226 protein-coding genes, 7 tRNA genes, 1 pseudogene and 1 riboswitch (2 of these 235 only partly in view) are annotated in these 223,401 nt (G+C 63.3%); of the genes and pseudogenes, 127 read left to right on the top strand and 107 right to left on the bottom strand.

Going from position 1 to position 223,401, the window contains the following annotated elements; all coding sequences use genetic code 11:
• The 6 genes from addA to I2C21_RS01760 form a co-directional block, all read right to left on the bottom strand.
• Window positions 1–2,872 carry the 5' portion of a helicase-exonuclease AddAB subunit AddA gene (addA, locus tag I2C21_RS01735; protein ID WP_195278339.1) on the bottom strand. Its footprint begins 740 nt before the window's first position, so 2,872 of the gene's 3,612 nt are visible here — the first part of the coding sequence; it begins with the start codon at window positions 2,870–2,872; its stop codon lies beyond the left edge, outside the window.
• 56 nt (window positions 2,873–2,928) lie between these two features.
• Window positions 2,929–4,368 carry an alanine/glycine:cation symporter family protein gene (locus tag I2C21_RS01740; protein WP_193536411.1) on the bottom strand — a complete coding sequence of 480 codons (1,440 nt, stop codon included), beginning with the start codon at window positions 4,366–4,368 and terminating at the stop codon, window positions 2,929–2,931.
• A 46-nt stretch (window positions 4,369–4,414) separates the two neighbouring features.
• The gene (locus I2C21_RS01745) at window positions 4,415–7,744 is read right to left on the bottom strand and encodes a PD-(D/E)XK nuclease family protein (RefSeq protein ID WP_195278340.1); all 3,330 of its coding nucleotides are present in this window, start codon (window positions 7,742–7,744) and stop codon (window positions 4,415–4,417) included.
• A 431-nt stretch (window positions 7,745–8,175) separates the two neighbouring features.
• On the bottom strand, window positions 8,176–9,651 hold the full coding sequence (guaB, locus tag I2C21_RS01750) for an IMP dehydrogenase (RefSeq protein WP_101693572.1): 1,476 nt from the start codon (window positions 9,649–9,651) through the stop codon (window positions 8,176–8,178).
• A gap of 58 nt (window positions 9,652–9,709) precedes the next feature.
• On the bottom strand, window positions 9,710–10,456 hold the full coding sequence (locus tag I2C21_RS01755) for an acyl-[acyl-carrier-protein] thioesterase (protein WP_195278341.1): 747 nt from the start codon (window positions 10,454–10,456) through the stop codon (window positions 9,710–9,712).
• A gap of 23 nt (window positions 10,457–10,479) precedes the next feature.
• Window positions 10,480–11,088, bottom strand: coding sequence for a hypothetical protein (locus tag I2C21_RS01760; RefSeq protein WP_101693574.1), 609 nt, complete (start codon window positions 11,086–11,088; stop codon window positions 10,480–10,482).
• Window positions 11,089–11,303: 215 nt separating this feature from the next.
• On the opposite strand from I2C21_RS01760, the gene spoVAD reads away from it, so the two are divergent.
• The 8 genes from spoVAD to I2C21_RS01800 all read left to right on the top strand — a co-directional run bounded on the left by spoVAD (window position 11,304) and on the right by I2C21_RS01800 (window position 17,097).
• Window positions 11,304–12,317, top strand: coding sequence for a stage V sporulation protein AD (gene spoVAD / locus I2C21_RS01765; RefSeq protein WP_193536407.1), 1,014 nt, complete (start codon window positions 11,304–11,306; stop codon window positions 12,315–12,317).
• Between the two features lie 12 nt (window positions 12,318–12,329).
• Window positions 12,330–12,698 (top strand): stage V sporulation protein AE, encoded by a 369-nt coding sequence (gene spoVAE, locus I2C21_RS01770; protein WP_101693576.1) that lies wholly within the window; start codon window positions 12,330–12,332, stop codon window positions 12,696–12,698.
• 138 nt (window positions 12,699–12,836) lie between these two features.
• Window positions 12,837–13,394 carry a phosphodiesterase gene (yfcE, locus tag I2C21_RS01775; protein WP_195278342.1) on the top strand — a complete coding sequence of 186 codons (558 nt, stop codon included), beginning with the start codon at window positions 12,837–12,839 and terminating at the stop codon, window positions 13,392–13,394.
• A gap of 81 nt (window positions 13,395–13,475) precedes the next feature.
• Window positions 13,476–14,072 (top strand): TlpA family protein disulfide reductase, encoded by a 597-nt coding sequence (locus I2C21_RS01780; RefSeq protein ID WP_101693578.1) that lies wholly within the window; start codon window positions 13,476–13,478, stop codon window positions 14,070–14,072.
• Window positions 14,069–14,215, top strand: a complete 147-nt coding sequence (locus tag I2C21_RS01785; RefSeq protein WP_180956887.1) for a CD1871A family CXXC motif-containing protein — start codon at window positions 14,069–14,071, stop codon at window positions 14,213–14,215. Before I2C21_RS01780 ends, I2C21_RS01785 begins: the two co-directional genes overlap by 4 nt.
• Window positions 14,208–15,080, top strand: a complete 873-nt coding sequence (locus tag I2C21_RS01790; RefSeq protein ID WP_207730555.1) for a 4Fe-4S binding protein — start codon at window positions 14,208–14,210, stop codon at window positions 15,078–15,080. The genes I2C21_RS01785 and I2C21_RS01790 overlap by 8 nt, the downstream gene beginning before the upstream one ends.
• A gap of 31 nt (window positions 15,081–15,111) precedes the next feature.
• Window positions 15,112–15,618, top strand: a complete 507-nt coding sequence (locus tag I2C21_RS01795; protein ID WP_193536401.1) for a Gx transporter family protein — start codon at window positions 15,112–15,114, stop codon at window positions 15,616–15,618.
• A 183-nt stretch (window positions 15,619–15,801) separates the two neighbouring features.
• Entirely contained in the window at window positions 15,802–17,097 is a 1,296-nt protein-coding gene (locus I2C21_RS01800; protein WP_195278344.1) for a polysaccharide deacetylase family protein, read from the top strand.
• A 74-nt stretch (window positions 17,098–17,171) separates the two neighbouring features.
• Here the strand turns inward: I2C21_RS01800 and I2C21_RS01805 are convergent, their stop codons facing one another.
• From I2C21_RS01805 to I2C21_RS01830, 6 genes are all read right to left on the bottom strand, one after another.
• On the bottom strand, window positions 17,172–18,539 hold the full coding sequence (locus tag I2C21_RS01805) for a citrate/2-methylcitrate synthase (protein ID WP_193536399.1): 1,368 nt from the start codon (window positions 18,537–18,539) through the stop codon (window positions 17,172–17,174).
• Between the two features lie 141 nt (window positions 18,540–18,680).
• The gene (locus tag I2C21_RS01810) at window positions 18,681–19,550 is read right to left on the bottom strand and encodes a patatin-like phospholipase family protein (RefSeq protein ID WP_195278345.1); all 870 of its coding nucleotides are present in this window, start codon (window positions 19,548–19,550) and stop codon (window positions 18,681–18,683) included.
• A gap of 17 nt (window positions 19,551–19,567) precedes the next feature.
• Window positions 19,568–19,720, bottom strand: a complete 153-nt coding sequence (locus I2C21_RS01815; RefSeq protein WP_193536397.1) for a hypothetical protein — start codon at window positions 19,718–19,720, stop codon at window positions 19,568–19,570.
• 21 nt (window positions 19,721–19,741) lie between these two features.
• A complete protein-coding gene (locus tag I2C21_RS01820) occupies window positions 19,742–20,590 on the bottom strand; it encodes a metal ABC transporter permease (protein WP_101693584.1) in 849 nt (282 codons plus the stop codon).
• Between the two features lies 1 nt (window position 20,591).
• Window positions 20,592–21,359 carry a metal ABC transporter ATP-binding protein gene (locus I2C21_RS01825; RefSeq protein WP_193536395.1) on the bottom strand — a complete coding sequence of 256 codons (768 nt, stop codon included), beginning with the start codon at window positions 21,357–21,359 and terminating at the stop codon, window positions 20,592–20,594.
• On the bottom strand, window positions 21,356–22,279 hold the full coding sequence (locus I2C21_RS01830; RefSeq protein WP_353654760.1) for a metal ABC transporter substrate-binding protein: 924 nt from the start codon (window positions 22,277–22,279) through the stop codon (window positions 21,356–21,358). The genes I2C21_RS01825 and I2C21_RS01830 overlap by 4 nt, the downstream gene beginning before the upstream one ends.
• Window positions 22,280–22,472: 193 nt before the next feature.
• Between I2C21_RS01830 and I2C21_RS01835 the strand changes: the two genes are divergently transcribed.
• From I2C21_RS01835 to I2C21_RS02145, 63 genes are all read left to right on the top strand, one after another.
• Complete coding sequence (locus I2C21_RS01835) at window positions 22,473–22,739, top strand: helix-turn-helix domain-containing protein (RefSeq protein WP_195278346.1); 267 nt, start codon at window positions 22,473–22,475, stop codon at window positions 22,737–22,739.
• 198 nt (window positions 22,740–22,937) lie between these two features.
• Window positions 22,938–23,783: a hypothetical protein gene (locus I2C21_RS01840; RefSeq protein WP_195278347.1), complete on the top strand. Its 846-nt coding sequence runs from the start codon at window positions 22,938–22,940 to the stop codon at window positions 23,781–23,783.
• Window positions 23,784–23,793: 10 nt separating this feature from the next.
• Window positions 23,794–24,180: a hypothetical protein gene (locus I2C21_RS01845; RefSeq protein ID WP_195278348.1), complete on the top strand. Its 387-nt coding sequence runs from the start codon at window positions 23,794–23,796 to the stop codon at window positions 24,178–24,180.
• Window positions 24,168–24,899 (top strand): hypothetical protein, encoded by a 732-nt coding sequence (locus I2C21_RS01850; protein ID WP_195278349.1) that lies wholly within the window; start codon window positions 24,168–24,170, stop codon window positions 24,897–24,899. The genes I2C21_RS01845 and I2C21_RS01850 overlap by 13 nt, the downstream gene beginning before the upstream one ends.
• Before the next feature lie 171 nt (window positions 24,900–25,070).
• Window positions 25,071–25,775, top strand: coding sequence for a DUF6273 domain-containing protein (locus I2C21_RS01855; RefSeq protein ID WP_195278350.1), 705 nt, complete (start codon window positions 25,071–25,073; stop codon window positions 25,773–25,775).
• Window positions 25,768–26,478 (top strand): 3'-5' exonuclease, encoded by a 711-nt coding sequence (locus I2C21_RS01860; RefSeq protein ID WP_195278351.1) that lies wholly within the window; start codon window positions 25,768–25,770, stop codon window positions 26,476–26,478. The genes I2C21_RS01855 and I2C21_RS01860 overlap by 8 nt, the downstream gene beginning before the upstream one ends.
• 4 nt (window positions 26,479–26,482) lie before the next feature.
• Window positions 26,483–26,746 (top strand): chitinase, encoded by a 264-nt coding sequence (locus tag I2C21_RS01865; protein ID WP_195278352.1) that lies wholly within the window; start codon window positions 26,483–26,485, stop codon window positions 26,744–26,746.
• Window positions 26,747–26,758: 12 nt separating this feature from the next.
• Window positions 26,759–27,439, top strand: a complete 681-nt coding sequence (locus I2C21_RS01870; protein WP_195278353.1) for a cell wall hydrolase — start codon at window positions 26,759–26,761, stop codon at window positions 27,437–27,439.
• On the top strand, window positions 27,436–27,582 hold the full coding sequence (locus I2C21_RS01875) for a peptidylprolyl isomerase (protein WP_195278354.1): 147 nt from the start codon (window positions 27,436–27,438) through the stop codon (window positions 27,580–27,582). Before I2C21_RS01870 ends, I2C21_RS01875 begins: the two co-directional genes overlap by 4 nt.
• Complete coding sequence (locus I2C21_RS01880; RefSeq protein ID WP_195278355.1) at window positions 27,579–27,947, top strand: site-specific DNA-methyltransferase; 369 nt, start codon at window positions 27,579–27,581, stop codon at window positions 27,945–27,947. Before I2C21_RS01875 ends, I2C21_RS01880 begins: the two co-directional genes overlap by 4 nt.
• Window positions 27,886–28,263, top strand: a complete 378-nt coding sequence (locus tag I2C21_RS01885; protein ID WP_329752274.1) for a DNA-methyltransferase — start codon at window positions 27,886–27,888, stop codon at window positions 28,261–28,263. Before I2C21_RS01880 ends, I2C21_RS01885 begins: the two co-directional genes overlap by 62 nt.
• Window positions 28,260–28,892: a host-nuclease inhibitor Gam family protein gene (locus tag I2C21_RS01890; protein ID WP_195278357.1), complete on the top strand. Its 633-nt coding sequence runs from the start codon at window positions 28,260–28,262 to the stop codon at window positions 28,890–28,892. The genes I2C21_RS01885 and I2C21_RS01890 overlap by 4 nt, the downstream gene beginning before the upstream one ends.
• A 12-nt stretch (window positions 28,893–28,904) precedes the next feature.
• Window positions 28,905–29,696 carry an ERF family protein gene (locus I2C21_RS01895; protein ID WP_008981453.1) on the top strand — a complete coding sequence of 264 codons (792 nt, stop codon included), beginning with the start codon at window positions 28,905–28,907 and terminating at the stop codon, window positions 29,694–29,696.
• A complete protein-coding gene (locus I2C21_RS01900; protein WP_195278358.1) occupies window positions 29,696–30,118 on the top strand; it encodes a single-stranded DNA-binding protein in 423 nt (140 codons plus the stop codon). The genes I2C21_RS01895 and I2C21_RS01900 overlap by 1 nt, the downstream gene beginning before the upstream one ends.
• 74 nt (window positions 30,119–30,192) lie before the next feature.
• The gene (locus I2C21_RS01905) at window positions 30,193–31,044 is read left to right on the top strand and encodes an LvrA C-terminal domain-related protein (RefSeq protein WP_353654761.1); all 852 of its coding nucleotides are present in this window, start codon (window positions 30,193–30,195) and stop codon (window positions 31,042–31,044) included.
• Complete coding sequence (locus I2C21_RS01910) at window positions 30,959–31,924, top strand: ATP-binding protein (protein WP_353654762.1); 966 nt, start codon at window positions 30,959–30,961, stop codon at window positions 31,922–31,924. The genes I2C21_RS01905 and I2C21_RS01910 overlap by 86 nt, the downstream gene beginning before the upstream one ends.
• Before the next feature lie 10 nt (window positions 31,925–31,934).
• On the top strand, window positions 31,935–32,453 hold the full coding sequence (locus I2C21_RS01915; protein ID WP_195278360.1) for a DUF7768 domain-containing protein: 519 nt from the start codon (window positions 31,935–31,937) through the stop codon (window positions 32,451–32,453).
• Between the two features lie 5 nt (window positions 32,454–32,458).
• On the top strand, window positions 32,459–33,076 hold the full coding sequence (locus tag I2C21_RS01920) for a Holliday junction resolvase RecU (RefSeq protein ID WP_195278361.1): 618 nt from the start codon (window positions 32,459–32,461) through the stop codon (window positions 33,074–33,076).
• Between the two features lie 165 nt (window positions 33,077–33,241).
• The gene (locus I2C21_RS01925; RefSeq protein ID WP_502709450.1) at window positions 33,242–33,703 is read left to right on the top strand and encodes an MT-A70 family methyltransferase; all 462 of its coding nucleotides are present in this window, start codon (window positions 33,242–33,244) and stop codon (window positions 33,701–33,703) included.
• Window positions 33,663–34,031, top strand: coding sequence for a hypothetical protein (locus I2C21_RS01930; RefSeq protein WP_008981445.1), 369 nt, complete (start codon window positions 33,663–33,665; stop codon window positions 34,029–34,031). The genes I2C21_RS01925 and I2C21_RS01930 overlap by 41 nt, the downstream gene beginning before the upstream one ends.
• 13 nt (window positions 34,032–34,044) lie before the next feature.
• A complete protein-coding gene (locus I2C21_RS01935) occupies window positions 34,045–34,311 on the top strand; it encodes a hypothetical protein (RefSeq protein ID WP_195278362.1) in 267 nt (88 codons plus the stop codon).
• Window positions 34,308–34,679, top strand: a complete 372-nt coding sequence (locus I2C21_RS01940; protein WP_195278363.1) for a YfdP family phage-associated protein — start codon at window positions 34,308–34,310, stop codon at window positions 34,677–34,679. Before I2C21_RS01935 ends, I2C21_RS01940 begins: the two co-directional genes overlap by 4 nt.
• Window positions 34,680–34,712: 33 nt before the next feature.
• A complete protein-coding gene (locus tag I2C21_RS01945) occupies window positions 34,713–35,426 on the top strand; it encodes a hypothetical protein (RefSeq protein ID WP_195278364.1) in 714 nt (237 codons plus the stop codon).
• 54 nt (window positions 35,427–35,480) lie between these two features.
• The gene (locus tag I2C21_RS01950; protein WP_195278365.1) at window positions 35,481–36,164 is read left to right on the top strand and encodes a hypothetical protein; all 684 of its coding nucleotides are present in this window, start codon (window positions 35,481–35,483) and stop codon (window positions 36,162–36,164) included.
• A 15-nt stretch (window positions 36,165–36,179) separates the two neighbouring features.
• Window positions 36,180–36,398 (top strand): hypothetical protein, encoded by a 219-nt coding sequence (locus tag I2C21_RS01955; RefSeq protein WP_195278366.1) that lies wholly within the window; start codon window positions 36,180–36,182, stop codon window positions 36,396–36,398.
• Window positions 36,398–36,715: a nucleoside triphosphate pyrophosphohydrolase family protein gene (locus I2C21_RS01960; protein WP_195278367.1), complete on the top strand. Its 318-nt coding sequence runs from the start codon at window positions 36,398–36,400 to the stop codon at window positions 36,713–36,715. The genes I2C21_RS01955 and I2C21_RS01960 overlap by 1 nt, the downstream gene beginning before the upstream one ends.
• A 13-nt stretch (window positions 36,716–36,728) precedes the next feature.
• On the top strand, window positions 36,729–38,117 hold the full coding sequence (locus I2C21_RS01965; protein WP_195278368.1) for a site-specific DNA-methyltransferase: 1,389 nt from the start codon (window positions 36,729–36,731) through the stop codon (window positions 38,115–38,117).
• Between the two features lie 13 nt (window positions 38,118–38,130).
• Window positions 38,131–38,637: a DUF1492 domain-containing protein gene (locus I2C21_RS01970; protein ID WP_195278369.1), complete on the top strand. Its 507-nt coding sequence runs from the start codon at window positions 38,131–38,133 to the stop codon at window positions 38,635–38,637.
• 168 nt (window positions 38,638–38,805) lie between these two features.
• A complete protein-coding gene (locus I2C21_RS01975; protein ID WP_195278501.1) occupies window positions 38,806–39,459 on the top strand; it encodes a serine/arginine repetitive matrix protein 2 in 654 nt (217 codons plus the stop codon).
• Between the two features lie 254 nt (window positions 39,460–39,713).
• A complete protein-coding gene (locus I2C21_RS01980; RefSeq protein WP_195278370.1) occupies window positions 39,714–40,289 on the top strand; it encodes a protoporphyrinogen oxidase in 576 nt (191 codons plus the stop codon).
• Window positions 40,273–42,195 carry a phage terminase large subunit family protein gene (locus tag I2C21_RS01985; RefSeq protein ID WP_195278371.1) on the top strand — a complete coding sequence of 641 codons (1,923 nt, stop codon included), beginning with the start codon at window positions 40,273–40,275 and terminating at the stop codon, window positions 42,193–42,195. The genes I2C21_RS01980 and I2C21_RS01985 overlap by 17 nt, the downstream gene beginning before the upstream one ends.
• A 15-nt stretch (window positions 42,196–42,210) precedes the next feature.
• On the top strand, window positions 42,211–42,477 hold the full coding sequence (locus tag I2C21_RS01990) for a DUF6148 family protein (RefSeq protein ID WP_118647711.1): 267 nt from the start codon (window positions 42,211–42,213) through the stop codon (window positions 42,475–42,477).
• 156 nt (window positions 42,478–42,633) lie between these two features.
• The gene (locus tag I2C21_RS01995; RefSeq protein ID WP_330003080.1) at window positions 42,634–44,211 is read left to right on the top strand and encodes a phage portal protein; all 1,578 of its coding nucleotides are present in this window, start codon (window positions 42,634–42,636) and stop codon (window positions 44,209–44,211) included.
• Entirely contained in the window at window positions 44,198–45,403 is a 1,206-nt protein-coding gene (locus I2C21_RS02000; RefSeq protein ID WP_195278372.1) for a head maturation protease, ClpP-related, read from the top strand. Before I2C21_RS01995 ends, I2C21_RS02000 begins: the two co-directional genes overlap by 14 nt.
• A complete protein-coding gene (locus I2C21_RS02005) occupies window positions 45,403–45,813 on the top strand; it encodes a head decoration protein (RefSeq protein WP_195278373.1) in 411 nt (136 codons plus the stop codon). Before I2C21_RS02000 ends, I2C21_RS02005 begins: the two co-directional genes overlap by 1 nt.
• Window positions 45,814–45,831: 18 nt before the next feature.
• Window positions 45,832–46,905, top strand: a complete 1,074-nt coding sequence (locus I2C21_RS02010) for a major capsid protein (RefSeq protein ID WP_195278374.1) — start codon at window positions 45,832–45,834, stop codon at window positions 46,903–46,905.
• Window positions 46,906–46,927: 22 nt separating this feature from the next.
• On the top strand, window positions 46,928–47,353 hold the full coding sequence (locus tag I2C21_RS02015; RefSeq protein WP_195278375.1) for a Rho termination factor N-terminal domain-containing protein: 426 nt from the start codon (window positions 46,928–46,930) through the stop codon (window positions 47,351–47,353).
• Window positions 47,353–47,676, top strand: coding sequence for a head-tail joining protein (locus tag I2C21_RS02020; RefSeq protein WP_195278376.1), 324 nt, complete (start codon window positions 47,353–47,355; stop codon window positions 47,674–47,676). Before I2C21_RS02015 ends, I2C21_RS02020 begins: the two co-directional genes overlap by 1 nt.
• Before the next feature lie 13 nt (window positions 47,677–47,689).
• Window positions 47,690–48,307, top strand: coding sequence for a hypothetical protein (locus I2C21_RS02025; protein WP_195278377.1), 618 nt, complete (start codon window positions 47,690–47,692; stop codon window positions 48,305–48,307).
• A gap of 47 nt (window positions 48,308–48,354) precedes the next feature.
• Window positions 48,355–49,866, top strand: a complete 1,512-nt coding sequence (locus I2C21_RS02030) for a phage tail sheath family protein (protein WP_195278378.1) — start codon at window positions 48,355–48,357, stop codon at window positions 49,864–49,866.
• Window positions 49,866–50,378, top strand: coding sequence for a phage major tail tube protein (locus I2C21_RS02035; protein ID WP_016148044.1), 513 nt, complete (start codon window positions 49,866–49,868; stop codon window positions 50,376–50,378). Before I2C21_RS02030 ends, I2C21_RS02035 begins: the two co-directional genes overlap by 1 nt.
• Window positions 50,379–50,444: 66 nt before the next feature.
• Window positions 50,445–50,852: an early nodulin 20 (N-20) gene (locus I2C21_RS02040; protein WP_195278379.1), complete on the top strand. Its 408-nt coding sequence runs from the start codon at window positions 50,445–50,447 to the stop codon at window positions 50,850–50,852.
• 112 nt (window positions 50,853–50,964) lie between these two features.
• Window positions 50,965–53,076: a phage tail tape measure protein gene (locus I2C21_RS02045; RefSeq protein ID WP_246960378.1), complete on the top strand. Its 2,112-nt coding sequence runs from the start codon at window positions 50,965–50,967 to the stop codon at window positions 53,074–53,076.
• Complete coding sequence (locus I2C21_RS02050) at window positions 53,048–53,272, top strand: tail protein X (RefSeq protein WP_195278381.1); 225 nt, start codon at window positions 53,048–53,050, stop codon at window positions 53,270–53,272. Before I2C21_RS02045 ends, I2C21_RS02050 begins: the two co-directional genes overlap by 29 nt.
• Window positions 53,273–53,281: 9 nt before the next feature.
• Complete coding sequence (locus I2C21_RS02055; RefSeq protein ID WP_195278382.1) at window positions 53,282–54,202, top strand: phage late control D family protein; 921 nt, start codon at window positions 53,282–53,284, stop codon at window positions 54,200–54,202.
• A gap of 2 nt (window positions 54,203–54,204) precedes the next feature.
• A complete protein-coding gene (locus tag I2C21_RS02060) occupies window positions 54,205–54,615 on the top strand; it encodes a pre-mRNA-splicing factor (RefSeq protein WP_195278383.1) in 411 nt (136 codons plus the stop codon).
• 18 nt (window positions 54,616–54,633) lie between these two features.
• Window positions 54,634–55,185, top strand: coding sequence for a hypothetical protein (locus I2C21_RS02065; protein ID WP_087219482.1), 552 nt, complete (start codon window positions 54,634–54,636; stop codon window positions 55,183–55,185).
• Between the two features lie 14 nt (window positions 55,186–55,199).
• Window positions 55,200–55,472: an early E1A protein gene (locus I2C21_RS02070; protein ID WP_195278384.1), complete on the top strand. Its 273-nt coding sequence runs from the start codon at window positions 55,200–55,202 to the stop codon at window positions 55,470–55,472.
• 311 nt (window positions 55,473–55,783) lie between these two features.
• The gene (locus I2C21_RS02075; RefSeq protein WP_502709451.1) at window positions 55,784–56,878 is read left to right on the top strand and encodes a baseplate J/gp47 family protein; all 1,095 of its coding nucleotides are present in this window, start codon (window positions 55,784–55,786) and stop codon (window positions 56,876–56,878) included.
• Window positions 56,879–57,526 (top strand): phage tail protein I, encoded by a 648-nt coding sequence (locus I2C21_RS02080; protein ID WP_016148053.1) that lies wholly within the window; start codon window positions 56,879–56,881, stop codon window positions 57,524–57,526.
• A 15-nt stretch (window positions 57,527–57,541) separates the two neighbouring features.
• The gene (locus I2C21_RS02085) at window positions 57,542–58,291 is read left to right on the top strand and encodes a hypothetical protein (RefSeq protein ID WP_195278386.1); all 750 of its coding nucleotides are present in this window, start codon (window positions 57,542–57,544) and stop codon (window positions 58,289–58,291) included.
• Between the two features lie 3 nt (window positions 58,292–58,294).
• Window positions 58,295–58,549 carry a hypothetical protein gene (locus tag I2C21_RS02090; protein ID WP_110440180.1) on the top strand — a complete coding sequence of 85 codons (255 nt, stop codon included), beginning with the start codon at window positions 58,295–58,297 and terminating at the stop codon, window positions 58,547–58,549.
• 13 nt (window positions 58,550–58,562) lie between these two features.
• The gene (locus tag I2C21_RS02095; protein ID WP_087219471.1) at window positions 58,563–58,961 is read left to right on the top strand and encodes a four helix bundle protein; all 399 of its coding nucleotides are present in this window, start codon (window positions 58,563–58,565) and stop codon (window positions 58,959–58,961) included.
• Window positions 58,962–58,968: 7 nt separating this feature from the next.
• Window positions 58,969–59,109, top strand: a complete 141-nt coding sequence (locus I2C21_RS02100; RefSeq protein ID WP_195278387.1) for a hypothetical protein — start codon at window positions 58,969–58,971, stop codon at window positions 59,107–59,109.
• 111 nt (window positions 59,110–59,220) lie between these two features.
• The gene (locus tag I2C21_RS02105; protein ID WP_195278388.1) at window positions 59,221–60,543 is read left to right on the top strand and encodes a reverse transcriptase/maturase family protein; all 1,323 of its coding nucleotides are present in this window, start codon (window positions 59,221–59,223) and stop codon (window positions 60,541–60,543) included.
• A 35-nt stretch (window positions 60,544–60,578) separates the two neighbouring features.
• Window positions 60,579–62,114 (top strand): DUF6273 domain-containing protein, encoded by a 1,536-nt coding sequence (locus I2C21_RS02110; protein ID WP_207730568.1) that lies wholly within the window; start codon window positions 60,579–60,581, stop codon window positions 62,112–62,114.
• A 33-nt stretch (window positions 62,115–62,147) separates the two neighbouring features.
• Window positions 62,148–62,303: a hypothetical protein gene (locus I2C21_RS02115; RefSeq protein WP_195278389.1), complete on the top strand. Its 156-nt coding sequence runs from the start codon at window positions 62,148–62,150 to the stop codon at window positions 62,301–62,303.
• Window positions 62,300–63,016, top strand: coding sequence for a carbohydrate-binding protein (locus tag I2C21_RS02120; protein WP_195278390.1), 717 nt, complete (start codon window positions 62,300–62,302; stop codon window positions 63,014–63,016). The genes I2C21_RS02115 and I2C21_RS02120 overlap by 4 nt, the downstream gene beginning before the upstream one ends.
• Window positions 63,013–63,333, top strand: coding sequence for a serine/threonine protein kinase (locus I2C21_RS02125; protein ID WP_195278391.1), 321 nt, complete (start codon window positions 63,013–63,015; stop codon window positions 63,331–63,333). Before I2C21_RS02120 ends, I2C21_RS02125 begins: the two co-directional genes overlap by 4 nt.
• 14 nt (window positions 63,334–63,347) lie before the next feature.
• The gene (locus I2C21_RS02130) at window positions 63,348–63,677 is read left to right on the top strand and encodes a hypothetical protein (RefSeq protein WP_195278392.1); all 330 of its coding nucleotides are present in this window, start codon (window positions 63,348–63,350) and stop codon (window positions 63,675–63,677) included.
• Window positions 63,674–63,988 carry a phage holin gene (locus I2C21_RS02135; protein WP_195278393.1) on the top strand — a complete coding sequence of 105 codons (315 nt, stop codon included), beginning with the start codon at window positions 63,674–63,676 and terminating at the stop codon, window positions 63,986–63,988. The genes I2C21_RS02130 and I2C21_RS02135 overlap by 4 nt, the downstream gene beginning before the upstream one ends.
• A gap of 58 nt (window positions 63,989–64,046) precedes the next feature.
• Window positions 64,047–64,244 carry a hypothetical protein gene (locus tag I2C21_RS02140; protein WP_195278394.1) on the top strand — a complete coding sequence of 66 codons (198 nt, stop codon included), beginning with the start codon at window positions 64,047–64,049 and terminating at the stop codon, window positions 64,242–64,244.
• Entirely contained in the window at window positions 64,237–65,238 is a 1,002-nt protein-coding gene (locus I2C21_RS02145; RefSeq protein ID WP_195278395.1) for an N-acetylmuramoyl-L-alanine amidase, read from the top strand. Before I2C21_RS02140 ends, I2C21_RS02145 begins: the two co-directional genes overlap by 8 nt.
• 121 nt (window positions 65,239–65,359) lie before the next feature.
• Here the strand turns inward: I2C21_RS02145 and I2C21_RS02150 are convergent, their stop codons facing one another.
• Window positions 65,360–65,869 (bottom strand): DUF4236 domain-containing protein, encoded by a 510-nt coding sequence (locus tag I2C21_RS02150; protein WP_286167181.1) that lies wholly within the window; start codon window positions 65,867–65,869, stop codon window positions 65,360–65,362.
• 143 nt (window positions 65,870–66,012) lie between these two features.
• Here I2C21_RS02150 and I2C21_RS02160 point away from each other — a divergent pair, with 143 nt between their 5' ends.
• From I2C21_RS02160 to I2C21_RS02170, 3 genes are all read left to right on the top strand, one after another.
• Entirely contained in the window at window positions 66,013–66,255 is a 243-nt protein-coding gene (locus tag I2C21_RS02160) for a helix-turn-helix domain-containing protein (protein ID WP_087219455.1), read from the top strand.
• Window positions 66,256–66,366: 111 nt separating this feature from the next.
• Complete coding sequence (locus tag I2C21_RS02165; protein ID WP_016148068.1) at window positions 66,367–66,618, top strand: helix-turn-helix transcriptional regulator; 252 nt, start codon at window positions 66,367–66,369, stop codon at window positions 66,616–66,618.
• A 54-nt stretch (window positions 66,619–66,672) separates the two neighbouring features.
• Window positions 66,673–67,722, top strand: coding sequence for an IS30 family transposase (locus tag I2C21_RS02170; protein ID WP_195278396.1), 1,050 nt, complete (start codon window positions 66,673–66,675; stop codon window positions 67,720–67,722).
• 133 nt (window positions 67,723–67,855) lie between these two features.
• On the opposite strand, the gene I2C21_RS02175 is transcribed toward I2C21_RS02170, so the two are convergent.
• Window positions 67,856–68,056 carry a helix-turn-helix domain-containing protein gene (locus I2C21_RS02175; protein WP_186962837.1) on the bottom strand — a complete coding sequence of 67 codons (201 nt, stop codon included), beginning with the start codon at window positions 68,054–68,056 and terminating at the stop codon, window positions 67,856–67,858.
• Between the two features lie 211 nt (window positions 68,057–68,267).
• On the opposite strand from I2C21_RS02175, the gene I2C21_RS02180 reads away from it, so the two are divergent.
• Together I2C21_RS02180 and recQ are read left to right on the top strand one after the other, a co-directional pair.
• Complete coding sequence (locus tag I2C21_RS02180; RefSeq protein ID WP_195278397.1) at window positions 68,268–69,176, top strand: hypothetical protein; 909 nt, start codon at window positions 68,268–68,270, stop codon at window positions 69,174–69,176.
• 209 nt (window positions 69,177–69,385) lie between these two features.
• Window positions 69,386–71,212, top strand: coding sequence for a DNA helicase RecQ (recQ, locus tag I2C21_RS02185; protein ID WP_195278398.1), 1,827 nt, complete (start codon window positions 69,386–69,388; stop codon window positions 71,210–71,212).
• 329 nt (window positions 71,213–71,541) lie between these two features.
• On the opposite strand, the gene I2C21_RS02190 is transcribed toward recQ, so the two are convergent.
• From I2C21_RS02190 to I2C21_RS02225, 8 genes are all read right to left on the bottom strand, one after another.
• Entirely contained in the window at window positions 71,542–73,533 is a 1,992-nt protein-coding gene (locus tag I2C21_RS02190; protein ID WP_195278399.1) for a YgiQ family radical SAM protein, read from the bottom strand.
• Window positions 73,534–73,565: 32 nt separating this feature from the next.
• Window positions 73,566–74,741 carry a bifunctional histidine phosphatase family protein/GNAT family N-acetyltransferase gene (locus I2C21_RS02195; RefSeq protein ID WP_193536387.1) on the bottom strand — a complete coding sequence of 392 codons (1,176 nt, stop codon included), beginning with the start codon at window positions 74,739–74,741 and terminating at the stop codon, window positions 73,566–73,568.
• Window positions 74,742–74,774: 33 nt separating this feature from the next.
• Window positions 74,775–75,113 (bottom strand): DUF6054 family protein, encoded by a 339-nt coding sequence (locus tag I2C21_RS02200; protein WP_186962843.1) that lies wholly within the window; start codon window positions 75,111–75,113, stop codon window positions 74,775–74,777.
• Window positions 75,114–75,136: 23 nt separating this feature from the next.
• Window positions 75,137–76,057: a dihydroorotate dehydrogenase gene (locus I2C21_RS02205; RefSeq protein WP_186962844.1), complete on the bottom strand. Its 921-nt coding sequence runs from the start codon at window positions 76,055–76,057 to the stop codon at window positions 75,137–75,139.
• Entirely contained in the window at window positions 76,050–76,829 is a 780-nt protein-coding gene (locus I2C21_RS02210) for a dihydroorotate dehydrogenase electron transfer subunit (RefSeq protein ID WP_101693593.1), read from the bottom strand. The genes I2C21_RS02205 and I2C21_RS02210 overlap by 8 nt, the downstream gene beginning before the upstream one ends.
• A 33-nt stretch (window positions 76,830–76,862) precedes the next feature.
• Window positions 76,863–77,120: a PF20097 family protein gene (locus I2C21_RS02215; protein WP_193536385.1), complete on the bottom strand. Its 258-nt coding sequence runs from the start codon at window positions 77,118–77,120 to the stop codon at window positions 76,863–76,865.
• Between the two features lie 217 nt (window positions 77,121–77,337).
• Window positions 77,338–78,264, bottom strand: a complete 927-nt coding sequence (pyrF, locus tag I2C21_RS02220; protein ID WP_193536383.1) for an orotidine-5'-phosphate decarboxylase — start codon at window positions 78,262–78,264, stop codon at window positions 77,338–77,340.
• A gap of 55 nt (window positions 78,265–78,319) precedes the next feature.
• The gene (locus I2C21_RS02225) at window positions 78,320–79,597 is read right to left on the bottom strand and encodes a dihydroorotase (RefSeq protein WP_101693596.1); all 1,278 of its coding nucleotides are present in this window, start codon (window positions 79,595–79,597) and stop codon (window positions 78,320–78,322) included.
• A gap of 271 nt (window positions 79,598–79,868) precedes the next feature.
• Between I2C21_RS02225 and I2C21_RS02230 the strand changes: the two genes are divergently transcribed.
• From I2C21_RS02230 to I2C21_RS02240, 3 genes are all read left to right on the top strand, one after another.
• Window positions 79,869–80,045, top strand: a complete 177-nt coding sequence (locus I2C21_RS02230) for a hypothetical protein (protein ID WP_180956924.1) — start codon at window positions 79,869–79,871, stop codon at window positions 80,043–80,045.
• Between the two features lie 188 nt (window positions 80,046–80,233).
• On the top strand, window positions 80,234–80,575 hold the full coding sequence (locus I2C21_RS02235) for a PadR family transcriptional regulator (protein WP_186962848.1): 342 nt from the start codon (window positions 80,234–80,236) through the stop codon (window positions 80,573–80,575).
• A complete protein-coding gene (locus I2C21_RS02240; RefSeq protein ID WP_195278400.1) occupies window positions 80,565–81,938 on the top strand; it encodes a permease prefix domain 1-containing protein in 1,374 nt (457 codons plus the stop codon). The genes I2C21_RS02235 and I2C21_RS02240 overlap by 11 nt, the downstream gene beginning before the upstream one ends.
• Window positions 81,939–81,985: 47 nt before the next feature.
• Here I2C21_RS02240 and I2C21_RS02245 read toward each other — a convergent pair whose 3' ends face one another.
• The 18 genes from I2C21_RS02245 to I2C21_RS02330 all read right to left on the bottom strand — a co-directional run bounded on the left by I2C21_RS02245 (window position 81,986) and on the right by I2C21_RS02330 (window position 103,373).
• Window positions 81,986–82,987: an ABC transporter permease gene (locus tag I2C21_RS02245; RefSeq protein ID WP_195278401.1), complete on the bottom strand. Its 1,002-nt coding sequence runs from the start codon at window positions 82,985–82,987 to the stop codon at window positions 81,986–81,988.
• Window positions 82,984–83,949, bottom strand: coding sequence for an ABC transporter permease (locus tag I2C21_RS02250; RefSeq protein WP_101693600.1), 966 nt, complete (start codon window positions 83,947–83,949; stop codon window positions 82,984–82,986). The genes I2C21_RS02245 and I2C21_RS02250 overlap by 4 nt, the downstream gene beginning before the upstream one ends.
• A 104-nt stretch (window positions 83,950–84,053) precedes the next feature.
• Complete coding sequence (locus I2C21_RS02255) at window positions 84,054–85,673, bottom strand: ABC transporter substrate-binding protein (protein WP_195278402.1); 1,620 nt, start codon at window positions 85,671–85,673, stop codon at window positions 84,054–84,056.
• Window positions 85,674–85,750: 77 nt separating this feature from the next.
• Window positions 85,751–87,583 (bottom strand): glutamine--fructose-6-phosphate transaminase (isomerizing), encoded by a 1,833-nt coding sequence (glmS, locus tag I2C21_RS02260; RefSeq protein ID WP_186962853.1) that lies wholly within the window; start codon window positions 87,581–87,583, stop codon window positions 85,751–85,753.
• 222 nt (window positions 87,584–87,805) lie between these two features.
• Window positions 87,806–88,063 carry a YlmC/YmxH family sporulation protein gene (locus I2C21_RS02265; protein ID WP_101693603.1) on the bottom strand — a complete coding sequence of 86 codons (258 nt, stop codon included), beginning with the start codon at window positions 88,061–88,063 and terminating at the stop codon, window positions 87,806–87,808.
• A gap of 148 nt (window positions 88,064–88,211) precedes the next feature.
• Window positions 88,212–89,081 carry an MBL fold metallo-hydrolase gene (locus I2C21_RS02270; protein ID WP_195278403.1) on the bottom strand — a complete coding sequence of 290 codons (870 nt, stop codon included), beginning with the start codon at window positions 89,079–89,081 and terminating at the stop codon, window positions 88,212–88,214.
• Window positions 89,081–89,425, bottom strand: a complete 345-nt coding sequence (locus I2C21_RS02275) for a TIGR03792 family protein (protein ID WP_101693605.1) — start codon at window positions 89,423–89,425, stop codon at window positions 89,081–89,083. Before I2C21_RS02275 ends, I2C21_RS02270 begins: the two co-directional genes overlap by 1 nt.
• 292 nt (window positions 89,426–89,717) lie before the next feature.
• Window positions 89,718–91,109 (bottom strand): dihydrolipoyl dehydrogenase, encoded by a 1,392-nt coding sequence (gene lpdA / locus I2C21_RS02280; RefSeq protein ID WP_195278404.1) that lies wholly within the window; start codon window positions 91,107–91,109, stop codon window positions 89,718–89,720.
• 100 nt (window positions 91,110–91,209) lie between these two features.
• Window positions 91,210–92,217: a dihydrofolate reductase family protein gene (locus I2C21_RS02285; RefSeq protein ID WP_101693607.1), complete on the bottom strand. Its 1,008-nt coding sequence runs from the start codon at window positions 92,215–92,217 to the stop codon at window positions 91,210–91,212.
• A gap of 22 nt (window positions 92,218–92,239) precedes the next feature.
• Window positions 92,240–93,640: an amidohydrolase family protein gene (locus I2C21_RS02290; RefSeq protein WP_101693608.1), complete on the bottom strand. Its 1,401-nt coding sequence runs from the start codon at window positions 93,638–93,640 to the stop codon at window positions 92,240–92,242.
• 168 nt (window positions 93,641–93,808) lie between these two features.
• Window positions 93,809–95,122 (bottom strand): dihydrolipoamide acetyltransferase family protein, encoded by a 1,314-nt coding sequence (locus I2C21_RS02295; RefSeq protein WP_186962856.1) that lies wholly within the window; start codon window positions 95,120–95,122, stop codon window positions 93,809–93,811.
• Between the two features lie 15 nt (window positions 95,123–95,137).
• The gene (locus I2C21_RS02300) at window positions 95,138–96,121 is read right to left on the bottom strand and encodes an alpha-ketoacid dehydrogenase subunit beta (RefSeq protein WP_101693610.1); all 984 of its coding nucleotides are present in this window, start codon (window positions 96,119–96,121) and stop codon (window positions 95,138–95,140) included.
• Complete coding sequence (locus I2C21_RS02305; protein ID WP_101693611.1) at window positions 96,118–97,095, bottom strand: thiamine pyrophosphate-dependent dehydrogenase E1 component subunit alpha; 978 nt, start codon at window positions 97,093–97,095, stop codon at window positions 96,118–96,120. Before I2C21_RS02305 ends, I2C21_RS02300 begins: the two co-directional genes overlap by 4 nt.
• Before the next feature lie 85 nt (window positions 97,096–97,180).
• The gene (mch, locus tag I2C21_RS02310) at window positions 97,181–98,140 is read right to left on the bottom strand and encodes a methenyltetrahydromethanopterin cyclohydrolase (RefSeq protein ID WP_101693612.1); all 960 of its coding nucleotides are present in this window, start codon (window positions 98,138–98,140) and stop codon (window positions 97,181–97,183) included.
• Window positions 98,141–98,180: 40 nt separating this feature from the next.
• Window positions 98,181–98,909: an SDR family NAD(P)-dependent oxidoreductase gene (locus I2C21_RS02315; protein ID WP_101694009.1), complete on the bottom strand. Its 729-nt coding sequence runs from the start codon at window positions 98,907–98,909 to the stop codon at window positions 98,181–98,183.
• 102 nt (window positions 98,910–99,011) lie between these two features.
• Window positions 99,012–101,276, bottom strand: coding sequence for a xanthine dehydrogenase family protein molybdopterin-binding subunit (locus I2C21_RS02320; RefSeq protein ID WP_195278405.1), 2,265 nt, complete (start codon window positions 101,274–101,276; stop codon window positions 99,012–99,014).
• A 28-nt stretch (window positions 101,277–101,304) separates the two neighbouring features.
• Complete coding sequence (locus I2C21_RS02325; protein WP_101693614.1) at window positions 101,305–101,775, bottom strand: (2Fe-2S)-binding protein; 471 nt, start codon at window positions 101,773–101,775, stop codon at window positions 101,305–101,307.
• Window positions 101,776–101,978: 203 nt separating this feature from the next.
• Window positions 101,979–103,373: a uracil-xanthine permease family protein gene (locus tag I2C21_RS02330; protein ID WP_195278406.1), complete on the bottom strand. Its 1,395-nt coding sequence runs from the start codon at window positions 103,371–103,373 to the stop codon at window positions 101,979–101,981.
• Window positions 103,374–103,965: 592 nt separating this feature from the next.
• Between I2C21_RS02330 and I2C21_RS02335 the strand changes: the two genes are divergently transcribed.
• The 11 genes from I2C21_RS02335 (at window position 103,966) to I2C21_RS02385 (ending at window position 114,884) form a co-directional block, all read left to right on the top strand.
• Complete coding sequence (locus I2C21_RS02335) at window positions 103,966–104,712, top strand: GntR family transcriptional regulator (protein WP_101693616.1); 747 nt, start codon at window positions 103,966–103,968, stop codon at window positions 104,710–104,712.
• 497 nt (window positions 104,713–105,209) lie between these two features.
• The gene (locus tag I2C21_RS02340; protein WP_193536355.1) at window positions 105,210–106,763 is read left to right on the top strand and encodes an ABC transporter ATP-binding protein; all 1,554 of its coding nucleotides are present in this window, start codon (window positions 105,210–105,212) and stop codon (window positions 106,761–106,763) included.
• A complete protein-coding gene (locus I2C21_RS02345) occupies window positions 106,760–107,842 on the top strand; it encodes an ABC transporter permease (RefSeq protein ID WP_101693618.1) in 1,083 nt (360 codons plus the stop codon). Before I2C21_RS02340 ends, I2C21_RS02345 begins: the two co-directional genes overlap by 4 nt.
• Window positions 107,842–108,762: an ABC transporter permease gene (locus I2C21_RS02350; RefSeq protein WP_101693619.1), complete on the top strand. Its 921-nt coding sequence runs from the start codon at window positions 107,842–107,844 to the stop codon at window positions 108,760–108,762. Before I2C21_RS02345 ends, I2C21_RS02350 begins: the two co-directional genes overlap by 1 nt.
• Window positions 108,763–108,879: 117 nt before the next feature.
• On the top strand, window positions 108,880–109,932 hold the full coding sequence (locus tag I2C21_RS02355) for a BMP family lipoprotein (RefSeq protein WP_195278407.1): 1,053 nt from the start codon (window positions 108,880–108,882) through the stop codon (window positions 109,930–109,932).
• Window positions 109,933–110,066: 134 nt separating this feature from the next.
• The gene (locus I2C21_RS02360; RefSeq protein ID WP_193536351.1) at window positions 110,067–111,197 is read left to right on the top strand and encodes an NAD(P)/FAD-dependent oxidoreductase; all 1,131 of its coding nucleotides are present in this window, start codon (window positions 110,067–110,069) and stop codon (window positions 111,195–111,197) included.
• A gap of 14 nt (window positions 111,198–111,211) precedes the next feature.
• Window positions 111,212–111,523 (top strand): (2Fe-2S)-binding protein, encoded by a 312-nt coding sequence (locus I2C21_RS02365; RefSeq protein WP_101693622.1) that lies wholly within the window; start codon window positions 111,212–111,214, stop codon window positions 111,521–111,523.
• On the top strand, window positions 111,520–112,599 hold the full coding sequence (locus I2C21_RS02370; RefSeq protein ID WP_195278408.1) for an NAD(P)/FAD-dependent oxidoreductase: 1,080 nt from the start codon (window positions 111,520–111,522) through the stop codon (window positions 112,597–112,599). Before I2C21_RS02365 ends, I2C21_RS02370 begins: the two co-directional genes overlap by 4 nt.
• On the top strand, window positions 112,596–112,919 hold the full coding sequence (locus I2C21_RS02375; RefSeq protein ID WP_101693624.1) for a (2Fe-2S)-binding protein: 324 nt from the start codon (window positions 112,596–112,598) through the stop codon (window positions 112,917–112,919). The genes I2C21_RS02370 and I2C21_RS02375 overlap by 4 nt, the downstream gene beginning before the upstream one ends.
• The gene (locus I2C21_RS02380; RefSeq protein WP_101693625.1) at window positions 112,900–113,316 is read left to right on the top strand and encodes a 4Fe-4S dicluster domain-containing protein; all 417 of its coding nucleotides are present in this window, start codon (window positions 112,900–112,902) and stop codon (window positions 113,314–113,316) included. The genes I2C21_RS02375 and I2C21_RS02380 overlap by 20 nt, the downstream gene beginning before the upstream one ends.
• Before the next feature lie 512 nt (window positions 113,317–113,828).
• The gene (locus I2C21_RS02385; RefSeq protein WP_186962862.1) at window positions 113,829–114,884 is read left to right on the top strand and encodes a BMP family lipoprotein; all 1,056 of its coding nucleotides are present in this window, start codon (window positions 113,829–113,831) and stop codon (window positions 114,882–114,884) included.
• A 443-nt stretch (window positions 114,885–115,327) separates the two neighbouring features.
• On the opposite strand, the gene metK is transcribed toward I2C21_RS02385, so the two are convergent.
• From metK to I2C21_RS02405, 4 genes are all read right to left on the bottom strand, one after another.
• Window positions 115,328–116,512 carry a methionine adenosyltransferase gene (gene metK / locus I2C21_RS02390; RefSeq protein WP_101693627.1) on the bottom strand — a complete coding sequence of 395 codons (1,185 nt, stop codon included), beginning with the start codon at window positions 116,510–116,512 and terminating at the stop codon, window positions 115,328–115,330.
• Window positions 116,513–116,610: 98 nt separating this feature from the next.
• A riboswitch (SAM riboswitch) is annotated at window positions 116,611–116,726 on the bottom strand.
• Window positions 116,727–116,802: 76 nt separating this feature from the next.
• On the bottom strand, window positions 116,803–118,047 hold the full coding sequence (locus tag I2C21_RS02395; protein WP_101693628.1) for an adenosylhomocysteinase: 1,245 nt from the start codon (window positions 118,045–118,047) through the stop codon (window positions 116,803–116,805).
• Between the two features lie 115 nt (window positions 118,048–118,162).
• Window positions 118,163–120,286 carry a sodium-translocating pyrophosphatase gene (locus I2C21_RS02400; RefSeq protein WP_286167183.1) on the bottom strand — a complete coding sequence of 708 codons (2,124 nt, stop codon included), beginning with the start codon at window positions 120,284–120,286 and terminating at the stop codon, window positions 118,163–118,165.
• A gap of 251 nt (window positions 120,287–120,537) precedes the next feature.
• Window positions 120,538–121,236, bottom strand: coding sequence for a hypothetical protein (locus I2C21_RS02405; RefSeq protein WP_195278410.1), 699 nt, complete (start codon window positions 121,234–121,236; stop codon window positions 120,538–120,540).
• Window positions 121,237–121,468: 232 nt separating this feature from the next.
• On the opposite strand from I2C21_RS02405, the gene udp reads away from it, so the two are divergent.
• Window positions 121,469–122,242, top strand: a complete 774-nt coding sequence (gene udp / locus I2C21_RS02410) for a uridine phosphorylase (protein WP_193536343.1) — start codon at window positions 121,469–121,471, stop codon at window positions 122,240–122,242.
• 90 nt (window positions 122,243–122,332) lie between these two features.
• Complete coding sequence (locus tag I2C21_RS02415) at window positions 122,333–122,605, top strand: hypothetical protein (protein ID WP_101693632.1); 273 nt, start codon at window positions 122,333–122,335, stop codon at window positions 122,603–122,605.
• Window positions 122,606–122,671: 66 nt separating this feature from the next.
• Here the strand turns inward: I2C21_RS02415 and feoB are convergent, their stop codons facing one another.
• On the bottom strand, window positions 122,672–124,813 hold the full coding sequence (gene feoB, locus I2C21_RS02420; RefSeq protein WP_195278411.1) for a ferrous iron transport protein B: 2,142 nt from the start codon (window positions 124,811–124,813) through the stop codon (window positions 122,672–122,674).
• Complete coding sequence (locus I2C21_RS02425) at window positions 124,804–125,082, bottom strand: FeoA family protein (RefSeq protein WP_101693633.1); 279 nt, start codon at window positions 125,080–125,082, stop codon at window positions 124,804–124,806. The genes feoB and I2C21_RS02425 overlap by 10 nt, the downstream gene beginning before the upstream one ends.
• A 121-nt stretch (window positions 125,083–125,203) precedes the next feature.
• On the opposite strand from I2C21_RS02425, the gene I2C21_RS02430 reads away from it, so the two are divergent.
• From I2C21_RS02430 to I2C21_RS02460, 7 genes are all read left to right on the top strand, one after another.
• On the top strand, window positions 125,204–125,878 hold the full coding sequence (locus tag I2C21_RS02430; protein ID WP_195278412.1) for a C40 family peptidase: 675 nt from the start codon (window positions 125,204–125,206) through the stop codon (window positions 125,876–125,878).
• A gap of 207 nt (window positions 125,879–126,085) precedes the next feature.
• Complete coding sequence (locus I2C21_RS02435; RefSeq protein WP_195278413.1) at window positions 126,086–127,441, top strand: MATE family efflux transporter; 1,356 nt, start codon at window positions 126,086–126,088, stop codon at window positions 127,439–127,441.
• A gap of 152 nt (window positions 127,442–127,593) precedes the next feature.
• Window positions 127,594–127,667: transfer RNA gene (locus tag I2C21_RS02440), tRNA-Gly, on the top strand.
• A 3-nt stretch (window positions 127,668–127,670) separates the two neighbouring features.
• Window positions 127,671–127,747, top strand: a tRNA-Arg gene (locus tag I2C21_RS02445).
• A 40-nt stretch (window positions 127,748–127,787) separates the two neighbouring features.
• Window positions 127,788–127,864: transfer RNA gene (locus tag I2C21_RS02450), tRNA-His, on the top strand.
• 66 nt (window positions 127,865–127,930) lie between these two features.
• A tRNA-Gln gene (locus I2C21_RS02455) sits at window positions 127,931–128,005 on the top strand.
• 14 nt (window positions 128,006–128,019) lie between these two features.
• Window positions 128,020–128,095: transfer RNA gene (locus I2C21_RS02460), tRNA-Lys, on the top strand.
• 177 nt (window positions 128,096–128,272) lie between these two features.
• On the opposite strand, the gene I2C21_RS02465 is transcribed toward I2C21_RS02460, so the two are convergent.
• The 22 genes from I2C21_RS02465 to I2C21_RS02570 all read right to left on the bottom strand — a co-directional run bounded on the left by I2C21_RS02465 (window position 128,273) and on the right by I2C21_RS02570 (window position 155,679).
• Window positions 128,273–128,740, bottom strand: a complete 468-nt coding sequence (locus I2C21_RS02465; protein WP_193536335.1) for a phage holin family protein — start codon at window positions 128,738–128,740, stop codon at window positions 128,273–128,275.
• A gap of 1 nt (window position 128,741) precedes the next feature.
• Complete coding sequence (locus I2C21_RS02470; protein WP_195278414.1) at window positions 128,742–129,599, bottom strand: N-acetylmuramoyl-L-alanine amidase; 858 nt, start codon at window positions 129,597–129,599, stop codon at window positions 128,742–128,744.
• An 82-nt stretch (window positions 129,600–129,681) separates the two neighbouring features.
• Window positions 129,682–129,816 (bottom strand): XkdX family protein, encoded by a 135-nt coding sequence (locus I2C21_RS02475; RefSeq protein ID WP_193536330.1) that lies wholly within the window; start codon window positions 129,814–129,816, stop codon window positions 129,682–129,684.
• Window positions 129,813–130,154, bottom strand: a complete 342-nt coding sequence (locus I2C21_RS02480) for a hypothetical protein (protein WP_195278415.1) — start codon at window positions 130,152–130,154, stop codon at window positions 129,813–129,815. Before I2C21_RS02480 ends, I2C21_RS02475 begins: the two co-directional genes overlap by 4 nt.
• A 10-nt stretch (window positions 130,155–130,164) precedes the next feature.
• Window positions 130,165–131,046 carry a hypothetical protein gene (locus I2C21_RS02485; RefSeq protein WP_195278416.1) on the bottom strand — a complete coding sequence of 294 codons (882 nt, stop codon included), beginning with the start codon at window positions 131,044–131,046 and terminating at the stop codon, window positions 130,165–130,167.
• Window positions 131,043–132,440 (bottom strand): replicative DNA helicase, encoded by a 1,398-nt coding sequence (locus tag I2C21_RS02490; protein WP_195278417.1) that lies wholly within the window; start codon window positions 132,438–132,440, stop codon window positions 131,043–131,045. Before I2C21_RS02490 ends, I2C21_RS02485 begins: the two co-directional genes overlap by 4 nt.
• Window positions 132,430–132,963: a helix-turn-helix domain-containing protein gene (locus tag I2C21_RS02495; protein WP_195278418.1), complete on the bottom strand. Its 534-nt coding sequence runs from the start codon at window positions 132,961–132,963 to the stop codon at window positions 132,430–132,432. Before I2C21_RS02495 ends, I2C21_RS02490 begins: the two co-directional genes overlap by 11 nt.
• Window positions 132,964–133,407: 444 nt before the next feature.
• Window positions 133,408–137,832: an S-layer homology domain-containing protein gene (locus I2C21_RS17415; RefSeq protein ID WP_286167184.1), complete on the bottom strand. Its 4,425-nt coding sequence runs from the start codon at window positions 137,830–137,832 to the stop codon at window positions 133,408–133,410.
• A 259-nt stretch (window positions 137,833–138,091) separates the two neighbouring features.
• Complete coding sequence (locus I2C21_RS02505; protein ID WP_195278419.1) at window positions 138,092–139,429, bottom strand: ABC transporter permease; 1,338 nt, start codon at window positions 139,427–139,429, stop codon at window positions 138,092–138,094.
• Window positions 139,426–141,888 (bottom strand): COG1361 S-layer family protein, encoded by a 2,463-nt coding sequence (locus tag I2C21_RS02510; protein ID WP_195278420.1) that lies wholly within the window; start codon window positions 141,886–141,888, stop codon window positions 139,426–139,428. The genes I2C21_RS02505 and I2C21_RS02510 overlap by 4 nt, the downstream gene beginning before the upstream one ends.
• On the bottom strand, window positions 141,878–142,612 hold the full coding sequence (locus I2C21_RS02515; protein WP_328821014.1) for an ABC transporter ATP-binding protein: 735 nt from the start codon (window positions 142,610–142,612) through the stop codon (window positions 141,878–141,880). Before I2C21_RS02515 ends, I2C21_RS02510 begins: the two co-directional genes overlap by 11 nt.
• A gap of 277 nt (window positions 142,613–142,889) precedes the next feature.
• The gene (gene hpf, locus I2C21_RS02520; RefSeq protein WP_101693647.1) at window positions 142,890–143,432 is read right to left on the bottom strand and encodes a ribosome hibernation-promoting factor, HPF/YfiA family; all 543 of its coding nucleotides are present in this window, start codon (window positions 143,430–143,432) and stop codon (window positions 142,890–142,892) included.
• Window positions 143,433–143,578: 146 nt separating this feature from the next.
• Window positions 143,579–144,421: a fumarate hydratase gene (locus tag I2C21_RS02525; protein ID WP_195278421.1), complete on the bottom strand. Its 843-nt coding sequence runs from the start codon at window positions 144,419–144,421 to the stop codon at window positions 143,579–143,581.
• Window positions 144,422–144,449: 28 nt separating this feature from the next.
• A complete protein-coding gene (locus I2C21_RS02530; RefSeq protein ID WP_101693649.1) occupies window positions 144,450–145,604 on the bottom strand; it encodes an amidohydrolase in 1,155 nt (384 codons plus the stop codon).
• Between the two features lie 187 nt (window positions 145,605–145,791).
• Complete coding sequence (locus tag I2C21_RS02535) at window positions 145,792–147,099, bottom strand: S1C family serine protease (protein WP_195278422.1); 1,308 nt, start codon at window positions 147,097–147,099, stop codon at window positions 145,792–145,794.
• A 31-nt stretch (window positions 147,100–147,130) separates the two neighbouring features.
• Window positions 147,131–148,564 (bottom strand): sensor histidine kinase, encoded by a 1,434-nt coding sequence (locus I2C21_RS02540; RefSeq protein ID WP_195278423.1) that lies wholly within the window; start codon window positions 148,562–148,564, stop codon window positions 147,131–147,133.
• Window positions 148,561–149,253 carry a response regulator transcription factor gene (locus tag I2C21_RS02545; RefSeq protein WP_193536312.1) on the bottom strand — a complete coding sequence of 231 codons (693 nt, stop codon included), beginning with the start codon at window positions 149,251–149,253 and terminating at the stop codon, window positions 148,561–148,563. Before I2C21_RS02545 ends, I2C21_RS02540 begins: the two co-directional genes overlap by 4 nt.
• Window positions 149,254–149,375: 122 nt before the next feature.
• Window positions 149,376–150,545, bottom strand: coding sequence for a cation diffusion facilitator family transporter (locus I2C21_RS02550; protein WP_186962878.1), 1,170 nt, complete (start codon window positions 150,543–150,545; stop codon window positions 149,376–149,378).
• A 393-nt stretch (window positions 150,546–150,938) separates the two neighbouring features.
• Window positions 150,939–152,846, bottom strand: a complete 1,908-nt coding sequence (locus I2C21_RS02555; RefSeq protein ID WP_353654763.1) for an LTA synthase family protein — start codon at window positions 152,844–152,846, stop codon at window positions 150,939–150,941.
• A 98-nt stretch (window positions 152,847–152,944) separates the two neighbouring features.
• Window positions 152,945–153,526: an ATP-binding cassette domain-containing protein gene (locus I2C21_RS02560; RefSeq protein WP_101693654.1), complete on the bottom strand. Its 582-nt coding sequence runs from the start codon at window positions 153,524–153,526 to the stop codon at window positions 152,945–152,947.
• Complete coding sequence (locus I2C21_RS02565; RefSeq protein WP_101693655.1) at window positions 153,510–154,295, bottom strand: ABC transporter permease; 786 nt, start codon at window positions 154,293–154,295, stop codon at window positions 153,510–153,512. Before I2C21_RS02565 ends, I2C21_RS02560 begins: the two co-directional genes overlap by 17 nt.
• A gap of 352 nt (window positions 154,296–154,647) precedes the next feature.
• The gene (locus I2C21_RS02570) at window positions 154,648–155,679 is read right to left on the bottom strand and encodes an ABC transporter substrate-binding protein (protein WP_195278424.1); all 1,032 of its coding nucleotides are present in this window, start codon (window positions 155,677–155,679) and stop codon (window positions 154,648–154,650) included.
• Window positions 155,680–156,101: 422 nt separating this feature from the next.
• Between I2C21_RS02570 and I2C21_RS02575 the strand changes: the two genes are divergently transcribed.
• Entirely contained in the window at window positions 156,102–156,284 is a 183-nt protein-coding gene (locus I2C21_RS02575) for a hypothetical protein (protein WP_186962880.1), read from the top strand.
• A 131-nt stretch (window positions 156,285–156,415) separates the two neighbouring features.
• A complete protein-coding gene (locus tag I2C21_RS02580; protein ID WP_195278425.1) occupies window positions 156,416–157,441 on the top strand; it encodes an LCP family protein in 1,026 nt (341 codons plus the stop codon).
• Window positions 157,442–157,490: 49 nt separating this feature from the next.
• On the opposite strand, the gene I2C21_RS02585 is transcribed toward I2C21_RS02580, so the two are convergent.
• The 8 genes from I2C21_RS02585 to I2C21_RS02620 all read right to left on the bottom strand — a co-directional run bounded on the left by I2C21_RS02585 (window position 157,491) and on the right by I2C21_RS02620 (window position 165,066).
• Window positions 157,491–158,363: a prephenate dehydrogenase gene (locus I2C21_RS02585; RefSeq protein WP_101693658.1), complete on the bottom strand. Its 873-nt coding sequence runs from the start codon at window positions 158,361–158,363 to the stop codon at window positions 157,491–157,493.
• 3 nt (window positions 158,364–158,366) lie between these two features.
• Window positions 158,367–159,386 carry a 3-deoxy-7-phosphoheptulonate synthase gene (aroF, locus tag I2C21_RS02590; RefSeq protein WP_195278426.1) on the bottom strand — a complete coding sequence of 340 codons (1,020 nt, stop codon included), beginning with the start codon at window positions 159,384–159,386 and terminating at the stop codon, window positions 158,367–158,369.
• A 273-nt stretch (window positions 159,387–159,659) separates the two neighbouring features.
• A complete protein-coding gene (gene cysK / locus I2C21_RS02595) occupies window positions 159,660–160,586 on the bottom strand; it encodes a cysteine synthase A (RefSeq protein ID WP_193536304.1) in 927 nt (308 codons plus the stop codon).
• A gap of 156 nt (window positions 160,587–160,742) precedes the next feature.
• Window positions 160,743–161,612, bottom strand: coding sequence for a MetQ/NlpA family ABC transporter substrate-binding protein (locus tag I2C21_RS02600; RefSeq protein ID WP_101693661.1), 870 nt, complete (start codon window positions 161,610–161,612; stop codon window positions 160,743–160,745).
• Window positions 161,613–162,069: 457 nt separating this feature from the next.
• A complete protein-coding gene (locus tag I2C21_RS02605; protein WP_252192613.1) occupies window positions 162,070–162,741 on the bottom strand; it encodes a methionine ABC transporter permease in 672 nt (223 codons plus the stop codon).
• A gap of 76 nt (window positions 162,742–162,817) precedes the next feature.
• On the bottom strand, window positions 162,818–163,822 hold the full coding sequence (locus I2C21_RS02610; RefSeq protein ID WP_101693663.1) for an ATP-binding cassette domain-containing protein: 1,005 nt from the start codon (window positions 163,820–163,822) through the stop codon (window positions 162,818–162,820).
• 111 nt (window positions 163,823–163,933) lie between these two features.
• Window positions 163,934–164,458, bottom strand: coding sequence for a spore maturation protein (locus tag I2C21_RS02615; protein WP_101693664.1), 525 nt, complete (start codon window positions 164,456–164,458; stop codon window positions 163,934–163,936).
• Entirely contained in the window at window positions 164,443–165,066 is a 624-nt protein-coding gene (locus I2C21_RS02620; protein WP_353654764.1) for a spore maturation protein A, read from the bottom strand. Before I2C21_RS02620 ends, I2C21_RS02615 begins: the two co-directional genes overlap by 16 nt.
• 281 nt (window positions 165,067–165,347) lie before the next feature.
• Here I2C21_RS02620 and I2C21_RS02625 point away from each other — a divergent pair, with 281 nt between their 5' ends.
• Window positions 165,348–165,590 carry an AbrB/MazE/SpoVT family DNA-binding domain-containing protein gene (locus I2C21_RS02625; RefSeq protein ID WP_101693666.1) on the top strand — a complete coding sequence of 81 codons (243 nt, stop codon included), beginning with the start codon at window positions 165,348–165,350 and terminating at the stop codon, window positions 165,588–165,590.
• 174 nt (window positions 165,591–165,764) lie between these two features.
• On the opposite strand, the gene rsmI is transcribed toward I2C21_RS02625, so the two are convergent.
• The 10 genes from rsmI to murI form a co-directional block, all read right to left on the bottom strand.
• Window positions 165,765–166,616: a 16S rRNA (cytidine(1402)-2'-O)-methyltransferase gene (rsmI, locus tag I2C21_RS02630; RefSeq protein WP_186962884.1), complete on the bottom strand. Its 852-nt coding sequence runs from the start codon at window positions 166,614–166,616 to the stop codon at window positions 165,765–165,767.
• Window positions 166,617–166,639: 23 nt separating this feature from the next.
• Complete coding sequence (locus tag I2C21_RS02635) at window positions 166,640–167,296, bottom strand: methyltransferase (RefSeq protein WP_353654765.1); 657 nt, start codon at window positions 167,294–167,296, stop codon at window positions 166,640–166,642.
• Window positions 167,283–167,903: an NUDIX hydrolase gene (locus tag I2C21_RS02640; protein ID WP_195278428.1), complete on the bottom strand. Its 621-nt coding sequence runs from the start codon at window positions 167,901–167,903 to the stop codon at window positions 167,283–167,285. Before I2C21_RS02640 ends, I2C21_RS02635 begins: the two co-directional genes overlap by 14 nt.
• Entirely contained in the window at window positions 167,900–168,541 is a 642-nt protein-coding gene (locus I2C21_RS02645) for a CatA-like O-acetyltransferase (RefSeq protein WP_195278429.1), read from the bottom strand. The genes I2C21_RS02640 and I2C21_RS02645 overlap by 4 nt, the downstream gene beginning before the upstream one ends.
• Window positions 168,538–169,371: a methionyl-tRNA formyltransferase gene (locus tag I2C21_RS02650; RefSeq protein ID WP_195278430.1), complete on the bottom strand. Its 834-nt coding sequence runs from the start codon at window positions 169,369–169,371 to the stop codon at window positions 168,538–168,540. The genes I2C21_RS02645 and I2C21_RS02650 overlap by 4 nt, the downstream gene beginning before the upstream one ends.
• A gap of 430 nt (window positions 169,372–169,801) precedes the next feature.
• Window positions 169,802–171,046 carry a homocysteine S-methyltransferase family protein gene (locus I2C21_RS02655; protein ID WP_101693671.1) on the bottom strand — a complete coding sequence of 415 codons (1,245 nt, stop codon included), beginning with the start codon at window positions 171,044–171,046 and terminating at the stop codon, window positions 169,802–169,804.
• Between the two features lie 397 nt (window positions 171,047–171,443).
• The gene (locus I2C21_RS02660; protein WP_328821010.1) at window positions 171,444–172,718 is read right to left on the bottom strand and encodes a glycosyltransferase family 2 protein; all 1,275 of its coding nucleotides are present in this window, start codon (window positions 172,716–172,718) and stop codon (window positions 171,444–171,446) included.
• A 280-nt stretch (window positions 172,719–172,998) separates the two neighbouring features.
• The gene (gene argS / locus I2C21_RS02665; RefSeq protein WP_195278431.1) at window positions 172,999–174,747 is read right to left on the bottom strand and encodes an arginine--tRNA ligase; all 1,749 of its coding nucleotides are present in this window, start codon (window positions 174,745–174,747) and stop codon (window positions 172,999–173,001) included.
• Window positions 174,748–174,809: 62 nt separating this feature from the next.
• The gene (locus I2C21_RS02670) at window positions 174,810–175,244 is read right to left on the bottom strand and encodes a YwiB family protein (protein WP_101693674.1); all 435 of its coding nucleotides are present in this window, start codon (window positions 175,242–175,244) and stop codon (window positions 174,810–174,812) included.
• Between the two features lie 100 nt (window positions 175,245–175,344).
• Window positions 175,345–176,157 (bottom strand): glutamate racemase, encoded by an 813-nt coding sequence (gene murI, locus I2C21_RS02675; protein ID WP_186962887.1) that lies wholly within the window; start codon window positions 176,155–176,157, stop codon window positions 175,345–175,347.
• A gap of 243 nt (window positions 176,158–176,400) precedes the next feature.
• On the opposite strand from murI, the gene I2C21_RS02680 reads away from it, so the two are divergent.
• Window positions 176,401–176,820 (top strand): hypothetical protein, encoded by a 420-nt coding sequence (locus tag I2C21_RS02680; protein ID WP_101693676.1) that lies wholly within the window; start codon window positions 176,401–176,403, stop codon window positions 176,818–176,820.
• Between the two features lie 291 nt (window positions 176,821–177,111).
• Here the strand turns inward: I2C21_RS02680 and I2C21_RS02685 are convergent, their stop codons facing one another.
• The 3 genes from I2C21_RS02685 to I2C21_RS02695 form a co-directional block, all read right to left on the bottom strand.
• A complete protein-coding gene (locus I2C21_RS02685) occupies window positions 177,112–178,812 on the bottom strand; it encodes a C69 family dipeptidase (protein WP_101693677.1) in 1,701 nt (566 codons plus the stop codon).
• 201 nt (window positions 178,813–179,013) lie between these two features.
• Window positions 179,014–180,762, bottom strand: a complete 1,749-nt coding sequence (locus I2C21_RS02690) for a copper amine oxidase N-terminal domain-containing protein (RefSeq protein WP_195278432.1) — start codon at window positions 180,760–180,762, stop codon at window positions 179,014–179,016.
• 19 nt (window positions 180,763–180,781) lie between these two features.
• A complete protein-coding gene (locus tag I2C21_RS02695; RefSeq protein WP_195278433.1) occupies window positions 180,782–181,753 on the bottom strand; it encodes a coiled-coil domain-containing protein in 972 nt (323 codons plus the stop codon).
• A gap of 149 nt (window positions 181,754–181,902) precedes the next feature.
• Between I2C21_RS02695 and I2C21_RS02700 the strand changes: the two genes are divergently transcribed.
• Both I2C21_RS02700 and I2C21_RS02705 read left to right on the top strand, forming a co-directional pair.
• Window positions 181,903–184,062, top strand: coding sequence for a Tex family protein (locus I2C21_RS02700; RefSeq protein ID WP_101693680.1), 2,160 nt, complete (start codon window positions 181,903–181,905; stop codon window positions 184,060–184,062).
• Window positions 184,063–184,110: 48 nt separating this feature from the next.
• Entirely contained in the window at window positions 184,111–184,488 is a 378-nt protein-coding gene (locus I2C21_RS02705) for a metallopeptidase family protein (protein WP_195278434.1), read from the top strand.
• Window positions 184,489–184,566: 78 nt separating this feature from the next.
• Here I2C21_RS02705 and I2C21_RS02710 read toward each other — a convergent pair whose 3' ends face one another.
• From I2C21_RS02710 to I2C21_RS02720, 3 genes are all read right to left on the bottom strand, one after another.
• Window positions 184,567–184,932 carry a DUF6483 family protein gene (locus I2C21_RS02710; protein ID WP_195278435.1) on the bottom strand — a complete coding sequence of 122 codons (366 nt, stop codon included), beginning with the start codon at window positions 184,930–184,932 and terminating at the stop codon, window positions 184,567–184,569.
• 135 nt (window positions 184,933–185,067) lie between these two features.
• Window positions 185,068–185,151: transfer RNA gene (locus tag I2C21_RS02715), tRNA-Tyr, on the bottom strand.
• 31 nt (window positions 185,152–185,182) lie between these two features.
• Window positions 185,183–185,258, bottom strand: a tRNA-Thr gene (locus tag I2C21_RS02720).
• Between the two features lie 253 nt (window positions 185,259–185,511).
• Here I2C21_RS02720 and I2C21_RS02725 point away from each other — a divergent pair.
• The 9 genes from I2C21_RS02725 (at window position 185,512) to I2C21_RS02765 (ending at window position 193,878) form a co-directional block, all read left to right on the top strand.
• Window positions 185,512–185,829, top strand: coding sequence for a sigma-70 family RNA polymerase sigma factor (locus I2C21_RS02725; protein ID WP_243207873.1), 318 nt, complete (start codon window positions 185,512–185,514; stop codon window positions 185,827–185,829).
• A 74-nt stretch (window positions 185,830–185,903) separates the two neighbouring features.
• On the top strand, window positions 185,904–186,554 hold the full coding sequence (locus I2C21_RS02730; RefSeq protein ID WP_101693683.1) for an HAD family hydrolase: 651 nt from the start codon (window positions 185,904–185,906) through the stop codon (window positions 186,552–186,554).
• A gap of 247 nt (window positions 186,555–186,801) precedes the next feature.
• Entirely contained in the window at window positions 186,802–187,668 is an 867-nt protein-coding gene (locus tag I2C21_RS02735) for a phosphate ABC transporter substrate-binding protein (protein WP_186962890.1), read from the top strand.
• 245 nt (window positions 187,669–187,913) lie between these two features.
• Window positions 187,914–188,768 carry a phosphate ABC transporter permease subunit PstC gene (pstC, locus tag I2C21_RS02740; RefSeq protein ID WP_235964190.1) on the top strand — a complete coding sequence of 285 codons (855 nt, stop codon included), beginning with the start codon at window positions 187,914–187,916 and terminating at the stop codon, window positions 188,766–188,768.
• A 45-nt stretch (window positions 188,769–188,813) separates the two neighbouring features.
• Window positions 188,814–189,677 carry a phosphate ABC transporter permease PstA gene (gene pstA, locus I2C21_RS02745; protein WP_101693686.1) on the top strand — a complete coding sequence of 288 codons (864 nt, stop codon included), beginning with the start codon at window positions 188,814–188,816 and terminating at the stop codon, window positions 189,675–189,677.
• 11 nt (window positions 189,678–189,688) lie between these two features.
• Entirely contained in the window at window positions 189,689–190,450 is a 762-nt protein-coding gene (gene pstB, locus I2C21_RS02750) for a phosphate ABC transporter ATP-binding protein PstB (protein WP_101693687.1), read from the top strand.
• Between the two features lie 348 nt (window positions 190,451–190,798).
• Window positions 190,799–191,443 carry a phosphate signaling complex protein PhoU gene (phoU, locus tag I2C21_RS02755; RefSeq protein ID WP_101693688.1) on the top strand — a complete coding sequence of 215 codons (645 nt, stop codon included), beginning with the start codon at window positions 190,799–190,801 and terminating at the stop codon, window positions 191,441–191,443.
• A gap of 22 nt (window positions 191,444–191,465) precedes the next feature.
• Complete coding sequence (locus tag I2C21_RS02760) at window positions 191,466–192,134, top strand: response regulator transcription factor (protein WP_193536281.1); 669 nt, start codon at window positions 191,466–191,468, stop codon at window positions 192,132–192,134.
• A gap of 13 nt (window positions 192,135–192,147) precedes the next feature.
• On the top strand, window positions 192,148–193,878 hold the full coding sequence (locus I2C21_RS02765) for a sensor histidine kinase (protein ID WP_195278436.1): 1,731 nt from the start codon (window positions 192,148–192,150) through the stop codon (window positions 193,876–193,878).
• 81 nt (window positions 193,879–193,959) lie between these two features.
• On the opposite strand, the gene I2C21_RS02770 is transcribed toward I2C21_RS02765, so the two are convergent.
• The 6 genes from I2C21_RS02770 to I2C21_RS02795 form a co-directional block, all read right to left on the bottom strand.
• A complete protein-coding gene (locus I2C21_RS02770) occupies window positions 193,960–195,186 on the bottom strand; it encodes a sensor histidine kinase (RefSeq protein ID WP_195278437.1) in 1,227 nt (408 codons plus the stop codon).
• Window positions 195,183–195,857, bottom strand: a complete 675-nt coding sequence (locus tag I2C21_RS02775; protein ID WP_195278438.1) for a response regulator transcription factor — start codon at window positions 195,855–195,857, stop codon at window positions 195,183–195,185. Before I2C21_RS02775 ends, I2C21_RS02770 begins: the two co-directional genes overlap by 4 nt.
• Window positions 195,858–196,041: 184 nt before the next feature.
• Window positions 196,042–197,925: an ABC transporter ATP-binding protein gene (locus I2C21_RS02780; RefSeq protein WP_195278439.1), complete on the bottom strand. Its 1,884-nt coding sequence runs from the start codon at window positions 197,923–197,925 to the stop codon at window positions 196,042–196,044.
• Window positions 197,918–199,669, bottom strand: a complete 1,752-nt coding sequence (locus I2C21_RS02785) for an ABC transporter ATP-binding protein (protein WP_101693694.1) — start codon at window positions 199,667–199,669, stop codon at window positions 197,918–197,920. The genes I2C21_RS02780 and I2C21_RS02785 overlap by 8 nt, the downstream gene beginning before the upstream one ends.
• A 65-nt stretch (window positions 199,670–199,734) precedes the next feature.
• Window positions 199,735–200,160, bottom strand: coding sequence for a MarR family winged helix-turn-helix transcriptional regulator (locus tag I2C21_RS02790; protein WP_180956892.1), 426 nt, complete (start codon window positions 200,158–200,160; stop codon window positions 199,735–199,737).
• A gap of 128 nt (window positions 200,161–200,288) precedes the next feature.
• The gene (locus tag I2C21_RS02795) at window positions 200,289–200,495 is read right to left on the bottom strand and encodes a helix-turn-helix domain-containing protein (RefSeq protein WP_193536273.1); all 207 of its coding nucleotides are present in this window, start codon (window positions 200,493–200,495) and stop codon (window positions 200,289–200,291) included.
• A 91-nt stretch (window positions 200,496–200,586) separates the two neighbouring features.
• On the opposite strand from I2C21_RS02795, the gene I2C21_RS02800 reads away from it, so the two are divergent.
• The 8 genes from I2C21_RS02800 to I2C21_RS02835 all read left to right on the top strand — a co-directional run bounded on the left by I2C21_RS02800 (window position 200,587) and on the right by I2C21_RS02835 (window position 208,510).
• Window positions 200,587–200,748: a hypothetical protein gene (locus I2C21_RS02800; RefSeq protein WP_180956893.1), complete on the top strand. Its 162-nt coding sequence runs from the start codon at window positions 200,587–200,589 to the stop codon at window positions 200,746–200,748.
• Window positions 200,749–201,780: 1,032 nt separating this feature from the next.
• A complete protein-coding gene (locus I2C21_RS02805) occupies window positions 201,781–202,623 on the top strand; it encodes a DUF8171 family membrane protein (protein WP_193536271.1) in 843 nt (280 codons plus the stop codon).
• A gap of 1 nt (window position 202,624) precedes the next feature.
• Window positions 202,625–204,319: an ABC transporter ATP-binding protein gene (locus I2C21_RS02810; RefSeq protein WP_195278440.1), complete on the top strand. Its 1,695-nt coding sequence runs from the start codon at window positions 202,625–202,627 to the stop codon at window positions 204,317–204,319.
• Window positions 204,320–204,322: 3 nt separating this feature from the next.
• Window positions 204,323–205,159: an energy-coupling factor transporter transmembrane component T family protein gene (locus tag I2C21_RS02815; protein WP_193536267.1), complete on the top strand. Its 837-nt coding sequence runs from the start codon at window positions 204,323–204,325 to the stop codon at window positions 205,157–205,159.
• Window positions 205,160–205,174: 15 nt separating this feature from the next.
• The gene (locus I2C21_RS02820; protein WP_193536265.1) at window positions 205,175–205,972 is read left to right on the top strand and encodes a PHP-associated domain-containing protein; all 798 of its coding nucleotides are present in this window, start codon (window positions 205,175–205,177) and stop codon (window positions 205,970–205,972) included.
• Entirely contained in the window at window positions 205,969–206,802 is an 834-nt protein-coding gene (locus I2C21_RS02825) for an inositol monophosphatase family protein (RefSeq protein WP_193536263.1), read from the top strand. Before I2C21_RS02820 ends, I2C21_RS02825 begins: the two co-directional genes overlap by 4 nt.
• Window positions 206,766–207,590: a MurR/RpiR family transcriptional regulator gene (locus tag I2C21_RS02830; RefSeq protein ID WP_193536261.1), complete on the top strand. Its 825-nt coding sequence runs from the start codon at window positions 206,766–206,768 to the stop codon at window positions 207,588–207,590. The genes I2C21_RS02825 and I2C21_RS02830 overlap by 37 nt, the downstream gene beginning before the upstream one ends.
• 167 nt (window positions 207,591–207,757) lie before the next feature.
• Entirely contained in the window at window positions 207,758–208,510 is a 753-nt protein-coding gene (locus I2C21_RS02835) for an HAD-IIA family hydrolase (RefSeq protein ID WP_195278507.1), read from the top strand.
• A 605-nt stretch (window positions 208,511–209,115) separates the two neighbouring features.
• Here the strand turns inward: I2C21_RS02835 and I2C21_RS02840 are convergent.
• Window positions 209,116–209,864: pseudogene (locus I2C21_RS02840) on the bottom strand (metallophosphoesterase family protein).
• A gap of 194 nt (window positions 209,865–210,058) precedes the next feature.
• On the opposite strand from I2C21_RS02840, the gene I2C21_RS02845 reads away from it, so the two are divergent.
• Complete coding sequence (locus I2C21_RS02845; RefSeq protein WP_087287362.1) at window positions 210,059–210,529, top strand: tyrosine-type recombinase/integrase; 471 nt, start codon at window positions 210,059–210,061, stop codon at window positions 210,527–210,529.
• Window positions 210,530–210,786: 257 nt separating this feature from the next.
• Here I2C21_RS02845 and I2C21_RS02850 read toward each other — a convergent pair whose 3' ends face one another.
• The 5 genes from I2C21_RS02850 to larA are packed head-to-tail and all read right to left on the bottom strand — an operon-like array spanning window position 210,787 to window position 216,524.
• On the bottom strand, window positions 210,787–211,776 hold the full coding sequence (locus I2C21_RS02850; RefSeq protein WP_087287365.1) for an electron transfer flavoprotein subunit alpha/FixB family protein: 990 nt from the start codon (window positions 211,774–211,776) through the stop codon (window positions 210,787–210,789).
• Window positions 211,777–211,789: 13 nt separating this feature from the next.
• Window positions 211,790–212,581 carry an electron transfer flavoprotein subunit beta/FixA family protein gene (locus tag I2C21_RS02855; protein ID WP_087287368.1) on the bottom strand — a complete coding sequence of 264 codons (792 nt, stop codon included), beginning with the start codon at window positions 212,579–212,581 and terminating at the stop codon, window positions 211,790–211,792.
• A 19-nt stretch (window positions 212,582–212,600) separates the two neighbouring features.
• The gene (locus I2C21_RS02860) at window positions 212,601–213,740 is read right to left on the bottom strand and encodes an acyl-CoA dehydrogenase family protein (protein ID WP_193539270.1); all 1,140 of its coding nucleotides are present in this window, start codon (window positions 213,738–213,740) and stop codon (window positions 212,601–212,603) included.
• Window positions 213,741–213,781: 41 nt separating this feature from the next.
• Window positions 213,782–215,203, bottom strand: a complete 1,422-nt coding sequence (locus tag I2C21_RS02865; RefSeq protein ID WP_193539268.1) for a D-lactate dehydrogenase — start codon at window positions 215,201–215,203, stop codon at window positions 213,782–213,784.
• Between the two features lie 37 nt (window positions 215,204–215,240).
• Window positions 215,241–216,524 carry a nickel-dependent lactate racemase gene (larA, locus tag I2C21_RS02870; RefSeq protein ID WP_195278441.1) on the bottom strand — a complete coding sequence of 428 codons (1,284 nt, stop codon included), beginning with the start codon at window positions 216,522–216,524 and terminating at the stop codon, window positions 215,241–215,243.
• Between the two features lie 291 nt (window positions 216,525–216,815).
• On the opposite strand from larA, the gene I2C21_RS02875 reads away from it, so the two are divergent.
• The 3 genes from I2C21_RS02875 to I2C21_RS17420 all read left to right on the top strand — a co-directional run bounded on the left by I2C21_RS02875 (window position 216,816) and on the right by I2C21_RS17420 (window position 218,472).
• Window positions 216,816–217,502, top strand: a complete 687-nt coding sequence (locus I2C21_RS02875) for a FadR/GntR family transcriptional regulator (protein WP_195278442.1) — start codon at window positions 216,816–216,818, stop codon at window positions 217,500–217,502.
• A 203-nt stretch (window positions 217,503–217,705) separates the two neighbouring features.
• Window positions 217,706–217,867, top strand: coding sequence for a hypothetical protein (locus tag I2C21_RS02880; RefSeq protein WP_235370174.1), 162 nt, complete (start codon window positions 217,706–217,708; stop codon window positions 217,865–217,867).
• Window positions 217,868–218,208: 341 nt separating this feature from the next.
• Window positions 218,209–218,472, top strand: a complete 264-nt coding sequence (locus I2C21_RS17420) for a hypothetical protein (protein ID WP_207730558.1) — start codon at window positions 218,209–218,211, stop codon at window positions 218,470–218,472.
• Between the two features lie 227 nt (window positions 218,473–218,699).
• Here I2C21_RS17420 and I2C21_RS02885 read toward each other — a convergent pair whose 3' ends face one another.
• Genes I2C21_RS02885 through I2C21_RS02895 form a run of 3 tightly spaced genes read right to left on the bottom strand, consistent with a single transcriptional unit; the run spans window position 218,700 to window position 220,647 of the window.
• The gene (locus I2C21_RS02885; RefSeq protein ID WP_286167186.1) at window positions 218,700–219,215 is read right to left on the bottom strand and encodes a Gx transporter family protein; all 516 of its coding nucleotides are present in this window, start codon (window positions 219,213–219,215) and stop codon (window positions 218,700–218,702) included.
• Window positions 219,212–219,598, bottom strand: coding sequence for a NusG domain II-containing protein (locus I2C21_RS02890; protein ID WP_195278443.1), 387 nt, complete (start codon window positions 219,596–219,598; stop codon window positions 219,212–219,214). Before I2C21_RS02890 ends, I2C21_RS02885 begins: the two co-directional genes overlap by 4 nt.
• Window positions 219,595–220,647, bottom strand: coding sequence for an FAD:protein FMN transferase (locus I2C21_RS02895; RefSeq protein WP_353654766.1), 1,053 nt, complete (start codon window positions 220,645–220,647; stop codon window positions 219,595–219,597). The genes I2C21_RS02890 and I2C21_RS02895 overlap by 4 nt, the downstream gene beginning before the upstream one ends.
• Window positions 220,648–220,953: 306 nt before the next feature.
• Between I2C21_RS02895 and I2C21_RS02900 the strand changes: the two genes are divergently transcribed.
• Window positions 220,954–223,401: the beginning of an S-layer homology domain-containing protein gene (locus I2C21_RS02900; RefSeq protein WP_195278445.1), read on the top strand. 3,621 nt of this gene lie beyond the right edge of the window; 2,448 of the gene's 6,069 nt are visible here — the first part of the coding sequence; its start codon is at window positions 220,954–220,956; its stop codon lies off the right edge, out of view.

A 223,401-nucleotide genomic window follows, 5' to 3' on the forward strand; every position in this document is an offset into this window, starting at 1 on the left:
CGGTCCGCTCCTCCGTCTGGGAGGACACAGGGGGACGCTTCAGTGCCCCGCCGGGGATCCAGCGGATGTCCCAGGCCGGACCCAGGGTGGCCAGGGTGGGCGGGACCTCCACCGCACCCGCGTCCCGGAGGGGGGCCGCCTCGGGCCGGGCCAGAACAGGCAGGAGGACCCACTGCCCCACCGACTGACAGGCGGCCAGGGCCTGAGGCTCCACCGGGCAGCCCGCGTCGGGGGCCAGCCGGGCAATGTCCCGTCCGCCCCCGGTGAGGGCCACCGAGAGGATGAGCTTGTCCTTGGCCCGGGTCACCGCCACATAGAGCAGGCGCAGCTCCTCGGCCATCATCTCATACTCCAGCTGCCGGGCCACCGCCCGGCGGGCCAGGGTGGGGTACTCCACCATCCGCCCCACGTCCAGCCGCTTGGGCCCCACGCCCAGTCTGGGGTGGAAGAGGATGGGGCGCTGCATGTCCTCCCGGTTGAGCCGCCGGCTCAGGCCGCACAGCAGCACCACCGGGAATTCCAACCCCTTGGAGCGGTGGATGGACAGGATGCGCACGCCGCCCCCCTCCCGTCCCGGGTCGGGCGCGGTGATGCGCTCCCCCTTCTCCTGCAGGCGGGTGAGGTAGGAGAGGAAGCCGTACAGCCCCCGGTGGCCCGCCTTCTCAAAGCGCCGGGCCAGCTCGGTGAGGAGCAGGAGGTTGGCCTGCCGCTCCTCGCCGTTGGACATGCTCCCAAAGACCCCCATCAGGTTGGAGCGGTCATACAGCCGCCAGAGCAATTGATAGCAGCTCTGATCGGCCGCGCCGAAGCGCAGTTCCTCCAGCTCCTCCAGGAAGGCCCGGCAGGGCTCGTCCCCCCGCTCGGCCCCGGAGCAAACCGCCTGGTAGAAGTCTCCATCCGGGCAGCCCGCCCGCAGCAGGGCCAGCTGGTCGGCGGTAAAGCCGTACACCGGGGAGCGCAGGGCCGAGATGAGGGGCACGTCCTGCCGGGGATTGTCCACGATCTGGAGGAGGGCCAGAGCTACGTTCACCTCGGTGGAGGCAAAGAAGTCCCCTCCTCCGTCGGCCTCCCAGGAGATGCCCCGCTCGGCCAGCGCCCGGGCATAGTGGGGAAGCACCGTGTTGGGGGAGCGCAGGAGGATAACGATGTCGGAGGGCTCCGCCGGGCGCACCCCTCCCTTCCCGTCCCCCACGGGAAAGCCCTCGTCCAGAAGGGCGCGGATGCGCGCCGCGGCAAAGCGGGCCTCCTGCAGGTCCCGGGAGACCCTGGCCGCCCGCTCCTCGGCGAGGCGCTCCTCCTCGTCCTCTCCGGACAGGTCCAGGGCGTCCAGCTCCACGGCGGGATTGGGGATTTCCGGGAAATCGGGCCCCGGATAGAGAAACTCCTCGGGCGTATAGTCCATCTCGCCGAACTCCACCGACATGAGGTTGCGGAAGAGGAAGTTGGCCCCCTCCAGCACCTCAGGCCGGGAGCGGAAGTTCTTGCTCAGATTGATCCGCCGGCTCTCCCCCTCCCGGGCGTGCTCATAGGAGGGGAAGGTGCGGTATTTCTCCAGAAAGATGGTGGGGTCGGCCAGCCGGAAGCGGTAGATGGACTGCTTCACATCCCCCACCAGGAAGAGGTTTTTCCCCTCCCGAGAGAGGGCGGAGAAGATGGCGTTCTGCACCTCGTTGGTGTCCTGATACTCGTCCACCATGATCTCGGCGTACCGCCCGGAGAGCTGCCCGGCCAGCTCGGTGGGCCCCTCCGGTCCCACCAGCAGCTCCACGGTCAAATGCTCCAGGTCGGAGAAGTCCAGCACGCCCCGGCGGCTCTTCTCGGCGGCATAGGCCCCCTCGAAGTCCCGCACCAGGGCGAAGAGGGCCCGCACCGCCGGGTGGACCGCCCGCAGGTCGTCCAGGAGATCGGCGCTCTCGTCCACAAAGCCCTCGGCCAGCTTCTCCATCCGCTTCTTGCAGCGATTGCGCAGGTCCTTCACCCGCTCGGCGTCGGCCAGCCCCGCCGGGACCTTCTTCCGCCCCGGCGTGGGGAAGGGGATGGGAAGCGCCTCCCGGGCGGCGTCCCACCCCTGGCGGGCGGCCTGGGAAAAGCGGCGCAGCCCCTCCAGCGTGGCGGACAGGCTGGGGGCGTAATTCCCCTCAAACACATCGTCGCAAACGCACAGCTCCAGGGCCCGGGCCATCTGCCCGGCCCAGTAGTCGGCCTGCCGCCCGGCGTCCTCCAGCAGCAGCCGGCCCCATACCGTCTCGCCGGCCTCGGACACGCCGTCCAGCAGGAAGGCACGCTCCTGCTCTGCCAGCCACGCCGCCGGGCGGGGATGGCTCTGGACCCGCCCCCGGATGTCCAGCACGATCTGGACCAGGCGGCTGTCGTCCCGCCCCGCCGACATGGTGTCCACCAGGAAGGAGAAGTCGTCCCCCTCCTCCAGCGTCTCATAGCGCCGCTCCAGCACCTCTGTGAGGGTGTCCAGCATGAGCAGGCCCGCCTCGCTCTCGTCCAGCAGGCGGAAGTCCGGATGCAGGTCCAGCAGATGGCCCTGCTCCCGGAGGATCTGGGCGCACAGGGCGTGGACGGTGGAGATCTGCGCCTTGTAGACCAGCGTGGACTGGCGGCGCAGGTGCCCGTCCTCCGGATGGGCGGCCAGCCGGGCGGAGAGCTCCTCCACGATGCGGGAGCGCAGCTCCGCGGCGGCTGCCTTGGTGTAGGTGATGACCAGGAAGGCGTCCACGTTGAGCCCCTCCCGCTCCACCCGGTCCAGCAGCCGCTCCACCAGCACCCGGGTCTTGCCCGAGCCGGCGGCCGCCGACACCAGAAGGGTCCCGCCCCGGTTGTCCACCACCGCCTGCTGCTGTTTGGTCAGTTGAAATCCCATGCGCCTGGCTCCTTTCCCGGCCGCTCTTCCGGCCCTGTCTCATGCAAGGGAGGGGCTTACTCCTCCCACTTTCGGGCGTGTTCCTCGTTCCAGATCTCGGGGTCGCCCACCCCCACCTCGCTGGCCCGGTAGACCGGGTTCTTTCCCGCCCGGCGCTGCTCGTTGTAGTCCCGCAGGACCCGGAGGGCCTGTCCGCCCAGCAGGAGGATGGCCACCAGGTTCACGAGAGCCATCAGGCCCATGAGCACGTCGGCCAGGTTCCACACGGTGGAGAAGTCCATCTGGGCCCCCAGGAAGACGGCGGCCACACAGGTTACCCGGAACAGGTTGAGTCCGGTTTTCGAATCCCGGATGAATTTGAAATTGGTCTCGGTGTAGTAGTAATTGCCCACCAGGGAGCTGAAGGCAAAGAGGAAGATGGACACCGTGATGAAGAGGGGTCCGAACTCTCCCACCTGGTTGAGCACCGCCGCCTGGACGTAGCCCATGTCCTTGACCGCCGGGTCGATGGGCACCCCGGAGAGGAGCAGCATGAAGGCGGTGGTGGAGCAGATGAGGATGGTGTCGATAAAGACCGAGAGCATCTGCACCAGGCCCTGCTTGACCGGGTGGGACACGTCGGCCGCCGCCGCCGCATTGGGGGCGGAGCCCATGCCCGCCTCGTTGGAGTAGAGTCCCCGCTTGACGCCCTGCATGATGCAGGAGGCACCCAGACCGGCAAACATGGCCTTGGGATCAAAGGCCTGCTGGAAGATCATGGAGAGCATGGCGGGCACCTGGCCGATGTTCTTGACCGTGATGAAGAGGCCCAGGGCGATATAGACGGCCGCCATGACGGGCACCAGGCCGGAGGTGATGGCGCTGATGCGGCGCACGCCGCCGAAAATGCTCACCGCCGTGAGGGCGGCCAGGATGCCGCCCACCACCAGAGGCCAGATCGAGTCGGCATAGTGGGGGATATAGTATTTCAGGGAAGTGCCCGCGTTGAAGGCCTGGAGGGCGTTGAAGCCGTAGGCAAAGCAGGCGATGAGGAGCACCGCAAAGACCACGCCCCACTTCCGGCTGCCCAGCGCCTTCTGGATATAGTAGGCGGGACCGCCCACCCAATCCTCTCCGTGTTTTTCCTTATAGCACTGGGCCAGGGTGCTCTCGATAAAGGCGGAAGCCGCCCCCACCAGCGCCAGCAGCCACATCCAGAACACCGCGCCGTATCCGCCCACAGCGGTGGCGGTGGCGATGGCGGTGGCCACGCCGGCGATGTTGCCCGTCCCTACCCGGGAGGCGGTGGAGATCATCAGGGCCTGGAAGGACGAGATGTCCTTTCCGTCCCGCTTCTTCTCCCCCAAAACCCGGATGGCCTCAGGAAAGAGGCGGAACTGCACCGCCTTCGTGCGGAAGGTGAAATAGAGTCCCGTCACCACCAGCAGGGCGATGAGGATATAGGTGTACAGAAAGTTGCTCAGCTCTCCTAACAGCGAGTTGAACCAGGTGGTCATATACTTCTCTCCTTAAAACATTTGATCTGCAAAATCGTGTGGGACCTCACAGCCCCAGCTTCCGCCAGAAATCCTCCCCCTTTACCGTGGGGAAGTAGCGGATGCGGTCCTCGCCCCGCCCCTCCTCAAAGTGGCAGGCGGGGGCGTAGTCGCACCATTGGCAGGCGTTGTGGTCCGGTCCCCGCCAGAAGGGATCGGCGGCGATCTTTCCGGCCGCCAGCTCCGCGCCGATCTCCCGGAGGATGGCGGAAATGTGGCGCTCCAGCCGGCCCAGCCGCTCGGCCGAGACCAGGGCGTCGCCGGTGATGGCCCCCGTCCGGCTGGAGACCTTGACGGGCAGGAAGCGGATCCCCTCCGGCCCGGCGTGCTCCATGGCCGAGAGCACCTCCGGCTCGTCCAGAATGAGCCCCTTGCGCTGGAGCTCCCGGTCCATGGCCCGGCGGCGCTCGCTCTCGCTCATGGAGCGGCTCCCCGCCAGAACGGCGTCCCGGGCGGGCAGGTAGAGCACCCCCGCCGGTACGATATGTTTCCCGAAGCGCTCCTTCCCCTCCTCGGTCAGGGTGAAGAGGTAGAGGAGCATCTGAAGCCCCATGCCGTTCCAGATGTCGGTGAGGTCGAAGGACTTCCGCCCCGTCTTATAGTCCACCACCCGGAGACAGAGTTTGTCCCCGTCCACCCAGCCGTCCACCCGGTCCACAAAGCCCGAGATGCTCACGGTCAGGCCGTCCACCTTCAGCTGGACCGGCGGCAGGTCCTTCCCCTGGCCGAAGCCCAGCTCAAAGGCGATGGGCTGGAAGTCGGAGCGGGAGAGCTCCTCCACCACGTTCTCCACCACGGCGTACACCGACTTGAGCAGACGCCGGAAGAGGTAGCGGAAGCGGGGGGACTCCCCCTCCAGGCCGCCCAGCTTCTCCCGGACATACCGCTCCACCACCGACCGGCTCAGGGCGTGCAGCTCCTCCTGCTCCATCTCCCGGGGGACGGGGACGGTGCCCTCTTTCGTCAGGGTGCGCAGCACGTGCTCCAGCACATAGTGGACAAAGGTGCCGTACTCCGGGGCCTGGAAGCCCGCCGGGCGGCGGGCCTTTGCCTTGAGGCCGTACTGCATGAAATAGGAGAAGTGGCAGGACTTGAACTTGTCCATGCGGGAGGCGGACATGGGCACCTGCTGTCCGTACAGGGCGGCCACCGCCGCGGGGGACAGGTGCCCCCGCTCCAGGGCGGCGGCCCGCTTCATCCGCTCCACCAGCGGAGCGTATTCCGGGAGCTCCTCTAGGGCCTCCTCCACCTCCGGATAGCGCCCGGCCAGCTCCAGGGCGGGCCGGGGGGCGCACAGGCGGAAGGTCCCGCCCGTCTGGCTCTCCCGCTCCACCCCCAGGCCGGGGAACATCCCCCGCAGGCGGCCCACCAGGAAGGCGGGACGGCGCTCCTCTCCCTCCGGTCCGGCGGCCGGCCAGCTCACCGAGAGCCGCTCCGTTGGAATGCACAGGGATTCATAGACCGTGGTCATCTCCCGGTCCAGCCGGTCGGGCAGGCTGGGGGCCAGCTCCAGCCCGAAGGAGGCCAGAAGGCTCCGGTCGTCGTCGTTGAGCAGGCCCGGCCCCGGGGAGGCCTGGGGGATGGAGGCGTCGTCCGCCCCCAGCAGGAAGAGGGCCCTGCACCTCTTGTGGGCCAGGCGGGGCATCTCCCCGGCGTGGACCCGGTCCAGGGAGACCGGGATGGAGCCCACGCTGTACTGGGAGAGCACCAGGGAGAAGAGCCGGGCATACTCCTCCCCCTCCAGCGGCAGATCGCCCAGAATGCGGGCGCACTGCTCCATGGCGTCGCACAGGATGTCCCAGAGCTGGCGGTATTCCTCCGCCAGGGCGGGCTCTCCCCGGGCGCGGAGGGCCTCCTCCCGCTCCAGAAGGCGCTGGGGCAGGCCGATCTCCTCCAAAAACTGATAGAGGGCCATGGTCTGTCCCCGGCCGGTCCGGTCCACCCCCAGCCGGAGCTTCTCCAGGGGCCCGGTCACCTTCCGGCGCAGGGCGTTGAGCTCTGCCAGGGCGGCGCGGTCCTCCTCGCTCCAGGACAGGCCGTAGCCCTGGGGGTGCATGGTCCAGTCCCCCTTCTGGGTCCACTGCCCGCCCCGCAGGTTCCATTTGAGGGCATAGTTCTCCAGCCGGTCCCGCTCCTCGTCGGTGAGGTCGGTGAGCCCGGTCTTGAGATAGCGGAAAAGGTCCTCATAGCGGTACTCCCCCGCCACCGTATCCAGGGCGGCTGTGATAAGAGAGAGTACCGGCTTTTGCAGGATGTCGCTCATCTCCCCCAGGAACACAGGCACTCCATAGCGCCCGAACACCGTCTCGATCAGGGGGCCGTAGAGCTCCATGGAGCGGGCGGTCACCGCGATGTCCCGGAAGCGGTAGCCCTCCTCCCGGACCAGGCGGAGGATCCCGGCGGCAGCCCGCTCTACCTCGGCGTAGGGGGCGGCCGCCTCAAAGAGGGAGATCCCCTCCCAGTCGCTTCTGGCCTCGCCCGGGCGCAGGGCGAAGAGCTCCTCCTCCACCGCCTGGAGGGCCGGGCTCCGCTCCCCTCTCCCCTCCAGCACCTGGGTATCGGCGGGGACTCTCCCCTGCCGGGCCAGGCAGAGGAGCTGCCGGGCGGTGCGCCGGGCCGTGGTAAAGAGTCCGCCCTCTCCGTCCCCCTCCTCCAGGGTGTCACAGGTGAGGGTCACCGTCACCGACCGGGCCTGCCGGAGCAGGACGGCGAGCACCTGGCGCTCCTGAGGCGTGAAGTCGGTAAAGCAGTCCAGATAGAAGTCCTTTCCCTGGGCCCAGCCGCTCCCCTCCAGGGCGGTGACCAGCCGGGTGAGGCGGTCCCGGGGGTCGGCCCCCTGCTGCTGGGTGAGGGCCTCATAGGCCCCGAAGATCAGGGCGATGTCCCGGAGCTTGTCCCCCTCGCCCCCGCCGGTCTCCTCCCCGGCCTCCCAGAGGGCCTCGGGAGAGATGCAGCAGCTCTTGAGCTCATCCACTGTGGAGAGGAGACCCGTCAAAAAGGCCGGCTTGCGGGAGGGCCGGCGGTAGACCGTGAGCTTGTCGGCAATCTGCCGCAGGGCGGCATACATGAGCAGGAGCCGTCCCCCCGCGTCCAGCGCCGGGGTGGCCACTCCTCCGTAGACCGAAAAGACCCGCCCGGCCAGCCGGGTGAAGGAGAGGACCTCCGCATAGCGGGAGACCTGGTTCCCCGCGGCGGCGCACAGACGGCGCTCACTGTCGTGGGAGTGCTGTTCCGGCACGATGAGGATCTGGGGGCGCTCCCCCCCGCTCTCCCGAATGCGCCGGAAGAGCTCGCCGGAGGCCGCGCCTCCTCCCCGGCTCAACAACAGATGCAGCATACTGGACCTCCTCCTTCCGCAGGGCGGCCTCTGGCCGCCCCTCCAGACTGTCAATAACGTGTACTTCTGCCCTTTGCACTGCAAAAGCCTCGCAGAGTTCCGTTGTCCGCAGACAACGGAAGAGAGACAAAGCGTGTTTTCCGGCGGCGTGTACGTCGGAAAACACACCCCTCAGGCCGCAAGCGTGCGCCCCTTCCCAGGAACCCAAACGAAGCCCAGCGAAGCGGGTTTGTTTGGGAGAGGAGGGGCAAGGGAGTGAAATGAGCCCTGGCTGTCAGGCCGGGGCGAATGGTGCGGACTTTGACCCGACGATGCATGCAGCGGCCTGCATCCTCTCGAAAAAATGCTCGCATTTTTGAGAAGCATGTCGGACTTGTCCGACATGCGGAAGGGCCCGCGCCAACGCCTGGCGCGGGCCCTTGTGTTTGCGTTTACTGGGGGCTGACGGTGTAGTTGGGAGCTTCCTTGGTGATGTAGATATCGTGGGGGTGAGACTCCCGCAGACCGGCCGCCGTGATCTGGATGAACTGAGCCTTCTGCTGCAGATCGGCGATGGTGGGGCAGCCGCAGTAGCCCATACCGGCGCGCAGGCCGCCCATGAGCTGATAGATGGTCTCGCCAGTGAGTCCCTTGTAGGGGACGCGGCCCTCGACGCCCTCGGGCACCAGCTTCTTGTTGTTCTGCTGGAAGTAGCGGTCCTTGGAGCCGCAGGCCATGGCGCCCAGAGAGCCCATGCCGCGGTACACCTTGAACTGACGGCCCTGGTAGACCTCGGTGTCCCCGGGGGACTCCTCACAGCCGGCCAGCAGGGAGCCCAGCATGACCACGTTGGCGCCGGCGGCGATGGCCTTGGCGATGTCGCCGGAGTACTTCACGCCGCCGTCGGCGATGATGGGCACGCCGTACTCGGCGGCCACGCAGGCCGCGTCATACACAGCGGTGATCTGGGGCACGCCGATACCGGCCACCACGCGGGTGGTGCAGATGGAGCCGGGGCCGATACCGATCTTCACACAGTCGGCGCCCGCCTCGATGAGGGCACGGGTACCCTCGGCGGTGGCCACGTTGCCGGCGATGAGCTGCACGTCGGGGTACAGGGCCTTGATGCGCTTGACGCACTCCAGAATGTTGTGGCTGTGGCCGTGGGCGGAGTCCAGAGCCAGCACGTCGGCGCCGGCGTCCACCAGGGCGGAGACGCGGTCCATCACGTCGGAGGTGACGCCGATGGCGGCGCCCACCAGCAGGCGGCCCTTCTCGTCACGGGCGGAGTTGGGGTAGACGCTGGCCTTCTCGATGTCCTTGATGGTGATGAGGCCCTTCAGGTTGCCCTTCTCGTCCACCAGGGGCAGCTTCTCGATCTTGTGGCGGCGCAGGATCTCCTTGGCCTCCTCCAGGGTGATGCCCTCCCGGGCGGTGACCAGGTTCTCCTTGGTCATCACGTTGTCGATGAGCTGGTTCATATCGGTCTCAAACTTCATGTCGCGGTTGGTAATGATACCGATGAGACGGCCGTTGTCACAGATGGGCACACCGGAGATGCGGTACTTGGCCATCAGCTCGTCGGCCTCGGCCAGCGTGTGGCCGGGCGCCAGCCAGAAGGGGTTGGTGATAACGCCGTTCTCCGAGCGCTTGACCATATCCACCTGCTCCGCCTGGGCGCCGATGGACATGTTCTTGTGGATGATGCCGATGCCGCCCTCCCGGGCGATGGCGATCGCCATGCGGTACTCCGTCACGGTATCCATAGCGGCGCTCATCAGAGGAATGTTCAGGGTGATCTTCTTGGTGAGCTTGGTGGTCAGGTCAATGTCCGCGGGGAGTACGTTGCTCTCAGCAGGCACCAGGAGCACATCATCGAAGGTGAGCCCCTGCTTGGTAAACTTCTGGCTTGCATCCGTATTGACCATAGTGCATCTCCTTATCTGCAATGAATTTTTCCTATTTTACTATCTGTGTCGAAGGTTGTCAACCCTCCGTTTCCGGAAGGGGCGCAAGGGTGAGGGCCGCGTCAAACCGGCTCTTTCCATCCCGGTCGGAGCCGTGGGCATACCACATGCCGTTCTCCGTGCCGGTATAGACCTCAATGGTCTCGCCTGGCAGGCATTCCGCCAGAAATCCCACCTGGAGCTCCGAGAGGAACTTCCCCTCGCCCAGCTTCTCCATATGCAAAGCATCGCAGATAAAATCGGCGTATTTGCTGTTGTTCACATGGCGGTTGACGTCAGCGTCGCTGTAGTGCATGCGCCGCTCCTCCGCCAGGGCCATCTCCGCGGGCAGGTGGATCTTGCCCAGGGTGCGCTCCTTGCACAGCTCTCCCCCGTCGGTCCCCGTGAACTCGGGCACCTTGGAAAGGCGCAGGAGCTTGTGGGTCTCCAGATCGGCCAGCACCCAGGTGGAGACCGCCTCGCCCGCATAGACCCCGTCCACATACAGGTCATAGTCCCGGTAGGTGGAGGCCCCCTTGCCGCCCCGGTGCCAGGTCTTTACCGTGACGGTCTCGTTCCAGTGGAGAGGCCGCTCCAGCCGGTACCACATCCGGGCCAGCATCCAGAAGCAGTTGTACCGCTCCAGCGTCTCCTCCCGGGAGACGTGTAGGGCCACGGCCGCCTCGGTGGCCGCCTCCTGCAAAAGCCCCAGCAAGGCCGAGGGGCGGCACTGGTTGAAGGGATCGGTATCCCGGGAGTCAATGGTATATTCATAGGTGAAATACATATATTTCCCTCCTCTTTCCGCCGTCACGCCCGGCGTCCGTGGATGCGGAGGGTGTGCTTGCAGCAGATGTCCTCAATATCGCTCTCGGTGGCGGCGGGGATGCGCAGATCGCCCCCGCACGCGGCACAGACCAGGTCCACCGAGCTGTAATTGACCTGTAGCTTCCACTCCTTGCCGCCGCAGGAGCAGGAGATCCCGCCCCGCTTGGCGATGTCCCGGATCTCGGAGAGCACCTCGTGCATGACGATCTCATCCAGGAACGCGCCCCGCTCGCCGGCCTCCCGGTGGAGCTTGTCCACGGCCTCCTCCAGGCGGCGCACCGCGCCGAACACGGTGTCCTCCTCGCCCACATAGCAGCAGTCCAGGCCCGACTTCCCGCAGGAGAAGGCCAGTCCCCGCCGGTGGAGAAAGTCATGGCTGGCGCAGGTCACCCGGTGCTCGCCTCCGCAGGAGACACAGGGCACGGTCAAATGCACCCGATCTCCCATCATCTCCACCCGCAGGGCCGATTTCCCGCAGGGACAGGGCAGCTCATTGGGGGCCGCGGCCAGCTGGAACACGCTCCGCTCCAGGATCACGCTCTGCCGGCAGGCGGGACAGATATAGGCAATGGTTCGTTTCTCTTCCGCCATAAAAACTCCTTTTTTCCACAAAAGCAGTGCCGCCGCGCCGCGCATGCACTCCCCCCAAAAGGAGTGCCCGCTGTCTTCCGCGGCCGCACAGGATAAAAATATTATACTCGAAACATCCCGCTTTGACCAGACGTCCCCCCCACAAAATCCACGTGCATAAGACCCTTTCTTTTTGTTCAAACTAGGCCCGAGAACAACATTTGGAGGCGAAAGGCATGAACAGCAAACGACGGGGCAAGCAGACCGTGGCTCTGACGCGCCCTCCTTCCATCGCCGGCTTTGCCAGCGTGGTGGGAAAAAAAGAGGGCGAGGGGCCGCTGGCCGCCACCTTTGACCAGATCGGCGCGGATGACACCTTCGGCGAGACCAGCTGGGAGAAGGCCGAGAGCGCCATGCAGCGTCTGGCCCTGTCCGCCGCCCTGGAGAAGGCGGGAAAGGCCGCCTCCTGTCTGGATTATATCCTGGCCGGGGACCTGCTCAACCAGTGCATCGGCACCGGATTTGCCGTCCGGGGGACCGACGTCCCCTTTTTCGGCCTGTATGGGGCCTGCTCCACCATGTCCGAGTCCCTCTCTCTGGCGGCCATGCTGCTGGACGGGGGGTTCGGCACCCTGACGGCCGCCGTGACCTCCTCCCATTTCTGCTCCGCCGAGCGGCAGTACCGCACCCCCCTGGAATACGGCGGCCAGCGCACCCCCACCGCCCAGTGGACGGTGACCGGGTCGGGCGCGCTCATCCTGACCGCCGAGGGGAGCGGCCCCTATGTGACCCATGTCACCACCGGCAAGATCGTGGACAAGGGCATCCAGGACCCAGCCAATATGGGAGCCGCCATGGCCCCGGCGGCCTACGACACCATCCGCACCCATCTCTCGGACACGGGGCGCAAGCCCTCCTTCTACGATCTCATCGTCACGGGGGATCTGGGCAAGCTGGGACATGAGATCGTGCTGGACTTTTTCCACCGGGACGGCGTGGATCTGAAAAACCTGGTGGACTGCGGGGTGCTCATCTACGATCTGGAGGGGCAGGACGTCCACTGCGGCGGCTCGGGCTGCGGCTGCTCCGCGGTGGTGCTGGCGGGCCATCTTCTGAACGGCATGCTCCAGGGCCGGTGGAAGCACATCCTGTTCTGCGGCACCGGCGCCCTCCTCTCCCCCACCTCCACCATGCAGGGGGAGAGCATCCCAGCCATCTGCCACGCGGTGGCCATCTCCACCCAGGTCTGAGGAGGAATGCATATGGATCTCTTTTGGGAATATGCCCGCGCCTTTCTGTGCGGGGGCGTCCTGTGTCTGATCGGACAGCTGCTCATTGACAAGACCTCCCTCACGCCCGCCAAGATCCTGGTGACCTATGTGGTCTCCGGCGTGGTCCTGGGCGGGCTGGGGATCTATGAACATCTGGTGGACTTTGCCGGCGCCGGGGCCACCGTCCCCCTGACCGGGTTCGGCTATCTGCTGGCCAAGGGCGTGCGCAAGGCGGTGGAGGAACAGGGCGTGATGGGGGCGCTCACCGGCGGGATCACTGCCGCCGCCGGAGGGATCACCGCCGCCATCTTCTTCGGCTATCTGGTGGCCCTTCTCTTCAAGCCCAAGCCAAAGTCCTAAAGCCTGTTTGAGAAAGCGGTCGAACCTATTCACGCACGCTGAGCGCCTGTCCACCCGTTTGGGGGACAGGCGCTCTTTTCTTTCCCCATGTCTTTGTGGTATACTCAATCGTATTCCAACGCAAAGGAGTATCCGCTCATGAAATGGCTCATCGCTTCCGACCTGCACGGGTCGGCCTACTGGACAGCCCGCCTGCTGGACGCCTTCCACACCGAGGGCGCCCACCGGCTGCTCCTGTTGGGGGACCTGCTCTACCACGGGCCCCGCAACGACCTGCCCCGGGACTATGCCCCCAAGGCGGTCATCGCCATGCTCAATCCCCTCGCCTCCCAGATCCTGTGCGTCCGGGGCAACTGCGAGGCAGAAGTGGACCAGATGGTGCTGGATTTTCCCGTCCTGGCCGACTATGCCCTTCTCCAGGAGGGGGAGCACCTGATTTTCGCCACCCACGGGCACCAGTTTCATCTGGATCATCCGCCCAAGCTCCAGCCCGGAGACATTTTGCTCCACGGACATACCCACGTCCCGGTCTGTGTGGAGGGGCCTGTCTTTACCTATCTCAACCCCGGCTCGGTCTCCATCCCCAAAGAGAACAGCCCCCACAGCGTCCTGCTGCTGGAGGACGGCCGCTTCCAGTGGAAGGACCTGGAGGACGGACACGTCTTTCAGGCCTGGTCCATGTCCCCCGCCCGGTAAAGACATGGACGTTCCCGCTCCCCTGTGGTAGAATCAAACTACCGCAATCCCCCATTTATTCCAGATCAAAAGGAGTATTTTATGAAATTTCCCCGACTCTTGCTCCCCTCGGCTCTGCTGCTGGCCTGTACCCTGAGCGCCTGCGGCGGCGGAACCACCGCCGCCTCGCCCTCTCCTTCCCCCTCGCCCTCTGCCGCTGCGGAGGATACGGCCCAGGAACAGAGCGGCGTCCTCAGCGTCTTTACCGCCACCGACCTGAACGACCAGGCGGTGGACCAGTCCATCCTGGCCGACTATGACCTGACCATGATCAACGTCTGGGGTACCTTCTGTCCCCCCTGCAAGGAGGAGATGCCCGCGCTGGCCGAGCTGCACACCGAGTATGCCGACCAGGGCTTCCAGATCGTGGGCATCGTCAGCGACGTGCTCAACCAGGACGGCACCCTCAATCCGGAGCAGGTGGAGGAGGCCCGCACCATCGCGGAGGGCTCGGGCGTCACCTACACCAATCTCCTCCCCTCGGAGAGCCTCTATCCCATCCTGGGGCAGATCTATGCCCTGCCCTCCACCTTCTTTGTGGACTCTGAGGGCAACCAGGTGGGGAAGTTCTACATGGGGGCCAAGACCAAGGACCAGTGGGCCGCCGTCATTGAGGAGACCCTGGAGGAAGTGCAGTGAAGAACGTGCGCGCCTTTCTCCCCACCCTGCTTGTGCTGGGGCTGGGGGCGGCCCTGATGGTGGTGGGCACCCGTCTGGGGGGACGGGACGCGGTCTTTATGAAGGCCGTGAATCTCTGTCTGGAGTGTGTGGGCATTGGATAAGAAGCGCCGCGGTCTCCGGACCTGGGTCCAGCTGGCCTGGACCGCCCTCACCAACGGCTATGTGCAGGGCTTTACCTCCGGGACCATCTGGAAGGGTCCCTCCAAGGCCTACTGCGTCCCGGGGCTCAACTGCTACTCCTGCCCCGGTGCGCTGGGCGCCTGCCCCCTGGGCGCCCTCCAGTCCACCCTGGCCAGCGGCCGGGCCAGGACCGCTTTGTATGTGCTGGGCTTTCTGATGTTCATCGGCGCGGCCCTGGGCCGCTTTGTGTGCGGCTGGCTGTGTCCCTTCGGCCTGGTGCAGGACCTGCTCCACAAGATCCCCTTCGTGCGGAAGCTGCGCCGTCTGCCGGGGGAGAAATGGCTGCGCAGGATCAAATACCTGCTGCTGATCAGCTTTGTCATCCTGCTCCCCCTCTTTGCGGTGGACGCCTTCGGACAGGGCTCCCCCTGGTTCTGCAAGTACGTCTGCCCCTCCGGCACCCTGCTGGCCGGCTGGCCCCTGGCCGCCGTCAATCCCATGCTGCGGGACGTCCTCGGGTTTCTCTTCACCTGGAAGAGTCTGCTCCTCATCCTACTGATCGTGCTCTCTCTTCTGATCTACCGTCCCTTCTGCCGGTACCTGTGTCCCCTGGGGGCCATTTATGGCCTCTTGAACCCCATCTCCCTGTACCGGCTGAAGGTGGACGCCAACCGCTGCACCAGCTGTGGCCACTGCCAGAGCGCCTGTAAGCTGGACATCCCGGTCTGGCAGCGCCCCAACAGCGTGGAGTGCATCCGCTGCGGCGACTGCCTCCAGGCCTGTCCCACCGGCGCCATCACCTCCACCCCGGCCCAGCTGCGCAGGGCCTGCCGGGGCAGATCCTGATTTCTCCCCTGCTGTGAAAGGAGCGCCCGCCTTGTCTGTTTCCCGACTGACCCGCTGCGCCGTACTGACGGCTCTGGCCCTGGCCCTCTCGGTGGCCGAGGGTCTGGCCCCGCTGACCATCCTCATCCCCCTGCCCGGCCTGCGTCTGGGCCTGGCCAATCTGGTGACGGTATACGCCCTGTGCCGCCTCTCCGGGCGGGAGGCTCTCCTCATCCTGCTGGCCCGCTGCTTCCTGGGCAACCTTCTGGGGGGCAATCTGATGGCCCTGGCCTTCTCCCTGACCGGCGGACTGCTGGCACTGGGGGTCATGGCCCTCCTGTTCCGGCTCCCCGCCCTCTCCCTCTACGGCGTATCCATCGCCGGGGCCGCCGCCCACAACACCGGGCAGATCCTGGCCGCCATGGCTGTGCTGGGCAGCCGGGCCCCTCTGGTCTATCTGGCCCCGCTGCTCCTCTGCTCTCTGGTGACAGGGGCGGTCACCGGGGCGGTCTCCCTCCTGCTGGTGCGGCGGGTGCCCGCACCCTTCTCCGCCGCCTGACCGGACCTTTTCCAAATCTTACACGATTCGACGGAATTTCGTAAGAATTTGTAACCTGTTTGTGGTTTTTTTCGGTCCTTTCCGCGCTATGATAGTGTCTGCCGGAGGAGCATCGTCCCCTGGGACGCCGTCTTCTCCTCCTTCCTCCGGAAATACAGATGATAAAGAGAGGATGCGAGCTTTATGAATTGCCTGAAACGCGGCGCGGCCTTTTCTCTGGCCCTACTGATGACCTTTTCTCTGGCCGCCTGCCAAAAGCCCGGCGCAACACCCGGACCGGAGCCGAGCGCCTCCGCTGCCCCGGCCCCCACGCCCACACCCACGCCCGACCCGGAGGAGGCCGTGCGCACCTACTGGTCGGAGGACCAGCTCACCCAGGCCTGGGGCCCCAACCAGGTGGTGGAGCATCTCTTCTTCCACCCGGTCATCGCCTATCCGGAGTTCACCTTCTCCAGCGCCGTGCCGGAGAACCGGCAGAAGGGCCTGGACGACTGGATGCTCACCGCCGACGAGTTCAAGAAGATCCTGGACGAGCTCTACCGGCGGGACTACATCCTGGTCAACATGTGCGATGTGTGGAGCGAGTACACCACCGAGAGCGGCGAGTCCCGGATGCAGCGCAACACCCTCATGCTGCCCGAGGGCAAGAAGCCCCTGGTCCTCTCCTTTGACGATGTGAACTACTACGAGTACATGCTGGCCGAGGGCTTCACCTCCAAGCTGGTGCTGGGCGAGGACGGGGACATCTGGGCCGAGTGCACCGATCCCAACACCAAGGAGACCTTCCTCACCCAGGATCTGGACGCCACTCCCATTCTGGACCAGTTTGTCCGGGCCCACCCGGACTTCTCCCTCAACGGCGCTAAGGGCTGCTTCTCCCTCACCGGCTATGAGGGCATCCTGGGCTACCGCACCCAGAACGACATCGACATCGCCGCCGACGACCCCCGCCGTCCCGCCTTTGACGCCAACCGCCAGGCCGAGATCGAGGCGGTCAAGCCCATTATTCAGCGCCTCAAGGACACCGGCTGGACCTTCGGTTCCCACACCTGGGGCCACATCAACCTGGGCTCCTCCAAGGTGGATCTGGACTGGGTCAAGCGGGACACCGTCCGCTGGGCCGAGGAGGTGGGCTCCCTGGTGGGTCCCACCAACATTCTCTTCTATCCCCACGGCGCCCGCCCCGACGGGGACGACTGGCATCAGACCGGCCCCAAGCTCCAGTACCTCCAGAGCCAGGGCTTCCGGATCTTTGCCAGCGTGGGCGTCAACTCCTTCTCCTACATCAAGGACGATCTCTCCGCCGTCATCTGCGACCGGCTCCATCCGGATGGGACCACCCTGCGCTACGGCGGACACCACTACACCCAGTTCTATGACGTGCGGGACATCATGGATACCGTCCACCGCCCCGACTACGGCAACAACTGGGCCGAAAAGGCCTCCATCCTGGACCAGATCCAGAAGCCCGGCGCCTGAGTACAAATAAACCCCCGGCTGTCCTCCCTGTTGCGGGAGGACAGCCGGGGGCTTTTTCATGGATGTCTGGGCGCTCAGTCCCGCTCCTTGAGGGGCAGGTAATCCTGATGGGTGCCCACATACTGATAGGCGGGCCGGATGATCTTGCCCATGTTGATGAGCTCCTCCATCCGGTGGGCGCCCCAGCCTGCCATGCGGGCCATGGCGAAGAGGGGGGTATAGAGCTCCTGGGGCAGGTCCAGCATGTGATAGACGAAGCCGGAGTAGAAGTCCACGTTGGCCGACACGCCCTTGTACATCTTCCGCTCGCCGGAGATGACCTCGGGACCCAGGCGCTCCACCAGGGAGTAGAGCTCATACTCCTCCATACGTCCCTTCTCCCGGGAGAGCTTTTCCACCATCCCGTGGAGAATGTTGGCGCGGGGATCGGACAGGGAGTAGACCGCGTGGCCCATGCCGTAGATCAGGCCGGACTTGTCAAAGGCCCGCTTGTCCAGCAGGGCCCGGAGATAGGCCCGCACCTCGTCCTCATCCTTCCAGTCCCGGACCACCTGCTTCATGTCCTCAAACATCTGGATGACCTTGATGTTGGCACCGCCGTGCCGGGGGCCCTTCAGGGAGGCCAGGGCGGCTGCGATGCAGGAATAGGTGTCGGTCCCCGAGGAGGTGACCACGTGGGTGGTAAAGGTGGAGTTGTTGCCGCCGCCGTGCTCGGCGTGGAGCATCAGGCAGATGTCCAGCACGTGGGCCTCCCAGTAGGAGTAGGCCGAATCGGGCCGCAGGAGGGCCAGGATGCTCTCGGCGGTGGAGTGCTCGGGCTGGGGGGCGTGGATGTACAGGCTGCTGCCGCTCTTGTAGTTGTAGGCCTGATAGCCGTACACCGCCAGCATGGGAAAGACCGCCAGCAGCTGGAGGCACTGGCGCATCACATTGGGCAGGGAGATGTCGTCGGCGTCCTCGTCATAGGAGGCCAGGTTGAGCACGCTCCGGGCCAGGGAGTTCATAATGTCCCAGCTGGGGGCCTTGAGGATGATGTCCCGCACAAAGTTGTTGGGCAGGGTGCGGTAGTAGGAGAGCTGCCCGCGGAACTCCCGGAGCTGGGCCTCATTGGGCAGCTGGCCCAGCATCAGAAGGTACGCCGTCTCCTCAAAGCCGTAGCGCCCCTCCTTCAGCACGCCCTGTACCAGGTCTTCCACATTGATGCCCCGGTAATAGAGCTTGCCCTCACAGGGGACGCTCTCACCGTTGACCACCTGCTTGGCCACAATATCAGAAATCTCCGTCAGACCGGCCACGACGCCCTTGCCGTTCAGGTCCCGCAGACCGCGCTTGACGTCATAACGCACGTAGTCATCCGGGTTGATGCAACTATTCTCTTGGGTCAGGGCCGCCAAGCGCCGGATCTCTTCGGTCACGACGCCGTAATTCGGATTGCTCGCCATACAAAAACCTCCATTCTATGCGCACTTTTTCCACGGCACCATACACTTTTGCCTCCTATGGCGCAATTGTTTGAGGTCTATTGTAGCATGAAAATGTTACCAGATTATGAATGGTCCTGTAAATTTTCCTGCAAAACCGTTTTACCGCCCCGCCGTCTCCTCCAGACCGAGAAAATCCCGGATCTCCTCCATGCGCTCCATGGCCTGGTCATAGCCGGACTGCCAGAGGGCGCGGATCTTGTCCACATCCCGCTCCACCCGGGAGAATCCACGGGTGTCCTCGGGGGCCAGCAGCAGGACCTTTCCCTCCCGCTCCAGGCAGAAGAGCTCCTCCCGGTCGGCGTTGTAGGTCTCGGCCCGGCGGCGCATGGTCTCGCAGAAATGGGGATACTTGTGATAGCGCAGGTCGATGAGGGGCTGGAGCTTCTCCGGCTGTCGGCGGTAGCTCCGCTCCCGGGTGAGGACCACCACCACCCGGTCGCATCCCTGCTGGAAGGCCCGCCGGAAGGGGATGGCGTCGGCCGCCCCGCCGTCCAGGCACTTGATCCCGTTCAGCTCGTAGATGGGAAAGAGCAGGGGCATGGCGCAGGTGGCCTGTAAGAGCAGGAACTGGTCGTCCCGGCGGGGGACCTCCAGGTACTCGGGCCGCCCGGTCTCCAGGTTGGTGACCACCGCCTCGGCCTTTCCGGGCCAGGCGGCAAAGGTCTCATAGTCAAAGGGGACCAGGCGGTTGGGAATCTCCTCATAGGTAAAGCGCAGGCCGAAGTAGCAGTGGTTGCCCGGACGGAGGAGGTTGCGCTTGCTCATATACCGCTTATCGTTGGCATAGCGGGTCAGAATCTCCAGATTCCGCCCGAACTGCCCCGAGAGGTAGCTCACCCCGTAGGCGATCCCGGCGGAGACCCCCACCACATAGGAGAAGTCCACCCCGCCCCGCAGCAGGCCGTCCGTCACGCCGCTGGAGAAGATGGTGCGCAGCGCTCCGCCCTCCAGCACGATTCCCGTTTTCATGGTTTCATTCCTTCTTTCTATCCCACGGCTGGGACCGTCCTACAGACGGCAGAGGTCTGGCCCGGGGGCCCTTCCCTCCGGTGCTGTCCATCCCAGTAGGACAGCGCGCCCACCAAAAGTGCCAGCAGCACCAGGACCAGGACGATTTGAAGACTCTGCCGTTGTTTCATGAAGTGTTCCCCCTTCTTTTCTTACATCCGCCGGGTGCGGAAACAGAAGGTCAGCGCAAAATAGATCGCCAGATAGAGGGTGATGCACGCGCCGGTGGAGGCCCCCACCTGATAGGAGGTCAAGAGCCCCGCAATTCCGGCCGCCAGGGCGCCCACCACCGAGAAGAGATGATACTGCCGCAGGTTCCGGGCCAGATTCCGCCCCGCCGCCGCGGGCAGCACCAGAAGTGAGTTGATGACCAGCAGGCCCACCCAGGTCATGGACACCGTCACCACCACGGCGATGGCGGCGGCAAAGAGGCTCTCCTGCCAGAACACCCGGATGCCCCGGCTGTCGGCCAGGGCCGGATGGACCGAGGCGAGCATCAGCTGGTTGAAAGAGCACACCCACAGCACGACCACCACCAGCAGGATGGCCGCCAGGAGGCCGATCTTTCCCGGCTCCACGCTCAGGATATCGCCCACCAGCAGGGCGTTGAATTTGGTAAAGCTTCCCCCGCCCAAGGTGGCGATGAAGATGCCCAGGGCCACCGCCGTGGAGGAAAAGACCCCGATCACCGTGTCGCTGGCCAGGTTGGTGTGCCGGCGGACGTAGGTAAACAGCACGGCAAAGATCACCGCAAAGACCACCGCGCACCACATGGGCTCGGCCAGACCGCACAGGGACCCGATGGCGATCCCGGTAAAGGCCGAGTGGCCCAGCGCGTCGGAGAAGAAGGACATCCGGCTCTCCACCACCATCGTGGAGAGCAGGCCAAAGAGGGGCGAGATCACCAGGATGGCCAGCAGCGCGTTTTTCATGAAATACATGCTGTCCGGCTGGGCCCACTCAAAGGGGAGCAGCTCTACCAGAGCATACCACAGCTCCATGTTACATCCCCTCCTTTCGCAGATCCAGATGGAATACCTCCCGGAACTCCGGCGAGGTGAGGACCTCCCGGGGCGGGCCCACCCGCAGCACGCTGCTCTTGAGGAGGACCACCTTGTCGGCAAACTGCTCCAGGGTAGCAAAGTCGTGGGTGGAGAGGAGGATGGAGAGATCATAGCTGCGCCGGATCTCATCCAGCATGTCCAGGAGCTGCCGCTCCCCGTCGATGTCCACGCCGGAGAGGGGCTCGTCCAGGATCAGGATGTGGGGCAGCGGCTCCAGCGCCAGGGCCAGCAGCACCCGCTGGAGCTCACCGCCCGAGAGGGCCCCCAGGCGCTTGTCGATGAGGGAGGCCCCGTGGACCCGCTCCAGACAGCCGCGCACCCGCTCCCGCAGCCGGCGGGGTGTGGGCAGAAAGACCGGCCAGTCCGAGATGGCCGCCGCAAAAAAGTCCAGCACGCTCACCGGGTCCCCCCGGTCAAAGCTGGGGCTCTGGGGCACATAGCCGATGAGGGGGCGGGTCCGGCTCCCGCCGGCCTGCTGGAAGTCGATGCTGCCGGTGTGGCCGATCTGCCCCAGGATGGCCCGGAATAGAGAGCTCTTTCCCGCGCCGTTGGGCCCGATGAGGGCCACGATCTCCCCGCAGTGGAGGTGGAAGCTCACGTCGTGGAGGATGGAGTCTCCGCCGATGTCCACCCCCAGCTTGTCCAGCCGGAGACAGCAGGCGCCCGTGCACCCCTCTCCGGCATTCTGATGTTTCTGTACGCTCATGCAAGTGCCTCCAAAATGGTCTCAAGATTGGATTCCATGGCCTCCAGGTAGGGGTCCAGGCCGCTCCCCTCTCCGCTCATGATCATGGTGAGGGGGGCGCTGGTCACCCCCGTCTCCCGGGAGAGCGCCCGGGCCGTGGCGTCCGAGCCGTTGACCTCGGTGAAGACCGCCGGGATCTCCTCGGCGCGGATGAGCTCCACCAGCTCCTTGAACTCCCGGGCGGAGGTCTCGCTCCCCTCCTCCTCTTCAATGGCCTTGAGGATGTGCAGGTCAAAGGCCTCGGCAAAATAGCCAAAGCCGTCGTGGAAGGTGATGAGCTCCCGGTTGGTCAGGCCGGACAGGGTCTCCCGCCCCTCCTCCGCCAGGGTATACAGCTTCTCCTGGGCCGCCTGGGCGTTGGTATAGTAGGTCTCGGCATGGTCCGGGTCCCACTGGGCCAGGGCCTGGGCGATGGTCCCGGTCATCACGGCGGCCCGCTCCGGGTCCATCCAGATGTGGGGGTCATACTCGCCGTGGTCATGCCCCTCGTGTTCCTCGTGGACATGGCCCTCCTCGTCCTCGTCCAGGTGGCGCAGCTCCACGCCGGCAGAGCAGTCCACCACCGGCGTTCTGGACGCGGCCACCGCGTCCGCCATGAAGTCCTCCATCCCCACGCCGTTTTCCAGGATCAGGTCGGCCCCGTCCAGGGCCTTCATGTCCCGGATGGACAGGGTATAGTCATGGAGACAGCTCATGGGCTGATTCACCACCGGCACCACCCGGATCTCCTCCACGCCCTCCGCCACCGCGGAGGCAAAGCAGTAGACCGGCCAGGTGGTGGCCGCTACGGTGGGCAGATCCTGCTTCCCCTCCCCCGCAGGCGCGCAGGAGGTCAGCAGGAGTGCGCAGGCCGCCAGGCCTGCCAGGTAAGTTTTTTTCACGCAAGCACCTCAGAATCTAGGTCTTATAGGGAATTATAGGGATTTATAACACTTTATTATATCCTATTTGCCCGGATTTGTAAAATCCTGATTTAGGGTCCAAATATGCTCGCCCCCATTATTATTAAATGCACAGAGACTCACATGAGTCGCCTGTGCATTTTTCTTTTTATATCGACCCCAAAAGACGGAGGTGAGACCGACGGGAAAATACCGCTACCTGACCTTCGAGGACAGGAAGAAGATCGAGGCGTGGCATCTGCTCGGAGATCGGCCGGTCGACATCGCGGCCCGCCTGAGCGTCCACCACACCACGATCTACAAGGAGCTCCAGCGAGGCGCGACCGGCGCGCTGGACGCCAACCAGCGCGAAGGGTACAGCGCAGAGCTCGCCGAGAGGCGGCTCCGTGAGAGCTTCAAGCGCAGAGGCAAGAAAGCGGTCGCAATCCACGCACAGTAGCCAAGAACACCCGGCGCCGCCGGGCCGAAGAAAGGAGATGGCCCCATGAGACAGACGAACACGACCCCGACGCTGAAGATGGACAAGCTGCGCGCCCGCGCTGCTTCCTGATCGCCGCCGGCGGCCGTGTTTTTCGTTTTCAGGGAGCCAAGCCAAGCACCCCGGCCGAGGCCGGGCCAAGATGAAAGGAGCAGACACATGACTCAGAACGACCTCAGAGAGAAGGTCATCAACGCAGAGGCGAAGGTCGCCAAGCGTAAGGCCGTCTTAAAGAAACACCGGGAGCAGCTCGCCAAACTGATCCAGAAGGGCGCCGACGAGTTCGACATCAGCATCAAAAAGGACGACATCGAGAGCGCAAAGAGAAAGCTCGAGGAGGCTGAGAAGATCCTCAACAACTGGAAGGAGAAACTCGACGAGCGCATCACCGCCGACGACTATCTCGAGGCCAACGCGCCGGAGATCCTGAAGGACTTCCTCGAAAACTGGAAGCAGCACGCAATCGCCTACTACCGCCAGAGACGGATCGACGTCATCGAGTACCGCAAGGATCTGAAGGCAAAGGAACGGGCCGCCCGGCTGGAGGCGCTTCAGACACTCCCCTCTCTCGAGAAGTACCGCGAGCTCTACAAGGGCCGCGAGCTGACCGACTACGACCTCGCAAACCTCTGGCCGCGTCGTGACGTCGACGCCTTCCTGAGTGAGCGCGGTCTGGAATACCACCAGATCCAGAAGAAGCTCCACGAAGCAGGCGACCAGATCACGCTCAGGCTGCTGGAGATCCGCGACGAGGACGAGCGCGAGGCGTGGCTCGAAAAGACGATGGACGAAGAAAAGCGGGCCAAGCTGCTTGACCTGATCGGCCGCATTATGAGCACGGTCGGAACCATCACCGACGCGGCCGCCCTCTACATCGGCCCCGAGGGCGACATCAACGGCATCATCGTCGGCACGGAGGGCAAGGCAAAGATCCAGACCATCGGCGCCGGCGGCTACAACATCCAGTGCTTCCACTTCAGGACGCTGATCCACGAGATAAAGTGAGGTGAAAAGCATGAACACCAAAGCCATCCAGCAGCTCGCCGACGCCACGCTGGACAAGTACCGCAGCTCGATCCCTCGCAAAGCCTTCGAGGAGTTCGTGAAGGACATCATCGCCGGAGAGAACCGCGCGACCGCCTTCAGATACGAAGCGAGCCCCATTTGTCGGGCCTCGTTCCCGTCCACGCTGGACGAGGACGGCACCCGCTGCACCGTGGAGGTCACGGTCTACCGGCTGAACGCCGTGGCCGTCACCGCCTTCCTGCTGGATGGGCCCGAGACGCTGCTACGGCACATCGGGCTCGACGAGCGGGACACATACACCACCAAGCACGAGATCGACGACCTCGTCACCGTCGTGCACATCACCAGAGAGGAGGCGCCAGCATGGCAGCACTGAGAGACATCGCCCGAGACTTCGCCCCGGAGATCCGCGACGGCATCGGCTGGACAATCGTGTATCGCACCGGCCGCTCGTGGAACGCCCTGACGATCTGGAGCGACATCTGGAACGGCGAGTGGGAGACTGACGACCTCAACGAGGCCATCGGGATCCTGAAGGCAGACCCGGACGCCGTCATCGTCAACGGCTACTACTGCGGCCACTTCGGTGAGGACATGACCATCGACGAGATCGCCGCCGGGATCCGCTGGCACTACGAAGGCGGCCGCAACCGCCTCGCGGACTATTGCGAAGTCACGCAAGGCCGGGACGCCCTCGAGGAGGGCCGCAAGGCTGCCGAAGCTGCCGGCCTCCCGTTCTGTGAGCGTCTGGCCGACGGCGGCGATGACGAGCTGAGCCCCTACGTCTACGACGGCAGCATGACGCTCGCCGATCACGAGAAGATGCAGCAGGCCCGCGAAGCCTTCGAGAAGCTGGCCGACGCGCTGCGGGAAATCGCCGCCAAGCTGGCCGAGGCCCTGAAGCCGGTCATCAACGCCGTGCTCTCTGCCCTCAAAAAGCTCTGGAAGGTATCGGCCAAGGCCATCGGAGTGCCGCCGAAGTGGCTGCACCTCGCAGCTCACGCAAAGAAAGCCAGAACCCGGAAGAAGTACCGCAACCGCATCCGGCGCTATGTTTTCGAGGCTCTGGCTGCGGAAGGAGGTGGAGGCCCATGACAGCCAAGTGCGTCGGCTGCGGGCTCGACTGGAACGTCAGCATCTACCAGAAGATCCCCGCACCGGCTACATCTGCCCGCACTGTGAGAGCCGGCTCCGCGCCGGCGAGACCCTGCCAAACATTCAGGCCAGCCAGAAGGCTCGGCCGCAGAGAACGAAAGGAGCAACCCCATGAAAAAGATCGCACTCAAGAACGCCGCCCGCAGCACGGCCTTCGACTATGCCGGCCAGAGCTGGATCCTGCTGGAGAATGATGACGGCCGCGCCCTCTGCCTGAGCAAGGACATCATCGAGACCCGAGCCTTTGACGAGGGCAACTGCAACAACTTCGCCGTCGCCAGCAGCAAGGAATACCTCAACGGCGCCTACCTCGACAACCTGCTCGAGGACGTGAACGGCCCCAACGCCTTCCTGACCACGGAGCTCGACCTGACCACCGACGACGGCCTGAAGGACTACGGCACCTGCACCGTCACCATCTTCCTGCTGACGGTCGACCAGTACCGGCGCAACCGCGACGTCATCCCAAATGCAGACGACTGGTGGTGGCTGTCCACCGCCTTCAGCACGAAGTCTAACGGCTACGAGTCACTCGCCCGCGGCGTCTGGAACGATGGCACGCTGTACTGGAACATCGCCTACTACGGCTACTACGGCCTGCGCCCCGCTTGTTATCTGGACTCCGATCTCCTGATCTCCATCGAGGACGACGAAGCCACCGACGACGTCACGCCGGAGCACGCCGGCGAGATCATCGCGGCGCTGGCCGAGCAGTACGGCGGCACCTTCGCCACCGAGGATCAACTGACCACGGCCCTCTCGTTTATGCTCGGCACCCTGAGAGCTACCCGCGAGAAGGAGGCCCGGCATGAGTAACCTCTCCACCCTGTTCGACCGCTACAAGGCCCTCGTCGTGTTTGATACCGAGACCAGCGGCCTCGACTTCGACAACGACCAGATCATCGAGCTCGCCGCCCTGCGCGTGGAGCACACGGCCATCGGCGGCCTGCGGATCGCCGGCAAGATGGACACCTTCATCAAGCTGCCCGAGGGCGAGACCCTCCCGGAGAACATCGTCAGCCTGACCGGCATCACCGACGAGCGGCTCCAGACCGAGGGCGTGCAGCCTGCCAAGGCGGCCAGCCAGATCGCCAAGCTCATGCAGAACGGCCCGACCCTGATGATCGCCCACAATGCGCAGTTTGACGCCTGTTTCCTCCGCGGCCTGCTTCGCGGCCAGAAGGTCGGCCGGATCGACTGGCTGGACAGCCTGACGGTCTACAAAGACCGCAGGGCCTACCCGCACAAGCTCGCCAACGCGATCATCGCCTACGACCTAACCGGCAAGGTGCAGAACAGCCATCGCGCCATCGACGACGTGCTGGCCCTGTTCGAGGTGCTGAAGGCGATGGACGACGAGCGTGAGGATCTCGGCAGCTACGTCAACCTGTTCGGCTACAACCCCAAGTACGGCGTCAGCGGCCGCCGGATCGTGGGCGTCAGATATGAGCCGCAGAGCTTCAGCAAGGGCCTGACTCGCCCGGAGCAGACGCTCCCGGCCCGCGTGGCGCGGAGGTGACAGCATGAGCCCGGAGATCACGATCACGAGCGAGGAGCTGCGCGAGCGCGTCGAGGATCGCCTCGACCGCTGGATCCCTGACGACGTCTGGAACCGTGCCGAGCCCTACGCCCGCCACAAAAACGAAGTAAACCGGCAGCGGCGCCCCGAGATCGACTACTACGACAACGACTACCTCGTGCCGCTGACCGCTGACACCGTCCGAGAGACCGAGTTCAGCGACCTCACTCACACCCTCTGTGATCTGACCGTCGCACGGGCTCAGTGAAAGGAGAAACCAATGGAAACCACAAAAGAAAGGGCCGCCCGTTGCGACCGGGCGACCCATGCGAGAAGATCCAGCAGCCTGCCAGCATACGGATCCCGCACCGCAAGTATAACACGCCGGCGCCGCCGTGCCAAGAGGAAAGCCCTGAGAGCTGCCACGCTGGCCGCTGCCGTCCTTCTGCTGGGCGGCATCTCTGTGGCAATCTTCACCACCCCGACCGGCAGCAAGCAGGAGACCAACATCCTGCCGCCGACCACCACCGTCGGCGCATACATCCCGGACACCACCGCCCCGGCCGCTGAGACCGTGGAGCCGACCGAGCCCGCCGCGCGCTACCCTCTGACCGACGCCGAGCGCGACGTCGTCGAGCGCGTGGTCATGGCCGAGGCCGGCGGGGAGTCCTTCGAGGGCCAGATGCTCGTCGCTCAGTGCATCCTCAACGCAGCCGAGAAGCGCGGCGTCGACCCCTCTGAGGCCGTCGTCCTTTACAGCTACACCAAGAGCCGGCCGGATCCCACGCAGCGCGTCAAGGACGCCGTCGCGGCCGTGTTTGACCGAGGCGAGACCGTCGTGGACGAGCCGATCCTCTACTTCTACAACCCCGCCCTCGTAACCAGCGACTTCCACGAGAGCCAGATCTTCGTCATCGAGGAAGGCGGGCACCGTTTCTTTGCAGAAAGGAGTACCAGATGAAACACCTCACCGAAATGAAGCCGGGCGAGACCCTGCACCTCCGCAGCGGCCGCGACCTCGAGCTCGAGAGCGTCACCCCTGTCACCTGCGGCGTGATGCTCACCTTCAACGTCACCGAGAGAAAGGAGGCTGCTGAAAAATGATCCAAGCCAACACCGTCATCACCGGCGACAGCCTGACCGTGCTGCGTGACATGGAGGCCGACAGCGTCGACATGGTCATCACTGACCCGCCCTACGGTATCGACTACCAAAGCGGCCGAAAAGAAAAGGCCAGCCGTCTCGCAAAAATCGCCAACGACAAGGCCCCGTTTATCTGGTGGATCTATGATGCCGCCAGAGTCGTGAAACGCGGGGGGGGGGGTACTCTGTTTTACCCGCTGGGACGTTCAGCAGGTATTCATCGACGCGCTGCGTCTCGCTGGCCTGACGGTCAAGTCGGTCATCGTGTGGGACAAAAAGGCGCACGGCATGGGAGACTTGAAAGGATCTTTTGCCCCGCGATATGAGGCCATCATCTTCGCAACCAAGGGACGCTACGAGCTCCCGGGAAAACGGCCGGACGACTTGATCGCCTGCGCCAAGGTCGGAAACCAGAGCCTCACCCACCCCAACGAGAAGCCCGTGGCGCTGCTGGAGCAGCTCATCGAAGCTACCACCATCCCCGGCGCCCTGATCCTCGATCCCTTCGCCGGCAGCGGCTCCACGCTGGCTGCGGCCGCGAAAACCGGCCGGCAGTACATCGGGATCGAGATAGACGAACAATACAGCAAGCTCGCGGCCGCCAGAGCCGCCGAGCACCATCAGAAAGGAGAAACAACATGAGCGATAAGACCACCGCGGCCCTCGCTGCCGAGCAGGCAGACGTCGAGGCCACCACCACACAGGAGCCCGAGCTGCTGCCTGCTGCCACGCTGGACGAGCTGGAGCAGGTCGACCTCGGCACCGTCGCAGAGGGCGAGCGCGCCCCGTTCCGCATTACCGACGACAGCTGCGCCGACTGGGCCATCCGCAAGATCGCCGACGAGCGCAGCGAGTACGACCGCCTGAAGGCACTGGCCGACGAGCAGATCGCGGCCATCAACGAGAAAGTAGCGGCCGCCCGCAAGCGCATGGAGAACGGCACCTCGTACCTCACGAGCTGTCTGGCTGACTTCTTCGCCACCGTCCCCCACAAGGAGACCAAAACGACGGAGAAGTACCGCCTCCTCTCTGGCACCCTGACCTTCAAGAAGGGCACCACCAAGACCAAGCTCGACGAGACCAAGCTGGTGCCATGGCTCAAGGCCAACGGCTACGGCGAGCTCGTAAAGGTCGAGGAGTCGACCCGCTGGGCCGACCTAAAGAAGCTGCTCAGCTACACCGGCGACATCGCAACCCTGACCGAGACCGGCGAGATCGTGGAGGGCGTCACCGTCTACGAGACCCCGGGCATCTTCACGGTCGACGTGTAAGGAGGCACCGATATGGCAGAAACCAAGAAAACCGAGGCGGCCGCTGCTGCGGCCCCTCCTGAAGCCGCCTGCCTGACGCTCCGGCAGAAGCTCGTCGAAATGCGAAAAGCCTGCCCGGAGATCGTAAAGAAGCAGCACAGCGACGGCGTCAGCTACAAGTACGCCAAGATCTACGACGTGTGGGAGAAGATCACCCCCATAATGAACGAGCTCGGCGTCGACTTCGACGTCATCAGCGAGCAGGCCACGCGCCACGCCGAGAACGGCGACCCGGTCTACTGGATCACCATGCAGACCAAGACCCGCAACGGCGACAAGCTCATGTTCCTCTACGAGGCCGACCTGACGATCCGCTGGCTGAACCTCGACAACGACGACGAGACCATCGAGGCCACCGTCCACGCCGTCGGCTGGAACGATGACCCCGCCAAGGCCAAGGGCGCGGCCCACACCTACGCCCTGAAATACTACCTTTTCGAGAAGTTCACCGTTGACCAAGGCGAGGACGACCCCGACAACAGTGACTTCGGCGCGCAGGGCAAAGGATCCGGCGCTGGAGGCCGCCAGCAGGCCACACAGGGCCGTCAGGGGCAGGGCTCCGGCCGTCTGAGCGACGCGCAGCTCGCGCGCCTCTACAAGAAGGCAGAGGCCGCAGGAATGACCAAGGAGCGCACCAACGCCCGGATCGTGGAGAAGTACAAAAAGCAGGATCCGGCCACCCTGACCCGCCAAGAGTACGACGAGATCTGCACGTCCCTCGACAATGCGGCCGCACAGCATAACCAGCAAGGAGGAAACGCCTAATGTATAACCACACCGGCCTCCAAGGCCGTCTAACCGCCGACCCTGAGCTCAGGTACACGCAGCAGGGCACGGCGATCACAAGCTTCACCCTCGCCAGCGACACCGGCCGCAAGACCAAGGACGGCAAGAAGATCACCAACTTCATCGAGTGCGTCGCATGGCGCGCACAGGCCGAGTTCGTCTGCAAGTACCTGAGCAAGGGCCGCCTCGTCCTCGTCGAGGGCGAGCTCACGAGCCGCAGCTACGAGGACAAGGACGGAAACCGCCGCAAAGCCGTCGAGATCACGGTCGACTCCGTCCACTTCTGCGACAGCAAGAAGGACGGCGGCCAGAGCTCTGGCGGCGACTTCGCCGATCCGGGCTATTCTGAGGGCTCCGGCGACTTCACGGAGATCGAGGACAATGGCGACCTTCCATTTTAACCTGACCGCCGGACGACCAGCAGACGACCAAAAGCAGGCCACAAACAAACGACCACAGAAAGGAGGTGACGACCGTGGCATGGCTGCAAGTGCATCAGACACTCAAGGATCACCGCAAACTGTTCGACGCTGCTGACCAGCTCGAAGTCGAGCCGCCGCACATGATGGGGCTGCTCGTCTCGTTCTGGCTGTGGGCCCTCGACAACGCCCCGACCGGCAGCCTCGTCGACATCACGCCGCGCATGATCTCGCGGGCCGCTCAGTGGGACGGAGACCCCGAAAAGCTGGCGAAAACGCTGATCCGGGCGGGCTGGATCGACGAAAAAGAGGACGGGACGCTCGAGATCCACGACTGGTACGAGTACGCCGGCAAGCTGATCGACCAGCGGCAAGCCGAGAAAGAGCGCTCCCGCAGTCGCCGGGCCGCTGCTGCGGCGTCTGCCGACGCCTCGCCGGACGACCCAACGCCGACCGCCGGACGACCGGCAAACAGCCGCAAGAAAGCCGGAGGCAGAGTAGACCAGAGTAGAGAAGATAAGAAAAGAGAAGGTAATACACCCCCTTCCCCCTCTGACGAGGGGAGTGACGGCGGCACGAAGTCGCTCGTCGAGGCCAGATTTCTCGAGTTCTGGAAAGCCTACCCGAAAAAGACCGGCAAGCAGTACGCTCTGAAGGCGTGGAACAAGATCAAGCCCACCGCTGAGCTCCACGAGAGGATCATGCAGGCGGTCGACGCTCAGAAGCGGAGCGACCAGTGGCGCCGGGAGAACGGGCGCTACATACCGAACCCGAGCACATGGCTCAACGGCGGCTACTGGGACAACGAGGAGGTGAACGAAGGTGCAGAAAATCAGCGAGATCCTGAACAGCCCGACAGCTCCGGCCGAGACTGGGGCAAGGGCTTCAAGCCGGCCGACGACGAGTGACGCCGGTAACTGGATCTGGAGCAACGACGAGCGCCTCGCCGGCCGTCCCGGAGTCCCTGAGCCCGTCCCCTGCGAGTTCTGCGGCGCCCTGCGCTACCACAAGGGCATCCCGCTCGGCAACCGCATCCTTTGGCCTCCCTACGGAGCCGAGCGATGCACCTGTCCAGAGGCTGTGGCTGCCTACGAGAAGGAGAAGGCAGAGCGCGAAGCTGCTGAGGCCGCAGCCGCCAAGGCTGAGGAGGAGAAGAAAATGCGGGAACGCATCAAGCGCATCGTCGGCGAGTCCGGCATGGGCGACCGTTTCCTGCGGCGCACCTTCTCCACCTTCCAGCTCACCGACGACAACAAGCGCGCAGCGGCAGCCGCCCGGCGCTACGCTGAAGGCTTCGACACCATGCTGCCGCAGCCCGGCCGTCAGGAACCCGGCCGCAACGGCCTGTTCATAGCTGGCCCGCCGGGCACCGGCAAGACCCACCTCGCCGCTGCCATCGCCAACCACCTGATCGCGCAAGGCAAGCCGGTCATCTGCATGACGATGATCGACCTGCTGGAGCGCATCAAGCGCACCTACTCCGCGACCGGCGGCAGCGAGAGCGACGTCCTGAAGATCTACAAGACCGTCCCACTCCTCGTGATCGACGACATCGGCAAGGAACCGCCGACCGAGTGGGCGATCTCCACGGTCTACAACATCATCAACGGCCGCTATGAGGCATACCTGCCGACCATAGTGACCACCAACTACGACACCGAGGCCCTGATCGACCGCATGACGCCGCGAGAAAGCCACGACAGCATGACGGCCCGGGCCACCATCGACCGGCTCATGGAAATGTGCAGAGGCATCACCCTCACCGGCCAGAGCTGGCGCTCACGATAGGAGGAACAACATGAAAAAGGTTTACATCTGCTCCCCGTGCCGCGGGGACTACGAGAACAACATCCAGCGCGCCAAGGAGTACAGCCACGCGGCTGTGGAGAAGGGCGTCATCCCCGTCACCCCGCATATCTATCTCACGCAGTTCATGGACGACAACGTCCCCGAGGAGCGTGAGCTGGCCCTGAAGATCGGCAGCGAGCTGGTGCTCGGCTGCTCCGAGCTGTGGGCCTTCGGCATCGACCACCCTTCGGCCGGCATGGCCGCGGAGATCGAGCTCGCCAAGGCGCACGGCATCCCCGTCCGCAACGGCTTCGAGGCCATCAGCGAGCTGAAGCCCGACGAGGAGCCCGAGGACAAGCCTGACATCGGCAGCGTGACGCTGCACCTGCCCGCCTTCAAGGCGATGGCCGTCTGCAACCAGCACCTCGACCACTGCCCCATCAGCATCGAGCTGGATGGCAGCGTCATCCTCGAGCTCGCCGACCGCCTGATCTCCGATCCGGTCGTCCACATCGAGATCGGAGGCTGAACGCCGTGACGAAGTACGACCCGAGAAAGAACGCGGAGGGCTACAACGACCCGACGCCCTACGCAGCCGAAAAACACATGATGGCGCAGATCCGAGGCAAGCAGGCCAGAGTCGCCGGCGGCTACTTCGAGAATATCATCTCGGCCTCGTGCGACTACTACCTCAGCCGCGGCCTCGCCAAGATCGAAAAGACGCCGGAGCCCATGAAGCCCCTCGGCGCCAAGAACCGCAAGGGCCAGTTCCTCGCCTGCTATACCAAGCAGGCCCAGCCGGACTATGGCGGCACCCTGAAGGGCGGCCGGAGCATCTACTTCGAGGCCAAGCACACCGACGACGAGCGCATCGAGCAGCGCCGGCTCACTCAAGAGCAGCAGGACGACCTCGAGGCCCATCACAAGCTCGGCGCCATCGCCTTCGTGCTCGTCTCCGTGAGCCTGACGGACTTCTACCGCGTGCCGTGGCCCGTCTGGCGCGACATGGCCGAGATCTACGGCCGCAAGTACATGACGCACGCAGAGCTCTCCCGCTACGAAGTACCGGCGACGGCCGGCTTCATCAAGTTCCTGCACGACATCGAGTCGGAAACGCTTGGAAAGGAGGATGCCCATGATCCCACTCCCTGACAAGAAGTACAGCATCATCTACGCCGATCCTCCGTGGAGCTATCAGAACCGCGGCACCAGAGCGGCAGCCTCCAAGCACTACGACACCATGACCATCGAGGACATCAAGCGCATGGGCGTCGGAGCTGCGGGGGGGGTATTGCTAACGAGGATTGCGTGCTTTTCATGTGGGCGACCTTCCCCATGCTCCGCGAGGCCCTCGACGTGATCGAGGCGTGGGGCTTCAGCTACAAGACCGTCGCCTTCAACTGGGTAAAGCAGAACAGAAACGGCACCGGCATCTTCATGGGGCTCGGAAACTGGACGCGCAGCAACTCAGAGATCTGCCTGCTGGCGACCAAGGGCAAGCCGAAGCGCATCAGCGGCAGCGTCCGCAGCATCGTCCTCTCCCCGCTCCAGCAGCACAGCAGAAAGCCGGCCGAAATCCGCGACAGGATCGTCGAGCTGATGGGAGACCTGCCCCGTATCGAGCTTTTCGCCCGAGAGGCTGCCCCGGGATGGGACGTGTGGGGCAACGAAGCGCCGACGCCTGAAGTCAAGGACGCGCCAGCCGACAGCGTCGAGCTGGCCGGAAAGGAGGAAACACATGAACCAGACAACCAAAGAGACCCGGCGCCGCAGCTATGACGCCGTACTCCCCAAGCGGGCCGCCCGCTGCCGCCTGATCCTCGAGACCCTCGGCAACCGTGAGCTCACGGCCAGCGAGATCACTGAGGAGCTCGTCGCAGCCGGCCGGATCCCGTACTTCAACCGCAACTACGTCGCCCCTCGGCTCACAGAGCTGAAGGAGATCGGGATCCTCACGACGGTCGGCCGCCGTAAGGCCACCCGCTCGGACGCCACCGAGGCCGTGTGGGCCAGAGCGGAGCCTTCAGGCCCCACGGGCCAGACGGCCGCAGCCTACGCAGACAACCCGACCGAGGCCGAGCAGATGACGCTCGGATCGGCCACCTGAGAGGAGGGCCAGCATGGAACGTCTGACCCACGAGAGAGTCAACGGCATCAAGACGGGCTACTGGAGCGCAGCCACCAAGGAGGTGCTCGTCCAGAAGCTCGCCGCCTATGAGAACACGGGATATGAGCCCGACGAGATCCGCGCAGCCATTGAACAGGCTGCCAAGAGCAGCGAAACCAAAACCGCGACAGTCATGGCCGAGTGTATTGCGGGCGCTCTGAAGGACACGCTCGAGAAGTACGGAACGGCCGGAGACAAAGAGAAAGGAGCAACCACATGAACGAACAGAACCAGCGCGACAGCATCATGTCGATGGCCCGCGGCGCCTTCGAGGAGCGCGTCGACTATGAGATGGACAAGGTGATCCAGAACATCCTCGACCCCAACACGAAGGCCACGGCCAAGCGCAAGATCACCCTCACCATCGAGCCGACCCCGGACGACGAGCGCCGCACCATCGGCGTCTCAGTGACGGCCAAGTCTACGCTCGCAGCCACCAACCCCGTCGCCACGGCCCTCTATGTCACCTCTGACGGCAACGGCGAGCTCGTCGTCGCCGAGATGGTGCCGCAGGTGCCCGGCCAAATGAACATGGACGGCACGCAGCAGGAGGCACCGAAGCTCCTGAAACTCGTCCAGCACGGATAACCACCCACAACACAGAACAAGGAGGACAACACAATGCTCGCAAAAATGATCGACAAAATCGTCAGCCTGAAGGAGACCAAGATCTTCGAGATCGACGGCCAGACCTACGCCGACGCATCCCTCACCCGCATCCCGCCCCACGTTGACCGCCCCGACTGCATCAGCGTCAGCGGCCTCGATAGCATCTGCAAGCTGATCCGCACCGAGCTCGAGAAGGTCGGCACGACCATCATGGTGCAGGTCAAGAGCAACGACACCGTCGAGGTGATGACCACCTACCTGAGCGACTTCTCCCGCAACACGCTCTACCGCGCTAAGGCTGACGCCCCGGGCCTGCGCACCGGCTTCAGAGGACGCGAGGTAGCTCTGATCGAGCTGCGGAGCCTCTGCATCCCAAACGAGGGCACGGCCTACCTGCTCGACCTGCTGAGTCGCATGACCAACGAGAACAGCGTCAGCACCAACGACAACGGCGTCACGCAGACCGTCGAGGCACGTCAGGGCGTCGCCCTCAACGCGGTCGTCGAGATCAAGCCCCGCGTCATGCTGCGGCCGTTCCGCACCTTCCTCGAGGTGGAGCAGCCCGAGAGCGAGTTCCTGCTGCGCGTGGATCCCGACGAGGGGATCGGCTTCTTCGAGGCTGACGGCGGCATCTGGAAACTCGAGGCGAAGAAGAACATCGCCGACTACTTCCTGAAGAATATGGGCGATCTGATCGACGCCGGCAAGGTCGTCGTCATGCAGTAAATGGAGCGCCGGGCGGGCTCCGGCCCGCTCGGCTTTTCTGAAAGGAGCAGCACCGTGAAAGAATACGAAACCCTCACCCGTGAGAAGGTCGACGTCGTGCCCTTCGGCTGCGGTATGCCGGAGACCCACCTGATGCAGGACTGGGGCGACAGGATGCTCGACCTGATCCTGAACGGGCCCACCATCAACGGCATCAAGAAGGACGAAGTGCGGGCCATGCTGCGCGAGACCTACACGGCCCTGAAGCAGTACGAGAAGATCGGCCCGATGGCCTCGCCCTTCATCAACGACCCGACGGCCATCGTGGCCCGGGCCTTCTCTGAGCTCTACCCCGGCGTCGAGTACGTCGCGCAGTACGTCCCCGACCTGCGGGACGAGACCAACGGCACCGCCTACGGCCTGACCATCTTTCCCGACGACGGCAGCACGCCGATCGTCTGCATCTCGGCCGAGGCGCCCATCAGCGCCGCCCCTGAGCTGCTGGCGCACGAGCTGGCCCACGTCGCCACCCCGGAGGACACGGAGCACGGCGAGAGCTGGAGCGCAGCGTCGGAGGCTATATTCAAGAAGTACAACGAGCTCCTCGACACCATGATCCCCGACGAGCCTGAGCCCATCCTCTCGCCCCACCAGCCCGGAGACGGCGGGATCCTCACCATGCCGTTGCGCGATAACGTCCCGGAGCCTGACGTCCGAACCGCCTGCACAGCCTGCGCGCTGAAGGGGCTCGGCAAATAATACTGGAGGTAATACATGAACAACGAAAGAAACAACACGACGGCCGGCGGGATCGGCTTCTGCGGCCTTCTCGCCGTCGCCTTCATCGTCCTGAAGCTCACCGGCGTCATCAACTGGAGCTGGCTGTGGGTACTGGCCCCAATCTGGATCCCGACCGCCATCACCCTCGCCATCATCGTGATCGTGCTCGTGGTCGTACTGGTCAGAGAGCTGACGAAGGGAGGCCGCCCGTGATGACCGCGGAGGAGCGCCGGGCCCTGCTGGATCGTGCGATCACGACCTACGGCGCGCCGGCACAAATGGACATGGCCGTCGAGGAGATGGCAGAGCTGACCAAAGCCCTCTGCAAGGTGAAGCGCGTGAGCTGCGCCGCAGAGGCCAAGGCTGTACTCGAGAACACGGTCGAGGAGATGGCAGACGTCCAGATCATGCTCGACCAGCTCCGCATCATCTTCGGCCGCAGCACGGCCGAGGCTGAGGAGTACAAGCTGGAGCGCCTGAAGAAGCGCCTCGACGCAGCCACAGCAGCGGAGGCATCTCACCGCGGCTGAAAGGAGGAACCACATGGCAAAAGACAAACCGCAGCCGCAGACCGGCCCCGAGATCGAGGAGTACAGCACCACGGCCACGCCGAAGGCATACGCCGGCAGCGTCCCCGTGTTCTGCGCACACGACGCCATCGTCCCGCTGAAGGATCTGCGGCCCAACCCCAAGAACCCCAACCAGCACCCGCCGGAGCAGATCAAGCTCCTCGCCTCTATCATCCGGGCGACCGGCTGGCGCGCCCCGATCACCGTCAGCAAGCGCAGCGGGCTCGTCACCAAGGGCCACGGTCGTCTCATGGCCGCGCAGCTCGATGACCTGACCGACGCCCCGGTCGACTATCAGGACTACGCCAGCGAGGCCGAGGAGCTGGCTGATCTGACGGCCGACAACCGCATTGCGGAGCTCGCAACCACCGACAACAAGATGCTCGCCGAGGTTTTCGCCGACATCGACACCGGCGAGATCCCGTTCATGCTCAGCGGCTACACCGAGGACGACTACGGCAACATCGTGACGGCCCTCTCCGAGGCGCTGCACACCAAGGAACCGAGCGACGACCCCGACGCAGAGATCCCGGCCCCGGCCGCGCCGGTCACGCAGTATGGCGACCTCTGGATCCTCGGCCGGCACCGCGTTCTCTGCGGAGACTGCACCCGGCCGGAGGATCGCGCCCTGCTGCTCGACGGCAACAAGCCCGAGATCCTGCTGACCGACCCGCCCTACTGCTCGGGCGGCAGCAAGGAGTCACAGAAGTCGACCGGCAGCATCGGCACCGAGCGCAAGGACGGCAAGGCCCCGAAGATCGCCAACGACATCCTCAGCACCCGGGGCTACCAAAACCTGATCCGGGCGGCCCTCACCGACATCCCGTGCCTCTATGCCTACATCTTCACCGACTGGAGAATGTGGGTGTACCTGTTCGACCTCGTCGAGGCCGCCGGCTTCGGCGTCAAGTCGGAGCTCGTGTGGGACAAGGGCACGCCGGGCATGGGCGTCGGCTGGCGCTCGCAGCATGAGCTCATACTGTTCGCCGCCCGGGCCGCCACGCACTTCGACGGCCACAAGGGCTACGGCAACGTCCTGAGCGTCTCCCGCTCCGGGAATGAGCTGCACCCAACACAGAAGCCGGTCGAGCTGCTGGAGAAGCTCGTCGACAACACGGACTTCGCCCGGGGCGTCTATGACCCCTTCGGCGGCTCCGGCACCACGCTGGCCGCCTGCGAGGCATACGGCCAGCCCTCCTACACCATGGAGCTGACGCCGGCCTTCACGGATGTCATCGTCAAGCGATACATCAGGATAACAGGAAAACAGAATGTGCGCTGCGTCCGTCAAGGCCGAGAGCTCTCGCGTGAGGAAATCGCCGGGATCTTCGACCCTGACGAGGAAGGAGGTGGACAGGAGTGACGCCCTGACCTAAATGAGCGACAAGCCGATCACTCACGACATCAAGGAGCGGCTCGGGAAGTACACCCGCCTGCTCCGTGAAATAGACAACCAGTACGAACGCCTCGGCCGCATGGAGATCTCCATGGCCGCGCCGCCCGGCCCTGACATGACGGGTATGCCCCGGGGCTCCGGCACACCGACTGACCGCACCGGGATGATGGTGCTGCGGGAGATGGAGCTCGAGGAGCAGATCGAGGAACGGCTCGCCGAGGAGCGCGAGGAACGCGCCGCCCTCGAGGCGATGATCCGGCAGGTGGAAAACCCTGACGAGCGCGCCGTGCTGCGGCTGCGCTACTTCGACCGGGCAGACTGGGACGGGATCTGTGCCGTCCTGTTCAGTGATCGGCAGGACTACCTCGAGAGGATAGACAGCTACCAGAACAGGACATACAAGGCCCACGGCCGCGCCCTGCTGCGGATGGCCGAGATCCTGAAGGAGACAGAGGCCCCGGCAGTAAAGGGAAGTAAAAGGCAGTAAAGGGCAGTAAAATCCATTGAACGGCAGTAGCGCCCTGTGCTACACTGTACCATGTCGAAAGACCGCCGGACACCCGCCCAACAACCGAACAACGACAGCGAGAAAGCCGTCGGGCAACCACAAGAAGCCCGGCGGCTTTTTTCTTTTCCCCTGAAGGAGGTGACAACCATGGCGGGCGGCAGCATATCCATCCAGATCGAAAACCTGCGGCAGCTCGTCGCAGACATGCAGGCCATCGAGGCCGGCGGCCGCAAGGCCATCAGCAGCACTGTGAAGGACGTGAAGGCCCGGGCCCCCGGCTGGATAGCGCAGGAGGTCACGGCAGTCTACAACATCAAGAAGGGAGAGATCACGCCGTCCAGTGGAGGCAAGCCGAAGAAGATGGCGGGCAGCATCCGCATCACAGGCGAGACCATCGAGGAGCTCACCCTCGTCTACAAGGGCCGGCTCCTGACCCCTGTGCACTTCGGCATGACACCCAAGGCCCCGCCGGCTGGCAGGAGCTACACCCTGAAGGCGCAGATCCTCAAGGGCAGCAAGAAGGTCATCGGCCGCTACAAGAACACCCGCACCAAGGGCGGGCCATACTCGCAGCGGTCTCACTGGATCCTCATGGGGACAGGCAACACCAAAGCCGACGGCACGAGCTGGATCCCATTCCAGCGCATGAGCAAGACCCGCACCGACATCCAGAAGATGACCACCATCTCGGTGCCGCAGATGATAACCAGCGACCGCACCAACGAGGCCATCATGCTGAGGCTCAACACCGAGACGGCCAAGCGCCTCGACCACCACATGAAGCGAGCCCTCGGCCTGTGACCCACGGGCCGCCGCCACGGCCAGCAGGACGCCCGCCAAGGCGGCCGGGCACGCGAGGGCAGGCCAACACACACGCGCAGGAAAACGCGCCGCAAAGGGCACACAGAGGCCCCACACGGCCACGCAGAGCGGCCGAAGGTACTGTGACGCACCCCTAACGCCTGCGGTGCTGGCGAGCCCAAAAAACGCGCAGCCGGGAAAATTTTTTTTCGGGCCGTTTCGTTTCGCCCGAGCGGCAGAAAGGAGGGAACGCCATGCCGAACCCAACCAACAACAAGCTCGTCGACAGCAAGACCATCGCGGCCCTGTTCGACATGACGCCCCGCCGAGTGCAGCAGCTCACCAAGGAGGGCGTCATCGCCGCGGTCAAGGAAGGCAACGCCAACCGCTATGACCTGCTGCCGACGATCCAGAGGTACATCCGATACCTGACGGCCAAGGCCAACGGCCGGGAACCGTCGAAGAAGGACAGCGAGATCGAGGGCCGGCGTTTGGAGGCTGAGGCTGACCTCAAGCGCAGCAAGGCAGACATCGCCGCCCTCCAGCTCAGTGAGCTCGAGGGCACCATGCACCGCAGCGAGGATGTCGAGGCTGTGATGACCGACCTCGTCTACAATATCAGGTCGATGCTCGTGGCCCTGCCGGGCCGTCTGGCCGTCGACGTCACCGGCGCAGCAACACCCGCCGAGGCGTCTGAGATCATCCGCACAGAGGTCTACAAGATCCTGACGGAGCTGGCCGGTTATAAATACGATCCCGAGGTGTACGCCCGGCGAGTAAGGGATCGGGAAGGCTGGAGCGAGCAGCTCGCCGATGACGCGGACGACTAAAAAAGCCGCCGCGAAGCTCAATACCGCCATCGCCGGAGCGGTCAAACGCTTCGCCCCACCTGAGAGCCTGACCGTGGACGAGTGGGCCGACAAGCACCGCCGCCTCTCCCCGGAAAGCTCAGCCGAGGCCGGCCCGTGGCGTACCAAGCGCACCCCGTACCTCGAGGAGCCCATGCGGGCCTTTACGGATCCGAAGGTGCACAAAATAGTCATGGTGGCCGCCTCTCAGGTCGGCAAGTCTGAGCTCGAGCTCAACATCATCGGCTACATCATCGACCAAGACCCCGGCAGCATCCTCTACGTCCACCCGACCATCGACGACGCCCGGAAGTTCAGCCGCCTCCGCGTGGCCCCTATGATCCGCGACAGCAAACCCCTGAAGGCGAAGGTGCACGACGTCAAGGCCAAGGACAGCGGCAACACGATCCTCCAGAAGTCGTTCCCGGGCGGGATGCTCACCCTGACCGGCTCCAACAGTGCCTCGGCTCTGGCCTCCACGCCTGCCCGCTATATCATCGGCGACGAGCGCGACCGCTGGGCGACCAGCGCCGGCACCGAGGGTGACCCGTGGGCGCTGGCCGAAGCACGTCAGGCCACATTCTACAACGCCAAGGCGGTCGAGGTCTCCACCCCGACCATCAAGGGCAGCAGCAACATCGAAACGAGTTTTTACCAAGGCACGCAGGAACGCTGGTGCCACCGCTGCCCCGAGTGTGGGGAGTACAGCGAGATCGTGTTCGACAATATCCACTTCGACCCGGAGGCCAAGAGGATCCGCGGGAAAAAGTCGTGGAGCCTCAAGAGCGGCGTCTCGTGGAGCTGCCCGGCCTGCGGCTGCCTGATCCCCGAGGACGTCATGCGAAAGCAGCCGGCCAAGTGGATCGCCGACAACCCGGACGCCTACAAGAAGGGCGTCCGTTCTTTTTGGCTCAATGCCTTCTCGAGCCCGTGGACTCCGTGGGAGAAAATCGTCCTCAAGTTCCTCGACGCCAAGGATGACCCGCAGCGCCTCAAGGTCGTCTACAACACCCTGCTCGGCCAACTGTGGGAAGATCGCGGCGACCTCGAGGACGAGGACACCATGCTCGCCCGCCGTGAGGACTACGGCACCCGCCCGGACGGCACCCCTGTGGAGCTGCCTGACGGCGTGCTCGTGCTGACCTGCGGCGTCGACACTCAGGACAACCGCCTCGAATACGAGGTAGTCGGCCACGGGAAGTACGGCGAGACGTGGGGCGTCGTCAAGGGCTACATCATGGGCCGGCCAGACACCCCGGAGGTCTGGCAGCGACTCGACGACGTGGTCGACCACGTCTACAAGTTCAAAAACGGCCGCGGCCTGAAGATCTCCATCACCTGCGTCGACTCCGGCGGCCACTTCGCCCAAGAGGTCTATGAGGCGTGCCGGGCCCGCGTCGGCAAGCGCGTCTTTGCCATCAAGGGCAAGGGCGGCGACGGCATCCCCTTCGTCTCGCCCCCGAGCAAGGTGCCGATCCGCGACAACAAGCGGATCACCTGCTGGCTCTACACCATCGGCGTCGACGCCGGCAAGGCGACGATCATGGCTAATCTGAAGGTGCAGGAGCCCGGGCCAAAATACTGCCATTTCAACCGGCACCCCGACGCCGGTTATGACCTCAATTTCTTCAACGGGCTCCTCTCCGAGAAGCTGGTGCTCACGCACACGCGCCGCGGCGACCGCTGGGCGTGGGAGAAGCTGCCCGGGCACAACCGCAACGAGGCCCTCGACTGCCGCGACTACGCCAACGCCGGCCTCAAGATCATCAACCCCGACATGGACGCCATCGAGCGCCGCCTGCAAGGACTGGAGGAAAAACCGAAGGCCCCGCAACAGCGACGGCAGCGGCAACGGCACAACCGGGCCGACGCCTTCGACGACTGGTAAGGAGGACACACCACAATGAGAAAGACCCGCGAACAAATCGAGTACCAGCTCTCCATCAAGAGGAACCGGCTGGAGCTCTACCTGAAGCGAGAGGCCGAGATGCTGGACGGAGGCGTCCAGAGCTACGGCATCGGCTCGCGCAATCTGGCCCGCTACAACACCGACCTCGGATCCATCCGGGCCGCCATCAAACAGCTCGAGGCAGACATCGAAGCCCTCGAGGCCGCACTGAACGGCGAGAAGCCGCGAAAAGCTGTGGGAGTAGTGCCCCGAGACTGGTGAAAGAAGCCCCGAAAGGGGCTTTTTTCATAGGCCGACGCCGGGAGTTTTCGCTCCTTTTCTCCCGACTCGGCCATCTTCACCATGAAGGAGGTGAGCACCATCAGCAAAAGAAAAAGCAGAAGCCGCCCACAGAACAGGCGGCAGCAGCCGCGCCCTGTGAATAAGGGCTACGGCGACGCCGGCGCGAGCTGGCACAAGAAGGCGACCAAGGGCTTCAGAGCTATGAGCGGCAGCCCGAAGGAGGACATCGACGCCAACAACTACACCCTGCGGCAGCGTGCCCGGATGCTTTACATGGCGGCCCCGATCGCCACCTCTGCCATCCGCACCAACCGCACCAACGTCGTCGGCATCGGCCTCCAGCTCAAGAGTCGGATCGACCGCGAGGCGCTCGGCATGACGCAGGAGGCCGCCGACGCATGGCAGGCTCAGGCCGAGCGTGAGTTCGCTCTCTGGTCTGAGAATAAAAGGGCGTGCGACGCCACCGGCGTCAACAACTTCGCAGCCATGCAGCAGCTCGCACTCTCCTCGTGGCTGGTCAGCGGCGACGTGTTCGCCGTCGTGAAGCAGTACGAGCCGACGCTGCTCACGCCCTACTCGCTACGCCTGCACCTGATCGAGGCCGACCGAGTCGCCACGCCAACGACCTCCGGCATCATCACCCCGATGCTGCTGACCACCGGCAAGGCGGCCAACGGCAACACCATCTACGACGGCGTCGAGGTGAACGGCGACGGCCAGATTGAGGCGTACCACATCCGCAGCACCTACCCCTTCGAGCTCGGCAGCACGACGACAACGTGGGCCCGTGTTCAGGCATACGGCGAGCGGACTGGCCTGCCGAACATCCTGCACGTCATGGAGAGCGAGCGCCCGGATCAATACCGCGGCGTCAGCTATCTCGCGCAGGTCATCGAGCCCCTGCTCCAGCTTCGCCGCTACACCGAGAGCGAGCTGACTGCGGCGGTCGTCGAGTCGTTTTTCACGGCCTTCATCAAGACCGAGGCAGGCGCCGGCGACAACCCGTTCAACGAGGTCGGGAGCAGCCTGCCGGAGGTGAGCCGAGATCCTAATGAGTACGAGATGGGCCCCGGCCAGATCAACATCATGGAGCCCGGCGAGGACGTGACCTTTGCAGACCCCAAGCGGCCGGCCAGTGGCTTCAACACATTCCTGCGCGCCATCTGTGAACAGGTGGGCGCGGCACTCGAGATCCCGGCCGACCTTCTGCTCAAGAGCTTCAACAGCTCGTACAGCGCCAGCCGCGCCGCCCTGATGGAGGCGTGGAAGGCGTTCCGCATGAGGCGCAAGTGGTTTGTCGATGACTTCTGCACGCCGGTATATGAGATCTGGCTCTCTGAAGCCGTCGCCCGCGGCCGCATCAGCGCCCCGGGCTTCTTCGCAGATCCGGCGATCCGCGCCGCATACCTCGGCGCCGAGTGGATCGGCCCCTCTCAGGGACAGCTCGACCCGACGAAGGAGATCACGGCCGAGATCCTCGCCATCGGCGAAGGCATCACGACCAGAGAGCAGGCGACCATCCGACTCAACGGCGGTCAGTGGGACGCCAACGTCGACCAGCTCACTCGGGAAAACGAAAAGCTGCGCGCAGCGCAGGGGCAGGTCGACCAGAGCACAGCGGCCAGCGGCACGATCTCCGCAGCTCTGCGGGAGGCAATCGTCGCCGAGGCCATCAAAAGCATCAAGGAAGGAGACAAGCATGAGAACGCATAACACTCCCCGGCTCTGCGCCGGGCCTCAGACTGCGGGCGCGCCGATCAAGTTCTGGAACGTCGCCAGCATCGGCGACGACGAGGGCGAGATCACCCTCTACGGCGACGTCGTGAGCCGTCAGCCTGTGGACTGGTGGACGGGCGAGCCCGAGCCCGGCCTCTATATCGCTCCCGAGAGCTTCATGGAGGATCTCGCGGCCGTCAAGGGCAAGAGCAACATCACCATCAAGATCAACAGCACCGGCGGCGACCTCTACACCGGCATCGCCATCCACAACGCCATCAAGGGCCTGAGCGGCCACAAGGTCGTCATCGTGGAGGGCATCGCAGCCAGCGCGGCCAGCGTCATCGCCTGCGCCGGCGACGAGGTGCAGGTCTACCCCGGCAGCATGGTCATGATCCACGGCGTCGCGGGCCTGCTGATGGACTACTACACCCTCGCAGACCTGAAGAAGCTCCAGAAGGACTTCGACGCCAGCGAGCGGGCCATCGCGGAGATCTACCACGCCAAGACCGGGATCGCGGTCGAACAGCTCCGCACCATGATGACCCGCGAGACATGGATGGTCGGGCAGGAAGCCATCGACAACGGCTTCGCCGACACCCTGCTCGAGGGCGACGGCCCTGATGTCAGTGTGAGCGCCGACAAGCAGGTGCTCCTCGTGGCCGGCATCCGGCACAACATCAAGGGGCTGCATAATGTCCCGAGCACGATCCGCATCAACAGCATCCACGCCGCCCCGGCGGCTGGAAATAAGCCGACCGGGAACGGCGGCGAAAACAGAAAGGAAGATGAGCCCATGACTCTCGAGGAAATGAGAGCACAGCACCCCGACCTCGTCGCTCAGATCGAGCAGCAGGCCGCCGCAAATGCCATCACGCAGGAGCGGGCCCGCATCGAGGCCATCGACAGCATCGCCGCCAGTGTGGGCGACGCTCAGCTTGTCAGGGACGCCAAGTACGGCGAGAACACCTGCACCGCTGAGCAGCTCGCGCTCAAGGCTATGCAGAAGCAGGCGGCCCTCGGCGCCAAGCACCTGAAGGACACCGCCAACGACAACGCCGAGTCCGGCGCCGCCAATGTCGGAGCCGCCCCCAATGGAGGCGAGGAAGGCAGCGAGGCCGATGACAAGGCCAAGGTCGACGCCATCGTCGGCATCTACAACACCACCAAGAACGGAGGTAAGAAGTAATGAGCAAGAGACTGGATGAAAACCTCGGCACCGTGGACTACGACGGCCTGATCGTCACCAACGAGCCCGTCGCCGACGTGTTCACCGTGACCATCCGCAAGGAGGCAAGTGCAAAGGCTACCCTCAAGCGCGGCACTGTTCTTGCCCTCTCCAGCGGCACCGCTGGCGACGGCAAGATGGTCGCCCTCGGCACCACCGCCGCAAGCAACGAGACCCTGACCGCCAATGCCATCCTCTGCGACGACACCGAGATCGGCACTGGCGCCGACGTGGAGGCCACCGCCTACCGCACCGGCCACTTCGCCCGCAACAAGCTGATCTTCGGCGGCTCCGGCTACGCCCTGAAGCCTGCCGACGAGGAAGCTCTGCGCGCTGCCGGCATCCTGCTGAGCGACGCGCTGGACTACTAAGAGAAGGAGGACAAGATCATGCCTTTTAACTTCTACGACACCCACACGCTGCTCATGGCCGTGCAGCAGCTCGCCCCTGCGGCGACTTTCCTGCGCGACCGCTATTTCCCGACCAACGACGCGAGCGACATCTTCTCCACTGAGGATGTGCTGGTCGAGTACCGTGACGGCGTGCGCAAGCTCGCGCCCTTCGTCGCTCCCCGCAAGGGCGGCGTCACCATCCTGCGCAAGGGCTACACCATGGAGCGGTACACCCCGCCCTTCGTGGCTCCCCGCCGCACTCTGACCCTCGACGAGCTGCGCAAGCGTGGCTTCGGTGAGGCCCTGTACTCTCAGCTCACCCCCGAGCAGCGCCAGCAGGTGCTCATTGTACGGGACGCTGACGAGCTGGGCGACCTTATCACCAACCGCGAGGAGGCCATGGCCGCCGAGACCATGCTGACCAACGGCTGCATCATGAAGCACATCGCCGACGACTCCGACAAGGGAGACGAGATGGAGATCCGCTTCTACACCGAGGCCAGCAACCCCGCCACCTACACCCCGACTACCAAGTGGGACGCAGAGGGCGCCAAGATCCGCGCCGACCTCGGCGCGATGGCCCGTATGCTGACCCGCCGCGGCCTGCGTGCTGCCGACCTCGTGTGCTCCCCTGACGTGGCCGATGTCATCGTCGAGGATCCCGACATCAAGGAAATGCTCGACAACCGCCGCTACGAGCTGGGCTCTGTGGCCCCCGAGGAGCTGGCGCCGGGCGCTGCCATCATGGCCCGCCTGAATATCAACGGCCGCATCATCAGCGTGATCTCCTACGACGAGACCTATACCGATGACGACGGCAACGACCAGCTCTACATCCCGAGCGGCAAGTGCATCCTCACCGCCCCCGCTGCGGGCCGCACCTGCTATGGCGCCGTCTCTCAGGTGGAGCAGGCCGACGGCGAGTTCCACACCTACGCCGGCCGCCGCGTGCCGAAGTATGTGTCCAGCGCCGAGGGCAACACCCGCACGCTGACCATCTCCAGCCGCCCGCTGCTGATCCCCAACAACAAAAACCCGTGGATCGTCGCCGATGTCCTGACCACGGACTAAGCCGGCAGAAAGGAGCACGAACATGATCCAGATCACCGCGGGCACCTTCGGCTACTATAACGGCCGCAAGGTTATCCCCATCACCAATGCGGACGGGCCTCAGAAGTTCGACCCCGAGCTCGAGGCCCGTCTGGTCAAGCAGGGCGTCGCCAAGTATGTCGACGAACAGCCCGAGGCCCCTGCCCCGGCCGTAAAGTCGGAGCAGGAGCTCGAGGACACACCCGAGACCGACGACACGGCCGCTGCTCCTGAGTACAACGAGGACATGAAGCTCGACGAGCTGAAGGAAGTGGCGGCCGCCTACGGCGTGGACGCCTCTGCCATGCGCAAGAAGGCCGATGTCATCGCCGCCATCGAGGAGGCGAAGGCGGCGGCCAACGAGGCCGACGACGACCAGACCGGCGACAATGAGGAGCCCCCTCAGATCGGCGCCGCGGATCCCGTCTAATGGCCTTCGACTTCAAGAAAATGGTCGCTGACGACCGCTGCCTCGTGTTCCTCAACCTCGCCGAGTTCGGCGAGGAGCACAAGGTCGACGGCAAGACCATCACCGTCGTGCTGGATGACAACGCCCTGAAGGAACGCCAAGGGGGGCAAGAGCTGGGCGTGGCAGAGTCGTCCCTCATGCTGTATGCAGCAGTCGAGGATCTGCCGCCCCGGCGCCCGGCGGGCGAAGGGCTCAACATCGACGGCCGCGAGTATATCGTCAACGACTGGAGCGAGGACATGGGCGTCGCCACCATCGCGCTCGGCCAGACCGTGACCATGTAAAGGAGGTGCAGCCGTGTCCATAGTCAACAGCATCGAGACCGTCCGGGAGTGGCTGGGCTCCACCGTCTGCCCGATGGTGCAGCTCAAGCTCCCCGACGACAGCGCGACCGACGCCTCCTACCCCTACAAGCTGGTCAACCCGACCGCGTTCTCGCTTTTCGTCCCGTCGAAGGACAGATTGCCCCCAAAGGTGCCGGCCCCCATCCCCTCGGTCTGCGTGCAGATCGTGGAGGGCACCGACAGCCTGACCATGAGCTCGAGGAGCATCAAGATCCGGCTTTGCTTCTCTGCGTGGGATCCCGGCTACCACGGGCGCGACATCTTCAAACCGAAAAACGACGGCAGCGGCGCATACGTCCAGTGGCAAAACGAGGAGGCAGCGGCCTTCTTCGAGAAAAACGGCGAGGGCTGGCGCGACGCATGGAATTTTGTGGACACGGCCCTCCGCATGATCGAGAACGCCGAGTACATCGGCCCGCTGCGCGTCATGAAGGAGGACGGCATCACCTTCGGCCCTGTGTCTGAGCAGGACGCCGTCCCGGACTTCTACCCCTACTGGTTCGCGTGGGTGGAGTTTTCTGCCGAGGAGCCCCTGACACGCACGCCGAAGGACTACCAACACCTGCTTTAAGGGCAGCCGGCCGGCTGCTCTAATTTTATGCAAAGGAGGAAAAGCAGATGGCAAACGAATACCTCTACGGCGCATACGGCCACATCGGCGAGACTGTGGCACAGAGCGCCGTGCAGGCGGGCACCACGCCGGTCTATATCGGCACGGCGCCCGTCAACCTCGTGCGCGGCTTCGCAGACGCCGGCGTCATCAACGAGCCGATCAAGCTCAGCAACATGATCGACGCGCAGCGCAAGCTCGGCTATGCGGCCGACTGGGGCACCTTTACGCTCTGCGAGGTCATGAACGCGCACTTCAACAACACCCTCGGGAACATCGGCCCCATCTACGTCATCAACGTCCTCGACCCGTCTGCGGGCAAGCACCGCAAGGCGACCGAGACCACCCAGCAGCTTTCTTTCACGGGCGGCCGGGCCGAGTTTGCGAGCTCCACCATCATCCTCGACACCCTGACCATCGCCATGAGCGAAGGCGGCGACTACGCCGAGGGCACCGACTACGCTGTGGACTATAACTTCACCAAGGGCACCGTCATCATCACCAGCCTGAACGCGGACTCCCCGCTCACCGGCACCCTGACGGCCAGCTTCTACGAGGTGGACGACAGCGCCATCGAGGACGACGACATCATCGGCGGCGTGACGGCCGGCGGAGAGTACAGCGGCCTAAGTTCCATCGCGCTGCTCTACCCCGAGCAGTTCGCGGTCTGCAACCTGATCGCCGCCCCCGGCTGGAGCCAGAGCCCGGCGGTCTACAACGCCATGCTCACCGCCAGCCAGAAGATCAACGGCCACTGGGACGCCTTCGTCGTCGCTGACCTGCCCCTCGTGGACAGCAGCGCGCAGGCGGTCGACACCATCACCAAGGCCATCGCGTGGAAGAAGAACAACGCCTTCACTGGCGAGCGGTCGAAGGTCTACTGGCCGCAGGGCATCGACAACCTCGGCAACATCTACCACCTGAGCACGCTGGCCGTGGTCGAGCTCATGCGGGCCGACTTCAGCCACAACAGCGTGCCGATGGAGACCTGCGGCAACAAGGCGATCCCCATCATCAAGCAGTATTTTGGGGCCAACGCCACCAACCGCGGCTTCAGCCAGCAGGAGGGCAAGGAGCTGACGCAGAACGGCATCAGCACGGCCGTCGCATGGGGCGGCGAGTGGGTGCTGTGGGGCGACCACACCGCCGCCTACACCTACGGCGCCGACGTGGATCCCCGGGCGATCTTCGACGTGTCCATGCGTATGCTCATGCACATCACCAACGACTTCCAGAGGGAGTGGAGCCCGCGCATCGACGAGCCCATGACCCGGGCGCTCAAGGACGAGATCATCAACCGCGAGCAGGAGAAGCTCGACGGGTATGTCAGCATGGGCGCGCTGCTGGGCGAGCCGCAGATCGTGTTCCTCGAGAGCGAGAACAGCACCACCGACATCATGAACGGCGACTTCCGCTGGGACATCGCCGTCACCCCGACCCCGCCCCTCAAGTCTGCGAGCGTGTACGTCGCATACACCGACGCCGGCTTCTCTGTCTACTACGAAGGAGGTGACGAGTAATGGCAAATCTGTGGCTTGACCTGAAGGGCCCCATCCTCGCCGACACCGTGTACATCAACGGCGTCCTCGTCGCCAAGGACGTGACCATCACCCTGCCGGCCGTCACCCATGTGACCGCCGATTATAAGGCGATGGGCACCTACACCGCACCCATGACCGGCCAGATCGAAGGCATGGAGGCCGCCATCACCAAGATCGGCATCGACAAGGGGCTGCGCTCCATGGTGCAGCTCGAGAGCAAGACGCTGGAGGTCAGATGGGCGCAGGATGTCAAGTACGCCGACGGCTCCACCAAGACCGAAGGCTGCAAGGCGTTCATGCGCTGTGTCCCGAAGCTGATCCCGGGCCTGTCCGTGGATCCGGGCAACCCTTCGGAGAACGAGGTCACGCTGGCCGTGAGCCGCTATCAGGTTTTCGTCGCCGGCGAGGAGTTCTGCCTGATCGACCAGCTCAACACCATCATGCGCATCGGCGGCGTGGACTACGTCAAAGATCTGCGCAGCGTGCTGTAACAACAGATGGGCGCCGCCCGAGGTGGGCGGCGTCCCTCTTTTTATCAACGAAAGGAGACAACGACCATGGAAAAGCTGACACTCAGCAACCCCATCACCATCAACGGCAAGAAGGTCAAGACCCTGACCTATGACACCGGCGCGATCACCGTGGGAATGTTCGCCGAGGCCGAGGCGCTGAAGCTGCGCGCCACCACCCACAAGGCGGGCGGCAGCGCCGGCGCCACCGAGCTCGACTACTCCATGCACCTCTACCTCGCTATGATGGCGATCACCGCCGTCAACCCCGACATCGACATCGCCGACCTCGAGCGCATCAGCGGGCCCGATGTCATGGAGCTGGTGAGGATCGGCCGAAATTTTACCACAACGAGGTCGGGGGCACCCTCCGAGCAAAACGACTCGGAGAGCTCGCCCGAGACTACTCCCGAGCCTTCCACATCTCAGTCGGAGAGCTCCGACGGGAACGCCTGACCGACTTCCTACTCGAATACTACGAAGCGGCCGAGGAGGCGAAAAAGCAGCGGGCAAAGATCCCGAAGCCGAGGATCCCCCACATCCGGCCGCATAGGAGGAGGTGACGCCAGTGGCCAAAAATAAAATGCTGCAAGCCGTCGTGAGTCTCGCCGGCACCATTGACCCGTCACTCGGCAAGGCGCTGGACGATGTCACCGGCAAGCTGGAAAACGTCAACTGGAAGGCCGTGGCCGTCGGCGGCGCTGTGGGCGGCATCGCAGTCGCAACAGGCAAGGCGGTCGTGGAGGCCGGGAAGTATCTGGCCGACCTCGGCAACGAGTACAACACGGCCATCAATCAGCTCTCGGCAGCAACCGGGGCGACCGGCGACGAGCTGGACGCGCTCGGTGAAAGCGTCAAGAACATCTACGCCCAAGGGCTCGGCGATGACTTCGCCGACGTGGCCGACGGTCTGGCTGCAACGCAGCAGGCCAGCGACCTGACCGGCGAAGCTCTGGAGCGAGCAACCGCCGCCGGCTTCAACCTGCGGGACGTGTTCGACTACGATGTCAGCGAGAGCGCCCGGGCAGCGTCGGCCCTGATGAAAAACTTCGGCATCGACGCCGAGGAAGCCTACGGCCTGATCGCCGTGGGCGCGCAGAACGGCGCAGACAAAAACGGCGACCTGCTGGACACCCTGAACGAGTACAGCCCACAGTTTGCGGCCCTCGGCCTCAGCGCCGACCAGTTCATCGGCACCCTCGTGGAGGGCGCTGACGCCGGCCTGTTCTCCATCGACAAGGTCGGCGACGCCGTCAAGGAGTTCAACATCAGAGCGAAGGACGGCAGCGACACGAGCCGGGAAGCCTTCGAGAGCCTCGGCCTCAACGCCGACAAAATGTTCGCAGCCTTCGCCGCAGGTGGAGACACCGCGGAGGCCGCGTTCTTCGACACCGTCGAGGCCCTCAACAGTATGGACGACCCCCTCGCCCGCAACGCGGCCGGCGTGGCCCTGTTCGGCACACAGTTCGAGGATCTGGAAGCCGGTGTGCTGCCGGTGCTGGCGAGTATCGAGACCGCAGCCTACGACGGTGCGGCCGCTCTCCAGCAGATCAACGACGTGAAGTACAACGACCTCGGCAGCGCCTTCGAGGCGATCAAGAGGTCAGCTGAGGTCTCGCTGCTGCCGATGGCGTCCATGATCGCCAACACCCTGACGGCTCTGGCGCCGATCCTGCGGGAGACCTTCGAGGCCATCGCCCCCGTCATCACGGAAACACTCAACGCTTGTATGCCGTTTGTGCAGCAGTTCCTCATGGGAATGGGGCAGGCCCTCCAGACCGTGCTCCCCATGGTCTCGCAACTGGCCGCCGGGCTGCTTCCGCTGCTCTCGCAGCTGATCTCGGCCTTCCTGCCGCCGCTCCTCGAGCTGGCGCAGCAGCTACTCCCGCCGCTGATGCAGATCGTGCAGGCCATCCTCCCGCCCATCGTGAGCATCCTGACCTCGATCCTGCCAATGCTGACGCAGATCATCTCGACGATCCTGCCCGTCCTGACCAGCCTGATCTCGGCCCTGCTGCCTGTCATCACCCCGCTGCTCGAGGTCGCGCTTCAGATCGTCAACAGCGTCATCATGCCCCTCGTGCCCCCTCTCATGCAGATCGTCGAGGCGCTGCTGCCGCCCCTGATGTCGCTGCTCAATGCCATCATGCCGATCCTGAGCCCCCTGCTGGGGCTGCTTCAGCCCATCGCGTCGGTGCTCGGCACCATCGCCAGCGTCATCGGCAAGATCGTGAGCTTCGGCGCGGGCGTCATCAACAGCATCGCCGGCCTGTTCGGCGGCGGCGGGGGTGGCGGGGCTTCCGGCTTCGCAACCGGCGGCTTCACGAGCGGCCCGTCCATCGCGGGCGAGGATCCGCGCTACCCGACCGAGGCCGTCATCAGCTTCAACCCTGCATATAGGGCGCAAAACCTGTCCTACTGGGCCCGCGCCGGCGAAATGCTCGGCGCTATGGACGAGGGCAGCTATGAGCCCATCAGCTCCGGCTCGGGCACGTCCGTGGTCTATGACCTGAGCGGCCTGTCCTTCAGCCCCACGATCAAGGTCGACGGCAACACCGACGAGGACGCCCTGATCCGAAAGCTGCGGGATCTGGAGCCGGAGTTCATCGACTTCATCCTCGAAGCACTCGCAAGAAGGGAGGGCGGCGCCTATGTCACAGCGGATAGTCGGCTATATTGATTACACCGCGCAAGGCGGCGACACCTTCGACAGCATCGCGCTGGCAGCCTATAACGAGGAGCGAATGGCGAGCACCATCATCAACGCCAACCGCGACCTCTGCGACGTGCTGATCTTCGAGGGCGGCGAGGCCGTGCGGATCCCCATCGTCGAGACCGTGGAGACGCCCGACACCTTGCCGCCGTGGAGGAGGTGAGTCTGCCCTGTGAAAATCATCTACGAGGGGACGGACATCTACCCCGAGATCAGCGTCCACCGCTGCTATCACGATATGTACGCAGACAAGCAGAGCGACGAGCTGCTGCTCAAGCTCAACGACACCCGGGAGCTGTGGGACAGGTGGAGCCCCAAGAAGGGCGACACCATCGCCGTCGAGGACGGCACCGCCAAGACGGGCAAGATGTTCGTCGAGAGCGTCGTCCCTGAGTCCGGCCTCATAACCCTGCGGGCCTACTCGGCCCCGCAATCCACCAAGGACAAGAGGAGCAAGTCGTGGGAAAAGGTCAAGTTCCTGCAACTGATCCAAGAGATCGCCGGCCGGCACGGCCTCACGGTCGAGACCTACGGCATCACCGACCAGACCTACGACTACGTCGAGCAGAACAACCTCCCCGACTTCGCTTTTCTTCAGGCACGCTGCACCCTCGAGGGCGCGGCTTTTTTAGTCTATGACGGCAAGCTGGTCGTCTACGACGAGGCATACATGGAGGGCCAGCAGCCCGTCGACACCATCACCATCACGCCGGCCAACGACTTCGAGTACCGGGACGAGGGCGCCTACGCCTACGGCTCGGCCGAGGCCGTCAACGGCGGCCTGACCGGCACCTTCTCGGCGCCGGCCGGGGGCGACAAGGTGCTGCGCAAGATCCTCCCTTTCCGCATGACTGACCAAGCAGAGGCCGACCGCTTCGCCAAGGGCCTGCTCCGGGACGCCAACAAAGAGGCGACCGTCGCAACGCTCTGGACGGGGACGCTGCTGCGCGAGTACGCGGCGGGCTCCGTGGTGACGCTCTCCACCGAGGGCGTCGCCTCGTGGGACGGCACGGCCTTCGTGAGCCGGATCCGGCACGACTACGTCAAGACCCGGAGCAAGCTCTATCTGCGCAAGCCTCTGGAGGGATATTGACCATGCCAAACAGCAACACCCAAATGATCCAAAAGGGCAAGATCTCGAGCATCGAGGGCGAGCCCGACAGAAACGGCGACAAGACCACGGCCCGGGTGCTCCCGAGCACCGCCGACAGCCTCGTCACGAGGCCGCTGACGATCCCGTGGTATCTGCGCGGGGACATGGGAAACCTGAGCCCCGGCGTCGAAGTCGCCTACGCTATGTTCGAGGACGGCACCGGCCTGATCCTCTCCCGCATGGACGGGGAGTGGCCCGGCATCGTCCCCGGCGACATCACCATCAAGAAGGGCGCGCTCACCGTGCAGGACAAGGGCGTCAGCGTACCGTCGGCCGATGTCACGGCCGGCGGCATCAGCCTGACCAGTCACACCCACACCGCACCGCACGGAGAGACAACCGGCCCGCACTAAGGAAGGAGGCCAAGCATCATGTCCGTCATGGCATCGTGGAACGGCAAGACATGGGGCGTCTCCCCCGAGCGGATCGCCGCCCTGAATGGCGTCTCGGCCAGCGTGGAGCTGGACACCGAGAACAGCGACGACAAGGCGGGATCCCCGGCCACCAAGACCAAGGCGCTCAAGCTCCAGAGCATGAGCTTCGACTTCGATCTCGGCGTCGCCGTGGGCTGCGATGTCCGCGGCGAGTACGAGTCGTGGACGGCGCTGGTGGGTCAGTACGCCCCCTTCTACCTCGGCGGCACGCGCTTCGGCCCGGCCAACCTTCAGCTCACTGGCGTGAGCCTCGGCGACACCACGGTCGACAACTTCGGCCGGATCCTCAAGGGCAAGATCACCATCAACCTGACCGAGTACGCCGAGGAGGCCAGCAGCAAGAAGGCGACCGCCGGCAGCTCCAACGGGGGCAGCTCGTCCCCGGCCGGAGTCTCCACCGGCGTCGGCCCGCGCCTGAGCGCCATCACCGTCGGCGCATCCAGCAGCGACAAAGCTGCAAAGAAACCCAACAACACCCAACTGACCTAAAGCGAGGTGATCCCATGAAAGCAAGCGGCAACGCAGCGCCCGAGACCTGCGTGCAAAACCTCCTAAAGACCATCCGCGGCGAGGTGCCATACGAGCGCATCAAGGGGATCGACCGCACCCTGATCGACAAGCCGAGCGGGACGGCTGCCAACGATCTGGCCGCCGACGTGGAGTTCGTCGTGGAAACCTACGAGCCCCGCGTGCGCCTGAGCTCGTCCGATCTGGTCGCGCTGGTCGCGCAGACCGGCGACTTCGAGCTGCGGGCCAGCATTGACAACACACTCTGAAGGAGGTGAACAGCATGAGCGACGAGACCAACACCTACGGCGACGACATCCACCTCACCACCACCGACGCGACGGCCATCTACAACACCCTGATCGCTGCGCTCGAAAAGGGCGCCGGCGAGCCTCTGTACCCCGGCGACGAGCGCCGGATCTTCGGCGAGGGGCTCGTGGCCGTGTTCGTCGCCCTCTACAACAGCCTCGACGACACCGGGCGGCAGACCCTTCTCCGCTATGCGCGGGGCGAGGTGCTGGACGCCATCGGCGAGCGGCTGGATGTCCACCGGCTGGAAGGATCCCCGGCAAAGACGACCATGCGCTTCTCCGTGAGCACGCCGCAGCCCAACAACATCATCATCCCGAAGTGGACGAAGGTGACGCCGGACAGCGACCACTACTTTGCCACCGACGAGATCGCCGTCCTTCAGGCCGGCGCCTACTCCGTGGAGATCCCGACCTCGGCCGTCAGCAACGGCACCGAGTACAACGGGTACGCCCCGGGCACCATCACCACCCTCGTCGACCTGATCCCCTACATCGAGAGCGTCACCAACATCACGGCGACGGCCGGCGGCGACGACGGCGAGCCCTACACCGAGGAAGGCGACAACCGGCTGCGCGAGCGCATCCGACTGGCGCCGGCGTCCCGGTCTACGGCCGGGCCGGAACAGGCTTACATCTACTGGGCCATGACGGCCGACAGCTCCATCATCGACGCCCGGGCCGTCAGCGAGACGGAAACCATCAGCCGCACCCTCACGGTCTACGACGGCCACGCCTTCATCGGCGGCGGCCGGCTGCTGCCGGACACCCTGATCGTCAAGGAGCACGGGGAGAGCACGGCCGGCGTGGAGGACACCGACTACACTGTGGACTACACCGACGACCTGCTGACCATCGAGCTCAAGGGCGCCCTTGCGGACGCCACGAGCCTCGACATCACCATCACCCGCACCCTCGAGGGCTGTGTCAAGATTGTCCCCCTGCTGGAGGGCGGCGCCGTCCCCGACGAGAGCATCCTCGAGAAGGTGCTGGAGGCGTGCAACGCCTCGGACATCCGGCCGCTCACCGACGTGGTCACGGCCGTGGCGCCCGAGGTCATCACCTACGACATCGAGATCGTCTACTACACCACCCCCGAGACGGAGGCCGAGGTCGTCGCCAATGTGGAAGGCACCGGCGGCGCCATCGACCGCTACAACGAGTGGCAGGTGGGCGCGCTGGGCCGGGACATCAACCCCGACCAGCTCCGCAAGCGGATCCTCTGCCCGTCGTGGGGCGAAAACCTGACCGGCGCCTTCCGCGTGGACGTGACCAAGCCGGTCTACACACCCGTCAGCGACACGCAGGTCGCCAAGTTCAGCGGGCACCTGACTGTCAGCCATAAGACAGAGAGCGAGGTGGTCTAAATGCGACTCAGCGAAGTCGAGATGATCAAGCTCCTGCCCTCGTGGATGGCACAGGACGGCGCCGACCGCGGGCTGGCCGCCGGCTGCGACACCCTATCCCGGGACGCCTTCGCCCGTCTGAAGCTGCTGAGCAGGTGGGACAAGATCGACCAGCTCAGCGAGGCCGAGCTGGACGAGATGGCGTGGGAGCTGAACATCCAGTGGTATGACAGCACCGCACCCATCGAGACCAAGCGGGCCGTCATCCGCAACAGTGACCGCGTCTATGCCAAGCTCGGCACCCCCTACGCCGTGGCGCAGATCATCGCCGACTACTTCGGCACCGGGGAGGTCAGGGAGTGGTATCAGTACGGCGGCAAGCCTTACCACTTCAAAGTGCTGAGCGACAACCCGGGACTCGTCAACGAAAACCTCGACCTGTTCCTCTCGCTGCTGCGCACCGTAAAGCGGCGCAGCGCATGGCTCGACGCGATCCTGATCTGCCTGACCGGCGAGATGTTCCTTTATGCCGGGATGGCCGTGCGAGAGCACGGCGAGGAGCGGCACGTCATGGGGACGGACGAGATCCACCTCTACCACGGGGCCGTCGTCCACGACAACAACCGGGAGACCGTCACCATCGGCACCAGCGTCCTCGCTTCAGACTAAGGAAAGGAGAAAGACATGGCCGCATTTATCAACAACGACATCACCGCCGCGGGCCTTCTCGTTCTGGCGAAGGGCGTGGCGGGCAAGCAGATCAACTACACCAAGATCGTCCTCGGCGACGGCTACCTCGAGGAGGGCCAGACGCCCCGCTCCCTCACCGGTGTGGTCAGCCCGAAGGCGACCATCGACATCACCAAATGCGTCGTGAACGGCGACGGCACCGTCACCGTGGGCGGCGTGTTCACCAACGACCAGACCAACGACGGCTTTTACTACCGCGAGCTCGGCCTTTATGCGGACGATCCCGACGAGGACGTGGGCGAGGTGCTGTACTGCTACGGCAACTGCGGCGACCTCGCCGAGTGGATCCCGCCGACCGGCGGCGCCACCATCGTCGAGAAAACCATCGACATCGTCACCGCCATCGGCACGGCCACCAACGTGACCGCCTACATCCCCGCGGACGCCTACGCCACCAAGGAGGACTACGAAAACTACAAGGCCATCGCCCTCGCGGCGCAGGCCACGGCCAATCAGGCCATCCTCCTCGCGCAGCAGGCCGTCGGGATCGCAGAGCAGGCCGCGGCCGCCGTGGTCGACCTGAGCAACGTCGTCCAGCAGAACACCAGCAAGATCACGACCCTGTGGGACGCTGTGTTCGGCGACATCACGACCAACCCCTTCCAGATCACCTTTGCCAATCTGGACGGCATCACCCTCACCTCTGGCGTCTGGAACGCTACGCTTCAGCGCCTCGAGTGCTAAGCCATGGACGGCTACGGCTACACGCCGATCCCGCCCGCAGAGGCGTCCTGCATCATCGCGCACCTGTTTGTCGAGCTGGCGCCGCCCTGCTCATGCTGCAAGCGTGAGGACGGCGTGATCGTCATTCAGGGCACCGCCTACGACGGCACCGGCGCGAGGATCACCATCAAAGGGGAGGAGGTGAGGTACTACGGCAAGCAACGGACACTCGCGGCCATACGAGCGGGCCAATGTAGGCCGCCCGCCCTTCGGCCGTGAAAAGCTCCCGGAGATGCAGGTCATCAGCGACGCCAAGGAGCTCGAGAAGCACACCTACATCAAGACGCGCAACCCGAACATCTTCCCCAAAAAGGAACGGCTCGGGCTGGCGCAACGGATGATGAACGAGGCCAGCGACCTCGTCGCCGACCTGATGGAAGCCAACGACCTGCTCCTGACCGACCCGCAGGAGCGGGAGCTGCGATACCGGGCGCAACGCTCGGCCCTGCGCAACTGCCGGAAGCTGATCCACCACATCGAGCTCGCCCACGAGATCCTCAGCGGGCTCGGCGACGACGCCTTTGCACACTGGTCGCGGATGGCGGCCGGCGTCAAAAACCAGACCGCCAAATGGTACAAATCCGATAAAGAAAGGGCCGCCAAGATGGACGCGCAGGCGCGTCATCAATAGGCAGCCCGTGGGGTACGCCTTGTTTTTTCGTGCCGGGTCGGCCAACAACGCCCGCAACGTCAATTCCGACGGCACGCTGAACAGGAACAACGCCTACAACGGCAACAACGGCCTGCGCCCCGCTTCGATGGATAGCCCGACTTATTAACCGGCCGGAGACGGCCGGCGAACACTGTGCACCATCATCCAAGGAAGGCGTATCCCTCCCGCACCCGGCGCCGTTTGACCGGCCCGGCCATGGGTAAACACAGGACTGCCGATGCTCCCGGCGGCGCACGCAAAGCGTGGCCGGAGCTGCCGACGGCAGGGATTTTTTCACATGGAGAACATCGTCAACAGCTTCAACTCGCTATACAAAGCATACCGCAAGACCCGCTGCGGGAAGCGGGACAACCCCACGGCCATGCGCTACCGCATGGAGGCCATCGAGCGCACGGCCGACCTCTCTGACCGCCTCCAGCGGCGCGAGTACACCTTCGGGCCCTACTATCCCTTCAAGGTGTACGAGCCCAAGGAGCGGCTCGTCCTTGCCATAGACTTCGAGGGCAAAGTCGTCCAGCACTCGCTCTGCGACAACGTCCTCGAGCCCGTGTTCTCCCGGCGCTTCATCCGGGATAACTATGCCGGACAAATCGGCAAAGGCACCCACGACGGCCTCGACCGTCTGGCCGACGCCATGCGCCACTACTTTTTCAGCCGGAAGGCAGCAGACGAGGAGGCCCGGCGGGCCGCCGGCCTGCCATACCGGCCGATGGAGGAGTGGGACTACGCCGAGGGCTGGGTGCTGAAAGGTGACTTTTCCAAGTTCTTTTACACCCTGCTGCACGCCGTCTGCTTCGAGAAGGCCCGCAAGGCTCTGGCCTTCCTGTCTGACGAGGAGCTGATCGACTTCGTCGAGTGGCTGCTCTGGATCGTCATCGACAGCACGCCAGACCCCGGGATCCCCATCGGCAACCAGTCGAGCCAACTACTCGCCCTGCTCTATCTGGACGACTTCGACCACTGGCTGCGGGATGACCTCGGCCTCGTCTATGGCCGTTACATGGATGACTTCTACATCATCAGCAGCGACAAGCTGCTGCTCCGGGAGATCCTCAAGCGGATCGAGGAGTACATCAAGCCGCTGGGCCTGCGCCTGAACGGCAAGACGCAGATCTTCCCGCTCAAGAACGGCATCGACTTCCTCGGCTTCCACACCTATCTCACGAGCACCGGCAAGGTGGTCAGAAAGGTGAGGGCCAAGAGCATCGACAACATGAAGCGGAAGATCCGCAAGTTCCGCGGCCTCGTGGACAGGGGCAAGATGACGCTCGAGAGCGTGAGCCAATCCTACGCAAGCTGGACGGGCCACATCTCGCACGGCAACACCTACCACCTGCGGCAGAACATGGACGCCTATTTCTTCGCATACTTCCCGGAGCTAAAACCTACCGAAAGGAGACAAGACTCATGCCTCAAACCCTCGGAAGCCTTGCCAACAAGGCAAAAATCAAGTTCGGCAGCCTCTACGGCGCGCCGATCATCTGGATCAAGGCCGACAAAAACCACGCCGGCTACCCCTCCAACAGCGTCACCCTCGTGACCAACCAGATCATCAAGCTGCTGTGCTTCGACGCGATGGAGCCGGCCAACGGCAACAGCGACCGCCGAAACTACGGCAATAACCGCTACATCTACTCCAACCTGCGCCAGTGGCTCAACAGCGACAAGGGCGCGGGCCAGTGGTACACCGCGCAGCACTCGGCGGATCAGGCTCCCGACTCGTCCCACGTCTGGAGCGGCTACAACCCCTACAACACCATCGCCGGCTTCCTCAACGGCTTCACGGCCAACGAGCGGGCCGCCCTGCTCGCCACCACCATCACCGTCGGCAAGAGCTCCACGGACGGCGGCGGGACGGAGACCTGTGTGGACAAGGTTTTCCCCCTGTCCTGCACCGAGGTCAACCTCTCGGGCGACCATGTGTGCGGCAGCAAGCTGGCGATATTCAGCGACAACTCCAGCCGCATCGCTACCGTCTCGGCCTCGGCCGCTGCCAACTCCAACTACGATGTCGACGCCAATCAGGCGTGGTACTACTGGCTGCGGGACGCCTATGCCGGGTCGGCCGACTTCGCCCGCCTCGTCCTTTCCGACGGCACGCTGGACTGGGACGGCGCCTACGACGGCTACCTCGGCCTGCGCCCCGCTTGTAATCTGTCCTCTGATCTCCTGGTCTCCGACACCACCGACTCGGACGGCTGCTACACAATCGTCTACAACCAGCCGCCCACGGCCCCCGGCACCATCACTGTCCCGAGCGAGGTCATCGGCGGCGAAAACCTGAGCATCTCGTGGGGACAGTCGACCGATCCCGACGGCAACCTCGCCGGCTACAAGCTGGAGCGCAAGGTGGACGACGGCACATGGGCGCAGATTTACAGCGGCAGCTCCCGGAGCTACACCGACTCCATCACCTACGGATGGACGAGCGTGCAGTACCGCGTCAAGGCATACGACACCGCCGGGGCCGAGAGCGCCTACACCACCAGCGCCGTGCGCACCGTCACCAACAACCGGCCGCCCGTCATCAGCGGCAGCGACACCGACCTCGGCAGCTTCACCACCACGCCGCCCTCCTATGAGTACACCGTCACCGACGCCGACGGCCATCAGGTCACGGTCGTGGAGAAGCTGGACACCACCACGCTGCGCACCTACACCGCTACCCTCGGCGACACCAACGAGCTCGAGATCACGGCCGACCAGTGGCTCAAGCTGCTGAACGGCGACCACACCCTGACCATCACCGCCACCGACGCCAAGAACGAGAGCACCGTGCGCACCCTGTCCTTCGACAAGGCCATGCACTCGGTCGAGTTCGAGCAGACCGTGGCGATGGCGGCCGACGATATGCCGACTAAGGCCCTCGTCAACATTCAGGGCAGCTTCCCGACCGGCAGCACCCTTCAGGTCTGGATCTGCAACAACGGCAACGACGCCGAGCCCACATGGGAGGACATCACCACCAAGGCCCTGACCAGCCAGAAGCACTTTTTCACCAACCAGACCAAGACCGCCGCAAGCTGGGGCGTGAAGATCAAGGTCAAGCTCCTGCGCGGCTCGGCCGAGGGCGACTGCTACATCCAGTCGGTCGGCGGCAACTTCGCATAAACCAACACCCCAAGACCAGAAAGGAGGAGCAGCATGGTCTACTTCATGGAACACAGCATCAAAGCCATCCACGAAAAGGAACAGGCCGCCGCCGGCGGCACATCCGCTGAGGACAAGCAGCGCATCACCGACCTCGAAAACGAGCTCGAGGATCTGACCGGCGCCATTGAAAGGGGGCTGACCACATGAGCACCAAATACAGCGGCCTCGAGGCCGCCCTGCGCAGCGCTCGCATGACCTTCACCAGAGAGGCGAGCGCCGGCGACCTGTCCGGCACAGAGATCGTCGCCTGCGAGGATCTGCTGCCAGCGTGGACGAAGGCCGGCCCCAAGGGGGACGGCAGCCACGAGGTCGGCGAAGCCTGCACCCACAACGGCCAGAGCTGGCGCTGCTGCCAAGCACACAACACCAACAACAACCCGGACATCGAGCCGGGAAACAGCCCCGCACAGTGGGCCCCGTATCACACCACAGACCCGACCAAGGCAAAGGCGTTCATCCAGCCCACGGGTGCCCATGACGCCTACCAGAAGGGCGAGTGCTGCCTGTGGACTGATGGCAAGGTCTACCGCTCTATCATGGATGGGGCCAACGCATACAGCCCCGAGGCATACCCGCAGGGCTGGGAGGAAGTGACCGCCGCAGGCGAACCCGGCACGACCCCGGAGCCCGGCACAGAGCAGGAACCGGGACAAGAGCCTGAAACCGGCGGCGAGGAGACGGGCGAAACCGTCCCGGCCTTTATACAGCCTACCGGCTCGCATGACGCCTACCAGACCGGCGACCGCGTGATCTACAACGGACAGATCTATGAAAGCGCCATTGACAACAACGTCTGGTCGCCGGACACCTACCCGCAGGGCTGGAAACTCGTCGAGGTCGAGGACGGAGGTGCAGCATGATCGAGTTAGACATCGCGCAGCTCGTGGCCCTCATGGGGATCCCGTCGGCCATCACGGGCCTGTGCTTCTGGATGATCCAGAGGCAGCTCTCCAAGAGGGACGCAGAGCTCGACCGGCGCGACGCCGCCCGGGAGAGAAACGAGGTGCTGCTCGTGCGCAGCGTGGGGGCCGCCATCGCGCTCGGCGAGGCCACGGCCACCGCCCTGAAGAACGGCCACGCCAACGGAGAGACCGAGGCGGCCCTCCAGTATGTGCAGAAGATCAAACACGAGCAGAAGGACTTCCTCACCGAGCAGGGCATCCACGCGATCTACTGAGGGAGGTGACACCCATGGGAAGATACCGGCGCAAGCGGGAGGCCAAGGCCCGACGCAGGCCGTGGGAGTTCTCGAAGAAGTTGGCGGCGTGGGCCGTCCTCGTCGCAACTGCCGCGGCCGTGGCGTCCTATGTGCTGGCCTTCCGCGATCAGCAGACCGCCAGCGATGTCACGACCACCATCTTCACGGCTTGCATCGGCTACCTCGTCAGCTATGCAGCCAAGTCGGCCACCGAGAAGATCAGCCGCAACCGGCACGGCCTCGACGCTGATGGCAACCCCATCAGCGGGGCCGGCGCCGGCCAATATACCACCACCACAACAGACAAGGAGGCAAAAGGATGAACATGATCGACATCACCCCCGTCATTAACGCCGTCATCGCGCTGCTCGCCGCAGGCGTCAGCGTGTTCCTGATCCCGTGGATCAAGAGCAAGACCACCGACGCGCAGCGCAAGGAGCTGCTCGAGTGGGTGAAGATCGGCGTCGCCGCTGCCGAGCAGCTTTACAAGGGGCAGGGCCGCGGCGAGGAAAAGAAGAAGTACGTCCTCGAGTTCCTCGCGTCCATGGGCTTCACCGTGGACGAGGAGGCCATCAACGCGGCCATCGAGGCGGCAGTCAACCAGCTCAACGGCGGCAACCTGCCGCCCGAATAACCAGCAAAGGGCGGGCCAACACGGCCCGCCCTTCATTTTGCAAAGGAGGCACAAAGACATGAGTGAGAACAAAAAGCCCGCGCTGAATACGCGCTACTACAACGGAGAGATCGACGACGACCTTCCCTACACCGGCGTGCTCAACTACGACGAGGAGACCGGCCTGATCTACGACGAGGACGGCGATGTCGTGGATGAAAAGACCCTTGACGCCATGCTCGACGGTGACGGAAAGGGGGACGACGAAGATGAGTAACAGCTCGCTGATCTCCTACACCAAGCTCAGCCCCAACCACTCGGGCAAGCGCACCAAGAAGATCGACACCGTCACGATCCATTGTATGGCCGGCCAGCTCTCCGTCGAGAGCTGTGGCGCTCTGTTCGCCAAGAGCAGCCGGCAGGCGTCCAGCAACTACGGCATCGGCCCCGACGGCCGCATCGCTCTCTATGTGGACGAGGGCAACCGCTCGTGGTGCACGTCGTCTAACGCCAACGACCAGCGCGCCGTCACCATCGAGGTCGCCAGCGACGCGACGCACCCCTACGCCGTCAGAGATAAGGCATACGACGCGCTGCTGGATCTCGTGACCGACATCTGCAAGCGCAACGGCATTAAGAAGCTCGCCTGGTCTACCAACAAAAACACCCGCGTCAACCACCTGAACGGCTGCAACATGACCGTGCACCGGGACTACGCGGCGAAAGCCTGCCCGGGCGACTACCTCTACAACCTGCAAGACGAGATCGCGGCCGAGGTCAACCGCCGTCTCGGCACATCCGGCAGCACCACGCCCTCCACCGGGGGCAGCACCGGCACCGCCGCGGCCGACATCAAGGTCGGCGACGTGGTGGAGTTCACCGGCTCCAAGCACTACGTCAGCGCCACGGCCACGAGCGCGTCGAGCTGCAAGCCCGGCAAGGCTAAGGTCACGGCCATCGCCAAGGGCAAGGCGCACCCCTACCACCTGATCGCCGTCTCCGGCGGCGGCTCCACCGTGTACGGGTGGACGGACGCGGCAGACATCAAGACCAGCAGCAGCTCTACGGCCACCTCGTACCTCGTGAAGGTGACGACCGACGTGCTGAACATCCGCAAGGGCCCCGGCACCAACTACGGCACCAACGGGGCTATCCGCGACAAGGGCACCTACACCATCGTCGCCGAGAGCGACGGGCCCGGGGCCTCCAAGTGGGGCAAGCTCAAGAGCGGGGCCGGCTGGATCTCGCTGGACTACGCCAAGAAGGTCTAATTGTGCAACTTGCCACCGGCGCGGCGCGGATCGGTGCCGGCCAGAAGCTATGAAACCGTCAGAATACACAAAAAGAGCCCGCTCGGGAGTGATCCCGGGCGGGCTCTTTCTGTTTATGCACTCATTCCTCTGTGGCGTCGTCCTCTGCTGGATCCTCGCCGCCATCGCTCTGCGCCGCCTCAGCAGCGGCCAGCTCGGCCTCAGTCGGGTGGAAGCGGACAACATAGCCGTTGACATCATAGAAGCCGCCGAGGGCGACCGTGAAGATGTCCACGATCCAACCGATCCCGAAGAAGCCAGCCGTCAGCGTCCAGATGACCCCGGTGCCAATCTTCCCCACATAGTAGCGGTGCACACCGAGCACCCCGAGGAAAATGCACAACGGCAGGACGACCGCTTTGCTTTTCGGTGAGGTGGGGCGCTGTGCTGCCGGCACGCTGGCCGGCCGGCCGCCACTGGTCGTGTACGACAGGCCCGTGCCGGGCACTCCGACGGTCGTGTGGCTTTTCCCGGTCGTGCTGACTGTGTGCTTCAGGCCCTTCGGGCCGAAGGTGACGCTCGCGCTCTTTTTATTCAAGTTCACACGGACGCCGGGAGCGATCTTAATACTGCGCCGGAAACGTAAACCCATTGAAAAAACCTCCTTTTCATCTGTCCTATTGCGTTTTTTAGTATTTAGTCATCTTTGGGATAATATTATCACGGGCGGCGTGTTATTGTCAACTTGCACTACCCATCTTTGGCATAAGTGGCAGAAAAGGAGGCGGCGCGTATTTGAAAATATACAGGCCAGAAGGCCGATGCAATATCTCAGGCGAGCGCGTCCGCGCAGCCAGAGAGCGGGCCGGCATCTCGCAGGAGCGCCTCGCGTACAAGATCCAGATCGCGGGGCTCGACATCACGCAGAAGGCCATCAGCAGGATCGAGACCGGCGACCGCATTGTCGCCGACTATGAGCTCGAGTACCTCGCCGACGCCCTCGGCGTGACCATCTACTACCTGCTCGGAAAAGAATGAAAGCAGCGCAGCCAGAGCGGCCGCGCTGCTTTTCTCTTGTCTCCCCTCTTGACTTTATACAACAAATGTTGTATGGTAAAGACACACGAAACAAAAGGGGAGGCGCTCAACATGGAAACGATCACCACTGGGAAACGCCTGAAGGCGCTGCGAGAGGATCGCGGCCTGTCTCAGTCGCAGCTCGCCAAGAAGGCCGACATCAACAGCCGAGTGCTCCAGACCTACGAGCAAGACGACCGAGACATCGCGGGGGCGAAGCTAAAAACGCTCCTCAAGGTCTGCGTCGCTCTGGAGTGCCGGCTCGAGGACATCGTCACAGACGACGAGACGCTGGCGCTGATCGCGGCATACAACAGGCGATGACAACGAAGGGCGGCCAGCCGGCCGCCCTTTTTTCTATTTCACGGAGGGATCACCATGGGGAAACACTTCAGCCACCTGACACCAACGCAGCGCACGCAGATCGACGCCTTCAGGCGCGCCGGCATGAAGGTCGTGGACATCGCCAAGGAGGTCGGCGTCCATTACACCACCATCTACCGGGAGCTCAAGCGGTGCACCTATGAACACCTGAACAGCGACTACACGACCGAGATCCGATACAACCCCGACGGGGCGCAGGCTCGGTATGAGGCCAACCTGCGGGCGAAGGGCCCGGAGCTGAAGATCGGCAACGACTACGAGCTCGCCGACTACCTGATCGGCAAGATCCGGGACGAGAAGTACAGCCCCGAGGCAGCCATCGGAGAGGCCGAGGTCATGGGCTGGCCCTTCCGGGTGCACATCTGCGCAAGCACGGCCTACAACTACATCAGGGGCGAGATCTTCGGCGACGATCTCACTGTGGAAATGTTACCGCAGCACGGGAAGCGCCGCAGGAAGCCGGAGCGGCCAGAGGGCGCCATCCCGAGAAAGCCGGCAGGAAAGAGCATAGAAAAGCGGCCGGAGATCGTGAACACGCGCACGACCTTCGGCCACTGGGAAATGGATAGTCTCGAGAGCGGCAAGGGCTACAAGCGGACGTGGCTCATGCTGACCGAGCGAAAGACCCGCCGGGAGATCATCGTATCCATGAAGGACAAGACGAGCGAGAGCGTCATCCGGGCCCTCAACGGCATCGAGCGGAAACTGGGCGCTCTATTCCCGCAGATCTTCCTCTCCATCACCTGCGACAACGGCACCGAGTTCTCGGACGCCGAAGGCATCGAAAACAAGCGCCGAGGGAAAGGAAAACGCACCACCGTCTACTACTGCCACCCATACACGCCGAGCGAGCGCGGCACCAATGAAAACCAAAACGGCCTGATCCGGCGACTCGTCCCGAAGGGGACAGACCTCGGCACCCTCTCGCCCCAAGAGGTGAAGGCCGCCGAGACATGGCTCAACAGCTACCCCCGCAAAATGTTCGGTTTTCTGTGCTCCGAGCAGCTTTTCCGGGAGGAGCTGGCCCTCATTCTGGCCCGCTGAAAAATTTTTTAGACTTTTTTAGCATTTACTCTTGACAAACGGCGGGTCCAAATATGCTCCACCAGGTGCACTCAAGTCATATTTTGCGATATAAAAAAACCACAGATACAGGATCACTCCCCATATCCGCAGTTCATTCTTCGTCTAAATATTCCAATATATCTTCTACTTTGCATTGAAGTAATTTACATAACTGGTTTAATGTGTGTGTAGATATATTCTCACCACGCTTCATAGCATAATAATTCGATAAGGGAAATCCCATTTTTCCCAAACGATAGGATGTGATCCCCTTTTCCTTCATTGTCCGAAATAACGGTTCATAGCTGATCATCTACCAGTACCTCCTATTACTATGAAGTATAGGAGGTATGTGCGATTTTTAATATATACGATAACTCATATATACGATTATTGACATATATTTTTAAACTTGGTATACTGAACCCAAATGTGGCGGGAAAAGAAATGCTGAGCTGTATGTTTGTCTGGTAATATTGGAGTTATTTTCATGCCACAAGATGCAAAGTAAAGGAGAAGAGAACATGAAAAGAGTTTTAGCCGCTATCCTTTCCCTCGTCATCGTGATGTCCTTCGCCGCCTGCGGAGATTCTTCCGGTGGAGAAATCAAAGACGCTTCCTCTGTTACGACTGGAAACAGCGGTGCAGAAGCACAGCCGAGCGAGCAGGCAGGAAAAACGGAGCCGGAAGAAGTGACGATTCCTGAAACGGTACTTCTGGAGGAATCCGGAGTAAAAATCACAGCAAAAAGCCTCGAAATGGACGGAATCTTTGGACCGGAGATTAAACTCCTTATTGAGAACAATTCCGGTAAAGACTTAACCTTTCAATGTAAAAACGCCTGCGTGAATGGATACATGGCAGAAACGATGATGTCTGTGGATGTTGTGAATGGCAAAAAAGCCAACGACAGTTTAATTTTTGCGGCATCAAGTTTTGAAGCCTGCGGTATTGATGCAATCGCTGATATGGAGATTGCATTCCACATCTTTGATACGGCCGAATGGGAGACCTACCTCGATACCGATGCAATCCAGCTTAAAACTTCCATCGCGGATACTTATGAATACACTTTTGACGACAGCGGCAGTTTAGCCTATGATGGAAATGGTGTAAAAATTGTCATCAAGGGCCTTGCAGAGGATGAATCCATCTTTGGCCCAAGCATCATAGTTTATATGGAAAACAACAGCGACAAGGATATCACGGTGCAGACCAGGGACGTATCCATCAACGGTTTTATGGTGAATGCTATGTTCTCCTGCAATGTGGTTGCAGGAAAGAAAGCGGTGGATACCATCACATTTATGGAATCCGATCTGAGTGAAAACGACATCACGGCAATCAATGATGTGGAATTGTCGTTCCATGTGTTCGACTTCGAGAACTGGGAAACCATTGTGGATACCGAAGTTGTGAATATTACTTTCTGAGGACCATGTGAAGAGAACCTCCACGAGGCATTGAAAATCTCGTGGAGGTTTTATCTGTACCGCTTCCGATTTGGAACATAGAATTCCCATTTCATCGAAATCAGTCTAAATGGTAAAAGGGCATTTGCAATTTCCTCCCCCGTTGTCTCGGGGCGCGATCTGTGCTACAATAGCAACGATTGTTCGAGTGCAGACAGGAGGGGTCCCCCATGTCCTATAAACTGGAGATGCTCCAGGCCTATTTTGGATACCGCGGCTTTCTTCCCGGCCAGGAGCGGGCGGTGGACGCCCTGCTGGAGGGGCGGGACGTGCTCTCCATCATGCCCACCGGCGCGGGCAAATCCCTGTGCTTCCAGCTCCCGGCCATCATGCTCCCGGGAGTGGCGCTGGTGATCTCCCCTCTCATCTCCCTGATGAAGGACCAGGTGGGAAGCCTGGTGCAGGCCGGCATCCCGGCGGCCTATCTCAACCGCTCCCTCACCGAGCGGCAGTATGCACTGGCCCTGGAGCGGGCCTGGCAGGGCCGCTATAAGATCATCTATGTGGCCCCCGAGCGGCTGGAGAGTCCCGGCTTTCTCCGCTTCGCCCAGCAGGCCCAGATCTCCATGGTGGCGGTGGACGAGGCCCACTGTGTCTCCCAGTGGGGCACCGACTTCCGCCCCAGCTATCTGAAGATCCCCGCCTTTCTGGATTCCCTGCCCAGGCGCCCCGCCCTGGGGGCCTTTACCGCCACCGCCACCCCCGAGGTGCGGGAGGACATCCTGCAAAAGCTCTCCCTCCAGGACCCGGTGACCACTACCACCGGCTTTGACCGGAAAAACCTCTATTTCGAGGTGCGCCATCCCCAGAACCGGAAGGACGAGCTCCTCTCCATCCTCCTGCGGCGGCAGAATGAGAGCGGCGTGGTCTACTGCTCCACCCGCAAGGCGGTGGAGGAGGTCTGCGCCTTTCTCCAGGCCCACGGCGTGGCCGCCACCCGCTATCACGCCGGACTGAGCCCCGAGGAACGGCAGGCCAACCAGGACGCCTTTGCCGCCGACGAGTGCCCCGTCATGGTGGCCACCAACGCCTTCGGCATGGGCATCGACAAGTCCAACGTCCGCTATGTGGTCCACTACAACATGCCCCTGGATCTGGAAGGGTACTACCAGGAGGCGGGCCGGGCCGGACGGGACGGCAGTCCCGCCGACTGCATCCTCCTGTACAGCGGGCGGGACGTAATCACGAACCGCTACCTCATCGACCAGTCCCAGGCCCCCGAGGGGGTGGAGGAGGAGGCCCTCTCCGCCCTGCGCCAGCGGCAGATGGACCGGCTCAAGACCATGACCTTCTACGCCACCACCAACGACTGCCTGCGCCATTTCATTCTCCGCTACTTTGGGGAGGAGCCCCCGTCCCCCTCCTGCGGCCACTGCTCCAACTGCACCGATGGGTGGGAGGATGTGGACATCACCAAGGAGGCCCGGGCCATCCTCTCCGCCGTGGATGAGTGCGGCGGGCGCTTCGGCGTGACCACCATCGCAGACCTCCTCTGCGGCCGGGAGAACGAGCGCACCCTCCGCTGGGATCTGGACCGGCGGCGCTCCTTCGGGCTCCTGTCCCACCGGAAGGTGGAGCAGGTCAAGGCCCAGATCCGCCACCTGGTGGACCAGGGGTATCTGGCCCTCAGCGACGGGGACTACCCTGTTCTCTCCCAGGGTCCCCGGGCCCGGGAGCTCTCCGCCGGAAGCGCACAGGTCACCATGCGCATGAAGGCCGGGCAGTCCCGTCCCGCCCGCCGGGAGCGGCCTCAGCCCCTCCCCGGAGGACCGGTGGACGAGACCCTCTTCCAGAACCTGCGGGCCCTGCGGGGAGAGCTGGCCCGGAAAAAGAGTCTGCCCGCCTACGTCATCTTCACCGACCGCACCTTGCGGGAGATGGCGGCCCGCAAGCCCGCCACCCTCTCCGAGATGGAGCGGGTCCCCGGCGTGGGCAGCCACAAGCTGGCCCAGTACGGCAAGCAGTTCCTGGCCGTCATCCAGGGAAACCACACCTGACGCAAAGAGGCCGCGAAACCGTTGTTGGTTTTGCGGCCTCAGACTGTCAAAATAACGTGTATTTCTGCGATTTGTGCTGCAAGAGCCTCGCAGAGTTCCGCCGTCCACAGACGGCGGAAGAGGGTCAAATCGTGTTTTCCGGCGGCGTGTACGTCGGAAAACACTCTTCTCAGGCCACAAGTGTGCGAGCGAAAGCGAGTGCGCGCCGTGGCCTGCATCCCCTCGAAAAAATGCAAGCATTTTTGAGAAGCGTGTCGAACTTGTTCGACACGCTGAAAGCCGCCGCGAAACCGAAATGGTTTCGCGGCGGCCTTTCCATTGACACGCGCTTAACGGCCCTTTCCGGGCTTGGCGTTCTTCTTGCTCTTGGGCTTGGCCCAGCCGGCCTTTCGCTTGGCGTGGGACTCGTTGTGCTCCACCCGGAGGCCCGCCTGCTTGAGCTTGGGCTTGCCGCTCCGGCTCTTCTCCCCGGCGCGGCCCTTCCCGGCGCTCTTCCGGCTCTCTGCCGGTCCGCCGGCAGGCGCTCCGTGGACAGGACGGAGCAGGCACTCCTTCCCGTAGCCGATGAGATCCTCCCGGCCCGCCTTCCGCAGGGCCTCCAGTACCAGGGGGCGCTTGTCCGGGCGCTTCCACTGCATGAGCGCCCGCTGCATGGCCTTGTCGTGGGGATCGGTGGGAACATAGACCGGCTCCATGGTACGGGGATCGATGCCGGTATAGTACATGCAGGTGGACAGGGTGCCCGGCGTGGGATAGAAATCCTGGACCTGCTCGGGCTGGCGTCCGGTCTTGTTGAGCCACTCGGCCAGCTTCACCGCGTCCTGGAGGGTACAGCCCGGATGGGAGGACATGAGGTAGGGCACCACATACTGCTCCTTGCCGTACTTCTGGTTCAGGCGGTCGTACTTCTGCTTGAACTTCTCATAGACCTGGATATGGGGCTTGCCCATATAGTCCAGCACGCCGTTGACGCAGTGCTCCGGGGCCACCTTGAGCTGGCCGGAGACATGGTGCTTGACCAGCTCGGCAAAGAACTCCCCGTTCTTGTCCTCCAGCATATAGTCAAAGCGGATGCCCGAGCGGATAAAGATCTTCTTGATGCCCGGGATGGCGCGCAGCTCCCGCAGGAGCTTTAAATAGTCGCTGTGGTCGGCGTCCAGGTTGGGGCAGGGCGTGGGTGCCAGACAGGCCCGCTTTTTGCACAGGCCGTGCTCCAGCTGCTTGGCGCAGGAGGGATGGCGGAAGTTGGCGGTGGGGCCGCCCACGTCGTGGATATAGCCCTTGAAGCCCGGATGCTTCGTGAGCATCTCCACCTCCCGGATAACGCTCTCATGGCTGCGGGAGGTGATCATCCGCCCCTGGTGGAAGGCCAGGGAGCAGAAGTTGCACGCCCCGAAGCAGCCCCGGTTGTGGGCCACTGAGAAGCGCACCTCCTCGATGGCGGGCACGCCGCCCATGGCGTCGTACATGGGATGGGGCTCCCGCACATAGGGGAGCTCCGCCACCGCGTCCAGCTCCGCCGTGTTCAGGGGCATGGCGGGCGGGTTGGCGATGACATAGGCATCCCCGTGGCGCTGGACGATGGCCCGGCCCCGGATGGGGTCGTGCTCCTCATACTCCACCTGGTTGGCCAGGGCGTAGGCCCGCTTGTCCCGGGCCACCTCCTCAAAGGAGGCCACCTCCACCTTGGGATAGGCGCACGCGTCGGCGCTGCGGGCCAGGAAGCAGGTGCCCTTCACATCGGTGATGGAGGAGATGGGCTCCTTTTTCGCCAGCCGCCTGGCGATCTCCCGGGTAGCCCGCTCGCCCATGCCGTAGGTCAGAAGGTCGGCCTGGCTGTCCACCAGGATGGAGCGGCGCACCTTGTCCTCCCAGTAGTCGTAGTGGGCATACCGGCGCAGGGACGCCTCCAGGCCGCCGATGATGAGGGGGATGTCCCCAAAGGCCTCCCGCACCCGGTTGGAGTAGACGATGGTGGCCCGGTCGGGACGGCGTCCGGCCTGATTGCCAGGGGAATAGGCGTCGTCGTGCCGGCGGCGCTTGGCGGCGGTGTAGTGGGCCACCATGGAGTCGATGTTGCCCGCCGAGAGAAGCACTCCCAGCCGGGGACGCCCCATGGCGGCAAAGGCGTCGGCACTGTGCCAGTCGGGCTGGGCCAGCACGGCCACCCGGTAGCCCTCCGCCTCCAGCACCCGGGAGATGATGGCCGGGCCGAAGGTGGGGTGGTCCACATAGGCGTCGCCGGTGATGACCAGAAAGTCATACCAGTACCAGCCGCGCTCCACCATTTCCTCTTTGGATACGGGTAAAAACTGATTCATAAAAACCTCGTCTTGTCTTAAAATGGGCCCCGTCAGAGGAGCCCTCCCCGGGCGTCCGGACGATAGCCGATGTATTTTTCCATCTGATCCAGACTCCCCCGGTGTCCGGGCTGAGCCGCGATGGTACGGAAGCCGTGGCGGTCGTAGAACCGCCGGGCCCGCTCATTTTTCGGCGCGCACAGCAGGCGCAGCCGGTCCCGGCCCATGCCCCGGTAGACCGACACGGCCTGCCCCAGGAGCTGGGGGGCCAGCCCCTTCCCCCGCCGCTCGGGGGCCAGGGCCAGGAAGCGGATGTGTCCTGCTCCCTGGGCCTCATCCCGGGCGAGGTCCAGCTGTACCATCCCGGCCGCCTCCTCCCGCAGCATGGCCACGCTCACCGCCCGGGCATCCCGCCCGGCCCACTCCAGCGCGTCCCGGAAGAAGGCTCCCGCGTCATAGCCGGACTCGGCGCCGTACAGCCCGGTCCAGGTCTCCCGGTGGAGGGAGCAGTAAAAGGCCTCATCCGCAGCGGTGAGGGGACGGAACCAGAAGTTGGCGTCCCCCATGGTGTTGCGCACGTCCTTCCACCACCGCTGGCGGGCCAGGGTGGAGCACTCCTCCGGCAGGTGGGAGTTGTCGTTCTGGAAGAGGAGCTCCATCCGCTCCCCCTCCACCCGCAGGGCGGTCACACCGGTGTTGTCGCAGTGCCCCAGGGAGGGCATCTCCTCCACCGGCACCCCCAGCACCTCGGCCTGGAGACAGCGGATGATGTCCCCGTGGCAGACCACGGCCACCTGTTCGCCCGGATGCCGGGCGGCAATGTCCAGGATGGCGGCGCGGATGCGGCGGCGGCCCTCCTGCCGGGACTCGCCCCCCTCGTTCTTCCACCCGGGGTCACAGGTGCTGTACCGGAGATAGTGCTCCGGCTGGAAGTGGGCCACCTCGCCCCAGGTGTGGTCCTCCCACACGCCCATGGAGAGCTCCCGCAGGTCGGCCCGGGTCTGGAGCGCCAGCCCCTTGGGGCGGTAGATGGCCCCGGCGGTCGTCTTGGTGCGGAAGAGATCGCTGGAGTACACCGCGTCCACCGGAATGTCCCGGAAGCGCTCCTCCAGCGCGGCGATCTGGCGATAGCCGTTGTCGGTGATGAGGGAATCATACCAGCCGTGGATGCGGCGGTAGAGATTCCCCTCCGCCTCGGCGTGGCGGACGATATACAGTGTACAAGCCATGGGACTCCTCCCCCTCTCTCAGTCTCTCCGGCCTCAGAGCCGGTATGCCTCCAGGGCACGGTGGACGGCGTCCTCAAAGCTCCCCGCCGCGCCCCAGTCAAAGCGGAACAGGCCCTCGCCCCCGCCCCCGCCGGCACAGTGGACCTGCGTCACGTCGGTTCCGGCAAAGTCGTCCAGCACCACGGTGAGGGTGAGGCGGTTGCCCGCCCGCCAGTAGTGCTTCTCGTAGACCAGCACCACGCAGGTCCCGCCCTTGGGATGGGGGACCTCATACCGGTCGATGAGCTCGCCGGTGATGCTGCCGGTGACGGCGGCGTGGACCCGGTCGATGCACTCCTCCAGGCTCAGGGATACATAGTAGTGGTCCTCCATGTTCCGCGCCTCCTCTCCGCGTCTTACCAGGGCTTTACGCCGCCGGTGAGCTCCGACACGGCGGAGAGCCCCTGCCTGGCGGCGATCTCAGCCAGGCCGTCCCGCACCTTGAGCGGGGCGTAGGGATCGGCAAAGCAGGCGGTGCCCACCGCCACGGCGGTGGCGCCGGCCAGCATCATCTGGGCCGCGTCCTCGCCCTTGGAGACGCCGCCCATGCCCAGCACGGGGATCTTGACGGCGTTGGAGACCTCCCACACCATGCGCACCGCAACGGGGAGCACGGCGGGACCGGACATGCCGCCGGTGTTCATCTTCAGGATGGGGCGGCGGGTGTTCACGTCGATCCGCATGCCCCGCAGGGTGTTGATGAGGGAGAGGGCGTCCGCCCCCGCGCCCTCCACCGCCCGGGCGATCTCGGTGATGTCGGTGACGTTGGGGGAGAGCTTCACCATCACGGGCACCTGCCCGGCGTGGGCCTTGGCCACCTCGGTGACCTCGGCGGCCAGCTCGGGCCGGGTGCCGTAGGCGAGGCCCCCCGCCTTTACATTGGGGCAGGAGATGTTGACCTCGATCATATCCACCCCGGCCTCGGAGAGCTTCTCGCACATCACGCCGTACTCCTCGGGGCTGTTGCCCGAGATGTTGGCGATGACCTTCACGTCATACTGCCGCAGGAAGGGAAGCTCAGTGGCGATAAAGGCGTCCACACCGGGGTTCTGAAGGCCCACGGAGTTGAGGATGCCCATAGGGGTCTCGGCGATGCGGGGACCGGGGTTGCCCTCCCGCCGGTGGAGGGTCAGGCCCTTGGCGCAGATGCCGCCCAGCTCCGAGAGGTCATAGAACTCCCCGTACTCCCGGCCGAAGCCGAAGGTACCGGAGGCCACCACCACCGGGTTTTTCATGGTCATCCCGGCCAGGGTGACCGACAGATCCACATTATGCATCCCAGTCCACCTCCTTGGAATCAAACACCGGGCCGTCCTTGCAGGCGTGCTTGCGGGTGCCGTCCTTCATGTCGCACACGCACACCAGGCAGGCGCCCACGCCGCAGCCCATCCGCTCCTCCATGGAGACCTGGCAGGGCACGCCGAACTCCTCGGCCACCTTCGCCACGTTGCGCAGCATGGGCTTGGGGCCGCAGGCCAGCACCGCGTCGTAGTTTTTGTCCTCGCTCAGCTCCTGGCGCACCAGGGCGTCCACAAAGCCGTGGTAGCCCAGGGAGCCGTCGTCGGTGGCGACGAGCACCTTGGCGCACTCGTCCTGGAAGCAGTTTTGCAGGATGACCTTGTCCGCCGACCGGCCGCCCAGGATGGCGGTGGAGCGGCCCTGGGTGTACTGGGCGCAGCCCCGCATGGGGGGGATGCCGATGCCGCCGCCCACCAGCAGGTAGCGGCCCTCAGGCCGGACCTGGAATCCGTTGCCCAGCAGGCCCAGCACATCCAGGGTATCCCCCACCTGGCGCTCAGAGAGCCACGCGGTGCCCTCGCCCCGCACCTCAAAGGCGATGGCCAGGGTGTCCTCCGGCTCGTCCTCCATGCAGGAGCACACCGAGATGGGACGGCGCAGCAGCAGGCCGTCGCCGCACTTCACATGGACGAACTGGCCCGGTCCCTTGCAGGAGGTACGCACCATATCGCCCACCTCCAGGACCATATACACCGCGTCCTGGTTGAGCCACTCCTTGGATACAATCTTACACTTGCGTTCCACTTTCATTGGTATCACGCCCTTGTCTCTTCTATGTTATGTTCATGGATCGGCGGAAAAGAGCGCCATCACGTGCCCGCAGGCCGGGCAGTACCAGGCGTCGGGACAGGTCTGGCTCTGCATCCCGCTGATGACGGACAGCTGCTTCCCCACGGCGGGCAGGATGGCGCCCAGTCCGCGCTTCTCGGATGCCTTCCGGGGATACCATGTGAGGGTGGTCCGGCTGCTCATAAATCCCCCCAGCGTCCGGAGCTTCACGCTCCCGGGCTCCATGGCTCTGTGACAGATGGGACATTCCATATGCACGCCCTCCTTCCGCAGAATGGCGCTCTCTTCACTTTTTTATTCGATGGTGATGAAACGGCAGATGTCGTCCCGCATGGCAATGGCGCTCCCAGCCGGGTCTGCGTCCCGGCCGGGTCCCCTTCCTCTTTTCATGCTCGGCGAAAGTGAATTTCGCCTGCGCCAAGGTTTCCGCCGCGCGGAAACGCTTGTACGCCGCCCTCCCCATGCTGTCTTATTCGATGGTGATGAAACGGCAGATGTCGTCCCGCATGGCGATGGCGGCGTTGCGGGCGGCCTCCTGGTAGTCCTCGCCGTTGTGGCCCGTCTTCTTCCAGGCGCAGATGATGCCGCGGGAGGAGTTGACGATGGCGCCCTTGCCGCCCTGGTGGAAGGCGTACTGCACATCCTCGGCGGTGCCGCCCTGAGCGCCGTAGCCGGGCACCAGCAGGAAGGTGTGGGGCATCCGGGCGCGGATCTGCCGCAGCTCCTCGGGATGGGTGGCGCCCGCCACCGCACCGGCCATGGTGTAGCCGTACTTGCCCTCGGTGCCCGCGCCCCACTTCTCGATGAGGTCGGCCATCAGGCCGTAGACCGTGTCGTTCTCCCCGGCGGAGACATTCTGCAGCTCGCCGGAGCCGGGGTTGGAGGTCTTGACCAGCACGAAGCAGCTCTTTCCATACTCCTTGCAGGTGTTCAGGAAGGGATTGACGCTGTCGGCGCCCATGTAGCCGTTGAGGGTCACGCAGTCGGCGTCAAACACGGTGCAGCTCTGCTCGCCCACCTGAGTGGCGCCCAGCCAGCCGTCGCTGTAGGCCTCCGCGGTGGAGCCGATGTCGCCCCGCTTGATGTCGGCGATGACGTACATGCCCTTCTCCTTGGCGTAGCGGATGGTGCGCTCCATGACCTCCATGCCACGCCAGCCCAGGCGCTCATAGTAGGCGCTCTGGGGCTTGACCGAGGGGACGATGTCGCACAGGGCGTCGATCAGGCCCTTGTTGAACTGCCAGATGGCCTCGGCGGCGCCGGCCAGGGTCTCGCCGTGGGCGGCGTAGGCGGCCTTGCGGATGTGCTCAGGCACATACTCGGGCTTGGGGTCCAGGCCGGCCACGGTGGGGTTCTTTACCGCAAGGATCTTCTCCTGAAGTGCATCAAAAGACATGTGAATGTTCTCCTTCTGTTCTATTTTCTCTCTTCCGGGGCGGGATCTGCCGGGCTTACGCGTCCTGGTAGACGATCTTCCCGCCCACGATGGTATACTTTACCTTGCCCTTGAGCTTGTGGCCGCCGAAGGGCGTGTTGCGGCCCTTGGAGGCAAACTGCTCCGGGTCCACCGTCCACTCCTCATCGGGATCGAAGATCACCATGTCGGCGTCCCCGCCGATGGCGAGACGGCCCTTGTTGATCCGCAGGATGCAGGCCGGGTTCAGGGTCATCTTCCGCAGGATGTCGGACAGGGGCATGTGCTTGGTATGGTAGAGGTAGGTCAGGGTCACGCCCAGAGCGGTCTCCAGGCCCACCATGCCGCTGGGGGCCTCCTCCAGAAGGCGGGCCTTCTCCTCGGCGGAGTGGGGGGCGTGGTCAGTGGCGATGGCGTCGATGGTGCCGTCCTTGAGGCCCTCAATGATGGCCTCCACATCGGCGCGGGTGCGCAGAGGGGGATTCACCCGGGCCATGGCTCCCTGCTCCAGCACCTCGTCCTCGGTGAGAGAGAAATACTGGGGGCAGGTCTCACAGGTGATGTGGACCCCCTTCTTCTTGTAGCGGCGCACGATGGCCACCGCCTTGGCCGTGCTGATGTGGCAGATGTGGACGGCCGCGCCGGTCTCCTCCGCCAGCATGGCGTCCCGGGCCACCATGATCTCCTCCGCGATGGCGGGACGGCCGGGCAGACGCAGCTGCCGGGAGACCCGTCCCTCGTTGACGGCATAGTTTTTCACCATGTCGGCGTCTTCGCAGTGGGAGAGGACGGTCAGGTCCTGCCGGTGGGCCAGGATGAGGGCGTCCCGCATGAGATTGGCGTTCTGCACCGGCATCCCGTCGTCCGAGAGGGCCACCGCGCCCGCCTGCTTGAGCTCCTCAAAATCGGTGAGGGCCTCGCCCTTCTCCCCCTGGCTCACCGCGCCGATGGGCCAGACGTTGACCCCGCAGGCCTCCTCCGCCTTGCGCTTGACATAGGAAATCTGCTCCGCGCAGTCAATGGCCGGACGGGTATTGGGCATACAGGCCACCGAGGTAAAGCCTCCCCGGGCGGCCGCCCGGGTGCCGGTCTCGATGGTCTCCTTATACTCCTGTCCCGGGTCCCGCAGGTGGACGTGCATATCCACCAGGCCGGCACAGATGGTCAATCCGCGGGCATCCAGCACCTCGGCCTCCGGATCACGGATGTCGCTGCCCAGGACCGCGATCTTCCCGTCCTCGACCAGGACGTCCATGACGCCGCCGATCCCGCTCACCGGGTCCACCAGGCGTCCCTGTTGAATCAACAGCTTCACGCCATCACTCCTTTCTCATGATCAGTATCCCGTTTGATACCACATTAATCTGGTCGTTTGAACATAGAAAAAGGGACCAGGTTCCTCCCCCGCCCCTTGCTCCGGACCGCCCCTGGGGGCCGCATCCGGTTCCTGTCTGAATGAAGGTCCTCCGGGCGCACCATCGCCCGGAAATCCATTTTTATTATACCGTGACTTTCAGGATTTAGCAACGCATTTTTGCTGGTTTTCGGGAAGAATAACAGCAGACTCAAGTAAGGAGGTAAACCATATGAATCATCATCCCGTTCTCGGCGGTATGGGCCTGATGGGCCTGGGCATGGTGGCCGGCGCCGCACTGAGCATGGCCATGGCTCCCAAGAAAAAGGACCTCAAGCGCACCGCCCGCAAGGCCATGCGCAACATGGGAAATCTGGCCGACGACCTGTCCAGCAACATGGGATTTTAAGGGACCGTACACCGCGTTCCCCCATCCCGTTCTCCTGTCTCTGCGCCACTGGGACCGCTCGGATGCGAGCGGTCCCAGTTTTCTGTTTCGGCCCGTTCCTCCAGATCAGCCCCACCGCCCTCTTGACATAGATAGATGATCTATCTATAATCTTATGTAGATAATCTATCTATCAGGGAGGAATGCATATGCCCCGGGAAAAGCACGGTCCGGGCGGGCTGGGTATGCTGCTGCTGGCCCTTCTGGCCGGACAGGACATGTACGGCTATCAGATGATCGAGGCCCTCCGCCTGCGCTCCAACCAGGTCTTTGCGCTCAAGGCGGGAACTCTCTATCCCCTGCTCCATACCCTGGAGCAGCAGGGCTGGGTCACCTCTTACGACGACGGCGCGCCGGGGAGCCGGGTGCGCCGCTACTACCGCATCACCCCTCAGGGCCGCGCCGCCCTGGAGGAGCAGAAATCCGAGTGGAATGCCTACGCCGACGCGGTGCGGGGCGTACTGGAAGGAGGTGCCCTGTGTGGAGCGTGATGTGATCCGGACTTACCTTCACTCCGTAGGCCGGGAGATCCGCTGGGGCCGGGCCCGCACCTATCTCCTCCGGGAGCTCTCCGACCACATTGCCGACCAGGAGGGGGACTTCCTGGACCAGGGGCTCTCCCCGGAGGAGGCCGCCGCCCGGGCGGTGGAAGAGATGGGGGACCCGGTGGCCGTGGGTCGGGAGCTGGACCGCCTGCACCGGCCCCAAACCCGCTGGGAGATCGTCCTCTTTCTGGTGGGAATCGTGTTTGTGGGCCTTGTGCTGCACGGATTTACCAACTCGCACTTTTACAATGGGCCGGAGCAGTATCTGGGAATCTCCCTGGGCCTCTTGGGCATGGGGGCGGTCTGGCTGTGTGACTATCCCCGCCTGCTGCGGAAGGGGCGGCGGTGGGTCCCCCTCTGCTTCCTGCTGCTGGTCCTGGCCTTCGCCGCCGCGTGCCTCACTGCCCCGCTCACCCGGTCTGCCCTCCCCGGCGCACCCGGGCGGTGGCTCCTCTACCTCTTTCTCTTTGTCCCCCTTCTCTTTGCCGCTTGGCTCAGCGCCCGGCCCGGGCGGGGCCTCCCCTCCCTCCTCCTTTGCCATCCGGTGATGCTCCTGGGGGCGCTGGTCCACGCCCTCTTTCCCGCGCTGGAGGTCTGCGCCATCCTCTACGCCTCCATGCTTCTGGTCCTGACCGCCGCCGTCTGGCAGGGGTTCTTCTCTCTGAAGCGCCGGACCGGCCTGCTGGCAATCTGGGTACCTCCGTGCCTCCTGGCCGGAGCCTTCTGCCTCCGGCACGCCGCGCTCTTTTCCCAGCGCTTCCAGACCTTCCTGCACCCGGACCGGGACGGGGCAGGCTATCTGTACGCCACCCTCCGCTCCCTGCGGGACAGCCTCTCCCTCTTCCAGGGGACGGATACCGGCTACCGGGTCACCGCCCTCTACCACGATATAAGCCTGATGCTGGCCAATCTGGCCTCCCGGATGGGGAGCGTGGTGTTCTGGGCGGCTCTGCTGTGCATCCTGCTCTTTTTCTTCCTCTGCGCCCGCCGCATTCTGGCCCTGCAAAGTGCCTCCGGCCGCCTGCTGGCCTGGGCGGCCCTATGGCCCCTGTTCTTCCAGGGCATCCTCTACTGGCTGGGCAACCTGGGGTGCAGCCCGTTGTCCAACGCCCTCCCCCTCCCCTTTGTCTCCTACGCGCCCGCCGGGCAGATCCCCTCCTTCCTCCTGGCAGGGGTGCTCCTGTCGGTGTTCCGGATGGACACCCTGGCCCGGGAGGGACCCTTCCCAACCCGGATCACCCCCCGCTCCCATGCCGCCTCCATCCCCCTGCCCGGGGGACGGCTCCACATCGAATACCGGGCAAACTAAAAAGCGGTCCCGCCTCCCAAACAGGAAGCGGGACCGCTGCTTTTCTCTCAGGTCAAAGGATGGGTTTTCATCCGCTTGCGGCCAAAGGCACAGACCCGGCCGTCGGGCTCCTCCGTCTCCACGGCGCAGTGCTCCACCTGGGTCAGCTCCTCGGGCGTCTCGTGGCACACGCCGCGGGACTCGGCCACCCCCGCGGTGCGGACCCACTTGGGGTCCATGGCGTCCCGCAGGCCGTCCCCGATAAACTGGAGGCAGAACACCGTCACCACGATGCAGATGCTGGGCGGGATCCACACCCAGGGCTTTCCCGCGAAGACCACGGGATTGGTGGCATACTGGATCATATTGCCCCAGGAGGCCTGGGGGGTCCGGATGCCCACGCCCAGAAAGCTCAGGCTGGACTCGGACAGGATGGCACGCCCCACCCGCAGGGCCAGCGCGGCCCACACCGGGGCCACCGCGTTGGGCAGGACGTTCCGCCGCAGGATGGTGGCGGTGCTCCCGCCCAGCGCCCGGACCGCCAGGATATACTCCTTCTCCCGGATGGAGAGGGTGTTGCCGTAGACCAGCCGGGCGATGGAGGTCCACCCCAGCAGTCCGATCACCAGAATGATGTTCCACACCGACGCGCCCACCATGGCCACCAGGCAGAGCACCAGCACGATGCTGGGAAAGCTCTGGACCACGTCGGCACAGCGCATGATCCAGAATTCCCACGCGCCCCGGCGGTATCCGGCCAGCAGTCCCAGGGGGACGCCCACCGCCACGCTGATCCCGGCGGCGGCAAAGCCCACCAGCAGGGAGATCCGCCCGCCGCAGACCAGCCGGGCAAACAGATCCCGGCCCACATCGTCCGTGCCCAGCCAGTGGGCCGCGGAGGGGGCCGCCCAGAAGCCTGCGGAGCGGTCGGTCACATTGGGCTCCAGCCCCATCAGGGGGGGCAGAAGGAGCACGCACAGGATCTCAGCCACCAGGATGCACAGCCCGGCCACCGCCCGGCGGTCCTGGCAAAACCGGCTCCAGACGCCGGCCATTCCTCCCCGCCTCATCCGCCGCACCTCCCATACCGGACCCTGGGGTCTACCAGTCCGTAGACCAGGTCCAGCAGCAGATTGGTGCACAGCACGGTCAGGGCGATGACCACCGTCACGCCCATGACGATGGTGAAATCCCGGTTATTGATGGCCGAGAACATGAGGCTTCCCATCCCCGGCCAGCCGAAGACCCGCTCCACCACCACCGAGCCGCCGATGATGTGGGGGATGTGGCTGAGCACGGTGGTCACGATGGGGATAAGGGAGCCGCGGAACATATGGCGCACCATGACCACCCGCCCCCGCAGCCCCTTGGCCCAGGCGGTGCGGATATAGTCCTCCCCCAGGGTCTCCAGGCAGGCTGAGCGGGTCTGCTTGACCAGCTCTCCCATATTGCTCACGCAGATGACCGCCGCGGGCAGGATCAGATGCCGCAGCAGGTCGGGCAGGGTGCCCGTGCTCCCGGTGGTATACATCCGGGCCGAGGGGAGCCAGCCCAGCGTGATGGAGAACACATAGACCGCCATCAGGCTGAGCAGGAACCCGGGCACTCCAAAGCTCACCATGGCGCACCCGGAGGCCAGCTTGTCCCAGAAGGAGCCCGGCTTCCAGGCCGCCGCCACCCCCAGGGGGATGGCCAGAGCCACCGCCAGGACCACGCCCGTCCCCGTCAGGATCAGGGAGGGGATCACCCGCTGTCCGATGGTCTCGGCCACCGGACGGCCGGTCTGGTAGGAGCTGCCCAGATCTCCCTGGAGCAGGTCCCCCAGCCAGTGGCCATAGCGCACCAGGAAGGGCTGGTCCAGGCCCAGCTGGGCCTCCAGCGCCGCCCGGTCCGTGTCGTTGAAGGAACTTCCGTCCCCCATCAGGTCGGCGATGGTCCCCGGCCCCAGATGGAGAAAGAGAAAGACACACAGTGTGATCCCAAAAAAGACCGGGATCACCGTCAAAAGCCGCTTGCGGATATAATGTAGCACGATTGTTTCCTCCTACACTTCCGGCTCCCCGGTGGGGGAGCATAGAGCCCGCAGGCTCTTACGGAGGTTTTCCAAATTTCACCGCCGGGCGTCTGGTCCGGCCGTCAGTTCTTGACCCACTCCCACACGTTCTCGTTGGAGAAGCTGGCCGCAGTGTACTCGATGCCGCTCACCGTGGGGGACTCCACGTGGAGGGCCGTCCCGAACCACAGGGGGATGAAGGGACGCTCCTGGGCCATCCAGTCCTCCAGCGCCTTCACGGCCTGGGTGCGGGCATCGGGGTCGGTCTCCTCCTTCACCGCCTGGATGAGGGCCGACACCTCGCTCAGGTCCTGGACGTGGAAGATGTTGTTGTTCTCGGTGAACCGGCTCTCCACGAACCACAGGGGCAGAGCGCTGGGGGTATGGCTGGCAATGCCCATGTCATAGGTGCCGTCCGCCATGCCGGAGAACATGGTGGCGGAGTCCACTGTCTCAATGGTGATGGTGATGCCGGCCTCGGCCAGCTCCTGCTGCATGAGGGCGGCGAGACCCGCGCGGTTGGAGGCGCAGGCCAGGGTATAGGTGGTCCCGTCATACCCGGCCTCGGTCAGCAGCTCCTTGGCCCCCTCCACGTCGTAGGGGGTGTTGTAGTCTCCGGCGTAGCTGGCGCAGGTGGGCAGCACCGAGGTGCCGGTGACCGTGCCGTATCCGCCGGTGGACTGCTCGCTCAGCAGCTCCTTGTCCAGGGCCAGCTCGATGGCCCGGCGGATGCGGGCATCCGAGATGGTCTCGTTGTTGAGCATCAGCTCATAGAAGGTGTTGGGCACCGTGCCCTCCTGCACGGTCAGCCCGGCCTCGGTGGCGGCGGGGGCGGTGTCCGCCGTGACGCTGCCGCCGATGCCGTAGTAGTCCAGATCCCCGGCGATCAGGGCGGTGAGGAGGCTGGACTTGTCCATCACCGTGATGACCAGCTGGTCAAAGCCGGGCGCGCCCAGCTGGTAGTCCGGATTGGCCTCCAGCGTCAGGGTGCTGCCCGCCACCTCGGAGACAAATTTGCACGGGCCGGAGCCGATGGGGGCCTTCCACAGGTCCAGCTCCATCACCTGCGACGGGTCGGTCCCCTCCAGCAGATGGGTGGGCAGGACGTAGAACTCCCGGTTCTTGTCCAGCAAAAAGTCCTCGGGCGTGGTCACGTTCTTGAAGGTCAGCTTCAGCGTGGTGTCGTCCAGGGCCTCCGCGCCCAGCTTCTCCCCCGCCACGGCGGCACCGGTGCTGTCGGTGCCGGCCAGCACGGCGAAGGCCGAGCGTCCCAGGGCGGGACAGTCGGGGTTGGTCACCAGGGCGATGCTGTCCACCCAGTGCTGGGCCGTGACCGGCGTGCCGTCGTGGAAGGCGGCCTTCTCGTCCAGGTGGAAGATCACCGCCAGGCCGTCGTCGGCGCTCTCCCAGGACTTGGCCGCTCTGGGGGTCAGGGTGCCGTCGGCGTGGACAAAGACCAGCCGGTCGTAGATCTTATCGTAAATCATGCGGGAGTAGTTGCTGCCCGAGGGGCTGTTGTAGGGCATGAGCGAATCCCACGGGTTGGAGAGTCCGTAATTGATCACAACAGGCTGTGCAGAGTTCTGCTCTTGGGTCGGCGCGGGGGAACCAGAGGGCGCAGAGGAGTCAGAGGGCGCGGAACCGCAGGCGGTCAGGGTGCCGGCCACAGCCAGGGACAGCGTCAGTGCAAGCAGTCTTTTCACGATTCAGGATACCTCCAGATCTTTTTTACGTCCGTTCTTCCCGGCGGAAGAGGGGGCGCTTTGTCAAAAACGTGCCGTCATTCCACGGTCACCGATTTTGCCAGGTTGCGGGGCTTGTCGATGTCGCACCCGTGCATCAGGGCCACGTAGTAGGCAAACAGCTGCATGGGCACCACCTCCAGGGAGGGGAGCAGCATGGGATGGGCCGCGGGCACTGCGAGGGTGTGGTTGACCGCCTCCGACATGGGCTTCTCAAAGCCCTCCATGGTCAGGCCCAGCACGTCGGCCCCCCGGCTCTTGACCTCCACCACGTTGCTCATGGTCTTTTCAAAGAGAGGGGCGTATCCGGCCAGGGCCACCACCAGGGTCCCGTTTTCGATCAGGGAGATGGTGCCGTGCTTGAGCTCTCCGGCGGCGTAGGCCTCCGAGTGGAGATAGGAGATCTCCTTGAGCTTGAGGGAGCCCTCCAGCCCCACCGCGTAATCCAGGTTGCGGCCGATGAAGAAGACCGAGGGGTGGTTGAAGTACAGGGAGGCCAGATACTGGATCTGCTCCCGCTGCTCCAGGACCCTCTCCAGCAGCTCGGGCAGCCCCTCCAGGGCAGCCACAGCGGCGGCATACTCCGCATCGGGAATGGTCCCCATCTGCCGGGCGGCGTACAGGGCGATCAGATCCACCAGGGCCAGCTGGGTGGAGTAGGCCTTGGTGGTGGCCACCGCGATCTCGGGCCCGGCCCAGGTGTAGAGCACCTCGTCGGACTCCCGGGCGATGGTGGAGCCCACTACATTCACCACCGACAGGACCCGGGCCCCCCTCCGTCTGGCCTCCCGCAGGGCGGCCAGGGTGTCGATGGTCTCGCCCGACTGGCTGATGACCAGGGCCAGGGTCCGGCTGCTCACGATGGGGTCGCAGTACCGGAACTCGGAGGCCAGGGCCACCTCCACCGGCTTGCGCAGCAGCTTTTCCAGAATGTACTTGGCCGCCACGCCCACATGGTAGGAGGAGCCGCAGGCGATCACATAGATCTTGTCCAGACCGTGGAGATAGTCCGCGTCCAGCTCCACCCCGTCCAGGACCACTTCCCCGTTCTGGATGCGGGGGGAGATGGTGTCCCGCACCGCCTTGGGCTGCTCCAGGATCTCCTTGAGCATGAAGTGCTCATATCCGCCCTTTTCGGCGGCGGAGATCTCCCAGTCCACCTGGTGGTGCTTCTTTTCCACCGGGCGGAGATAGGCGTCGTACACCCAGCAGTGGTCGGGGGTGAGCTCGGCGATCTCCCCGTCGTCCAGGTAGCAGACCTCCCGGGTGTGGCGGATGACCGCCGTCACGTCGGAGGCCATGAGGTGGAATCCCTCCCCAAAGCCCAGGATGAGCGGGCTGTCCTTCCGGGCGGCGATCAGCCGGTCGGGGCAGTCGGCGCACAGGATGCCCAGGGCATAGGCCCCCTGGATCCGGTGGAGCACCTTGGTGACCGCGTCCAGAATGTTGCCGTCATAGTAGTATTCCAGCAGCTGGGCCACCACTTCCGTGTCGGTCTGTGAGACAAAATGCACGCCGGTGGACTGGAGAAATTCCTTGATCTCGGCATAATTTTCGATGATGCCGTTATGTACCACCGCAATGCGGCCGTTCTGGCTCATGTGGGGGTGGGAGTTGACGTCGGAGGGCTCTCCGTGGGTGGCCCAGCGGGTGTGCCCCAGGCCGATGCTCCCGGGCATGCCGCCGGCGGCCTCCACCTGGTCGGCCAGCGCCTGGATGCGGCCCTTGGTCTTGATGACCTGGAGGCCCCGCTCCGGGTGATAGACGGCCACACCGGCCGAATCATATCCCCGGTATTCCAGACGGCGCAGGCCGTCCAGCAAAATGGGCGCCGCTTCCTCTTTTCCTGCAAATCCTACGATTCCGCACATAATAGTTCCCCCAGCCTGTCTCGTGCATTTTTTAACATACTAACAAGTTTAAAAATCGTTCCTAAACTATACCCGTTATTATATCACATCTTTTAGCGTCGTAAAGTCCCCGATTCCGGAGGGCGGTGCCCCCTTCCGGAACATCCTTTACTATTTCCTGACGTTTCCTCCCGTTTGTGAAAAAAAAGCATGCTTTTCATACCAAACGGGCGAACAAAAAATTTATTCCTCCGGCAAACGCCTCGGATGCTCCTCCACCAGGATGATGTCCTCTCCAAAGCGGCGCACGCTCTCCCAGGAGAAGAGCCGGTCCTCCCGCCGCCCCAGCAGGCCAAACAGCCGCAGGCGGCCCGGCACCACCAGGGCCCGGATCCGGCCGGTGTCCAGCTCTACCTCCACATCACCCACGAATCCGTACCGCGTCCCGTCGTTGATGCTGATGATCTCCTTGCACCGAAGGTCGGCAATACGCTGTTCCATTGAGATCCCTCCATTCGACGCGCGCTCTCCGCGCTTGTGCTGTCATCTTATGCGCGGGGCAGCTTGTACTATGAGGGATTCTGGAGGAATCTGCGGGGACGAAACAGGGCCCGGAAGGGAGCGCTTCTCCCCTCCGGGCCCTCCGGGTTTACAGGCGCACGGTGTCCCCCGCTTCCCAGAGGACCGCCACGGGGGGAAAGGACTCTCCCCACCGCTCCAGGCTGCGCACCACCAGCTTGCGCATGTGCAGCTTGTCGTCCTCCTGGAAGGGGATGTGGTCGATGACCACCCGGCGGGGCCGGACCCCCTCCAGCACCACGCTGCGTCCGGAGGGATTCGTGAGAAAGAGGGGATTCACCACCGCCGTATCCACCTCCACCCCGTCCAGCATGGTGGCGAAGTAGTCCCGGTCGTAGTTGGAGTCCCCCAGAAAGAGGATCTTCTTCCCGGCCAGGTCGAAGAGGAAGCACTCGTGCTCCACCTCCTCAAACTCCTCCGAGGCGTGGAGGGAGCGGAAGGCCGTCACCCGGATCCCGCTCACCAGCGGATAGGTCACGCTGCGGTACTCGGGAAGGCGCAGCTCCTGCACCGGCGCGGCCCGCTGAGTGAGCCAGCTGCGCAGGGCGGACACGTCCTCCCGGTCGATCCCCGGTCCCCCGTTCCCGGCGGGCAGGAAGAGCTTCTCCACCCGGTTTCCCTCCAGGAAGCGGATGGTCTCCCGGCCGGAAAAGTGGTCGATGTGCAGATGGGTATAAAAGAGCCAGCGGATCCCGTCCCAGGGGGGCGCGCCGGCCGCCAGTGCCGCCAGCGTCTCCGGGGCGACCGGGCTGAAATCGTGGGCGCGGCTGTCGTGGAGTCCGTCCACCAGCAGCTTTTCCCCCCGGAAGGTCAGAAGCACCCCCGCGTTGGCCGTGAGGCGGAGCTCCACCGGCTCCTCCCCCTCCCACCACTGCCGGGGCGCCGGCCGCGGGAGAGGCCCCTCCGGCGGCAGGTCCCGCTTGGACCGGACGGCTGCCATCAGCGGTATTCCCGCACCCGGAAGCGGCGGTCGGACACATGGCCCGCCCGGACAAAGACCGCGTCCTCGCCCATGAGCTGGCCCATCTTATCCTTCTGGCCGCCCAGCCAGACCTGATCCAGGTTGTGGTAGGCCTCCTCGCTCTCCCAGAAGTAGAGGGAGGTCACCTCCCCCTCGTGGTCCTTGCTCACCCAGGTCTCGGCCCCCAGGAAGCCGGCCCGGTGGGAGAGGGGCTCGGAGAAGATCTCCTGCTCCAGCTCCAGATAGCGCTCCACCTGTCCGGGGGCGATGCGGAACACCAGCTCCTCGATGAACTGGGGCTTGTCATAGACTTTGAGTTCCATGGTAATTCCTCCTTCAATGGTAGGCAAAGGCCCCTCCGCGCTGCTGCACGGAGGGGTCTGGCGTGTCGGACACGTCCGACACGCCTCTCAAAAATGCAAGCATTTTTTCGAGAGAAATGCAGTCCGCTGCGCGCACGCGCTGACGCGCGCACACTTGCAGCCTGAGCGGAGTGGTTTCCGACGTACACGCCGCCGGAAACCACGATCCCATTCCATTCCGCCGTCTGCGCACGGCGGAACTCTGCGAGGCGCCGCTGCGCGGGGGCAAATGCGCCGTTTTCCGGACGGAGCCTTATTTCTTTTTCTTGGCGGGGGCGCTGTGGATGCCGCGGCCCAGGGTCAGGGTCAGGGCCTCCTCAAAGGCCTCGGACAGGGTGGGATGGCCGTGCATGGTGTTGGCCACCTCTTCCACGGTGAACTCGCCGCGCATGGCCAGGGCCGCCTCGGTGAGCAGGTCGCTGGCGTTGGGGCCCACGATGTGGACGCCCAGGATGCGCTGCTTGTCCTTGGACACGATGACCTTGATCATGCCCTCGGCGTTGTTCATGGTGAGGGCCTTGCCGTTGCCGGAGAACTGGAACTTGCCCACTTCGTACTCCAGGCCCTTCTCCTTGACCTGCTCCTCGGACATGCCGACGCTGGCCACCTCGGGGAAGGTGAACACGGCGCTGGGCACCAGGTCATAGTCCACCCGGGCGTCCTCGCCGGCCATGCGCTCCACGCAGACCTTGCCCTCGTCGGAAGCCACGTGGGCCAGCATCACGCCGCCGATCACGTCGCCGATGGCGTAGATGCCCGGGACGTTGGTCTGGAAGTTCTCATCCACCTTGACGCCCTTGCGGTCGTAGGCGATGCCCAGGCCGTCCAGGTTCAGGCCCTCGATGTCCAGCTCGCGGCCGGTGGAGACCAGCACCTCGTCGCAGGGCAGGCTGCTCTTGGCGCCGTCCTTGTCCACGGTGACGGAGAGGCCGGAGCCGCTCTTGCTGATCTCCTCCACCTTGGTGCCCACCATGAACTGGATGCCCTTCTTCTCCAGCAGCTTCTGGAGGCGGTCGGTGATCTCCTTGTCCATGTTGGGGATGATCTTGGGCATAAACTCCACGATGGTGACCTCGGCGCCGAAGGCCTTGTAGATGCCGGCAAACTCGATGCCGATGACGCCGCCGCCGATGATGACGATCTTACCGGGCACGTGGTCCATCTCCAGCGCCTCCTTGCTGGTGAGCACGCCGGGGTTGTCGATGCCCTTGATGGGAGGCTTGGAGGCCTTGGAGCCGGAGGCGATGAGGATGTTCTTGGTCTCCAGCACCTTGCCGTTCACGTCCACCTTGCCGGGGGCCAGGATCTTGGCGGCGCCCTTCACCAGCTCCACCTTGTTGGCCTTGAGCAGGAACTCCACGCCGCCGGACAGGGTCTTGACCACCTTGGCCTTGCGGGCCTGGACCTTCTTCATGTCGATGTCGTAGCCCTTGACCGAGATCCCGAACTCATCGGCGTGCATGATCTCGTCCACCACCTCGGCGTTCTTGTACAGGGCCTTGGTGGGGATACAGCCGTAGTTGAGGCAGGTGCCGCCGCAGGCGTCCTTCTCCACAATCGCAGTCTTCATGCCCAGCTGGGCCGCGCGGATGGCGGCCACATAGCCGCCGGGGCCGGCGCCGATGACAACCAGATCGTAATTCATGTTTCTTTCCTCCTAATTTTCATGAGGACAAATTCCGCGGGGCCTTCCCCGCCGGACGGTGTCCCGATGGCGCTGTGCGCCTTGGACGAATGGTTTCAGTTTAATACTTGTAGGCGGAGAGGTCGGTCTCCTGCTTGACGTTGTAGCGGATCTTCTGACGGGTAAAGAGGAAGTTGCTCTTGTGGGTACCCAGAGAGATGAGATCGGCGTGGGGGTGATCCAGGTGGCCGTAGGAGATGAAGGAGCCGGGGGTGGTGGTGCCGCCCACGAAGACCATGGAGTAGTTGATGAAGTACTCATCCAGCATCTGCTCCTTGAGCATGTAGGCGCAGTAAGAGGGAGACTCCACGCACAGCTTCTCCAGGCCCAGCTTCTTGAGGACGTACATCATCACATGGCCGTCGGGATTCTTGCCCTCGCCGGTGACGATGACGGGGACCACGTCGTAGTCCCGGTCCAGGGGAGCCAGCTCCGCCTTGTCCACATCCTCCTTGCAGGTGAAGGGGCCGTAGACCACGTGCTTGAGGGGGGACTTCTTCTGGATGTAGTCCAGTCCGTCGGGACCGGTGGCGATGACCATCTTCAGCTCCTCGGCGGGGTCCACGTCGAAGGTGTAGTGGTCGAAGGGGATGTCGGTGGCGTCAAAGGAGACCACCACGCTGACCGGCTGATGCTTCTTGCCCAGGTGCTCCCGGCGCTGACGGGTCAGGTCCTCGTCGTAGACATGGCAGGTGATGCCGGGCTCCTTGGCCAGGGTATTGGCGCCCACGATGATGCCGTCGGCATAGGAGCGCAGCACGTTGAGCACCCAGAAGTCACCCAGGGAGCCGTCGGGATCCAGGAAGTTGTTCTTGGCCACCAGGGGGCCGGAGGGATTGTCCTGATAGGCCATCTTACCATCGGAAGAGAGCACGATGGAGGAGAAGGTGTAGGGACGATCCGCGGGCGCCTTGGGGAAGTAGATGTCGGTATAGTAGTCGTGGACGTCGGGCAGGACCTCAGTCTCGGCGGAGTCGGCCTTGAAGGACTCCAGCAGCTTCTCGTCCCGGAAGACCACGTTGATCTTCAGATTTTCCTTCGGGGTCTGGAAAAAGAACAGCTTATTCATGGTTTTACTACCTCCCACCAGATCAAATGTGCATCAGGGGCATCTTCTGGCCCCACTGGACGTTGCCCAGGCCGGACTTCTCCACCAGCTTGGTGCCCAGACGCTGGGCCTCGCGGATGACCTTCTCCTCATCCACCGTGGTCATATGGCCGTTCTCCATGACCACCTTGCCGTCGATGACCACCGCCTTGATGTTGTCGGGGCTGCAGGCATAGGTCAGGGTGCTGACCGGATCATACACGGGGGCGGACCAGGGGCTCAGAGGATCGAAGAGGATGAAGTCGGCCTTCTTGCCGGCCTCCACGGAGCCCAGCTCGCTCTCCCGGCCCAGGGTGCGGGCGCCGCCCAGGGTGGCCAGCTCCAGCACGGTGGAGGCGGGCATCAGGGAGGGATTGCAGTGATGGACCTTCTGCATGAGGCTGGCCGCCTTGATGACCTCCAGCATATTCTGGGTGTCGTTGCTGGCCGAGCCGTCGCAGGCCAGGCTGACCGTGATGCCCTTCTCCAGCATCTCGGGGATGCGGGCCACGCCGGAGGCCAGGACCATGTTGGAGTTGGGGTTGTGGGAGACCTTCACGTCGTACTTCTTGAAGGTATCCAGATCCTCGTCCTTCATATACACGCAGTGCACGGCGATGAAGTCGGGGCCCAGGACGCCCAGCTTCTCCAGGTGGGGGATGGTGTCCTCGCCGTACTGCTCACGGGAGAAGGCATCGTCGTCGGGGGTCTCCACCAGGTGCATGGTGATGGGCATGTGCAGCTCGTTGGCGGTGCTGCGCATCTCCCGGAAGCCCTCGTCGGTGTGGTCCCAGATGATGCCGGGGGCCATGCACACGCTGATGCGGGAGTGGTTCTGATACTTGGTGTTCAGACGGCGCACGTCGTCGAAGAAGTCCCGCTCGGTCTCCACACGGGGGCAGGCGATCTCAGGCGGGAAGGAAGCCACGTTGGTGAAGGCGCGGCCCAGGACGCCGCGGATGCCGATGTCCTCAAAGGCCTGGGTCACGCAGTCGTCCAGCCCGGCGATGGGGTGGGCGTACATATAGTCCAGAATAGTGGTGGTGCCGGAGCGGATGCCCTCCATGCAGCCCAGCAGGGCGGCATAGTAGACGGTCTCCTCGTCGAAGTTGTGCAGGGCCACCCGCACAGAACTGTTGAGCCAGTCGATGAGGAACTTGTCCCGGCCCAGACCCTTGAGCATGGTCTGGAAGAGATGGGAGTGGGTGCTGATAAAGCCGGGGAAGACATACTTGCCCGCGGCGTCAATAACTTTGTCGGCCTGATACTGCTCCAAAAGCGCATCGGTTCCAACCGCCAGGATCTTGTCTCCCTCCACCGCGATGCAGGCATTGGGAATCACTTCCCGCTTGGCATTCATGGTGATGAGGTAGGCATTTTTGATAATGAGGTCAATCTGCTTCATAGCGACGATCCTTTCCGTTTCGTATACATGCGGGGATGCCAATCTAAGCCGGATAGACAGCAGGCGGCCAACCGCAGTTTGGGTTGGCCGCCGCCGGTTCGGTTCAGTGAGCGGAAGTGCTCACGTCAATATCAGTGGGTGGTCGTCAGCCATTCCGTGGGGCGTGTCTTACAGCCACTTGAAGTCCTGCAGGCCGGTGATGACCTCCTGGAGGAAGCGGGCCGCGGGCGCGCCGTTGATGACACGGTGGTCGTGGGTCAGGCTCAGGTTCATGACGGAGCCGGGATAGAAGCCGCCGTCCTTCACCATCATTTTCTCCAGGATCGCGCCAACACCCAGGATGGCGCCCTCGGGAGCGTTGATGATGGGGGTGAAGTAGGTGATGCCGAACATGCCCAGGTTGGTGATGGTGATGGAGGCATTGCCCAGCTCATCGCTGTTGAGCTTGCCGGCCTTGGCGCGCTCGGTCAGATCGGCCAGCTCCAGGCAGATGGTGCGCAGGTCCTTCAGGTTGGCGTCCCGGATGACGGGCACGATCAGGCCGTCGGGGATGTCCACAGCGCAGCCGATGCTGATGCGGGCAGTGGTCTTGATGTGGTTGGCGTCGGCCACGGTCATGCGCATGGCGGGATGGTTCTCCAGAGCCTGGGCCACGGACTTGATGAGCATGGCGGTGTAGCTGAGCTTCACGCCGGCGTTCTTGTACTTGCCCTTGATGGACTTGTACACCTTCACCAGGTTGGTCACATCGGCCTCGGTGGCGATGGTGATCTGGGCGGAACCCTGGAGGGAGTTCATCATGCCCTTGCACACGGCGGACTGCATGGGAGTCATCTTGGTGATGACGTCACCCTCGGCGCAGGGCGCGGTGTTGTAGACCTGGGCGGGAGCGGCGGCAGGAGCCGGAGCGGCCGCGGGCGCGGGGGCCACAGGAGCCGCGGGGGCGGCCACAGGGGCGGGAGCCGCAGCGGGAGCGGGAGCGGCGGGAGCAGCCACCTCGGAGAGAGGCTTGCCGTACTTCTTCAGGTCGTCGATGGTGATCATGCCCAGCAGGCCGGTGCCCTTGATGTGGGCGTAGGCCAGGCCCTTCTCCTCGGCGATCTTCTTGGCGCGGGGGGTGATCTTCACATCCCCGGCGGGAGCGGCGGGCGCGGCGGCGGGAGCCGCAGCGGGGGCAGCGGCAGGAGCGGCCTCAGCGGCGGCAGGAGCCGCGGCGGGGGCGTCGCCGTCCACGGGCTCATCCATGCTGTCGGCGATGAGGCAGATGGTCTCGCCGCAGGGGATCTCGTCGTCCACCTGAGCGATGATCTTGCGGATCACGCCGTCGCAGGGAGCCTCGCCGGTGTTGGTGATCTTATCGGTGCTCACTTCCACCAGGGCGTCGCCCTTCTTCACGGAGTCGCCCTCTTTCACGAGCCACTCGCCGATGATGCCGGTCTCCATGGAGAGGCCGAACTTCGGCATACCGTATTTCGTAATCATTGTCGTATCCTCCCCTTAATATTCCATAACCTCGCGGATGGCCTTGACCACGTCGTCCTGCTGAGGCATGACGTAGTCCTCCAGATCCGGAGAGAAGGGCATGGGAGAATCCAGACCGGTCACGCGCTTGACGGGACCGCGCAGGTACTCGAACACGTCCTCATTGATCATAGCGGAAATCTCAGCAGCCCAGCCGCCGCACTTGACGCCCTCCTGGGCGATGACCAGACGGCCGGTCTTGGCGACGGACTTCTGGATGGTGTCCTTGTCGTAGGGGAAGACGGTGCGCAGGTCGATGATCTCGCAGCTGACGCCCTCCTTCTCCATCTCCTCGGCGGCCTTGTGGGCCTTGGCCAGCATGGTCTGGGTGGCCACGATGGTCACGTCGCTGCCCTCGCGCTCGATCTCGGCCTCGTAGAGGGGGATCTCGTACATCTCCTCGGGCACCTCGCCCTTGACGTTGTACAGAGCCTTGTGCTCCAGGAAGAGCACGGGGTTGTCGCTCTTGATGGCGGAGATCAGCAGGCCCTTGGCCTCATAGGGGGTGGTGGGGCACACGATGACCAGGCCGGGGGTGTTCATGAACCAGGACTCCACGCAGGCGGAGTGATGGTAGGCGCAGCGGATGCCGCCGCCCTGGGGGGCGCGGACGGTGATGCCGCAGTGGGCCTTGCCCTGATACATGTAGTTCAGCTTGGCGGCGTTGTTGGTGATCTGGTCAAAGCCGACGCCCAGGAAGTCAGCGAACATGATCTCGGGCACGGGCTTCAGGCCGCAGACGGCGGCGCCGCAGGACAGGCCCAGGATGGCGGACTCGGACAGAGCGGTGTCCTTGATGCGGTCAGGCCACTTGGCCCAGATGCCCTTGGTGATACCGAAGTCGCCGCCCATCTTGGCTACGTCTTCGCCCAGGACGAACACGCGCTCGTCCTGCTCCATGATCTGATGCAGGGCCTCGTTGATGGCCATGCCGTAAGAAAGCTTCTTTCCTCTGCTCATCTCGTCTCCACCTCTCTGTCAGCATAAGTGTAGGTCGTAGCGGTCTCGATGCCGGGATAGGGGCTCTCCAGAGAGAACTTCAGCATCTCCTGCACATGCTCCTCTTCCTCGTCCTCGATCTTCTTGATGTCGGCCTCGGAGATGCCGCGCTCCAGCATGGTGTTGCGGCACAGCTTCACAGGATCGCGATCCTTCCAGGCCTGGACCTCCTCCTCGGGACGGTAGGCGGCGGGGTCGCCGGCGAAGTGGCCCTGCCAGCGGTAGGTGTCGAACTCCAGCAGAGTGGGGCCCTCACCCTTGCGGGCGCGCTCCACAGCGGCCTCGACGGCCTCCACGACGGCCTCGATGTCGTTGCCGTCCACGAAGAAGCTGGGCACCTCGTAGCCCTCGCCCCAGGTCTTCAGGCGCTTCTGGGGATGAGCCTCGGTGTACTTGGTGGAGATGGCGTACTGGTTGTTCACCAGGCAGTAGATGATGGGGAGCTTCCAGGTGGCGGCCATGTTCATGCTCTCATGGCAGGTGCCCTCACCCAGGGTGCCGTCGCCCATGAACACGGCGGTAACGGCGTCGGTGTGGTTGTAAACGGCGTTAAAAGCGGTGCCCAGGCAGGTGACCATGGTGGAACCCTGGATGCCGTTGAAGCCCATGTTGCCGCAGTCCAGGTCGTTGACGTGCATGGAGCCGCCGCGGCCGTGGTTGATGCCGGTGGCCTTGCCGAAGATCTCGGCCATGACCAGCTTGGGATCGGTGCCGCACAGGCAGATGGCGCCGTGTCCGCGGTGATCGGGGAACTTATAGTCGGTCTTCTTCAGGCAGTCCACCACGCCGGCCTGGCAGGCCTCCTGGCCGATGCTCAGGTGTACGAAGCCGGGGACGGTGCCGTTGGCGGCATAGGTCTCGATGACCTCCTCAAAGCGGCGGATCATGACCATGTCACGATACAGCTTCAATAATCTTTCATTCGAAAGTGCCATCTTGTTTCCTCCTATTTATTGAAATTAGTAGTATGTATCACAAACGGATTCACCTAAAAAATTTTAGGTGACGCGCTGAGATCCCTTAGTTCAGGAAGCTGCGCTCCAGCGCCTCGTAGTTGATCTCGCCGGCGCAGTAGGCCCGGCCGGTGTTCACGTTGTGGATCTGGATCTTGCCCACGGAGTGGACGTCGTGGTCCACATAGAAGAAGTCGCAGCCGGCATCCTTGAACACGTCCTCGAAGAGCTCGCCGTAGTTGGGGGAAGAGGTCTTGCCCGCCAGCTGGTGGATGACCTTGGCGATGTCCTTGTCCTCGGCGTCCACCCACACCTCGATCTCGCTGCCGTAGATGAGGGCGTCGTTGATGCGGCCCATGGTCTTGAGCTCATCCTTCACCACCGGGGCGATGGGGGCCTTGCCGCGGATCATGACGATCTGGGCGGGGTCAAAGTGCTTCTCGAACATCTTGTGGCAGGTCTGCTCCAGCATCCGGGCGGAGACCTGGATGGAGGCGGCCACACAGGTGCTGGGAGACATCAGGATGTAGGTGTCCTCCGGCTTGACATGGCAGGCGTTGGCCACTTCCAGGGCGATCTCATTGGAGGGATACTTCACATCCTGGATGCACAGGACCGCCTTGTCGTAGTCGTCCTTGTAGTCGGTCATCTCAAAGTACCAGTCGGAGGCCACGTGGGCGATGCCGCGGGCGGGACCGGAGCCGATGGTGGCGAACTCGCCCTCTCCCAGCTTCCAGCCGGCGATCTGAGAGCCCAGGCAGGCGATGAGGGGCTGCTCGATAAAGACATTGACGGCGGCAAAGCTGTACTGGTCATTCAGCTTGAAATCACTCAGGCTGACCACGCCCAGGTCTCCGATGCACGCCCGGGTGAAGAGGACGCCGGCCTGCCAGCTGCCCCGGCAGTTGAGGCCCAGGTCGATGACGGTGGCGCCGCAGTCCAGCTTGACCACCTTGCAGCCCAGAGCTTCCGCGTTCTCCAGCAGCTCCTCCACCACTTTCATGGCGCGCTGATTCGTACTGACCATCTTGTTTTACCTTCTTTCTGTCTTATTTTTTATTCCGTTCTTATGCTTTCTTTCCGAATACGTCGATGGCGGCGCCCATGATGGGAGCGGCGGCATCGGAAGCCAGGAAGCAGACCACCTTGGACACCTCGTCCACCTGGAGCATCTCGTCCAGCTTGACGGTGACGGCGGGGTCGCTGTCGATGCGCTCCCGGGTGTGCTCGGTATTGGTCATGCCCAGATAGATGGCGTTGACGTTGATGTTGTAGTTCTTGACCTCCTCCGAGAGGATCTGCGTCAGGGAGACGATGCCGCCCTTGGAGGCCGCGTAAGCCCCGAAGCCGGGGAAGAACAGCTTGGCGCCCGACGAGCTGATGTTGATGATCTTGCCGTAGCGCCGCTCCACCATGCCGGGGAGCACTGCCTTGATGCAGTAGAAGGTACCATTCAGATTGGAATTGATGTGTTTGTCCCACTCCTCCATGCTGGTGTCCAGCACCGAGAGGGAGCGGTGATACGCGGCGTTGTTCACCAGGATGTCCACGCCGCCCACTTCAGCGAAGATGCGCTCAAAGCTGGCCTTCACCTGGTCCCGGTCGCCCACGTCGCAGCCCAGGGCCAGCGCCCAGCCGCCCTCGGCCTTGATCTCCTCGGCCACCTTCTCCACCTTGGAGAGGGTCCGGCCCAGCAGGACCACCTTGGCACCCTGGCGGGCAAAGTCCTTGGCAAAGCCTGCACCCAGGCCCTGTCCGGCGCCGGTAACGACGGCAACCTTTCCTTCAAATTCCATGGTATCAGCTCCATTTCCATTCATTTGGGGCGTCTCGGAAGGGAGACGGAACCCTCCGTCCCTCTTCCGAAACGCCTCGAAATCGAGGCGTTTCGATGCTGCTTACTGGGGAAGACCCGCAAGCACCACCTCTTTGCGCAGAGGCAGGTCATGGTAGTCGCCCTCCACCGCGTTGGATACCGCGTTGGCAATGGCGGCCGGTGCGGGGACCACGGAGCACTCGCCGATGCTCTTGCCTCCGTAGGGGCCGGTCTCCTCCGGTTTATCCACAAAGCCGATCCGAATGGGCGGCATTTCGGTGGACGTAAAGATGTGATAGGTGCGGAAGGTGCCGTTCTTTACCTTGCCCTTCTCGTCCCGGTCGATGCCCTCGCTCAGGGCATAGCCCAGGCCCATCTGGATGGCGCCCTCGATCTGGCCCTCCACCGACATGGGGTTCAGGGGGGTGCCCACATCGTGGACCGCCACATAGTCCAGCACCTTGACCTCGCCGGTCTCGGTGTCCACCTGGGTCTTGACGAAGTGGGCGCCGTAGGAGACCGCCATGGCCTGGCTGGCGAAGGTCTCGGCCACCACCAGATCCCGCTGGTTCTTGTGGTGGGCGTGGTGGGCCAGGTCCGCCATGCTGGCGGAGCGGTCGGGGTAGTTCAGGCTCCAGGCCCGTCCGTCGTGGAACACGATCCGGTCGGGATCCTCGGGCAGCACGTCGGCCGCCTCCTCCAGGAGCATCTTCTTCAGGCTGTTGGCCGCCTTCACCGCCGCCGCGCCGCTGACGTAGGTGCCGCGGCTGGAGTAGTTGCCCAGATCCCACAGGGTGGCGTCGGTATCGGCCTGGATGTACTCGATGTCGGTCATGGGGATGCCCAGGACCTCGGCCACCAGCTGGCCCTGGAGGGAGACCGAGCCGTTGCCCATATCGCAGCAGCCGCTGGAGAGGATCACGGTGCCGTCCTCGTTCATCCGCAGGATGATGCCGGTGGTGTCGGGATGGACGCCAAACACGCCGTTGCCGTGGGCGGCCACCGCCATGCCCACGCCGATGCGGTAGCGTCCGTTCTCCTTGCGGGAGGCCTCCTGCTCTTCCAGGGCCTTCTTCCAGTTGAAGATCTCAGCGCCCTTTTCCACACAGGCCTTGGCATAGGTGTTGCCCAGAGGCGTGTTGTTGCGCAGGTCCATGCCCTGCTCCCCCTTCAGGTTCTTGAGGAGGAACTCGGTCAGGTCCATGCCCAGCTCTTTGGCGATCTTGTTGAACTGCCGCTGCTGGGCGAAGAACAGCTGGGGCGAACCGAAGCCGCGCATGGCCGCGCCGCAGGTGCAGTTGGTGTAGACCTCGGTGGCCTTGAAGCGGATGTTGGGGGTGTCCATGATCCGGAAGGCCTTGCCGCCCATGGCCCAGGCCACGCTGGAGGTGCCGCCGGCGAAGGCGCCGGCATTGATGACCAGGTTGAAGTCCTGGGCCACGACGGTGCCGTCCTTCTTCACGCCGGTCTTGAGGTAAACGATCATCTGATGGCGGCTGTGGGAAGAGGGAATGTCCTCCCGCCGGGTGTAGACCAGGCGCACCGGGCGGCCCGTCTTGATGGACAGGAGCGCCGCCACGTGCTCCACGATCATGTCGATCTTGCCGCCGAAGCCGCCGCCGATGGCGGAGGCCACCACACGGACCCGGCTCATCTTCAGCCCGAACAGCCGGGAGAGGTTGACCCGCACCGCGAAGGCGTCCTGGGAGGGAGACCAGACGGTGAGCTTGCCGTTGGCGTCGTAAGAGGCCAGGGCCGCGTGGGTCTCGATGGCGCTGTGGTGGATGGCGGGCAGGCTGTACCGGTCCTCAAAGACCAGGTCGGCCTCCTGCATGCCGGCATCCACATCGCCCTGGTTCAGGTTGACCACCTCGGCGATGTTGCCGCCCTCGTGGATGGGATAGGCGTCCTCCTTCATGGCCTCTTCCGGGTCGATGTAGAAGGGCAGCTCCTCATACTCTACCTTGATCAGTTTGAGAGCCTTCTCCGCGATCTGCACGGTGTCGGCGGCCACCGCGGCCACCTTGTCGCCCACATAGCGGACCACCTGGTCGAAGATGCGCTCGTTCTTGCTCTCGTCGATGTTCTCGCCGCAGCAGTTGAAGGGAATGTCGGGGGCGTTCTTGTAGCACACCACCGCACGCACGCCGGGCAGGGCTTCCGCCTCGCTGGTGTCGATGCTCTTGATCCGGGCGTGAGCCACGGGGCTGAAGAGCACCTTGGCGTGCAGCATGTGGGGCATCTTCATATCGGCTACGTACTTGAGCTGACCGGTGACCTTGACCTGTGCGTCCCGCACGGGGAGGCGGCTTCCAATCATTCCGTTGGTAGGAGTTTCACAGCTCATATGTTTTGCGTCCTTTCCTGTATCCTCGTTAAGCGTTGCGCATGCGCTCGGCGGCCAGCCGGATGGCCTCCACGATCTTCACATACCCGGTGCAGCGGCACAGGTTGTTGGAGATCGCGGCGCGGATCTCCTCCTCAGAGGGATCCAGGTTCTTGTCCAGCAGAGCCTTGGCCGACATCACCATGCCCGGCGTGCAGTAACCGCACTGGACCGCGCCGGCGTCGATGAACGCCTGCTGGATGGGATGGAGCTCCGGACCGTTGGACAGGCCCTCGATGGTCCAGATGTCCTTGCCCACGGCCTTGGGAGCCAGCACCAGGCAGGAATTGACCGCCTCGCCGTCGATGATCACCTTACAGGCACCACAGTCGCCGGTGTTGCATCCACATTTGGCGCCGGTCAGGTCCAGGACCTCACGCAGAACATAGAGCAGCGTCCAGTTTTTCTCCACCTGGACCGACTTGACTTCTCCGTTGATTTTCAGTTCAATGGATTCCATAGTTACCCGTTCTCCTTCATAAGTCTTATTAATGGTTCCCTGGCCCTATTATACCGAATCTCATGGGAAATGTCACGCAGTCTTCATATCTCTTTCGCCTGTTTTTTTGAAAAAAACAACCAAACTTCAGGGTCTGTTTTTGGCAGATCGGGCAAGGGCGGTTTCCCGCCCCTGTCCCGCCCGCCGGAACCGGTACAAAATGCTTACTTCTTGCCGCTCTTCTGGGTCTGGGCGGCCACTTTGGCCTCGGCCTCAGCCTCCAGGCGGGCGTTCTCGGCGGCCTGCTTGGCCTCGAACTCCTTGTCCGCCTTGCTGCGGGGCAGGATGATGTTGAGGACCAGAGCGGTCATGGCGGTGCCGGGGATGCCGGTGATGAGGGTCAGCACGGTGGAGGGCAGGAAGCTCAGGCTGGCGGAAGCGGCGCTGCCGCCGATGCCCACCACGATGGCCATGGCCAGGATGGTGATGTCACGCTTGCTCATACGACTCATGCCGATCACGCGGATACCGGAGGCCGCGATGGTACCGAAGGAAACGAAGAGCACGCCGCCCAGGACGGGATAGGGAGTCAGAGCCAGGACCTGCGCGAACTTGGGGAAGAAGGCCAGGATGCCGATGATGATACCGCCGGCCAGGGTGACGAAGCGGCTGCCCACGCCGGTCATGGTGATGATGCCCACGTTGGGGGAGCCGGAGATCACGGGCAGGCCGTTGAACAGGGCGGCAAACACACTGCCCAGGCCGTCGCCGCTGACGGCGCGCATGAGCTCTTTCTTGGTGGGCAGGCGGTCCTCCACGCCGGAGACCACGCCGGTGGTGTCGCCGATGTTCTCCATGACGGTGGCGATGTGCACGATGCACAGGGTGATGATGGCGCTGAAGTTAAAGCCGAAGCCGAAGTTCACGGGCTTGGGCAGAGCCAGCCAGGAGGCGGTGCCCACGCTGGCGAAGTCCACCAGGCCCAGCACCACGCACAGGACGTAGCCCACGACGATGGCGATCAGGATGGAGCAGGACTGGACGAAGCCCTTGGTGAAGGAGTCCAGCACCAGAGTGAGAACCAGAGTAAAGAGAGCGATGCCCACGAAGAGCCAGATCTGAGGCTCATTGGCGGGGTCCGCGGAGTTGTTGACCATGTAGCTGAAGGCGCTGCCCATCAGGCACATACCGACGGCCAGCACGGCGCTGCCGGTCACCACGGGGGAGAAGAAGCGATGCAGATACTTGACCGCCAGAGGTCCGAGCACGGTCAGCGCGATGGCCGCCACAAAGGAGGATCCGAACACCGTGCCGATGGGCATGTCCTTGGAGAGAGCCACCATGGGAGCGATCAGGGTGTAGCTGCCGCCGGTGACGATGGGAAGACGGGCGCCCAGAGGGCCGATGCCTACCGACTGGATGATGGTGGCCACGGCACAGATGAGCATGGCACACTGGACGACCAGGGCGGTATCCTGGCTGTTCATGCCCATGCCGGTCGCCAGCATCAGTGCGCCGGACAGCGTGCCTGCGAAAGCGGAGAGCACGTGCTGGAACGCAAGGGGAATGGTCTTTACAAGGGTTGGCTTGTCGTTGATTCCATACTTGAGGTTTTCCATCTCGAATCCACCTTCTTTTGGATTTACAGAACGCCGAGAGACAGGATATATAACACCTTATTTCATATCTTCCGCAATAACACTCATTTCACTGGGGTTCCCGGCTGGGGTCACCGCGTCTGAATCATCTCTCCTTGGTCTTTTGTAGTACTAAGGTCAGTATAGACCGCTCCGTCTAATATGTCAATTTTATTTATGGATTTCCCTCATTTTTATTAATTCTGTATAATATGCTAAATTTCAAATGCTAATTTTACTTTTTTATGTTCCGCTTCTATCTCTTTTCATTCACTTTATATGACTTTTTAGTATATTAGTACTACCAAATATTTTTTTGAGCCTCTTTCTTCGGCACTTTCACAAAGTAGAACGAACGGTTTTGCAGGGTCTTTCCTTCTATTCTGCATTTCTTCCATTTACAAAAATCAATTTTTTCGCTACACGAACCTTCCGATTGTCTATTTTATCTTATTTTCCGGTTTCATTTTTTCTTTTTTTCGTTTATTTGAATATAGTCTTGCATTCAACAGGTCCGGGAGGTATAATAAGGATGTTTCTCAGGCGAATTAAACTTTGTTGGACGTGGTACTAGATGGATGATCAGTTGCATATCCTGCGGGTAGACAATAAGCAGCTCTCCTATAAAACAAAGCGTGCGCTCTTGGATCTCATCCGCACTTCAAGTCAGGACAACGCCCCTTTCAAACTTCCCAATGAGGACGAGCTCTCACGCCGGCTGGGCATCAGCCGGAATGTGCTGCGTGACGCGCTGGCCTCTCTGGAGGAAATGGGTGTGGTCACCCGTCGGCGCGGAAAGGGTACCATTGCCAATCCGCAGCTGGCCGACAACGCGTTCCGGCTGGATACCGCTCCGGAGCTCTTCCGCTCCATGGAGGAGGCCGGCTACCACCCCCGGATCGAGTCTCTGAACCTGGGCTTCGTGTTCCAGAACGACCCCGCTTTCGGTCCGGAGTCTACCTCTTATTTAAATACCGAAAAACTGGGCTGGATCGACGGCGTCGTGGCCGCCTACTGTACCGACCACATCGACGGGCGTTTTGCCGAGCCCGCCCGGGATTCCATCTTCAAGCTCCAGAACATGGGGCACTATCAGTTCCTGGAGCAGTACTGCCACACCACCATGGCCTACACCCTCTCCCACATCGACGCGGTCATCCCGCCCCCCGCTGTGATCGAGCTGATGCACCTGGGCGAGCACGAGCCCGTCCTTCTGATGGACGACTATGTCTATAACTACGACCATGAGATCGTGGCCCACTCCACCATCTATTTCCGCAGCGGGTTCCTGGACCTCAAGTTCCTGCGGAAAAACTGGTAAGGCCGCCTTACCGGCTGGAAATCCCCCCGATCTGACCCTTTGTGAGGGTACGTCAAACCTGTTTTACGATGCGATGACTCTGTAACAGATTTGACGTGCCCTCTTCTTTTTTTGTCTTTTCTGTTTCCTTTTTATTTAAACTGTATAGTCTTATGATGTTATAATGTATTTCTTTTGTGTAATATTCCATTGCGATTCCCGCGTTTTTTTGCCCGATCTTTCCTTCTTTTTTATAGAATAATGCTCTATTTTAAGTTTCTTCTTTTTCATAATCTACACACCCTTTCGTGAGATTTGTCAAAATTATATTGACTTTACCAGGCTGTCTTTATATAATCATCATAAGCTGTATGTAGTACAAAGGACTTGTACCTCTGTCTCTGCATCTGCGATCTGCTGGAAAGCCTGTCTACCGTGTCCCTGCGGTTCTCCGGCGCTTCGAACGGAAAAGCTCGTGTTCCCATCGGCAAACAAACCAATCCGAAAGGAGCCAGAAAATGAACGTTGTAGAAATGCATGGCATCTGCAAATACTTCGGGAATTTTTGTGCCAACAAGAACATCGAATTTACCCTGAAGCAAGGCGAAGTCCATGCGCTGCTCGGCGAAAACGGAGCCGGTAAGTCCACCCTGATGAACATCCTTTACGGCCTTTACGCCCATGACGAAGGACATATTCTCATCAACGGGGAAGAAGTTCACATGTCCAGCCCCAGCGTGGCCATTCAGCACGGCATCGGCATGGTGCACCAGCACTTCATGCTGATCCCCCAGCTCACCGTCACGCAGAACATCTTCCTCGGCATGGATAAAGAGACGGGTATCGTCCACCACATCAAAGAGCTGGACAAAAAGGTCCAGGAGCTCAACGACCGGTTTGGCTTCAACGTCAATCCACAGTCCCTGATTTGGCAGATCCCCGTCGGCGTGCAGCAGAAGGTGGAGATCCTCAAGGTCCTGATGCGTCAGGCCAAGATCCTCATTCTGGATGAGCCCACCGCTGTTCTGACTCCCAACGAGGTGGAAGAGCTCTTTACCTCCATCCGGATGCTGGCCGACAGCGGCTATTCCATCATCCTCATCACCCACAAGATGAGCGAGGTTATGACCTACGCCGACCGCGTCACCGTCATGCGGCTGGGCGAGGTGATCGGCTCGGTCAACGTCAAGGACACCACCGAGGAAGAGCTGGCCCACATGATGGTGGGCCGCGACGTCCATCTGGAGCGCCAGATCGAGCCCAAGGAGCCCGGCCGGCCCCTGCTGGAGATCGACCATCTCCGCGTCAAGAACGACAAGGGCCTGCCCGCGGTGGACGGCATCTCCTTCGCGGTCCACGCCGGTGAGATCGTCGGCATCGCCGGCGTCGACGGCAACGGCCAGCTGGAGCTGGGCGAGGCCATCGTCGGCGGACGCAAGATCGAGGACGGCGACATCCGTCTGGACGGCGAGTCGGTCACCAAGGCCAACATCCGCCGCCACCTGGATCTGGGCCTGGCCCACATCCCGGACGACCGCCTCACCAAGGGTCTGGTCCTCCAGTTCCCCATCAAGCAGAACCTGATCATGGGCACCCAGCGCAAGGCCCCCTTTGCCCACGGTCTCATGGCCGACAATCACGCCATCACCAAGCACGGCGTCGAGATGGTGGAGGCCTTTGATATCCGTCCCCACGATCCCGAGTATCTGGCCGGCGGCCTCTCCGGCGGCAACCAGCAGAAGGTCATTCTGGCCCGCGAGGTCTCCCGTGACCCCAAGGTCATGCTGGCCATCCAGCCCACCCGCGGCCTGGATATCGGCGCCATCGAGTTCGTCCGCTCCAAGCTGGTGGAGGAGCGCGCCAAGGATAAGGCGGTCCTGCTCATCTCCACCGACCTGGACGAGATCCTCTCCCTCTCCGACCGTATCCTGGTCATGCACGGCGGGCGCGTCATGGGTGAGGTCTCTCCCGATGTCGACGTCAGCATTCTCGGCCTGATGATGGCCGGTAAGAGCCAAGAAGATCTGAAGGCGGAGCAGCACGCTGCCGCAGGAGGAGGCGTCCAAGGATGAAAGAAAAACTGACGGGACTGTTACAGTCCATCTGGAAACCCCTGGTGGCGGTGTTCTTCGCCGTCATCTGCAGCTGGCTGCTGCTGACGGCCTTCGGCTATCCGGCCAATGAGGCCTTTGTCTCCCTGTGGGACGCCACCTTCGGCAATCTCCGCGTGTTCGGCAACACCCTGAACAAGGCCTGTCCCCTTCTGTTCACCGGTATCGCCGTGGCCATCGGCAACCGCGGCAGCGTCTTTAACATCGGCGCGGAAGGTCAGTTCATCATGGGCTGTACCGCCGCCACCTGGGTGGGCATCACCTTCACCTATATGCCCGGTATCCTCCTGATGATCCTCATGGTTCTGGCCGGTGCGCTGGCCGGTGCCGCCTGGGCCTTCATCCCTGGTCTCCTCAAGACCAAGTTCAGCATCTCTGAGATCATCACCACCATCATGTTCAACTACATCGCCCTCCAGCTGGTGGGCTATCTGGTCCGCAACCCCATGCGCGACCTGAGCCAGGCCGAGCCCCAGTCCTACACCATCGCGGAGCAGGGCTTCATGCCTTACCTCATCGCCAAGACCAAGCTGCATCCCGGCTTCCTCTTCGGCTGCATCGCCGCTGTGGTCATCTTCATCCTGCTCTTCAAGACCTACTTCGGCTATGAAGTGCGCGCCGTGGGCTACAACTCCACCGCGGCCAAGTACGGCGGCATCAACGTCAGCCGCACCATGATCTCCACCATGCTCATCTCCGGCGCTCTGGCCGGCATGGGCGGCGCGTTCGAGGTGGCCGGCTCCGCCCACTACCTCTACGAGAAGATCTCCAACGGCTACGGCTACACCGCCATCGCCGTGGCCATCCTGGCCAACAACAACCCCATCGGCGTCATCCTCAGCTCCCTGCTCTTCGGCTTCCTGGCGTCCGGTTCCACTGCCATGCAGCGCAACATCGGCGTCTCCTCTTCCTTCGCTGACATCGTGCAGGGCATCATCATCATCTTTGTCGCTGTGGCCGCGGTCAGCCGCGTGAAGAAAAAGCGTACCGCTCCGGCCCGTCCCGGTAAAAAGCCTGTTTTGAAGGAGGCGAAGCAGTAATGGATCTCTCTTCTTTCCTCGCTGCGACGATTCGCATGGCCATTCCCCTTCTGATCGCTGCTCTGGGCCTGGTGGTCTCTGAGCGCGCCGGCCTCATCAACATCGGCGTGGAGGGTACCATGCTTACCGGTGCCTTTGCCGCCTTCGCCGTGGCCTACTACACCAACAACTACTGGCTGGGCATGCTGGCCGGTATGCTGGCAGGCTGCTTCATGACGCTGATCTTTGCGGTGGCCTCCATCCGCTTCAGGGCACCCCAGGTGGTCATCGGCTGCGCCATCAACATGCTGGGCTCCGGCTTCACCGCCGTTTTGTTCCGCAAGATGTTCTTTGACGCGCAGACCGGCGGCACCCAGGTCACCCCCTTCCCTCCCATCCAGATCCCCGGCCTCTCCAGCATCCCCTTCATCGGTGAGGTCTTCTTCCAGCACAACATCATCGTCTACATCGGCTTCATCCTGGTTCCGGCCATCTGGTTCCTGATGAACCGCACCTCCATCGGCACCCGGATCATCGCCGTGGGCGAGCATCCCAAGGCGGCCGACAGCCTGGGCATCAACGTCTTCACCACCCGCTATGCCGCCACCCTCTTCAGCGGATTGCTGATGGGTATGGCCGGCGCCTACCTGGCCATCGCCCAGTCCAACACCTTCCAGGTGGACATGACCGGCGGCAAGGGCTACATCGCCATGGCCGTGGTGGTCCTGGGCAAGTGGAAGCCCGGCGGCGTGCTTCTGGGCGCTCTGATCTTCGGCGGCTCCAATGCCCTGCAGATGACCCTCCAGAACGCGGGCCTCAACATCCCCAACAACCTCATCCTGATGGTGCCCTACATCGTCACCGTTCTGGCTGTTCTGGCCGCCTGCAAGAAGAAGGCCGTGGACGCCAGCGCCAAGGGCGTGGCCTACGAGAAGGCGTAAGCATTCCCATCCAAGCACCCTTCCTCAGAAGAATGTATGGATCCTGTCTGATCACGTTTTATCCCATTCCATAACCAAAACCATTGGTTTTAAAAACATTTTATTGGAGGAATGAACATGAAAAAGCTGATCCCTTTGATCCTGTCCGGCGCGCTCCTGCTCGGTACTGCCGCCTGCGGCGGCGGCACCTCCACCACTCCTGAGGGCAGCACTCCTCCCGCCGAGGGCGGCAGCGAGGCTTCCGACGTGAAGATCGGCATCCTGATCCCCGGCTCCCCCACCGACGGCGGCTTCTCCCAGCAGGGCGCCGAGGCCGGCAAGAAGCTGGAGGAGAACTACGGCTACGAGGTGGCCACCGTTGAGGCCGGCACCGCCGACGTCATCAAGTCCGAGGCCGAGACCATGGCCGCTGAGGGCTACAAGATCGTCTTCGGTCACGGCGGTCAGTGCTCCGCTCCCTTCGCTGAGATCTGCGAGGACTATCCCGACACCTGGTTCGTCACCTTCGGCGGCACCGAGATCCGGGACAACCTCTTCCCCGTGTGCATGTGCGCGGAGGAAGGCACCTATGTGCTGGGCGTGGCGGCCGGTATGATGACTCAGACCGACAACATCGCCTTCACCCTGGGCGGCGACTACCCCGCCTACACCAAGACCACCATGGGCTTCGCCCTGGGCGCCAAGAGCGTCAACCCCGACCTGAAGATCCAGGAGGCCGTCCTCAGCTCCCCCGACTCCAACGAGTGCTATGAGACCACTATGAACCAGATCAAGAGCGGAGCCGACTTCATCCTCTCCAACTCCAACGAGGGTCAGGCCGGCGCCATGAAGGCCGTGGGCGAGAGCGAGAACGTCTACACCTTCGGCTGCCTGGGCAACTTCTTCGACATGGCTCCCGGCAAGGTCCTGGGCAACATCATCGGCGACTACAACGTGGGCTATGACGAGGCCACCAAGGCCATCATGGAAGGCACTGCTGAGGCCGAGATCATGTACCTGACCATCGCCAACGGCTGTGTGTCCGTGGAGTGGAACCCCGACATCCCGCTGCCCGAGGACGTGCAGGCTGCCGTGGATCAGGCCTACGAGGACATCAAGAGCGGCAAGATCGACGTTCCCAACGAGTATGAGCAGGACGCTGCCAAGGAGCAGCTGGCTGCCTACAACTAACCTCTGCTTTTCCAACGCGATCCTTTGAACTTCGCATTATCTCCTCACCGAATATACGAGGAGGGCCGGCGCAGCTGCGCCGGCCCTTTTTCGTTTTCCACCCTCTATCTCAACTGATGAAAGGAGCCTTTCCCATGAAGCCACGTGTGGTACTGATCGGCGGCGGTCTGATGTCCGCCGCGGCGGCAGCGGCTCTGGCCCGGGCCGGACATCCGGTCACCGTGCTGGAAAAGGGCGAACTGGCCTGCGGCGCCTCGGGCGCCAACCTGGGGCAGCTCTCCCTCTTCGACCGCATCGAGCCCTGGCACTATGCCCTGGCCTGCGAGACCTTTGAGGAGTTCTCCCACCTGGGAGAGACCATCGAATACGACTGCTCCGGCGGCGTGGTGGTCCTCCAGGATGAGGCCCAGTACGAGGGGGCCCTCCCCGTCTGCGACGCCCTGCGCCGCCTGGGCGAGCCCGCCCGCATCCTGGTGGGAAAGGAGGCCCGGGAGGTGGAGCCCTTCCTGGACGACACGGTGATCCACAGCGTGCTCCACTGCCCCCATGAGGGCAAGCTCAACCCCCTGCTCACCACCCTCCACTACTACCGCCAGGCCGAGGACGCCGGGGCGGAGATCCGCCTCCACACCTGCGTGACCGGATTTGAGACCTGCGGCGACACCGTCACCGCCGTGCAGACCAACCAGGGCCGGGTGGAGGGCGACCTCTTCGTCAACGCCGCCGGCGCCTGGAGCCTGGATCTGGCCGGGATGCTGGGGCTCTCCATCCCCCTGGGCTACCACCGGGCCACCGCCTTCGTCTCCCAGCCCGTTCCCCCCTGCATCCGGGGTCCCATCGTGGGCGGCGAGATGTTCCTGGCCCACCGGGACATGTCCCTGCGCCGCCACATCGGTCTGGGCGGCGTGCAGACCGCCCACGGCAGCGTCATCATTGCCCAGGCCACCGAGACCTCCGGGGTGGACAGCCGGGAGGTCACGCTCCCCGGCCTGTGCCTCACGGCCCGCACCTTCCTGGACCACTTCCCCACCCTGGGCGACCTGGAGATCGTCCGGGCCTGGGCCTGCGTCACCCCCTTCACCCACGACGGGCTCCCCATCTTCGGCTTCAGCCGCTCCTTCCCCAACCTCTTCCACTTCACCGGCTTCAAGGGGGCCTTCTCCATCGCCCCCGCCGCCGCCCGCGTGCTGGTGCGCGCCCTGGACGAGGGCTTCGTGTGGGAGGGCGACGCCTTCTCCCCCGACCGTACCGTCTCTGCCCTTTGAAAGGAGGAATTTTGATGCATCGGATCCAACAACATCCCATCCTCTCCGTGGAGGAGCGCCCCGTGGTCCACATCACGGTGGACGGCACCCCCATCGAGGCCCGGGAGGGAGATACCATCGCCGCCGCCCTCATGGCCAACGGCATCCGCACCTTCCGCCACACCGCCCGCTATCACGAGCCCCGGGGCCTCTTCTGCGGCATCGGCCAGTGCACCGACTGCGTGATGGAGGTGGACGGCAAGCCCAACGTGAAAACCTGCATCACCCGGGTCCGGGAGGGCATGACCGTCCGCACCCAGGAGGGAAATGGAGGGAGCGCTTCATGAAACACTATGATGTGATCGTGGTGGGGGCCGGACCCGCCGGTCTGGGGGCCGCCATCGAGGCCGGACGGCAGGGTGCCAAGGTCCTCCTGCTGGACGAGAACGACCGCCCCGGCGGCCAGCTTTTCAAGCAGATCCACAAGTTCTTCGGCTCCCGGGAGCACTACGCCGGGACCCGGGGCTTCGCCATCGGCCGCCAGCTGCTCCAGGAGGCCGAGGAGGCCGGGGTGGAGATCCACCTGGGCCGCCGGGTGTGGGGCATCTTCCCCGACGGCAGCGTCACCGCCGCCAACGACACCGAGAGCGTCCGCTACCAGGGCTCCTACCTCATCCTGGCCACCGGCGCCTCGGAGAACGCCCTGGCCTTCCCCGGCTGCACCCTCCCCGGCGTGATGACCGCCGGCGCGGCCCAGACCTTCGCCAACGTCCACCACGTCCTGCCCGGGCAGAACATCGTGATGGTGGGCTCGGGCAACGTGGGCCTCATCGTCACCTATCAGCTCCTCCAGGCGGGGGCCAACGTCAAGGCCATCCTGGAGGCCGCCCCCAAGCTCTCCGGCTACGCCGTCCACGCCGGAAAGGTCCGCCGGGCGGGCGTGCCCGTCCTTCTGAGCCACACGGTCACCCGGGCCATGGGCGACGGCTCCCTGGAGGCCGTGGAGATCGCCCAGGTGGACGAGCACTTCGCCCCCATCCCGGGCACCGAGCAGGTCATCCCCTGCGACACCCTCTGCCTGGCCGTGGGCCTCACCCCCCGGGTGGAGCTGGCCGACGTGAGCGGGTGCGACCTGGTCTGGTCCGGACCCCTGGGCGGAAAGCTCCCCCGCCACAACATGCACATGGAGAGCAGCCGCTCCAACATCCTGGTGGCCGGCGACCTGGCCGGCATCGAGGAGGCCAGCACCGCCCTGGACGAGGGACGCCTGGCCGGCACCCGGGCCGCCTACCGCCTGGGCCTGCTGGACGAGGAGACCTACGAGGGCCGCCGGGCCGAGATCCAGGGCCGTCTGGACCGGCTGCGCCAGGGACCCTTTGGAGAAAAACGCCGCCGCGCGAAAGAGGAGGTCTGGAAGGCATGAAACAGGAACGCGATATCGTCTGCCGCTGCGAAGAGGTGACCCGGGAGGAGATCATGGAGGCCATCCGGCTGGGGGATGACTCCCTGGACGCCATCAAGAAGCGCACCCGGGCGGGCATGGGCTTTTGTCAGGGCCGCACCTGCAAGCGCCTCATCGCCCAGATTTTAAGCGCCTATTACCACCTGCCGGTGGACCAGTTCCTCCCCGGCAGCATCCGTCTGCCCATCATGCCCATCCGCCTGAGTCTGCTGGCCGAGACCGTGGACGGCGCGGTGGAGAGCGAGGAAGGAGGAGAGGTCCATGCGCCGGATTCTCATTGACTGTAAGGAGCACATCCCCTGCAACCCCTGCCAGTTCGCCTGTCCCACCCACGCCATCGTGGTGGGAGACGACATCACGGAGCTCCCCCACGCCGACCCGGAGAAGTGCGTGGGCTGCGGGGCCTGCGTGGCCGCCTGCCCCGGTCAGGCCTGCTTCCTGATCGACCCCGACTTCAGCGAGAGCGAGGCCACCATCGACTTCCCCTATGAGTATCTTCCCCTCCCCCCGGTGGGGCTGGAGGTGGAGGCCCGGAACAACCTGGGCGAGACCCTGTGCACCGGGCGGGTGGTCAAGGTCCTCTCCCTCACCGCCTACGACCACACCAACCTGGTGCGCATGGCCGTCCCCAAGGACCTGGTCCAGCAGGTCCGGGGCATGAAGCCCTGGCGGGGATAAGAGCCGCTTGTCGAACCAGTTCGACAAGCTTTCTCAAAAATGCAAGCATTTTTTCGAATGGGATGCAGGCCGCTGCGCGCACTTCGTCGGGTCAAAGTCCGCACCGTTCACCCCGGCCTGACGGCCAGGGTTCACTCCGCTCCCTTGCCCCTCCTCTCCCAAACAAACCCGCTTCGCTGGGCTTCGTTTGGGTTCCCGGCTCGCGCACTGGCGGCCTGAGGGGAGTGTTTTCCGACGTACATGCCGCCGGAAAACACGATCCCACTCTATTCCGCCGTCTGCGGACGGCGGAACTCTGCGAGGCTCTGAGCGCCAAAGAGCCAGAACTCTGTGTTTCAACACACTTGAAGCGCCCCGGTCGGTGCCGGGGCGCTCTCTTTTTGCGCATCTGGCCCAAAGGCCTGCGGGCTTCCCAGGGCGCTTTTTGTCTATTCCTGCGTTTGACTCTTCTCCATTCTCTGTGCTAATATGTTTCAGGAAATCGGTTACATAAGAAAAAAGGAGAAAGATTTATGAAGAAAGTTCTGACCCTGTTCCTGGCGGCCCTCCTGTGGGCCGGTCTGGCGGGCTGTACGGCGGGCTCTGCCGCGCCCTCCCCCACGTCTTCCCAGCGTCCCGCCTCCCCCTCTGCCGGAGTGGAGTACCCCTCCCAGACCAAGGTGGGCTTCCTGCTGCCCGGCGACCCGGCGGAGGACCGCTTCTCCGGCGTGGCCGACAAGGCCGCCCAGGAAATCAAGGCTACTTACGGATACAGCGTGAAGGTGGAGACCGCCTCCACCGACGAGGCCATTTCCGCCGCGGCCCAGGCCATGGCCGAGGAGGGCTTCGCCATCATCTACGGCCACGGTGGCCAGTGCGCCGCCCCCTTTGCCGCCCTGTGTGAGCAGTACCCCGACACCTGGTTCGTGACCGTGGGCGGCGACCAGGTGAAGGACAACCTCTTCCCCATCACCATGTGCGCCGAGGAGGGGGCCTATCTGGCCGGCGTCCTGGCCGGTCTGACCACCGAGAGCGGCATTCTGGGCGTGAGCCGCAGCGCCGACTATCCCGCCATCAACAAGACCACCAACGGCTTCATCCTGGGCGCCAAGAGCGTCAACCCCCAGGTGGAGATCCTGGAGACCGTTCTGGACGGTCCCGACGGTGAGGCCGCCTATGCCGCCGTGCAGGAGCAGCTCGCCGCCGGCGCGGACGTGATCTTCAGCAACACCAACGAGGCCCAGCCCTCCGCCCTCCAGGCTGTCCAGGAGAACGGCAAAGCCCGCGCCTTCGGCATGCTGGGCAACTACACCGAGTACGCCCCGGAGCAGCTCATGGGCAACGTCCTGTGTGACTACGTGGAGGCCTACCGCCAGGCCACCGAGGCCATCATGGCCGGCACCATCACCGAGTCCGCCCCCATGTTCATGACCACCGGCAACGGCTGCGTGAACTTCTACTGGAACGACGCCGTCAAGGCCCAGCTTTCCACCGAGGCGGTCCAGGCGGTGGAGGACACCTTCCTGGCCATCAAGTCCGGCGAGATCCAGGTGCCCAACGAATTTGAGCAGGATCAGATTTCTTTCTGAGCTTGAATCCCGCCGCAAAACAGAAGCCCCCGTTCCGCCAGTCGGCGGAACGGGGGCTATGTATTGCTGTATGTTGGAGGCACAGAGCCTCGCAGAGTTCCGCTGTCCGCAGACGGCGGAACAAAGTTTAATCGTGTTTTCCGGCGGCGTGTACGTCGGAAAACACTCCTCTCAGGCCGCAAGTGTGCGAGCCGGGAACCCAAACGAAGCCCAGCAAAGCGGGTTTGTTTGGGAGAGGAGGGGCAAGGGAGTGAAGTGAGCCCTGGCCGCAAGGCCAGGGGGAACGGTACGGACTTTGCCCCGACGAAGTGCATGCGGCGGCCTGCATCCCCTCGAAAAAATGCTTGCATTTTTGAGAAGCGTGTCGAACTGGTTCGACACGCAAATCCCCCGTTCCGCGGACTGGCGGAACGGGGGATTTTTCCTCACACGAGATAAAATTCTTACTTCAGGTTGGCCTTGAGGGCGTCGATCCGGTCGGTGCGCTCCCAGGTCAGATCCAGGTCGGTGCGGCCGAAGTGGCCGTAGGCGGCCAGCTTCCGGTAGATGGGCTTACGCAGCTCCAGGTCCCGGATGATGGCGGTGGGACGCAGGTCGAAGGTCTTTTCCACCGCCTCTTCCAGGGCCAGGTCGGAGACCTTGCCGGTGCCGAAGGTGTCCACCCGGATGGAGACCGGCTCAGCCACGCCGATGGCGTAGGCCAGCTGGACCTGGCAGCGGCTGGCCAGACCGGCCGCCACCACGTGCTTGGCCACCCAGCGGGCGGCGTAGGCGGCAGAGCGGTCCACCTTGGTGGGGTCCTTGCCGGAGAAGGCGCCGCCGCCGTGGGGGGCGCTTCCGCCGTAGGTGTCCACGATGATCTTGCGGCCGGTGAGGCCGGAGTCGCCCTGGGGACCGCCGATCACGAAGCGGCCGGTGGGGTTTACGTAGATCTTGGTGTTCTCGTCCAGCAGCTCAGCGGGGATGGTGGGCTTGATGACCAGCTCGATCATGTCCTTGCGGATCTGCTCCAGGCTGGCCTCGGGGCCGTGCTGGGTGGAGAGGACCACCGCGTCCACCCGGACGGGCTTGTTGTTCTCGTCATACTCCACGGTGACCTGGGTCTTGCCGTCGGGGCGCAGGTAGTCCACCAGGCCCTCCTTGCGCACCGCGGTCAGGCGCATGGCCATCTTGTGGGCCAGGGAGATGGCCAGGGGCATGAGCTCGGGGGTCTCGTCGCAGGCATAGCCGAACATCATGCCCTGGTCGCCGGCGCCGTTGGTCAGGTCCTCGCCCTGGCCGCCCTCCTTGGCCTCCAGGGACTGGTCCACGCCCAGGGCGATGTCGGCGGACTGCTCGTCGATGGAGGTGATGACGGCGCAGGTGTCGCAGTCAAAGCCGTACTTGGCCCGGTCGTAGCCGATCTCCCGGATGACCTCCCGGGCGATCTTGGGGATGTCCACATAGCAGTGGGTGGTGATCTCGCCCATCACGTTGACGAGACCGGTGGTGACGGTGGTCTCACAGGCCACGCGGCCCATGGGGTCCTGCTCCAGAATGGCGTCCAGCACCGCGTCGGAGATCTGGTCGCAGATTTTGTCGGGATGTCCCTCGGTCACGGATTCCGAAGTAAAAAGTCGCTTTGCCAATTTGATTCCTTCCTTTCCAAAATACACGCCTTGCCGAGAACGGGAACCACAAAAAAGCGCTCCGCCGGACGGCGGAGCGCATGGAGTCTTGTTGTCCATCCTCATCTTTCGATTTACACCGCCGGATTTGGCACCTTTCCTTCCCGCGTGTTACGGCGTTCAGGCAGGTTGCCGGGCTTCATAGGGCCGTTCCCTCCACCTCTCTCGATAAGGCTATTCAGTTGGTACAAGGTATTCTATCCTCTTTGCCGAAACTTGTCAAGAGTCAATTCCAACTATATTGCTGGGATTTATGCCTTCCAGCCGTTGAGATAGGCCCGCTGGTCCTCGGTCAGGGCGTCGATGTGCAGGCCCATGGCGGCCAGCTTGACCCGGCCGATCTCGTCGTCGATGGAGTCGGGCACGTTGTAGACCTTCTTCTCCAGCTCGTCCCGGTGCTTCACCAGCCACTCCAGGGCCAGGGCCTGGACCGAGAAGGACATGTCCATGATCTCGGCCGGGTGGCCGTTGCCCGCCGCCAGGTTGACCAGGCGGCCCTCTCCGATGACGTTGAGCACCCGTCCGTCGGGCAGGGTGTAGCCCTCGATGGAGTCCCGGCGGATCTCCCGCTTGACGGCCATGGCGGCCAGGGAGGCCACGTCCACCTCGCAGTCGAAGTGGCCGGCGTTGGTGAGGATGGCGTTGTGCTTCATCTTCTCAAAGTGGCGGGGGGTGATGACGTCCTTACAGCCGGTGACCGTGACGAACACGTCGCCCAGGGCGGCGGCCTCGTCCATGGTCATGACCCTAAAGCCGTTCATGGTGGCGTCCAGGGCCTTGAAGGGGTCCACCTCGGTGACGATGACGTTGGCCCCCATGCCGCTGGCCCGCATGGCCACGCCCTTGCCGCACCAGCCGTATCCGGCCACCACCACGGTCTTGCCCGCCACCACCAGGTTGGTGGTGTGCATGATGGCGTCCCACACCGACTGGCCCGTGCCGTACTTGTTGTCGTAGTAGTGCTTGGCCTTGGCGTCGTTGACCGCCATCATGGCGCAGGGCAGGATGCCCTCCCGCTCCCGGGCCCGCAGGCGGAGGATGCCGGTGGTGGTCTCCTCACAGCCGCCGATCAGGTTCTCCCCCAGGTCGGCGCACTTCCCGCCCAGCAGGTGGATGAGGTCGCCCCCGTCGTCCACCACCAGGTGGGGCTTGAAGCGCAGGGTCTCGATGAGATGGGCCTCATACTCCTCCGCCGTGGCGCCGTGGATGCCGAAGGTCTCCACCCCCATGCTGTCCAGACCCGCGGCCACGTCGTCCTGGGTGGAGAGGGGGTTGGAGCCGGTCAGGCGCACCTCCGCCCCGCCCTTCTGGAGCACATAGCCCAGATTGGCGGTCTTGGCCTCCAGATGGACGGATACGGCCACCCGCAACCCCGCAAAGGGACGCTCCCGCTCAAAGCGGGCCTCGATCCCGCCCAGGGCGGGCATGAAATCCCGCACCCACTGGATCTTCCGGCGGCCGGACTCGGCCAGGGACCTGTCTTTTACGATGCTCATGGGGACATGACCTCCTGTTTGTGATGGTATGTTTTCCTTTGGAATGATTATAGCAGACTGCCCGTCAAAAGAAAACCCCGCGGACCGGAGGGTCCGCGGGGCAGAGTGTGTCCGATTAGCCCAGGAAGAACTGGCTGACGCTGATGACCAGACCGCAGAACACGATGGACACGGTGGAGACCAGCTTGATGAGGATGTTCAGAGAGGGGCCGGAGGTATCCTTGAAGGGATCGCCCACGGTGTCGCCGATGACGGCGGCCTTGTGGCAGTCGGAACCCTTACCGCCGTGCTTACCGGACTCGATGTACTTCTTGGCGTTGTCCCAGGCGCCGCCGGCGTTGGACATGAACACGGCCATGGCGAAGCCGGTGACGGTCACGCCGCCCAGCAGGCCCACAACGGCCTCCACGCCCAGGATGCAGCCGGTGACGATGGGCACCACGATGGCCAGCAGAGAGGGAACCACCATCTCATGCAGGGCGCCGCGGGTGCACAGGTCCACGCAGGAGGCGTAGTCGGGATCGGTCTTGCCCTCCATGATGCCGGCGATCTCCTTGAACTGACGGCGGACCTCCACCACGATGGACTGGGCCGCACGCTGCACGCCGCTCATGGTGAGGGCAGCGAAGATGAAGGTGAGCATGGCGCCCACGAAGATGCCCACCAGCACGGCGGGGTTGGTGAGGGCCAGGTCGATCTCTCCGCCGATCTTGCCCTTGACCACGTCCACATAGGAGACCAGCAGGGCCAGAGCGGTGAGGGCGGCGGAGCCGATGGCGAAGCCCTTACCGGTGGCGGCGGTGGTGTTGCCCAGGGAGTCCAGGGCGTCGGTGCGGTTGCGGACCTCCTCGCCCAGGCCGCTCATCTCAGCGATGCCGCCGGCGTTGTCGGCCACGGGGCCGTAGGCGTCGGTAGCCAGAGTGATGCCCAGGGTGGAGAGCATGCCCACCGCGGCGATGCCGATGCCGTACAGGCCCTTATTGAAGAGCTCGGCATAGTCGGCGGAAGAGGTGGACAGGGAGCCGCCGGCGGCCAGGAAGGAGACAATGATGGCGATGCCCACGATGACCACAGGAGCGGCGGTGGACATCATGCCCAGGGAGATACCGCCGATGATGGTGGTGGCGGCGCCGGTCTCGGTGGAGTCGGCCAGCTTCTGGGTGGGCTTGTAAGTATCAGAGGTGTAGTACTCGGTGAAGTAGCCGATGGCGCAGCCGGCCACCAGACCGGCCAGGATGGCCACATAGACGCCCATGCTGCCCAGGATGAAGTAGGTCAGAGGAGCGGCCAGGATGGCGGCCAGGATGGCGGCGGTGTAAGTGCCCTTGCGCAGGGTGCCCAGCAGGTCGCGCTGGCTGGCGCCCTCTTTGGTGCGGATGAGGAAGGTGCCCAGGACGGAGCAGATCACGCCCACCACGGCGATGGCCACGGGCAGGAGCATGGCGTTCCAGGCCTTGTCGGCGCCGGCATAGGCGGAGGCGCCCAGGGCGAAGGTGGCCAGGATGGAGCCAACGTAGGACTCATAGAGGTCGGCGCCCATGCCGGCCACGTCGCCCACGTTGTCGCCCACGTTGTCGGCGATGGTGGCGGGGTTGCGGGGGTCATCCTCGGGGATGCCGGCCTCTACCTTGCCCACCAGGTCGGCGCCCACGTCGGCGGCCTTGGTGAAGATGCCGCCGCCCACACGGGCGAACAGAGCCATGAAGGAGGCGCCCATGCCGAACATAACCATGGTCTGGGCGATCTTGGTGGCGTCATAGCCGGCCACATACTTCAGGATGTGGAACCAGACGGACACGTCCAGCAGGCCCAGGCCCACCACGGTGAAGCCCATGACCGCGCCGGAGGAGAAGGCCACGTTCAGGCCGCGGTTGAGGCTCTCGTGCGCGGCGTGGGCGGTGCGGGCATTGGAAGAGGTGGCGATCTTCATGCCGATGAAGCCGGCCAGGGCGGAGTAGATGCCGCCGGTCAGGAAAGCAAAGGGAATAAACCAGTTGTCCAGCTGCTTGGTGGCCACCAGGATCAGCAGGATCACGAAGACCACGGCAAAGATCCTTGCCACGGTGGAATACTGGCGCTTCAGATACGCGTTGGCACCCTGACGGATGGAAGAGGCGATCTTCTGCATCAGTTCGGTGCCCTCGGAGAACTTGAGCACCTTGCGGCTCTGGACCACGGCGAAAAGCAGCGCGATCACCGCGCCCACCAGCCCGATCCAGAAGAGGTTCTGTGCGTTCATTTTCCCAACTCCTTTAATCATGTGGAAACCACGCTAAGGGGCGGCTTCCTTCTCTCTTTGATGCCTTAATCTTAGCGCAAATCCACTGCATTTTGCAAGCTCTTCCTGTTCCATAATTGTACTGACAATATCATTTTTACTCTTTACACAATTTATATGATTTTATCCTTTTCTTTTCATCCATTATTACCAAATCAAACCCATCAAAAAGCGCCCTCCGTCTACAGACAGAGAGCGCTTTTACCGCCGGCTTAAATGACCCACTCGCTGTGGATCAGCCCCACCAGATACCACTGCTCCTCATAGGCGGAAAACACCAGCTTGAGGGAGCACCAGTCGAACTGCTCCTTCTCCGGCTGCAGGCCGGGAAAGTAGCACTCCACAAAGCGGTCCTCCGGGAAGATCTCCCGGACATTCTCCAGGGCGTTGCCACTGGCCAGCACCTGGTCCACCGCCTGCTCGGGGGCATAGAGATAGTCGGCATTGTACACATAGGTACGGATATACTCCGGTATGGTCAGACTGATCTGGTCGCCCACACCGTCCCGGAATCCCCAGAGATACCGGGTCTTGTCCTCCGCGGCATCGGCGATCTGGTCGGGCAGGAAGCACAGATCGCTCTCCGGGTCCACGGTGGAGTAGGGGGTGAAGGTCACACCCTTGACCGGATGGACCATTTGACTCAATGCGGCATAGTCTTCCTCTGACAGGCTCGTCAGCACTTCCTTGGCCCGCTCCAGCAGGAGGGCGTCGTCCCCTGTGTCCAGGGGAGGGCGCGCCGTCTCGCGGGACGGGGCGGTACCGCGGCTGGGCAGTGCGGCGGAGGAGGCGGTGCGCATCGTATTGCGCACGGGCAGTTCTCTCCCAAAGAAAAAACTGCTGGTGCACAGACTTCCGATCGCAACGCAGCAGCACAGGACGAGCACGCACAGGGAAACGGCCTTTTTCATAGGACACCTCGCTTCCATGGGATACGGCTTCCCTATTGTACTGTAATATGATCAAAAAAACAACAACAAATGGTTACAAAACCGGCGCAGATGTCAAATGTTCTTGCGACTTTGTTCGATCTGTTCTATAATAAAGCTGTTCCAAACCGCACATAGAGCGCGGTTTCGCCCCGCTGCGCGCCGCGCTCTCCTTCTGAACGGATTCTGATTTGGAAACATGAGGTGATTTTGTATGCATGAGCATGAACTGCAATTCCATATCCAGTGTGGGCAGGGCGACGTGGGCCGCTACTGCATCCTGCCCGGCGATCCCGGCCGCTGCGAGAAGATCGCCGCCTACTTCGACAACCCGGTCAAGGTCCAGTCCAACCGGGAGTACACCACCTACACCGGCACCCTGCTGGGGGAAAAGGTGAGCGTGTGCTCCACCGGCATCGGCGGCCCCTCCGCCGTCATCGCCATGGAGGAGCTGCACAAGATCGGCGCCGACACCTTTATCCGGGTGGGCACCTGCGGCGGCATCAACCTGAAGGTCAAGAGCGACGACGTGGTCATCGCCACCGGCGCCATCCGCCACGAGGGAGCCAGCCGGGAGTACGCCCCCATCGAGTTCCCCGCCGTGTCCGACTACGAGGTCCAGGAGGCCCTGGTGGCCGCCGCCAAGGACCTGGGCAAGCCCTGGCACGCCGGCGTGGTCCAGTGCAAGGACTCCTTCTACGGGCAGCACGACCCCAGCCGCATGCCCGTGTCCTACGAGCTGCTCCACAAGTGGGAGGCCTGGAAGCGCCTGGGCGTGCTGGCCTCCGAGATGGAATCGGCCGCCCTCTTCTGCTGCGCCGCCGCCCTGGGCGTGCGCTGCGGCTCCTGCTTCCACGTGATCTGGAACCAGGAGCGGGAGCTGGCCGGCCTCGATCAGGCCGAGAGCCACGATCTCTCCGCCGCCATCGAGGTGGGCATCGAGGCCCTGAAAAAACTCATCCTGGCCGACCGGGCCAGACAGGCGTGATCCCACGCCCCCTTGGAACGCTGCCGCGCCGGACCGAACTGCCGGCGCGGCAGCCGATTTTGATTCTCAAATGTAAGGAGGTCCTTTCCAATGGAAGAAACCACCGTGGTGCGGCTGGAGGCCTGGCACCTGTTGGATGAGGAGCGGGGGGCGCCCTATCTCTGCCGCGCCCTGTCCCTGCCGGAGGGGGACGACGTCCTCTCCTGCCTGTCGGACACCCTCAGCGACGGGGAAACCTCCCTGGGTCTGGTACTCATCGGGGCCGACCTGATGCGGGAGAGCAGCTGGGGAAAGCAGCTGCTGGGCGTCCTGACCCAGGCCGCCAACACCAACCGGAAGCTGCACCTGGTTTTCCGCGACTAAAAAACATGCAGGCATTTTTAAGAGGGGGAGAGCGCCCTATGGCGCTCTCCCCCTCTTTTCTTATGCTCACACAAGACCCAACAGGCGGGCCAGGGCGGCCGTCAGGATGCACAGCCCCATCCCCACCGCCGTGGGCAGAAGCCAGGCCAGCGCCGTCCACTTCCAGCTGCCGCTCTCCTTCCGCACCGTGAGACAGGTGGTGGAGCAGGGCCAGTGGAAGAGGGAGAAGAGGATCATGCACACCGCGGTCAGTCCGGTCCAGCCCTGCTCCACCAACAAAGCCCGCATCTCCTCCAGCTCCCCCAGCTCCAGCAGGCTCCCGGAGGAGAGATAGGTCATCAGGATCAGGGGCAGGACGATCTCGTTGGCCGGAAAGCCCAGGAGAAAGGCCATCAGGATCACTCCGTCCAGCCCCATCAGCCGCCCCAGGGGGTCCAGAAAGGCGGTGCAGTGCTGGAGGATGCTCACCCCCTGCACCTCCACATTGGCGCACAGCCAGATCACCAGCCCCGCCGGAGCGGCCACCGCCGCCGCCCGGGCCAGCACGAAGAGGGTGCGGTCCAGCACCGAGCGCACGATCACCTGCCCCACCCGGGGCCGGCGGTAGGGGGGCAATTCCAGCGTAAAGGAGGAGGGGGTCCCCTTCAGCACGGTGGCCGAGAGGAGCCGGGAGGCCCAGAAGGTCAGAACCACCCCCAGCACGATGAGCCCCGTCAGGAGGACCGCCGCCCCCAGGCTCTCCCCCCATCCCCCGGCGGTCCCCACGAAGAACATGGAGATCAGGGCGATCAGGGTGGGAAAGCGGCCGTTGCAGGGCACAAAGCTGTTGGTCAGCATGGCGATGAGCCGCTCCCGGGGGGAGTCGATGATGCGGCACCCGGTCACCCCCGCCGCGTTGCACCCGAAGCCCATGGCCATGGTGAGGGCCTGCTTGCCGCAGGCGTGGGCCTTCTGGAAGGCGTGGTCCAGCACAAAGGCCACCCGGGGCAGGTACCCGAAGTCCTCCAGCAGGGTAAAGAGGGGGAAGAAGATGGCCATGGGGGGCAGCATGACTCCCACCACCCAGGCCAGGGTCCGGTACACCCCCAGCACCAGCATGTCGTGGAGCCACTGGGGCGCGCCCAGGTAAGTAAAGAGCCCGCTCAGCCGGTCCTGGAGCCAGAACAGCCCCTGGGAGAGGAGCTGAGAGGGGTAGTTGGCCCCCGCCAGGGTCAGCCAGAACACCCCGGCCAGCAGCAGGAGCATCACCGGGATCCCGGTCAGACGGCTGGTGAAGATCCGGTCCAGCCGCCGGTCCCGGCGGTGGCTGTCCGCCTGAACCGAGGAGACCACGGCGTGGGCCATGTCCTCGGCCCGCCAGATGAGGCAGGAGACCAGCCGCTCCCGGAGCAGCTCCCCCTCCAGGCCCACCCTGGCCAGCTCGGCGCGCACCTCGGTGAGACAGCGGGCGATGCCCGGCTCCTCCCGCAGGTCCCGGCCCAGGGCCTGTGTGATGGACGCCAGCGCGGAGCTCTCCCCGTCCAGCAGGCGCAGGGCCGTCCACCGGGGCGGAAGGGCCCCGCACCGCCCGGACACCTGGGTGGTCAGCACCTCCAGCGCCCGCTCGATGGGCGGGAGATACCGGGGGAGTTTTGCCTGGGGCGGATGGGCGATCACGTCCTCCACCGCCGCCAGGAGCTCCTCCAGCCCCTCCCCCCGGCCGGCCGCCGTCCCCACCACCGGGACCCCCAGCCGCCGGGAGAGCTCCGCCAGGTCCACCGAGATCCCCTTCCGCTCCGCCTCGTCCAGGAGATTGACGCACACCACCGTGCGGCTGTGGAGCTCCAGGGTCTGGAGGACCAGGTTCAGGTTGCGCTCCAGCCCGGTGGCGTCACACACCACCACCGCCGCGTCCGCCCCGCCGAAGCAGAGAAAATCCCGGGCCGCCTCCTCCTCCGCCGAGCGGGCCAGGAGGGAGTAGGTCCCCGGAAGATCCACCAGCAGATAGCCCCGCCCTTTGTGTTCACACCGCCCCTGGGCGGCCGCCACCGTCTTTCCCGGCCAGTTGCCGGTGTGCTGCCGCAGATGGGTCAGGGCGTTGAAGAGGGTGGATTTCCCCACGTTGGGGTTCCCCGCCAGGGCGATGACCCGGTCCTCCGGGTGTTCCCGGCGCAGGACCCATTTCCCCTCCACCGCGCCCGTACCGGTGGAGGCCGCGGTCAGTCCCATGCGCCCACCGCCTCCTCTTCCAGGGGGAGCTCCGCCCCCGCAAAGAGACAGACCTCCTCCGCGTCCGCCCGGCGCAGGGCGATGACCGCTCCCCGGAAGGCATAGGCCGCCGGGTCCCCCGCCGGACTCTTGCCCACACAGGTCACCCGGGTGCCGGGGACCAACCCCAGATCCATCAGCCGCCGCCTCAGGGCCGAGGCGGCCTCCACCCGGCACACCCGTGCCTCCTCGCCCACACCCAGGGCGCTCAGTCGTGGTTGTTCTCTCATATATGAAACCCTCCGGACATATGGATGATGTTGGCAGTCTCTGCCAGGAGGAAAGGGAGTTTCCTCCTCCTATCCTATGGTGTTCGCGCCCCCGGCGTGCCCCCGAAAGGAGTCTGAGAGGATGCCCCGTCCGGCTGTCCGTCCCGCCCGGCCCACCGGAGCCGCCGCCATCCCCCTGTGCTGGGGGGCGGTCCTCCTGTGCCTGTGCCTGGCCCTGCTCTTCCCCCTCCGCTCCCCCAGGCCGGAGACCCCTTCCGCCCCCGCCATGGTCCCCGCGGCCCGCGCCGCCCTGGAGGCCCTGCCCGCCTCCCTCTCCCCCCAGCGCAGGGCCCTCCTGGAGCATGCCTGCACCCTGGTGGGCCATGTGCCCTACTTCTGGGGCGGAAAGTCCGCCGCCCCCGGCTGGGACCCGGCCTGGGGAGAGCTCCGGCAGGTCACCGCCCCCGGCTGCGCCGACTCGGGCAAGCGCCTCCCCTACGGTCTGGACTGCTCCGGCCTGGTCTCCTGGGCCGCGGCCAACACCCTGGAGGACTCCGACGCCCTTGCCCTGGTGGGGGACGGGGTGCGGGCCCAGTACGCCGCCAGCACCCCCATCGACTGGTCCGACCTCCTGCCCGGGGACCTTCTCTGCTTCCCCGACCTCTCCCACATCGGGCTGGCCCTGACGCCCGCCCCCGACGGCACGGTGCCGGTGCTCCACTGCTCCCGCAGTCTGGGGGGCGTGGTCATCACCGCCGACGCCGCGGGGGCCGGGTTTGCCCTGGCCGCCCGGCCCGGCTGGCTCCCCGCCTCCTAGCCGCTCCTTTTTTGGCATGCTGAGGTTCCCTTTTGTGCAAAGGGAGCCCCCCTCTCCCTGGGTTCTGCCGCTTTTTCGTTTTTTCTAACAAATTTCGCGCTTCATAGTTGACGTTTCCTCCAAATCTCGGTAGAATAGGATTTGTAAATCCGTTCTACTCTGGCCGCAGCCTCGTGCTGCGGCTCCAATTTTGCTGGAGGTGCGTCTATGACCGAAAATAAAATGGGCGTTATGCCGGTGGGCAAGCTCATTTTTACCATGTCCCTGCCCATGATCCTGTCCATGCTGATCCAGGCCCTCTACAATGTGGTGGACAGCGTGTTCGTCTCCTGGATCAATGAGGAGTCCCTCACCGCCGTCTCCATGGCCTTTCCCATTCAGAACCTGATGATCGCCGTGGCGGTGGGCACCGGCGTGGGCGTCAACGCCCTGCTATCCCGCAGCCTGGGCGAGAAAAACTACGACATCGCCAACCGGGCCGCCGAGAACGCGGTCTTTCTGGCCGTCATCAGCTGCCTGGTCTTCACCGTCCTGGGCACCCTGACCGCCCGGGTCTTCTTCGCCGTGCAGAGCACCGATCCCCAGATCGTGGAGTACGGCACCCTCTACCTGCGCATCTGCTCCCTGGGCTGTGTGGGCATCTTCATTGAGATCACCATGGAGCGGCTCCTGCAGGCCACCGGGCGCACCTTCTATACCATGATCACCCAGGGCGTAGGCGCGGTCATCAACATCGTGCTCGACCCCATCCTGATCTTCGGCCTTGGACCCTTCCCCCAGACGGGCATTGCCGGCGCGGCCATCGCCACCGTGACCGGACAGATCGTGGCGGGCATCCTGGCGGTCTTCTTCAACGCCGCCTGCAACCATGATATTCACCTCTCCCTGCGGGGCTTCCGCCCGGACGGCCACATCATCCTGCGGATCTACTCGGTGGGCATCCCCTCCATCGTGATGAACTCCATCGGCTCGGTGATGACCTTCGGCCTCAACCAGATCGTGGGCGCCTTTACGGCCACGGCCACGGCGGTGCTGGGCATCTACTTCAAGTTCCAGAGCTTCGTGTTCATGCCCATCTTCGGCCTGAACAACGGCATGGTCCCCATCGTGGCCTACAACTACGGCGCCCGGAAGAAGGAGCGCATGGTGCAGGCCATCCGGCTGTGCATCATCGCGGCCGTGCTCATCATGCTGGCCGGCCTCCTGGTGATCCAGTTCTTCAGCGCCCAGATCCTGATGCTCTTCAAGGCCTCCGAGAACATGCTGGCCATCGGCGTGCCCGCCCTGAAGATCATCTGCATCAGCTTCCTGTTCGCCGGGTTCAACGTGATCGTGTCCTCCACCCTTCAGGCCCTGGGCCACGGCTTCCTCAGCATGGTCATCTCCATCATCCGTCAGCTGGTGGTCCTCCTGCCGGCGGCCTACCTCCTCTCCCTGAGCGGGAACCTGACCCTGATCTGGTGGTCCTTCCCCATTGCGGAGCTGGTGGCCTTCCTGCTGTGTATCTTCTATCTGCGGCATCTCTACCAGCGGGTCATCCAGCCCCTGGAGGCCGAGAATTGATGTACTCCGTCCCTCCCCTGCCTCCGGGCGCGGGAGGGACCTTTTGTTTCCCATCCCGCTTTTTTCAAAATTTTCAAAAAAAGTAGTTGACATTTGGACAGACCCATGCTATTATAACTGAGCTGACATCGCTAAGGCGTCCGCAAGCCCATGCGGGTGTAGTTCAATGGTAGAATCCCAGCCTTCCAAGCTGGTCGCGTGGGTTCGATTCCCATCACCCGCTCCATATGCGCCTGTAGCTCAGGTGGATAGAGCAACTGCCTTCTAAGCAGTGGGTCAGGGGTTCGAGTCCCTTCAGGCGTGCCATTACCACACGGCGTGGTGGTGTCCAGCGGTTGTACATATGGTGGGTGTAGCTCAGTTGGTTAGAGCATCGGATTGTGGTTCCGAGGGTCGTGGGTTCGAGTCCCATTACCCACCCCATAACAACTCAAGGCGGAAGGGCCGGAGCGTCCGCTCCGGCCCTTCCCTTTTGGGCTTGCGTAATGTAGGGGTGTAGCCAAGTGGTAAGGCACGGGACTTTGACTCCCGCATTCGCTGGTTCGAACCCAGCCATCCCTGCCATTTTATCTGAATATGACTCGTTAGCTCAGTCGGCAGAGCAACTGCCTTTTAAGCAGTGGGTCCGGGGTTCGAATCCCCGACGGGTCACCATTAAAAAGTCCTAGAGCCGCAACGGTTCTAGGACTTTTTGTTTTCTTAACTTCTGTAAATTTAAGGTAAATAACGCTTCAAAATACCCATCTTTATCGCTTTTAAAAGATACAAAAACAGATACAAGGAATCCTATGTTTTCTTCCTGCTACTGGAGGCAATCCCTGTGGGCATTCTTCACTTTGTATCCTCTTGTGCTCCTGCCCCGTCGTCCACCTTTTCCCGCAGGGACTCAATGGCTTTCGTAAGCCAGGGTGGGATATCCGCCCCCAGCGCTCCGGCGTTCTCGATGATACTCCCCGTTTCTGTGAGGATATACCACACGATCACCAGCGGGCAGAAAAAGATCTCATATGTAAACGGAAGGCTTATGCCAGGCATATGCTCCAGGATCATGCTGATCACCATGTCCAAGATACCAGCCACGATGACCGCCACCACCGCCCCCAGCTTGTGCCAGATGCCATCTCTGGCGGCCTGGCTGGACCACTTCCCCGCCCGCAGCGCCGCGCAGGACCCGGTGGCATAGTCGATGGCCATGCAGGCGATCCAGGCAATGACCAGCCAGCCAAACCAGCCCCACAGTGCGGTGAGGGCAGCGCAGAAGGCCGACAGCGCGACCTTGAGCGTATTCACATGCTCCATATCAATCTTTCCCCTTTCTAATATGCTCCGCCATGGCGTGGATCAAACACACCACATTGGCGTCCGCGTAGCCGCTGCCGGTCTTCCAGTAGTCCGGGCTGGTCACGATCCCGGCCCGGGCCAGCACCTCCACATCGGTGTCCAAGTCGGACACATTGGGGGCCTCCCCTTCGCAAAGCTTCAGGAACTCCTCCCAGCTGCCGGGGGTGTGCCGGATGGTATGAGGGCAGTCCTTGCCGTTCCAGTGGTGGTGCTGCACCACCCGCTCCAGGGGGATGCCGTGCTCCGCCCTCAGGAGGCGCACCAGGGCGGCCGCGTTCTGTTTGGCCTTTTCCCAGTCTCCGCCCGCGTCCACGCAGAGCTCCATGCCGATGCTCTGGGCGTTGCCGGGGCCCTTGGCCCCATCCCCGGCGTGATAGGCCGTCTCGGTATCCGGCAGGTGCTGGACAATGGCGTGGTCATCCACCGTGTAGTGCCAGCTCACCAGGGCGTTGGCCGCACTGTCCCCCTTCAGGTAGGAGGCGTGGGCCGCGGCGTCCGCCCCCCGGGCGGCGTTCCCGGTCTCGTGGATGGTGAGGTAGCGGCATGGGTTTGCTCCGCCGGGGCGGTTCTTCCGGCCCTGGGGGATGTAGTCGCTCTGGATTGCGATGCCGTTGTCGGTGACCCGCCCGGCCGTCTCCACCGGCTCCAGGTAGTCCAGGGAGACCCAGCCCTTGTCGGTGCGTCCCCATCCCTCCTTCTCCTCCAGGACGGTGACCACCGTTCCGCAGGGATAGGCTCCCGTCTTTCCATAGCCCGTACCCGGGCCGCTGCGGATGTTCACGCCCACGGCGGGCGTGACGGTGTACTGTCTGCTCATGGTGTCCTCCTTGTCTCCCTCCCGGGTCGGCCCGCCAGCCCGAGGCGGTGTCTGCTCCGGGGATTTTCTGCTCGTTTGCCTCTCAGGCCTGCTCCGCTTCGCGCAGGATGGCCTCCGCCGCCTCCCGGCTCAGGCGGCCCGCCGCCACCAGCGCCTCGATGCGCCGCTCGTCCCAGAGGCGGGGATAGTATTTCCGGGCCAGTTCCTCCACATTCACAGTTCCACCCCCTGCATGATGGCCAGAAAATCCACGTCCGCCCGGAGCTGCTCCAGCGCGGTGGGTGCGGGCGGGACCAGCGCCGCCCGGTCGGCCGCGATCTCCTCCGCTGTGCGCTCCACCGGCTTGCCGCCCGCCAGCTTCCACAGGGATATGCCGTCGCCGTCCAGCGGCCGGCCCGGGAGATAGTGCCGATATGCGTGCCGAAACCGGTCTCCGGTTCCGGCGTCGATGGCCGTCCATCCGCGGGTGTCGCCCAGAAACGCGGAGCTGTTGATGTCTGTGATCCTGTCGCCGTCCAACCGGACGTACACGGTGATCTTCTCTTCGTAAAGCATAGCCCCTCCTTTACAGTTCCGCCGAATTCGTGTAATAAGTGACCTCCCCGATCCGGACCGTTCCGGGGGTGGGGTCGATCCGCATGACCGGGCGGCAGTCGACCGCTCGCTCAGGCCGCTGGTCCGCCGAGGAATAGAGCTGGAAATACCGCTGGCAGGCGGCCAGCTCCTTCCCGTATTCCGGCCCGGCAAAGAGCTGCGGCCTGCCAGACGCATCTCTCCAGCTCAGCGTCTGGACCTCCCCCTCCTCCAGCTTTGCGGCGTACAGCCGGATCTTGCACCCCTTGCCGCACACAAACACAAATTTCAGGGCGGCGGTCAGCGTCCCGGCGGTATCCGTCAGGGCGCAGACCCCCTTTTCGTCCGGAATGGCCGCATCTTTTTTATAGGTGTCAAAGATGTTCGTGATATAGCAGTACTCCGTCCCGCTGACCCGCTCGGCCAGCGCGGACAGCGTGAGGGTCCTGCCGCTGTATTGGGCGGGCGCTTCCACGGCGCACTCCAGCGTAACCAGGGCTTCCGCCGGGGCCTCCACCTCGACGCAGTCCTCCTTTATGGCCAGCGTGCCCCCGCTCAGCTTCCAGCCGTCCATGGTGTAGCCCCCCGTGTAGAGGACCGCCCCCCGCTGATTGATGGGGAGGGCTCCCTCCCCCTTCTGGCTGCCCCCGCCGGTAAAGCAGCCGTTGCACAGCAGGTTCCTGCGCACCTCCGCCCCCAAATTGGCCAGTGCCTCCTGGGCCGTGTCCAGGTTGGACAATTTCAGGTCGGCCCGCGTCGTCCGGTTCTCGTGCATGGCCGCGTCGATGGCGTCGGCGTTGTAATTCAGGTCCGCAATGTCCACGGGATCCTGTTTCTCCGGCTTTCGCAGCCCATAGTTGGTCGTATTGGTCATCCTGTCCTCTCCTCCGAACTCTTCTCATTCTCCGCCGGGGTATGCTCCTTCCTCCCCCCTCCCTCCGCCGCGCAGGCCCTCTGCCAGGCCCGCCGGGGATCGTTGCTCACCGGGTGGAGCTTGCTCAGGGCCAGGCAGGCCGCCATCTCGCACGTCCCCGTCCCGCCGTGGCGGTTCTTGGCCACGATGATCTCCAGCGGGGAGGGGGCAAAGCCGCCGGGCCTGTGCCGGTCGTAGTAGTCCGCCCGGTAGAGGAAGAGCACCCCGTCGGCGTCCTGCTCGATGGCCCCGGTGTCCCGCAGGTGGGAGAGCTGGGGCACCCGGTCCCGCTGGCCCTCGGTCTGGCGGTTGAGCTGGCAGAGCACCAGGGCCGGGATGCGCAGGGTCCGGGCCAGGGTCTTGAGGGCCCCCGAGATCTCGGTCATGTACTCGATGCGGTCCTTCCGCCGCCCCTCCCGGCCGGGGGAGATCTTTCCGATGTAGTCCACCACCAGGAGCCGGAGGTCCTTCACCTGCCGGGCCAGGAGGGCGATGTCGTCCACCGTGACCGAGGGGCTGCGGTTGATGTGCAGGGGCAGGCAGCTGAGCTTGGCGCTGGCCTGGGCCAGCTTCTGATACTCCTCCTCGGTGAGCTGGTCCATCAGCAGGCGGCTGCCCGGAATGCCGGCCAGGCGGCTCAGGCGCTTGGCCGTGAGCTGCTCCTCGTCCATCTCCAGGGACACGAAGAGGACCGGCCCGCTCCGCTCGGCCACCCGGTCGGCGATGTTGAGGGCCACCGTGGTCTTGCCCATGCCCGGCCGGGCCGCCAGGATGTACATGCCCCCCGCCAGCATCCCGCCCCCCAGCAGCAGGTCGATGTCCCGGAAGCCGGTGGGCACGAAGCGGCAGGCCGTCCCGGCGTCCACCTTCCCCCGGTGGTCGAAGAAGGCCAGGAGGGACTCCTCCGGGGCCAGCAGGTCCCCGCCCACGCCCTCGGTCTGGAGCTCCTCCACCCGCCGCCCGGCCTGGGCCAGGATGGCGGCGGTCTCGTCGTGCCCGTCCACCCGCCGCTGGAGCTCCTCCCCCAGGCTCCGGATGGCCCGGCGGACCGACTGCTCCCGCACCTGCCGGGCGTAGAGCTCCACATTGGCGGCGGTGGGGGTGATCTCCATGAGCTGCATCAGGTATTCCCGGCTCACGTCGGCGTGCCGGGTCCGGGCCTCCTCCAGGATGGTCAGGGGGTCCACCGGCCGGTTGGCCCGGGCCAGGGCCACCGCCGTGCGGTAGATGGCCCGGTCGGCCTCCAGCACGAAGTCCTCCGGCCGGAGCAGCCCCTCCACCACCGGCAGGCACTGCCCGTCCAGCAGGATGGAGCCCACCACCGCCTGTTCGGCCTCCAGTCCGTCAGTCATCATAGACCACGACCTCCTCCCCGTCGATCATCTCCAGGTGATACCTGCGCGCCCCCCGCGTCTTCCGCCTCCCGCTCCTGTGGAACACACCGTCCCCCTCCTGGGGGACTTTAGGGGGAATATTCTCTTTTCTTGACTTACTCTCTCCGCCATTTTTGTCGGGAGGGGTCCCGTCAATTTTGTCAGGAGGGGTCCCGTCATTTCTGTCGGGAGGGGGTACCCGCTCCTCCCCCGCCCGGCCGGGGAAGATCCGCCGCTCCAACACCTGCCGGTCCGGCCCCCGGCGCACCTCCAGGCGCAGGTATCCCTCCCGGACCAGTTCGGCCAGCAGCCGGGTGACGCTCCGGTCGCTCATCCCCAGGCGGGCGCAGAAATAGCCGTTGTGGGCGTGGCAGTACCCCGTCCGGCAGGCGAGGGCCTCGATCTCCCCGTACAGCAGCTTGGCCTTGGCGGACAGCCGCCGGTCATACCGGAGGGCGGCCGGGATCCGGACCCAGTCCGATGCACTCTGTCTCCTCTGTTCCATGGCATATCCTCGTACTAATGTTCTATAATCTCCTTAGAGGATATCATACACCAGTTCTAGTATCTTGTCAAGATATTTTTGAAAGACTGGTTTCCGTAAAAAAAGACCGGCGCTCCTATCCGGAGCGCCGGTCGGCAGTCTGGCGATGCGGTGCATTTCTGCGCTTTGTGCTGCAAGGGCCTCGCAGAGTTCCGTCGTCCGCAGACGACGGAAGGGGGTCAAATCGTGTTTTCCGGCGGCGTGTACGTCGGAAAACACTCTGCTCAGCCCACAAGCGTGCGCGCTTTGCGCGTGCGACGCAGGGGGCTGCATCCCCTCGAAAAAATGCCTGCATTTTTGAGAAGCGTGTCGAAAGATTTCGACACGCTGAGGCCGACGGGCGCTCTATTTCAGAGCGCCCGTCGGCCTGCAAAGGGTAGAAAGGTGGAGAGAGGAACGTGCGGTTTATTTCGCCGTGTTCTCCGCGAAGTTCATGAGGATCTGGGCCACCTCCGCCCGGGTGGCGGTGCCGGTGGGATCCAGGATGGTGGCGGTCTTGCCGTTCAGGAGACCGTCGCCCACCGCCCAAGACATGGCGTGCTCGGCCCAGCCGGAGATCTTGTCCCGGTCGGCAAAGGCGCTCAGGTCGGCGGTGGCGGTGACGTCGTAGTCCTTGTACTGGGCGTAGCGGTAGAGGATGGCGGCCATCTGCTCCCGGGTGACCGGGTCCTCGGGGCCGAACTTGCCGCTGCCGTAGCCGTCCACGATGCCGGCGGAGGCCGCCCAGTTGACCGCCTTGGCATACCAGGCGTCGGCGGGGACATCCACGAAGGAGGTGCCGGCCGCGGCAGGCTTCTCCTCCAGGTTGTAGAGGACCTGGGCGATCATGCCGCGGGTGAGGTTGGCGGCGGGGGCAAACTGGGTGTCGCTGGTGCCCGTCATCATGTGGTGCTCATAGGTGTAGCACACGGCCTCATAGTACCAGTCGCCCTCCTTCACGTCGGTGAAGGGCAGGGTCACCGCGCCCTCCTCCACAAAGGTGGCCTCCACGGTGACGGAGGTGTCGGGCATGGTGAAGGTGTACTTGTTCTCGCTCTTCTCGGTGAGCTTGCGCTCCTCCCCGTCCCGGTCGGTGACGGTGAGGGTGTCCAGCACATAGCCCTCGTCGGGCTGGACGGTCAGGGTCACCGTGGCGCCCTGGGAGGCCCAGGTGCTGCTGCTGGTCACCTTGCCGTGCTCGCTCTCCTCCACTTTGATGGCGTAGGTGCTGGAGGAGCCGCCCGAGCTGGGATTGCGGACCTCGATGGTCTTCTCCCCGGCGCCGATGACCTTGCCGGAGTCCAGATCCACCAGCTGGAAGGTGGCCTTGTAGGTGCCCTTCTGGTCAAAGACCAGCTTCAGGTCGGTCTTGGCGCTGTAATTGGCGCTCACCGGGAAGCCGCCGTCGGGGCCCCACTGGCCCACCTCGGCCAGGTTGTACTCCTTGCCGGTCTCGTCGGTGGCCAGGATCTGGGGCTTGGCCCCCTCGGGGGCCTCCACCGCGATCTGGATGAGGGCGTGGGCATAGGCGGGGGCGTTGGGATCGCCCTTCAGGGTGGCGCTGCCCTGGCCGCTCTCATTGGGCCGCAGGGTGTCGGGGGCCTCGATGTCGAAGGTGTAGGCGTGGCCCACCGTGATCTGGAAGGACCCGCCGCCCAGCACCGCCCGGTCCTGGTCCAGGTCCACCAGCTGGAAGGTGGCCTTGTAGGTGCCCGGCTGATCAAAGACCAGCTTCAGGGGGGTGTCGGCCCGGTAGCCGGCCTCCACATGGAAGCCGCCGTCGGGGCCCCACTGGCCCACCTCGGCCAGGTTGTGCTCCTGACCGGTGGTGTCGGTGGCCAGGATCTGGGGCTTGGCCCCCTCGGGACCCTCCACCGTGATCTGGATGAGGGCGTGGTCATAGGCAGGGGCGCTCTCCAGGCCCACCAGGGCGGCGGAGGCGGAGGCGTTCTGGCCCACCACCATGGTCTTGGGGGCGGTGATGGAGAAGTAGTAGTCGGACTCGGTGATGACGAAGTCCTTCTCCGCCGTGCCGGTGAAGTTGCCCTGACCGGTGACGGTCACGGTGCCCACGCCCACGGCGGTGTTGTTGGTGTAGCTTACGGTGTAATCGCCCTGGCCCAGGGTGAGGCCGTCCACGGTCACGGAGGTGACCTCAGGCTCCACGGGGCTGCCGGTGTAGACGAAGCCGTCCTGGGGCAGGGTCACGGCGGCGCCCGCGATGTCCTTGGGATCGATCACAAAGTCCACGGTGATGGTGCCGGTGTAGTTGCCCATACCGGTGATCTCCACGGGGTAGGTGCCCGCGGCGGTGCGCTCGGTGAGGGCGGCGGTGTAGTCCCGATCCTGCACCAGGGTGCTGCCGCCGTCCTCCACGAGGAGGGCGGGGGTGTGGCCCTGGCCGTCATAGGTCACCCGGGAGACCGACGCCATCTCGGCGCTCAGGGCCTTGGGGGTGATGGTCAGGGCGGCGGTGGCGGTACCCAGGTAGTCGTCATTCTCGGCGGTGATGGTGACGGTGTAGGTACCCACGTCGGTGGGAGGCGTCGTGCTGTCATAGCCCTGGCCCTGATACTGGTAGGTGAAGGTGAACTCCCCGCCGGTATACTCACCGGTGACGCTGGCCGGGCCCACGCCCTGGCTCTCACCGCTGTAGGGGACGCTCACGTCGCCGCACAGGATGGCCCCCTCGGGGAGCACGTCCTTGTTGGCCGAGCGGATGGTCACCACGGCGTTGATCTCCTCGTAGGTGTCGGAGGCGATCTTCAGGTCGATGGAGGCCGTCTTGTCCACCTCATAGACCGGGTTGTAGGTCACGGTCATGGTGGAGCCGGAGATAGTGGGCTCCCCGCTCAGGATGCCGTCGGTGTCGGTCATGCCCACATAGGTATAGCTGGGGTTGAGGGCGTCGGGCACCAGGCGGTTCAGGTTGACGTCCACCGAGCCGCCGGTCTCGCCCACCCGGATGTTCTGGGTCAGCTGGGCGGTGCCGGAGTAGATGCCCTTGCCCACGCTGGCGGTGGGGTCGGAGGTCACGGTGCCGGTGCAGTTGGAGGCCTGCACCGCCACGCGAATGGTGTGGCCCACGTCCTGGGCGGTGAGCTGGTAGGAGGCGCCCACCGCGCCGGAGATGGCCGATCCGGAGCGCATCCACTGGTAGGAGAGGGTGCCCATCTCGGCCTCATCCGGGGTCACCGTGAGGCCGGTGGTCACGGCGGTGAGGGTGTCGCCCATCCGGGGCGCGGGGTTGTCGATGGTGACGGTGCCGCCCAGCTCGCCCCGCACGGCGCCGCCGGTGTAGCCCAGAGTCTCGTTCTGGAAGAAGAGCTGGGGATAGGGGCAATCGCTCACGGACTGCCAATCATCGCTGGTCCAGCCCTCGGCGGCGTAGGTGCTCCACTGGCTGGCCTGGGCGCGGGTGATCTTGCCGCCCTTGGCGTTGTCCTCGGCGTTGCCGCTGATGTCGTCCACGGCCAGGGCGGTGTTCTTGGTGACGGTGTCCTTGGTGCCCTCCTGCCAGATGTTGCCGAAGCCGTTGTCCACCCACTTGCCGGGCTCGGCGTCGGTGGTGTAGACCAGGGCGGCCTTGCTCACGTCGGCGCGGCCGTAGACCGCCACCGAGTCGGACAGGACGAAGCTGTCGGTGAAGTAGGCGCCGCTGCGCAGGTTGTAGTCCTCCCGAATGGCGTTGATGAGGCCGGCCAGACCGCCCGCCCGGGCGGCGCCGTAGTTGCCCTCGGCGCTGACCTCACCGGCGTTGTAGCTCTGCTCCACGCCGGTCTGGTAGTTGCCCTGGCCCACCAGGCCGCCGGCGACCACGTCGCAGTCGTTGGTGGAGTCGGTATTCTCGGCCGTCACATCGCCGTAGTTGTAGGAGCCGTGGATGAGCACGGCATTGCCGTTGTCACCCACCAGGCCGCCGGCCAGGAAGGAGGAGCGGTACATGCCGCCCATCCCCTGTCCGCCGGTGGCGAAGATGTCGCCGGCGTTGTAGCAGACATGGATGGAGCTGCTGGAATAGTTGCTGCCCACCAGGCCGCCGGCCGTGGTGTAGGCGGTGGAGGCATAGGCGGTCACGGCGCCGGTGTTGAAGCAGTACTGCATCCCCAGGCGGCCGTACTCGTCCTTGGAGTGGGCATAGCCCACCAGGCCGCCGGCGTCCACGGCGCAGCTGTATCCGCTGCCCGTCACCTTGGCCCGGTTGTAGGAGGCCGACACCATCACGCTGCTGCCGTAGGTGCTGCTGTAGCGGTTGGTCTCGGCCCGGCCCACCAGGCCGCCCACGTAGCCGGCCGACTCGCCGGAGGAATTGAAGGAGACCGTGCCGGTCACATAGCAGTTCATGAGGACCGTGGCCCCTCCGGCGGTGCTGGTGGCGTAGCCCACCAGGCCGCCCACGTTGGAGGCGGTGGTGCTGCCCTGGGAGTCGCTGTCCACCTTGATGTTCACGTTCTCCAGGCCCAGGTCAAAGATCTGGGCATTTCTGGCCGCGCCGAACAGACCGAAGTCGTTCCGTCCGTTCCGCCCGGTGATGGTCAGATTGCGGATCACATACCCGCAGCCGTCCAGCGTGCCGGTAAAGGGCTTGCTCTGGCTGCCGAGGGGGACCCACTCCTCCCCGGAGAGATCGATGTCCCCGGTCAGGTAGTAGGCGCCGCTCAGATCGCTGCTGATGTTCTTCAGGTCCTCCGCTGTGGACACGGCGGTCCAGCCGCTGTGGTCCATCTTCTGGAAGTCCGTGATAAAGTTGTCCCGGTTGGCCGTATTGGCCGCCAGCGCCGAGACCGGCAGAAGCATCAGCACCATGCAGCACGCCACCAGCGAGGACAGCAGGCGCTTGATTCTGGTCATGATCTTGTATCACTCCTTCTTCTGATTTTGGGTATCCGCGCAATGAAAAACAGGGTCAAATACCACTCCTCTCCTGTGTTTCCCGAACGAAAGTCAAATTAAGGAAACCTTTCTGGGATAACTCTATCCCATTTTGTCACAAGATACAATATCCTGGCTGCATAGTGTTTTGCGCTTTGTCATTTCGGTCAACCCCCCTGCTCCGCGCCAAAACGGGGCCCCCCGCCCTGTGTGCGGAGAGCCCCGTGAGAGGGAGATCCTATTCGCTTTTGATGGCCTCCAGCGCCGGGATCTGCACCGCCTTGTTGGCGGGATAGTACCCGGAGGCCAGGCCGATGAGCACCGAGAAGAAGATGCCGAACACCGGCAGCCACAGGGGGATCACCGACAGCCGCCGCACCCCCTCGCCCCCCAGCAGGGCGGGGAGCAGGTTCTCCACCGACAGCCCCAGGGAGACCAGGTTCACGATCAGGGAGATGATCCCGCTGCTCACGCAGCCCACCACCCCGCCGATCAGGCCGATGGCCCCCGCCTCGGCCAGGAACATCACCCGGATGTCGGTGACATAGCAGCCCAGGGACTTCATGATGCCGATCTCCCGGGTGCGCTCGGAGATGGACATGATCATGGTGTTGGTGATGCCCAGGGCGGCCACGAAGAGGGAGATGGCCCCCAGGCCGCCCAGCATCATCTGCTTCTGCCGGGCCTCCTGCTCCATGGGCTTGCGGATGCTCTCCATGGACTCGGTGTTGTAGCCCATGGCCTTGATCTCCTGCTCCACCGGCTCCACCTGGTCGATGCCCGTGACCTTCACCAGCACCGAGGTGTAGGGGAGGGCCTTCTTCTTCCCCCGCTGGATCTTGTCCCAGATGCCCCGCAGGTCGGACAGGCTCATCATCAGCCCGTCGGAGGTCTCGCTCCCCTTGGCGTAGTCCTCCTTGGTCACCCCGGCCACCGTGATGGGGAAGGTGTACTTGCCCCCGTCGTGCTCGATCTCCAGGGTCATCTTCCCCTTCATGGGGTCCAGGTAGGGGGGCGGAAACTCCGTGAGCTGTCCGTTCTCGTCCAGCTCCCCGCCCCAGCGGTCCACCATGTTCCGCCCCTCGGGGCGCAGGGTGTCCTTGAAGTTATAGGCCAGGTACTCCCCCGCCATGACCTCCCCGCTCCGGTGGGCGGCCTCCCCCTGGGTGAGGCGGAAGCCCAAAGGCTCCAGGGTGTCCATGTCCACCCCGGCCACGGTGGTCCACTCGGCGATGTACCGGTTGCCCGTGCCCGCCAGAAGGCGGATGCGGTCGGCCTCCAGGCTCTGCTTGGGGGTGACGGCCTCCACGCCCCCCAGGCTGCGCAGGCGCTTGACCAGGGCCTCGTCCAGCTTGGTCTTGCCCTTGCCCCCCTGGGGGGCGTGGACCGTGATGATGGTCAGGTCCCCCATCTGGGCCAGCAGGCTCTCCTGGGCCTCCTTCATGCCGATGCCCAGGGAGACCATGATGACGATGGAGCAGCAGCCGATGAACACCCCCAGCACCGTCAGAAGGGTGCGGGATTTCCGCCGCAGCAGGTTTTGCAGGCACATGCGCATCAGGTCCTTGCGTCTCAAGGCTCACTCTCCTCCTCCCAGGAGGTCCAGTCCCCGCCCTCCTCGGTCTGGGGCTTGGCGCGGCCCTTCTTCCACCGGAGGAGGGCCAGGAGGAGCACCAGTCCGCCGCCGCTGCCGCCCAGGACCAGGGGCCAGGGGAAGGGCTGTCCCTCCTCCTCCCCCGCTCCGGGGGCCGGGTCCTCGGCGGGGACGAACTCCTCCACCTGGAGCTCCACGGGGAATTCCCGGGTCTGGAGCTGCTGGTCGGCGTTCTCATAGGTGACCCGGAGGACCAGGGAGAGGGGCCCGGCCTTCTCGGGGGTGACGGCAAAGCCGATGGCCCCGCTGCTCCCGGCGCTGAGGTTGCCCAGGTACTGGGTCCGGGCGGGGGTGGTCACCCCCTCGCCCACCACGGTGGCCTCCACGTTGGCGATGTCGTCCTTGCCCTTGTTCACATAGGCCAGGGTGAGCTCCAGCTCCTCCCCCTCGGTGGCGGTCTCGGGCAGGGTGGGGGCGTTGATCTGGAGGCGGTCGGGCTGGTAGAGGGGGATGGAGACCTTGATGTCCGAGGTGGCCTGGGCGCGCTTGGCCCCGTCCACATACTCGTACTTGAAGCCGATGGAGACGCTCTGGGCGCCGCTCTTGCCGGTGGGGACGGCCCGCATGGGGACCTCCCGGGTCTGGCTCTCCCCGGCGCCCAGGGCGGGGTAGTAGAAGGTGTTGGTGCTGCCGTTCATGGCGAAGCTCTCCCCGCCCTCCACGGTGACCACCAGGTTTTCGATCCCCAGCCGACCGGTGTTCTCAAAGGTGAAGGAGAGGGGGAAGGAGCTCCCCGAGGCCACCGACCCCTCCCCGTAGGAGAAGGAGCGGATGACCACGTTGGGCTGGGGGCTGTCCCCCTTCCCGGTGGGGACGGCGGTGAGGTTGATGCGGTCGGAGGCGGTGGCCTGGGCCATGGTCTCCCCGTTGTGGTAGCTGTATTTCAGCTCGGTGCTCAGGGACTGGTTGGCCGAGCCGATCTCGGCCGCCCCCTGGATGCGCAGGGTGAGGGAGGCGCTCTTCCCCGGCTCCAGGTCGGGCAGGAGGAAGGAGGAGGCGTCGTTCAAAAGCAGGATGGCGTCCGAGGGGGTCACCGTCACCATGGGGGAGACCACCTTGGTGGTCCCCGCGTTGCGGAAGGAGAGCTCCACGCTGCGGCTCTCCCCGGCGGCCAGGGGCTTGGGGGCGGCCGAGCGGGTGAGGATCACCAGGGGCTGGGCCACGCTCTCCCGGGGCACGGCGGGGATGCCCACCTTGTCGGAGGCGGTGGCCTGGGTGAGCATGCCGCCGTTGTCGTAGCCGAACTTGAGCTCGGTGCTCAGGGACTGGTTGGCCGAGTTCATGTCCCGGGCCGCCTGGAAGCGGACGGTGATGCTCCCGGTCTTGCCCGGCGCGATGTCCCCCAGGAGGAAGGTGGTGGTGTCGTTGAGGAGCAGCAGGGACTCGCTGGCGGTGACGGCCGCCACCGCCCCCACCAGTTTGGTGGCGCCGCTGTTCTGGAAGGAGATGGTCACCTCCCTCGTCTCCCCGGGGGCCACGGGCTTTTCCAGGGGGGAGCGGGTGACCAGCACCGGGGGCTGGGGCACGCTCTCCCGGCCCAGGGCGGGAATGCTGATCTTGTCGGTGATGCTCCCCTGGACCAGGGAGATGTTGTTGTGGTAGTTGAAGCGCAGCTCCACCCCCAGGGACTGGGCGGGGCTCTGGATGACGCTGGCCCCCTTGATCCGGAGCTTGACGGTGGCGCTCTTCTTCCCGGCGATCTCGTCCAGGGGGAAGGAGTTGCTCCCCCCCAGGATCTCCAGACCCTCGGTGGGGGTGAAGACGGCCACGGGGGATTTCAGCCGGGCGTTGCTCAGGTTGCGGAAGGTGATGGTGAGCTCCGCCTCCTGCCCGGCCTGGATGGGCTGCTTCAGCTCATTGCGGGAGACCGTCACCAGGGGGACGGGGGCGGCGTCCGGGGTGGAGGGGATGTCGGGGACCCGCTCGGGGGCCTCGTAGACCACGGCCTCGGTGACGGTCACCTCCATGGTCTGGTAGGAGTCGGCCTGTCCGGCGGTGCCCACCTGGAGGCGCAGGCTCTGCCCCACGCCCTTGTAGGTGACGCCCGTCAGGAGGATCTCGTAGCGCAGGGGGGCTCCGTCCTCAGAGACCCGGCGGACGTTGACGCTCCCGCCGGTGAAGCTGTCCTCCAGCTTGGTGATGTCCAGGGCGGCGGGGTCGCCGGCGCCGGTGCCGTCCCCGGTGTCCTTGACGGTGACGGCGATGTTGACGGTGTCGCCCTTGGTGACCCGGGCGGCGGTGCGCCCGGCGGAGTCCTGGACGGTGTAGCCCGTCACATAGAGGGTGCCCCCCTCGGCGGCGGCCGCGGCGGGCAGCACGCCCAGCAGCAGCGCCAGGAGGAGCAGGAGGGCCCCGCCCCGGCGGAATGGATTACGCTTCATATTGACTCTTCTCCTTCTGGTTGACTTGGTTGCCCACGATCTCCCCGTCGATGAGGGTGACGATGCGGTCGGCGTAGGCGGCCATCTCCGGGTCGTGGGTGACCAGGATGATGGTCTGGTGGTAGCGGCGGGCAAAGGCGCAGATCATCTCCATGATCTCGGCGGTGGTCTTGGAGTCCAGGTTTCCGGTGGGCTCGTCGGCAAAGACCACGTCGGGCCGGGCGATGAAGGCCCGGGCGATGCCCGCCCGCTGCTGCTGGCCGCCCGACATCTGCCCCGGGAAGTGGTCCAGCCGGTGGGAGAGCCCCACCCGGCACAGCAGCTTCCGGGCCGCCGCCTCCCGCTCGGCCCGGGGGACTCCCCGGAACATGAGCGGCATGGCCACGTTCTCGGTGGCGGTCAGGTTGGGCAGCAGGTTGTAGGACTGGAACACGAAGCCCAGGTGCTGCTGCCGGAAGGAGGCCAGCTGCCGCTCACTCAGGCGGGAAATGGGCACGCCGCCGATGCGCACCTCTCCCCGGGTGGGCTTCTCCATGCCGGCCAGCTGGTTGAGCAGAGTGCTCTTCCCCGAGCCGGAGGTGCCGAAGATGCAGCAGATCTCCCCCCGCATGACGTGCAGGTTGATGCGTTTCAGGGCCACTACCGTCTCATCGCCGATGGGATACTCCTTGCGGAGGTCCTTCACCTCGATGACGGGGCGGCCGCGCAGGTCAGGTCCGTTCACAGGACGCTCCCCCCTTTCCGAGAGGTATCTTACGCCCTGCATCTTTACACACCCTTTGCCCAGGTTTAAGATTTGGAAAGATTCCGCGTGTCGAACTGCTTCGACACGCGTCTCAAAAATGCAAGCATTTTTTCGAGGGGGAAGCAGGCCGCTGCCTGCGGGCGGCGGAACTCTGCGAGGCTCTTACCGGCAAACCCGCAGCCGCACATGCAAAAAGGCCCCCCGGGAATTGCTCCCGGGGGGCCTTGTAATGGTTTGGCAAAGGGTCAAATTTCGGTTATTCGGCGTCTTCGATCAGGCCGTAGCCGCCGTCGTTGCGCTTATACACCACGGAGAAGGCGCCGTCGTTGTCCACGTCCTTGAAGGCGAAGAAGGTGTGGTCCACCAGGTTCATCTGGAGCACCGCCTCTTCCACCGTCATGGGCTTGATGGGGAACTTCTTGGTGCGGACGATGCGGAACTCATCCTCCTCCACCTCGGGCACGAAGGAGGAGATCTCCTCCTCCACCGAGCGGACAAAGGCGTCCTGGCGCAGGCGCTTTTCCAGGCGGGCCTTGTTCTTGCGCAGCTGCCGCTCCACCGAGGCCACCGCGGCGTCGATGGTGGCGAACATATCGGACGTACTCTCCGCCACGCGGATGATGGTGCCGCCGGAGCGGACCGTCAGTTCCACGTTGTTGCGGTCTTTTTCAACACTAAAGACAATGGAAGCCTCCGCGTCCGCCTTGAAATAGCGGTCCAGCTTGCCCACTTTCTTCTCGGCATAGGCATGCACCTTGTTGGGGAGGTTAACCTTCTTGTCAGTAAACACGAACTTCATAGTGTCAGCTCCTTCCGCCCTCTGGATGAGAGGGCTTTTGTCGTTGCCCACGGGTCATGGGACCCGTATGGAGAAACCGCCCAGCGATTTCCTTGTCACAATTATACCACATCCGCAAAAAATTTCCACCCTGTTTTCAGGATTTTTTACAAGACGGCGCTGGCGTGACGGGTGACATGGCACCCGATGTTCACCGCGCAGGGCAGACCGGCGATGTGGGTTCCGTAGTGGAGGATGCACACCGACAGCGCGGTGGTGGTGCCGCCCAGACCCTGGGGACCGATGCCCAGGGCGTTGATGCGGGCCAGGGCCTTGGCCTCCAGATCGGCGTAGAAGGGGTCCTCATTGTGCTGGTCCACCGGGCGCAGGAGGGCCCGCTTGGCCAGCAGGGTGGCCATCTCGGAGGTGCCGCCCACGCCCACGCCCACCACGATGGGGGGACAGGGATTGCTCCCGGCGTTGGACACGGCCTCCACGATGAAGTCCACCACCGCCTCCGGGCCCACCGAGGGCTTGAGCATCCGCAGGGCGGTCATGTTCTCGCTGCCGAAGCCCTTGGGGGCCACGGTGATGGAGAGCCGGTCCCCCTCCACCAGCGTCAGGTGGAGGATGGCGGGGGTATTGTTGTTGGTGTTCACCCGGCGCAGGGGGTCCCCCACCACCGAGCAGCGCAGGTGTCCCTCCACATAGCCCTGGGCCACCCCCGCGTTCACCGCGTCGGAGAGGAGGCCCCCGGTGATGTGGACCTCCTGCCCCAGCTCCACAAAGACCACGGCCATGCCGGTGTCCTGGCAGATGGGCAGCTCCCGGGCGTCGGCGAAGCGGAAGTTCTCCTCCAGGTCGCCCAGGATGGCCTTCCCTACCGGGGAGCGCTCGCTCCCCTCCGCCTTCACGATGGCCTCCTGCACGTCCACGGGCAGGTGGCAGTTGGCCTGGATGCACAGATCCCGCACGGTGCGGGTGATCTCCTCACAGCTGATGTCTCTCATAACGGCTCTCCCCTTTTTGTCTCCTTTTTTATTTCACGGGCACGCCCTGGATGAACACGTGCTCCACCCGGCTCTTCCAGTCCAGCGGATGGGCGCTGGTGACCACCACGTCGGCGTCCTTGCCGGGGGTGAGGGTGCCCACCCGGTCCCCCACGCCCCCCAGCTCGGCGGCGTTGCGGGTGATGCAGGCCAGGGCCTCCTCCTCCGCCATGCCCGCCCGCACCGCCATGGCGGCGCACAGGGGCAGGTACTGCACCGGGGTCTCCGGGTGGTCGGTGCAGATGGCCACCTTGACCCCCGCCTTGGCCAGCAGCACCGGGTTCTCCAGGGTGTGGCCGGCCAGCTCCGGCTTGCAGCGGTCCCCCAGGCAGGGGCCGGTGATGACCCCCACCCCGGCCTCGGCCAGCAGATCGGCCACCTGATAGCCCTCGGTGCCGTGGACGATCACAAAGCGCAGGCCGAACTCCCGGGCGATGCGCACGGCGGTGGCGATGTCGTCGGCCCGGTGGGCGTGGAAGTGGGCGGGCAGGGTCCCGGTGACCACGGCCCCCAGGGCCTCCAGCTTCACGTCCAGGTCGGGCCCGTCCAGATCGGGGTCCAGGGCGGCCTTCTCCTGCTTGTCCCGGTACTCCAGGGCCTTGGAGAGGTTTTCCCGGATGATGGCGGCGGTGGCCATGCGGGTGACCGGGGTCTCCTTGCGCTCATTGTACACCGTCTTGGGGTTTTCGCCCAGAGCGAATTTCATGGCGGCCGGGGCCAGGACCACCGCCTCGTCCACCCAGCGTCCATTGGTCTTGATGGCGGCGAACTGCCCGGCGATGGGGTTGGCGCTGCCCGGGCCGGTGAGCACGGTGGTCACGCCCCCCGCACGGGCCTCCTCAAAGCAGCGGTCCAGCACATTGATGGCGTCGATGGCCCGCAGATGGGGGGTGCAGGGGTCGGTGGACTCGTTCCCGTCGTCGGCCTCAAAGCCCACGGCGTTGCCGAAGAGCCCCAGGTGGCAGTGGGCGTCCACAAAGCCGGGGATAATGTGTCCCCCCGCGGCGTCCAGGTCTCCCTGCTCCACGGCGGGACAGGCCTCCATGGGGCCCACCTCCTGAAGGATACCCCCCTCCATGCGCACATAACCGTGGGGAATGACCGGTCCGTCCATGGGATGGACCACTCCGTTATAGATCAGCATTGGTGTTCGACCTCTTTCTACAAATGTTCCATTTGACATTTTCAGGAAATTGAGTTATCTTATACTTGCAGCTCGGCCAATTGGTCCGATCCCGCGTCTGGGCTTATCACGAGGGATAAGCTCACATTCCATTCTCTCTTATGTATGCTTTGGGCGCTCTCCGCAGGGAGAGCGCCCCCTTTTTTGCTCACGGCTGGAGGGTATACTGCTCCACCAGCGCCACGGTTATGGTACGGTACTCCCCGTCCCGGTAGAACTCCAGCTCCAGGGTGTCCCCCACGCCCAGCTCCTCCTTGACGGCGTTGAGGGCCTCGATGGTGGGGGTGGGCTGTCCGTTGGTCTTGAGGATGATGTCCCCCGCCCGCAGGCCCTTGGCCCAGGCGTCGGAGCGGGGCTCCACGCTCACCACATACAGGCCCTCCGGCCCGTCATATCCCTCCTCCACATAGTAGTAGGAGGGGCCCGCCGTGATGCCGATGGTGGGGCGTCCCCCCACATGGCCCTGGGCGATGAGCTCGTCGGCGATGGCCTTGACGGTGGCCGAGGGGATGGCGAAGCCCAGGCCCTCGATGGTGTCGAAGTCGGACATCATCTTGAGGGTGGTCACCCCGATGACCTGTCCGTACCGGTTGACCAGGGCCCCGCCGGAGTTGCCCGAGTTGAGGGCAGCGTCGGTCTGGATGAGCTCCATCTCATACCCGTCCACCGACATGGAGCGGTCCAGGAAGGAGATGATCCCCTCGGTCATAGTGCCCGGGAGCTGGGCCCCCAGGGGGTTGCCGATGGCATAGGCCCGCTCCCCCACCCGGAGGGTGTCGGAGACGCCGAACTCCGCGGGGGTGAAGTCGGTCGGGCCCTCCACCTTGAGGACGGCCAGGTCGGTCTGGCTGTCGCTCCCCACCAGGAGGGCGTTGTAGTGGCTGGAGCCCTCCAGCGGGCTCACCGTCACCACGGAGGCACCGGCGATCACATGGTGGTTGGTGAGGATGTACCCGTCTTGGGAAAAGACGATCCCCGTCCCCTGGGAGACCCCGTCGGGGCGGGTGCTCTCAATGCTGACGATGGAGGGGGAATTTTTCGCATAGATCTCCTCGGCGCTCAGCTCGGCCCCGCCGGGGGCGGCGTGGAGGGTGAGGACGGTCCCGTCCCCCAGAGGGGCCCGCTCCACCGTGGTGGGGTAATCCGGCTCCTCCTCGGGCAGGGAGTAGACGTAATCGGGGGGATCGGCCGTGCCGCTCCAGGGGAGCAGGCCGTTCATCCCCAGGGCCAGGAGCGCCCCGCTCCCCCCCAGCAGCACCACCAGAAAGAGGCACAGCACCCATACGGCCCGCCGCCGGATCCGGTTGGGGCGCCGGGGGTATTTGGGTGGCCTGCGGGGCGGGAGGGGCGGCATCTCCCCATCCGCCGGGCGAAAGCGGTAGCCCTCCTCCCCTCCGGCGGGGAGGGGAAGCTCCTCCCCGGCCAGGTCGGGCCGGTCAAAATAATAGTTGTGCATGCAACTCCTCCTGCACGGGGGTAAGAACCCCCTACGCCAGCGTCAGCGTGAAGGTGAACTCGGTCACGCCGTTCTCGCTGGTGACGGTGATATTTTCCTTGTGGTTGCCCAGAATGGTCTTGACGATGTACAGTCCCAGCCCCACGCCGTCCCGGTCCTCGCTGCGGGAGCGGTCGGTCTTGTGGAAGCGGTCGAAGAGCAGGGCCAGCTCCTCGGGGGGGATGGTCTCGCCGGTGTTGCGCACCGACACATAGGCCTTTCCGCCCTTGGCGGTCACGCTGATGCCCATGGTGGTGCCCTCGGTGGAAAACTTGATGGCGTTGTCCAGCAGGTTATAGCACACCTGGGTGATGGCGTCCGGGTCTCCCCAGACGGTGACCGGCCCGTCGGGGATGGCGGTGTCCACGTCCAGGTGGCGGGCGTTGATCTTGGTCTCCAGGCTCACCAGCACCCGCAGCATGACCTCGGAGACGTCGAACTGCTCCTGGGCGGTCACGTTCTCTTTGGACTGGAGGCGGGAGAGGTCCAGCATCCGCCGCACCAGCCGGGAGAGCCGCCGGGTCTCGGAGGAGATGGTCTTGAGGTACTCCTTCTCCCGCTCGGGGGGGATGGTGCCGTCCAGAATGCCGTCGGCGAACCCGGCGATGGTGGTCATGGGGGTCTTGAGCTCGTGGGAGACGTTGGCGATGAACTCGCTGCGCTTGGCCTCGGCCTTGGAGAGGGACTCGGCCATGGCGTTGAAGGCCTCGGCCAGCTCGCCCACCTCGTCCTTGCGGTTCTCATAGCCGGTGACCCGGGCGTCGAACTCGCCGTGGCCGAACTTCCGGGCCGCGTCGGCGATCTCCTTCATGGGCCGGGTCTGGTGGAGGGAGGTGACCGAGCTGCTGATGAAGGCGATGCACAGCACGCCCACCGAGGTGAAGAGGAAGATGGTGGCCACCGCCCGCCACAGCTCGGTGAGGCTGGAGGTGTTGGCCGCCACAAAGACCAGGTTGGTCTCATGGGTCTGCCCCAGGAAGTCGCTCTGGACCACCGCCCGGCCGGAGACATACCGCCGCTCGGGGAAGAGGCCGCCCATGGTGGTCATCCCCTGATAGCTGCCGTTCTGGGCGATCTCGCCGCACACGGAGGCGGGCACCGTGGGGGCGGCCAGGCCGCTGCGGATGGCCCCGTCGGAGTAGAGGAGCACCCGCCCGTCGGTGCGGCAGATGAGCACGTAGGCGTCCGAGATGCTGGCGATGGAGCCCACATAGGCCTTGTAGGACGCGTCGTACAGGCTGGCTCCGTTGGACTTCATGGCGCTGGTGAAGTCGGCGATGAAGTCCACGTTGCGCTCCAGGGCCTCCTGCTTCTCCCGCAGGGTATACTGGTACGTCAGGGTGATGAAGGCCGACCCCAGCAGGGTGAAGGAGATGAGGATGATGGCGGCCATCATGGAGAACTGGCGTCCGTAGATGCTCTTCATCCCGCGCTCACGACCTCAAACTTGTAGCCCACGCCCCACACGGTCTTGAGGCACCACTGGTCGCTGACCCCCTCCAGCTTTTCCCGCAGGCGCTTGATGTGCACGTCCACCGTGCGGGAGTCGCCGAAGTAGTCAAAGCCCCACACCTCGTCCAGCAGCTGGTTGCGGGTAAACACACGGTTGGGGGCCGAGGCCAGGTGGTAGAGCAGCTCCAGCTCCTTGGGCGGGGTGTCCACCCGCTTGCCGTCCACCAGCAGCTCGTAGGAGTCCAGGTTGATGGTGAGCTTGTCGAAGGAGAGCTTCTTCTCCTCGCTGTTCTCCTCGGCGCCGAAGCGGCGCAGGACCGCGTGGATGCGGGCCAGGACCTCCTTCATCTCAAAGGGCTTGACGATGTAATCGTCGGCCCCCATCTCCAGGCCGCTCACCTTGTCGTCGGTCTCGCCCTTGGCGGTGAGCATGATGACGGGGGTCTTGTCGCTCTCCCGGATCTTCTTGAGCACCGACCAGCCGTCCATGACGGGCAGCATGATGTCCAGCAGGACCAGCTCGGGATGGAAGGAGCGGAAGAGCTCCACCGCCTTCCCGCCGTCCCCCGCCACTGCGGTCTCAAACCCCTCTTTTTCCAGGTAGAGATGCAAAAGCTCGGCGATGTTGGTTTCGTCCTCTACGATCAGGACCTTTGTGGCCATATAGCATTCCTTCCTTTCCTGCGCGCCGGGAAATCTGTTTCATGGTCTCTATTGTACGCGCTTTTTCCACCGGATTGGGTGAATATTCTGTAAAACCTACTCCACGCAGGCCGACACGCGCCCTACTCCACGTAGGCGTGGTCCACCTGGATGACGGCGTAGCAGTGGGGGTCGTGGGCCTGGATGCGCTGCTGGATGGCGGCGGCCAGGGCCTCGTCCTCCATAGAGAAATTGTGGGGGGCCACCACGTCGAAGATCAGGTTGGTGTGGTGGGGGCCCGCCGTCATGCGGAAGTCGTGGATGGTCAGGCGCTCGTCCAGCTCCTTCACCTGCTGGGCCACCCACAGCCGGGTGCGGTTGACCCCCTCGTCCTCGGTGGCGATGGGGTCCATGTGGGCCGAGGTCTCGATGCCGAACTTCTCCTTGAGCTCCCGCTCGATGTGGTCGATCACGTCGTGGGCCTCCATGATGTCGGCGTTCATGGGCACCTCTGCGTGGAAGGACATCATGGACCGCCCGGGGCCGTAGTCGTGGATGATGAGGTCGTGGATGCCCACCACCTCCGGGTGGGCCAGGATGGTCTGTTCGATCTCCCGCACCAGGTCCCGGTCGGGGGTCTGGCCCAGGAGGGGGTCGATGGTGTCCTTGGCGGCCTCCCACCCGGCCCGGAGGATGAAGAGGGCCACCAGCACGCCCACCCAGCCGTCGATGGACACGCCGGTCAGGGCGCCCACCACCGCGCCCAGCAGCACGGCGCTGGTGGCCACCACGTCGGAGAGGGAGTCCATGGCCGTGGCCGCCATGGCCGCCGAGCCGATGCGCCGGGAGAGATTGCGGTTAAAGAAGCACATCCAGAGCTTCACGGCGATGGAGCACAGCAGGATGCCCGCCGACACGGCGGAGAAGACCACCGGCTCGGGGTGGAGGATCTTCTCGATGGAGGACTTGCCCAGCTCCACGCCCACCAGCAGAATGAGCATGGACACCAGCAGACCCGCCAGATACTCGATCCGGCCGTGGCCGAAGGGGTGGTCGTCGTCGGCCTTCTGCCCCGCCAGGCGGAAGCCCACCAGGGTCACCACCGAGGAGCCCGCGTCCGAGAGGTTGTTGAAGGCGTCGGCCGTGATGGAGATGGACCCGGTCAGCACCCCCGCGAAAAACTTTCCCGCCGAGAGCAGCAGGTTGAGAAAGATCCCAACGCCCCCTGAGAGCATCCCGTACCGCTCCCGCACCTGCGCATCCTGTACCTTCTCATAATCCCGGACAAACCGCCGGAGCAACTGTTCTGTCATGCCATTTCCACTCCAAGTCGTTCTTTATGTCAGCGTGTCGAAATGTTTCGACACGCTTCTCAAAAATGCACGCATTTTTTCGAGGGGGAAGCAGGCCGCTGCATGCACTCGCTGACGCTCGCACACTTGCGGCCTGAGCAGAGTGTTTTCCGACGTACACGCCGCCGGAAAACACGATTTGATCCTCTTCCGCCGTCTGCGGGACGGCGGAACTCTGCGAGGCTCTTGCAGCGCAAAGCACAGAAATACACGTTATCGTCAGCCTGTTTGTGTTTCTTCTGCTTGCTTAATGTATCATTATAGCACAGAGGATGCGTTCCCGTCCATGTTTTCCCATCCGGCCGGGCAGAAAAAGGCCGCGGACACCGTAGTGCCTGCGGCCTTCGTGGTAGATTACTCGCCGGTGTCCAGAGTATAGAAGTCCTCCGGACGGCTCCCCTTGTCAAAGATGTTGCAGTACTCCAGGATGCGGTACTCGGCCAGGCTCTCCCGGGCGTAGTCGGGCAGCTCCTCCCAGTGCTCCTCGGCCGTCCAGTCGCCGTCCCGGTCCAGGTAGCCCACCGGGTTGATGACGGGCAGGTCCTCCCACAGGGAGAGGAGGAAGTCCTGATACCCGGTGGTGGGCAGGCCCGCCGTCTCCATCAGCAGGGCCGAGAGGTAGTTGAGGGAGAGGGTCACGTCCTGCTGCTCCGGGATGTCGTAATTGGCCCAGATCACAAAGGGGACGATCTGCTTTTTCTCCGCCGTGTCGGTGTCCAGGGCCTCCACCTCGCCGCCCAGGGCCTCGGTGTAGAAGTTGGTGGCCACCTGGGGCTGGTGGTCGCCGAACATGCAGATCATGGTGGGCTCCTCCACCTGGGAGAAGTAGTCGATCAGGTACTCAAAGGCCTGGTCGCTCTGATAGACCAGGTTGAGGTACTGGTCCACCGTGCGGAAGCGGCCCTCATATGCTCCGGTGAGGTGGACCTCCTCCGGGAGGTTGGTCCACTCGCCGGTGTAGGCGCTGTGGTTCTGCATGGTCACGTTGAAGAGGAAGAGGGGCTGCCCCTCCTCCTTGGCCTCATAGCGGGCGATGAGGTTTTCGTAATTGGCCCGGTCGGAGAGGTATTCCCGGATGATGTCGCTCTCGTCGTAGTCGAAGTCCTCCAGGAAATACTGCTCGTCAAAGCCGTAGTCGTTGTAGACGGCCACCCGGTTCCAGCCGGAGGAGTAGTAGGGGTGCATAGCCACCGTGGCATACCCCAGGGACTCCATCTGCCCGGTCAGGGAGGGATCCCCCTGCCCCACGTACATGTGGTAGGGCACCGTGCCCGCGGGCAGGAAGGTGACGGTGTTGCCGGTGAGGAACTCATACTCCGAGTTGGCGGTGGTCCCGCCGAACACGGAGGAGAAGGCCCAGCCCTTCACCGTGTTCTCCTCCAGGCTGTGGAGGAAGGGCATGGGGTCCTGATTGGTCTCCACCCCCGGGATGACGCTCAGATCGGAGAGGGACTCGTTCATCACCACGATCAGGTTCACCGGGCGGGTAATCCCGTCGGTCGAGGCGCTCACGGCGGCTTCCTCCGAGGGGTGCTCCTCCGCCAGAGTGGTGAGGGCGTCCCTGCCGTACCCGTCGGGGGCCTTCACCCGGCTGTACCGGAGGCACAGGCTGAAATTCAGGGCCAGCCCATTGCCCCGGGTGGTCCACATGGAGGGGGAGATCCCCGCGTCCGAGACCGCGTTGGTGCAGAAAAAGAAGTAGAGGAAGGCCCCGGACCCGGCCAGCGTGGGCAGGAAGAGCTTCCAGGAGAACCGCTGCCGCTCCGCCGGGGCGGGCAGCAGGGAGAGCACGCCGATGAAGAGGGCCACGCACAGTCCGGTCAGCACCATCATGAGGTCCGGGGTGTAGTTGTAGTTGCCCGCCACATTCAGCGCCGTGCGGATGGTGACGATGTCCCCCGGGAAGAGGGTGCGCCCCCGGAAGGCGATGGCATAGCGGTTGACGATCCCGATGGCCCAGGCCACGAGCATGGCCACCTTGGTGGCCCGGTCCCGGCGGCCCAGGACAAAGTAGAAAAAGAAGGCCCCCAGATAGTACCACACCAGGTTGAGGGCCACCTGAAGGGGGGTAAAGCTCCCCCAGGGCTGATTATAGTTGAGAACCTCCACCAGGCTGTACGAGACAAGAGGTCCCACCGCAAAGGCCAGCCGGGAGAGCCAGGCCGCCCGGGACGGCTCCAGGGCCAGCTTCGGCCAGCGGGGGCGCGCCTTCCGGCCGGTATGACGTTTCGGTTTTGTGGGCATGTTCATCCGTTCTTCCACTCGGCTCCTCTCGAATTTGATTTTTTCTGTATCATACTCCCTCAAAAGCGGGATGTGCAAGGGGATTTTGCACGGATCGGCCATCCTTCATAAAATCTTCACAATTCCCGGAGGCGCAGGGGCGGCCCCTCCAGATGGACCACACGGTCGGCCAGGGCCAGGACCCCCTCCTCGTGGCTGGAGAGGAGCACCGGCTTCCCCAGGGCCCGGATGCGCTCCAGGATGCGCCCGGCGCGCTCCTTGTCCACGCCGGTGAAGGGCTCGTCCAGCAGGTACACCCCACCCTCGCAGGCCAGGGCCCGGGCCAGGGCCAGCCGCCGCCGCATCCCGCCCGAGAGGACCTGGATGGGCCGGTCCTCCTCCCCCTCCAGCTCCACCAGGGAGAGGAACTTCCCCACCTCCTGCCGCCGCGCCCGGGGGAGCACGTCGGCGATCTGCTCGCCGGTCCTGCGCCAGGGAAAGAGCCGGTCCTCCTGGAAGAGGAGCACCGCCTCCCCCGGCAGGGTGAAGGTCCCCCCGGCGGGCCGCTCCAGGCCGGCCAGGGTGCGCAGCAGGGTGGTCTTGCCGCAGCCCGACGGCCCGGCCAGGGCGGTGATGCCCTCCCCGGGGAGGGTGAGGGAGAAGGAATCCAGCACCCGCTTCTCCCCAAAGGACACGGTGAGCTCATGAATCCGCAGCACGGCTCCCCCTCCTCTCCAGGCGGCCCAGGAGGGCCCCCAGCACGCCCTCCAGGGCGAAGCTCAGGGCCAGCACCACCGCCGTCCACGCAAAGAGGGCGGGGGTCTCCAGATAGATCTTGGAATAGTACACCTGGGTGCCGATGGCCAGCCGGGGCACGCACAGCACCTCGGCGGCCACCCCGGACTTCCAGGCCAGTCCCAGGGCGGTGTGGCAGCCGCTGGCAAAGTAGGGCAGCACCGAGGGAATGTAGACCAGGCGCACCCGCTTCCACCGGCCAAAGCGGTAGGCCCGGGCGGCCTCCAGCAGCAGGGGGTCGGTCTGGGCGATGCCCTGGCACACGTTCCCCCACACCACCGGCAGCACCATCAGGGCGGACACCACCACCGGCACCTGCCCGGTGGGGGCCCACAGGATGACCAGCAGAATAAAGGAGGCCACCGGCGTGGCCCGGATGACCCGCACCGCCGGGGCCAGGAGGAGCTCCGCCCAGCCCCAGGCGCTGGTGCACACGGCCAGGAGGGTCCCCAGGCACACCCCCGCCAGCAGTCCCCCAAAGATCCGCCCCAGACTGGCGAGGGCGGTCTGCCAGAAGACCTGCGTGCCCATCAGCTCCAGCAGGGTGCGCCCCACCAGGAGGGGGGAGGGCAGGAAGAGGGCGGTGCTCTCCAGCTCCTCGGCCCACAGGAGATACCACACGGCCCCCTGCCAGAGCAGCAGCCAGAACAGCGCCGGCAGGAGCACCCGCCTGGCCAGACGGCGCAGCTTCATCCCTCTCCCTCCCTTCTTCACCGTACAAACAAGAGATAGTATACCGACCCCCCGGGGGAAAGGCAAGTATTTTATCCTCTTTCCCCCTGGAACAAAACGGGCGCCCCGGGGACCGCCTGGTCCGCCGGGACGCCGTAGCGTTTGGGTTTGCTGTCTGGTCTGTGCTCAGCCGCAAACGCCTCGCAGAGTTCCGCCGTCCGCAGACGGCGGAACAGGGTGTAATCGTTTTTTCAAGGACATGCGCCTTGAAAAAACACTTCTCAGACCGCAAGTGTGCGAGCGTATGCGAGTACATGCGGCGGTCTGCATCCTTCTCTCAAAAACGCCTGCGTTTTTGAGAAGCCGAAGGCTGTCAGGGGATATAGAAGAATCCGTCGTCCGGGATGCCGCCGCCGATGGAGGCGGGGTCGGCCTGGAAGAGCACCTCATAGTAGGAGTTGATGTCCAGCATGTCCGACCCGGTGATGCACACCAGGTTGGCCTGGGGGATGGCCGCCTTGGCAATGGGGAGCTTGGGCACGATGCCCGCGTCCACCACCATCTGGGCCGCCTCGTCGCTCCCCTCGGCAATGAAGGCGATGGACTCGGCATACTCGGTCAGGAAATCCTCCACCGCCTGGGGATGCTCCTCGATGAAGTCCTTCCGGGCCACCACGCAGCCCATGGTGAAGGTGCCGCCTGCGCCGCTCTCCTCCCAGGCGTCATTGAAGTCCAGCGCCAGACGCACGTCGGGATTCTGCATGGTCACCGCCGTGGCCGCCGGGACGGGGAGCATGGCCAGCTCTGCCTCGCCGGAGGCCATCAGGGTCTGCACTTCCTCGGAGGTTTTCCACACGATGTTCACATCGCTCTCAGGGTCCAGGCCGTTCTGCTCCAGGAGATAGCGCAGCACGTACTCCGGGTTGGCCCCCTGTCCGGTGGCGTAGAGGGTCTTCCCCGCCAGGTCGGCCATGGAGTGCACCGTATCCCCGTTCTCCAGAATGTAGAGCACGCCCAGGGTGTTGAGGGCCAGCATCTGGATGTTCCCCGTCTTCTGGTAGAGGTTGGCCGCCACATTGGTGGGCAGGGCGGCGATGTCCACCTCGCCCTTCCCCAGCTTGGCGGTCAGGTCGGTGGGCTGGGAGGCCACCTCCACCTGGTAGTCATTGCGGGTCTCCCCCGCCAGATTATCCGAAATCAGCTTGGCCGCGCCCATGCCGGTGGGGCCGTTGAGCATGGCCAGTCTTACCTCCGTGCGCTCGCTCTCCTGGGTGGGCGCCGGGGTAGCGCTGCTCTCAGGCGCGGGCGTGGCGGTGGGAGCGGGCTCTCCCCCGCCGCATCCCGCCAGCAGGGTCATGCTCAGGGCCAGGCTCAGGGCCAGGGCCGTCCATCGCTTGCTCTTCATGGTATCATCACGTTCCTTTCCAGTTCCTCGCCCTTCCCACGGAAGGGCTCAGCGTGTCGAACCCGTTCGACACGCTTCTCAAAAATGCAGGCATTTTTTCGAGGGGGGTCCAGGCCGCTGCGCGCATGGCCCGAAGGGCCACACACTTGCGGCCTGAGCAGTGTGTTTTCCGACGTACATGCCGCCGGAAAACACGATTCCACGCTCTTCCGCCGTCTGCGGACGGCGGAACTCTGCGAGGCTCTCCCGGCTCAAATCCCAGAAATACCTCTTACAGATCCGCCTGCGCCCTTCCCTCCGAAGGGCTCTTTGCACTCTACTCCCTTTTTCTCCCGCTGTCAAGCCGCTTTGCCCCCGTTCCGGGACGGGAGGGGCCTCCATGGCATACCATGGTATAGGCTCACAGAAAGGAGGCTATCCTAATGGTCAGACCCCCCGTTCCCGAAGTGGAAGCCGCCCCCTCCGGCGGCGCGCCCCCCGCACCCGACCCGGTGGACCTGCGCATCCTGGAGACCCTGCTGGAGGAGAAGCTGCTCCTCCTGGAGCTCCTGGAGGCCGTCCAGGCCCTGACCACCGCCATTTTGTCCCGTTTGACCCGGACCTGATGCCCCGCCGGAGAGAAAACTTTCGCTTTTTCCCAACTTCCGCTTGCCGAATGTGCCGGGATTCGCTATACTATCCTCTGTCGATTGTTGACATAACGATTCACTCCGAGAGAAAGGGGCCGATCGCTCCCATGGGAAAGCGCGTCCAAAAATACCAGCCCTCCCGCCTGTTTCTGCTGGGCAGGCTCTTATACCGTCTCCTGGTGGTCCTCTCCGTCCTGGTGGTCCTGCTCTTCTGCGCCTATCAGCTCCTGCGGCAGAAGCCCGGTCAGGCACCCGGTCCGGCTCCCAGCGCCGTTCTCCCCTCCGCCCAGCCCAGCGGGGAGCTCACCCCCACCGGCTTAGAGCGGAAAAAGGACACCTGGACCTTCCTGCTGGCCGCCAGCGACCAGGCCAGCGGCAACGCCGACACCATCATGGTGGGCATGTACGACACGGTGAACCAGAAGGCCGGTCTGGTCTCCATCCCCCGGGACACCATCTACCACGGCACCCGGCCCGACGGAGGACACTACTATAAAATCAACTCCACCTACGCCTACTACGGGGCCAAGGGGATGCAGGAGGCGGTCTCCGAGCTGCTGGGCATCCCGGTGGACCACTATGTGACCATCGACCTGGCCGGGTTTGAGGCCATCGTAAACGCCGTGGACGGGGTGGACTTTGAAATCCCGGTGCCCATGAGCTACGACGACCCCACCCAGGACCTGCACATCCACTTCCAGCCGGGCATGACCCACCTGGACGGGCAGGAGGCCATGGAGGTCTGCCGCTTCCGGCACAACAACTTCAACGAGGCCCAGGTGGCCTACACCGATGTGGACCGCACCCGCACCCAGCAGGAGATCCTCACCCTGATCGCGAAAAAGGTCCTCTCCCAGCCCCAGAAGGTGGGCGAGTATGTGGAGATCTTCTCCGAATACATCGACACCGACCTCTCCCTGGGGGAGATGCTCTGGTTTGTGGAGCCCGCCCTGGGCTTTGACCTGGCCAATCTCTCCACCGCCACCCTCCCCGGCGACGGCACCGTCACCTACAAGGGCTGGACCTACTGCTACCAGCTGGAGCAGGAGGAATCCCTCGCCATCATCAACGAGATGATCAACCCCTACACCACCCCCGTCACTCTGGACATGGTGAACATGCCTCAAACATAAGAAATCATACAGAAGGGCTGCCGCATGGTCTGCGGCAGCCCCTTTTGATTTATTGGAGCAGATCGGGGCCGGGCAGGTCCATCTCCCGCTTCCGGGCGGCGGAGTAGGCCAGCTTTTCGGCCAGCTTCCCGCTGTCCCCGGAGGCCAGGGCCTCCCGGTATGCCCCCAGGTTCTCCATCAGCCGGTCCAGCACCGTGAGGAGGGCGGGCCGGTTCAGGGAGAAGAGCTCGGTCCACAGCCCCACGTCCAGGGCGGCCACCCGGGTGCAGCCCCGGAAGGAGGAGCCCTCAAATCCCCGGCAGGCAAAGAGCATGGGGTCGTCGCACACGCTCACGGCGATGATGTGCATGACCTGGCTGGTGTAGGCGATCATGGCGTCGTGCTCCTCGGGGGTGGTCTTGTACACGTCCCGGCAGCCGATGTACGCCCCCAGGCGCTCCATGAGGGCCACGTGCTCGGGGGTGCTGCTCTCCCGGGGGGTGAGGATGAGGTGGCTCCCCTGGAACATCTCGGCAAAGGCGTGCTCGATGCCCGAGAACTCGGTGCCCGCCATGGGGTGGCAGCCGATGAAGTCCACCCCCTCGGGCAGCACCCCCGCCCCCTCCATGACGGCGCTCTTCACGCCGCACACGTCGGTGACCAGGCACCCCTGCTTGAACCGTGCCCGGTGCTCCTCCAGAAAGCGGAGGATGCCCCGGGGATGGAGGGCCAGCACCACCACGTCGGCCCCGGGGAGGACGGCGGCGGCGTCCTCGGTCACCCGGTCTCCCACGCCGTGCTCGGCGGCAAAGCGCAGGGTGGGCTGGGACACGTCCACGCCCACGATCTCATAGCCCTCAAAGCCCTTGAGGGCCAGGGCCAGGGAGCCTCCGATGAGGCCCAGGCCCACGACGACGATGCGTTTTCTCTCCCCTTCGGCCATGGCTCACACCTCCCGGCCCACGCAGGGGGCCACGGCAGAGAGCTTCCCCATCACATCGGTGAACTGGTCGGGGGTGAGGGACTGGGCCCCGTCGCACAGGGCGTTCTTGGGGTCGTTGTGGACCTCGATGATGAGTCCGTCGGCCCCGGCGGCCACCGCCGCCATAGCCATGCGCTCCACCATCCAGGCCTTGCCGCAGGCGTGGGAGGGGTCCACCACCACCGGCAGGTGGGACAGGCTCTTCACGGCCAGCACGGCGGAGAGATCCAGGGTGTTGCGGGTAAAGGTCTCAAAGGTGCGGATGCCCCGCTCGCAGAGGATGACCTTCTGGTTGCCCCCGGCCATGATGTACTCGGCCGACATGAGCCACTCCTCGATGGTGGCCGAGAGGCCCCGCTTGAGGAGGATGGGCTTGGTGGTGCGCTTGCCCAGCTTTTTCAGCAGGTCGAAGTTCTGCATGTTCCGGGCCCCCACCTGGATCACGTCCACGCACTCCTCAAAGAGCTCCACGTACTCGGTGCCCATGATCTCGGTGACGATGGGCAGGCCGGTGGCCTCCTTGGCCTTCTGGAGGAGGTTCAGGCCCTCGCACTCCAGCCCCTGGAAGGAGTAGGGGGAGGTCCGGGGCTTGAAGGCCCCGCCCCGCAGGGCGCAGGCTCCGCTCTCCCGGACGGCCTGGGCCACGGCGGTGATCTGCGCCTCGCTCTCCACCGAGCAGGGCCCGGCGATGACGGCCAGCTTCTTCCCGCCGATCAGCGCCCCGCCGCCCAGGTCGATGACGCTGTCGTCCGGGTGGAACTTGCGGTTGGCCTTCTTGTAGGGCTCGGTGACCCGCATGACCTTCTCCACGCCGGGCAGCTGCTCCAGCAGCTCCTGGTCGATGCCCGCGGCGTTGCCCTCGGCCCCCAGCACGGTGGTCTCGGAGCCCTTGGAGATGTTGACCTGCACGCCCCCCGCCTTCATGGCCTGGATGGCCTCCTGGAGCTGCTCGGGGGTGAAGTTGGGTTTCATGATAACGACCATAAAAACGTCCTTCCTTTCTCTGGATAAAAAAACCGCGGCCGCCCCACTGGGCTGCCGCGGTTTCAAGTTCCTTCTCTCCCCCGCGTTCCGGTGCGGGGGGACGGGACTTCCATGCTGACAGGCCGGTTATGGGCAGGAAAAGGGACCGCTCATAAAATAGCGGTAATAGCCGTATCCATAACCGTACATCCGGCGCATGGCAAGATCCCTCCTGGTTTGATTCTGCTCAAACTTTAGCACTTTTTGCCATTAAAGTCAAGCCCCAATTTTCGATTATTTCCGGGGCTCCTGGAACACGCCGGTGGAGAGGTAGCGCTCCCCGGTGTCGGGCAGGACGACGACGATCTTCTTGCCCTGGTACTCCGGCCGGCGGGAGAGCGCCTGCGCCGCGGCGGCCGCCGCGCCCGAGGAGATGCCCACCAAAAGGCCCTCCTTCCGGGCCAGGGCGCGCACCATGGCCATGGCGTCCTCCCCCTTGACGGTGAGGACCTCGTCCACCACGCCGGTGTCCAGCACGCCGGGGACAAAGCCCGCGCCGATGCCCTGGATCTTGTGGGGGCCGGCCTTGCCGCCCGACAGGACGGGGGACTCGGCGGGCTCCACCGCCACCACCTTCACGGCGGGATTCTGCTCCTTCAGGTAGCGGCCCGCGCCGGTGATGGTGCCGCCGGAGCCCACCCCGGCCACCAGGACCTCCACGGTGCCGTCGGTGTCGGCCCAGATCTCGGGGCCGGTGGTCTCATAGTGGGCCCGGGCGTTGGCCGGGTTGTTGAACTGGTCGGGCATCCAGGCGCCGGGGATCTCCTCCAGCAGCTCCTTGGCCCGGGCGATGGCGCCCCCCATTCCCTTGGCCCCCTCGGTGAGGACCAGCTCGGCTCCCAGGGCGGAGAGCAGGCTGCGCCGCTCCTGGCTCATGGTCTCGGGCATGGTGAGGATCACCCGGTAGCCACGCACCGCGGCCACGTAGCTCAGGCCCACGCCGGTGTTGCCGCTGGTGGGCTCCACAATGACGCCCCCCGGCTGGAGCAGGCCCTTCTCCTCCGCGTCCCGGATCATATACCAGGCCGCCCGGTCCTTGGCGGACGAGAGCGGATTGAAGCACTCCAGCTTGGCCAGGATACCGCAGCCGGGGGCCACGCGCTCCAGGCGCAGCAGCGGGGTTGCGCCGATCAGATCGGTCAGCTGTTGGGCGATGTTCATAAGAAGGACCTCCTCGGTTGAAAGTTGGGTACAGTATACCATCATTTCCCTAGTATTTCAATAGGTATTTCAAGTAATTTTTTCCCAATACAAAAACCCCGGCAGCAGAGCAAATGCTCCGCTGCCGGGGTCGAGGGTCAATGTACGGTCTGAGCTTTAAAACACCGGGACCACCGCGCCGCCGTAGGTCTCCTCCATGAAGGTCTTGACCTCGTCGCTGCACAGGGCCTGGGCCAGCGCCTGGATGGCGGGAGAGTTCTCGTTGCCCTCCTTGACGGCCAGCACGTTCACATAGGCGGTGGCCGCCTCGCCGTCGGCGGCCTCCACGGCCAGAGCGTCGGCCACCTTCAGGCCCGCGTCAATGGCGTAGTTGCCGTTGATGACGGCCAGGTCCACGTCGGCCAGACGGCTGGGCAGCTGGCTGGCCTCCAGCTCCACGATCTCCAGGTTCTTGGGGTTCTCGGCGATGTCGGCCTTGGTGGCGGTGAGGCCGGCGTCCTCCTTCAGGGTGATGAGCCCCTCCTGCTCCAGCAGCAGCAGGGCGCGGCCCTCGTTGGTGGCGTCGTTGGGCACGGCGATCTGGGCTCCGTCGGCCAGGGCGTCCAGGGAGTCGGTCTTGCCGGCGTACAGGCCGAAGGGCTCATAGTGGACCTCGGCCGCGCTCACCAGATGGGTGCCGTCGCTCTCGTTGAAGTCGTTCATGTAGGTGATGTGCTGGAAGTAGTTGGCGTCCAGCTCCCCGCTCTCCACGGCGGTGTTGGGGACGATGTAGTCGTTGAACTCCACGATCTCCAGGGTGACACCCTGCTCGGCCAGGATGTCCTTCACCACCTCCAGGATCTCAGCGTGGGGGGCGGGAGAGGCGCCCACCTTGATGGTGGTGCCCTCCAGGGAGGAGGAAGCAGCGGGGGCGGGATCTCCGGAGGGGGCGGCAGAGCCGGCGGGCTGGGAGGAAGTGCCGGAGCAGCCGGCGAGCAGGCCCAGGGTGAGGGCACCGGCCAGGAACACAGAGGCAGTCTTTTTCATGGTTTCATTCTCCTTTTCTGATATGGAATGTGAGCTGCAACCCAAATCAGGGCACAAAAAAACGCCCTTGAATCCAATTCAAGGACGAGAGCTTTCCGCTTCGTGGTACCACCTTGCTTCACCTCTGCCTCACGGCAGAAGCCTTATGGAGTACAGTCATACTCCTGCGCGCTGACGGGCGCACCCGTCGCAGCCTGTGCACCGTCCGGTACAGTCAGCTGCGCCGCTCCGAGACCATCTTCACCAAAGCCTTCCGTACCCGTTCCCACCATGCCGGGCTCTCTGTGCCGTATCTCTCTGGCTACTCTTCTCTTCCTCGCGTTTGAGGGGCGTTATTCAGTTCCGCTTGGGTTGCACTTAGTATAGACCCTTGCCCCCATTCCGTCAAGTGGACAGATCAGACAAAAGGTCAGGGTGTGCTCCCGTCTTCTTTGCACACCCTGACCATATGGTTCTCTTATTGGAGACCGGCCTTCTCGGTCTTCTGTGTCTTTCTCTGCTTCTTCCGGTCCTGGCCGCGCACCCGCTTGTCCATGCGCACGGCGGCTCGGGTACCCACCGACTGGAAGATCTGCACCAGGATGACCAGCACCACCACGGAGACCCACAGGATGATGGTCATGCGGCGCTGATAGCCCAGGTTGAGGGCCATGGCGCCCAGTCCGCCGCCGCCGATGGCGCCCGCCATGGCGCCGTAGCTGAGGATGGTGATGAAGGCGGTGGTAAAGCCGGAGATGAGGGAGGGCCGGCTCTCGGGCAGGATCACCTTGGTGATGATCTGGAAGGGGGAGCAGCCCATGGACTCGGCCGCCTCAATGACGCCGCCGTCCACCTCCCGCAGGGAGGACTCCACCAGCCGGGCCACAAAGGGGAAGGCGGCCACGACCAGGGGCACGATGGTGGCCACGGTGCCGATGGAGGTGCCCAGGATGAGCCGGGACAGGGGGATGACCACCACCATCAGGATGAGGAAGGGCACCGAGCGCAGGATGTTGATGACAAAGTTGAGCACCGTCATCACGGGTCTGGGCAGGGGACGCACGCCCCCCGGCTCTCCCACCACGGCGATGACGCCCAGGGGCAGGCCGATGAGGTAGGCGAAGAAGGTGGAGATCACGGTCAGATACATGGTCTCCCAGATGGCGAAGAGGAGCCCGTCCTTGCTCAGCTCCAGCAGGCGGACCACCTCGGGATTTTGCAGCAGATCAGCCATGGTAATCACGCACCTCCTCCATGGTCACATAGGGCTGGCCCTTGATGTAGGCGATGGCCTTGGCGGCCTCGGCCTCGTTCTCGGGCAGGCCGATGAGCATGGTGCCGAAGGCCTGTCCGTTGATGTTCTTGGTGTCGGCGCCCAGGATGTTGACCTTCACGCCGCAGTCGATGGCCAGGGAGGCGATGAGGGGCTCGTAGGAGGAGCCGCCGTTGAAAGCGATGCGCACCACCCGGGCGGTCTTGACCGGGTCCAGAATGACCCCGTCGGGGTAGACCAGCTTCCGGCCGGCCTCGGTCTTGGGGTTGGAGAAGACCTCCTCCACCGTGCCGGTCTCCATGACCTTTCCGTGGTCCAGGATGGCCACGTGGGAGCAGATCTCCTCCACCACCGCCATCTCATGGGTGATGACGATGACCGTGATGCCCAGGCGCTTGTTGATGTCCTGGATCAGGCGCAGGATGCTCCGGGTGGTGGTGGGGTCCAGGGCGGAGGTGGCCTCGTCGCACAGGAGCACCTTGGGGTCGCTGGCCAGGGCACGGGCGATGGCGATGCGCTGCTTCTGTCCGCCGGAGAGCTGCACCGGGTAGGCGTCGGCCTTGTCGGGCAGGCCCACCAGCTCCAGAAGCTCCATGGCCCGCTTCTTGGCCTGGGCGGCGGGCACCCCCGCGATCTCCATGGGGAAACAGATGTTGCTCAGGCAGGTGCGCTGCATGAGCAGGTTGAACTGCTGAAAAATCATGCTGATGCTCCGCCGCTTCTGCCGCAGGGCCTTGGGGGAAAGGGCGGTCATGTCCTCCCCGTCGATGAGCACATTGCCCTCGGTGGGGCGCTCCAGCAGGTTGATGCACCGCACCAGGGTGGACTTGCCCGCGCCGCTCATGCCGATGATGCCGTAGATGGCCCCGTCGCGGATGGTGATATCCACGTGGTCCAGCGCGGTGAAGGTCCCCTCCTCGGTGGGAAAGATCTTGGTCAGTCCTTTTAATTCGATCACGCTGTGATTCTCCTTTGTAAACCGTCTCAAAGGGATCGCTGGGCCGGTCCAACGACCGGTCATACGGAGTTTATTGTATGACAGATCCCCCTCCCTGTCAAGGCGCGGGGGCTATCCCCCAAAACACACCCGCACCGCCCAGGCCGCGGCGGTAAATCCGGCCAGGTCGGCGCACAGGGCGGCCGGGACGGCGTACCGGGTCTTGACGATCCCCGCCGCGCCGAAATACACCGCGATGGTATAGAAGGTGGTCTCGGTGGACCCCAGCATGACGGCGGCGGTGCGCCCGATGGTGGAGTCCGGCCCGTAGGTGGAGATGAGCTCCGCCCCCACTCCCAGGGCGGCCGAGCCGCTCACCGGGCGGATGAGGAGCAGTCCCACCGTCTCGGGCGGAATGCCCAGCCAGCCCAGCACCGGGGCCAGGGCCTGGGCGGCCAGCTCCAGCGCACCCGAGGCCCGCAGCATATAGACCGCCGTCAGAAGGGCCACCAGCGCCGGGACGATCTTGATGAGCACGCCCAGTCCCTCGGCCGCACCGGTGATCAGGGCGTCGTAGACGTCCACCTTCCGCACCAGGCCCCACAGGGCCACCCCCAGCAGGAGGAAGGGCACCAGCATGGTCAGCGCCAGTTCCATCCGACTCGCCCCCTTTGGAGCCGTCCGGCCCCCTCCTCTGCCGGCCAGAGCCGCCCCATCACCTTGGCCGCCAGGATGCCCACCGTCACCGAGAGGGCCGAAGCCAGCCACACGGCGGGCAGGATGTCAAAGGGGGCGGCACACCCGGCCGCGGCGCGCACGCTGGCCACCGTGGTGGGGATGAGCTGGATGGAGGCCGTGTTGCACACCACCAGCATGCACAGGGAGTCGGAGGCCACCCCGGGGGTGCGCCGGCTCATCCGGCGGGCGGCCTGGATGCCCAGGGGGGTGGCCGCGTTGCCCAGTCCCAGCAGATTGGCCGAGACATTGGCCGAGATGCTGTCCATCACCTCCCGGTCCCGGGCAAAGTCCGGATAGATCCGCTTGAGGAGCGGACGCAGCAGCCGGGAGAGCCCCTGCGACAGCCCCGAACGGCGCATGACCTCCATCACGCCCATCCACAGGCAGAGTACGCCCGCCATGGATAGACATAATTCGACCGCCGCCGCCGCGCCCTCCATGGCGGCCGCCGCCACCTGGGGCCCCCGCCCGGTGAGAAGCCCGCAAAAAACCGCGCATCCGACCATCCCCGACCAGATAACCGACATTCCCATATATTCCTCTTCTTTCCATTTAAAAATATTTGTACTACTATATGCGGGGAAAGCCGGAAAATATGCCTTACTTTTTAAACGTTTGGTTCAAAATATGGACTTTTTTATACTACATTTTTTAAAATACAATTTATTCCAATTTTGCGACATTAGTCGAAACTTTACGATTGAAATTTCCAAAATGGAATTGACATAGCAATACAAAGTGTTATAATAATGTCAGTTTCTAGATAAAGATAGGAAAACATGGAAGCCGCAAGAAAGGACGTATCGCTATGAAATCTACCGGCATTGTCAGAAAGGTCGATGAACTCGGCCGAATCGTACTTCCCATCGAGCTCCGTCGTACTCTGGATATCGCCGAAAAGGACTCTTTGGAGATCTATGTAGATGGAGCCTCCATCGTCCTGAAAAAGTACCAGCCCGCCTGTATTTTCTGCGATGATGCCAAGGATGTCATCAACTTCCGCGGCAAGAACATCTGCCCCAATTGCCTCAAGGAACTCCAGAATAAATAAAGAACCCAACGAAAAAACCCGGCCGTTCCCATGGAACCGCCGGGGCTTTTTGCGCCTCTCCGCCCCGGAGCCGTCCGGTGCGGAGAGGCGTTTATACGTTCTGTATAAATTTGTATGCAATTGGCAGGGTACCTTCACCCCCTGTTTTCCCAGAAAATTACTTTCACAGTTTACTCAGTCAGAAAGAGATTTTCCAGTTTTTCCGACCGCCCGGTCGTAGAGCTCATTGCGGGAAAGGCCCAGCTCCTTGGCCGCCTGCCGCACCGCGTCCCGCAGGGAATGCCCCGCATCCCGCAGGTGTTCCACCCGCTCCAGGCCCTGTTCCAGGGTGGGGATGTCCTCTTTCTGTGCACAGGCCCCCTCCAAAACCAGCACGAACTCCCCCTTGGGCGGGTTGTCCCGGTACCACTCCAGGGCCTCCCCCACGGTGGTGCGCCGGACCTCCTCGTGGAGCTTGGTCAGCTCCCGGCACAGGCTCAGCCGCCGCTCCCCGCCGAAGTAGGTCTGGAAGTCCTCCAGGGTGGAGAGGAGCTTGTGGGGGGCCTCATAGAAGATCATGGTGCGCATTTCCCCCCGCAGGGACTCCAAATGAGCCCGCCGGTTCTTCTTGTTCATGGCCAAAAAGCCCTCGAAGGTAAAGCGTCCCGTGGGCAGGCCGGACACCGACAGGGCGGTCACCAGGGCGCAGGGACCGGGGATGGCCACTACCTCCACCCCGTTGGCGGCGCACAGGGCCACCAGCTCCTCGCCCGGGTCACTCACCGCCGGGGTGCCCGCGTCGGTGACCAGAGCGCAGCTCTCCCCGGCCAGCAGCCGCTGGAGCACCGCCTGGCCCCCGGCCTCGGTGTTGTGGCGGTAATAGCTCACCATGGGCTTGCGGATGCCCAGATGGTTGAGGAGCTTGATGGATACCCGGGTATCCTCGGCGGCGATGAAGTCCACCTCTTCCAGCGTGTCCGCCATGCGCCGGGAGATATCCCCCAGGTTGCCGATGGGGGTGGGGACTAAGTATAAAATTCCAGCCATATGCACTTCTCCATTCCCATGTATCATTCGCCTCCCCGGTGCAGCAGGCGCGCCGGGAGGATCTCCAGCCCTGTTTTCGCCCCCTTGACCCCCTCGGCCAGCACCGCGGAGGGCGGGTGGGAGGCGTCGTGCTGGATGAGGCGCAGGCGCTTGGGCTCCAGCCCCGCCCGGCGCAGCTCGGTGAGCACCTCCACCAGGCGCTCGGGCCGGTGGACCAGGGCGAACCGGCCCCGGGGGCGCAGGAGCGCCGCCGCCGCGCGGCACAGCTCCGGGAGGGTGCAGTGCTCCTCCATCCGCGCCCCTCCCCCGCTCTTCCCGCTTCCCAGGGCAAAGTAGGGGGGATTGGAGATCACCAGGTCCCAGCTCCCCGGGGGGAAGCCGCTCTCCCGCAGGTCCCCGGCGCGGATCTCCCCCGCCAGGCCGTTGCGCGCCAGATTGGCCCGGGCGGCCCGGGCGGCCGCCTCCTCCAACTCCACCCCGGCCAGGGTCAGCCCATCGGCCCGGGCGGAGAGCAGCAGCAGGAGCACCCCGCCCCCGCAGCCCAGATCGCACACCCGCCACCCGGGCTTCACTGTGGCAAACTCCCCCAGCTCCAGGCTGTCCCGGCCCAGGGGAAAACACGCGGGGTCCCGGTCATAGCGGTAGGGCCCCAGCTGCTCCATGCGCTCACGCTCTTCCACGCAGCACCTCCGCGAGATGCTTCATCACCCGGCCGGTGATGCCCCAGATGGCCCGGCCCTCCCAGGTGTAGATGGGCACCTCCACCCGGGCCCCCTTCCAGTCATAGCCCTGGGGAAAGCCGATCTGTGCATAGGGGAAGTCCTCCCCCACCTGGGGCACCAGGGGGTAGGAGGGGCACAGGGGCTCCTCCTCCAGAAAATAGGAGAGCGGCACCAGAAAGGTCTCGGCCACCTCGGTCGCCTGGGGCCGCAGGCGGGCCAGCCAGGCGGGGTCGATCCGGCCCAGAATCGGGTGCATCAGAAAACCGCTCTGGTGGAGGACCTTGTCCAGGGGGGCCAGGACCTCGATCCCCTCCACGGGGATGCCCAGCTCCTCCCAGGTCTCCCGCAGGGCGCAGGTCTCGGGCTCCTCCCCCGGCTCCATCCGCCCGCCCGGGAAGCAGACCTCCCCCGGCTGGCGGCGCAGGGTGGCCGCCCGTACCTCAAAGAGGACCTGGAGTCCCTCCGGAGTCTCCACCAGCGGGACCAGCACCGCATACTCCCCGGTCACGTCCTGAAACCCGGCGCGCCGGAGGGCCATCCGGGATCGGATCTCTTCCAGGGTCATGGCTCCTCCGCCAGGGCGGCGATGCGCCGGTTGAGGGCCTCGTAGAACCTCCCCACGTGGATGCCGTCCACCATCCGGTGGTTCAGGTCCAGGGCCAGGGAGAGGCGCAGCCGCCCGTCGTGCTGCTTCTCATACCGGCCCCAGGCCGCCCGGGGGATGCAGTCGCTGGGGTCGAACCGGCGGTCGTGGGTGACCGAGGTCATGGGGAGCCAGGGCTCACTGCTGAAGAAGATCATCTGGTCGCTGTCCCAGGGTCCGTCCTCCTCCAGGAAGGCCTTGTGGGCGCGGCTCTTCTCCCGGGCGGCGCGGCAGAAGGCAGCCATGTCGTCCCCGGCCTCCAGGGCGCTGATGTGGAAGAGCTCCTCCCCCGGCTCCATGTCGGTGAAGCTGGGGACCAGGTGGTCGTGGAGGATGATGGTGCCGTTGCGATCCCGGTAGCGGAAGTTCTCCACCTCATCCATGGACTTGGTCACCAGGAAGATGAGGGAGTAGTAAAAGGACAGGCCGTGCCGCTTGGTGTAGGCCTTCAGCTCGGTGACGTCCACCGGGAAGCTCATGGCGTAGAAGGGCCACTCCTCGTCCTTGAAGTGCTCGTAAATCTCTCGCCGGGGCCAGTGTTCCAGATCAATGATCTTCATGCTTGGTTTCCTCCTTCTTGGGTCTGACTCTCATAGAGGCGCAGCCAGCCGCCCTTCAGGGCATACTGGGGGATGCCCTGTTCCAGGCGCAGGGTGCCGGGGGGCGCTTCCGCCCCGCCGGGGATGACCTCTCCCCGCACCACGGTCAGGGTCTCCTCCCCCAGGCGCAGGAAGCTCCCGTACCCGGCGAAGGCCCGGACGATGCGGTCCACCCGCTCCAGGCTGTCCCAGGGGGTGAAGGTCATCTCCTCCTCCGTGGGCTCCTTCCAGTACTCTCCCTCTCCCTGGGGCACAGCCTTCTCCCACAGCTGGTCAAAGGACTGTACCACCTGGGCGGCCAGCCGGGGAGCCAGGGCGCGGATGGTCTCGGTCATGGTCTCCAGGGTGTCCTGCCCGGTGACGGGAAAGGGCTCCTGGAGCAGGATGTCCCCGGTGTCCAGCCCGGCGGCCACCTTGTGGATGGTCACGCCGCTCTCGCTCAGCCCCCGCAGGATGGTGCAGGGCATGGGCCAGGGGCCCCGCCCCAGGGGGAGCAGGGCCGGGTGGACATTGGCGCAGCGCAGGGGGGTGTCCACCGGGATGCGGTAGATATACCCGGCGGAGAAGAGGGCCTCACAGCCTGCCTCCCAGAGGGCGTTCAGGTCGGCGGAGGTCACCCGGGCGTCGGTCCAGGGGATGCCCCGGGCCTCGGCAAAGCCGGTGACCTGGCGGTTGAATTCGTAGACGTTGTCGGTGGGGTAGGTGAACACCCGCATGACCTCACACCCGGCCGCCTCCAGGGCTTCCAGGCAGGGATAGAGCAGGTCAAACCCCGCATAGGCAATTTTCATGGGTTCCTCCCGTTTCGGATAGAAGAAACCGCGTCCATTCGGACGCGGCCAGCGTGTCGAACACGTTCGACACGCTTCTCAAAAATACAGGCATTTTTTCGAGGGGATGCAGGCCGCTGCGCGCACTTCGTCGGGTCAAAGTCCGCACCGTTCGCCCCGGCCTGACGGCCAGGGTTCACTCCGCTCCCTTGCCCCTCCTCTCCCAAACAAACCCACTTCACTGGGCTTTGTTTGGGTTCCCGGTTCGCACACTTGCAGCCTGAGAGGTGTGTTTTCCGACGTACACGCCGCCGGAAAACACTCTTTGACTTGATTCTGCCGTCTGCGGACGGCAGAACTCTGCGAGGCTCTTACCGCATAAGCCGCAGGAATACACGTTATCAACAGACTGACCGCGCCCAAATGGACGCGGTCTCTCTGTGAATGGTCTTTACAGGATCACCAGACCGTATTTTTTCCGCATCTGCTCCAAAAATGCATCCTCCAGCTCCTCGGTGCCGTCCCAGAAGGCCCGGCCCTGGAAGGCCCGCAGGGCCCCCTCCAGCAGCTCCGGCACGTCGGTGGTGATGCACAGGGCGTCCTTGACCACATACTGGTTCTCGGCAAAGAGGGCCACGTCGTCCTCCTCCAGGATCTCGATCTTCAGCGCGCCCTGGGGGCAGTTTTCCTCGGCCTCCACGATGTCCTCCATCAGGTCGCTGGTGCACTCGATGGTCTCCCCCACGTCCACGTCGGGGGTGATGAAGCGGGCCTCGGTCTCGCTGGCGCAGGGGATCACGTCGGGGTCGTGCTCCACCGCGGGCAGGGCGGCAAAGTCCACCGCCGCCACGGCCGCCTTCAGCGCGGCGATGTGCTCCGGCGTGGTGCCGCAGCAGCCGCCGAAGATGCGCACCCCCGCCTCGGCCATGGCCTTGGCGTAGGAGGCAAACTCCTCCGGCGGGCAGTCGTAGACCGTGCGGCCATCCTCCATATGGGGCAGGCCCGCGTTGGGCTTGGCGATCAGGGGCACCTGGGCGTAGGGGGTGAGGCGGCGCAGCTGCTCCAGCATCCCGTCCGGGCCGGAGGAGCAGTTCAGGCCGAAGGCGCTCACGCCCATGCCCTGCATCACGATGAGGGCGGCCAGCACGTCGGTGCCCGACAGGGTGCGCCCGTTCTCGTCACAGGTGAAGGTGACGAACACCGGCTTATCCGACACGCTCCGGATGGCCAGGACGGCCGCCCGGGCCTCGGGCATGGTCATGGTGGTCTCCACCACGAAGAGGTCCACCCCGGCCAGCTCCAGGGCCAGGGCCTGCTCGGTGTAGACGGCCACCAGCATCTCAAAGGTGTAGTCCCCAAAGGGCTCGATGAATTTTCCGGTGGGGGCCATGTCGCCGCCCACCAGGGCCTTTCCGCCGGCGGCCTGCCGGGAGAGGGCCACCAGGCGGCGGTTGTACTCGTCCACCTTGCCGCTCAGTCCGTGCTCCTCCAGCTTGACGGCGTTTGCCCCGAAGGTGGGCGCCAGGATCACGTTGGACCCCGCCGCCACATACTCCCGCTGGAGCTCCACCAGTACCTCGGGGTGCTCCAGTACCCACTGCTCCGTACAGGCGCCGGCGGGCATCCCGCGCTTCAACAGCTCGCTGCCCGTTGCGCCGTCCAACAAAAGGGGCAGGGATAAGGGAATGTTGTCCATGAAATAAATTCCTCCTCACAGATCGGCGTCTTCCCGCGCCGGGGCGGGAAGGCGATAGGCTGCTTTGATTCGCAGATAAGTATATACAAATCCCCGCTCAAAATCAAGCGCAACCTCTTGGGGGAAGGGTGTCGAAGTGTTTCGACACTCTTCTCAAAAATGCAAGCATTTTTTCGAGGGGGATGCAGGCCGCTGCGTCGCACGCCCCTTTGGGGCGCACGCTTGCGGCCTGAGCAGAGTGTTTTCCGACGTACATGCCGCCGGAAAACACGATTTGACCCTCTTCCGCCGTCTGCGGACGGCGGAACTCTGCGAGGCTCTTGCAGCAAACACCGCAGAAATACACTTTATGGACAGACTAAGGCCGGAGTCCATGAAGGACTCCGGCCGATGAGCGTTATTCCTGGGCGCGCAGGCTGCCCTTGGCGCCGTGATAGATGGGTTTCCACTCCACCCGGCGGACCAGCGCGGCCACCGAGATGGGCACATAAGTAAACATGAAGATGGGGAAGGTGAACAGATAGAGCACCTTCTGGGCGGGTGCCACCTGGATCTTCTTCCACTCCGTGGCCGTGGTCACCACGCCGAAGAGGAACAGGCCCAGATAGAAGTTGACCACCGCCATACCCAGGAAGCCCATCGTCTCGTCGATGACCAGCTTGGCCATATAGGTGGTCTCATTCAGGCAGGCCACCAGAACGATGGCGTTGAAGACGATGCCCAGCAGGGTCAGCAGCATGCCGGGGGCCACCGTCATGAGCATGTCATAGCAGGAGAAGCCCCGGCGTCCGCCCTTGAAGCAGTTCTTCAGCAGGCCCAGGCCGTACTTGAAGTCCACCTGGTAAAATCCCTTGGACCAGCGCAGACGCTGATCCCAGGACTGCTTGAAGGTGACGGGCTGCTCGTCATAGATGACGGCGTCCTCACAGTAGCCGATGCGCTTGCCCTGGATGGCGCAGTTGACCGAGAACTCGATGTCCTCCGTCAGCAGGTGGAAGGGCCAGCCGCCGTTCTCCTCCACCAGCCGGGCGGAGACCAGGAAGCCGGTGCCCGACACGTGGCAGTTGGTGCCCAGCGCCATACGGGGACCGCTGAGGAAGCGGGCCTCCCGCAGGAACCACAGGCCGTAGCCCGCGGAGATCCAGTTGTCTCCGAAATTCTTGGAGTTGCGGTAGCTGGTCAGGGCATCGTACTTGCCCGAGTCAAAGGTCCGGTTCATGGCGGGGACGAAATTGGGGTCCACGTGGTTGTCGGCGTCAAAGACGAAGAAGCCCTCGTACCCGGTGCGCCCCTCCGCCTTCAGGCGGTGGAACAGGTAGTCCATGGCGTAGCCCTTGCCCACCTGGACCTTGTTGAAGCGCTCGTAGACGATGGCGCCCGCCTTCCGGGAGACGGCGGCGGTGTCGTCGGTGCAGTTGTCGGCCACCACGTACACGTCCAGCAGCTCGGCCGGGTAGTTCTGTCTCTTGAGATCTTGAATCAGATCTGCTATGACATTGGACTCGTTGCGGGCACAGATGACCGCCGCGTACCGGTGCTGCCGCACCTCCTGCTCCAGCGCGCGCCGCTTGCGGCGGGTCAGGCCGATCACCAGGTACACCAGCTGATAGAAATAGGCCAGCGTCAGAATCACCGCCAGCAGCAAATTGAAATCTCTGACAAATGAAAGCATATCCATTCCTCATATCCGTGGGATCGGAGATCCCGTTTCCTACAATCACTTCTTCGGGGTGTTATAATAGCACCTTCTGAAAATATTACAAGTGTTTTACCCACTAATTAATAAATTGTTAAGAAACTTTTTTTATTTCATTCATACAAAAGGCCCGAATTGCATTTTAATTTCTTCGGTTTTCGTTACTTTCTACCCAGTTTTCCCGCCGAAAAAAATGCACCCTCTTTTGTAAAAAAGAGGGTGCATTTCACACTTTTGTAACATTTCCCCGGGGGGATTACATCTTCTCGGGGGCGCTGACGCCGATCAGGTTCAGGCAGTTGGCGATGACCAGGCGCACCGTGTCGGCCAGCTTGAGCCGGGCGGAGAGCACCTCGGGGGCCTCGCCGCGGATGTAGCAGGCGTTGTAGAACCGGTGGAAGTCGCCGGCCAGGGAGAGCAGATAGCGGTTGATACGGCTGGGATCGTAGTCCCGCACCGCCAGGTGGATCTCCTCGGGCAGCTGGGCCAGGTTCTTGATGAGGGCCTTCTCCTCGGCAGTGGCGAAGACGGCGGCGTCCACCGCGGCGGCGGCGGGCACGCAGGAGCCCTCCTCGGCCAGGCGCCCCACCAGGGAGCAGATGCGGGCGTGGGCGTACTGGACATAGTACACCGGGTTCTCGCTGTCCTCCCGGACGGCCAGGTCCAGGTCGAAGTCCACCGGGCTGGTGGAGGAGCGGGAGTTGAAGAAGTAGCGGGCGGCATCCACGCTCACCTCGTCCAGCAGGTCGTGCAGGGCGATGGCCTTGCCCGAGCGCTTGGACATCCGGACGGGCTTGCCGTCCTGGAGGAGGTTGACCAGCTGCATGAGCACCACCACCAGGCGGTGGGAGCCGTCCAGGCCCAGGCCGTCCAGGGCGGCCTGGAGGCGGGCCACATGGCCGTGGTGGTCAGCGCCCCAGATGTTCACCGCCACGTCGAACTTGCGCTCCTCCAGCTTGTTGCGGTGGTAGGCGATGTCGGCGGCGAAGTAGGTGTAGAAGCCGTTGGCCCGGCGGAGCACGTCGTCCTTCAGGTCCAGCTTGTCCACCTGCTCCTGGGTCTTGCCCTCGGCCAGGAACTTCTTCTTGAGCAGCTCCGTGGTGTTGAGCCAGAGGGCCCCGTCCTTCTCATAGGTCCAGCCGTTGTCGGCCAGCATCTGCACGGTCTGGGCCACATAGCCGCTGTTGTGGAGGGTAGACTCAAAGAACCACTCGTCGTACTCGATCTGATAGCGGGACAGGTCGCTCTTCATCTTGGGGATGTTGACCGACAGGCCGTACTGGCTCATGGGCTCCAGCCACTGGGCCTCGTCGGCGTCCTTGAAGGCGTCCCCGTGCTGCTCATAGAAGCCCTGGGCCAGCTCCTTGATGTCGTCCCCGTGATAGCCGTTCTCGGGGAAGGGGAAGCCCTCCTCCCCCAGGAGGATCTGCATGTAGCGGGCGTGAATGGACTCGGCGAACTTGTGGATCTGGTTGCCCGCGTCGTTCACATAGAACTCCTTCCAGGTGTCAAAGCCCGCGCGCTTGAGGACGTTGGCCAGGGAGTCACCCAGCACGCCGCCCCGGGCGTTGCCCATGTGCATGGGACCGGTGGGGTTGGCGGAGACGAACTCCACCATGACCTTCTTGCCCCGGCCCTCGTCGCTCTTGCCGTACTCCATGCCCTCGGCCTCGATGTCGGAGAGCACGTCGCCGTACCACTTGGAGCCCATGAAGAAGTTCAGGAAGCCGGGGCCGGCGATCTCGGCCCGCTCAAAATAGCTCCCCTCCAGGTCCAGATGGTCCACGATGGCCTGGGCGATGGCCCGGGGGGCCATGTGCATGGCCTTGGCCCCCGCCATGGCGAAGGAGGAGGCATAGTCGCCGTTCTTCACATCCTTGGGGATCTCCACGGTGGCCTTTACTTCCACCCCGGCGGGCAGGATACCCTGGGCGGCGGCCTTCTCATAGGCCGCCTGGGTCAGTGCGGACACCTGTTCCCGGGCCGCTTGAATCATATTGGACATAGCTTATTCCCTCTCATCTGTATCAAATTCAATGGATCGACGGTGATCCCCACCGCCCGGCCTCACCGCCGGGCCTGGCGGATCTGGATATCAAAGGTATTGCGCCCGGCCAGGGCGTGGTCCAGCTCGATGTCATAGACGATGCGGATCTGGCCCCCCTGCTCGTCCAGGGCGGCGGAGAGCTCCCGGGTGTTGACCCCCATGGCCAGCGCGCCGTACGGGGTGTCATACATGGACAGATGCCGCCGTCCCAGCTCAAAGACCATCTCGGAGTTCACGCCCCCCAGGCGCATCAGGGTGATGCGCTCGGGCTCGATCTGGAAGGTGGTCAGGGTCCCCTCCAGCCCAGTGACCTCGCTCTCCTGGTAGCTGAGGGTAAAATGTCCCTCGTCCTCCCGCTCCAGCCGGCCCTCGGTCACCAGCTCGATGACGTCGTCCTCCTGCTGCTCGTAGGACTGGGTTCCCTTGATGGAAATGATCACGTTGTTCTCGCTCATGGTCGGCCCTTCTCTTCTCAAAATGATCCGGGGCGGCTGCCCACGGCATGTCGCACTATTATACTATGGATAAAACCGACCTGTAAAGCCCCGAACCGGGTCAAAACTGCCCAATATCCACCTGTGCTACCTCTCCGGTCACATCCTGACGGAGAAAAATGGAGGCCAGCCGGGCGAAGTCCTCCACGCTGTCGCTGACAAAATAGCGGCTGCTCCCCTGCTCCCGCTGGGCCAGGGCGTCCTGGGCCTCCAGCTTGCGGGCCACCTCCCGGGCCCCCTCGGCCCCGGCGTTGATGAGGGTCACGTCCGGCCCCATATAGGCGGAGATGACCTCCTCCAGCAGGGGGTAGTGGGTGCAGCCCAGCACCAGGGTATCCACCCCGGCCTCCTTCATGGGGGACAGGTACTCCTCCACCACGGTCTCGATGACGATATCCCCCCGGTGGAAGCGCCCGTTTTCCACCAACGGCACAAAGAGGGGGCATGCCTTGGACAGGATGCGCGCCCCCGGGTGGAGGGCGGAGATGTACCGCTCATAGGCCCCGCTGCGGATGGTGGCCTGGGTGCCGATGAGTCCGATGGCATCGCTCCGGGTAGCCCGGGCGGCGGCCCGGGCGGCGGGCTCCACCACGCCCATGACGGGGATGGGATTCTCGGCGGCCAGCAGGTCCAGCGCGGTGGTGGACACGGTGCCGCAGGCGATGACGATGGCCTTGAGGTCAAAGGTGCGCAGGAAGGCCACATCCTGCCGCGCATATTTGCGAATGGTCTCCTTGGAGCGGCTGCCGTAGGGCACCCGCCCGGTGTCTCCGAAATAGACGATATCCTCCCCGGGCAGCAGGCGCATCAGCTCCCGCACCGTGGTCAGGCCGCCCAGGCCCGAATCGAATACCCCAATGGGCTTCTGGTCCAAAACAGATCCCTCCCGGCCGCACACGGCCAACGGTATTTCGCCGGCCCGCCAGATGCGGCGGACCGGCGAGGTCATACTTTTTCTCTAATATCATATGCGAAAGGACCGGCCCTGACAAGTCTTTTTTTCATTTGTGTGAATTCCTGTCCCACCCGTTTGACAACCATCGCAAAAGCACTATAATATAATGACAAGAGCGGGTGCTCTCCCGCTCCACCACCGCACAGCGAGGAGGTTACTGACATGAAGCTGGAACTGACGACCAAGCAATTCCGCCGTCTGTTGGATATGGCCTATATCGGCAACTGGATCCTCAACTCTACCCGGGGCGACGACCGCTTCAAAGACTATGACGACGTGGAGAGCCTGCTCTTTGCCAAAGCCCGGGAAGAGGGAATGGGCATCCTGGCCGAGGACTGGAAGGGCGAAGTGGTCCCCTCCCGCGCCTTTGCCGAGGGCGGCATTCACGAGGCCATCATGGAATATGAAAACAACGTCTTTTTCGACATCCTGGCCGAGGATCTGGCCCGCCGGGATATGGACGACGTACCCATTGACGAGTCTAACTATGAGGAGCTCAACCGCCGGATCGACGCCTATATCGCCGAATTCGACCAGCACGGCACCGACAACATCCTGGTGGACAGCGACACGCTGCCCTGAGCGTGTCGAACTGGTTCGACACGCTTCTCAAAAACGCAGCGCGTTTTTGAGAGGGGATGCAGGCCGCCGCGCGCATGGCCCAGAGGGCCACACACTTGCGGCCTGAGAAGTGTGTTTTCCGACGTACATGCCGCCGGAAAACACGCTCTCACTTCATTCCGCCGTCTGCGGACGGCGGAACTCTGCGAGGCTCTTACGACCAAACGCCGCAGAAATTTACGCCATCAACAAACTGAGCGGACGGAATCTTTCGATTCCGTCCGCTCTCTTTTCTTATCTGGATTGTTTCAATTACAGTCCCTGCACGAAGCTCATGGGCACATAGGTCACGCCGTTCTGGGTGTAGGGGGCGGCGGAGAGCTCCACCTCCTGGCCATTCTTGACGGCCGTAGCGCTGCCCGCCTTGAGGGAGATCTTGTCGCTGCCCTTGGTCAGGGTGATGGCGCCGTCGGCGGCATTCCAGCCCACGGTATAGCCCTTGAACTGAGCGGCCTCCCGCAGGGCGGTGGTGGCCTCAAAGGTGACCGGGGTCTTGCCGCTGCTCAGGCCGTTGTTGTGGGTCACCACGGTGAGGAGCTCGGCATACAGGTGCTCGGCGTTGGCCATCTGCTCCTCCACCATCTCCTCGGCCAGCGCGGTCACATAGGCGTCGCCCTTGGCCTCGTCCTGGGCGTAGAGGGTCTTGGCCTGCTCGCCCGCCTGCTCCATCTCGGCCTGCATCATGGCCTCCTGGAGCGTCCAGTAGTCCTCCACGCCCTGGGTGTAGAGGGTCCGGTCGGTATCCGCCAGGCCGCAGATCTGCTTGAAGGTCCAGTAGACGGAGTTGTCGGTGTAGATGGCGCTGTCGGTCTTCCAGGCGTCGGCGGTATCGGTGATGCCGCTCAGCTCAGGCAGGAACACGGAGTGCTCCGCGCCGCCGGGAGCCACCCAGGTCACCGCCGCGCTCTGGGTGGGATAGTCGTCGTGGATCTGCACGATGTGGGTCTCGGGAGTGGTGGAGACGGCGATGGCCCGCATGCCCTCATTGCCGGGCAGGTCGGCGTCATACTCGGTGCCCTCGTACCGGTTCCGGTAGATGCCCATGACGTCGTCCAGCGTCACCTTCTCGTCGGGGGTGTAGAAGAGATCATAGAAGGTATCGCTGTCGTACGCTCCCACGCTGGAGGGAGCCAGGACCTTGTGGCCGATCCAGGTCCGCATGTTGTTGCCGTCGCTCCGGGTCTCGTCGGTGATGGACTTGGCCAGATGATACTTGCCGTCCTCCTTCACCGCCAGACCCAGCTCGTCGATGGTGGAGAAGAGCTCATCCGAGAAGATGTAGCCCTCGGTGGCCGCAGGATCCACCAGACCGATCATGAACTGGTTGCCGTAGACCGCCACCGCATCGGCGGGCATCTTCATGGCGGCATACTGGTGGCCGCCGTAGATCTCCACGATCCAGGCCTCGTTCTGGTCGGCGATCATGACGATGTTGCCCTCAGCGGAGCCGTACTCGTCCACGATCTTCAGCAGGTTCTCCACGCCCTCCTTGGCGGTGGCGGAACAGCAGGCCACCGCCGCGGGGAGGACGGCCTCCCGCAGGCCATTCTCCACATAGGGATCGGCCTCTTTCCACGCCGCACAGGGGGAGGCGGAAACCGTACCGGTGACCGACACGCCCATCTCATTGCTGCACACCGCGGGATACACGCCGTCCCCGGCGGTGGAATAGTCGCTCATCATGGTGTACTGATAGGTGGTGGCGGGCAGAGGCATCTGGAAGCCGTTGATATCCTCCAGCACCCGGCCGGGCTGGTTCTCCACATGGGGGACCACCTTGTGGACCTTCTGATAATCCGAGGGGCTGATGTCCTCGCTGCGGGCAATGATGGTGGTGCCGTCGGCGCTGGCCTCTTTGCCGACATACAGGCCCGTGCAGGCCAGGGCGCTCACATTGCTCAGAGCTACGGTAGCCGCCAGGGCGGCGCTGAATACTTTTGCAGTCTTTTTCATGATCAGTTCCCTCTCTCAAATTCACTTTGATGAATAAATTCTGAATGAGCTTGGATTTATTTTTGAATTTATTCACTTTATTCTTGATTTCATGAATATTATTTCATATCTATCCCGATTTGTCAAGTCCCAACGTAAATATTTTTGCATAAAAAACCGCCACCCATTTGGGTGGCGGTTGTCTGCTTTTTGAAACCGGGCTCAGATCAGGTCCAGTTCCTCCAGCCAGGTCCACAGGGGGATGACCTCATCCTTCTCTCCGGGGGCGGTGGGGATGGCGGCCTGGGTGGGAACGGAATCCACCTTCCAGGCACCATCCACCCGGCCCAGATAGCGCCCCGCCAGGGCCAGCGTGCCCTCGGCGTTCTGTCCGTCCCGCCGGGCGGTCAAGGTGAACTCCACCGGATTGGTCCCCTCCGCCCGGATGCGCAGGTCCAGCGCGGCGGAGGTCAGCTTCTCCCCGCTGCACTCGGCCCGCAGGGAGAAGGACACATCGGGCGCGCTCCCCAGCGCGGAGAGGGTATCCAGCAGGGAGCCCTCCTCCAGCAGGCCCAGCTCTCCGGCCCGCTTCCCGATCGTAAGGGTAGTCTGCTCCAGGGTGTAGACGGTGCGCTCCCCGCTGCGGGTGACCCGGAAGTTCTCATCCCCCAGGAGGGCCTGGAGCCACAGGCTGCTCTCCTGCAAGGCGGCCGCACCATAGCCGTAGCTGTACAGTCCATCGCTCTGGTAGAACGTGGTCAGCAGCGTTCCGATCGTAAGGGGCTCCCCCGCAACATCGGGCAGGGGGTCCCCCTCCAGGGCCACCCAGGTATCCTGATAGGCCTCGGGCAGGCTGCTGCGGAAGTAGAGGTTCCCCTCATCGGCGTCCATGCGCACCTCCAGCCGGGCGCCGCTGAGCTGCTGGAGCAGATCGGCCGCCTGGTCCGGCAGCTGGGCAAAGAGGGTCTCCTCCATGCCGCCTGCGTCCAGATCCAGAGTGAGGGAGGCGTCCATGGCCCGTCCGTCTCCCCGGTAGAGGCCCTCTCCCGTCAGGGCGAGGGAGGCGGTGTCGTGCTTCTTCTCCCCGTAAAGGGTCCCCGAGAACTGGAAGGAGGTTTCGCTCTCATACACCGTGTCCGCCTCATAGGCGGAGGCGGCTGCCAGCAGGGCGTTGAGGTGGGTGAAATGGCTGTCCACCTCTTCCCGCAGGCTCTCCCAGTCGGTCAGATAGACCAGGCTCAGGTAGTCGTCCCACTCCACCTCCAGGCCCAGGGTCCGGGCGGCGGCGCGCACGGGAAGGTAGACCCGCCCGTCCTCTATGTAGGGCTCCCCTATCGCTTCCTCCAGCAGCTTCTCCCCCTGGTTCCAGCGCAGGACGGTATCCCCGGCGGCCAGGGTGACGGTGGTCCCGTCCTCCCACGCGGCGGTGAGGGTTCCCTTTTCATAGGATACTTTTGCCCCCGCCGCCTCATAGAACCCCCGGAAGGGGACCAGCGTGCGGCCGCTCACCGCCCGGGGCGCGCAGGAGCCAAAGTCCATCCAGGTCCCGTTCCAGTTGACGTTGATCCCGTCCGGGTAGGGCAGCCCCAGCTCTTCCCGCAGCTCGTCCAAATAGGAATCCTCGTCCCCCCACAGGGGCTCCCCGTAATAGTCGGTGTACCAGCCGTTCAGGTCGGTGTCATACTGGTCCACCAGCGCCCAGGCGTGGCTCTCGTAGGCGCCCCAGTAGCTCCACCACGCATCCTCGCTCCAGCCGGCGGCCTCCTGGCGCTGCTCCTCCGTCCAGGTGTTCCAGGGGCCGTACGCATCAAAAAGTGCCTGGCCATCCGCGCCCCCCTGGGCCTCGACCACCACCACGCCAGTCCCGCCCAGGGCATCCGTTACATCGGGCACGGCCACGGCGGCCGCCTGGGCGGGGACCATCCCCAGCAGCACAGCGGCGCTCAGACAAAGACTCAGCCTTCGTTTCATGGTACTTCCCTTCCTTTCTCTATTCCGTCTGTGTTCCGGGGAGGGGCTCCTCCAAAAAGAGCCGCCGTGCTCCCTCCGCGCTGCGCAGCCGCCCGGCTGCCTTCCGCTGTTGGTTCCCCAAGGCCGAGATGAGGCCCCCCAGATTAGAGAGGGCCTGCGCGGTCCCCGCCTGGGCCTCCTTGATGCGGCTCTGCACATACCAGTCGGCGAACAGGCCGTCCATCCAGTAGTCGGCAAAGACCGCAAAGGAGCTCAGCTCCACCTGGGGCACATGGACCGCCTTCTGGAGCGCGGTCATCTGGCTGCGCAGCCGCTCCAGGGCGGATCGGGCCGACTGGGCGGCGTGCTGGGCGTCATCCAGGTGGTCGTGCTTGGCCATGGTGCTCAGCAGTCCGCCCCCCAGCAGGTCCACCGTGCCCCAATTGCGGGCGTGGTCCAGGCTGCCGCTCATCCGGCGGATGGACGCCCGGGCCGACTGGGCGGCCGAGAGGGCCCGGCTCAGCTCCCGCTCCAGGGTGTACAGGGCGTTGCGCTCCCGCTCCAGGGTGCGCAGCCGCTCCCCCAATTCCCCCGGGTCCTCCCGCAGAAGGTCGGCCTTTTTCCTCAAAAGCTCTTCATAGCGCCGCTCCAGCCGCGTCCGCTCTTCCGCGGGACCGGCCAGGCGCTCCATCTCTTCCCGGGCCTCCTCCTGGATGCGCCGCTTCTCCTCGTAGCTCGCCCGCTCCCGCTCCAGGAGGGTGCGGCACTCCGCCCGGGCCTCCCGCCCCTGCCGGGTCAGGCGGGCGTGCAGGCCGGAGGGCCCCCAGCCCTCCAGCTCCTCCAGCTGACCGGAGAGCAGCAGGACATAGTCCCAGGCCCGTCTGCTCTCCTGCTCCAGGGCCTCATGGCGGCTTCGGGCCTCCTTCCAGGCGTCCTCCGCCCCCTGGGCCGCGGCGATCCCGGCCCGGGTGTCCGCCAGCTGCTGTTCCAGCTCCTGCCAGGTCTTCCCCATGGTCCTCCCTCCTTCCGTCCGGCGGGCCGCGCCCTCCGCTGTTCTCTTTCAGTATACGCCAGTCGACAACATCTGTCCATATCCACCCACTGGACGGACCGCTCTTTTTGGAGTAAAATGGGAGGTATCTCTTGACAAAGGAGTCTCTTATGGATACCATCACCTCTCTTTTGGCCCGGGAGCTGGGCCGGGATGAGGGCCACGTGGCCAACGTGGTCCAGCTCATCGACGAGGGAAACACCATCCCCTTCATCGCCCGCTACCGCAAGGAGCTCCACGGGGCCATGGACGATACCACCCTGCGCACCCTGGCCGACCGGCTCCAGTACCTGCGCAATCTGGACAAGCGCCGGGAGGAGGTCCGCGCCGCCATCGACGGCCAGGGCAAGCTGACCGAGGAGCTCTCGGCCGCCATCGACGCCGCCGCCACCCTGGCCGAGGTGGAGGACCTCTACCGCCCCTATAAGCAGAAGCGGCGCACCCGGGCCACCGTGGCCAAGGAGAAGGGGCTGGAGCCTCTGGCCCAGGCCCTGTTCGCCCTGGGCGGGGCCGTGGACCCCCGGGCTCTGGCGGAAGGGTATGTCAACCCGGAGAAGGGCGTGGAGACGGTGGACGACGCCCTCCAGGGGGCCAGCGACATCCTCGCCGAGGTCATCTCGGATGACGCCGCCCTGCGCAAGAGCCTGCGGGACCTGTATCTCCGCCGGGGGACGCTGGTCTCCCGCGCGGCGGAGAAGGAGCCGGAGGACAGCGTCTACCGGCTGTACTACGACTTCCGCGCCCCCGTGGGCAAGGTCCTGGGCCACCAGGTGCTGGCCATCAACCGGGGCGAGCGGGAGGACATCCTGAAGGCCGGGGTGGAGCTGGACGGCGAGACCGCCCGCATCGCGGTGCGCCGGGCGGTGGTGCCCGGCCGGGCGGCCATGGACTTTGTCCGCGCTGCGGCGGACGACGCCTGGGACCGGCTCCTCAAGCCCTCTCTGGAGCGGGAGGTGCGCAATCTCCTCACCGAGCAGGCCAATGAGGGGGCCATCCACAACTTCGGCCTCAACCTCAAGCCCCTGCTCATGCAGCCCCCGGTAAAGGGCAAGGTCACCATGGGTCTGGACCCGGGCTACCGCAACGGCTGCAAGGTGGCCGTGGTGGACGGCACCGGCAAGGTGCTGGACACCGCTGTGGTCTATCCCACCTTCAGCGAGCGGAAGAAGCGGGAGGCCATGGACACCCTCAAAACCCTCATCCGGCGGCACGGGGTGGTCCACATCGCCATCGGCAACGGCACTGCCAGCCGGGAGACCGAGCTCATGACCGCCCAGATGCTCCAGGAGCTCCCCGCCGGGCAGGTGCGCTACATGGTGGTCAGCGAGGCGGGGGCCAGCGTCTACTCGGCCTCCCAGCTGGCCGCGGAGGAGTTCCCCGACTATGACGTGAACCTGCGCAGCGCCGTCTCCATCGCCCGGCGGCTCCAGGACCCCCTGGCCGAGCTGGTGAAGATCGACCCCAAGGCCATCGGCGTGGGCCAGTACCAGCACGATATGCCCCAGGCCCGGCTGGACGAGACCCTCCGGGGCGTGGTGGAGGACTGCGTCAACGCCGTGGGGGTGGACGTGAACACCGCGTCGGTCCCCCTTCTCACCCAGGTGGCCGGCCTCAACAGCACCACCGCCCGCAATGTGGTGAAATACCGGGAGGAGAACGGCCCCTTCACCGCCCGGCGGCAGCTGCTCAAGGTGCCCAAGCTGGGCCCCAAGGCCTTTGAACAGTGCGCCGGCTTCCTGCGGGTGCCCGAGAGCCAGAGCGTACTGGACCACACCGGCGTCCACCCCGAGAGCTACGCCGCCGCCCAGAAGCTGCTGGAGCTGTGCGGCTACACCCTCTCCGACGTGGCGGCCGGGACCCTCTCCCAGCTGAACGAGCGGCTGGATGCCTACGGCCGGGAGGAGGCCGCCGCGGCCTGCGGCGTGGGCCTGCCCACCCTGGAGGACCTGGTCAAGGAGCTCCTCAAGCCCGGCCGGGACCCCCGGGACGAGCTCCCGCCCCCTATCCTGCGCACCGACGTGATGGAGATGAAGGACCTGAAGCCCGGCATGGAGCTCACCGGCACGGTGCGCAACGTCATCGACTTCGGCGCCTTCGTGGACATCGGCGTCCACCAGGACGGCCTGGTCCACATCTCCCAGCTGGGGGTGGACCGCCGGGTCAAGCACCCCTCCGAGGTCCTCTCGGTGGGGGACGTGGTGACCGTCTGGGTCAAGGAGGTGGATGTGGCCAAGAAGCGCATCTCCCTGACTATGCGCCGGCCCAAATAACCGCCCCTTTGATCCCAAACCCGCTATTTCCCCGGAAAGGAGCCTTCCATGATCCTCACCTTTGACGAGACCGGCGCCATCCTGGACGAGCTGGCCGACAGTCTGCCCCCGGATTTTTACCGGGAACTCAACGGCGGCGTCTCCCTCCTGCCCGAGGAACTGCCCGACCCGGCATTTCCCGGGGAAGCCCTCTATATTTTAGGGGAATACTGCCACGACCAGATGGGGCGGTATATCAACCTCTATTACGGTTCCTTCGCCGCCCTGGCCCGGGCGGAGGGCTGGACGCAGGAGGACTGGGAGGAGGAGCTCTATACCACCCTCCTCCACGAGTTCACCCACCACCTGGAGGGTCTGGCCGGAGAAAACGGCCTGGACCGCAAGGACGCCGCCCTTCTGGAGGAGCTGCGCGCCCAACTCTCCTGAATCCTCCAAACATGCACAAAAGCGCCGTGACCAAACCGGTCACGGCGCTCTCTATTTGTATGAGTTTGTATGAAACCGTTACAGCGCCAGATCCACGCCGAACTGCCGGGCCATATCCCGCAGGCCCTCCCCCACTTCTTCCCGCTCAAAGCCGCCTGCCTTCAGATCGGCGTCGGAGAAGCGGTTCAGGTGGACATAGAAGTCCACCGCGATCTCCAGATAGCGCAGATCGGAGGGGTCTGCCTCCTCATAGAGCAGATCCTCCGCCTCATTGAGGCGGTTTTCCTTGAGCAGCTGATCCAGGGCAAACCACAGGCCGTCCGCCTTGGCGTCGGCCTCCAGTCCGCTGGGGGCGTAGTCGGTCCCGGTCTTGCTCAGGACCAGGTGTGCGATGGTAGTGGCCAGCGCGTCGGTGGAGCGCACCAGATAATCGTCCTTCAGCATCCTTATGCTCCTCTCTTGAAATTATCTTAAAAAGATACTTGACTTTTATTTTCGTATATGGTATCTTACTAAGAGTCAAGAACATTTGTTCTTTCCAACTATGAAAAAACGCCCCGCCGATTGGCAGGACGCTTTTGGTGGAGGAGGGTGGATTCGAACCACCGAAGCTAACGCAACAGATTTACAGTCTGCCCCCTTTGGCCACTCGGGAACTCCTCCATATGAACTTTTCAGCCCCTCATTAGGACGGTGGAGCTGGTGGACGGACTCGAACCCCCGACCGGTTGATTACAAATCAACTGCTCTACCAACTGAGCTACACCAGCAAATCAGCTCGTCCACAACGATGCTTAGTTTACCAGACGAATCCCGATTTGTCAACAGTCTTTTTCAAATTTTTTAAAATTTTTTTCACACAGGGAAAGGAGGGGGTTTTATGCCCGTCCCCATCCGGCTCGACCCACTGCGGGACCTGCAGCGCCAGCCCCCCGCGGACTGGTGCCGCCGGTGCGGCGCGGAGCTCTACGGCGAGGAGCGGGAGCTCTGTCCCGCCTGCCGACCCCAAAAGGAGGAATGGATATGGGAGAACCCCGTTACCGCCGGGGCCGGGCCTTTGCGTCCGATATGGCGGTCTACACCCGCACCATCAGCTCGGACAACGGTGCGGAGCACCAGCGCCTCAAGCGGAATCTGATCCGGGCCCTTCAGGAGGAGGTCACCCCCCTCCAGCGGAAATACCTGCTTCTCTATTATAGTGAGGGGCTCAATATGCGGGAGATCGCCGACCGCTTCGGCGTGGAGCGCTCCACCGTCTCCCGCACCATCCACCGGGGGGAGGAGCGCCTGCGCCGGTGCCTGCGCTACGGGGCGGCCGCCCTGCTGGCCCGGAGCGGGTGATTGCCCCAGCCCCCGGTCTGTGTTACAATCAGAGGGAACACCGTCTATCTCAGGAATGCACAGGAGGAATCCCCATGTCCTATCAAGCCGTACTCTTTGACTTTGACTTTACCCTGGCCGACGCCTCGGAGGCCATCGTGGCCGGATTTGAGCACGCCTTCCGGCAGATGGGCCATCCCGCCCCCGATCCCGCCGCGGTCCGGCGCACCATCGGCCTGGTGCTGGAGGACGCCTACACCCAGCTCACCGGCCAGGCCGATCCCGAGGCCCGGGCCCGGTTCCGCGCCCTTTTCTCCGAGGTGGCCGTCCCCATGCAGATCAAGGTGACCCGGATGTTCCCCGGCGCCGCCGAGCTGCTGCGCGCCCTGCACGAGGCCCACATCCCCGCCGCCATCGTCAGCACCAAGCGCGCCTCCACCCTGCGGGAGGTGCTGGGCGCGCGGGAGCTGCTCCCCCTGCTGGCCTCCATTACCGGCGGCGAGGACGTCACCCATCACAAGCCCCACCCCGAGGGACTTCTCAACGCCATCGCCGCCCTGGGACTCACCCCCGGTGAGGTCCTCTACTGCGGCGACACCGTCATCGACGCCGAGGCCGCCCAGCGCGCCGGCGCCCCCTTCTGCGCCGTTCTCAACGGCACCACCCCCGCCGATGCCTTCGGCGCCTTCCCCAGCGTCCACATCGCTCCCGACCTGGTGGAGCTGCGGCAGTGGCTGGGGCTCTGATCCCTTCGTCCACAGTGCACAACACAGAGGCCCCGATCCGGCGGGCCTCTGTGTTTTTTTGCCTACGGCGGACATTTCGACGACAAACCACCCAGTTTTGTCTTTCTATCAAATACACCTCCCCCTTTTTCTTTACAAACTCTTTACTGATGTTTGCAGGACTCCTTTACAAAAAATCCGTTATACTGACAGCGTCCTGAAGAAAGGAAACAAAACGTTAGATTGTTTGGATAGGAGATCGAAGAACATGAATAAACTCTTTTCTCTTGCTTTGACCGGCGCTCTTTCCATTGGCCTGCTGGCTGGATGCTCCTCCGGCACTGCCACCACCCCCGCTCCCGACGGCGAGAGCAGCGCCGCTCCTTCCGCTGAGCAGACCACCACCCTCTCCGGTGTGGTGAACACCGACGGCTCCACCTCCATGGAGAGCGTCATGGGCGCTCTGGGCGAGGCCTTCATGGAGCTCAACCCCGACGTGACCGTGGGTTACAGCGGCACCGGCTCCAGCGCCGGCATCACCGCCGCTCTGGACGGCACCGCCGACATCGGTCTGGCCAGCCGTGACCTGAAGGATTCCGAGACCGGCGTCGAGGCCATCACCGTGGCCAAGGACGGCATCGCCATCATCGTCAACCCCCAGAACCCCGTTTCCGACCTGTCCATCGAGCAGATCGCTCAGCTCTTCACCGGTGAGATCACCAACTGGTCCGAGGTGGGCGGCAACGACGGCACCGTGGTGCCCATCGGCCGTGAGGCCGGCTCCGGCACCCGCGACGGCTTCGAGTCCATCACCGGCACCGAGGACGCCTGCAAGTACACCAACGAGCTGACCTCCACCGGCGAGGTGATCGCCAACGTGGCCTCCAACCCCAACGCCATCGGCTATGCCTCCCTCTCCGCTGTGGATGACACCATCAAGGCCATCACCGTGGGCGGCGTGGCTGCCACCGAGGAGACCGTGCTCGACGGTACTTACGCCATCCAGCGTAACTTCAACTTCATCATCAACAGCGACAAGGAGCTGTCTGAGGCGGCCCAGGCCTTCGTGGACTTCGCTACCTCCGCCGATGCCTCCGACCTGATCACCGGTGCCGGCGCCGTGCCTCTGGCCTGATCCATACCCCGATCCTGATGAACTCCCTCCGTCGGAGTGTCACTGTGGAGCGACCGCGAGGCGGGTGACCCCGCCCCGCGGTCTCCCCGCGCGCGGCACCCGGAGAGAGTTTTTTGAATGTCTTCCGGCCTCCGGCCGGATTTTGAAGAAAGGTGGAACCCATCCAAATGGACGAACATCTCAGCTATGTGCCCGGCGCGGAGCAGACCGCGCCCAAGCCGCAGCATAGAAGCCCCCTGCGCGTCATGGAGTGCGTGATGCATGCTCTCTTCCTCTTGTGCGGCCTCATTGCCATTGCCTTCGTGCTCTTTATCAGCTTCTATCTGATCCTCTCCGGGCTGCCCGCCATCCGCACCATCGGACTGACGGAGTTCCTCTTCGGCCAGACCTGGGCCTCCACCGCCGCAGAGCCGCAGTTCGGCATCCTGCCCTTCATCCTCACCTCCATCTACGGCACCGCAGGGGCCATCCTGCTGGGGGTGCCGGTGGGCTTCCTCACCGCCGTGTTCCTGGCCAAGGTGGCCCCCCGGAAGGTGGCCGCCGTGGTGCGTCCCGCCATCGACCTGCTGGCCGGTATCCCCTCGGTGGTCTACGGCCTGATCGGCATGATGGTGCTGGTCCCCGCGGTGCGGGAGCTCTTCAACCTGCCCGACGGCGCCAGCCTCTTCTGCGCCATCATCGTGCTGGCCATCATGATCCTGCCCTCCATCGTCAGCGTCTCTGAGACCGCGCTCCACGCGGTTCCCAAGGAGTACGAGGAGGCCAGCCTGGCCCTGGGCGCCACCGAGATCGAGACCTATTTCCGCGTCTCGGTCCCCGCCGCCAAGAGCGGCATCGCCGCCTCCATCGTCATGGGCATCGGCCGCGCCATCGGCGAGGCCATGGCCGTCATCATGGTGGCCGGCAACGTGGCCAATATGCCCTCCCTCTTCTCCTCGGTCCGCTTCCTTACCACCGCTGTGGCCAGTGAGATGAGCTATGCCGCTGTGGGTTCCCTCCAGCAGCAGGCCCTCTTCTCCATTGCGCTGGTGCTCTTCCTGTTCATCATGCTAATCAATGTGATCCTCAACCTCCTGCTCAAGTGGAAGCGGGAAGCCTGATCCGGTCCCCCGGCTTGGATTTTACGGAAAGGAATGATATACTAAATGGAACTCCAGACTCTTTCCGGCGCCCGGAAGGCCTATGACCGCACACTGCGCTTTCTGCTCTACTTCTCCGCCTTCCTCACCTGTGCGCTGCTGCTGTTCATCATCGGCTATATCTTTATCAAAGGTCTCCCCCATGTGACCTGGGAGCTGCTCTCCACCAAACCCAGCTACATCCGGGACACCATCGGAATTCTGCCCAACATCCTCAACACCGTCTTTATTGTGGCCGTCACCCTCATCATCACCCTGCCCCTGGGCGTGGGTGCGGCGGTCTACCTCACGGAATACGCCCAGAACCGCCGGCTGGTCTCGGCCATCGAGTTTGCCACCGAGACCCTTACGGGCATCCCCTCCATCATCTTCGGTCTGGTGGGCATGCTCTTCTTCTGTAATTTCCTCTCTCTGGGCAAGTCCCTGCTGGCCGGCTCCCTGACCCTGGTCATCGTGACTCTGCCCACCATCATCCGCACCACCCAGGAGTCCCTCAAGACCGTGCCCCAGAGCTACCGGGAGGGCGCGCTGGGCCTGGGCTCGGGCAAGTGGCACATGATCCGCACCCTCGTGCTCCCCTCCTCGGTGGACGGCATCGTCACCGGATGCATCCTGGCGGTGGGCCGCATCGTGGGCGAGTCGGCCGCTCTGCTCTTCACGGCCGGCATGGGCATGACCCTGAACAACTTCTTCACCGCCGACGGTTTTCTCCACAGCTCCGGGGCCAGCCTGACCGTGGCCCTGTACGTCTACGCCAAGGAGCGGGCCGAGTTTGACGTGGCCTTTGGCATCGCCGCCATCCTGATGCTCCTGACCCTGCTGATCAATCTGTCCGCCAAGCTGGTGGGCCGCAAGCTCCGCCACAAATAAGGAGGTCCCCCATGAACGAAACTACCATTCTCTCCGCGGAAAAGCTGAATCTCTATTACGGCGCCGCCCACGCCCTGAAGGATGTGGACATCGCCATTCCCGAGCGGCAGGTCACCGCCCTCATCGGTCCCTCCGGCTGCGGCAAGTCCACCTTCCTCAAGACCCTGGACCGGATGAACGACCTGGTCCCCGGCGTGCGCATCGAGGGAACCGTCTCCTACCGGGGACAGGACATCTACGCCCCGTCCGTGGATGTGACCTGGCTGCGCAAGCAGATCGGCATGGTCTTCCAGAAGCCCAACCCCTTCCCCATGTCCATCTATGACAACATCGCCTACGGTCCCCGCACCCACGGCATCAAGAACAAGAGCCAGCTGGACGACATCGTGGAGCAGTCCCTCCGGGGCGCCGCTATCTGGGACGAGGTGAAGGACCGCCTCAAGAAGTCCGCCCTGGGCCTCTCCGGCGGCCAGCAGCAGCGTATCTGCATCGCCCGCGCCCTGGCGGTGGAGCCCGACGTCCTCCTCATGGACGAGGCCACCTCCGCCCTGGACCCCATCTCCACCTCCAAGATCGAGGACCTGATCTCCGACCTGAAGGACAAGTATACCATCGTCATCGTGACCCACAACATGCAGCAGGCCACCCGCGTCTCAGACAAGTGCGCCTTCTTCCTGCTGGGCGAGCTGATCGAGTTCGGCAACACCACCGACCTCTTCTCCATGCCCAAGGACAAGCGCACCGAGGACTACATCACCGGCCGTTTCGGTTAATCCCGCCTATTCCGCTCCCCGCTTTGGGGAGCGCAAGCGTGTCGATAAAGTGCATTTCTGCGGTTTGTGCTGCAAGAGCCTCGCAGAGTTCCGCCGTCCGCAGACGGCGGAAGAGAGTGGGATCGTGTTTTCCGGCGGCATGCACGTCGGAAAACACCCCTCTCAGACCGCAAGTGTGCGAGCGTCAGCGAGTGCATGCGGCGGCCTGCATCCCCTCGAAAAAATGCCTGCATTTTTGAGAAGCGTGTCGAGGTTTCTCGACACGCCCTTCCGCTCCCCGCTTTGGGGAGCGTTTTCCCATGCGGACGCGCCGCGTCCCCATTCTTACTCACAAGGAGGAACCCCACCATGCGTAAAACCTTTGACGCCGAGCTCCAGGAGCTGGGCGCGGAAATGATCGACATGGCCGCCGCCGCCGAGGACGCCATCGACCTGGTCACCACCTCCCTGGCCGCCCCCGACGACCGGCAGGCCAAAGAGGCCATCCATATGACCCAGAGCATGGACCGGATGGAGCGGGACATCGAAAACCGCTGCCTGCGCCTGCTGCTCCAGCAGCAGCCCGTGGCCCGGGACCTGCGTACCATCTCGGCCGCCCTGAAGATGGTCACCGATCTCCAGCGCATCGGCGACCAGTGCGCCAACATCGCCGAGATCTCCCTGCTGCTGGATAAGCGCCAGCCCGTCCCCAGCCACATCCGGGAGATGAGCAGCAAGGCCAGCGGCATGGTCAAGCGCGCCATCTTTGCCTACGTCAACCGGGAGGAGACCGCCGCCCGGGAGGTCATTGGCCTGGACGACGCGGTGGATGAGCTCTTCCAGTCGGTGAAGGGCGATCTGGTGGCCCTCATCCGGGAGGACCGGGAGAACGCCGACCCGGCCATCGACCTCATCATCATCGCCAAATACCTGGAGCGCATCGCCGACCACGCCGTGAACATCGCCCAGTGGGCCATCTACTGCGTCACCGGTACCCTGGTCGAGACCAATTAAACCCGAGGGAGGCTGCCACCCCATGTCCACCAATACCATCGTCGTCGTGGAGGACGACAGCAGCATCCGGGAGATGCTGCGCTACTATTTCCAATCCACCGGCAACGAGGTGCGCACCTATGAGAGCGGCGAGGAGTTCTTCGCCGCCGAGCAGGGCCGCTCCGCTCCCTCCATCTACCTGCTGGACATCATGCTGCCCGGCATGGACGGCCTGGAGATCCTGCGCCGCCTGCGCGCCAGTCTGACCACCGCCGATGTGCCCGTCATCATGCTCACCGCCCGCACCGCCGAGATGGACCGGGTGGCCGGGCTGGAGAGCGGCGCGGACGACTATGTGGTCAAGCCCTTCGGCCTGATGGAGCTTCAGGCCCGCATCAAGGCGGTGCTCCGCCGCACCCAGCGGGAATCCCCCGTCCTGCGCTGCGGCGACCTGGAGATCAACACCACCGCCCGCACCGTGCTCCGCGCCGGTGTGCCCGTGGAGCTGACCTATAAGGAATTTGAGCTGCTGCGCCTGCTGGCTGTCCACCGGGGCGCGGTACTCAGCCGGGACGAGATCCTGCGCACCGTCTGGGATTACGACTTCACCGGCGAGACCCGCACCGTGGATATGCACGTCAAGGCCCTGCGCCAGAAGCTGGGGGACGATGTGATCGCCACCGTCCGCGGCGTAGGCTACAAGCTGAACTAGAGGAGGGCGGAAGATGAAAAAAAAGCTGATTTTTTCCACACTTTTGATTGTACTGGCCGCTCTTCTGGTCTCCAACGCGGCGGGGTGCTGGTTCCTCTATGAGCAGGAGCGGCGGGACTCCACCCAGTCCCTGCGGGAGCTGCTCATCCTCATGGACAGCCAGAGCCAGATCACCAATGCCGACAGCGCCGCCGAGCAGTTCCACCAGGCCGCGCCCGACAAACGTCTGACCATCATCACCCCCGACGGCACCGTCCTGGTGGACACCAAGGCGGACGCCGATCAGCTGGAGGATCACGCCAACCGCCCCGAGGTCATCACGGCCCTCTCCACCGGCTGGGGCGCTGACGTGCGCTCCTCCGACACGGTGGGCGTGCCCTTGCTCTATGTGGCCAAGAAGTTCACCGACGGCATGATCGGCCGGGCCTCCATGCCGCTCTCCTCCATCGAGAGTCTGGTCTGGAAGAGCGTCACCGGCTTTCTCATCGCCTCGGTAGTGGCCCTCCTGCTCTCCCTCCTGCTGGCCCGCCGGATGGCCCAGAAGGTGCTGGAGCCCCTCAACGCCGTGGGCGGCGCCCTGACTGGCGTGCTCTCGGGCGCGTCCACCACCACGCTGGACGCCTTCCGGGGGGACGATGAGCTGCGCCCCATCCTGCGCTACATCGATAAGCTGGTGGAACGGCTGAGCGGCTCCATCCACAACCTCACCGTGGAGCGGGACAAGGTCAATCTCATCCTGGACTGCATGGACGAGGGCTTCCTCCTCCTGGACGAGGACGGCGGGCTTCTGGCCAGCAACCGGGCCGCCCGGAACCTCTTCGGTGTTCCGGAGGACTCCAGCGACGCGGCCGGGCTCCTGGTACTCACCCGCAGCCGCCGCCTGCGGGAGGCCACCGAGCAGTGCCACCGGCAGAAGAGCCCCGTCATGCTGGACGTGGACGACCTGCCCCTGCCCGGGCGCAGCCTGCGCTTCTTCCTCTCCCCGGTCTCCGGGCGGCAGTATGAGGGGGAGAATGTGGGGACCTCCATCCTCATCTCCGACGTGACCGAGATCAAGGCCGCCGAGCGCATCCGGGCCGACTTCACCGCCAACGTCTCCCACGAGCTCAAGACCCCTCTCACCTCCATCAAGGGCTTCACCGACATGCTCTCCAGCGGGATGGTGACCTCGGCGGAGGATCAGAAGCGCTTCTCCTCCCTCATCGGGGTGGAGGTGGACCGCCTCATCGCCCTCATCAACGACATCCTCAAGCTCTCCGAGCTGGAGTCCCTCACCATGGAGCAGGGGGAGGAATCCGCCCCCGTCCTGGCCACCGCCCAGGAGGTACGGGAGCTGCTGGACCTCAAGGCCAAGGAGTCCGACATCACCTTTACCGTGGAGGGCGAGGAGTGTTCCGCCGCCATCTCCGCCCCCCGGCTCAAGGAGGTCATCCTCAACCTGGCGGAAAACGGCCTCAAGTATAACCGCCCCGGCGGACGCCTCACCATCACCGTCACGCCCGGAACCAACCAGGTGACCCTGCAGGTGGCCGACTCCGGACTGGGCATCCCCGCCGAGGATCAGGCCCGGGTCTTTGAGCGGTTCTACCGGGTGGACAAGGGCCGCTGCCGCAAGGACGGCGGCACCGGCCTGGGTCTGGCCATCGTCAAGCACATCGTGGCCCTCTACCACGGCTCCATCGAGCTCAAGAGCCAGGTAGACGTGGGCTCCACCTTCTCCATCACCTTGCCGAAAGCGGTGTGAGCCCCCCTCTCCCGACGGCATAACAAATGCCCGGAGGAAGTCTAAAAAGACTTCCTCCGGGCATTCTTTTTTGTGATATGGCTATTTCAGATCCACCCGGAATCCGATGGTGGTGCCCTTCTGGTAGGCCGTGATGCTCCCCCGGTGCTTTTTGGCGATGGACTGGGCGATGGACAGGCCCACGCCAAAGCTGCCGGAAAAGGTCCGGGCCTTGTCCGCCCGGTAAAACCGGTCAAAGAGGCGGTCCAGCTCCAGCGTTCCCACCTCCGCATAGGTGTTCTCCACCGTGAGGACCGGGTGCCGCCGCTGGGAGAGGGTCACCTGAATCCGCCCTCCCGGGTCGCAGTATTTCAGGGCGTTATCCAGCAGGATGGCGGTCAAGCGCCGGATGAGCGCCTCGTCCCCGCAATAGGTCACGCGGGGCTCTAAGGCTGCCGTGAGGGTCTTGTTCCGCTCGGCCGCCAGGCTCTGGAACTCCGAGACGGTATCGGTCACCGCGCCGCTCAGATCAAAGGCGGTGCACTCCAGCGGGGTGTCGCTCTCATCCATCCGGGACAGGGTGACCATCTGGTTGATGAGCAGGCCCATCCGCTCTCCCTCGCTGCGGATGTCGTCCAGCCACTCGTTCTTTCCCACCTCCGATTCCACGATGTCCAGATTGGACAAGATCAGGGTCAGGGGCGTTTTCAGCTCGTGGTTGGCGTCGGTGATGAACTGCTTTTGCTTTTCATAGCTGTCCGCGATGGGGCGCACCGCCCGCTTGGAGATGATGATGGTCAGCCCCAGAATGAGGACGGCGCTCCCCAGCAGGACCAGAAAGGCCGTGAAGAGCAGACGGTTGGTCACGTTCTGATTCATGGCCCCGTTGACGAGCACCATGGTGGAGCCCGTGTCGGTCCGGACCACCTTGTAGCGGTAATCCGCGATCCAGCCCCGCTCGGCGCGCTCCTTCACGGCGCGCTTGACATAGTTTTCCACCTCCGACTCCGAGATGGAGGAAATGGAGTCGATGTTGACCCGGTCGATCTCCTGCCGGTCATCCAGCCAGACCGTAAAAAAGCGGGTGCTGAACTGGGTCTCGGCCGTAATGACGTCGGAGTAGGGAAACTGGGATGGCGGGCGCTTTTCCAGGGGATCAAACTTGGGAAAGACGCCGTCATTGGAGGAAATGGCGTCGGTGAGGGTGTCCATGGTGCGGTTCATCTGCACCCGGCTGAAAATGAGAATCAGCAGGAAGATTCCAAAGAACACCACAAAGATGGAGGCGGCGCTGATGAGAATGAACCGCCGGCGCAGATTCCGGATCATGCCTTGACCTCCAGCACATAGACCGCGTTGCGCACAAAGCGGATCTCCAGCGGGGCCTGGAGGGCGGCGATCTTCTTGCGCAGGTTGGAGATATGTACCCAGACCACGCTGGTGTCCACATTGGTGTCCCACCCCCACAGGTGGGTGATGAACCGCTCGGTGGGCAGGATGGTGTTGGGGGCCTGCATCATCATCTCCAGCAGCTGGAACTCCTTGCCGCTGAGGGACTGCACCCGCTCCTGATACCCCAGCTGATAGGTGGAGCGGTTGAGGGTCACCGGACCCAGGGAGAGCAGATCGGGCAGATAGGTGTCCTTTCTGCGCAGCATGGCCCGCACCCGGGCCAGCAGCTCCGCGGTGGAAAAGGGCTTGGGCAGATAGTCGTCCGCGCCGGCGTCCAGCCCCTCCACCCGCTGGGATACCTCGGTGCGCGCCGTCAAAAAGAGGGCTGGGGTGGTGACCCCCTCCTTCCGCAGGGTCTGAAGCACCTTCAGACCGTCCAGGCCCGGCATCATGATATCCAGGATCAGCCCGTCATACTCCTGGGACTGCCCGTGGGCCAGCGCGTCCTCTCCGTTGGAGACTCCGTCCACGCAGAACTTGTTGCTCTCGAATATATGCACCAGCGACTTGAGCAGCTTGGGGTCATCCTCTGCTACCAGCAGTCTCATAGGTCCACCTCCCCGTTTTTCTACTCCAGTATAGCACACCTGCCTTAAAATAGCCTAAAGGAGTTTACTCCACAGCGTGTCGAGAAACCTCGACACGCTTCTCAAAAATGCAAGCATTTTTTCGAGAGGGTACAGGACGCCGCGCGCATGGCCCAAAGGGCCACACACTTGCGGCCTGAGAAATTTACTCCAGTTCAAAGGCGCCTGTGTAGAGGTGATAATATACGCCCTTCTTCTCCAGGAGGCTCTCATGGGTGCCGCGCTCGATGATCCTGCCGTGATCCAGCACCATGATGACGTCGGAATTCATGATAGTGGAAAGCCGGTGGGCAATCACGAACACGGTCCTCCCCTCCATCAGGCGGTCCATGCCGCTCTGTACCAGGGCCTCCGTTCGGGTGTCGATGGAGGATGTGGCCTCGTCCAAAATCATGACCGGGGGATCGGTCACAGCCGCCCGGGCGATGGAGATCAGCTGGCGCTGTCCCTGGGACAGGCCGCCGCCATCCCCCTGGAGCACGGTCTGATAGCCGTCCGGGAGCATCATAATGAAATTGTGCGCGTTTGCCAGCTTGGCCGCCTGGATGCACACCTCATCGGAGGCGTCCGGGTTGCCGTATCGCAGATTTTCCATCACCGTTCCGGTAAACAGGTTTACATCCTGCAGCACGATCCCCAGCGAGCGGCGGAGGTCCGCCTTTTTGATCTGGCCGATCTCGATTCCATCGTAGCAGATCTGGCCCCGGTCGATCTCATAGAATCGGTTGATGAGGTTGGTGATGGTGGTCTTTCCCGCGCCGGTCGCCCCGACGAACGCGATCTTCTGCCCGGGCTGCGCGTACAGGCTGATGTCCTGCAGCACCGGCTTATCGGGCACATAGCCGAAGTCCACATGATCCAGAACGATCCTGCCCTCCAGCTTGGTCAGGGAGGAGCCGTCGCGGCCGGGCTGCTTCCAGGCCCAGGTGCCGGTGTGCTCCCGTGTCTCTTCCAGAACCCCGTTCCGCTCCGTGGCATTGACCAGGGTCACACGGCCCAGGTCCTCTTCCGGCTGCTCATCCATCAGGGCAAAGATCCGCGCCGCACCGGCCAGGGCCATGACGACGGAGTTGAACTGGTTGGATATCTGGGAGATGGGGCTGGTAAAGCTGCGGGACAGGGTGAGGAAGGAGGCGATCATGCCCAACGTCACCGTTTTGACTCCGAATATACTCAGGTTGGTTACGCCGTCAATGGCCATCCAGGCTCCCACCACCGCAACGATCACATATTGCAGGTAGCCCAGGGCGTTCATCATGGGCATCATGGTATTGGCGTATCCGTTGGCGCTGGCAGAGCTGTGCTCCCAGGCCGTATTCTTCTCCCGGAAGATCTCCTTGGCCTGGCGCTCGTGGCAGAATACTTTGACCACCTTCTGCCCGTGGACCATCTCCTCGATGTAGCCGTTCAGATCGCCCAGCGACATCTGCTGCTGGATGAAGTAGTATCCGCTCTTCCCCACAATCCCCTTGATCAGAAACAGGCTCACCGCCACCGCCGCCACCACAATGGCGGTCAGATACACGCTCAGGTAGAGCATACAGCAAAAGACCGCCGCAATGGTGCACACTGAGGAGACCAGCTGGGCCAGGGACTGGGCGATCATCTGCCGGAGGGTATCCGTATCATTGGTATACCGGCTCATGATATCCCCGTGGGTATGGGTGTCAAAATAGGATACAGGCAGGTCCTGCATCTTGGCGAACATCTCGTCCCGGATCTGCTTCAGGGTTCCCTGGGCGATGGTCACCATGGTCCGGTTGTAGATCCAGGTGGCCAGGACGCCCACCAGATAGACCACCGCCATCACCCCCAGCGCCTTGAGCAGGGGCCCAAAGACCGGGGAGGTCTGTCCCAGCAGCGGCACGATGTAGCCGTCGATCAGGGTCTGGATGAACACCGAGGAGGCCGCACTGGCCACCGCCGAGAGTATGATACAGACCGTAACCACCGCCATCTGCTTCTGATAGCGCTTCAAATAGGAGAGGATTCGTTTTGCGGTTTTCCAATCCATTCCTTGCTTAAGCATGGCACCCACTTCCTTTCTGCTGGGATTCAAATACTTCCCGATAGATGGCGCTCTCCTTCAGCAGCTCTTCGTGCTTTCCGATGGCGGAGATCTTTCCGTCGTCCAGGACGATGATCTGGTCGGCGTGCTGCACGGAGGAGATCCGCTGGGCAATGATGATCTTGGTGGTCTGGGGGAGATATTCCGCAAAGGCCTTTTGGATCAACGCGTCTGTCTTGGTGTCCACCGCGCTGGTGGAGTCGTCCAGGATCAGGATCTTGGGATTCTTCAGCAGGGCTCTTGCAATGCACAGGCGCTGCTTCTGTCCGCCGGATACGTTGGTACCGCCCTGCTCGATATGGGTGTCATATCCCTTGGGCATGGCGGAGATGAACTCGTCCGCACAGGCCAGGCGGCAGGCCTCCTGCATCTCCTCCTCGGTGGCGTTCTCATTGCCCCACCGCAGGTTCTCCCGGATGGTCCCGGAGAAGAGCTCATTCTTTTGCAGCACCATGGCCACCGCGTTGCGCAGGGTGTCCAGGTCATAGCGCCGCACATCCACGCCGCCGACCAGCACCGCCCCGGCGCTCACATCATACAGCCGGGGGATCAGCTGTACAAAGGAGCTCTTGGAGGAGCCGGTGCCTCCGATGATCCCCACGGTCTGGCCCGCTTGGATGGTCACGTTTGCCTGGTCAATGACCTTCTTCCCCGCCTTGGAGGCATAGACAAAGTCCACATTCTGATAGCAGATGCTTCCGTCCCGCACCTGGCGGACCGGATCCTTCGGATTCTGGATGTCGGACGTCTCCTGCAGCAGCTCCGAGATACGCTCCGCAGAGGACTGGGCAATGGTCATCATGGCGAACACCATGGAGAGCATCATCAGGCTCATCAGGATCTGGATGGCGTAGCTGAACAGGGCCGTCAGGTCTCCGGTGGTCAGTCCAAGGGCCGCATTGTTCCCGCTTGCCACAATGGCCTTCGCGCCCAGCCAGGAGATCAGCAGCATGCTCAGATACAGGCAAAACTGGAGCAGCGGCGTATTGAGCGAGATGAGGCGCTCCGCCTTTGCAAAATCTTGATAGATCCGCTCGGAAACCCGGTCAAACTTCTCGATCTCCTTGCTCTGCTGGTGGAAGGATTTGACCACCCGCACGCCCCGCAGATTCTCCTGCACCACATTGTTGAGTCGGTCGTAATTTTCAAACACCTTCTGAAAGATCGGGTGTACGGTGCGGACGATCAGGATCAGGCCAATGCCCAGCACCGGGATCAGCGCCAGGAACACCAGGGAGATCCCCCGGTTGATCCGGAAAGACACCACCATGGCAAACAGGATCATGAACGGGCCGCGCATGGCCAGCTTAATGAGCATCTGATAAGCGTTTTGTACATTGGTCACGTCTGTGGTCAGTCTTGTGACAATGGACGAGGTGGAGAACTTGTCGATGTTGGAAAAGGAAAAGGTCTGGACATTGTCATACATGTCCTGCCGGAGGTTGGCCGCAAAGCCGGCCGCCGATCTTGCGGCCGCCAGGGCGGAGCCCATTCCGGTCATGAGCTGAAGCAGGGCAAACACTACCAGCGCCAGACCATACTTCAGCACCAGGTTCATCTCCCCCTGTTCCACGCCCCGGTCGATGAGCTCGGCCATGCACAGGGGGATCACAATTTCAAACACCACTTCAAACAGGGTCAGGCCGATGGTGAGCAGGGATGTCTTTTTGTACTCACGCAGGCTTTTCCAAAGGGTTTTGATCATATGCTTCTCCTTTCATTTTGTAGCTAGCTACACTTTCGGGTAAAAAAACGCCGCCTGGCGGCGTTTCAGGTGAGGTTATGGTAGATCTGCTCCAGCAGCCGGTGCAGCTCGCTTCTGCTCCGGGCATCCATGCCCTTGACCAGCTTTTCTTCCAGCGAGGCGATATCATGGCGTATCTCCACAAAAGCCGCCTCGGCCCGGGGGGTCAGCGCGGCGATCTTGTTGCGCTTATCCCGCTCATCCACATAGCAGTGCAGATACCCGTTTTTCTCCATGCGGGTGATCAGTCCCACCACGGTAGGATGCGATACGTCCAGAGATTCCTCTATGAATTTCTGTGTGGCGGAACCGCCCGCGGCAAACACACATTCCAGCACCCGCACCTGCGAAAGGGTCAAATTACGGGCTTTCAGGGAGGAATCTGCATCCACTTTGATCTTCTCTGTGATCTGTTTCAGCAGATACCCAATTTCTTTCTGTTCCAACTGCAATCGCTCACCTCCAAACATGTAGCGCGCTACATATTATAGACAGCAAATGGTCCTCTGTCAAGCCTCATTTCCCCTTCTGTGATCCTCGGCACAAAAACAGCGGCACGGAATCTTCCGTGCCGCTCTCATCAAAGGGGCTCTCTCCGATCGGTGATGCCCAAAATATAGTCAATACTGGTCTTGTAGAAACCAGCCAGCTTGATGAGGACCTGTGTGGGAATATCATTTTCTCCGGTTTCATACTTTGAATATCCGGTCTGAGACATCCCCAGAAATTTGGCCACCTGTGTCTGGTTCAGGTCAGCGTCTTCCCTTAAATCGCGCAGTCTGTTCATGGCACTCACCTCGAACAGAGTATGGCATAACCTAAAATAGAGTATTTACTTTTAATCTGTTTCAGGTTAAAATATCGCCGAGGTGAATACTATGCCTGACTACAAAGAAATGTATTTGACTTTGTTTCGCGCCACCGAGCAGGCGATCAACACCCTGATCGCCGCCCAGCAGCAGTGTGAGGAGCTATATATGAACGCACCCCAGGGCGATTTGATTGTCCTTTCCCAAAGTCAGGACACAGAGGAAACCTAAAGCAGCGGCATGGAATCTTCCGTGCCGCTGCTTCTGCTTTCTGAAAAGAGCCAGGAGAGACATCGCTCCATGCTGACCCGTCCGAAAAAATAAGTCGGAGCAAACGATAAAACGCTTGCTCCGACGCTGGCGCAGCGGGTGGGATTCGAACCCACGTGCGGTTGCCCGCAAACTGATTTCGAGGGGAATCGATGTGATATACTGGCTGCTTATTACCACACCAAACAATTTTATTTATACGGATAAGATAAGGAAAATCCCATTTTCCACACCAGTTTATCTACAAATATTTTTCACGATATGGTCTCTCAAAACTCACCGAGTACCATTTGGGCACCATAAATTATGGTGCCCATAATAGATCTTGTTTCAAGCTTATCTCTCTAATGATCTAGCTCCACGATTTTAGCCTTTATCTTCGCCAACGATCCTCTATCACCTGCTTGATTTCCTGAATATACCACTCGGAACGTTCTTCAGAAAACAGCGGTTCTTTCAGAATCCGATTTTTCTTTTCGGCTCTGCCAAACTCTCTCCGGAGCAAATCGAAATCAATTTCGCGAATCTCAAACTAGTGGAACGGTACAATATGAAGGAATGCCATTCAAAAGCCCCACACAATATAGAGGTAGCGGTTGCTGTAGATTTTTACTTTCTTAGGATCCCGGAGAATTCCTTCTTCCAGTTTTCCAGTTGTCCGCTAGGCAGCCTTCTTTTATTGCTTCTCAACGTGCTCTAAGCCGCACTGTGGCTAAATATGGTCATTACTTCACAGAACAGTTTTAGTACAGTGTTCATAAAGATTAGAATACGATACCCTTTACATGCAATCCTCAAACTCAAGAACCCTATCTATGATTTATTTGCATCGATGTGCAAACAGCATGCAGCCCGTACAAGTAGGCTCTGTCAGTACCGCTGATGATGAAAATTTATTTACATTTTACATTACACTGATCGATATATTTACAATCCTCTGGTACTCTTTATTTGTGCGAGAAATCCGCATTATAAAACGGGAGGAATATCTGTATGAGTACCCTGGAGAAAAACACTGTCAACCAATCTCAGAAACTGATGATCTTTGTGCTGACCATGTCCCTGTATGGACTGGCCACTCTGTTTACCGAACTGATCCCCAAGTTCCAGATTGGTCTTGTGGAGCTATCGGTGGAGTTTTTCCTTTTCATCCCCTTGACTCTAGCTATGCTCTTTGATCCCCTGTCTGCCGCCCTTGGTGCTGCTACCGGCGAATTGGTGTTCAGCGAGATTATGCTGGGCCAGTTCGGCGGCCTGGGCGAGCTGGAGAAGTTCCTTACTGTGACCATCGGTGTTTACATTGCCGGCCGGATGGTACGTGACCCCAAGAACCGCGCCATGGTAGGTGTAGCTGCCATCACCGGCACCGCCGCCCAGCTGCTCATGGGTACCATCGTAGACATCGCCAAGGTTCAGTTTGCCGTGGAGGACTTCGAGGCCGTGGCCGGTCTTCCCGAGAGCGTCTTTGCCACCGAAGGCTTTGCCTTCCTCAACGACCTGCTCTTCTCCGGGATCTTCTTCTGCCTGCTGCCCACCCTATACCTGGTTCCCAAGCTGTACGGCAAGATTGAGCCCCTGCTGGGCATGGCTCCCCGCACCGCCGCCAGCACGACCTCGGGTCTGAGCCCCAAGGCCATTCTGATCTGCGTCATCGGCTTTGTCTGCGCCATCGCCGCCGAGCTGGCCGCCACCGCTGGCATGTCCCTGGTGGACTGGGAGGCCGAGTGGGCCGAGAGCGGCACCGCCCTGGCTTCCGGTATGGTTGTGGCCGCCGCCCTGGCTGTCATCATCCTGCTGGTGATGAGAAAGAACGGCGAAGGGAAAACGGCCTGCTGATATGAATGCGATTGAAATCAACGGCCTGACCTACACCTATCCGGGCGAGGCTCACCCCACCCTGTCCGACATTTCTCTCCAGATTGAAAAAGGGGACTTTCTCGCGGTCGTTGGCAACAACGGCTGCGGAAAATCCACCTTGTGCAAGGTCCTCAACGGGCTGATTCCCCACTTCATTACGGGTGAGTTTCAGGGCCAAGTCCGCGTGGAGGGACTGAACACCCTGGACAGCGACGTGGGCACCCTGGCCCAAAAGGTGGGCTATGTCTACCAGGATTTTGAAAATCAGATTGTCCGTCCCACTGTGCTGGACGACGCCTCCTACGCCTGTTTAAACTATGCCTTTCCGGACTATCTGGAGCGTGGAAAAACGGCACTGTGCCAATGTGGGCTGGAGGGTCGGGAAGAGGAGTACATCTGGCAGCTGTCCGGCGGACAGACCCACCTGCTGGCACTGGCAGGTGCGGTATCCCTGAGCCCCGATGTGCTGATTCTGGATGAGCCCATTGCCCAGCTGGACCCCATGCATGCCGACCGGATCTACGAGGTTCTGCGAGAACTCAACCAGAAGCACGGCAAGACCATCCTTGTCATCGAGCACCACACCGAGTATATTGCCGACTACTGCCGCCACGTCCTGCTGATGAAGGACGGGCAGGCGCAGTGGCTGCTGCCCACCAGGGAGGCCCTCCAGCATGTGGAGGAGCTGGAGGAGTGCAACATCTTCCCGCCCCAGGTGACCCAGGCAGCCTACCGGCTGCGGAAGGAGGCAAAGCTCCCCTCCGGCGCGCCCCTTCCCACCACGGTGGAGGAGGGCCGGAACGCTTTCTCCGCCCTGTGCTTCCGCCCCGGAGCGGTCCCAATTCCCACCCCATGTCCCGCCGGGCAGCGGGCGGTCTCCTTCCAGGACGTCTCCCTCTCTTACCGCTCCGTGAAAGGGGCGCCTCGCTCCATCTTTGACGGACTGAATCTGGACATCCGGAAGGGGGAAAAGGTGGCCCTGATCGGCTCCAACGGGGCGGGCAAGTCCACCCTGATGAAGTTGATGGTGGGGCTGCTGCGGCCCCAAAGCGGAACAGTCTCCCTCTTTGATGAGCCCATCGGGGCAAAAAAGGCTGAGGATCTGTCCCGGCAGATCTCCCTGGTCTATCAGAACCCGGAGGAAATGTTCATCAAGGACTCCATCCGCGCTGATATCTCCTATGCCATGCAGGTACGTGGGCTGCCCGACTGGCAGGAGCGCACCGACGCCCTGCTGGCACGCTTCCGGCTCACGGAGCTTCAGGACCGGGACGGCCGCCTCATGTCGGGGGGCCAGATGCGCCGGGCCAGTCTGGCCATCGGCGTGGCCCTGGAGCCGGGCATCTTGCTGCTGGATGAACCCACAGCCAACCTGGATATCGCCACTCGCCGGGAAATTATGGGTGTGCTGGAGGATATGAAGGACATCATTCAGACTGCCGTTATCGCCACCCACGACATGCAGCTGGTGTGCCAGTGGGCAGAGCGGATCATCGTGCTGCAGGGCGGCCGGGTGGTAGCCGACGGAACCCGGGACGAAATCTTCGCCCGGCAGGATTTGGTGGACCTGGTGGGCATCCGCCCGCCGGAGATCTTCTCCATGGCCCAGGCGCTGAACCCGCAGGCCCTCTGTTACACCGTCGAAGAATTTACCAACCGTTTTCAGGAGGCATAAGCTATGGAACGCATGATGAGCAAGCTGTCGGAGAGCGTCCTGGACAAATTCTCCATGGACTTTCTCCGCAGCCAGGTGCTGAAAAACGCCTACGGCAACGACGACACGGTGATCGCCGCTCTGGACCCCCGCATTCTTATCGCCTGGTACCTGTTTTTCGGCGTGGTGCCATGGTTTGTCAACGACCTGTCCTTTCTGCTGGGCTGCTTCCTGCTGGTGATGGTCACCACCCTGCTGGCCCATGTGGCAGGGCTGGTACTCTTTCTCTTTGCCCTGGGGGTGTTCTCCCAGACGGGCTACCTCTTTCTGGCCACCCTGCTCTTCGGCGGGGATGCCTCGGCCATCGCTCCCATGCTGGTGCTCACCCTGAAGGTGGCCACCATCTCCCTGGCCTCGGTTACCGTCTTTTCCGGTCTGGACCCCGACCGGCTCAGCAACGGACTTATGTGGTACGGCTGCCCTGAGCGGCTGAGCTTCTCCATCTCCTACGCCTACCGCATGCTCCCCATGCTCATGGAGGAGTTCCAGAACGTCCTCCTCTCCTACCGCCTGCGGGGTAATCCCCCCGCCCACGACACCCTGCGTGGCAAGGTGCGCTACCTCATCTATCAAGTGAAAATCATCATGGAGTCCTTCTACCCCCTGATGCTCAACACAGCTAAGCGCTCCCGCACCACGGTGGAGGCCCTGGAGCTACGGGGCTACCGCTATGCGGCCGTCAACAAAACCGTAAAAAAAATAAAGCTCTCCACCCTGAAAGTGTCGTATAATGATTTATTATTCCTGGCACTCTCCGCCCTGTGGGTAGCCCTGTGCATTCTCTGCTCCACTTTGCTCTGAAAGAAGGTTTTTCCCTTGCGACTTGATTTTCACACCCACGGAAAGCTGGCCAAAAAGCTGCCCTTTTCCACCGCCTATACCGACTGGCTCTTTGACGAGGCCCACCGGGCCGGGCTGGACGCCCTGTGCCTCACCGAGCACTTCAACACCCTGCAGTTCGACGACCTGTATGGCTACCTGTCCTCGGTGAGCCGCCGGACAGAGGACGTGCTGGAGCTGCCCAACGGGCTGCGCATCTTTCCGGGCATGGAGACCGATGTGGCCGAGGGCGGCCACATCCTGTCCATCGGCCCCCTGGAGGCCATTTTAGAGCTGAACCACCGGCTGGAATCCCACAAGGAAAAGGGGAACTTCCTCCCCTTCGCCCAACTCATGGACCTGTTCGGAGAGTACCCGGTGCTGGTAGGCTGCGGCCACCCCTACCGCACCCCGGGCCATGTGCCCGAGCTGCCGCAGGAGCAGCTGGAGCGGCTCCAGTTCCTGGACCTGAACGGGAAAGACCTGGCCCTGGACCGCTCCCGCACGGAGGAGCTGACCTACGCGCTGGGCCGGCAGCTCCACATCCCCGTGGTCTCGGGCAGCGACACCCACCAGGCGGTACAGTACGGCTGCGTCACCACCGTATTTCAGCGGGAGGTCTGCTCCGTCTCCGCCCTGAAGGCCGAGATGGATGCCGGGCGGTATGAGATCCAGCTCTCCGACACCGCCGCAGCCCAGGTGCGCACCGCCTGTCTGCTCAAGCGCTCTCTGAAGGAGATTCACGCTCTGGGCGGCGACTATGTCTCCATTCTCACCAAGGAGGCCATTGCATGAGTATCCTCACCGACGCCCTGGCCGGGCAGGTAGTGGAGGCCGTCCGGCGGGCCGGCTCTCTGCTGACCGCCCCCTCCGCCGTTCAGACTGTGGTGCCCAAAAGCCGGACGGACTTCGTCACCAATGTGGATCTCACCGTGCAGAATACCCTCCGGGGTCAGCTGGAACAGCTGGCCCCGGCTGTGCAGTTTCTGGGGGAGGAAGGGGAAAAAGCTGCCATTGACCTACGCCGTCCCTTCTGGATTCTTGACCCAGTGGACGGCACAACCAATCTAATCCATCAGTTCGGGCACAGTGCGGTGTCTCTGGCGCTGGCGGAGAACGGGCAGATCTGCTTTGGTATTGTTTATCAGCCCTATACCGGAGAATGCTTTACCGCCCGCCGAGGAAAAGGGGCTTTCTTAAACGGCCGGCCCATCCGGGTAAGTGGGGCTGACCGGCTGGCAGACAGTCTGCTGTCCACCGGCACTGTGCCCGGCCGGCGGGATCTGGCCGATCAGGCTTTTTATCAGATGAGAGCCCTCTATGACCGCTGTCAGGACATTCGCCGGGCCGGATGCGCCTCCCTGGATCTCTGCTGGGTGGCCTGCGGTCGTCTGGAGGGGTACGTGGAGCTGGCCCTCCAGCCCTGGGACTATGCCGCCGGTCTGCTTCTGGTGGAGGAGGCAGGTGGTCGGGTCACCACCCCCGATGGCGCGCCCCTCTCCCTTCTGGAGGGCAGCGGCGTGCTGGCCTCCAATGGACTGCTTCACCCAGCCCTCATCGATGTACTGAATGAACAGGAGAAATACCAATGGAACTATGCCTTGCTATCTCACCCGGAGAACTGACCCGGGCCGAGCAGAAAATTCTGGACTACATCAACACGAACACCGATGCCTTTCTGTTTTCCTCCATCGGACAACTAGCCCGGCGGCTTGGCCTCTCCGATGCCACCGTATCCCGCTTCGCCCGCCACGTAGGTTGTACCGACTTTAAGGAGCTGAAATCCCTTGTGGTGGAGCAGGCTGCCGGGCCTGCTGCCAAGATGGCAGGAACTCTGTCCCAGGACGGTGGTTTTTCTCCCATCGCTTGGCTGGAGCGGCAACAGCTCTATCTGCAAAAAACCGCCCAACAACTGGATCAGGTGGAATTTGACCGAGCAGCAGATGCGCTGGTCTCTGCCCGGCGAATTTTTCTGCACGGAAAAAATGCCTCCTCTTCCCTGGCCAACATGCTGGCCTTCCGCCTGCGTCGCCTGGGACTCCCTGTCTCTCTGCTTCCCTCAGGCGGCTCGGAGCTGCTGGAGGGCCTGCTCCAGGCTGAAGAGCAGGATCTGGTAGTCATGTTCAGCTTTTCCAAACTATCCCGGGAGGGCCGGGTCATTCTGGACCACAGCAAAACGGTAGGCTACCAGACATTGGCCTTTGTCAGCCGTACCTGCATCCCGCCAGAAGAGCAGGCAGACATCAGCCTGTTTGCCTATCGCGGCGAGGAGAAGGAATACCACTCCATGTCCGCCCCCACCGCCCTGCTGGATGTGCTGACCGTGGCCGTAACCGAACGGCTGGGCCAACGGGGAAGCGACAGTCTGGAGCGGCTCCACCAGCTGAAAACCAGCTACTTCCCCTTGGGATAAACACCACACCGCACAGGAGGGTATCTGATATGAAACTGCGGAACTGAGCCAAACAGCTGACCATCCGTCTCATCTCCCGCTCGGTCTGGGGACTCAGCTGCGCGCGAATAGGAGGATATATGGAACACACGCTTGATTTCAATCAAAAACTCGGGTTCATCTGCGATATGGACGGTGTTATTTACCACGGCAACCGCATCCTTCCCGGCGTGCCGGAATTTATCCAGTGGCTACACGACGAGAAAAAGGAATATCTCTTTTTGACCAACAACAGCGGCTACACCCCCAAGGAACTACAGCAGAAGCTGGCCCGCATGGGGCTGGACGTCTCAGAGGAGCACTTCTATACCAGCGCTCTGGCCACCGCAGCCTTTCTGAAGGAACAGGCTCCTGGCTGTTCCGCTTTTGTGATTGGCGAGAGCGGCCTCTTTAACGCCCTCTACGATGCGGGTATTACCATGAATGATGTAAACCCAGATTATGTCGTGGTGGGCGAAGGCCGCTCCTATTCCCTGGACACCCTCACCAAGGCCACGAATCTAGTTCTCAACGGTGCCAAACTGATTGGAGCCAACTCCGATGTCTCCGGCCCAATCGAAAACGGAATTGCCCCTGCCTGCCGAGCTCTGGTGGCCCCCATCGAGATGGCCACCGGTATGCAGGCCTACTTCTGCGGAAAGCCCACCCCCCTTATGATGCGCACCGGCTTGCGGATGCTGAACTGCCACTCCGCAGATGCCGTCATGGTGGGCGACCGAATGGATACCGATGTCATCTCCGGCCTAGAGAGCGGCATGTCCACTGTCCTGGTGCTTTCCGGCGTGTCCACACCGGAGACACTGAAGACCTACGCCTATCGTCCCACCGTCGTTCTCAGCGGCGTGGTGGAAATCGTTGAGCAGGCCCGTGCCGCCAAATAAGGCTTGCCTTCTCCCACTGCTGGTGGGGTGATCCCTTGAAGATGATATTTCCAGAAGGGGTAGTAAGGTTGCGCTTATATTGTCCGCTGTGGCAGCCATAGCGTTGCTCGTTGCACTTGTACCGGGCATTCTGGGTCAGGTCCTCTGCCTCGGGGCCTCCGGCAGCTCGTTGAGAGGTTTTCTCCACGCTGCCTTGTACCAATTTCTTTAGCTGCTTCCTTGATAACTTCCTCGTTTAGCTGTACAATCTTCTCATTATTCCAAACGATATTATTTTAGGTTCTATCTAACGCTGGAACCTATCCATTTTACTAAAGTGCTTTTATTGACCCCCAGTTAAACTGGGGGATTTCATTATACCTATTCGACGCCATAAAAAGTCCCTTGAAACCATCTGGCTTCAAGGGATTTTTGTCTTTTGTTGCCGAAAAAGATACAGCCCGGAAAGCCTTGCGGCTCAATGGATTCAGGGTTTTGCACAACTTGTATTTTTGTATTTCTGCGCTTTTTTCAAGCCATTTCCGAACCCCCATATTGACATACTGACAAAGCCATGTGCAAACAGGATACGAAAAAAGGGCCATGCGTCAGCACAGCCCTCTTTCTTACTTCAGTCTTATGATCTGCTCATATAGCATAGCATACTTTTTCTCGATCACCATGTTGCTGTGGTAGTGGCCGAAGAACCAATACCGGAAGGTACATCTCTGACACACTTCATCGAAGAACTCGGTCAGTGCGTCTTTCTTGAACATTCCTCCGCTGAACACATCCTGTATGCTGGAGGGGCAGCAGTGGCTGATGATGTAATCCACATTCCAGTGGACACGCTCCAGATTTGCTCTGGCTTCCAGATATTCCGCTTCGCTGGGCAGTTCCTCGGCCCACCAGGAACGATGGTTCACACGAAACAGCGCACCGCGTTGTTCGAGTTGCTGAAACTTTTCCTCGAAGTCTGGATCGTCCGGCTCCAGAATGCCATCCTGGATATCATGGGAGGATGCGCCGCCCATGGTAAAAACTTCCTGCCGTTGAGCTCATATACCTGGCCCCGCATGAGATGCAGGACGGAGGGACGTATCCTCTGGATCTGTCCGCCATGCCACTCCTCTTTGGGATAACCTTTGTAGGCGTCATAGTTTTCATGGTTCCCGAGCACGAAGGCCGTGGTGTAGGGCAGACTATCCAGCCAGTCCAGTCCTGCATCATCCCGTGGATCACCGTACCAGATTCCACCAAAGTCTCCACAGACCAGAACCAAATCCTCCTTGGACATGTGTTCCTGCTCATAGAAGATGTCGGGCCGGAACCGGCAGAAATCTCCATGTGTATCTCCTGTTATAAAAATTTCCATAAGTAAATCGCTCCTTGTCTCTATTTTAGCATACGGACTGTTCAATCTCCAAATCGCTGTATCGGAACTTGACCCGGATTGTTTCCGCATCGACTACAGTGACCCGTTCAATCATCTTGCGAACGACCTCGTCATCATAGTGAGGAAAGCCATTGAGATGTTCCTCCAGATAAGTTGCGTATGACAGTAAAAGAATGGGTCGCTTTCTGACAAAAAACTATGACGCACCGAGTGTGAGGCATACGACCTGCGAAGCGCATCGCTATGTATTGAAAAATCATATTCTGCCTTGGATAGGGGATTGTCCGCTGGAATCCCTGACGACGCAAAAGATAGAGGAGTTTCTGGAAGAGCATCAACTGCATGGAAACAAACGGAATGGGAAACCACTATCCCAGCAGACTATGCGGCATATTCAAAATCTACTCTCAAAGGTGCTAAGCCAGGCAGTAAACCGTGGCTTGATTGAAAGAAATCCAGTACAAGGAATCTGTCGCTCGGCTCCAAAGCAAGTAAAGGCTACGATTCTAGCTGACAATGAAATCCGCGACTACTTATCCGCTGCAAAAGATTTTCATAAGCTGACCGAGCGTGTTCTGATGGAGGACCTGTATGACAGAACGCCCCATATTTTAGACCATGCAATCACGATACTGCTGGGGTGAGACAGGAAGCGTTTCGGAAATACCGACCTTCTTTCTGGCGGGAGCCGGAGGTCCTGATGAGGGAACCTCCGGCTCCCACCGTTTCTGTATTTGTACCTTAGCTGCTGGCAGAGGGCGGCCGGTTTAGAAAAACGGCACCCCGTCGGACCAACCGGTGAGGCTGGACCAACGGGGTGCCGTTGTGTGTTGTTGTTTTTGTCCAATCATGCCATCGTGCAAAGTGCCGGGGGAAGGGCAGCGAAGCGCTGCCCGCTGGGTTACTCCGCCTTGCGCTTGCGGATTTCTTCGATCATGGCAGGCAGAACCTTCATCACGTCGCCTACGATGCCCACATCGGCCACATCAAAGATGGGGGCGTCCTCGTCCTTGTTGATGGCCACCACATAGCCGGAACCGGTCATGCCGGACACGTGCTGGGTGGCGCCGGACACGCCGCAGGCGATGTACAGGGCGGGGGAGACAATCTTGCCGGACTGGCCTACCTGGTGGGCACGGGACACCCAGCCCTCCTCGATGGCAGGACGGGTGGCGCCCACCACGCCGCCCAGCAGCTGGGCCAGCTCCTCCACCAGGGCGAAGTTCTCCTGGCTGCCCATACCACGGCCGCCGGTGACGATGACCTTGGCCTCCTCCAGGTTCACGGACTCGGAGATCTCCTTCACCGCTTCCACTACCTTGGTCTTGATGGCGTCGGCGGGCACCTCCACCGCCTCAGCGGTGACAGGGGCGGCTTCGCCGGCCTCAGGCTTGGAGAAGGCGCCGGAGCGGACGGTGGCCACTACAGGCAGGGTGTCCACCACCACGTCGTTGAGCACCGTGCCACCGTAGAGGGGAACGGTCCATACGGGGGTGCCGTTGTCGATCTTCAGCGCGGTGGCGTCCTGCACACTGCCCAGGCCCTTCCGGGCGTCCAGCCGGGCGGTGAGCTCCCGGCCCAGGGGGGTGTTGCCGGCCAGCACCGCGGCGGGCGCATACTTGTTGACCATGGCCTCCAGCGCGCAGACCATGGCGTCGCTGCAGCCGTCGCTGAAGGCAGCACCCTCTACCGAGAGTACGCCGTCACACAGCGGAGCAGCCTTTTCTGCGGCGGCGGCATTGTCCGTGCCCACTGCCAAAGCCAGCACCTTACCGCCGGTGAGACCGGCCAGGGTGCGGGCGGGAGTCAGAGCCTCCAGGCTCACATTTACCACCTTGCCTTCCTTTTGCTCCAGGAAGACCAGAATATCTTTGCAATTGCCCCAATCCATGTCTGTCTCTCCTTTACAGCAGCTTGGCGGCGGCCATCATGTCAACAGCCTTGATGGCGGATTCCGCAGCAGTTTCCTCGTTGATTTTCACACCGGCCTGGCGCTTGGCGGGCTCAAAGACCTTGACCACGTGGGCGGTGGGCTTGCCGGGCTCCACAGAGTCCAGATCGGCGGCGGAGAGCACGGGGATGGCCATCTTCCGGGCGGCCATCTTGCTCTTGATGGTGGGGTAACGGGGGTCATAGGCGGGCTTGTTCACCGTGACCACGCAGGGGAGCGCGGACTCTACCTTGCGGTAGCCCTCCTCAGTCTCCTGCTTGGCGCAGATGCCGGCGTCCGTCTGCTCGATGTCCACCAGGTCCACGATCACGCCGGTGCCCAGGGCCTCAGCCAGCTGGGGCCCCAGCTGGCCGCTGGCCCGGTCGGTGGCCTCGCGGCCGCAGAAAATCAGGTCAAAGGGCTTGCCGGCGTCCGCCTCCAGCTTCCGGATGGCGGCGGCCAGGATCTTGCTGCGGCCCAGGGTGTCCGCGTCCTCAAAAGTGGGGTCGCTGATGACATAGCCCTGGTTGGCGCCCACGGCCAGGCAGGTCTTCACCGCGTCCCGGGCTTTCTCCGGGCCCACGGTGATGGCGGTGATGCTGCCACCCACGGCTTCTTTGAGGCGGGTGGCCATCTCCAGCGCATAGGTATCAAAGGCGTTGACCACGGGGGTGACGCCGTCCAGATTCACTTCCTCGGTGCCGGGCTTCAGGTGGATTTCCACCGAGTCATCGGGCACCTGCTTCAGGCAGACCAGAATCTCCATATCACTCGAGCTCCTTCAATTAGAATTTTCCAATGGTGTTGTTGGCAACCACAATGCGCTGCACCTCGTTGGTGCCCTCAAAGATCTGGAAGATCTTAGCGTCGCGGAGCAGCTTTTCCACCGGGTACTCCCGGCTGTAACCGTAACCGCCGAACATCTGGATGGCCTCGGAGGCCACCTCCATGGCGATATCGGAAGCATAGCACTTAGCGATGGCGGACTCCTTGGAGCAGGGCAGGCCCTGATCCATCAGAGTCAGGGCGTGGGCCACCATCTGACGGGCGGTCTCAATCTTGATGGCCATGTCGGCCACCTTGAACTGGAGGGCCTGGTTCTTCAGAATGGGCTTGCCGAACTGGACACGCTCCTTGCCGTAGGCAATGGCCTCTTCCATGGCCCGCTGGGCGATGCCGGTGGCGATGCAGCCCATCCAGGCACGGGCCTGGTCCAGAGTCTTCATGGCGATGGTGAAGCCCTGCCCCTCAGCGCCCAGCAGATTGGAGGCAGGAATACGGCAGTCGTCCAGCACCACGTCGCAGGTGTTGGAGGTGCGGATACCCATCTTGTCCTCCTCGTGGCCGGTGGAGAGACCGGGGGTGCCGGCCTCGATGAAGAACATGGACATGCCCTTCACGCCGGCGGACTTGTCGGTCATGGCGGTAACGCAGTAGAAGGAGGCCACGCCGCCGTTGGTAATGAAGCACTTGCGGCCGTTGAGGATGTAGCTGTCCCCGTCCTTCACAGCGGTGGTCTTGCCGGCGCTGGCGTCAGAGCCAGCCCCGGGCTCGGTGAGGCAGAAGGCGCCGAAGCCGCCGTCCATGATCAGCTGGCAGGCGCGCTTCTTCTGGGCCTCGTTGCCGGCGATGAGCACCGGCTTCATGCCCAGGCCGCTGGCGGAGATGGTGGTGGCAAAGCCGGCGTCGGCCTTGGCCATCTCCTCAAACAGGGCGGCCACATCCACCCGGCTCAGACCGGGGCCGCCGTACTCCTCGGGGACCTCCAGGGTCTGCAGCTGCATCTCGATGGCCTGGTCGTAGATCTCCTTGGGCCACTCGCCGCTGCGGTCAAACTCCTTGCAGGGCTCCTTGACCTCGTTTTCACAAAAATCCTTCACATCGCCCAGCAGATCCTGGGCAGCCTCTGAAATCAAATAGGACATGAGTTTTTCCTCCGCTCGATTTTCTGTCTTTTCCAGTATGTTTACAGGGTGTAGCAGACCTTGCCGGGATTCAGGATCATGTTGGGGTCAAAGGTGTGCTTGATGCCCTCCATCAGGCGCATGTTCACCGGGCCCACCATCTCGGCCAGATACTCCATCTTGCCCCGGCCGATGCCGTGCTCGCCGGAGATGAGACCGCCCAGCTCAGTGGCCTTGCCGTAGGCCCGCTTCATGAAGGCGGCCACCTGGCGCTTGAACTCCTCCGGGTCCATATCGTTGGAGCAGTTGTAGATGTGCAGGTTGCCGTCGCCGGCGTGGCCGAAGCTCTTGACCTCGAAGTCGTAGTCTTTGGCGATCTCGTTGATGAAGTTCACATAGTGGGCGATCTCGTTGACGGGCACCACCACGTCGCTCTCGTCCAGCAGCTTGGTGTTGGCCTCAATGGCCTCCAGGAAGGTGGAACGGGCGGCCCAGGCGTCCTTCTTCAGCTGGGGAGTGTCGGCTACCAGGATGTCCAGAGCGCCGGCCTCCAGCAGGACCTCGGAGGCCTGCTCGATCATCTCGTCCAGCTGCTCCTCGCTGTCCCCGTCGAAGGTGATGAGCAGGTAGGCGTTCACGTCGCTGCCCTCAAAGGTCTGAGGGAAGGTGCTCTTGCCCAGGTAGGACTCGCTGAGGCGGACGATCTCCCGCTCCATGAACTCCAGGGCCTGGGGGTGGAGGTTGGCCTTCATCATCTTGGGCACGGTGGCGATGCAGTCCTCCAGGTTCTCATAGAGGGCCACCAGGCTGATGACAGCCTTGGGGGCGGGGATCAGCTTCAGGGTCAGCTCGGTGATGATGCCCAGAGTGCCCTCAGAGCCGATCATCAGGTTGAGCAGGGAGTAGCCGGAGCTGGTCTTGGACACGCTGGCGCCCATGTTTACGATCTCGCCGGTGGGCAGTACCACGGTCATGGCCCGCACGTAGTCCCGGGTGGTGCCGTACTTGACCGCCCGCATGCCGCCGGCGTTGGTGGACACGTTGCCGCCCAGGGTGGCGAACTTCTCACCGGGATCGGGGGGATAGAGGAAGCCCTTCTTGGCTGCGTCCTCGGCCAGGTCGTTGAGGAGCACGCCGGCCTGGACCCGGACCACCATGTTATCGGTGTCATAGGAGAGAATCTTGTTCATCTTGGTGATGGACAGCACCACACCGCCGCAGACGGGGACAGCGCCGCCGGTCAGACCGGTGCCGGCGCCGCGGGGAGTGACGGGGACGTGATGCTCGTTGCACAGCTTCATCACTGCGGCCACCTCTTCGGTGGAGACAGCCTCCACCACCACCTCGGGCATGGCCTTGCCGTAGATGGGCATCTCGTCGTGGGAGAAGTCGTCGTTGATGTCCCCGTCCACGCTGACCCGGCCGGGCACCGCAGCCTGCAGCGCCTGGATCAGTTCGGGGGTCACTTTTTCATACTGACTCATAGCGGATTCCTCTTTTCTTTCCTTCTCATTAAGTAATTTATTTCTTTACAATCACCGACACGCCGTCGGGGATTACCGTGATGGGGCTGTCCGCCCGGCCCAGCAGCCGGTCGGCCAGGTCGATGGCCGCCGAAAGATCGGGGGCCCAGTGCATGTGCATGGCCTCCACCATCTCCCGGGGGGCCTGGGTGACCATGATCACCGGGTGCTTTAAGAGAATACGGCAGAGAATCTGAGCTTCCCACTGGTCGGGAATGGTGCGGTCGCTGGGGGTGGCCAGGAAGGAGGCCATGATTTTTTCCTCGTCGGGTTCCTGAGCGAAGGTGTCGTAGAACGACTGGCCGCCGTGTCCGTCGCTGCAGGCGGAGACCATAATGATCACGCCCCCGGGGGCGCAGGTGGCCTCGGCAGCGGTCATTCCCTTCACCGATTGGTAGATGTTCTGGTCCAGGGGATAGCCGCCGTTGGTGGAGATGACAATGGGGGCGGGGACAGCTGAGACACCGGAGAGCTGCTCTACAAAAGCGCAGCCAGCCCGGTGGGCCTCATTGAAGTGGCCGGCGAAAGCGGCAATCACTTCTTTTTTCTCGTCAATGACTACATTGCAGATGAAAGCCAGCTTGGCCTGCTGGGCGGCGTAGATCATATCCCGGTGAATGGGGTTGCCGTCCAGGATGCCGGTGCGGGCAAAGGGGCTGTCAATGAAAGTGGAGCAGTGATTGGCCAGTACGGTGGTCCGGCTGGCGACTCCGGGGAGCACACTCTTGCGCCCGCCGGAGAAACCGGCAAAGAAGTGGGGCTCAATGAAGCCCTCAGCCACCAGCAGGTCCGCCTGGGCGGCCAGCTTGTTGACGAGCAGCTTGCCTCCGGAGGGCAGGGTGCCCAGAGATACCATGTCCTCATCCTTGCCGCTGAGATGGACGGCAAAGTGCAGGCCGGACCGGAGGAAAAGCTCCTGGCCGTATTTGTCCAGCATCTCTTCCCGGGTGGTGGGGCGGTGGAAGCCGGTGGCCACCAGCACGGTGATCTCTGCAGAAGGGGAACCGGCCCGGATCTCATCTACCAACTGGGGCAAAATAACCTTGCTGGGGACCGGGCGGGTGTGATCGCTGCTGATAATGACAACCTGATGCTTGCCTTTGGCCAATTCCCGGAGCGGGGGCGTGCCGATGGGGTTCTCCAGAGCCTGCCTCACCAGCTGAGCCTGGTCGGCCTGAGGCCGATAGCTCTGTGCGCCGGAGCGGAGGACCGCCGCCAGGCGCTGGTCCGGGATCTGAGCCTCAACCCGGTCCCGTCCGTAAGGAAGGGAAATCGTCTGCATAGATGATAACCTCCTGTTTCAGTGGTTGACCTATTTCTTAAATTGGTTCTACCATATAAAATAAAAAACGCGCAACAATACAAGGAATTTTTAGAACATTTATATATTATTCCTGATACTTCTAGATGTCAAGGCGATAATTGGACAATATTACGAAAAAGTTTGCAATTATCGGCTTTTTTAAAAACGTGTTGGTCCTACCAGTTAGAATGAGTTGGTCGCACCTTTACAGTGGCCTTCTCCCTGTGCTATACTATTTGCATGTACATCATGCCAAGGAGGAAGATTTCCATGGCGGAACAGCCCAAATCCTATGAAAAAGTGCTCACCTATCTGGAGGATTCCTTGCGCAGCGGACAGCTGTCCCTGGGGGATCCCTTGCCTCCGGAGCGGGAGCTGGCCGAGCAGCTGGGCATCAGCCGCAACTCGGTGCGAGAGGCAGTTCGGCTGCTGGAGCATATGGGATTTATCGTCAGCAACCAAGGGGCCGGCAATTTTATCTGCTGCAACATCCAGCGCAATCTGCAGGACTCCTTTGACCTGCTGATGCTCCTGCAGCAGATCGACTACCGGAGGCTGGGGGAGCTGCGGGCGGGCCTGGAGCTGCAGGCCGCCCTGTTGGCCCTGGGGCGCATCACCGACGAGCAGGTCCGGGAGCTGTCCGGAATGGTGGAGGAGATGGCGTCCTGTTCCTCCAAGCGGGCCGCCCAACTGGATAAGCAGCTCCATGATACCATTGCCGCCATCTCAGGCAACGAGCTGATTATCCAGATTCACCGGGCCCTCTCCACCACTATCGACCGCTTCATCGCCGATATGCGCCGGCATATCCTGCGCAACTTCCAGACCGGCAACCAGCTGCAGTACGCCCACGAACAGATTGTGGACGCTCTGGCCCGCCGGGATAAGGCCCAGCTGATTCTGGCCATCAACCACCACTTCAATGTGATCAGCGCCAATATGGAACAGAACCTGTGACAAGATGTTTATCATGCAGAAAAAGACGCTCCCTGACCTTTACCGGCGATTCATTCCGGCGGGAAAGGAAACGCCTTTTTTGTTTCCATAGGGCGTACGGGAGAAAAGGGCAAGAAAAGTAATTGTTTTATCCCTCATATCCCGTATAATGGAGAAAACAGAGTCTAGAAGTTTTGGTTCTTGCATGGAGTGAGGAAAGCATCATGGCCAGAGTATCCACCAAAGAAAACAAGACCATTTACCAGCTGACCCGGGAGAGTCTGAAACTGACCCGGGAGGACGCCAGTGAGCTGTTGGTGACCATGTTTCCCGAGCGGATTGAGAAGATTGAAAATGAGCGCTCCATGCCCCATACCGTAAAATAGATTCAACCAAAGGGTTCCACACCCGAGTGACACGATTTGTCTGAGAGGAGGACCATATCTTCAATCATCCGAGCCCAAAGATCTTCTTTCCAAACATAGGATCGCTGGAAGAAGGGTACCTCTATAAGCGTGGAGTTATTAAATATACTTGTGATAATTGCTTTATGTGCATCCATAGTGAAACTCCTTATAAAACACTTCTGTATAGACTGTCGGCCTATCAGCATAATACGACAGCCTTGTCTTTATGCTATCATGTAACTATTATGAAAGGTAACATGATAATCGACTGACATACGCCAAAAAGTGAGATATTTTGTCGTTAGGGATGGGTTAGGGATTTGGCGGTTTCAGCGGCTATCCTCGCTCATGCTCCCGCCGCTTTTCTGTCCCTGAAATCGCCGCTGAACCGCAATCGTCCAAGAGACAAAAATAGAACAAAAAACGCAGAAAAACCGCCATTTCAGGCGGTTTTTCTGCGTAAAATGGCGCAGCGGGTGGGATTCGAACCCACGTGCGGTTGCCCGCAAACTGATTTCGAGGGGAATCGATGTGATATACTGGCTGCTTATTACCACACCAAACAATTTTATTTATACGGATAAGATAAGGAAAATCCCATTTTCCACACCAGTTTATCTACAAATATTTTTCACGATATGGTCTCTCAAAACTCACCGAGTACCATTTGGGCACCATAAATTATGGTGCCCATAATAGATCTTGTTTCAAGCTTATCTCTCTAATGATCTAGCTCCACGATTTTAGCCTTTATCTTCGCCAACGATCCTCTAGCATACGAAAGAATGCCATTCAAAAGGCCCACACAATGTCAGGATGATTTGGGGCCGGATTTGAGTCGGAAGAGCACAAATTGTGCTGCCCAGCCGGTAAAGCAACCGCTGATCAGGCCAGAGACCAGAAGGACAGGCAGATACCAGAGAAGCTCCGGCGTACTGGTGATGAAGATGGCCATGGCAATCTGTCCAATATTGTGAAAAACGGCCCCTATCATGCTCATCAGCCACAGGCGTTTGACAGGCAAAAAGGGTAGAATTCCCGCGCAGACGACAAAGCAGAGCAATCCGCCGCTCAAACTGTACAGGAGTGTCATCATCTGGCCGGCAAAGAGGCTACCCAGGAAAATGCGGCTAAGCAGAACCAGCAGGGCCTCCCGCCGTCCAAATAGAACCATGGTCACCAGTGTAATGATATTGGAAAGCCCCATTTTGATGCCGGGAATGGTGGTCAGAGGGGGGATACCCGCCTCAATGACAAAAATAATCAGGGCCACTGCTGTCAAAAGGGACAGCATGGCCAGGCGGTAAGCAGGACGTGTGGACTTCAATGGGCGGCACCTCCAGTCACTGCGTCAAGACCCGATGGGTCTGTGGCAGAAAAGCGGATGGAGAGCCCATTGGGCAGACATACGATGGGTTCCGGGCCGTGCTGCCGCAGCCCTTGATGTACGCATACCTGATCGGGGCAATCGGCGGAAATTACGCCGATACCCTCCGGGGAAATCTGAATGGTGTTTTGTGCCCCCGGTTCTCCCACTACAAAGGTCTCCGTCTCGGTGATGGTATCCAGATCCACCGTCCGAAGAATCTGACCGTTTTGTGAAATGATGGCCACATGCTGTTCGCTTCCCCACTGCCGCAGGAACCAGAACAGGACAGCCGCCAAAAGGAGCAGCAGGATACCGCTCATCCACAGAAACTTGCGATTCACTGGATCACCCGGACGGCATCGCCCGTTGTGATCTGGCAGCGCTGTGCCAGGCCGGCAGTGACCAGAATCTGGCCGGAATCGGTCATCAAGATGGCGTCAAACCGGTCCTGATGCGCCTGCCAGAATGTTTCGGCTTCTTCCGGCCCCATGATGAAAAGGGCGGTGGACAGGGCGTCGGCAAGGGTGCCGTCGGCGCTGACAATGGTGGCGGAGATGATGCCGCTGTCAGCGGGATAGCCGGTGCGTGGGTCAATGATATGGTGGTAGATAACGCCATCCTCCTGGAAATAGCGCTGGTATCCGCCGGAGGTGATGACCGCCTGATCTTCCACCTCCACCACGGCAAAGGTCTGGCCGGGATCCCTGGGGTCCTGAAGCCCAACCCGCCACAGACTGCCGTCCGGCTTGCGGCCCAGGGTCTGTACATTGCCTCCCAGAGAGACGATGCCGGAGGTGATGCCAGACTGGGCAAATACATCCATGATCTGATCGGAGGTATAGCCCTTTGCGATGCCGCCCAGGTCGATCTCTACCCCCTCGGGCAGGGTGACGGTGTGGCCGGAGAGGGCGACCTGACTGTAATCCACCCGTGCAAGGAGGGATTGAAGAAGTCCGCCTTCCGGCACCTGATAGTTTTGGGTGGGGAAGCCCCAGGCATCCATCACCGGGCCGATGGTGCAGTCAAAAAGTCCGCCGGTCTCCCGGGAGACCTCCAGCGCCCGCTGGAGTAGGGCGGCGGTCTCATCGGAAAGTTCGCCCTGTCCCGACTGATTGAGAGGAAGGATCTCGCCCGCTTCACTGCTGATGGACAGCAGCTTATCCAACCGCCGGATCTCTTCGGCAGCAGCCTGAAGGGCGGGGTCAGCGTTGGGACCATACGCGGTAAGGGTCATCACGGTGTCCATGGCAAAGAGTTCGGTGCTCTGAGCCTGGGTAGGGTCGATCTCCGCAGCGGTGCTGGGCGTGGCAGAAGGAGCGGCCTGTCCGGCGGAACAGCCGGAGAGCACCAGGGAAAGACAGAGAATCACACAGAGAATCACAGATTTCACACAACGCATCTCCTTTTGGTTAGCAAGAGCTTACCATGGAGGATAGCACAGCGAAAAAGGGCTGTCAAGGTTGGAAATCTCAAAAGAAGGAGTCATCTGCAAATTTTTTACAAAAATATAAAATTTCCATCCGCCGAGGCCGAGTATTTGGAATTGACAACAGAAAAAAAGAGTGGTATGATATATTCGCATCAGTTAGCTATAGCTAACCAAAAGGCATGGTCAGAAATTGTTAAGGGATGATCATGTTTGTTTTTTGCATAAAAGTTAGTTATAGCTAACCAAGGAAGACAGGAGGGATCAAATGTGAAAGAAAAGCGAGTGATCGCGGCGCTGCTGGCAGCGTCCATGCTGGTACCCGGCCAGGCCATGGCCGCCGGGCCGCAGGATTTTTCCGACTTTCCCAGCGACTGGTCTACGGCGGCTTTGGACAGCGCGGTGGACAACGGATTGCTCCGGGGAACCAACGGTAAGATCCAGCCACAGGGCATCCTGACCCGTGGAGAACTGGCGGCCATTGTGAGCCGTGCCTTTGGCGCGAGTATCGAGGCGGATCTGTCGGGCTACGGAGATATGTCCCAAAGCGCCTGGTACTATTCGGACATGGCAAAAGCTGTGGCCATGGGAGTTTTGCAGGGCTCCGGCGGCAAGCTTAATCCCACGGGGGCCATTACCAGAGAAGAAGTGTTCGTGGCTTTGGCCCGTGCCTTCGGTCTGGAGGATGGGACAGCGGGAGATCTGTCCGCCTTTGCCGACAGCGGAGCGGTGTCGTCCTGGGCAGTGTCCGGTGTGGCAGCGCTGACCGCCGGGGGATATGTCAACGGCGCCGACGGGAAGCTTTATCCCAAGCGCAGCATCACCCGTGCGGAATTTGCCCAGGTGATGTATCGTTTGGTGGGGAGCTATGTGGACCAGCCTGGGTCCGTCACCGAAGTGGCGGAGGGCACGGTGATGGTCCGGGGGGACGGTGTGACCCTGCAAGGGATAACGGTTACCGGCGATTTGATCCTGGCCGACGGCGCGGAGAACGTGGTGCTGGATGGTGTGACCGTAAAAGGCCGCGTTCTGGTGCGTAGCGGCTCCGGTCTGGTGGAAGCCAAGGGGAGTAAAGCGGAGGAAACCGTGGTTTGCTGCCCCGGCGGTGCAGTCACTCTCCAGTCGGCGGACAGTCAGTTGGGTGCGGTGACCGTCAAGGCAGGCAAAGGACTGCGGATGGCCGGCGGCGTGTTTGACCGTCTGACCGTCCAAGAAGGCGCGGCCGGTCTGGCGCTGACCGTGGAAAAGGATGCCCATCTCAAAGAGGTGGCGGTTTATGCCGCCGGAGCTTCCCTGTCTGGCAAGGGACAGGTGGACAAGGTCTCCGCCTATGCCGACCGTGTAGCAGTTAGCACGCCCGGCACTCAGGTAGTGGCCGGTGCTGGTGTCAACGGCGTGACAGCTGCGGGGGTGGCAGTTGCGGCCGGTCAGACCGGAACCATCAATGCCAGCGGCACCGGGGCCACCGTAACAGATAGCAGCATTGACGACGACCGGCCTGGAGGCGGTTCCGGTACGTCACAGACGGTCCATCAGGTCAGCTCCTGGCAAAGTCTGAAGGCGGCGGCCAAGGAAGCAGCAGCGGGAGATATTATCCGTCTCACCTCCAACATCACCGACGCCGGCAGTGATACTAACGTGGTGGACGGGGTGTCCGGTGCGACCCTCGCGCTGAACAAAAACAACCTGACTCTGGATGGCAACGGATACACCATCACTGCCGCTGATGGAAAGACCTTCTGCTTTGACGTGGACGGCGGCGGCGCTGCGAAAAATACCATCACCGTGGAGAACCTGACGGTGGATGGCGCTTCCTTCTCCGCTAAACTGGGCGGCGGCATCTTTGTGGAGGACGGCGCACAGGCCAGCTTTCGTCGTGTCACAGTGCGCAACAGTAAGGCGGGCAGCGCCAACAGTGCTAACGGCGGCGGCGCGATCTTTGTCAATGACCATGGCAATCCGCCGGTGGTAACCATTTCTGACTGTGTTTTTGAGAACAATCTGGTGGGCGACGGCACCACCGGCCGGGGTGGGGCAATTTATGTCAACAATTTCCGCTCCCAGTCGCCCGTCCAGGTGACCGTTAGCGGTTCCACCTTCAAGGGCAACCGGGCAGCCTATGGCGGCGCCATTGCGGCCGACGGCGTGGTAGCTCTGACGGTAAAGAACTGTACCTTCCAGGGCAACGAGAGCGCCGTGGGAGCGGATGACCTCTACCTTTTCGACGGTATTTCCCAGGGCAAGAAGAATATGACCATCACCTCTCAGGTGACAGCGGTGCTCTCCGGCAATACATATACAAATCCCTCTGACAGTGACAGCGACCTGAAGGGCATGAATGTGATCTTTAGCCGCTACTATCCGGCCGGCTTTGCCGGAACGCCGGGCACCGCGCCCGATGGGGCCAAGGACCTCACTTTTGCCGACGTGGAGCGCACCCAGCTGGCTCAGACAGCGGAGTCCATCGCCATGCAGTCCCTGGAGATCGGCGGCACCACTTACTATTACGGCGTGGCGGCCTATCAGACGGGCGGCTGGAACACCAGCTTTACCGTAAACGGCGCGGCGGTGAAGGCAGAGCGGATCGGGGAGACCAATGTCTACTATTATGCCGAAAAGCCGCTGACCGGTATGGTTTACGGAACTGCCACCCTCTCCTATGGAGACTTCTATGCCGGCGACGTGACCACCACGGAGCACTATGACGCGGTCAGTTCG

The organism is Clostridium sp. J1101437_171009_A5 (assembly GCF_015547905.1).
Classification (GTDB): Bacteria; Bacillota; Clostridia; order Oscillospirales; family Oscillospiraceae; genus Pseudoflavonifractor_A; species Pseudoflavonifractor_A gallinarum.

What these genes read in the sequence shown, in the direction of transcription:
- I2C21_RS01740 (WP_193536411.1), bottom strand. Translation starts at nt 4,368, where the DNA reads ATGACCACCTGGTTCAACTCGCTGTTAGGAGAGCTGAGCAACTTTCTG.
- I2C21_RS01745 (WP_195278340.1), bottom strand. Translation starts at nt 7,744, where the DNA reads ATGCTGCATCTGTTGTTGAGCCGGGGAGGAGGCGCGGCCTCCGGCGAG.
- guaB (WP_101693572.1), bottom strand. Translation starts at nt 9,651, where the DNA reads ATGGTCAATACGGATGCAAGCCAGAAGTTTACCAAGCAGGGGCTCACC.
- I2C21_RS01755 (WP_195278341.1), bottom strand. Translation starts at nt 10,456, where the DNA reads ATGTATTTCACCTATGAATATACCATTGACTCCCGGGATACCGATCCC.
- I2C21_RS01760 (WP_101693574.1), bottom strand. Translation starts at nt 11,088, where the DNA reads ATGGCGGAAGAGAAACGAACCATTGCCTATATCTGTCCCGCCTGCCGG.
- spoVAD (WP_193536407.1), top strand. Translation starts at nt 11,304, where the DNA reads ATGAACAGCAAACGACGGGGCAAGCAGACCGTGGCTCTGACGCGCCCT.
- spoVAE (WP_101693576.1), top strand. Translation starts at nt 12,330, where the DNA reads ATGGATCTCTTTTGGGAATATGCCCGCGCCTTTCTGTGCGGGGGCGTC.
- yfcE (WP_195278342.1), top strand. Translation starts at nt 12,837, where the DNA reads ATGAAATGGCTCATCGCTTCCGACCTGCACGGGTCGGCCTACTGGACA.
- I2C21_RS01780 (WP_101693578.1), top strand. Translation starts at nt 13,476, where the DNA reads ATGAAATTTCCCCGACTCTTGCTCCCCTCGGCTCTGCTGCTGGCCTGT.
- I2C21_RS01800 (WP_195278344.1), top strand. Translation starts at nt 15,802, where the DNA reads ATGAATTGCCTGAAACGCGGCGCGGCCTTTTCTCTGGCCCTACTGATG.
- I2C21_RS01805 (WP_193536399.1), bottom strand. Translation starts at nt 18,539, where the DNA reads ATGGCGAGCAATCCGAATTACGGCGTCGTGACCGAAGAGATCCGGCGC.
- I2C21_RS01810 (WP_195278345.1), bottom strand. Translation starts at nt 19,550, where the DNA reads ATGAAAACGGGAATCGTGCTGGAGGGCGGAGCGCTGCGCACCATCTTC.
- I2C21_RS01815 (WP_193536397.1), bottom strand. Translation starts at nt 19,720, where the DNA reads ATGAAACAACGGCAGAGTCTTCAAATCGTCCTGGTCCTGGTGCTGCTG.
- I2C21_RS01820 (WP_101693584.1), bottom strand. Translation starts at nt 20,590, where the DNA reads ATGGAGCTGTGGTATGCTCTGGTAGAGCTGCTCCCCTTTGAGTGGGCC.
- I2C21_RS01825 (WP_193536395.1), bottom strand. Translation starts at nt 21,359, where the DNA reads ATGAGCGTACAGAAACATCAGAATGCCGGAGAGGGGTGCACGGGCGCC.
- I2C21_RS01840 (WP_195278347.1), top strand. Translation starts at nt 22,938, where the DNA reads ATGACTCAGAACGACCTCAGAGAGAAGGTCATCAACGCAGAGGCGAAG.
- I2C21_RS01845 (WP_195278348.1), top strand. Translation starts at nt 23,794, where the DNA reads ATGAACACCAAAGCCATCCAGCAGCTCGCCGACGCCACGCTGGACAAG.
- I2C21_RS01850 (WP_195278349.1), top strand. Translation starts at nt 24,168, where the DNA reads ATGGCAGCACTGAGAGACATCGCCCGAGACTTCGCCCCGGAGATCCGC.
- I2C21_RS01855 (WP_195278350.1), top strand. Translation starts at nt 25,071, where the DNA reads ATGAAAAAGATCGCACTCAAGAACGCCGCCCGCAGCACGGCCTTCGAC.
- I2C21_RS01860 (WP_195278351.1), top strand. Translation starts at nt 25,768, where the DNA reads ATGAGTAACCTCTCCACCCTGTTCGACCGCTACAAGGCCCTCGTCGTG.
- I2C21_RS01865 (WP_195278352.1), top strand. Translation starts at nt 26,483, where the DNA reads ATGAGCCCGGAGATCACGATCACGAGCGAGGAGCTGCGCGAGCGCGTC.
- I2C21_RS01870 (WP_195278353.1), top strand. Translation starts at nt 26,759, where the DNA reads ATGGAAACCACAAAAGAAAGGGCCGCCCGTTGCGACCGGGCGACCCAT.
- I2C21_RS01875 (WP_195278354.1), top strand. Translation starts at nt 27,436, where the DNA reads ATGAAACACCTCACCGAAATGAAGCCGGGCGAGACCCTGCACCTCCGC.
- I2C21_RS01880 (WP_195278355.1), top strand. Translation starts at nt 27,579, where the DNA reads ATGATCCAAGCCAACACCGTCATCACCGGCGACAGCCTGACCGTGCTG.
- I2C21_RS01890 (WP_195278357.1), top strand. Translation starts at nt 28,260, where the DNA reads ATGAGCGATAAGACCACCGCGGCCCTCGCTGCCGAGCAGGCAGACGTC.
- I2C21_RS01895 (WP_008981453.1), top strand. Translation starts at nt 28,905, where the DNA reads ATGGCAGAAACCAAGAAAACCGAGGCGGCCGCTGCTGCGGCCCCTCCT.
- I2C21_RS01900 (WP_195278358.1), top strand. Translation starts at nt 29,696, where the DNA reads ATGTATAACCACACCGGCCTCCAAGGCCGTCTAACCGCCGACCCTGAG.
- I2C21_RS01915 (WP_195278360.1), top strand. Translation starts at nt 31,935, where the DNA reads ATGAAAAAGGTTTACATCTGCTCCCCGTGCCGCGGGGACTACGAGAAC.
- I2C21_RS01925 (WP_502709450.1), top strand. Translation starts at nt 33,242, where the DNA reads ATGTGGGCGACCTTCCCCATGCTCCGCGAGGCCCTCGACGTGATCGAG.
- I2C21_RS01930 (WP_008981445.1), top strand. Translation starts at nt 33,663, where the DNA reads ATGAACCAGACAACCAAAGAGACCCGGCGCCGCAGCTATGACGCCGTA.
- I2C21_RS01935 (WP_195278362.1), top strand. Translation starts at nt 34,045, where the DNA reads ATGGAACGTCTGACCCACGAGAGAGTCAACGGCATCAAGACGGGCTAC.
- I2C21_RS01940 (WP_195278363.1), top strand. Translation starts at nt 34,308, where the DNA reads ATGAACGAACAGAACCAGCGCGACAGCATCATGTCGATGGCCCGCGGC.
- I2C21_RS01945 (WP_195278364.1), top strand. Translation starts at nt 34,713, where the DNA reads ATGCTCGCAAAAATGATCGACAAAATCGTCAGCCTGAAGGAGACCAAG.
- I2C21_RS01955 (WP_195278366.1), top strand. Translation starts at nt 36,180, where the DNA reads ATGAACAACGAAAGAAACAACACGACGGCCGGCGGGATCGGCTTCTGC.
- I2C21_RS01960 (WP_195278367.1), top strand. Translation starts at nt 36,398, where the DNA reads ATGACCGCGGAGGAGCGCCGGGCCCTGCTGGATCGTGCGATCACGACC.
- I2C21_RS01965 (WP_195278368.1), top strand. Translation starts at nt 36,729, where the DNA reads ATGGCAAAAGACAAACCGCAGCCGCAGACCGGCCCCGAGATCGAGGAG.
- I2C21_RS01970 (WP_195278369.1), top strand. Translation starts at nt 38,131, where the DNA reads ATGAGCGACAAGCCGATCACTCACGACATCAAGGAGCGGCTCGGGAAG.
- I2C21_RS01975 (WP_195278501.1), top strand. Translation starts at nt 38,806, where the DNA reads ATGGCGGGCGGCAGCATATCCATCCAGATCGAAAACCTGCGGCAGCTC.
- I2C21_RS01980 (WP_195278370.1), top strand. Translation starts at nt 39,714, where the DNA reads ATGCCGAACCCAACCAACAACAAGCTCGTCGACAGCAAGACCATCGCG.
- I2C21_RS01985 (WP_195278371.1), top strand. Translation starts at nt 40,273, where the DNA reads ATGACGCGGACGACTAAAAAAGCCGCCGCGAAGCTCAATACCGCCATC.
- I2C21_RS01990 (WP_118647711.1), top strand. Translation starts at nt 42,211, where the DNA reads ATGAGAAAGACCCGCGAACAAATCGAGTACCAGCTCTCCATCAAGAGG.
- I2C21_RS02000 (WP_195278372.1), top strand. Translation starts at nt 44,198, where the DNA reads ATGAGAACGCATAACACTCCCCGGCTCTGCGCCGGGCCTCAGACTGCG.
- I2C21_RS02005 (WP_195278373.1), top strand. Translation starts at nt 45,403, where the DNA reads ATGAGCAAGAGACTGGATGAAAACCTCGGCACCGTGGACTACGACGGC.
- I2C21_RS02010 (WP_195278374.1), top strand. Translation starts at nt 45,832, where the DNA reads ATGCCTTTTAACTTCTACGACACCCACACGCTGCTCATGGCCGTGCAG.
- I2C21_RS02015 (WP_195278375.1), top strand. Translation starts at nt 46,928, where the DNA reads ATGATCCAGATCACCGCGGGCACCTTCGGCTACTATAACGGCCGCAAG.
- I2C21_RS02020 (WP_195278376.1), top strand. Translation starts at nt 47,353, where the DNA reads ATGGCCTTCGACTTCAAGAAAATGGTCGCTGACGACCGCTGCCTCGTG.
- I2C21_RS02030 (WP_195278378.1), top strand. Translation starts at nt 48,355, where the DNA reads ATGGCAAACGAATACCTCTACGGCGCATACGGCCACATCGGCGAGACT.
- I2C21_RS02035 (WP_016148044.1), top strand. Translation starts at nt 49,866, where the DNA reads ATGGCAAATCTGTGGCTTGACCTGAAGGGCCCCATCCTCGCCGACACC.
- I2C21_RS02040 (WP_195278379.1), top strand. Translation starts at nt 50,445, where the DNA reads ATGGAAAAGCTGACACTCAGCAACCCCATCACCATCAACGGCAAGAAG.
- I2C21_RS02050 (WP_195278381.1), top strand. Translation starts at nt 53,048, where the DNA reads ATGTCACAGCGGATAGTCGGCTATATTGATTACACCGCGCAAGGCGGC.
- I2C21_RS02060 (WP_195278383.1), top strand. Translation starts at nt 54,205, where the DNA reads ATGCCAAACAGCAACACCCAAATGATCCAAAAGGGCAAGATCTCGAGC.
- I2C21_RS02065 (WP_087219482.1), top strand. Translation starts at nt 54,634, where the DNA reads ATGTCCGTCATGGCATCGTGGAACGGCAAGACATGGGGCGTCTCCCCC.
- I2C21_RS02070 (WP_195278384.1), top strand. Translation starts at nt 55,200, where the DNA reads ATGAAAGCAAGCGGCAACGCAGCGCCCGAGACCTGCGTGCAAAACCTC.
- I2C21_RS02075 (WP_502709451.1), top strand. Translation starts at nt 55,784, where the DNA reads ATGCGCTTCTCCGTGAGCACGCCGCAGCCCAACAACATCATCATCCCG.
- I2C21_RS02080 (WP_016148053.1), top strand. Translation starts at nt 56,879, where the DNA reads ATGCGACTCAGCGAAGTCGAGATGATCAAGCTCCTGCCCTCGTGGATG.
- I2C21_RS02085 (WP_195278386.1), top strand. Translation starts at nt 57,542, where the DNA reads ATGGCCGCATTTATCAACAACGACATCACCGCCGCGGGCCTTCTCGTT.
- I2C21_RS02090 (WP_110440180.1), top strand. Translation starts at nt 58,295, where the DNA reads ATGGACGGCTACGGCTACACGCCGATCCCGCCCGCAGAGGCGTCCTGC.
- I2C21_RS02095 (WP_087219471.1), top strand. Translation starts at nt 58,563, where the DNA reads ATGCAGGTCATCAGCGACGCCAAGGAGCTCGAGAAGCACACCTACATC.
- I2C21_RS02105 (WP_195278388.1), top strand. Translation starts at nt 59,221, where the DNA reads ATGCTCCCGGCGGCGCACGCAAAGCGTGGCCGGAGCTGCCGACGGCAG.
- I2C21_RS02110 (WP_207730568.1), top strand. Translation starts at nt 60,579, where the DNA reads ATGGAGCCGGCCAACGGCAACAGCGACCGCCGAAACTACGGCAATAAC.
- I2C21_RS02115 (WP_195278389.1), top strand. Translation starts at nt 62,148, where the DNA reads ATGGTCTACTTCATGGAACACAGCATCAAAGCCATCCACGAAAAGGAA.
- I2C21_RS02120 (WP_195278390.1), top strand. Translation starts at nt 62,300, where the DNA reads ATGAGCACCAAATACAGCGGCCTCGAGGCCGCCCTGCGCAGCGCTCGC.
- I2C21_RS02125 (WP_195278391.1), top strand. Translation starts at nt 63,013, where the DNA reads ATGATCGAGTTAGACATCGCGCAGCTCGTGGCCCTCATGGGGATCCCG.
- I2C21_RS02130 (WP_195278392.1), top strand. Translation starts at nt 63,348, where the DNA reads ATGGGAAGATACCGGCGCAAGCGGGAGGCCAAGGCCCGACGCAGGCCG.
- I2C21_RS02135 (WP_195278393.1), top strand. Translation starts at nt 63,674, where the DNA reads ATGAACATGATCGACATCACCCCCGTCATTAACGCCGTCATCGCGCTG.
- I2C21_RS02140 (WP_195278394.1), top strand. Translation starts at nt 64,047, where the DNA reads ATGAGTGAGAACAAAAAGCCCGCGCTGAATACGCGCTACTACAACGGA.
- I2C21_RS02145 (WP_195278395.1), top strand. Translation starts at nt 64,237, where the DNA reads ATGAGTAACAGCTCGCTGATCTCCTACACCAAGCTCAGCCCCAACCAC.
- I2C21_RS02150 (WP_286167181.1), bottom strand. Translation starts at nt 65,869, where the DNA reads ATGGGTTTACGTTTCCGGCGCAGTATTAAGATCGCTCCCGGCGTCCGT.
- I2C21_RS02165 (WP_016148068.1), top strand. Translation starts at nt 66,367, where the DNA reads ATGGAAACGATCACCACTGGGAAACGCCTGAAGGCGCTGCGAGAGGAT.
- I2C21_RS02170 (WP_195278396.1), top strand. Translation starts at nt 66,673, where the DNA reads ATGGGGAAACACTTCAGCCACCTGACACCAACGCAGCGCACGCAGATC.
- I2C21_RS02175 (WP_186962837.1), bottom strand. Translation starts at nt 68,056, where the DNA reads ATGATCAGCTATGAACCGTTATTTCGGACAATGAAGGAAAAGGGGATC.
- I2C21_RS02180 (WP_195278397.1), top strand. Translation starts at nt 68,268, where the DNA reads ATGAAAAGAGTTTTAGCCGCTATCCTTTCCCTCGTCATCGTGATGTCC.
- recQ (WP_195278398.1), top strand. Translation starts at nt 69,386, where the DNA reads ATGTCCTATAAACTGGAGATGCTCCAGGCCTATTTTGGATACCGCGGC.
- I2C21_RS02190 (WP_195278399.1), bottom strand. Translation starts at nt 73,533, where the DNA reads ATGAATCAGTTTTTACCCGTATCCAAAGAGGAAATGGTGGAGCGCGGC.
- I2C21_RS02195 (WP_193536387.1), bottom strand. Translation starts at nt 74,741, where the DNA reads ATGGCTTGTACACTGTATATCGTCCGCCACGCCGAGGCGGAGGGGAAT.
- I2C21_RS02200 (WP_186962843.1), bottom strand. Translation starts at nt 75,113, where the DNA reads ATGGAGGACCACTACTATGTATCCCTGAGCCTGGAGGAGTGCATCGAC.
- I2C21_RS02205 (WP_186962844.1), bottom strand. Translation starts at nt 76,057, where the DNA reads ATGCATAATGTGGATCTGTCGGTCACCCTGGCCGGGATGACCATGAAA.
- I2C21_RS02210 (WP_101693593.1), bottom strand. Translation starts at nt 76,829, where the DNA reads ATGAAAGTGGAACGCAAGTGTAAGATTGTATCCAAGGAGTGGCTCAAC.
- I2C21_RS02215 (WP_193536385.1), bottom strand. Translation starts at nt 77,120, where the DNA reads ATGGAATGTCCCATCTGTCACAGAGCCATGGAGCCCGGGAGCGTGAAG.
- pyrF (WP_193536383.1), bottom strand. Translation starts at nt 78,264, where the DNA reads ATGTCTTTTGATGCACTTCAGGAGAAGATCCTTGCGGTAAAGAACCCC.
- I2C21_RS02230 (WP_180956924.1), top strand. Translation starts at nt 79,869, where the DNA reads ATGAATCATCATCCCGTTCTCGGCGGTATGGGCCTGATGGGCCTGGGC.
- I2C21_RS02235 (WP_186962848.1), top strand. Translation starts at nt 80,234, where the DNA reads ATGCCCCGGGAAAAGCACGGTCCGGGCGGGCTGGGTATGCTGCTGCTG.
- I2C21_RS02245 (WP_195278401.1), bottom strand. Translation starts at nt 82,987, where the DNA reads ATGAGGCGGGGAGGAATGGCCGGCGTCTGGAGCCGGTTTTGCCAGGAC.
- glmS (WP_186962853.1), bottom strand. Translation starts at nt 87,583, where the DNA reads ATGTGCGGAATCGTAGGATTTGCAGGAAAAGAGGAAGCGGCGCCCATT.
- I2C21_RS02265 (WP_101693603.1), bottom strand. Translation starts at nt 88,063, where the DNA reads ATGGAACAGCGTATTGCCGACCTTCGGTGCAAGGAGATCATCAGCATC.
- I2C21_RS02270 (WP_195278403.1), bottom strand. Translation starts at nt 89,081, where the DNA reads ATGGCAGCCGTCCGGTCCAAGCGGGACCTGCCGCCGGAGGGGCCTCTC.
- I2C21_RS02275 (WP_101693605.1), bottom strand. Translation starts at nt 89,425, where the DNA reads ATGGAACTCAAAGTCTATGACAAGCCCCAGTTCATCGAGGAGCTGGTG.
- lpdA (WP_195278404.1), bottom strand. Translation starts at nt 91,109, where the DNA reads ATGAATTACGATCTGGTTGTCATCGGCGCCGGCCCCGGCGGCTATGTG.
- I2C21_RS02285 (WP_101693607.1), bottom strand. Translation starts at nt 92,217, where the DNA reads ATGAATAAGCTGTTCTTTTTCCAGACCCCGAAGGAAAATCTGAAGATC.
- I2C21_RS02290 (WP_101693608.1), bottom strand. Translation starts at nt 93,640, where the DNA reads ATGAAGCAGATTGACCTCATTATCAAAAATGCCTACCTCATCACCATG.
- I2C21_RS02295 (WP_186962856.1), bottom strand. Translation starts at nt 95,122, where the DNA reads ATGATTACGAAATACGGTATGCCGAAGTTCGGCCTCTCCATGGAGACC.
- I2C21_RS02300 (WP_101693610.1), bottom strand. Translation starts at nt 96,121, where the DNA reads ATGAGCAGAGGAAAGAAGCTTTCTTACGGCATGGCCATCAACGAGGCC.
- I2C21_RS02305 (WP_101693611.1), bottom strand. Translation starts at nt 97,095, where the DNA reads ATGGCACTTTCGAATGAAAGATTATTGAAGCTGTATCGTGACATGGTC.
- mch (WP_101693612.1), bottom strand. Translation starts at nt 98,140, where the DNA reads ATGGTCAGTACGAATCAGCGCGCCATGAAAGTGGTGGAGGAGCTGCTG.
- I2C21_RS02315 (WP_101694009.1), bottom strand. Translation starts at nt 98,909, where the DNA reads ATGGAATTTGAAGGAAAGGTTGCCGTCGTTACCGGCGCCGGACAGGGC.
- I2C21_RS02320 (WP_195278405.1), bottom strand. Translation starts at nt 101,276, where the DNA reads ATGAGCTGTGAAACTCCTACCAACGGAATGATTGGAAGCCGCCTCCCC.
- I2C21_RS02325 (WP_101693614.1), bottom strand. Translation starts at nt 101,775, where the DNA reads ATGGAATCCATTGAACTGAAAATCAACGGAGAAGTCAAGTCGGTCCAG.
- I2C21_RS02330 (WP_195278406.1), bottom strand. Translation starts at nt 103,373, where the DNA reads ATGGAAAACCTCAAGTATGGAATCAACGACAAGCCAACCCTTGTAAAG.
- I2C21_RS02335 (WP_101693616.1), top strand. Translation starts at nt 103,966, where the DNA reads ATGGATGATCAGTTGCATATCCTGCGGGTAGACAATAAGCAGCTCTCC.
- I2C21_RS02340 (WP_193536355.1), top strand. Translation starts at nt 105,210, where the DNA reads ATGAACGTTGTAGAAATGCATGGCATCTGCAAATACTTCGGGAATTTT.
- I2C21_RS02345 (WP_101693618.1), top strand. Translation starts at nt 106,760, where the DNA reads ATGAAAGAAAAACTGACGGGACTGTTACAGTCCATCTGGAAACCCCTG.
- I2C21_RS02350 (WP_101693619.1), top strand. Translation starts at nt 107,842, where the DNA reads ATGGATCTCTCTTCTTTCCTCGCTGCGACGATTCGCATGGCCATTCCC.
- I2C21_RS02355 (WP_195278407.1), top strand. Translation starts at nt 108,880, where the DNA reads ATGAAAAAGCTGATCCCTTTGATCCTGTCCGGCGCGCTCCTGCTCGGT.
- I2C21_RS02360 (WP_193536351.1), top strand. Translation starts at nt 110,067, where the DNA reads ATGAAGCCACGTGTGGTACTGATCGGCGGCGGTCTGATGTCCGCCGCG.
- I2C21_RS02365 (WP_101693622.1), top strand. Translation starts at nt 111,212, where the DNA reads ATGCATCGGATCCAACAACATCCCATCCTCTCCGTGGAGGAGCGCCCC.
- I2C21_RS02370 (WP_195278408.1), top strand. Translation starts at nt 111,520, where the DNA reads ATGAAACACTATGATGTGATCGTGGTGGGGGCCGGACCCGCCGGTCTG.
- I2C21_RS02375 (WP_101693624.1), top strand. Translation starts at nt 112,596, where the DNA reads ATGAAACAGGAACGCGATATCGTCTGCCGCTGCGAAGAGGTGACCCGG.
- I2C21_RS02380 (WP_101693625.1), top strand. Translation starts at nt 112,900, where the DNA reads ATGCGCCGGATTCTCATTGACTGTAAGGAGCACATCCCCTGCAACCCC.
- I2C21_RS02385 (WP_186962862.1), top strand. Translation starts at nt 113,829, where the DNA reads ATGAAGAAAGTTCTGACCCTGTTCCTGGCGGCCCTCCTGTGGGCCGGT.
- I2C21_RS02395 (WP_101693628.1), bottom strand. Translation starts at nt 118,047, where the DNA reads ATGAGCATCGTAAAAGACAGGTCCCTGGCCGAGTCCGGCCGCCGGAAG.
- I2C21_RS02400 (WP_286167183.1), bottom strand. Translation starts at nt 120,286, where the DNA reads ATGAACGCACAGAACCTCTTCTGGATCGGGCTGGTGGGCGCGGTGATC.
- I2C21_RS02405 (WP_195278410.1), bottom strand. Translation starts at nt 121,236, where the DNA reads ATGAAAAAGGCCGTTTCCCTGTGCGTGCTCGTCCTGTGCTGCTGCGTT.
- udp (WP_193536343.1), top strand. Translation starts at nt 121,469, where the DNA reads ATGCATGAGCATGAACTGCAATTCCATATCCAGTGTGGGCAGGGCGAC.
- I2C21_RS02415 (WP_101693632.1), top strand. Translation starts at nt 122,333, where the DNA reads ATGGAAGAAACCACCGTGGTGCGGCTGGAGGCCTGGCACCTGTTGGAT.
- feoB (WP_195278411.1), bottom strand. Translation starts at nt 124,813, where the DNA reads ATGGGACTGACCGCGGCCTCCACCGGTACGGGCGCGGTGGAGGGGAAA.
- I2C21_RS02425 (WP_101693633.1), bottom strand. Translation starts at nt 125,082, where the DNA reads ATGAGAGAACAACCACGACTGAGCGCCCTGGGTGTGGGCGAGGAGGCA.
- I2C21_RS02430 (WP_195278412.1), top strand. Translation starts at nt 125,204, where the DNA reads ATGCCCCGTCCGGCTGTCCGTCCCGCCCGGCCCACCGGAGCCGCCGCC.
- I2C21_RS02435 (WP_195278413.1), top strand. Translation starts at nt 126,086, where the DNA reads ATGACCGAAAATAAAATGGGCGTTATGCCGGTGGGCAAGCTCATTTTT.
- I2C21_RS02465 (WP_193536335.1), bottom strand. Translation starts at nt 128,740, where the DNA reads ATGGAGCATGTGAATACGCTCAAGGTCGCGCTGTCGGCCTTCTGCGCT.
- I2C21_RS02470 (WP_195278414.1), bottom strand. Translation starts at nt 129,599, where the DNA reads ATGAGCAGACAGTACACCGTCACGCCCGCCGTGGGCGTGAACATCCGC.
- I2C21_RS02480 (WP_195278415.1), bottom strand. Translation starts at nt 130,154, where the DNA reads ATGCTTTACGAAGAGAAGATCACCGTGTACGTCCGGTTGGACGGCGAC.
- I2C21_RS02485 (WP_195278416.1), bottom strand. Translation starts at nt 131,046, where the DNA reads ATGACCAATACGACCAACTATGGGCTGCGAAAGCCGGAGAAACAGGAT.
- I2C21_RS02490 (WP_195278417.1), bottom strand. Translation starts at nt 132,440, where the DNA reads ATGATGACTGACGGACTGGAGGCCGAACAGGCGGTGGTGGGCTCCATC.
- I2C21_RS02495 (WP_195278418.1), bottom strand. Translation starts at nt 132,963, where the DNA reads ATGGAACAGAGGAGACAGAGTGCATCGGACTGGGTCCGGATCCCGGCC.
- I2C21_RS17415 (WP_286167184.1), bottom strand. Translation starts at nt 137,832, where the DNA reads ATGACCAGAATCAAGCGCCTGCTGTCCTCGCTGGTGGCGTGCTGCATG.
- I2C21_RS02510 (WP_195278420.1), bottom strand. Translation starts at nt 141,888, where the DNA reads ATGAAGCGTAATCCATTCCGCCGGGGCGGGGCCCTCCTGCTCCTCCTG.
- hpf (WP_101693647.1), bottom strand. Translation starts at nt 143,432, where the DNA reads ATGAAGTTCGTGTTTACTGACAAGAAGGTTAACCTCCCCAACAAGGTG.
- I2C21_RS02525 (WP_195278421.1), bottom strand. Translation starts at nt 144,421, where the DNA reads ATGAGAGACATCAGCTGTGAGGAGATCACCCGCACCGTGCGGGATCTG.
- I2C21_RS02530 (WP_101693649.1), bottom strand. Translation starts at nt 145,604, where the DNA reads ATGCTGATCTATAACGGAGTGGTCCATCCCATGGACGGACCGGTCATT.
- I2C21_RS02535 (WP_195278422.1), bottom strand. Translation starts at nt 147,099, where the DNA reads ATGCACAACTATTATTTTGACCGGCCCGACCTGGCCGGGGAGGAGCTT.
- I2C21_RS02540 (WP_195278423.1), bottom strand. Translation starts at nt 148,564, where the DNA reads ATGAAGAGCATCTACGGACGCCAGTTCTCCATGATGGCCGCCATCATC.
- I2C21_RS02545 (WP_193536312.1), bottom strand. Translation starts at nt 149,253, where the DNA reads ATGGCCACAAAGGTCCTGATCGTAGAGGACGAAACCAACATCGCCGAG.
- I2C21_RS02550 (WP_186962878.1), bottom strand. Translation starts at nt 150,545, where the DNA reads ATGACAGAACAGTTGCTCCGGCGGTTTGTCCGGGATTATGAGAAGGTA.
- I2C21_RS02565 (WP_101693655.1), bottom strand. Translation starts at nt 154,295, where the DNA reads ATGAAGCTGCGCCGTCTGGCCAGGCGGGTGCTCCTGCCGGCGCTGTTC.
- I2C21_RS02570 (WP_195278424.1), bottom strand. Translation starts at nt 155,679, where the DNA reads ATGAAGAGCAAGCGATGGACGGCCCTGGCCCTGAGCCTGGCCCTGAGC.
- I2C21_RS02575 (WP_186962880.1), top strand. Translation starts at nt 156,102, where the DNA reads ATGGTCAGACCCCCCGTTCCCGAAGTGGAAGCCGCCCCCTCCGGCGGC.
- I2C21_RS02580 (WP_195278425.1), top strand. Translation starts at nt 156,416, where the DNA reads ATGGGAAAGCGCGTCCAAAAATACCAGCCCTCCCGCCTGTTTCTGCTG.
- I2C21_RS02585 (WP_101693658.1), bottom strand. Translation starts at nt 158,363, where the DNA reads ATGGCCGAAGGGGAGAGAAAACGCATCGTCGTCGTGGGCCTGGGCCTC.
- aroF (WP_195278426.1), bottom strand. Translation starts at nt 159,386, where the DNA reads ATGGTCGTTATCATGAAACCCAACTTCACCCCCGAGCAGCTCCAGGAG.
- cysK (WP_193536304.1), bottom strand. Translation starts at nt 160,586, where the DNA reads ATGAACATCGCCCAACAGCTGACCGATCTGATCGGCGCAACCCCGCTG.
- I2C21_RS02600 (WP_101693661.1), bottom strand. Translation starts at nt 161,612, where the DNA reads ATGAAAAAGACTGCCTCTGTGTTCCTGGCCGGTGCCCTCACCCTGGGC.
- I2C21_RS02605 (WP_252192613.1), bottom strand. Translation starts at nt 162,741, where the DNA reads ATGTATCTGACCGTGATCTCCACCTTCTTCGCCTACCTCATCGGCCTG.
- I2C21_RS02615 (WP_101693664.1), bottom strand. Translation starts at nt 164,458, where the DNA reads ATGGAACTGGCGCTGACCATGCTGGTGCCCTTCCTCCTGCTGGGGGTG.
- I2C21_RS02620 (WP_353654764.1), bottom strand. Translation starts at nt 165,066, where the DNA reads ATGTCGGTTATCTGGTCGGGGATGGTCGGATGCGCGGTTTTTTGCGGG.
- I2C21_RS02625 (WP_101693666.1), top strand. Translation starts at nt 165,348, where the DNA reads ATGAAATCTACCGGCATTGTCAGAAAGGTCGATGAACTCGGCCGAATC.
- rsmI (WP_186962884.1), bottom strand. Translation starts at nt 166,616, where the DNA reads ATGGCTGGAATTTTATACTTAGTCCCCACCCCCATCGGCAACCTGGGG.
- I2C21_RS02640 (WP_195278428.1), bottom strand. Translation starts at nt 167,903, where the DNA reads ATGACCCTGGAAGAGATCCGATCCCGGATGGCCCTCCGGCGCGCCGGG.
- I2C21_RS02645 (WP_195278429.1), bottom strand. Translation starts at nt 168,541, where the DNA reads ATGAAGATCATTGATCTGGAACACTGGCCCCGGCGAGAGATTTACGAG.
- I2C21_RS02650 (WP_195278430.1), bottom strand. Translation starts at nt 169,371, where the DNA reads ATGAAAATTGCCTATGCGGGGTTTGACCTGCTCTATCCCTGCCTGGAA.
- I2C21_RS02655 (WP_101693671.1), bottom strand. Translation starts at nt 171,046, where the DNA reads ATGGACAACATTCCCTTATCCCTGCCCCTTTTGTTGGACGGCGCAACG.
- I2C21_RS02660 (WP_328821010.1), bottom strand. Translation starts at nt 172,718, where the DNA reads ATGCTTTCATTTGTCAGAGATTTCAATTTGCTGCTGGCGGTGATTCTG.
- argS (WP_195278431.1), bottom strand. Translation starts at nt 174,747, where the DNA reads ATGTCCAATATGATTCAAGCGGCCCGGGAACAGGTGTCCGCACTGACC.
- I2C21_RS02670 (WP_101693674.1), bottom strand. Translation starts at nt 175,244, where the DNA reads ATGAGCGAGAACAACGTGATCATTTCCATCAAGGGAACCCAGTCCTAC.
- I2C21_RS02680 (WP_101693676.1), top strand. Translation starts at nt 176,401, where the DNA reads ATGAAGCTGGAACTGACGACCAAGCAATTCCGCCGTCTGTTGGATATG.
- I2C21_RS02685 (WP_101693677.1), bottom strand. Translation starts at nt 178,812, where the DNA reads ATGAAAAAGACTGCAAAAGTATTCAGCGCCGCCCTGGCGGCTACCGTA.
- I2C21_RS02690 (WP_195278432.1), bottom strand. Translation starts at nt 180,762, where the DNA reads ATGAAACGAAGGCTGAGTCTTTGTCTGAGCGCCGCTGTGCTGCTGGGG.
- I2C21_RS02695 (WP_195278433.1), bottom strand. Translation starts at nt 181,753, where the DNA reads ATGGGGAAGACCTGGCAGGAGCTGGAACAGCAGCTGGCGGACACCCGG.
- I2C21_RS02700 (WP_101693680.1), top strand. Translation starts at nt 181,903, where the DNA reads ATGGATACCATCACCTCTCTTTTGGCCCGGGAGCTGGGCCGGGATGAG.
- I2C21_RS02705 (WP_195278434.1), top strand. Translation starts at nt 184,111, where the DNA reads ATGATCCTCACCTTTGACGAGACCGGCGCCATCCTGGACGAGCTGGCC.
- I2C21_RS02710 (WP_195278435.1), bottom strand. Translation starts at nt 184,932, where the DNA reads ATGCTGAAGGACGATTATCTGGTGCGCTCCACCGACGCGCTGGCCACT.
- I2C21_RS02725 (WP_243207873.1), top strand. Translation starts at nt 185,512, where the DNA reads ATGGGAGAACCCCGTTACCGCCGGGGCCGGGCCTTTGCGTCCGATATG.
- I2C21_RS02730 (WP_101693683.1), top strand. Translation starts at nt 185,904, where the DNA reads ATGTCCTATCAAGCCGTACTCTTTGACTTTGACTTTACCCTGGCCGAC.
- I2C21_RS02735 (WP_186962890.1), top strand. Translation starts at nt 186,802, where the DNA reads ATGAATAAACTCTTTTCTCTTGCTTTGACCGGCGCTCTTTCCATTGGC.
- pstC (WP_235964190.1), top strand. Translation starts at nt 187,914, where the DNA reads ATGGAGTGCGTGATGCATGCTCTCTTCCTCTTGTGCGGCCTCATTGCC.
- pstA (WP_101693686.1), top strand. Translation starts at nt 188,814, where the DNA reads ATGGAACTCCAGACTCTTTCCGGCGCCCGGAAGGCCTATGACCGCACA.
- pstB (WP_101693687.1), top strand. Translation starts at nt 189,689, where the DNA reads ATGAACGAAACTACCATTCTCTCCGCGGAAAAGCTGAATCTCTATTAC.
- phoU (WP_101693688.1), top strand. Translation starts at nt 190,799, where the DNA reads ATGCGTAAAACCTTTGACGCCGAGCTCCAGGAGCTGGGCGCGGAAATG.
- I2C21_RS02760 (WP_193536281.1), top strand. Translation starts at nt 191,466, where the DNA reads ATGTCCACCAATACCATCGTCGTCGTGGAGGACGACAGCAGCATCCGG.
- I2C21_RS02765 (WP_195278436.1), top strand. Translation starts at nt 192,148, where the DNA reads ATGAAAAAAAAGCTGATTTTTTCCACACTTTTGATTGTACTGGCCGCT.
- I2C21_RS02770 (WP_195278437.1), bottom strand. Translation starts at nt 195,186, where the DNA reads ATGATCCGGAATCTGCGCCGGCGGTTCATTCTCATCAGCGCCGCCTCC.
- I2C21_RS02775 (WP_195278438.1), bottom strand. Translation starts at nt 195,857, where the DNA reads ATGAGACTGCTGGTAGCAGAGGATGACCCCAAGCTGCTCAAGTCGCTG.
- I2C21_RS02780 (WP_195278439.1), bottom strand. Translation starts at nt 197,925, where the DNA reads ATGCTTAAGCAAGGAATGGATTGGAAAACCGCAAAACGAATCCTCTCC.
- I2C21_RS02785 (WP_101693694.1), bottom strand. Translation starts at nt 199,669, where the DNA reads ATGATCAAAACCCTTTGGAAAAGCCTGCGTGAGTACAAAAAGACATCC.
- I2C21_RS02795 (WP_193536273.1), bottom strand. Translation starts at nt 200,495, where the DNA reads ATGAACAGACTGCGCGATTTAAGGGAAGACGCTGACCTGAACCAGACA.
- I2C21_RS02800 (WP_180956893.1), top strand. Translation starts at nt 200,587, where the DNA reads ATGCCTGACTACAAAGAAATGTATTTGACTTTGTTTCGCGCCACCGAG.
- I2C21_RS02805 (WP_193536271.1), top strand. Translation starts at nt 201,781, where the DNA reads ATGAGTACCCTGGAGAAAAACACTGTCAACCAATCTCAGAAACTGATG.
- I2C21_RS02810 (WP_195278440.1), top strand. Translation starts at nt 202,625, where the DNA reads ATGAATGCGATTGAAATCAACGGCCTGACCTACACCTATCCGGGCGAG.
- I2C21_RS02815 (WP_193536267.1), top strand. Translation starts at nt 204,323, where the DNA reads ATGGAACGCATGATGAGCAAGCTGTCGGAGAGCGTCCTGGACAAATTC.
- I2C21_RS02825 (WP_193536263.1), top strand. Translation starts at nt 205,969, where the DNA reads ATGAGTATCCTCACCGACGCCCTGGCCGGGCAGGTAGTGGAGGCCGTC.
- I2C21_RS02830 (WP_193536261.1), top strand. Translation starts at nt 206,766, where the DNA reads ATGGAACTATGCCTTGCTATCTCACCCGGAGAACTGACCCGGGCCGAG.
- I2C21_RS02835 (WP_195278507.1), top strand. Translation starts at nt 207,758, where the DNA reads ATGGACGGTGTTATTTACCACGGCAACCGCATCCTTCCCGGCGTGCCG.
- I2C21_RS02845 (WP_087287362.1), top strand. Translation starts at nt 210,059, where the DNA reads ATGGGTCGCTTTCTGACAAAAAACTATGACGCACCGAGTGTGAGGCAT.
- I2C21_RS02850 (WP_087287365.1), bottom strand. Translation starts at nt 211,776, where the DNA reads ATGGATTGGGGCAATTGCAAAGATATTCTGGTCTTCCTGGAGCAAAAG.
- I2C21_RS02855 (WP_087287368.1), bottom strand. Translation starts at nt 212,581, where the DNA reads ATGGAGATTCTGGTCTGCCTGAAGCAGGTGCCCGATGACTCGGTGGAA.
- I2C21_RS02860 (WP_193539270.1), bottom strand. Translation starts at nt 213,740, where the DNA reads ATGTCCTATTTGATTTCAGAGGCTGCCCAGGATCTGCTGGGCGATGTG.
- I2C21_RS02865 (WP_193539268.1), bottom strand. Translation starts at nt 215,203, where the DNA reads ATGAGTCAGTATGAAAAAGTGACCCCCGAACTGATCCAGGCGCTGCAG.
- larA (WP_195278441.1), bottom strand. Translation starts at nt 216,524, where the DNA reads ATGCAGACGATTTCCCTTCCTTACGGACGGGACCGGGTTGAGGCTCAG.
- I2C21_RS02875 (WP_195278442.1), top strand. Translation starts at nt 216,816, where the DNA reads ATGGCGGAACAGCCCAAATCCTATGAAAAAGTGCTCACCTATCTGGAG.
- I2C21_RS02880 (WP_235370174.1), top strand. Translation starts at nt 217,706, where the DNA reads ATGGCCAGAGTATCCACCAAAGAAAACAAGACCATTTACCAGCTGACC.